Genomic DNA, 230686 nt, shown 5'->3' on the forward strand with positions numbered 1-230686 from the left:
TCATTCTATTCTTTGGTTGGAGTTGGGCAGACCCTCTAGCAAGTGTTATCGTTTCCATATTGGTATTGCGAAGCGGATACTTAGTTACCAAATCATCGGTACACGTACTTATGGAGGGTACACCCAATAATGTAGAAATAGAAAAAGTAACGGACAAAATCTTAAAAACAGACGGTATTCAAAACATTCACGACTTACATATTTGGACAATTACAAGCGGTTTGAATGCTCTTACCTGCCACGCAGTTGTGAATGAAAAAATGACGATTGAAGAAAGCGAAAAAATGCTTCGTAAAATAGAACACGACTTGGAACACTTAAACGTTCATCACGTAACCATTCAGTTGGAAACACCTGCACACAAACACGATAATTCAATATTGTGCAGCGTAAAGGCAGAACCAACAGCACACGAACATCATCACTGATTTCAGTAAATCTCACAAATCAAACAATAAATAACACAACAACGCAGAATGATAATGTACTGAAATTTGCAGTATCAAATAACAATTAAAATTTTAAAAAATGATAGTAAGAAAAACAGTGATAGCAGCACTTGCATCAATTGCGATGTTTGTTGCATCTTGTGGAAACAGTAACAGCCACAACCAACACGTGGGACACGACCACGCAACCGAAACAGCCGTAAGCAATACGGAAACACAAAAAGCCAATCGTAATGAAAATGGCGAATTGATTGATGCAACAGGTAATATCATTACAGGTTGTCCCAGACATAGGGAAATGATAGGCTCGCAAGGCGATATGTGTCCGAAATGTGAGTATATGACAATGATACCTATCACTTGGGATATTGACGGAGTAGATACCGTAAGAGTTACAAGTTTGCCCGACTATAATCCACCTGCCGACAAACTCAAAAAATAAAAACAATCATTAAATAACAATTCAAAATTCAATAAAATGGAAAATAAAGAATTTAAATTCAAAACCAATCTCAACTGTGGAGGTTGTGTATCAAAAGTAAAGTCAGATTTAGATAATGCCGAAGGAGTCTGCCATTGGAAGGTGGACACGGATAATGCCGATAAAATCCTTACCGTGATTTCAAAAGGAATTACGGAAGAAGAAGTAGTATCTATTATCAAAAGTAAAGGTTTCAAAATAGAGCCTTTGAATGCTTAATCCGAAGAACTATCCGAAGCCTTGCTTCGGAGTTCTTTCTTAATCCATTCATTTAACAATCAAAAAAAAGAGAAGTGAAAAAGTTAGTTTTAATAGGGCTAATGTTGTTTGGTTATTCAGCATTTGCCCAAAACACAAGTAATCTATTAAATAAGTACATCAGTGTAAAAAATGCATTGGTAAATAGTGATACTAAAGAAGCAAACACAACTATCAGCACTTTTTACGAAGCTATAAAAAGTGAAGAAAATTTTACACAGAAAAACGACTTACTGAAAGCCACCGACAAATTAAGCAAGGCAGGTAACAACCTTGAAAAGCAAAGAGCCGCTTTCAACGATGTATCAACCGTACTGTGGAAAGTGGTAAAATCATCAGACAAAGTAAACCAACCCGTTTACTACCAATATTGCCCGATGAAAAAAGCATATTGGCTAAGCAAAGAAAAGGAGATTAAAAATCCTTACTACGGTTCTTCTATGCTTACCTGTGGTAAAGTTGCCGAAACTAAATAAATAACCCAGTAAGGCATTTCTCAATGGGCAATGCCTTTTAACGTTTATAACCAATGCGATTTTTAAAATGGATAATCAAAAATTTCTTTACAAAAAGCTGTTGCCGCTAACCCTGTTGGCACTCTTTATATCACAAGTCAGCATTGCGCAAAAGGTAGTTCATTACGACCTGTATGTAAAAGATACGCTTGTAAACTATGCAGGCAAGGAAAAGAGGGCAATCGCTGTAAACGGTCAAATCCCGATGCCCACGCTTGAATTTACAGAGGGCGACACGGCAGAAATCGTAGTACATAACCAGTTAAAAGAAAGTACATCCCTGCACTGGCACGGATTGTTCCTGCCGAATAAGGAAGACGGCGTACCTTTCTTAACGCAAATGCCGATTGAGCCGGGCACAACCTATACTTACCGTTTCCCGATTATTCAGGCCGGAACGCATTGGTATCATTCGCATTCGGGCTTACAGGAGCAAATTGGAATGTACGGCAGCTTTATAATGCACAAAAAGGCTGACGATAAAACATTTAGAAAAGGAATTGACGATTTACCGGAAATTCCCATAATGCTAAGCGAATGGACGAACCTGAAGCCCGAAAATGTACACCGTATGCTGCACGCAGCAAGCGACTGGTTTGCGATAAGGAAAGGCGCAACACAAAGCTACGCCGAAGCCATTAGAAGCGGTAAATTCAAAACCAAGCTAAACAACGAATGGAAGCGTATGTTGGCAATGGACGTGAGCGATGTGTATTACGACCGTGTAATGATGAACGGTAATCATCATACCGATTTAAAAAGCATTGACGGTAAGCCCTTAAAAGCAGGCGACAAAGTACGTTTACGCATTTCTAATGGCGGCGCATCATCTTACTTTTGGCTGCGCTACGCAGGTGGTAAAATTACCGTAGTAGCGAGTGATGGTAACGATGTGGAGCCTGTGGAAGTGGACAGGTTGATTATTGCCGTATCAGAAACTTACGATGTAGTTGTTACCATTCCCGAAGACGGTAAAGCCTTTGAATTTATGGCAACAACCGAAGACCGTACCCAATCAGCCAGCTATTTTATAGGCAATGGCGAAAAAAAATATGTAGGCGAAATGCCACGTCTGAAATACTTCGAGGGAATGAAGATGATGAACGATATGATGAAGATGAATGGCGACCTTGATGATATGGGTATGAATATGAGCCTTAACCAGATGGATATGAATGTAGTAATGTATCCTGAAATCACAGGCGAGGAAAAGAAAAAAGGTAAAAAGGAAACACACGATAATCATCCTGAACACGAAAAAGGCAAGATGCAGAACACGAACATCATAAGCACAGTATGAATAAGGACGATGACCCGAACCGTTATAATGCCAATGCTTTGAGCGAAATAGTTACACTCAATTACGCAATGCTCAAATCGCCACACAATACTGAACTGCCCAAAGATGCACCCGTTAAAGAACTGAAATTTACCCTTACAGGAAATATGAACCGCTATGTATGGAGTATGGATAACCGTGTACTTTCAGAAAGCGATAAAATACCTGTAAAAAAAGGCGAAATATTGAGAATTACCATTTACAATAACTCAATGATGCGACACCCGATACACCTGCACGGCTTTGATTTCAGAGTGTTAAACCAACACGGTAATAATGCACCAATGAAGAATATTATTGACATTATGCCAATGGAAACAGATACCATAGAGTTTTTGGCAAATGTAGAGGGAGATTGGTTTTTCCATTGTCATATACTGTATCATATGATGGCAGGAATGAACAGAGTATTTGCAGTTGATGATTACAAAAATCCATATCTGCCCAACAAAGAAAAAGCCTACAAAATGTTGCAGCGAGAAAGCAATATGCCACACTTTATGGCACAGAATGATTTTGCTACCAATGGTAATGATGGCGAGTTAATGTTAATGAATGCCCGATATAGCTTAGGCACAGAATGGCGTTTGGGTTACAACGATATGCACGGCTACGAAATGGAAACACATTTTGGGCGTTATATCGGAAAAATGCAGTGGCTGATGCCCTTTGTTGGTTTTGATTGGCGATACCGAAAAATGGGAATGGACGAACACGAGAAAAACCTCTTTGGACAAGTAAATAAAAAAGACAATCGGGCAGCCGTTAGTTTAGGAGTAATGTACACATTGCCTATGTTGGTAAATGTGCAGGCAGAAGTATATCACGATGGCATATTTCGTTTGTCACTGATGCGTGAAGACATTCCGATTTCCAAGCGATTAAGAGCAGGATTTATGGTCAATACCGACTTTGAGTATATGGTAGATTTACGCTACATTTTGACAAGACATTTAGGAATAAGAACACACTATGACAGCGATATGGGATTGGGTGTCGGATTATCACTTAATTACTAAAACTGATAAGAATGATTGTAGTGTTAGCTACACGACTAAAACAGGCATCAGTACTAATAAGCCAACACACAGGCAAGCACATTACGCATTTTGGCAACCGCACAATACCGACAAAAAATGCGTAAAGAGCTTGCCTTTTCCAACCCAAGAAAAAATTTCCTTTCCCTTCTTTTTTTTATTTTTTTCAGCCGACACACAACGGACGACCAATAGCCACAGCCACTAACAAGGGTTTGGCGTCAGGCGGGCTGACGTGCTAAATTGAACATTGGTACTTTTCATTAACTTTGGTGCGTGGTTGAACATTCGTGCATTTAATCCCGCCCGAACGCCAAGCCCCGAACCGTTGAACTAAACCGCCCCCTTTCGGAGGCGGTAAAATTCTGGTAATTTTAGGGTGCAAACTTTAAAACTTACCAAAATGAAAAAGAATCATTCTCAACTTGTTGAGCGGCTTCTCCGTGAGATGCAACTCAGAAATTACAGCCCAAGAACCATACATACTTATGGCGAGCTGATGTCAAAGGTAGAAAACTTCTTTCATCTGCCTATTGACAAAATTACAACAAATCAATTCAAAGATTATCTTCACCGGCGTATCACGCAGGAAGGTATTTCCACATCCTGCGTTAACCAGTACATCAGCGCTTTTAAGATCTTGCAAACCGATGTACTTAAACACAACTGGGAGGACATAAAATAAAACGCCCACGGCGCACCAAAAGCTTCCGGTTGTGTTATCGCTTGCCGAAATAGAAAAACTGATCGCTGTTACACAAAACATTAAACACCGTGCCATTTTGATGCTGGCATACTCTTCCGGCCTCAGGCGTGAGGAAGTACAGTTGATAAAGCCTTCAGCCATTGATTCGGCACGTATGCAGGTGCATGTGGTTCAGGGCAAAGGAAAGAAAGACCGCTACACAATCCTGGCAACAAAAACCCTCGAGATCTTAAGGCATTATTATAAGTGCGAAAGGCCTTCATGCTATCTTTTGAAGTCCGCGGAAAAAAGGAAAGCCCCTGGCAGATCAGACCCTGAACACTATTGTTAAGAAATCGGCCCTGAAAGCTGGCATTAAGAAACAAATCTCCTTTCACACCCTCAGGCACTGCTTTGCTACCCATTTGCTCGAAAAAGGCGTAAACCTCCGGCTGATCCAGCAATTTCTCGGGCACACTTCACTGAAAACCACTGCAGGGTATCTTCACCTGGTAACCATCAACCCCGCCAGCGTTGTTTCTCCATTGGATTCCATGAATGTGTAAGGTTTGAATCCGATGCAAAATACTCGCCAGCGCATTGAGCTTGCAGATATTTTCAGCAGCCATGCCAAATCATTCCTGCAACATCACCAGCTTTGCCCCCAACAGCAAAAAGCTTTCGATGCCATCATCCGCTGCCGCACCGCTGCACTTGGCGGACACATTGACCGCTGCGATAGTTGTGGCTACCAGCGTCCATCATACAACTCTTGCCGTAACCGCAATTGCCCCAAGTGCCAGTTTGTTAAGAAAGTGCAATGGGTTGATAAACTGGCAGCCAACCTGCCGCCGGTAAAACATTTTCATGTGGTTTTTACGATCCCACGTTGTTTGCACCAGCTCTTTTTCCTGAATCAGAAAAGTGCATACGCTTTACTTTTCAAGGCTGCCGGACAAGCCCTGTTGCAGTGTGCCCTGAACCCCGCGTTTCTGGGTGCACAAGCCGGGGCGGTAGCCATCTTGCATACCTGGGGACAAACACTGGTGTACCATCCGCACATACACATGATTGTCCCGGCAGGAGGGCTTTCAGAGGATCAAATGGAATGGAAAGCATCGGGTAAAAAGTTCTTCCTCCCGGTAAAAGCCCTTAGCCAGGTATTCCGTGGCATACTTTGCAGGCTCATTGAACATGGCATTGCTAACAGCCAGATTCGTTTACCGGATACAACTGAGGATTTTAAATCATTGAAAACCCAATGCTACAGCAAAAACTGGGTGGTGTACTGCGAAAAACCCTTTTCAGGCCCACACAGCCTGATTCAATACCTGGGCAATTACACCCATAGGGTTGCTATCTCAAATCAAAGACTGATACAGTGTGAAAATGAAAAAGTCAGTTTCTCTTACAAAGATTATAAGGCAGCAAGTATGAGAAAAATAATCTCGCTTGATGTAAATGAGTTCATCCGCCGCTTTATGCAACATGTGTTGCCAGAGGGATTCTATAAAATCAGGTATTTCGGATTTATGGCCATGTGCAACATGAAAGAAAAGCTTGCCAGGTGTATTGAGCTTATTGATAAAGCTACTTTCCTGCCGGCGCTTGTGGGATTAACGGCTTTGGAAGTATGGCGCAACATCACAGGTAATGACACCTTGCTCTGCCCAAAATGTAAAACCGGAATCATGAAACCTGTACCTGCTGAGGTTGCCGGTATGTTGAAACCCGGATAGATAAGCATTTACCCATTTCGTTCATTGACAAATTTCCATCATCTCAATGGCTCATCAGCCATCATGGGATTGCTATGCCCTGACTACAAAAAAAATCCAAGATTATCAATCCTTTACATCTATGAAAAAGAAAAAGTCAAATTAAAGTAACCCCGAAACAGCCAGGCCGAAAAAAAGCATTCATAGAAAACCCATAGCCAGGCGGCTTAGTCCAACTTCATTTTATTCATCATTTCCCACGTTTTTCTGTTTAACCCACAGCAAGTACTTGACTTCTCTCCCCTTTGGATTATATTTGCAGGGAAACGATGAATAAAATGCTTATCGTTATGCTCAAAAAAAAACAATGATATGATTATAAAATGCAATTCAAAGATAAATTACAGGAATATTACAAACTTACAAATCAAGATTGGGAAATAAGTATAAAATATTTTAAAACAGAAATTTACAATGCAAATACTTTTTTTCTCAAACAAGATACCATTTCAGATAAATTAGGTTTTGTAAAATCCGGATTGTTATATTCATTCGTTTATAATGAGAATTTAGACGAAGTTACTTCTCATTTTTTTCAAGCCGGAGATGTAGTTATCTCAATAGAAAGTTTTAATAATCAAACACCTACAACTGAAAATATATTTGTTTTTGACAACGCTGAATTATTAACGATTACATATTCAGATATAAAAGAATTATACAAAATCATTCCAATTTGGCAGCAGATATGCAAAGATGTTGCCGAGATGAAAAACAAAAATTTAATAAACAGAATATTGCAATTTCAAACACTTTCTGCAACTGAACGATATCAACAATTCTGCACAAAATTTCCCGAGATTATTAAGAAAGTTCCATTACGCTTGATTGCTTCATATTTAGGCATTGACATTGCTACTTTGAGCAGAATTAGAAAGAAAAAATAATTTTTTGACTTTTGTCAAACAATCCAAAATATAAAACAACATAATTTTGCACCGTATTTATTAACTTCTTAAACGGTATAAAATTATGAAACGAGTTATTTTAATATTTCTATTCCAACTATTTGTGAATATTTCTTTTTCACAAGTCCAATCATTTTATAATGCTGAATATGTGAAAAATGAAATAAATTTTGGTCAAATCAATAATCTAAGTTATAAACCAAAAATAAATTATTTTACAAAATCAATAGTTGCTGTATCACCAATAATAGCCACTACTGCTATATATTATAACAATCAAAACCCGATAAATACACCTTATAATATTCTCAATAGAACATTAATTTCAGGAGCATTGTTTACAACAACTTTGGCGACTGGGTTTTGGCTTTCAAATTCAGAAAAACCTTATAATACATTATTATTTACAACGCACAAATTATCAACTCTTTCCAATATTGCATTGCTTGACTATACTGCGTGGCAAAAACACAAACATTTTTCACTTACTAATGCAGAAAAAATAACGTCAATTGTAATGAATATTTGCTTTGTTTCCACAATTGCAACAGGCGGAATGTTAAGCACTAATAAAACAATGCCTAAGTTTGTCCACACTTTACATAAAACAACGCCTTGGATAACAATTGTTTCTTCAAGTCTATTACTTTACTTACTTAATAAATAAATCATTACAATTATGAATAACTTAACATTAAAAATCGGAATTACAATTTTTTTATTTTTATTAATCATTGTTTCAGGTGTTTGGCTTGCAAAAACAGGACGACCTTTGAACAGTAAAATTTTTGCCGTTCATAAAATTATTTCAGTCCTAACAATAGTTTTAGGAAGTATTTTTATCAGCCAAATGTCTAAAAATTTTGGTATTAACCAACAAGAAATAATTTTCATAGTTTTAACAATCGTTTTTGTGATTTTAGAAATTGTAACAGGTGCAATTTTAAGTTTTGAAAAACCGATAAACTCAATTATTTTATATTTGCACAAAATTATTCCTGTTTTAATCCTGATTTTTTCGGGTTTAACAGTTTATTTATTGGCATTTAAGAAATAGAAGTATGAAAGGTTATAAAAGAATACCATTAAGTTTTGGCAGACAAATGGTTGCTGTTTCAGCATCCGTTACGAAAGAAAAAAATGCAATTCATAGCATTACCGAAGTTGATATTAGCGAACCACGAAAATTAATCAAACAACATTTTGAAAAAACCGGAACAAAACTTTCATTTACTTCATATATTGTTTGCTGTTTGGCAAAAACAATTACACTTTACCCTGATTTTAATTCATTTATAAAAGGTAATCAACTTGTTATACTTGATGATTTGACAATTAGTGTTTTGATTGAGAGAGAAATAAACGGCGAAAAAGTTCCTGAACCAATCGGAATTAATGAAGCACAAAAAAAAACGCTTATTGACATTCAGAAAGAAATCAGAAATGCCCAAGAAATAAAAAGCAATAAAATTGGTAGTTTGTCGAATTACAGTTGGATACGATTTATTCCAAAATTTTTGTTGAAATTATTTATTCGAATTGCAGAAAAAAACATAAATTTGGCTAAAAAATATGGAAAAGTTTGTGTTACGGCAGTTGGAATGTTCAGCAAAGAAACAGTTTGGTTTGTTCCGCACGGAAGTGCAACAGTTTTATTAACAGTAGGAAGTATAAACCAAAAAGTTGTAAAAATCGAAAACGAATTTGTTGAACGAGAGTATTTATGTTTGACAGTTTCATTTGACCACAACATAATTGACGGAGCACCGGCAGCAAGATTTATGAACGATTTGATTAAAATTATAAAAAGTGGCGATTTGATTAGAGAACTAAATTAAATAACTGAATGACAATAAAATATGAGCATAACATATGTTAGCCGATAATTGCCGGCTTTCGTGCCAACTTGATACTTTGGTGCTTTTAACGAACCGAAGTGCTAAATTAATACGAAAGTGCTGTAAATCCGGCAACTACGGCTACCATTTTCCGTTGGCAGCAAGCATAATTTGAAATTCCGTAAAAATGACAATTAATCCAAATAACAATATAAATTACAGTCTAGACAATTACAAAGAGTTAATCCAAACTCTTAAATCAATAGGACAAACTTTAAAAATCGCTAAAGGAAAATGTATTTTAACGGAAGGCGATGTAGTAAATCATATCTTCATCATTGAAAAAGGTTGTTTCAGAACATTTCGTTGGATAGACGATGAGGAAGTTACTATTGGTTTTAGTTTTGAGGGTGATATTGATACTTGCCCTTATGCCTTTATCAATCAACTAAAAAGTACAGACTGCATTGAAGCTTTAACCGACAGTCAAGTAATTAAAATTCCTCGTAGTGAGCTTCAAAATCTTGAAAGACAAAAGCCTGAATTGAACAAATTTACACAGATGCTTTTAAGCCACTACATTGAAATTCTCATTCAGAGAAATATTGACTTGCGAATAAAAAGTGCTGAACAACTTTATCAGGAATTGCACAAAAGACAACCAAAAGAAGTAGCTCAAATTCCGTTAATGTATATCGCTTCCTACTTAGGCATTTCAAAAGAAAGATTAAGCCGAATCAGAAAAAATTTCAAACCAATTGACTAAGGTCAAATAAGCTGAAAAATTGCTACCGTAATTTTGCAGTCAGATATAAAAACTTAAACAGACTTGCAAAATGTTAAAAGCACCAATTTATTGGGGTGTTAGTTTCTTACTCATCTTAATGAGTTGTAAGAAAAGCCCCATTGTACCCTCAAAAGAGGTTCTAACCGATAATCCCAAAACCACTTATTTGGACAAATTGGTGGATAATACCTTTAAAGCCTATGCTTCAAAAGTAAATACTGCTGGTTTTTCTATTGCCCTCATAAACGCTGAGCAAATAAGCCAATACAATTATGGTGAAACGTAACCCTTCGGCCACGAGCATATTTTAGGATGGGGTTGGGTTGCAGATATTTGCGCTTAAAATTTTTGGGATATGATTCGTAAAGAGCGCAAAGACAAAATGTTTTTTTAAGCTTGGCCAAACCCCATGAGCGGAGATTTGTACTTTTCACACCAAAAGCTGGGGACCCGGAGGGTTCGTACGTTTGCGACTCGAGCAAGGCAGGCTGCAACTGCCCAAACAAAGTAGGATGGGGTGAAAAACCAGATGCTGACTAAGCTGGTGATGATAATCAATGGTATTTCATGGAAAATGCAAAAAACAGCGATTTTATCGCATGATTTTGTTGGAACTAAGGTTTAAGGGGCATTCCAGCAGGTTGATTCTGTAATTTTGCGAAACAATCACTATTTCCAAAAGCACATCAAGCCTTACTGGCCGAGCTCAATGCTTCGTCAGGCTTGCACGGCAAGGACATGGTATCGGATATGATGCGCTGGTGGTCGAGCTCAAGCTGCTCACATGAACTTGCCCAGCTCAAGCGTATGCTATTGGTGCAAAGAGCGAACGGTTTGTGGCTCCAATCCCAATCAACTAACCCTTTCGAGCTGCCGGAACCTCAGAAACCGGAGCCCCAGACCCAGCAAATAAACTACACCCGTACAAAAGCCGGGCAAAAAGACAAGCAACAACCGCTTCGTCTTGGACTTCCGGCCCATTTGCCACGCAAACACAGGTCATCGAACCACAGACCTTCCTGAGGGCGCGCTTCATTGGTAGCCATCGGAGGTACTTGATACGAGCCTGGCAGCACATGCCAGGCATTGTGCCCCAAGTATGTGCTTGGTCAGAACCAGAACAACACAGATAGCCATAGCCGACTTCCAGCCTGCCTATCGAGAAGGTAATGCCGGGCAAGCATGTTGGCTCACCGATAGTGAGTAAATCGCAGATCACCTGCCATTTTACCGTCGGTACAAATGTTCAAACGTCGAAGCTTCAGTTGTCAGAGTCAACCATCAACGGATGGTTCAGCGCCAGCTGTCAGGTTGAACCGCTATACCATAGCCTGTGGCAAAGTTCAATCCTCGGCTACCTTCAGGCCGATGAAACGCCCATTGCAGTATTGACAAAGACAAGCGGGCTCAACACACAAAGGTTACCTCTGGGTGTACCACGATCCGATGGAGCGCCTGTGGTATTCGACTACCAGGGCGCGGACGCGAAGGCCCGGAGAAGTTTTTGAAAGACTTTAGCGGAGTGCTTCAAACCGATGGTTATGCAGCATACAACGGATTAAGACTCAAAGGCCATATCTTGCCTTGCCGCATGGCACATGCCAGACGCAATTTTGAAAGGCATTGGATAACGACAGCCAACGGGCTGAAACTGCCCTGTTGCTTATAGGCAAGCTATACCAGATTGAGCGCGGCAAAAGAGAATCACCTGAACCATGATGAGATAAAAATCCTCAGACAGCAACAGGCCCAACCTGTGCTTGAGCAGTTGCATCGGTGGCTCAGTGAGCAACATGCCGTGTCTTGCCCAAAGCGCCATTGGCCAGGCCATCACCATGTTGACCCTTTGGCCAAGACTGATAAGATACCCGATGACGGACGATATCAAATGGACAACAACCTGATTGAAAACACCATACGTCCTGTAGCCCTTGGCCGAAAAAACTATCTGTTTGCAGGCTCGCATGGGAGCAAAGCGCGCAGCCAGATTTATTCCTGTTAGCCATTAACTCAATGAAGTAGAACCTTTTGGCTGGCTCAGCCATACCCTCAGGTACTTCCAGCCACCGGCCAACCAACTGTACAACCCAAAAAAATCCAAAATAACAAGCAACACGCTCGTGGCCGAAGGGTTATGGTGAAACTAAATTGGGTAACAAAACCTTGCCCAACAACCAAACCCTTTACGAGATTGGTTCAATAACAAAAGTTTTTACGGCAATAGCCACTCATTATTGGGTTACCAATGTTAATGGAATGTTTATCACAACACCCATTGAAAATTTCTTGCCAACCAATCTTAAACCCAAGTTGTCGCTTAACAATACCAAAATAACGTTTAAACAATTGCTCAATCACACAAGTGGGTTTCCAAGAATCCCAAATGATTTGCCCAATAATAGCAACCCTTACAACGGTTATGACAGTACTAAGATGTATAACTACATTTTAAACAATAATTTACTTCGTACACCGGGAACTTTGCCAACAACCGAACAACAAGCTTTTAACTATTATAGCAACTTTGCATACGGACTAGCTGGAACTATACTGGAACGAAATCATAATCAATCGTTGAACACAATTTTTCAAAACTATATTTTCAACGACTTGAATATGACCCATACTACGCTCTATAACATAGAGAGTATAAGCAACAGGGCATATCCTCATAATAATTCAAATAATGCAACTTATTGGCATTTTTCAGGAATGGCAGGTGCAGGCGGGCTTAAAAGTTGTTTAGCAGACATGATAAAATTTGCACAAATGCAACTTAGCACAGCCGTTGGAACTTCCTATCAGATTTGCCAACAACCTACGGTGCAAATTAATGGCAAAGATTATTTCGGTTTGGGTTGGGAATACTACTATACAACAAATGGCAAACGCATCAATGTTAAAGATGGTGGAACAGGTGGCTTTACGGCATTTATTGCGTTTGAAAAAACTTCACAAAAAGCAATTGTAGCCCTATTTAACAATGAAAATACCAACGGAATGGCTACTCCTTTTGTAAATCTTTTGGAAGAATTTTTTAAATAATCAGAATACATAATGAAAAATGTAATTTTCCTAACAGGCGTATTATTATGCCTTGCAAGCAAAACCTTTGCTCAGACTGAAACTCAAAATAATGGTATTGCTTCTGTTTTTGGAAGTGGTAAAACAGAAATTCAATGGAGTGGGCTTCTAACACTTAATTATCACCAAAAAATTTCAAATGTGAAACCCGGAATTGCAATAGAAGCTACGATTAACAAACATTTTGTTGTAGGAGCTTTCGGTCAATTTACCACAGGTAATTTTGCAATGCCGTTTAAGGGCTACCAAAACAACATCATTACACAAGATTTTGGAATTATCATTGGTGCTACGCAAAGTACTGATAAACTCTTTCACTTTGGTGGACAACTCAAAGTGGGAGCGATTTTAATGCAAGCAGACAGCACTGCCGAAATCAAATTATCACACCCATTTACGCCCACCGCAAAAGACAACGGGATAACGATTTACCCTGAAATCAACGCTAATCTAAATCTTACCAAGCACTTAAAACTGCGAGCATCAACCGGATTTAATTTTCTGATGCTTAACAAAGAAACAGTTGTTAATGAACGAGATTTAGATACTTGGTTTCTCAATATGGCTTTAATTTTTAATTTTAATAAATAACATCTCAAATGAAAACTTCGTTAAAAAACATCATCTTATGTGTAAGTGTGATTTGTTCACTTTCATTCAATTTATTTGCTCAAACAGATAGTTTAACAGATAAGAAAAGGGTATTATATACCTTTGCCTATAATGAGCTTCCTGATAGTTCAAAAATTCCGCTTTTGGGTTTTGTAAATATCGCAGGCGGAAATCATAAGGGCTTACAGTTAGGTTATGTCAATATCACTAATAAGAGCTTCAAAGGCTTGCAATTAGGTTTTATTGATATTACAAAAGGCAATCTGAGTGGGTCGCAAATAGGCTTTCTCAATTTTGGGGCTAAAAACGTACAAGGTCTACAATTTGGTTTCGGTAATCATTCTAAACAACATTTAGAAGGCTCTCAAACAGGTTTCTTCAATCAGGTAAGAAACAATTTAAATGGACTTCAAACAGGTTTCGTAAACGAAGTAAAAGACAGCACCAAGGGAGTCCAAATAGGTTTTGTAAATGAAACTCGTAAGGACGCAAAAGGATTACAATTAGGCTTTATCAACGAAACCAAAGGTAAAATGACAGGTTGGCAAGTAGGTTTTCTCAATGTGGCTGATACTATTGAAAAGGGCGTTCCTCTTGGCTTCTTTTCATATATCAAAAAAGGCGGATATAGGGCTGTAGAGATTTCAAGCAACGAACTCTATCCAATAAATGTTTCTTTCAAAACAGGTGTCCCGATTCTATACTCTATTATTCAGGGAAGTTTTTACGGTCATTATAAAAATCAATTTGCAATGGGTACAGGTTTGGGTTCTTTGATACACTTAAAAGGAAAGTTATATCTTAATCCTGAAGCCACATTTCATTCATCATTTAGGTCAGATAACTTCAATGCCACATCATTGGCTATGAACCTTAGGTATAGTATAAACTCTAACTTACAATTGGCAGCAGGTTTGTCAGTAGTACAATTAAGCTATCCAAAAGACGGCTATCAAGAGCCATTTTTAAAATTTTCAAGATTTGAAATCAATGACAGGAATAGTTTTACTGTAGGAGCGAGGATTGCTGTTACATATAGTTTTACCAAACTCAATAAATGATTTCTTTGGAAAAATCAAAATTGTCTGTAATTGTCTTTTTTATTTTCAGTTTTGTTGTTCCTTGGATAGGTTGGAGCATTATGGCTCTAAAAGGGTTTAATCTATATTTATTCTATACATCATATGGATGCACCATTGGCGGTTTGGTGGCTATTTTTATTGAAAAAGGGAAAAGTGGTTTGTGGTCTATTCTGCAAAGTTTTCGTTTCAATGCTTCATTGTCTGCTTGGGGTCTGGCGGTTATATTTCCTTTTGTTTGGCAGTTCATTAGTTTTGTACTTTTTGGAGCCCTTTTTAATAACAATGGAATAGGTAAAGTAGAGCTCTCTAATTTTTCAAATCTATTTTCCTTGCATATTTTATGGTTGCTTACCACCGGACCACTTTCTGAAGAATTAGGCTGGCGGGGGTTTTTCTTGCCTAAGCTATTAAATAAGTATTCTTTTTTAAAGTCAAATGTAATATTAGGTTTAATTTGGTCTTTTTGGCATTTGCCCATCATGTATCAAAAATGGCTCACAATACCTTTGTCAGGCGTTTATTTTTTTGTGGGTGTCATTTGCTTTGCTTTTATAATTGGTATAATTTACATTATTTCAAACGGTAATTTATTTTTGTGTATCCTATCACATTGGGCTATCAATGCCACTCAAGAAATGTTTGGGTCAATATTCCCGGGCATAGAGTTGCCAAATGAAACTTTTTATGTTTTCAGTACTTTTATTTTGGTTGCTTTTACTATTTTACTTTTTTTTATATATAAACAAGAATTATTGAATAAAAAAGCCTTTTAGAATTTTTAAAAGATTGAAGTTTATGAGATTCGCATACGTTATTATCCCACTTTTACTTTTTAAGGTATTGAGTTGCAAAAATTCGTCAAATAATGAAAAGATTAAAGACGAGATTATCAATGTAGAAAAAAGTTTCCAGCAAATGACTGTACAAAAGGGTATTGCTGAAGCTTTCTATTTTTATGCAGATGACAATGCTGTTATAAAAAGAGAAAACGACACCCTCATCATAGGTAAAGAAAATATAAAAAGATATTATCAAGAACAAAACTTGAAAGACGTAAAAGTTAATTGGAAACCTGACTTTATTGAGGTTTCAAAATCGGGCGATGTAGCATATACTTATGGTAAGTATGTTTGGGAATTTACCAATGAGGCGGGGGCTGTAAAACAAATACGTGGAGTATTTCACACTGTTTGGAAAAAACAAAATGACGGTTCTTGGAAGTATGCTTGGGATTAAGTTCTATTTCAACTATTAGGGTTTAACTTTAATCTAAGAATGCCATCTGCCAACACGGGTAACCGTTGCACAACCTCACAAACTTTCTGTTTTCTCCTCTTAAAATTTTTTGCTTAATAATTTTAGTATTGCAATAAGCCTATACGGTTTATGTAAAACAGAATGCCATCCTGAACCCATTTCTACGTATAGCGATAATAAGGTTAGATAATCGTTGAAAAGCATAAAAATCGATGCCGGCATGTCGTCCCGTGGCTAACTTTACAGCCTTAACTGAAGTTTGGCGATGCTTAGTGATGAACCTGAGGTATTTTTCAGGTTGTAGCAAGTGGCCGCCAAAAGCACGTGTTTGTTGGCCTGTTTAATTCCTCTGGTATTTACGCGCCTCATGTTTAAGAAGTTGAGCAAAGTGCCTAAGACGGGCTCAACGGTTTTGCTTCTGATGCGAGACATCTTTCTGGCGTAACCGGGATTGCTTTGAAGCTTTTGGTGCATTTTATCAAAGAGTTCCTTGTGGATGCTGTCGTCAATCTTTTTAAACCGTGTCCTTTCTCCGCAGCATGCTTTGCGCAGTGGACATTTACCACAATCTTTTTCGCTGCTTCGGTAGGTGTTTTTGCGGTAGCCTTTGCTGTCGGTTTTTTCACCTTTATAAGTGAGGGAGGCTTTGTGTCCGCCTTCTTTGACGCATTGGTAGCGGTTTTCTTCTTTGATGAAGACAAAGCCTTCGCGCTGAGCCACATACTGCCCGAAGTTGGGCATCCAGGCATCAATACCGGCACGGTTGAGAAATTCAAGGCTTTCGCCGCTGCTGTAGGCAGCATCGGCCAGAATCTCTCCTGTTTGCAGGCCATGTTCTGATAGATTTTCTTCGGATAGCGACACAATCTGCTCAAGGCACTGGCTGTCGCGCTTGTCGGCAAAGTCGGCACAAGCACCTGTAATTACATGGTGGGCGTCGTCCACTGCCAGCTGGCCGTAATAGTTAAGCTGCCGCGGCTTGCCCGGTTTGGTGCTGATGCGTGCATCGGGATCGGTAGGACTGTAATGGGTATGGTTGCTCAGAAACCTTGGGCGAATCAGGTTTCCGTATTCGTCGGTTTTATCTGTGCCATGGTGGCCGGGCATATCCTTGTACGCTCTTTTCTTCCAGTCATGATGCTTTTCCACCAGCTTTTTACGGGCTGCAGTCACAGTCTGGCTGGGCTGAGGCATGGGTGCATCGCTGTTCTGGCTGAGTTCAAGAGCAAAGCACTCAGCATCGTCGAGCACTTGTTTTTCGACAAGGCTATCCATGCTGGCATTGGCTTTGATGAAAGCGCTGTCGACGGCTTGTCGTTTTCCGCGCACCATGCCTTTGTCGATACACTGTTTAAGAACGGCACGGAAAAGCCCAAGAAAAACCTCTTCTCCATAAAGTTGGCGGGTACGGCTTAGCGTACTGTGCCAGGGCAGCGGTTCATCGATGTCGTAATGTAGATAAAGGCGGATGTCGAGGGCGTTTGCGCAAAACTGCATGAGTTTACGGTCGGAATTGATGTTGTTGAGGTAGCCCACAAGGCAAATCTTGAAGAAGACAACGGGGTCGATGCTTTCCTGACCTTCGGTACCGTAAAAGTGTTTGGTGGACTGATACAGGAAGTTGAGGTCAAGTTCGCGGTGGAGTATCCGGTAAAAGTTGTCCTGAGGAACAAGATCATCAAGGCATACCTGATACATCAGTTTTGGTTGAAATTGTTTTCGTCCTTGCATGGTTAAATTTAGCGAAAAATGCTGAGATAACACGCAAATAATCCAAAAAAAATGGCTCATTTTATTTGACCCATACAAAGCTTTTCATAGCTTTGAAGCATGGAAAATATTGAGTTGTGCAACAGGCACAGCCGTTTGCCGCAATGGGGGTTGACGTGGTTAAATCAAGTGCAGTGCTTCTATCAACATATGTGCTTGGTTGACAGTGAAGTGCTCCGAAATCCCCCACTGCGGCAAGCGGCAAAACGTTATATTTAATTGCGTTTTAAATATGAAATCAGACGAGTTAATAGGCTATTGGATCCTGGAGCAACGAGAAGAAACTCCTGTTCAGGATAATCATTTTACAATATATGATAGAAGTTATGAAGTGGAAGAGCCTCAAATAGAAATACTTTATTTCAAATCAAATGAGAACAAATGTTTTCATATAGGAATTGAATTACTCCCATTGGAGGAACGCGAAGACTCTGATTATGAAATCACTTCCTTTCTTCCGGGGACATATGACCTTATTTCCAATACCATAACAATTCTGGAAAAAGGGACTATGTCTATAGTAAATGGAAAACTCTCAATAAAAGAGATAGCAGATGATTATAAATGTTATGAAGTCTGGATTAGATTAGCAGCAGAGTACGATAACTTAATAAAGTACCTAGACTCTGAACTCAATAACACATAACAGCGGGTATGAAGCAATAGCGGGTGATGCTTCGGCATGCTCAGCACAGCGCATGGTAAATCAAAGGTCTGTGGCTCTAATAAATTTTGTGCTAAACCAACAAGTCAGTGCTCGTAATATGCAACTGCACATACACACGGAACGTTATGGAACCTATTCATAGCAAAAATCAGGAGAGAATTTATAAGATTGAGAAAATTTGTGTCTTTAGAAAAACTAAGGAACTATTTGGTGGCTTATCAAATATGGCTTCTGGGTTTCCTTTAAAAATCAATGGTATTAGTATACTAACATCAGAAGCATTATATCAAGCGTGCAGATTTCCACATATGCCTGATGTACAGAAAAAAATATGCCTTGAGAAAAGCCCCATGTCAGCAAAAATGGTTAGTAAACCATTTAGATCACAATCGAGAAAAGATTGGGATAATGTTCGTGTTGATATTATGTATTGGTGTTTAAAAGTTAAATTGGCTCAAAACTTTGTTACATTTGGACAGTTACTCGAAAAAACTTGCAATAAACCAATAGTTGAAGAAAGTATCAAAGACCCTTTTTGGGATGCAATAAGAGATAAAGAGAATGAATCAATATTAAAAGGAACTAATACACTTGGGTGTTTACTAATGAAGCTTAGACAAGAATATAACTCTGAAAAAAGATATGAGTTACTATATGTAGAACCTCTTAATATTCCTAACTTTCTATTTTATGGTGAGCCTATTCAGATAGTTGACGAAAGACACAATTTTATTGAGGGTCTTTACAAATTTGGGGGAATAAAACCAAAATCAGATAAACAAGAAACTAAAAATATTCAGCAGATTGAAAAGAAAGTTTTTGAACAACCTGAAATTATTGTTGAACCTGAGGTAGATTGTAATGGTCAAATAAAACTGGACAGAAATTGTTAATTTTATAATTTCTGTTAATATGAAAAGACCAAGAAGAACATTTTCAGCTGCACTCGAGGCCAAGGTAGCTTTGGAAGCAATAAAAGAAGTAAGATGATTTCAGAGCTGGCCCAAATTTACCGGGCACATCCCAATTTGATAGGGCTGTGGAAAAGGGAATTTTTATTCAATGCCGAAAAGGTATTCGACACAGGAAGGTCAGAAATCGAAGACATCAAAAAGCTCAAGCAAGAAAATAATGAGCTGTTGCATCAGATCGGGAAGCTGACGGTGGATATCAATTGGTTAAAAAAAGCTGTTATGATGCCTATACCCATGCGAAAAGCTATGATTATAAAGGTGAAAGAGACATGAGTATTTGCAGACAGTGTGATTTGTTAGTCCTTTCGCGCAGCACATTGTATTATACTGCGTCAAAGGCAGATGATGAGGATTTAAAGCTGATGGAAGAACTGGATCGGTTATACCTTGAAGATCCGACACGCGGCACCCGGAGAATGACAAACGAACTCAGGAGGAAGGACTTTAAGGTAGGGCGGCACCATGTTCGCAGGTTGATGCAGACCATGCGCCTGAAAACGGTTTATTGCCGTCAACGAACAACAGTTATAGATCCGGGCAAATACAAGTATCCTTACTTACTGCGCAATCTCCGCATAGTAAAGCCCAATCAGGTATGGGCGCTTGATATTACCTACATCCCTATGCACAGGGGGTATATGTATCTATTGGTAATCATGGATTTGTAAAGTCAGTATATTGTGGGTTGGAGTTTATCCAATACGATGGAAACCGAATGGGTCGTCCATACCTTAAGCAAGGCAATCCGGCTCAATGGCAAGCCTGAAATAATCAACTCTGACCAGGGAAGTCAGTTTACCTCGGAGGAGTATGTCAACTATGTGAAAAGCCTGGAAACAGTAAAAATATCTATGGACGGAAAAGGAAGGGCAACGGATAACGCTTACGTTGAACGATTCTTCAGAACCATCAAATACGAAAAGATTTATCTTGAACTCCCTGATACCGGAAAGGAGCTTAACCAGGTTTGTGAACACTTTATTCACTATTACAACGAAAATCGGGATCATTCCTCCATCGGGGATGTCCCGCCAATGTTGATCTATAGGAGGGCAGCATGAGTTATAAACAAAAAATAGAAGTTGTGAGTCTCCCCCCGGCCCCCTCTTCTTACAAATACAATTATATTTGTTAAAAATATTATCCAGCCGAATTAGACCAGCTCATTGGCATGGATAAACAGCTATCAACAGCCCACTAACTGCCAAAAAAAGTAGAAAAATGAAAATCCTTCACACTTCCGATTGGCATATTGGAAAACAATTGAAAAAAGTTGACTTTAGCCAAGACTTAGATTACTTCTTCGATTGGTTGATAAAAACTATTCAAGAGCAAAAAATTGACGTTCTGTTGATGTCGGGCGATTTGTTTGACACGAGCAATCCTTCACAAGCTGCATTAAAGCAGTATTACGAATTTCTCAAAAAGATGATTACGCACAATGCCGATTGTAAAATCGTCATCACAGGAGGCAATCACGATGGGCCTTTAGCATTGAATGCGCCCAAAGATTTACTGCAAATCCTCAATGTGAGCGTGGTGGGAGGCGTAAGCGAAATGATGGAAGATATGTTTGTCAAAATCAACAAAGACAAAGAATCTTTGGTGGTTGCAGCCATTCCTTTTTTGAGAGACAAAGACATCCGAACGGCAACAACAGGACAGTCTTATCAGGAAAAAACGCAGCAAACCCGCGAAGGGATTCAATCATTTTTTCATAATGTAATTCAGCATTATCGTGACAACTATCAAAGTTTGCCATTCATCGTAATGGGGCATCTCTTCGTTCAAGGTGCTGCGGTTTCTGAAAGCGAAAGGCAAATTCAAGTGGGAAATCTTGCCGGAGTTAATGGAAGTATCTTTGGAACTGATCCTCATTATGTTGCCTTGGGGCATATCCACAAACCTCAAACCGCCGGAGCTCAACACGTCCGTTACAGTGGATCGCCCATTCCCTTGAGTTTCAGTGAAAAAAACGACACCAAGCAAGTAGTGATTTTGGAATGGAAAAATGATACTTTCGAGATCGAACCTGTTGCCGTTCCATCGTTCAGAAAACTCATTACCTACAGTGGAACTTTGGAAGAAGTAAAAGCCAAAATCAAAAACCACAGATCCGATAGTCATCTCAAAGATTTGGTGGAAATCATCGTGGAAGAAGAACAAGAAAATATGAGCATCACGCAGGAGTTAATAGCATTGGCAAGTGATCCCGGCAACGATAATTTAATAATAATCAGCCACAAACTCACTTTCAGAAATAGAGTGGACGGACTTGCAAGCCTGTTAGGCGAAACTGCCGATGTGCATAGATATAGCCCACTGGATATATTCAGAAAACGTATCGGATTAGACGAATCTATTTCAACAGATTCCGAATTCAGCCAAGAACTCGAACAAGCTTTTTCCGAAATCTTAGACGAATTAAATCAAGAACCAAACGAATAACGCTATTCCTGTTTACCGATAAATCGGTACAGGTGTGGGACAGATTAGCGAACAAAAAAAATTTAACTATGAAAATACTATCACTAAAACTCAAAAATATCAACTCCTTGAAAGGAGAGCAAGAAATCAACTTTGCCGAAGGAATACTGGCGGAAGCAGGATTGTTTGCCATCGTAGGACCTACGGGTTCGGGTAAGTCCTCCCTTTTGGATGCTATCACCCTTGCGCTGTACAACCGAATTCCGAGGGTGCAAGGTAGCATTACCAAAAATGTGATTCAAGAATTGGGGGTCATTCTTACCCAACACACCACGGATTGCTATGCAGAAGTTCATTTTGAAGTGAAAGACAAAAAATATCGTGCGCATTGGAGTATAGAGCAAAACCGAAAAGGCAACTTAAACGAGCGTAAGCACGAACTATCCGATTCCGAAACAGGAGCTATCATCACCAACTCCATTTCCGATACTCCCAAGGAAATTGAAAAAATCATCGGGCTCAGCTACGAACAGTTTGTGCAATCTATGATGTTGGCGCAAGGGCAATTTGCCAAATTTTTGCAAGCCAATCAAAGCGAAAGAAGCAAACTTTTGGAAGAAATCACCGGAGGGCAGATTTATCGCAAAATCGGAATGAAAATTTTCCAAAAACATAAAGAGTTCAAAGCCAATCTGGAAGACAAACAAACGCAACTCAACGCAGTGCAAATCTTAAGCGAAGAAGAAAGGAAAACTTAAGCCAACAAGTCCAAGCGTTGGAAAAAGAAGCCAGGCAGTTCGAGGAGGAAGCTAAAGTTTTTGCAGCCGATATCAACACACACAAGCAGATACTAAATACCCAAAATGAAATTCAGAAAAATGAAACTGCACTAAACAATGTGCGGAAGGAAATCGAAAACAAAGCTTCAGAAAAAGCGAAACTCGAAACTCACGACCAATTGGTGGTTCACAGAGATGCCTTGCAGCAAATCAAAAGTTTGGAATCCGAATTTCAACAAGCAAAAACACAGATAGATAATCAAAAATCTAAAAAGCAAACTGCCCAAACCCAAAAAGATCAAGTATTGCGCCAAGCCGAAAAATTGTTGGTAACCATAGTTACCGAAAATCTATTAGAGCATGAGCTTCTAAAATTTACCGAAGAAATATCTAAACTACAACAAGAGGAAACCGACAAACAAAAAGAGGCACTCGCACTCAAAGCAGACATTGACAAGCAAATCAAAGCTTTGGCAGTAAAAGGCACAAAATTAGAATGGAACGCTTCTTTATCAGAGCAAATTTCCCAAAACATCCATCAAATCAATGACCACAAAACTGATTTGGGCATACAAGATGAAACCCAACTCCAATCCCAACTTCTCCACCTCAATACCATCAGCAGCCAAATCTCCGATTTCCTCCCTGTGCAAAGGGCTTATTTGCTAAAGCTAGAGAGATTTAACTCTGCTAATCAAGAACTTACAAGCTTAGAAGAAGAATCTAAGGCAGAGCTTGAAAAAATAGAAACCTACAGCAAGGCAATAAGCGATAATGAACCTGAATACCAAAAACTCAAAGCCGAAATAGAGCTGTACAACAAACATAAAAGCTTGGAGCAATATCGCGCTGAGTTGGTAGAAGGCGAACCTTGCCCATTATGTGGCGCTACCAAACATCCGTGGGCTACCGAACCCATCCAGGATTTGATGCAAGAAAAAACCGCTCGACTTCAAACCCTTGAGAAACTCATTCAATCCAACAAAATCAATTGGGAAGCAAGCAAAAAGTTGATGGATAAAAACAAGATCATTATTCAACAAAAAACCGATTGGATCAATAAAGAAGTGAAAACACTCCGCGAAGAAGCCGCCGGATTAGAAGCCGTAGAAAAAAAACTAAGATCACTCCACACCCCTACAAACATTGACCATACTTGGGAACAGGAATTGCAGCGCATCAACAGGCAAATTGGGGAGCTGCAAAAGTTCAAAGACCAACTCTTTGCCTTAGATTTGCTCAACGAACTGAGCCAAAAACTAATTCAACACCGAGAAGCCCAAGAAGCCTACAACGATTTGAAAAATCGAAGAGAAGCACGCTACTCCGGTATCAATATCCACAAAGATTGTGCTGACATAATAAACAATTACAAACTCGCATTGCAGGCGATACAAGCCGCAACCGAGAGCATAGCCGAGTGGACCCAAAAGCAAACTCAGGTTCAAAACTCACTCCATACACAAATCCAAGATTTGTTGGCAAAAATCCAAACCAAAGGCATACAAACTTTGGAAGAATTGGCAGAAAAGATTTTGACCGAAGCTCAAGCGCAAAGCATCAGGCAGGAAATCCAAAAGCTCGACAACCAAGTGACCGAATATGAATCAGCCCTCAAGGTTTACAACCATAACTTAAAAGAACTCCAAGCCCAAAAGAAAACCAATCGCAGCCTCGAAGAGCTCAACGACCAGCTACAAGAGCTCAAGCAAAAACGCACACAAATCACCGACCAACTCGTAAACTGCAAATTACAGCTCCAAACCGACTTTCAAAACCAAGAAAGGCATCAACGCCTGAAACAAGAATTAGATACCTTGACAAAAAAGCTCAAAACATGGAAAACCCTCAACGACCTTTTGGGCGATGCTAAGGGAAATACATTTGCCAACTTTGTACAAGACCTTACCCTTCGACAACTTTTAGTTTATGCCAATCAACGCCTCCGAAACCTTACCCAACGCTATCAGATATTCCTGCCCGACAGTGCCGAAGGAACCGACACGCTCCAAATCATAGACCTAGACTTGGGCAGCACCCGCCGATCCATTAGTTCGCTCTCGGGTGGCGAAACCTTCAAGGTGAGTTTAGCAATGGCACTCGGACTCTCCGACCTTGCCGCACAAAACGTAAGGATAGATTCTCTCTTCATAGATGAAGGATTTGGCAGCCTTGACCCCGACTCTCTCAACGAAGCCATCTCCCTACTCGAAGAAATGCAAAGCAACACCCAAAAATCCATTGGCATAATCTCCCACGTAAGCGAACTCAAAGAGCGCATCACCACCAAAATCAAACTCACCCCAACCGGCAATGGCTACAGCAAGATTTCGGTGGAGTGATTAAAAGAAGCTTAAAATCGATTCGACGGTTGAATGAAAATATATGAGAATTCATATATTTTTTAAATTGTAAAAAGTCTGAAAATGCAAATACCTTAAAAAAAAGTTTTGCCCTAATTATACCAAAACGGAAACTTAACAGATTTGCTTTGTTTAAATCGCATAAATTTCATAAGTCTATTGTAAAACAATAACAGCCAATATAGTGAGAAAATATGAACACTCAGAGAGCCGCAATATTTGTACTTACAGCAGGTTACACTATTGCACACATTTACTGGTCTAATTAAACTTAACAAAAATCAATTCCCATGCCGAAGCCGAATGTTTTATGGATAGTATTTGGCCGATTGCCCCACCATCGGACATTTTTACGAAAAACTGTTCAGGCTCAAGGAGATGATGAATACGGATGCAGCCCGCCGTATGGCTGAAGAACGGCACAACTTTATGCTGATCTGGCTGGATCGTTTTTACGAAGAATGGGAGGGCAAAGCCTGAACAAGGCGATCAGGCCTGCACAAAGGACGGATACTCATTTGAGCATGGCACGCGAAAAAATGTGTTCGGGCATGGGTTGATCAAAGCTTATCTCTTTGATTTTAAACAGGGTGCCCTCGCCTTGTTTAAGCATATCGCGATAAAGCATCTCAACCGGGAACCATCGCCGGCCAATCTGCCTTACTTCCAGTGTTTCGGCCCGGCGCAGGAGGGTGCCGCTTCGGGCGTACATTTCCTGTTTGAGGGGCACAAATCGTTCGGCGTCCACCCACATGCGCTGGCGGTGATAGGCCACATCAGGCACTTTGGCCGTCAACTCAAGAATAACAGCCGGTCGTTCGCCCATCAGCTCATTGCCGACGATCTGAGCTTCGTAAATCTGTGTCAGGCGACGATCTTCCATCATGTCTTCGTACGAAAGGTCGCTGCCCATAACCGATTGCCTGAGCATGTGTCCGCTAATCTGCACCGTTCGGTCGGCCTGAGGAGAATACATCCAGAGCTGGTCTTTGATTTTCAGCATTTTGGTGCCTCGCTCGGCAGCCGGTGAGAGGTATTCTGTAAAAGAACGCTCGTTTCCCACTGCCCAGGTTTTGGCCTCCAGGGTGCGGCTGGCACGCCTGGTCTTGATGGTCATTTCGCTGTGCACGATACGGTTGTCCGAGCTGAGATTTGCCTCCACCTTTTGCAGGATTTCGTTGGCATTCTGGCCTGAGAGCTGCGGCACACTCAGCATGCAGCAGGCCAAAAGATAATTTAACTTGTTCATTGATAGATCTTTAAATGTTATACAACTTCGAGTTCCTTAAACAGATTTGCTGTTTGGCGGCGGAAAATGGCCAAACCCGCCAGCATGGCGCCAAGGGCTGTGGAAAGAATGCCCGGAAGAAATCCGATGTAATAATCTGCCGGGGTAATGCGGGCACGAATCACATCGGGAAACATCACGGCAGCGCCCTGCATCATCCCTGAGATATCCAGCCCGTAGGTTTGCAGCAACCAGGCAAAGAACAGTCCGAGCAATGTACCGCTTACCGAGCCAATCAGACCAATCACAACCGACTCCAGCACCAATGTCCAGTACACATGACGCTTTTCTTCGCCAATCGCCAGCCGCAGCCCCATTTCGCCATAGCGCCTCAGACCTGCAAGCAGACCGGCATTCCACAGTACCAATGCCATAGCCAGCACGAATATCAGGCTGATGATGAAGCTCCAGGTTTCGGACATCAGCACATATTGTCCGAGGGTTCCCTGCTGGCTCAAGGCTTGCATGAACGGTGCATACTCATCATCTGAATCATGCAATTCGTTGAAAGAATGAGCTATAGCCAGCGCTTCCTTGTTGTGATAGAAACCACCTGGCAGAAATCCGAGCAGTGTGGTGGCACCGTCGTCCATCCTGAGCCATGCTTGTGCATCGTCCAACCGGCAAACGACCATGCCGCGGTCGAGCGCCTCGGTACCAAACCTGATGGTGCCCGACACCTGAAAATTAGCCATGGCCATGCTTCCGAACGCATCGTTGCCAATCAGGGTAAACTGGTCTCCGGGCTTGAGTTGCAGTCGTTGAGCAAGGGTGTGACTCACAAGCGCCTCGGAAGGATGTTCCGGAAGCCTGCCTTCGGTGAGTGCACGCTGTAAACCCAGCCTTTCTGCCTCCATTTCTCCATGACCAATGGCTTCCAGTGCCATGCCCGAAACAATACCCTGAGCACGTGTATTTCCTTCTGCGTCAGGCACATCAATCATTGCACCAAAGCTGATTCGGGGCACCCATGCCGTGCCGGGCCATTGTTGTTCCAATGCTTCCCTGAGCGAGCTCACCTCTGTGAGCCCCACATCGGCCGATTGCAACTCAGGCTTTTCGGCCAATGCCCTGGTGAGCACCTTGAGATGACCGCTCGAAAACCGCGCATTCATCTCGATGGTATCGCCCATAAATCCGGTGATATAGGCATGAAGAAACACCGTGAGGGCAACGCCTGCCGTGACGATGATCACCGGAAACAGGCTGCGGTTTCGGTCGCGCAGCAAACCTTTTATCAAAAACCTGATCATTGTATTTTTCCTTTTAATGCATCCACAGGGTTCATCCTTGCTATTTTTCTAGATGGCAGATAACTTACTATGGCTGTGGTAATTGTGACCAACAATACCGTAGCAGCCACCAGTCCGGCGCTGTACACAGGATACAGGGTCTGAGCCATCGACATGCCAAAATCACCTGCATCCACAGGCAAAGTCCAGCCGGCTTTGGCCTGCCATGCAAGCAGTGGCAAACCATAAGCCATCGACAGAAGGGCTGCCAGCAGAGCATACATGGTTCCTTCGATGGTAAACAGGCCCACGACCTGAAGTTTGGTGTAGCCCAATGCCACATAAGTGCCTATTTCGCGTTGCCGGCGGAAGATGGAGAGCACCTGTGTGTCGAAAACCGCCAGCATGGCCAGCAGCAGAAGTACTCCAAATAAGATGCTTTGTCCGGCTGTTTTGGTGCGTATCATCTCGTCCACTTCGCGGGTGAGCCATGCAAAGGTTCTGAGCACCCATCCTTCGGGCGGGTCAATGGCCTGGTGATCACCGCTGAAAACCAAAATGCTCGCTTCGCCGGGCAGCCCGAGCATCTGCTGAAGTTTTTTCAGGTCCATATAAATCTGCGCTGTTTCGGCAGCTGGCACATTGGAATGAAATATTCCGGCAATGGTGACCTCTGCTGCATCGAAGGTGCCATTGGCATCGCGCCAGCGCAGGGTAATTACATCGCCTTCGCTCAGCCCAGCGGTGCGGGCAAGCATGCCCCCGATGACCACATGAAAGCCCGAGGTGTCGAAAAGATGGGTCGGGATTTTCAGCACCTGCTGGTCAGCTGGCAGCCCACGGAGAACCACCGGCAGCATCCGCCCCTGGGGGTAGATGGTGGCCTGGGTAAGCAACTGAGGCACAAGATTTCCTGCTTCAACATCTTTCATAAAGACCTGAGGAACAGGCGCATGGCTTTCGGTGAGTGTAAGCGGATCGAAGGGGTCGTAGGCCTGATGCCAGTATTGTCCTGCCCCGATCTGCCAGTCGGCCATGTCGCGCTTGGCCTGGTAGTCCCATCCTGCCATCAGTCCCTGCATCCAGATGATCAGCACATAGGTGATGCTGAGCACAAACACATTGAGCCAGGTGCGCAATCCGGCCCCCAAAAGATTGCGGATGGCCAGTTTTACTGCTGTTTTCATGGTACGACGGTTTTTTCTGCTTTCACTGCAATGTCATCGGCCACCTTGCCATCGTTGAGGATGATCTTCCGGCTGAGGTAGGAGATTACCTTTTCGTCGTGGGTGGCAAAGACGAAGGTGGTGCCGGTGAGTTCGTTGATCTTCCGCATGGTTTGCAGGATGTGGTGCGAGTTGGCCGCGTCAAGATTGGCCGTTGGCTCGTCGGCAAGCACCAGCCTGGGCTGTTTCACCATGGCGCGGGCAATGGCCACACGTTGGCACTGACCACCTGAAAGCTGCGATGGTTTGCTTTTGATCTTATCCGTCAGGCCTACCCACTCCAGGGCCTGCATCACCAGGCGGTGGCGTTCGCCCTGCGACATGTGGAGCAGAAGAAGCGGAAACTCCACATTCTCATACACGGTGTGCACTGGCAACAGGTTGTAGCTCTGAAAGATAAATCCAAGTTGAACTAAACCGCCCCCTTTCGGAGGCGGTAAAATTCTGGTAATTTTAGGGTGCAAACTTTAAAACTTACCAAAATGAAAAAGAATCATTCTCAACTTGTTGAGCGGCTTCTCCGTGAGATGCAACTCAGAAATTACAGCCCAAGAACCATACATACTTATGGCGAGCTGATGTCAAAGGTAGAAAACTTCTTTCATCTGCCTATTGACAAAATTACAACAAATCAATTCAAAGATTATCTTCACCGGCGTATCACGCAGGAAGGTATTTCCACATCCTGCGTTAACCAGTACATCAGCGCTTTTAAGATCTTGCAAACCGATGTACTTAAACACAACTGGGAGGACATAAAATAAAACGCCCACGGCGCACCAAAAAGCTTCCGGTTGTGTTATCGCTTGCCGAAATAGAAAAACTGATCGCTGTTACACAAAACATTAAACACCGTGCCATTTTGATGCTGGCATACTCTTCCGGCCTCAGGCGTGAGGAAGTACAATTGATAAAGCCTTCAGCCATTGATTCGGCACGTATGCAGGTGCATGTGGTTCAGGGCAAAGGAAAGAAAGACCGCTACACAATCCTGGCAACAAAAACCCTCGAGATCTTAAGGCATTATTATAAGTGCGAAAGGCCTTCATGCTATCTTTTTGAAGTCCGCGGAAAAAAAGGAAAGCCCCTGGCAGATCAGACCCTGAACACTATTGTTAAGAAATCGGCCCTGAAAGCTGGCATTAAGAAACAAATCTCCTTTCACACCCTCAGGCACTGCTTTGCTACCCATTTGCTCGAAAAAGGCGTAAACCTCCGGCTGATCCAGCAATTTCTCGGGCACACTTCACTGAAAACCACTGCAGGGTATCTTCACCTGGTAACCATCAACCCCGCCAGCGTTGTTTCTCCATTGGATTCCATGAATGTGTAAGGTTTGAATCCGATGCAAAATACTCGCCAGCGCATTGAGCTTGCAGATATTTTCAGCAGCCATGCCAAATCATTCCTGCAACATCACCAGCTTTGCCCCCAACAGCAAAAAGCTTTCGATGCCATCATCCGCTGCCGCACCGCTGCACTTGGCGGACACATTGACCGCTGCGATAGTTGTGGCTACCAGCGTCCATCATACAACTCTTGCCGTAACCGCAATTGCCCCAAGTGCCAGTTTGTTAAGAAAGTGCAATGGGTTGATAAACTGGCAGCCAACCTGCCGCCGGTAAAACATTTTCATGTGGTTTTTACGATCCCACGTTGTTTGCACCAGCTCTTTTTCCTGAATCAGAAAAGTGCATACGCTTTACTTTTCAAGGCTGCCGGACAAGCCCTGTTGCAGTGTGCCCTGAACCCCGCGTTTCTGGGTGCACAAGCCGGGGCGGTAGCCATCTTGCATACCTGGGGACAAACACTGGTGTACCATCCGCACATACACATGATTGTCCCGGCAGGAGGGCTTTCAGAGGATCAAATGGAATGGAAAGCATCGGGTAAAAAGTTCTTCCTCCCGGTAAAAGCCCTTAGCCAGGTATTCCGTGGCATACTTTGCAGGCTCATTGAACATGGCATTGCTAACAGCCAGATTCGTTTACCGGATACAACTGAGGATTTTAAATCATTGAAAACCCAATGCTACAGCAAAAACTGGGTGGTGTACTGCGAAAAACCCTTTTCAGGCCCACACAGCCTGATTCAATACCTGGGCAATTACACCCATAGGGTTGCTATCTCAAATCAAAGACTGATACAGTGTGAAAATGAAAAAGTCAGTTTCTCTTACAAAGATTATAAGGCAGCAAGTATGAGAAAAATAATCTCGCTTGATGTAAAATGAGTTCATCCGCCGCTTTATGCAACATGTGTTGCCAGAGGGATTCTATAAAATCAGGTATTTCGGATTTATGGCCATGTGCAACATGAAAGAAAAGCTTGCCAGGTGTATTGAGCTTATTGATAAAGCTACTTTCCTGCCGGCGCTTGTGGGATTAACGGCTTTGGAAGTATGGCGCAACATCACAGGTAATGACACCTTGCTCTGCCCAAAATGTAAAACCGGAATCATGAAACCTGTACCTGCTGAGGTTGCCGGTATGTTGAAACCCGGATAGATAAGCATTTACCCATTTCGTTCATTGACAAATTTCCATCATCTCAATGGCTCATCAGCCATCATGGGATTGCTATGCCCTGACTACAAAAAAAATCCAAGATTATCAATCCTTTACATCTATGAAAAAGAAAAAGTCAAATTAAAGTAACCCCGAAACAGCCAGGCCAAAAAAAGCATTCATAGAAAACCCATAGCCAGGCGGCTTAGTCCAACTTCATTTTATTCATCATTTCCCACGTTTTTCTGTTTAACCCACAGCAAGTACTTGACTTCTCTCCCCTTTGGATTATATTTGCAGGGAAACGATGAATAAAATGCTTATCGTTCGCTGCGTCTGAGCATGGCAGCTTCGCGTGCGCCCAGCCTGCTCACCGGATGCCCAAGCACATGCACTTCGCCCTCGGTGGGCACATCGAGCGTCCCGATGATATTGAGCAAAGTGGTCTTCCCGGATCCACTGGGACCAATCAGCCCGGTAAACTCCCCACGTTCAATGTGCAGACTAATGCCGTTGATCGCAGTAAAATAGGATTTCCCCACAGGAAACCGCTTTACCAGGCGGTCGATTTCTACAATTTTTTCGTTCATGGTTTTGGTTTATATACAGTTAGAAATGAATAACATACATACATTGTACCCCCGTTCCGCCAAAAATTTGCAGGTCGTCGCGTCCAGGGAGCAATGCACTTTCCGGATTGGCCCAGGCCATAAGCTGCAACATGCCTTTGGTCAATGTATGCTCGTATTGTAAAAAGGAATAGGGCTTTCCGTTTTTCCAATCGTAATAGGCCAACAGCCTGAAGCGATTGAAAAAATCGAGCGGATAGCTCAACGATGTAGCAGCAAAAGCAGTTTTTTCGGGCATGGATTGGAACCGGCTGCCGGCCGCGACAAACATCTGTTCGGCCACCACATTCAAGCCATTACCCAGGCCAAAGGTATAATCGGCTCCAACGGTTATCATTGCAAGATGCGTAACAGCGCCGGCATGTCGGTTGACTCCACTCAGCGAAAACTCATACCACAATCCGGGACCCAGATCCCATTTGCCATCCAGCCCGAACTTGTAGCTCAGCAATCCCTTGCCGGAGTCCATCAGCGCGCCGCTGTAAGGTTCGGAGCTGCCAAGGTTTACAGCCACACCCATTTCGCCTTTGGGAACAGCCCACTGGAAACGACCTCCGGCCTCGGGAAAATATTTCTTTGGAGGCAGGAGATCCCAGACGCGGGCTTTGCCGTCGGGCAGATTGACCCATATCCACAAGTTGTTCTGCGTACCGAAATACCACTGCCCAAGCGCCGACCACTGGCCTTCGGTGATTCCCAGGGGGTCGAGCGGATTGAGCCGGTCGAACCACATGAGCGGCCGAAGCAGGCTGGCCGAACCGAAATTGATTTGCTGCAAACCGAGCCTAAGCGAACGCGTGCTGTCGGCAAGGCGAATCCAAAAGCGGTAGGGCTGCAAACCGGCTGAGGGATGATCGTCAAGCGGTATAAGCGCCTCGTGTGCAAAAAGATAGGCCGAGGCCTCGGCATTCAGCTTAAGTGCATCAGCTTGATGTGTCAACCGCAATCCTGGCAGGAAGCGAAACCCCGCCAGCAGCTGCTTCTCATTGCCCGGAGCTGCCAGCGACCATGCGGAAAACTGCCCCGCAGATTCGAACTTTTGCTGGGCCTGCACACTGAGAAACAACAACATGCATAAGCCTGTGAACATTCCTTTTCTCATGCCATCAGTCCTTTTGTCCGGCAATGCCAAATGCCAGCAGTTTTGAAAGTTCCATGATCATTTGTTCCGGACCACCGGCGGCAGCAATAAACTGCTCATCCGCAGCCAGATCCATCATTTTCTGGCTAAAGGCCAGAAAGAAAGGCAGGTTGAGATCTGCACGAAACACCCCTTGTGCCTGATTGTGGTGAAACAACTCCAGGGTTTCGCGCCAGGTTTCGGCCGAGAGCTTTTCTACATACTCGCGCAGGCCTGTGTCGTTGTGCTGGTAAAAATCGAGCAAAAAATCTTTGCTGATGTGCTTAGCCGAGGCCGCCTTGAGCTCCAGCATGCGCTTAACCTTTTCCGGACCAGGCAGATCCGAACGCATCAGCTCACGAAAGTCGGCCATGGCCTGCTCCACCTCATGCGAAAATACCGCTTTGGCAAGTTCTGTCTTGTCTTTGAAATAGCGGTAAAACGTCATGCGACTCAAACCCGCTTTGGCACAGATCTCCTCCACCCCTACCCTCCGGAAACCATATTTCCAGAACAAATCCTTACCAGCCTCGAGCAGCATTCGTTCAGATTTGGACATTTTTTTCATTTGTTTACATTTTTGATGCAAATATACATTATTTGTATCATTTATCAGTATTTATCACTTTTTTTTTGGACTTTCAGTCACAGTTTTATGGCCATTTCTTGTTCCTAAAATGCAACAAACTGATTTTCAATGTATAAATGCTTGCGATTTCCGCAAAGGCTAAAGCATCTGCCCGAATCGTCTGTTAGCCAGCACCTGAAAACTGCCTTGTCCCCATTCCTTGACCCGCCCGAACAATTCATTTCATATGGAGACCAGTTCCTAAAATAACCCGGTGTAATGCCGCTGAAACCATTGGTTTAGGTTGAAACACGACCTATATTTAGGTCGGAGAAGGGGTTATTATGAAGCCGATCGTTTTAACGGAGGCATGCTTCAGGCACCTCAAAAGAATGTTGAAGACAAAGAGGCTGCATCAGGTGGCTTCGGTTATCCTGGCAGAAAATCTGGCCAATCGGCTGCTGGTGAGAAAAACAATGTGGTTAGGCGCCATGATGCCTGTAATTGCCCTGGCGGCTTTTATGAAAGTCAATCACTTAAGCCCAAATATCAGGGGTACAAGATTCAGGAATTTCTGCGGCCCCAAAGCGCTACCTGTCACCGGAAATCCTGCCGGCTATCCCCCATTCCTCCGGCAATGCACTTGAAGCAACCGGGAACCTGCAACCCGAACCACATGAACTGAATCCGAAATGGATCAACCCCGCAACCGTGCCTTATGAGCATCTGAAACAGATGATGCTGGCGAACAATCAAAATTAGTCCTCGACACACAGCAGTTTACCTTCCAGATGACCATCAGTTTATCCGGATACATGAGGACGCCAGTAACCTGCAAAGTTTATTGAGCGTAGTAACAAACGGGCTAAATTTATTGCTGAACGCCGCGAGTTAAACATCATTCAGACCGTTTCGTGGCAGATTAAGGGCCATTCGCATGATCAGCCGGGGACGAAAACAAACTCCTGAAACACCGCAACCGATTGCAATAAACCCCTGTAAATCAACTAAATGTTGATATTCAGTTTTTTACATATAACAACAGCACTATAATACTTGACCGGAAATCCGATGTGATTAACTTTGGGCATTCCCCAATATTCTGATTATCAATGAAACGCTTTCTAAGTTTTCTGTTGCTTGCAGTGCTTACGTCGGCATTACCCCAAGCTTTTGGCCAAAAAGACAGCACCCGTAACAACCCAAAAATTTATATCGCCTTTTTGTGGCACATGCACCAGCCTATCTACAGGCCATATGAAAATATCGTCCAAACCCAGCAAAGCGGGGTGTACAGTTTTTCGCTTTACGATGTGCATCTGAGTCGCACAGGGCCATACACAGATTGGCCGAAGAATGCGGTGCAAAGGGGCATCAATGCAGGCATGCCCCACTTTGGCGCGCAGGTGAGTTTCAGTGGCTCGCTCATCGAAAACCTGAACAACCTGCAGGCAGCCGGCATTGGATTCAGCAACTGGAAAAGCCACTGGAACTACATCAAGAACCAGACCACCCAACTGGGCAATCCACGCCTGGACATGGTTGGATTCGGTTATCATCACCCCTTGATGGGTTTGATTGATTATCAAGACATTAGAAAACAAATACAGTTACACAAACAGGTTTTTGCACAAAACTTTACCGGCAATTATTCCAAAGGCATTTTTCCTCCTGAAACGGCTTTTTCGCCACGAATGATTCCGGCCCTGGTAGATGAAGGATTGGAGTGGGTGATCATCGACAATCTGCATTTTGAACGCACCGCTGAGGGAGCGCCCTATTCGGACGCTTCGGGGGTACCCAGGCCAAACAAAGCCACTGTACGCAATCCCAACCCCAACGACTGGAAGCAGCTCAACGGGCTTTGGGCGCCAACGCCTGTTTCGATTCGTTGGGCACACCAGCCCCGATGGGTGTCGTACACCGATCCGGCCACAGGCGTGACCAAAAAAATCATTGGCGTACCTGCATCGCGTTACCTGGGTGAAGAAGACGGCCGGGGTGGTTTCGGAGCGCTCAACTACGATTATGTGATGAGCCAGTTCGAAGAATACAACACCGATCCCAGTCGGCCAATTCTTATTGTTTTGCACCACGACGGCGACAATTACGGTGGTGGCAGCGACGGTTATTACAACAGCAACTTCCAGAATTTTGTCAACTGGCTGCAGGCCAACCCCAACCGCTTCGAGTGCACTACCATACAAGATTATCTGCAGCGTTTTCCTCCACCGCAAAACGATGTGATCCATGTGCAGGATGGAAGCTGGCTGGGAGCAGCAGGAGGCGACCAGGTTTTCCGCAAATGGAATGGCGATCCCGGTAGTTACCCTGGTGCCAGCGGACCATACAGCCCCGACCGGAACAGCTGGGGCATCATGACTGCCGCCAAAAATATTGTCCAGACCGCCGATCAGATCAACCCCAATCACCCTGGCACCCTGCAGGGATGGCATTACTACCTCAACGGACAGGCCAGCGATTATTGGTATTGGGATGGCACAGAAATCTGGGACTCGAACCCGGCTTTGGCTGCCAATCAGGCCGTTACAAATGCCTTACCAGTCGCTCAGGGCGGACTAGACCTCACTCCTCCGGCTATCTACCTTCCGCAGCGCACGCCCTACAATCCCGGAGATATCGAATGGAGCAGCCAGGGCGTGCGGCCTACCGACTTCATGGGATGGACCTATGTCTTCGACCTGAACGGTCTTTCATCCGTTACACTCAAATACCGCGAAAGCACCGGAAACCAGGTGGGCAACGACAACCTGACTTATGCCGGTGGACCCGGGGTGGGTTCGTGGCAATCAAAACCCATGACAGGAATTACCATTCCCTCCGTCACCAACCCCATGCCTTTGTACAAGGCGCAGGAATTTTCGGCCATGATTACCGGCTACACCAACAAGCTGCTTGACTATTATGTGGAGGCTGTGGACAACAACGGCAACGTGGCCCGCTCGCCCATTCTCCATGTCTGGGTTGGCGATGGCAGCGGCGGAAGCAGCGCCAATGTCACCATCAGTCCCGCCAATCCAACCGTTAACGATGTCATTACCATCACGGCTGCACATGCTACTGCAGTTTCATTGCTACATTGGGGGGTAAACAACTGGCAACGACCAATTGAAGCCTACCGCCCTGCAGGCACCCAACTTCACCAGGGCAGCCAGGCTGTGCAGACGCCTCCGGCGGGGCAGGACGGGCAAGGCCGGTATTACTGGCAGCTGGGGCCTTTCAACAACCCGGACCAGGCAGTAAATGTGCTCAACTTTGTATTTAAACTCAGCAACACACAATGGGACAACAACAACGGGCAGGACTGGAACATCCAGATACAGCCGGCACAAGAGCCCAATCCTGTAAGCGCCAACCGCACTGTGAGCACCATCGTTAATACGCCTTACACCTTCGGAAGCAACGATTTCAGTTTCACCAGTCCCACAGGAGCAGGCTTTGCAGGAATTCAACTGCAAAGTCTTCCGTCGCAGGGAAACCTGACTTACAACGGGATTGCAGCAAGCACAGGAATTGATTATACACAACCTAACCTATTGATATTCAGTCCTGAAACTGATGCTTCAGGAAGTCCTTATACCTCATTTACTTTCAGGGTTAAAGATACAGACGGACTTTATTCGCTTCAGGCATACAACGTTACAATCAATGTGATATCTCCCCTGCCGCTTGGGCAGCATAGCAGCGTAAGTCTGCCTGTGAACACCAGCTACACTTTCAGCACGGGCAATTTCCCGTTCAGCAGTCCGGTGGGCAACAGCTTTGGAGGCATCAGGCTGGTAAGTTTGCCCTCTGCAGGAAGCCTTACGGTAGGTGGAAGTCCGGCAGTTGCCAACGAAGTGATTTCAAACATTGGTCAGCTGGTATTCACCCCTGTGGCAGGCGCTTCGGGTATGCCTTATGCAAGCTTTCAATTCAGGGTACGCGATAATCTTGGACAAGAGAGCCAGCAGACTTACACCATGACCATCAATGTGACGGCCAGCTTTCCGGCCGGTGTGAGCTGGCTCCCAACAGACCCCGCCAATGCAGATATGATTACCATAGCCGTGAGCCAGGATGCAAACATGAGCACCAATGCAAGGCTGCACTGGGGCGTTAACAACTGGACCAAACCCGATGAGGCTTATTGGCCCGCAGGAACTACCTTATGGACAGACAATGTGGCTGCACGTACACCTTTTATACAAAGTGGCAATGCCTGGATTGTGCAACTCGGACCTTTCAACAATCCTGCGCAGACCATCAGCAGCCTGAATTTTGTCATTCATTACGGCGGCAACAACTGGAACAACAACAATGGTCAAAACTGGAACATCAGTATTTGCAACCCTCCGGCACCCACCACATTATCGGCCAACATTATCAACAGCCAGACGGTGGAACTCAACTGGAATTCGCCTGCCGGCATCAGCCAATGGAGCCTGAAATATGGCTTGCAAGGATTTAATCCGCAAACCTCCGGCAACCTTATAACCAATATCACATCCAAACCTTTCACGCTGAGCGGTTTGGCGGCTGGTTCAACCTACGACATCTACCTCAGGGCACATTGCGGGCAGAATGGCGCTAGCCCCTGGTCGCAGCCATTGCAGGTGAGCCTGTTGGGAAGCAGCAGCCAGCAGCTGAATTTTGGTGAAGGTTATACCTGGTTTTCGGTAAATGTCAACCCCGGCAGCATGGCCCCCGGCATCCTGTTCCCAGGACTGAATCCCTGCGAGGATGACCGGATTATTGGCCAGACAGCTTTTGCCCTTTACAATGGAACAAATTGGGTGGGAAGCCTGAACAACCTGAACCCAAATGCCATGTACAAGATGAAACTTTGCGGGCAACGGCAGCAAACCATTCAGGGCAGCCCGGCGAGCATTGCGCCGGTGAGCCTTCCGCAGGGATTCAGCTGGATCGGGTTTACCCCACAGCAATGCATGCCGGTAAATGTAGCCCTGTCGGGAATGAATCCTCCACCCACTTATGATGACCGGATCATCGGTCAGAATGCTTTTGCACTTTATAATGGCAGCCAATGGGTGGGCACCCTGAATCAACTATGCCCCGGACAAGGCTATATCATTAAGGTGTCGCAGCAAGCTACACTAACCTATCCGGTTGTTTCGAACAACCTGTCTGACAGCCCGGATGTACCAAAAGTAAAATCGGGTCCGATGCAGGCCGGAGGCCATTATCAACACACCATGCCACTCATTGCCAGATTGATGCTCAACGATCAGCACCAGATTGTCAATAGCCTGGATGTGCTTTATGCATTTGTGGGTGATGAATGTGTTGGTTCAGGCCAAATGGATCCTGACCTGGGTGGTTTGGTGTTGATGAATATTGGCCAGAACGGCAGCCAGCCGGTGCAGGTCAGCTTCAAACTTTGGTCGCAGAGCTTGCAACAGTTCATTCCTGTTGCAGACAAAGTGTTGTTTGAACCACTCAGAATGGCTGGCAGCCTGGATAACCCGGTAATACTCAGAGTTAATGGATTGACTATCAATACGGAACTTGGGGAAACCGATATTTTAATCAGCGCGGTATGGCCCAACCCAGCAGAAAATCAGATCAATCTGAGCGTTCGCACATCCCAACGATCTATGATCAACCTGCAGCTGATTGACAACATGGGAAGAAAAATTCGCTCACAGGATTATCCGCTCATCGAAGGTACAAATCGGTTGAGTATGGCTGTTCATGGTCTCCGGGAAGGAATATACCAGTTGGTTGCCACTGTACACACAGCAGATGGCCCGAAGCGGAAGGTGCAAAATGTGCTGATCAAATGAAAACCAGAAACCAAGCATTTGTTGTCATGAAGCCATTTCGACATAACATTACCGCTTTGATGCTGGTTTTCTGGGTTTTATTCCTATCTTTCAAGCATGGCATTGCTTCCGGACCCGGATGGACAGCGCCAGCCAACATGCAATACAATATGCAAGTGGTGGCCAGGCTTGTGCTTGATGGTGGCACGTACAGTCTAAATTCCAACGACATCGTTGCTGCATTTTCGGGGGATGAAGTCCGGGGTGTGGGTTCTCCCCTGCCCGGAGCTGATGGCCGAATCTTTCTGACCGTTGCTTCAAACATCACCTCCGGCGAAACAATCAGCTTCAAAGCCTGGATCAGCTCAAGCTCGCAGATTGTTCAGCTCAATGAAACTTTGGTTTTCAGCGACCAGGGACAGGTCGGCAACTGGCAGACGCCATTTCTTTTAACCATTGCCCCTTTACCCATCGCTTATGTCATCGTGGCAACAAGTTCGGCAGGAGGTAGCATCGCTCCTTCAGGGCAGATTAGTGTGCTCCAGGGTGGTAGCCAGACTTTCAGCTTTCAGGCGTCTGCAGGCCATCAGCTCACGGATGTATTGGTGGATGGCCAGTCTGTAGGCACACCCACCAATTACACCTTCAGCAATGTCGTTCAAAATCACAGCATTCATGCTGTATTCAATCCAATTGTCTATCAAATCATTGCCACAGCGGGACCTGGAGGCACGATCAACCCATCGGGGGGTGTTTCTGTGAATCATGGCGCGGGTTTAAGTTTCAGTATCCAACCATCAGCCGGACATTTCATTGATCAGGTTCTCGTTAATGGTCAGTCCGTTGGCAGTCCTGCGAGCTACACTTTCGTCAATGTTACTGCAAATCAGACGATTCACGCCACTTTTGTGCCTCAGCTTTTCACGCTGAGTTATTTTGCCGGTCCCAATGGCAGCATTTCGGGCCAGTCTGCTCAATCGGTAGCCTATGGCCAAAATGGAAATCCGGTGCTTGCCGTGCCCGATGCGGGATATGCTTTTCTGCAATGGAGCGATGGCAGAACCGACAACCCAAGGCTGGATGTTGCGGTGACATCGAACATCAGTGTGACTGCTATTTTCACCAGCCTCAACCAACCACCTGGCTGGGAGCCGCCTGCAAACATGCAATATAACATGCAGATTGTGGGCAGATTACTATTGCCAGAAGGCACATATTCGACCATTTCACAGGATATAGTTGCTGCATTTGTCGGAAACGAAGTACGTGGCCTTGCCTCTCCATTATCAGGTCAGGATGGAAGAATTTTTCTGACCATACTCTCCAACCAAAGTCAGGGCGAAAGCATCAGCTTCAAGGCATGGCTCCAGAGCACAGCAACCATTGTTGAGCTCAATGAATCGCTGACTTTTGTAAATCAAAGTCAGATTGGCACCTGGAACGAGCCATTTCTCTTTACTTTTGGGAGCACCCCACCCCAGTTTGCCATCACAGCCTCGGCCGGGATCGGCGGAAGCATCAACCCTTCGGGTGTGGTGACTGTCACTCAGGGCGGAAGCCAGACCTTCAGCATCACACCCAATGCAGGCTTTTCCATCGCCGATGTGCTGGTCAACGGACAGAGCGTGGGAGCGGTAAGCTCGTACACCTTTACCAATGTACAGGCCAACCAAAGCATCCATGCCGAGTTCAGCCAGATCACTTTTACCATCACCGCCACGGCTGGTGCAGGTGGGAGCATCAGTCCTTCGGGACAAGTGACTGTCCCTCAGGGTGGAAGCCAGACCTTCAGCATCACACCCAATGCGGGCTTTTCCATCGCCAATGTGCTGGTCAACGGCCAGAGCGTTGGGGCGGTGAGCTCGTACACCTTTACCAATGTGCAGACCAACCAAAGCATTCATGCTGAGTTTGCGCAGATTACCTACACCATCACCGCCACGGCCGGTGCAGGTGGGAGCATCAGTCCTTCTGGACAAGTGGCAGTCCCTCAGGGCGGAAGCCAGACCTTTAGCATCACACCCAATGCGGGCTTTTCCATCGCCAATGTGCTGGTCAACGGCCAGAGCGTTGGGGCGGTGAGCTCGTACACCTTTACCAATGTGCAGGCCAACCAAAGCATCCATGCCGAGTTCAGCCAGATCACTTTTACCATCACCGCCACTGCCGGCACAGGTGGGAGCATCAGTCCTTCGGGACAAGTGGCTGTGCCTCAGGGTGGAAGCCAGACCTTCAGCATCACACCCAATTCTGGCTTTTTCATCGCCAATGTGCTGGTCAACGGACAAAGCGTTGGGGCGGTGAGCTCGTACACCTTCACCAACGTGCATGCCAACCAAAGCATCCATGCCGAGTTCAGCCAGATCACTTTGACCATCACCGCTACTGCAGGTGCGGGTGGGAACATCAGTCCTTCGGGACAAGTGGTTGTCCCTCAGGGTGGAAGCCAGACTTTCAGCATCACACCCAATGCAGGCTATTCTATTGCCGATGTGCTGGTCAACGGCCAGAGCGTTGGGGCGGTGAGCTCGTACACCTTTACCAATGTGCAGGCCAACCAAAGCATCCATGCCGAGTTCAGCCAGATCACTTTTACCATCACCGCCACGGCTGGTGCAGGTGGGAGCATCAGTCCTTCGGGACAAGTAGCTGTGCCTCAGGGTGGAAGCCAGACCTTCAGCATCACACCCAATGCGGGATATTTCATCGCCAATGTGCTGGTCAACGGACAAAGCGTTGGGGCGGTGAGCTCCTACACCTTCACCAATGTGCAGGCCAACCAGACCATCCATGCCGAGTTCAGCCAGATCACTTTTACCATCACCGCCACTGCCGGTGCAGGTGGAAGCATCAGTCCTTCGGGACAAGTGGCTGTGCCTCAGGGCGGAAGCCAGACCTTCAGCATCACACCCAATGCGGGCTTTTTCATCTCCGATGTGCTGGTCAACGGACAAAGCGTGGGAGCGGTGAGCTCGTACACCTTCACCAACGTGCAGGCCAACCAGACCATCCAAGCTGAGTTCAGCCAGATCACTTTTACCATCACCGCCACTTCCGGCACAGGTGGGAGCATCAGTCCTTCGGGACAAGTGATTGTCCCTCAGGGCGGAAACCAGACCTTCAGCATCACACCCAATGCGGGATATTTCATCGCCAATGTGCTGGTCAACGGACAAAGCGTTGGGGCGGTGAGCTCCTACACCTTCACCAATGTGCAGGCCAACCAAAGCATCCATGCCGAGTTCAGCCAGATCACTTTTACCATCACCGCCACGGCTGGTGCAGGTGGGAGCATCAGTCCTTCGGGACAAGTAGCTGTGCCTCAGGGTGGAAGCCAGACCTTCAGCATCACACCCAATGCGGGATATTTCATCGCCAATGTGCTGGTCAACGGACAAAGCGTTGGGACTGTGAGCTCGTACACCTTCACCAATGTGCAGGCCAACCAAAGCATCCATGCTGAGTTCAGCCAGATCACTTTTACCATCAACGCCACGGCCGGTGCAGGTGGGAGCATCAGTCCTTCAGGACAAGTGACTGTGCCTCAGGGCGGAAGCCAGACCTTCAGCATCACACCCAATGCAGGCTATTTCATTGCCGATGTGCTGGTCAATGGACAGAGCGTTGGGACTGTGAGCTCGTACACCTTCACCAACGTGCAGGCCAACCAGACCATCCATGCTGAGTTCAGCCAGATCACTTTTACCATCACCGCCACTTCCGGCACAGGTGGGAGCATCAGTCCTTCGGGACAAGTGATTGTTCCTCAGGGCGGAAACCAGACCTTCAGCATCACACCCAATGCGGGATATTTCATTGCCGATGTGCTGGTCAATGGACAGAGCGTTGGTACTGTGAGCTCGTACACCTTCACCGATGTGCAAGCTAACCAGAGCATCCATGCTGAGTTCAGCCAGATCACTTTTACCATCACCGCCACTGCCGGTGCAGGCGGGAGCATTAGTCCTGCAGGGCAAGTGACTGTACCTCAGGGCGGAAGCCAGACCTTTAGCATCACACCCAATGCGGGCTATTTCATCGAAGATGTGCTGGTCAACGGCCAGAGCGTGGGAGCGTTAAGCTCGTACACCTTCACCAATGTGCAGGCCAACCAAAGCATCCATGCTGAGTTCAGCCAGATCACTTTGACCATCACCGCCACTGCCGGTACAGGTGGGAGCATCAGTCCTTCGGGACAAGTGATTGTCCCTCAGGGCGGAAACCAGACTTTCAGCATCACACCCAATGCAGGCTATTTCATTGCCGATGTGCTGGTCAATGGACAGAGCGTTGGGACTGTGAGCTCGTACACTTTCACCGATGTGCAAGCTAACCAGATCATCCATGCTGAGTTCAGCCAGATCACTTTTACCATCACCGCCACTGCCGGTGCAGGCGGGAGCATTAGTCCTGCAGGGCAAGTGACTGTACCTTATCTTGGAACACAGGAGTTTACAATCAACCCAAACCCAGGCTATATCATAGCAGCTGTACTTGTGAATGGTGTAAATGTTGGCGCAACCTCGCTTTATGTCTTCACCAACGTACTTTCGAATCAGCAAATCCATGCTGTCTTTATGCCGGCCACTTACACCATTACGGCCATGGCTGGTCCAGGAGGAAGCATTTCACCTTCAGGCACTTTCACAGTTAACCATGGCAGTAATGTCAGCTTTTCCATCCAACCTGATTTCGGTTACAGGATTGACTCCTTGATGGTGAATGGGGTGAATATGGGCGCGCCGGAAACCTATCTGCTCCAAAACATCAGTTCAAATCATCTTTTGGAGGCTTATTTCAGTTTGGTCACAGGGATTGAGCAAAACAATTATGGTTTATTCCTCGAGATCTATCCCAACCCAACAAACGGACTGCTAAACATTGTTTCAGACATACCGCATACATCCAACTGGTTTCTGATTGATGCGCTTGGCAGAACAATCCTACAAGGTAAGATCGAGGGTAAGAAACACCACCAACTCCATCTGCCTGTGAAATCCGGAAGGTATCAGCTCATTATTGGAGATAACAAGGGCGACAGATTTTCTATACCGCTGATAATTTGGTAACTGCATCAAGACCCCTTTCCTGTTCATTCAGGCAATGTCGGAGCTAACAGCAATGTAATTCAGATGTTTGAAAGAAAAACTTTTGCCTTGGTTTTCGTATGTAAATACTAAATTTGATTCATCAACCAGGATACCATGAAAACCATCTTATCAAACCGAAATCTTTTGCTTGGCCTGTTTCTCTTTGCTCACCTGTGGACTGATGGCCAAACAGTCGAACTTATCACGCGCGAAAAGGGCAAGTCGGTCACAAGCATCAAGATCAGCTTATGCGATAAAGAGGGTAATGTTCCGATCCAGCCTTCTGACTTCAGGAACAGCGACTGGGTTTATTTTCTTGCAGAACCTGCGCAGGGGTACAGCCGCCCGCAATTCAGCGAAAAAGAGGTAAAAGAAGAGTTTCCCAAGATTGCCCTGTGGCAATCGGAACCTGGTAAATACCTGACGCCCAACATAAAACCTATAATAAAAGACAAAAAAATTCAGGCAATCATACTCGAATTCCCCAAAAGCGAAACGCGCGCCCATTTGCCGTTCGTATTCGGGAAGGATGGACAGACCTCGGAGGAACTGGAACTCAATGAAACGTATTATGATTTTTATCCTGCATTCAAGGCTACACACGACGAAGTAAACCGGCTGATGCAGGCTGGCGAATGGCTGGAGGCATACTACAAGGCCACAGCTTTTGTGAGACAGGAAGAAGTGCGCAAACAGCTGTCTTCCATCAGTTTTTCGCTTAAACTCACTGACGAGCTACCGCTGCAGGCACTCACCAACGGCATGGCCGCCCACCAGGAACGCATCAACCGGGCACAGGAGAAATTTAATGAAAAACCTTCATTGCAGTTGCTCGAAGCCCTCGAAAAAGAAACCGAAGAGCTCCGGCGGTTTATCAGACTTACCGAAGGGTACAAATCCATGGGTTTCAAGGCTTCAGCAAGCTATGCCGGGATGATACAAAGCCGGGAAGCTGAACTCCAAAACATTATGGAAAGCGCAAGAAACCAGTATTATTCTTCGCTCTTCGGCCTGCTCAAAGGCCAGAGCTACCTCGACCAGCGTTTCAGTGCCTTTACAGAATATATTTTTCAGGCTTTATTGAACAATCTGGACGAAAAAAGCCAACCCCTGAGCGAAGAGCTGAGCCCCGGAAAAAAGGAAAAGTTCCGCACGATGGGCTGGCTCGACGACCTGGAAGCACTGATTCAGGCCCTTGAAAAACGTAAGGCAGAATCACCTGAATACGCCTGGCTGCCCCTTGATGTGACGCAACACATCTGTACTTTAAAGGATAAGCAACCTCAACCTTATTGCGAATTCCTCTCCCTGGCTGGGAAGCTCAATTTTGACGGCGAATCGGAACAAGTGCTCGTCCGGGCTATGAATAGTTGTGCCGACCCGGAAATGCTAATCCTGCTGGAACTATGGCGGGACAAAAGCAAAGCCGGAAAGGCCGGTGAAGCGCAACTTCCTGTAGCCCTGATCCGACAAGGCATGCAAATGCTGAAATCGAACAACCTCCAGGCGGCTGCCGAACGTTTTGATGCTGCGCTAAGACAGGCGCCGGATAACGCTTTAGCCTGGTACCTTCGGGCACGGGCACATCACCTTGCCGGAGAACACTATGCAGCCGAAGCCAAGCTGAGCAAAGCACTCGAACTCGACGCCACAGCCATCTCACCTCAACTCTTGTACATCGATATTCTTATAGAAAACTCTCAAAACGAGCAACTTAGTCAAATCTTCAGCCGTCCTGTGAGCAATGGCCCGAATTACCTGTTCTCGCTCGCCAAAGCCAAATGGCTGATGCAGCAGAACAAACATGCCGATGCCATCAAAGTGATCACCACCGAAAGCGAACTCCTCGCTCCAGGGCAAACCAGTCACTACTTCCTGCTCGGAGATGCTTATGCCGCTTTGAAACAATATGACAAGGCCCGTGAAGCCTACCTGACCACCCAAAAAATCAATCCGTTTGATTCCGAACTCTTCGAACAAAAGATGCGAAACCTGCCCCGCAAATGAACCCGGCATAAAGATCAAAGACGTTCTGCGCAATAGCCACATTCAACAATCTCAACAGGACAAACATTGCACTTCTGACCAGGAAGGCTTTTTATTCCTGCCCCCTCAAAGTGTTTTGAAGCATCTTGCAAAAACTACATATTTCTATATTCCTGTTTATCTGCACTTTACATAGTCCAATTCTTGTCAAACGGAAAAAATGCTTGACACAGCAAACAAGCTGATGTAATTTTGACCAAAATTTGAAAATAGTCAGTTTTTCGATGGCAGCAAAAGATGTGAGAGGCAGCATCGTCCAGTCGGCCGGAATGTTTTTCGCCCGTTTTGGTTTCGCCAAAACCACCATGGACGAAGTGGCCAGGCACATCCATAAGGCCAAAGGTGTGATTTACTATTACTTCAACAGCAAAGAGGAATTGTTCCGCGAAGTGCTCCGCAAAGAGCTCGGGCAGATTCAGGCTGAGCTGGGAAGTATTGTATTGGCAGAAACAGACCCGCTCGAGATGCTCCGGCAATACTTTTTCAGGCGGATGGAGCTGATGCAGCAAGCGCCCAACTACCACGAAACCCTGAAAGCCGACCTTTTCGACAAATTCGAGTTTGTGAAAGAAGTGCGCGAGGCATTCGAGCAGTTCGAACGCATCCAGCTCCGGCACATCCTCGACCAATGCAAAGAAGCAGGCTACATCAGCATCAACGACATCCCCACCACGGTCAACATCATCATGGTGGTCATTCACAGCACCGAAATTCCGCTTTATGTGCAGGGAAAATACGAGGAGTACAAACCTACCCTGCTCGAGCTTGCCGATATGATTGTCAACAGCCTGCGCAAAAACAAAACATAATTTTTTTTGATATAGTTCTGACCATTTTACCAATAAAGTCAATATTTATAAAAAAATAGCTAATGAAGAAGTTGTTCAGTTTTATCGAAAAGTTCCGAAAGCCTGTGCTCGGCGCTTTCATCCTGGTCACATTGGTAGCGGCATGGCAGCTCAGGAGCCTGAAAATCAACAGCGACATCCTGTCGGCACTGCCGGAGGATGATCCTGTGGCCGCCCTCTATCGGGAGATTGGGGCTGAATTCGGGGGCAACGACATGGGGATGGTTGTGGTGGGCACAGCCAATGTGTTCGACCCTGTTTTTCTGGAGCAACTGGCCCAGATCACCGACACCATTGCCCTGATGCCGGGGGTGAGTCAGGTGACCAGCCTCATCAACGTCATCGATATCCGCGATGAGGGTTGGGGCATCGAAATTGCTCCTTTGATTGATCAGTGGAACATCCCACAGTCTGCACAGGAGCTCGATTCCATCCGGCGATATGTACTCAACAACGACATGTATCGTTCGGCGCTGGTTTCGGACGACGGCACCTATACCCTTGTGGTTTATACCTTGCAGGATGGAGCCGACAAAGAAGCTATTGCGCACGACATCAGGCTCAAACTCCGCCAATACTCCGGCCTCGAAATGTATTTTGGCGGTCTGCCCATTCTGATGAACGACGTCAATCACCTTATAATCAACGATATCGTACGGCTCGTTCCCCTGGTCTTTTTGCTGATTCTGGGAATACTGTATGCCGGTTTCCGTTCTCTCCGGCAAGCGTTGCTGCCCCTGCTCAGTGCGGGCATGGCTGTGGTATGGAGCCTTGGCCTGATGGCATTTCTGGGTTACCAGCTCTCGATTATCAGCGATGTGATTCCTGTGGTGCTGCTTGCCGTTGGCAGCGCCTACACCATCCACATTATCAACAGCCTGAATGCTGCCGATGAAGCTCATCCGGAAACAATCGGCGAACGGCTCAGGCTGATTGCCCTGCCTGTCAGTTTATCATCATTTACCACAGTTTTTGGATTTGTTTCGTTTGTTTTTGGCGCCTACCTGACCATCATACGCGACTTTGGCCTTTTTTCTGCTGCCGGCACCCTTGTGGCCCTGCTCAGTGCGCTTGTATTTGTTCCGGCACTCTATTTCCAGTTTCCGGGAATGCGTGGCAATAAATATCGGGGCAGAAGGCAGGAAGCGAATAACAAGAACAGTCTGCTGGAAGCATTTGCCAGACGCGTGGTGGCCCGTCCGCGGCGCACGATAGCTATCTGGCTGGTTATTATTGTGTTGGCAGGCACCGGTTACATCCGCCTCCGCACCAGTGTAAACATGACAGAGTATTTCCGGAGCGACTTCCCATCGCGTGTAGCCGAGGAAGTATTGCAGAAAAGATTTGGCGGCTCCATGCCAATATTTCTGGTTTTCGAAGGCGATGTGCAGAGCCCGGAACTGCTTCTGCAAATGTGGGAAGCCGAAAAGTTCATGAAAGAGGACCCCAATGTGCAGGTGAGTCAGTCGGTGGCTTCCCTGATCGCCAGGATGAACGAGGTGATGGGCGAGGGCCGGACAATTCCGGCGGACAGGGCAAAGATCGAACAGCTCTGGTTTTTGATCGAAGGTCAGGACATAATGAAAACCCTTGTCAATCCCGACATGAACAAAGCTGTGATTCAGTCGCGGTTTGCGTCGATCACCACGGGCGATATTGTGGCTTTTACCGAAAAAATGACCCAATATGTTGCCAGTCGCAGCACGGATGAGATACGCATCCGTTTCACGGGCATCACACCGGTGTATAACAACCTGAATCGCAGCCTTGTAAAAAGCCAGGTGAGCAGCCTGCTGATTGCCACCGGTTTGGTAGCATTGTTTGTGAGTCTGATGATGGCTTCGGTGTTCAAAGGCATGATGGCCACCATACCCGTTGTGGTGACTTCACTGATGATGCCCGGCCTGATGGGGCTCCTGGGCATCCCGCTTGATGTGGCCACGGTGCTCGTGGGCAGCCTGGCGCTGGGTATCGGGATTGACTATGCCATCCACATAAGCACAGCTTACTATCAGTTTCGCGACAAAGGTCTGCTCCCGGATGATGCCATCATTGAGGCCATAGGAAACAACGGTAAAGCTGTGGCCATCAACGTACTCTCGGTGGGTATTGGCTTTTTGGTGCTGATTTTTTCGGAGCTGGCACCACTACAAAATTTCGGGGTACTGGTTGCTGTGGGCATGCTCACGTCAGGCCTCAGCGCATTGAGCCTGTTGCCCGCATTGATTCTGTACAGCGAAAAAACCTCACTTAAAATTAAATAGTTATGAAAACATTGAATGTTACCGGATTCCTGACAACAGTTCTGCTGTTGCTTACCCAACTGGCCGGAGCGCAGGATGCGCAAAGCATCCTGAAAAAAGTGGACGAGGTGATGTTTGCGGCAAAAGACATGACGGCCAAGAACACCATTGTCATCACCGATCGCACTGGCAAGGAAGAAAAACGCGAAGCTATGGTCTGGCAGAAAGGACAGGACATGCGCCTGTTCCGGTTTACCGCACCTGCTTCACAGGCGGGCATCGCATTCCTGTCGCTGCCCAACGATGTGATGTACCTCTATCTGCCGGCTTTCGGTCGTGAGCGACGGATAGCCTCAAGCGCTAAAAACCAGCAATTTGCCGGCACCGACTTCACTTACGACGACCTCGAAGCCACATCATTGCTCAGCAAGTATGATCCCACCCTCATTTCTGCCGGGGAAAACTACCTCCTCGAGCTTAAACCCAAAAAGGCTTCCGAATACTCCAAGGTGATTGCAAGGGTAAATAAAACCCATCACTATCCCGAATTTATGGAGTTTTACGACAGGGCAGGCAATAAGGTCAAACAGGCAGAATACACCTTTAAGCGCATTGGCAACTACTGGAATGCATCCGAAATAAAGATGACCGATCTGAAACGAAACCGGACAACCCGGCTGATACTCACAGAAGTAAAATATGACGCAGGATTGACGAATGATGATTTTTCGATCAGAAAATTAATGGAGTAGTTATGAAAACGAAGTTTAACACCCTGACATTCATAGTTTTATTGCTCTTCGTAAATGAACTGTCAGCACAGGAGGCCGTCACAAAATTTTCAGGAGAGCTCCTCAGCGATCAGCGTTGGTTCACGCAGGATACTCCCAGCTGGGCATGGAGCGAAAACCGGCTCAACCTAAAATTTGAGCAAAGGTTGCCCGGCCAGACCAGATTCAGAACCGAGGTTTGGCTGCGCAACTTTGGCCTGCCAATGCTGCAATCTCCTCTGCAGCTTTATTCGAAGACCCAGACCGATCCATGGGATCTCGAGATTCGTGAAGCCTGGATGCAGAAGCAGGGGTTTCTCGATGAGAAAATAGACCTAACCATAGGCCGTCAGCGCATTGCCTGGGGCACAGCCGATAAAATCAATCCCACGGACAACCTGAATCCGCTGGATTTTGAAGACGTGCTCGACTTTGGCCGAAGAAGAGGCATTGATGCCATCAGCCTCAATTACTACCCGTCCAGGTCGTTTGACCTGCAATTCGTATTTCTCCCATGGTTCAGGCCAGCCAACCTTCCCGTCGGGCCATTTGCTTCCCTGTTTGCCCCGCAGAAACCCCTGCCCGATGGGCTGACAGTGACATATATGAAGCAAAACCTCCGGATGCCGAAACCCCGTTTTCAGGATCAGGCGGCCCTGGGCCTGCGTGCAAAAGGACGCGTTGCCGGCCTCGATCTATCAGTAAGCTATTCCAATGCATACGACGGACTGCCCTACCTCGACACAAGTCGCGTGCTACCACACGAATCCGGAGGAGTCGCAGTAATCTCGAACCTGAGATTCAACCGGTTGCATACTTTTGGCGCTGATCTGGCAACCAGCCTTGGTGGCGCAGGCCTCTGGGCCGAAGCCGCCCTTACGCTTCCGGCCAAAAACCACATCAGTACTGTGGACCTCAGTGCAGTATCGCCATTCTTTCCCGGATTACCAGCCTTTGCTGACAGCCTGGAACTGGACACGAACAAACCCTGGCTAAAATGGGTACTCGGTACAGACTATCACTTCAAAGACGGCACCTACTTTAACCTGCAGTATGCACATGGATTCTATCACGAGCGCGGACGCGATAACCTGAACAACTACCTCACTATCAGGCTCGAGCGCAGCTTCATCAACGACAGGCTAAACGTTTCGCCACTGAGCGGTGCCTTTGTATTCAAAGATGCCAAAGACATTCAGAACCAACATGCCATTGTCTGGATGCCCGAACTCGCCTACAAGCCGGTTCCCGATTTTCAGATTGGCCTCAAGGCAACGCTGTTCGGTGGCAAAGGGGAAAATCTCTTCGCCCGCATGAACAATTACGACATGCTGACTCTGAAAGCCTCGTATAGCTTCTGAGTCTTTTCACACTTATTATCAATACTCTGCCAGCCTTTTCAGCTTTGAGGCTGGCATTTTTTAAAACAGGCGTGCCAAAAGCTGCGAAAAGATGATCATCAACACCAGCGAAGCAGGGTAAACTGTGGCATAGCCGACCGATGGAGCTTCACTTTCGGTTTTGCTATCGATGGCCCCCAATCCGGGTGTGCTGGTCATGGAACCAGCAATTACACCGAGCAGCGTCAGGAAATTGATTTTGAGCACATAGTGACCTAAGAGTAATCCAAGAATCATTGGAACAACTGTGACTACCGCACCAACAGCAATAAGTTGCAGGCCACTTGTGTTCAGCACCTCTACCATATTGCTTCCGGCGCTGGTACCCACTGTAGCCATAAACATGAGCAGGCCAAGTTTGCGCAGCAATTGATTGGCGCTGCCCGACATACTCCATAAAATAGGACCTGTTTTACCTATGTTGCTTAGAATCAAAGCAGTGAGCAAAACCCCTCCGGTCAGGCCCAGACTAAAATCGAACAATCCGAGCGGGATGCTGATACTGCCCGCCAGCACACCTGCTACAATACCAAGCGAAATAGGTAAAAAGTTGGTCTCCGACAGTTTGCGTTCATCATTGCCAAGGAGAAGCCGAACCTGTGGCATATTGCTGGCCGCACCCGAAACGAGAATTTTATCTCCAAAACGCAACTTACTGTGTGGCATGGGTCGGAGATCGATACCACTGCGGCGTATGCGGGTAATCGTGCAATTGTATGCTCCCAGCCCCAGCTCCTTTAGGCTCCGGCTCACTACTTTTCGGTTTGTAACAAGCAACCATTCAACCACATAAGACTCATCAAAATCGACATTTTCGTCGCTTATTTCGCCAAGCAATACTTCCAGGCGTTTTAAAGCCTGCTCGTCGCCTACCGCTTTTACCAAATCGCCCACCTGAAGCCTTGTTTCAGCTGATGGTGTAAAGCTTCTGGTGCCACTTCTCACCCTCGAAACAACAGCCTGAGTCATTGCACGCAGGTCAAGTTCGGAAAGGCTTCGTCCATCCACATTAGGATTGGTCACTTTAAAAACCTTACTCCTGAGTTCGGGGTGATCATCGTGCAATTCATCAAGATATTTCTTCGCTTCCTGATCGAGATTCACACCAAACAAGCGGGGCGCGAGGCTGACAAACAAGATCACGCCAACCACGCCAATGGGATAGGCCAATCCGTAACCAACCGCAGCATCGGCCGAACCTGTGGCCTCGATGGCTGCCGCCAGACCAGGTGTACTGGTCAGTGCGCCATTGAACAAGCCAACAGCCAGCGGAATATCTATACCCAGCAAAACCATTGCCAGACCAGAAATCAAGGCAGCAATACCTACCACCAGAAAACTTATAACAATCAATCGTCTGCCATACTTGAGCAAGGCATCGAAAAAACCCGGACCTGCCTGAATACCAATGGTGAAAATGAACAACAACAAACCAAGTGTCTGAAACTCCCCGGGCACCGTATATCCGTAATGTCCTAAAATCAATGCCACAAAAATGACGGCTGATGAATCGAGCGAGAAACCTTTGTATCTCAGGTTTCCCACGACAATACCCAGACTCAGAATCAGAAACAACACAAAATAGCCCTGATGATATAAATCGGCTTGCATAGTGGGATTGTTTTCGCGCTGCAAAAGTAGGCAATTGAGGCTGAAAAGATAATCCCCGAAAAATGTGCGCTTTTTTTCAATTCAAATTGCCCTTTAACTACCTTTGGTCGAAGGTCAAATTCAATTTAAAATGAACAGTAAAGCTAAGCCTCTCGTTTTGATGCTTGCGTTTTTATCGATCACAGCTTTTGCCCAATGGTCAACTGACCATGCACAAAATCTTAAATTAACCAATCTGCCCGGAGAGCAGGTCATCCCCAAAGTAGCCAAAAGCCCTGATGGAAGTTACTACGTGAGTTATTTCTCGCTCGAAAATGGAAATTATAATGTACGCCTTCAGCGCCTGAGCACACAGGGGCAGCTGTTGTGGCAAGACAATGGTGTGCTCGTAAGCTCGCATCCATCAATGACCTGGCTCACCGATTGGGACATGACGGCCGATGCCAATAACCATGCCGTACTGGTTTGGCAGGACATCCGCACGGGAAATAATCAGATCGTTGTATACCGCATCAGTCCGCAGGGAGAATTCGTCTGGGGTTCGGACGGCATCTTGCTTTCGAACAACAGCGGATTCAACGTTTCACCAAAAGTAGCGGCACTTGCGGATGGGAGCATTGTAGTGGCCTGGCAATCGAGCAACGTGATTTACAGGCAGAAACTTAATCCTGATGGCCAGAAATTATGGGGCGAAAACGGGATTGTTCTCAGTGGCACGGGTACTTTCAGCTGGCCGCAGCTATTTCCTTCGGGCGACAGCGAAGTATTCATGAAATATTTTATCGACACCGGTCCGTCGTGGGCGCCGACACGAAAAATGTATGTGCACAAATTCAATGCTCAGGGCGCACAGGCCTGGATGAGTCCTGTGGAGATTTTCAATCTGGGTTCGATCACAGCGTGGACGCAAATTCTGCCCATGATATCCGACGGCTTTGGCGGTTTTTACATTACCTGGCACGATTACTCATTTAACCAGAATGCGGCCACCCCCCGTATCAATCACGTCAGGTCGAACGGTCAGATGCCCTGGCAGGCCAACGGGCTCCCCCTCAGCCTGTTACATACAAGCAACCAGTTCGACCCCATGCCGTTTAAAATATCTGGCCTGGAAGGCGTTTATGCACTATGGTGGGAGCAAAACATGGATCAGAATCTTTGGGGGGTGTTTGCCCAAAAGACCAATCCGGCAGGTGAAATGCTATGGACGCAAAGCGGCAAAGAGCTCATCCCCGTTACAACGCAGTACGTCAGACCTTTGCATGTGGAGGCCGAATCCGACGGATTTGTGCTTTTCTTCGAACATGGATATTCAACCACCACAAGTGCGCTCAAAGCCATGCGTTTCAACAGTATGGGCGATTCAGTCTGGACACAGAGCGCATTTATCAGCAGTACAGTTTCGGGGAAAGGGAAAACGGTTTTCGCGCCTTTTGCAAACGGGCAATGGGTCATCGCCTGGGAAGACGACCGCAGTGGCAACATCGATATTTACGCACAAAACATGAAAGCCGACGGTTCGCTCGGCCCGATACCCCCAACCGCTGTGGGTAACATTTTCACGAAAACTTCCCCCAGCATCCAGATCTTCCCGCATCCGGCAGGCCCAAACAGCAGAATTATTATCCAGAGAGCCGCCGATACGCCTGCACTTGTATCAATCAGGGATCTCAGTGGCAGAAAAATCTATGAGACTAAGCTGGATTTTCAGCAAATGGGAAATGTGATTTTGAGGGATTTACTGAAAGGAACACCATTGAAAAATGGCGTTTATATCCTTCAATTCGTTCAGAACGATTTTCAGCAAAATGAAAGGTTCATCTACGCAGAGTGACGTTGTATAGAAACCTTTCGCCGGATTAGCTGAAATCTGGCTGGTCAAAAATCAAAAAACCCCGTAACACTTTCGTGTTCGGGGTTTTCGTATGGGGCGGCGACGACCTACTTTCCCACGTTTGTATCGCAGTATCATCGGCGCTGGCAGGCTTAACTTCTCTGTTCGGAATGGGAAGAGGTGATCCCTGCCGCTATAGTCACCATAATTTCTTTAGTGAGTGGTGGTGAGTGGTGAGTGGTGAGTGGTGAGTGGTGAGTAGTGAGTGGCGTTTACCGCAACCCGCAACCCGTAACTCTTAACCCGTTACCCTTAACCTATTCCATCCACATCAACACAGGACAAACAAGACACAAAACACAAGTAAAACTAAATCCCTCTTCACTTTCACCCTCTCTAAGTCTACTCAAATACAACAGCCACAGAAAAAGCTTTCGGATAATTAGTACTGCTCGGCTTTGATGTTACCACCTTTACACCTGCAGCCTATCTACCACGTCATCTCCATGGATCCTCTAAGGAAGCCTCATCTTGAGGTAAGTTTCGTGCTTAGATGCTTTCAGCACTTATCTTCTCCAAACATAGCTACCCTGCTATGCAGCTGGCGCCACAACAGGTACACCAGAGGTTTGTCCAACCCGGTCCTCTCGTACTAAGGTCAGCTCCTCTCAAGCTTCCAACGCCCACAACAGATAGGGACCGAACTGTCTCGCGACGTTCTGAACCCAGCTCACGTGCCACTTTAATCGGCGAACAGCCGAACCCCTTGGGACCTCCTCCAGCCCCAGGATGTGACGAGCCGACATCGAGGTGCCAAACCACTCCGTCGATATGAGCTCTTGGGAGTGATCAGCCTGTTATCCCCGGCGTACCTTTTATCCTTTGAGCGATGGCCCTTCCATGCGGAACCACCGGATCACTATGCTCTGCTTTCGCACCTGATCGACTTGTCTGTCTCACAGTCAAGCACCCTTATGCCATTGCACTCTGCGTACGGTTACCAACCGTACTGAGGGTACCTTTAGAAGCCTCCGTTACTCTTTGGGAGGCGACCACCCCAGTCAAACTACCCACCAAACACTGTCTCCGCACTAAGCAGATTAGACATCAAATACACAAAGGGTGGTATTTCAAGGTCGACTCCATGATACCTGGCGGTACCATCTCGCAGTCTCCCACCTATCCCTCACATCATGCATCCAATGTCAATGTTAAGTTGTAGTGAAGGTGCACGGGGTCTTTCCGTCCCGTTGCGGGTAAGCGGCATCTTCACCGCTACTACAATTTCACCGAGCTCATGGCTGAGACAGTGCCCAGATCGTTACACCATTCGTGCAGGTCGGAACTTACCCGACAAGGAATTTCGCTACCTTAGGACCGTTATAGTTACGGCCGCCGTTTACCGGGGCTTCAATTCAATGCTTCTCCGCCTTAGGCGGATGACATCTCCTCTTAACCTTCCGGCACCGGGCAGGTGTCAGGCCTTATACCTCATCTTTCGATTTCGCAAAGCCATGTGTTTTTGTTAAACAGTCGCCTGGGCCATTTCTCTGCGCCCGCCTTACAGCGGGACCCTTTCTCCCGAAGTTACAGGGTTATTTTGCCTAGTTCCTTAGCCATGATTCACTCGAGCACCTGTGGATACTCTCCTCGACTACCTGTGTCGGTTTACGGTACGGGTAACTGGTATCTGATGCTTAGAAGGTTTTCTCGAAAGTATGTACCCAGCGCACTATCCAGTCTCCTATAAGGATCCCGGTACTATCAGGCCTCAGCATCCGCAGCGGATTTGCCTGCCGCAGATTTACCTACCTCCCTTTAACCTGCTATTCCGTCAGCAGGCGACGCCTTAACTCCTCTGTCACTCCCTCGCAATACCAGTCAGTACTGGAATATTAACCAGTCGTCCATCAACTACCCCGCCTCTACAACGGGTCCGCCTTAGGCCCCGACTAACCCTGATCCGATTAACGTTGATCAGGAAACCTTAGTCTTCCGGTGTTGCGGTTTCCCACCGCAATTATCGTTACTTATGCCTACATTTGCTTTTCCAGACGCTCCAGCAACGCTCACGCATCACCTTCCACGCCGACTGGAATGCTCCCCTACCATCCCGTCCTGTAACTCCAATCCATAGCTTCGGTAGTATGCTTTATGCCCGCTTATTATCCATGCCCGACCGCTCGACTAGTGAGCTGTTACGCACTCTTTAAATGAATGGCTGCTTCCAAGCCAACATCCTAGCTGTCTATGCAGTCAAACCGCGTTTTATCAACTTAGCATACATTTGGGGACCTTAGCTGATGATCCGGGTTCTTTCCCTCTCGGGCAAGGACCTTAGCACCCTTGCCCTCACTCCCATTAAACATGTCATAGCATTCGGAGTTTGTCAGGGTTTGGTAGGCGGTGAAGCCCCCTAGCCCAATCAGTAGCTCTACCTCTATGACACTCTTACCCCAAGGCTGCCCCTAAAGGCATTTCGGGGAGTACGAGCTATCTCTCAGTTTGATTAGCCTTTCACCCCTACCCACAGCTCATCCGAAGTCTTTTCAACGACCACCGGTTCGGTCCTCCAGTGCGTGTTACCGCACCTTCAACCTGGCCATGGGTAGATCACAAAGTTTCGCGTCTACCCCCTCTGACTTAACGCCCTGTTCAGACTCGCTTTCGCTTCGGCTCCTCCGCTCTAAGCAGATTAACCTCGCCAAAAAGGTGTAACTCGTAGGCTCATTATGCAAAAGGCACGCCGTCATACGCCATCGGCGCACTCCGACCGCTTGTAAGCGTATGGTTTCAGGTTCTATTGCACTCCGCTGCGCGCGGTTCTTTTCACCTTTCCCTCACGGTACTGGTCCACTATCGGTCTCTCAGGAGTATTTAGCCTTGGCGGATGGTGCCGCCAGTTTCAGACAGGATTCCTCCGGTCCCGCCTTACTCAGGATACCCGCTAACATCATAAACCATTTCGCATACAGGACTATCACCTCCTATGGTCCGGCTTTCCAACCGTGTTCCGCTATGATTTATTAACGTACATCGCAGGTCCTACAACCCCGAAATTGCCGTAACAATCCCGGTTTGGGCTCCTTCCCGTTCGCTCGCCACTACTTGGGAAATCACTATTGTTTTCTCCTCCTCCGCTTACTAAGATGTTTCCAGTTCAGCGGGTTCGCCTCTGTAATCCTTTAGACCACAGATCTCCTGACTTCATCAGGAGGGGTTGCCCCATTCGGATATCACCGGATCATAGCTCATTTGCAGCTCCCCGATGCTTTTCGCAGCTTATCACGTCCTTCTTCGCCTCTGAGAGCCCAGGCATCCCCCATACACCCTTAGTCACTTTCTTCCGTACTAACTATCGTATCTGAGTTATCCATCAATGTACAAGCCATCCAATCAGCATCTCTGCCAACCAAACAACCCATACACCGGCTCAAGTGTGAGTTTAATCTCTCACTCAGTTTTGTGTCTCTCGTTTGTCACCATGTCAAAGAACTTGCACGATTATCAACTAACCGCTCTTGCGAAGATCAAGGGAGTCGAACCCTTAAGCGCTGTATTTCAACTTTGCACATTGCGACAAAGGCAGAAAGTCAAAGCGCCGTCCAAACATCCTCAATATCTAAAGAACATTTCCGTGTGGAGAATAAGGGATTCGAACCCTTGACCCCTAGCTTGCAAAGCTAGTGCTCTAGCCAACTGAGCTAATTCCCCGAAATAACGGGTACAACAGATTACTTTCAAGGCGATTTCAACGCTAATGATTGAGGTGGATACTCAACAGCTTTTTCGTCTGCTCAGTAGTCCCGGGCAGACTCGAACTGCCGACCCCTACATTATCAGTGTAGTGCTCTAACCAACTGAGCTACGGGACTGTGTAGCTGAATTATCCGGCCAACAGTGGCTCATGCAGTTTTCCCTCTATGGCATCACTCCTGCCAGCTTACTGTCTTAACCCTGGGGTCAGTTTCCTCTTCGCCCTGTGTTCTGTCATCATATATCGAAGCCCAAAAAAAACCAGAGAAAAATCAACGCATCTCTCTGTATCATCCAATAAGTCATAATCTTACTTGCCCCTTGCTTACTAAAAGTCATCCACTTATCCTAACAAAAGACCGTCGTTTCCTACCTCTCCAGAAAGGAGGTATTCCAGCCACACCTTCCGGTACGGCTACCTTGTTACGACTTAGCCCCAGTCACCAAGTTTACCCTAGGCGGCTCCTTGCGGTTACCGACTTCAGGTACCCCGGCTCCCATGGCTTGACGGGCGGTGTGTACAAGGCCCGGGAACGTATTCACCGCGCCATGGCTGATGCGCGATTACTAGCGATTCCAGCTTCACGAAGTCGGGTTGCAGACTTCGATCCGAACTGAGACCGGCTTTCGAGATTCGCTCCCTGTCACCAGGTGGCTGCCCTCTGTACCGGCCATTGTAGCACGTGTGTAGCCCTGGACGTAAGGGCCGTGCTGATTTGACGTCATCCCCACCTTCCTCTCTACTTGCGTAGGCAGTTTCATTAGAGTCCCCAGCCTAACCTGTTGGCAACTAATGATAGGGGTTGCGCTCGTTATGGGACTTAACCCGACACCTCACGGCACGAGCTGACGACAACCATGCAGCACTCGCTCAACGCCCCGAAGGGACTTGAGATTTCTCCCAATATCATCAAGCGTTCAAGCCCAGGTAAGGTTCCTCGCGTATCATCGAATTAAACCACATGCTCCACCGCTTGTGCGGGCCCCCGTCAATTCCTTTGAGTTTCAACCTTGCGATCGTACTCCCCAGGTGGATCACTTATCACTTTCGCTTAGCCGCTGACTGTTTATCGCCAACAACGAGTGATCATCGTTTACAGCGTGGACTACCAGGGTATCTAATCCTGTTTGATCCCCACGCTTTCGTGCATGAGCGTCAGTTATAGCTTGTGAGCTGCCTCCGCTATCGGTGTTCTGTAGCATATCTATGCATTTCACCGCTACATGCTACATTCCGCCCACCTCAACTAAACTCAAGACAAACAGTATCAAAGGCAGACCCACAGTTGAGCCGTGGAATTTCACCCTGACTTATTCGCCCGCCTGCGCACCCTTTAAACCCAATGAATCCGGATAACGCTCGCATCCTCCGTATTACCGCGGCTGCTGGCACGGAGTTAGCCGATGCTTATTCTTCAGGTACCTGCAAACCCGTATCCCGTACAGGCTTTTATTCCCTGACAAAAGCAGTTTACAACCCATAAGGCCGTCTTCCTGCACGCGGCATGGCTGGGTCAGACTTGCGTCCATTGCCCAATATTCCTTACTGCTGCCCTCCCGTAGGAGTCTGGTCCGTGTCTCAGTACCAGTGTGGGGGATCGCCCTCTCAGGTCCCCTATCCATCGTAGCCTTGGTCTGCCGTTACCACACCAACTAGCTAATGGAACGCATGCCCATCTCTAACCGCAAAAGCTTTAAACACCAACAGATGCCCATCAGTGTTACTATGGGGTATTAATCCGAATTTCTCCGGGCTATCCCCCAGTTAAAGGTAGGTTGCATACGCGTTACGCACCCGTGCGCCACTCTAGGCAGGTATCGCTACCCGCTTACCGTTCGACTTGCATGTATTAAGCCTGCCGCTAGCGTTCATCCTGAGCCAGGATCAAACTCTCCATAGTATTTGTTCCTTTATAAAATTAATACCTTCGAAGTAGTTACCCCCGGCCTCTCGCTATCCTATTATATCCGTGAATTGACTCTCTTGCGCCCGAAAGCTTGGTAAAACCCGTGACCATCGCATGACCACAAAGAAATACCTGACTTCCTCTGGCTTTTTGGCTCCAATAGTTCAAAGAACTCGTTTGCTCCCGCCTGCCTCCCTCTTCCAAACTCTCTGCCTGCAAAACGGGAGTGCAAAAGTAGAAACTTTATCCAAAATACAAAACACTTTTAGAGAAAAAATTTTAAGTTTTTTATAATCCATTGTCTATCAACAATATTTTTTGAGTCGTTTTTTTCGAATTGTCACGTGCTAGCAGGCAACATGCCTCAGTTGGGTCGAGGCGAACCGGGTTATTCCGGAAAAAGAGCGGATGGAACGCTGAGGAACTTCCCTCCCATGCGCTTAAAGCGCGATCCGGTACGAGTTGCCGGTGCGCCAAATGATAGAAAAAAGCATAAACCACGCGACATAACGTAAAGGATCGACCCCAAAAAAGAACTCAGCTTATCGACAAACTGCTTTGAGCAAGACCAGTAAAAGCTGAGTCGTTAAACTTAATTAGCGGGGGTTGCGTATTGATGAAGGCTGCATTTCTGTTTCGTCCGGTAAGGCTGAGGATATTTTACAAAATTGTGGCGACGCTACAGGCATGATTGATAATATGATGTTGTTGTCAGCCTCACCGAATTATTCCTGGATGGCCCATAGTGGCCAAAACGAGTATTTTGCCGGACAGCTGTGTCGTTTGTTCCGGTCTGGCATTTTTTCCGAATTTTGGGCAGATGTATCGTACCACAGACAAGATCAAAGTGAAAGAACTGCTGGATTCCTGGTTGGAAAAATACAACCGGCCGGAATTCATCGAAAACGACCCGGTTTGGGTTCCTCACCAGTTCACAAAGAAGGAGGACATAGAAATTTCAGGTCTGTTTGCTGCAATATTTTCCTGGGGCCAGAGGAAAACCATTTTAAAAAAGTCGTTTCAGCTCATGGAGTTGATGGATATGCAACCCTATGATTTTGTGCGATTTGCAGGAAAAATTGAACTGAACCGTCTGGAAAGCTTCGTTCACCGCACTTTTAATGCTACGGATTGTCTCACACTGGTGTGGGGTTTGCGGAAAGTTTACCAGGAGGAAGGAGGGATTGAGCAGGTGGTGACCCAAGGATTCAACGAAGAGGGGGCCTTCGGCGCTTTAGAATTGCTCCGAAAAGCATTGCTCTCCGTTGCTCATGAGCCACGAACGGCCAGGCACCTTCCCAGCCCTGCGCGCGGTTCGGCAAGTAAACGTATGAATATGTATTTCAGGTGGATGGTGCGAAAGGACTCTTCGGGCATCGATTTTGGTCTTTGGAAAGGAGTTTCTGCCTCCACCCTGATTTGCCCCCTGGACGTGCACAGTGGCAGAATGGCGCGTGCGCTTGGGCTGATAGCAGAGAAACAGGATAATTGGTCAGCTGCATGCAGGCTGACGGAAAGCCTGAAGAAATTCGACACCGATGACCCGGTAAAATACGATATTGCGTTATTTTGCGGTGGGATGTACGAAAACCGGAGTGAAATTCTTCAAATCAGCCACGCATGAACCGGAAAGAGGATTGGAAAAAACGATGGTACACCATCATCTTTGAGCATCATACGCGGGCAGGTCGAATATTCGACGAGGTACTGCTGGTGCTCATCCTGCTGAGTGTGCTCATCGTACTCACCGACAGCGTCGAAAGTTATCACAATGACCATTTTACTCTGCTTCTTACCCTGGAGTGGGTTTTCACAATTCTTTTCACAATCGAGTATGTGGTCCGGATTATCGTAAGCCCGGTCAAAAGGAAATACGTCTTCAGTTTCTGGGGAATCATTGATCTGCTGTCGATTGTACCAACCTACCTGAGTCTGTTTTTCACAGGTGCGCAATACCTTCTAATAATAAGGTTGCTCCGCCTGATGCGGGTATTTCGTATCCTCAAGCTGGTTAAGTTTACCCAGGCCTCGATTTATTTGCTGCATGCACTCAAACATTCGCGCGAAAAGATCCTTGTCTTCTTCGGGACGGTGAGTATCATCGTTACTATTGTCGGAACGTTGATGTATCTCATTGAAGGTCCAGAAGCGGGCTTCACCAGCATTCCCACATCTATTTACTGGGCGGTGGTAACCATTACTACGGTTGGTTTTGGCGACATCACTCCGGTAACACCTTTAGGTAAATTCCTTGCCTCGCTCCTGATGCTCGTTGGTTATGCCATCATTGCCGTGCCAACCGGAATCATCACTTCAGAAATGACACGTCAAAAAAAAGACCAAATCATCAGCCGGGCATGCACCTCCTGTGGGAAAGAGTCATTCTCCAGATCGGCAAATTTTTGCAGCAATTGTGGAGCCCGACTGCCTCATCATGAGGAGAAATAGGACGACCAGCTGCGAACACTTAGCTCTTCGGGGCTGTACCGGCTGATGGCATAGACAAATGCACTGGCCAGGCGTGCATTGGTGATCAGGGGAATGTTGAAATCAACTGCAGCCCGACGAATCGAATAATCGTTGCGCAACTCACTTTCCGTCAGATTTTTCGGGATATTGATTACCAGATCTACCCGATGCTGTTTGATCAGCTCGAGGGCATTGGGCGATTGCGGAACATCAGGCCAATGAACAAGCTCTGCCTCAATACCGTTCTCGGTAAGAAAGCGAAATGTTCCGCCCGTGGCATAAATTTTCAATCCCATCTGCCGTAGCAATCTTGAGCTTTGCAATAATTCGGTCTTCGAACGCATCGGACCCGACGACATGAGTACGCCTTTTTTGGGAATGTGGTATCCTACCGAAAGCATGGCTTTCAACACTGCCTCGTAATAATCATCGCCTATACAGCCCACCTCGCCGGTGCTTGCCATCTCGACGCCAAGCACAGGATCAGCTTTGCTCAACCTGGCGAATGAAAACTGAGATGCTTTTACGCCAACATGCTCAATATCGAACAGCGACCTTTCCGGTTTTTCGGTCGGAAGCCCCAGCATGGCACGCGTGGCAAAGTCTATAAAATTGGTATTGAGCACCTTACTTACAAATGGAAATGAACGGGATGCCCTCAGATTGCACTCTATGACCATCACATCGTTATCACGGGCCAGAAACTGGATGTTGAACGGCCCGGTGATGTTGAGCGCTTTGGCAATCTGGCGGCTGATGCGTTTGATGCGTCGTATCGTTTCGACATATACTTTTTGGGGCGGAAACATTATGGTGGCATCGCCAGAATGCACACCGGCAAATTCAATATGTTCGCTGATGGCGTAAACAACAATTTCGCCTTTGCTGGCCACTGCGTCCATCTCGATTTCCTTCGCCTCGGTGATAAACTGTGAAACAACTACCGGATGCTGCCTGGACACCTTGCTTGCCAAAGTCAGAAAGTGATGAAGTTCGGCCTTGTTGCTCACCACATTCATTGCGGCTCCCGACAGCACATAGGAAGGACGCACAAGCAGCGGAAACCCAACCTGATCGGCAAACTCCTCAATTTCGTCCATCGCACTCAGCTCACGCCAACGGGGCTGATCAATCCCAAGCCTGTCGAGCAAAGCTGAAAACTTATGCCGGTCTTCGGCCATATCAATCATTTCGGGAGAAGTACCCAAAATCCTGACTCCCTGCCGGAAAAGCCTGATGGCAAGGTTGTTGGGTATCTGTCCTCCTACCGAAACTACTGTTCCGAGCGGATGCTCCAGCTCCACGATATCCAAGACCCTTTCAAGGCTAAGCTCCTCAAAATAAAGCCGATGGCTCATATCGTAATCGGTGCTGACGGTTTCGGGATTGTAGTTAATCATCACCGGACGGAGATTTTGGGCAGCCAATGCACCCAAAGTGCTCACTGCTGACCAATCGAACTCCACACTGCTGCCAATGCGGTAAGCACCTGATCCGAGCACCAAAACGGATTTGTCGTCGTGCTCAAAATTCACATCGTGTTCTGTCCCGTGGTAGGTCAGATAAAGATAGTTGGTGTTTGCAGGGTATTCAGCAGCGAGGGTGTCGATTTGTTTCACCACCGGAAGCAAACCTAGCTGCATTCTCAAATTTCTGATTTTGAGGGCTTGCTCATCTGTTGAGCCATCGAATTCGGCACCAAAAACCAGCCGCGCCAGCTGAAAATCGCTGAATCCCTGCCTTTTTGCTTTGGCAAGCAAGAATGGATCGAGCTCAGGAAACTGTTGACCTTTAAGTTCCTCAGATGTCTCGTGAATCTGGAACAGCTTTTGCAGAAACCAACGGTCAATTTTGGTCAGCTCATAAACCTCTTCAACGCTATATCCCTGATTATATGCCTCTTCAATGGCAAAAATCCGTTGGTCGGTAGGTTGACTGAGCGCTTTTTCGACATTGTCGAATTCAAAGTCACGATTTCCGACAAAGCCATGCACACCAATGCCGGTCATGCGCAGTCCTTTCTGGATAGCTTCCTCGAACGACCGTCCGATGGCCATCACTTCGCCCACACTTTTCATGGCAGAACCAATCTCGCGCGAAACGCCCTGAAACTTACCAAGGTCCCAACGTGGTATTTTTACGACCAGATAATCCAAAGCCGGTTCGAAAAAGGCAGGTGTGGTGCCTGTGACCTTGTTTCGCAACTCATGCAATCCGTAACCGAGTGCAAGTTTGGCAGCCACAAATGCCAGCGGATAACCCGTTGCTTTTGAGGCCAGGGCACTTGAACGCGACAATCGCGCATTCATCTCGATCACCCTGTAGTCTTCCGAGTTGGGGTCGAGGGCAAACTGAACATTGCATTCGCCAACTATTCCGACCTTTCGGGCGATTTCGATGGATAACCTCCGCAGCTTGTGGTATTCGCTGTTGCTCAGGGTTTGGGAAGGAGCAACCACGATGCTTTCGCCGGTATGGATGCCCAGCGGATCGAAGTTCTCCATATTGCAAACGGTGATGCAATTGTCGAAAGAATCGCGAACTACCTCATATTCAATCTCTTTCCATCCTTTGAGGGATTCTTCAATAAGTATCTGTGGTGCATATGCCAGGGCTGTATTGGCCAGATTAAGCAGTTCGCCTGTATTGTTGCAAAACCCGCTGCCCTGTCCGCCCAGGGTGTATGCAGCCCGCACAATGACCGGAAAACCAATTTCGCCGGCTGCTTTGATTGCGTCGTCCACATTCGAAACTGCAATGGAACGTGGAGTGGTAATGCCAGACTCGCGCAGCAAAGAGGCAAATTCCTCACGATCCTCGGTACGCATTATTGCTTCGACAGGCGTACCCAGCACCTTCACGCCATATTTCTGCAGCACGCCCTGCTTGTAAAGTGCTACACCACAATTGAGTGCAGTTTGTCCTCCAAACGCCAGCAGGATGCCCTCGGGCCTTTCTTTCTCGATTATCCGCTCCACGAAATAGGGCGTTACCGGCAGGAAATAAATCTCATCGGCAAAATCCTGGTTGGTCTGTACTGTGGCGATATTAGGATTGATGAGGATTGTCCGCAACCCTTCCTCCCTTAGTGCTTTAAGTGCCTGTGCTCCACTGTAGTCGAACTCTCCTGCTTCCCCGATTTTCAGTGCCCCCGAACCGAGTAGCAATACCGATTTCAATGTTTTTGTTTCCATGCTTTAATATTTTCGATGAACCGGTTGAACATAAACGAGGTATCCGTCGGGCCTCCTGCCGCTTCGGGATGAAACTGCGTGCTGAAGAAGGGTTTCTTTAAATGCCGGATGCCCTCGTTGCTATGATCGTTCAGGTTGATAAAACCGGGCAACCAGCCCTCGGGTATGGAATCCGGCACAACGGCATAACCATGGTTTTGTGAGGTAAGCCAGGCACGTTGGGTTCCTGTTTCGAGCACAGGCTGGTTGTGCCCCCTGTGGCCAAACCTTAGCTTTTGTGTTGTGGCGCCTGAAGCCAGCGATAAGAGCTGGTGACCGAGACAAATGCCAAATATCGGTCGCTCATCATCGAGCGACTTCCTTAAATGCGCTATAGTTTTTTCACATTGCACAGGGTCGCCCGGACCGTTGGATATGAAAAGACCATCGTATTGTACCTGCTGCGGATCGAAATCCCAGGGCACACGCACCACTGTGGTATCGTATCTGAGTAGATAACGAATGATATTTGTTTTCACGCCACAATCAATCAGCAAAATCCTGTGCTGTCCATTGCCATAGATCACGGGGGCCTTACAGCTCACCTGCGCAACAAGATTTGTACGCGATGGATCGAAAAATGGTATTTCGCTGTCAAATTCAATCCTGGCAAGCATGCTACCTTCTGCCCTTATTTTTTTTGTGAGCATGCGGGTATCAAGCCCATAAATTCCCGGAACCCCCTGCTCTTCAAGCCAGTCCGACAAACTGCGGGCTGCATTCCAGTGGTTGTATCGCTCCGAATAATCTGCGATGATCAGTCCTGCCGCATGGATTCTATCCGATTCGAAATAGGTATGCAAGCCCTCAGTGAGGTGGCCAGCAGGCACGCCGTAATTACCGACCGAAGGATAAGTGAGAACAATGATCTGACCTGCATAGGAGGGATCGGTCAGGCTCTCCGGATAACCGGTCATGGCTGTGGTAAATACCAGTTCGCCGGCAGCAGGCAGGCGGGCACCAAATGAAAAGCCTGCGTACTCAGTTCCATCTTCAAGAACGAGGCGGGCAGTAGTAGGTTTGGATGAATTGCTCATGGGTTTGGCAGATAAAAAAAATGACGGCAAGTGCCGTCAAAACAAAATATCAATGGTAAGTACCCGGGTAATGCCGGGCTGATGAGACCTGTGCAGGTTTGAAAAAGGATATCTCCGGTTTGCTTCATGTCCGGGTGACAAAAGTAAAATAATATTGCAGGATGGGGATGCAGGGATGAAAAAAAAGCCGGCCCAGAGAATTGAGCCGGCTTTTCGTTATAGAGTTTATCAGCCAAGATTATGCTTTTTAATAAAATCGGTAAGCACCTCATCGAGGGTAGGCGATCCGATCTCCTGCAGATCGTAATACACCCTGGTATTGGGTTTATTGATCTTGATGATGCGGTTCAGGTCGATGGGGGTTCCGATAACCACGCCATCGCAATCGGTGTTGTTGATGGTAGCTTCGAGGTCTTTGAGCTGCTGTTCGCCATAGCCCATGGCAGGCAGCAGCGTACCGATTCCGGGATAAATGTCAAATGTTTCTTTCAACCGGCCAACCAGATACGGGCGCGGATCTACAAGGCTTGCAGCACCAAAACGGCGGGCAGCAACCACACCTGCGCCTATCTTCATTTCGCCATGGGTGAGGGTTGGGCCATCTTCGACCACCAGGACGCGCTTGCCGCGGATAACTTCCGGATTATCGACGCGGATTGGTGAGGCACCATCAATAACCAGAGCTTTCGGATTAACTTTTTCGATGTTCTCGCGTACGGTCTGGATGTGCTCGGGCGCAGCACTGTCAATTTTGTTGATTACCACCACATCGGCAATGCGGAGTGTAACCTCTCCCGGATAATACGACAGCTCATGACCGGGACGGTGCGGGTCGGCAACGGTGATGGTGAGGTCCGGCTTGAAGAACGGAAAATCGTTGTTTCCACCATCCCACAGCACCACATCGCATCCATTGGGATCGTTCTCAGCTGCACGAAGGATAGCCTCATAATCCACTCCGGCATAAATCACATTGCCTCTTACCACATGCGGTTCGTATTCTTCCATTTCCTCCACAGTGCAGTTGTGCAAAGCCAGGTCTTCCACCGTGGCAAAGCGCTGGACCTTCTGTGCCACCAGATTGCCATAGGGCATGGGATGACGAACTGCCACCACTTTTAGTCCTTTGGCCATGAGGTATTCGACCACCTTGCGCGAGGTCTGGCTTTTTCCGCAGCCGGTGCGCACTGCACCCACTGCGATTACAGGTTTGGTACTCCGGATCATGGTGTCTTTGGGACCCAGAAGCATGAAGTTGGCTCCGGCTGCGTTTACTATCGCACTCAGCCCCATCACCTTATTGTATGTAACATCGCTGTAGGAGAACACGCAAATGTCGGCATTCAGCTCTACAATCAGCTTTGGCAGGTCTTCTTCGTTATAGATCGGAATACCATCGGGATACAGGTCTCCGGCCAGTTCTGCCGGATATTTACGACCATCAATATCAGGTATCTGAGCTGCGGTAAATGCAACCACCTCATATTCAGGCTTATTACGGAAATAAGTGTTGAAATTGTGGAAATCGCGCCCTGCGGCACCGATGATAATAACTCTTTGTTTCATAACTGATAACTTTTGTGTTAAGTGGTACGTTTGCAACAAAATTAACCAATCTGGCTGTTTAAAGTAGTTATTCTTCAATTTATAATGATTTTAAATTTCTATTATATTGATTTTCAATATTTTAAATTGTTATTTTTTTAACAATGAAAGGCACAAAATTCATATTTCACCGCAATTTGCGGGCAAAAAGCGCAATTCATTTGTTATAAATTAACACTAAAGTCCCCACCGGTACCTGATTTTGAATCATATTTACTTGCAGCTTTTTTTACTTTTGCAACTCGAATTAAATGCGTGGCAATGCTTGACCAGATTCTCAAAGAGGCTTTCATCGAAGCCTTTCAACATTTGTATGGAATACACCCGGAGCTGAAATTCGTAGTTTTCCAACCCACCAGACCTGAATTTCGTGGCGATGTAACCATCGTGGTGTTTCCGTTTGCAAAGGGAATCAAGAAAGCGCCGGAAGTGCTCGCTGAAGAGATTGGCACAGAATTGAAACGCACCTATCGTCTGGTTAAGGACTACAATGTCATCAAAGGCTTCCTGAATATTGAGATTGATGACAGCTACTGGCTGGGTTACCTCAAAAAGCTTCGCCGAACCGGAAAATTTGACCTGATTGTTCATCCTTCGCCCAAACATATCGTTATCGAATATTCCTCGCCCAACACCAACAAACCGCTGCACCTCGGGCACATTCGAAACAACCTGCTGGGCTGGAGTGTGGCCGAGATTCTCAAAGCCAACGGTCACAAAGTCACAAAAGTCAATCTGGTCAACGATCGCGGCATACACATCTGCAAGTCGATGCTGGCATGGCAGAAATGGGGCGGCAAAAGCCCGCTGGAGCTCGGTGTGAAAGGCGACAAACTTGTGGGCGACATGTACGTGCGATTCGACAAAGCATACAAGCAACAGATAGAAGAGCTAAAAAGCGAGGGATGGAGCGAGGAAGAAGCCGCCCGCAATGCGCCTCTGATGCTGGAAGCCCAGGAAATGCTCCGCAAATGGGAAGCCGGCGACCCCGAAATTCGCAAGCTCTGGGAGACGATGAACGCCTGGGTCTATGAAGGGTTTAATGCCACTTACGCAAGGCTCGGTGTAGATTTCGAAAAGATATACTACGAATCGGAGACTTATCTTCTTGGCAAGGACATGGTTGCCCAAGGGCTTGCCATGGGCGCATTCTACCGCAGACCCGACGGCAGCGTGTGGTGCGACCTGCGCGAAGAAGGCCTGGACGAAAAATTGCTATTGCGCGCCGATGGCACCTCTGTGTACATCACGCAGGACCTGGGAACTGCGGAACAACGAATGTCGGAATTTCAGGCCAACCAGATGATCTACGTGGTAGGTAACGAACAAAACTACCACTTCGATGTACTGAAACGCATTCTCAAAAAACTTGGAAAAGAATGGGCTGATCACATCGAACACCTGTCGTATGGCATGGTTGAACTGCCCGAAGGGAAGATGAAATCGCGTGAAGGCACGGTGGTGGATGCCGACGACCTCATGGAGGAAATGGTCGAAACCGCCCGCAAAATGACTTCCGAACTCGGTAAAGCGGACGAATTGGACAAAGAAGAGGCTGAGAAACTCTTCGAAACAATCGGGATGGGCGCCCTTAAGTACTTCATTCTGAAGGTGGATCCTAAAAAAACCATGCTTTTCAATCCGACCGAATCTATCGACTTCAACGGCAATACCGGGCCTTTTATCCAATATACCCACGCCCGTATCCGGTCGTTGCTTCGAAAGGCAGAAGCTCAGGGGATGCAGACAATCAGCGAAATACCTGAAACCGAGACCCTGCCGGCCAAGGAACGCACACTTATCAAACTACTTCATCAATACCCAAATACCGTTTGGCAAGCCGGCGAAAACCGCAGCCCTGCGCTCATTGCCAACTACATGTATGAGCTGGCAAAGGAGTTCAACCAATTTTACCAGACCGAACCGGTGCTGAAAGAAACCGACGAGGTGAAACGTCAGATCAGGTTGTGCCTGAGCGAAAAAGTAGCCGAAACACTCACCCATGCCGGCGGTCTGCTTGGAATAAAAATGCCTGCTAAGATGTAATTTAGAACTTCGCACAGTTTGAATTGTTTACTTTGCATTATTGCAAAAAACAATTCAACTATGAAGTACATCAACAAATTCCTTTTGCTCATCACACTGATGCCGGGCATCCTGCTTTTGATTGCCAATAGCAGCGGAAGTCCCGGAGGCCGTACAGGCAGTCCGGGCGACGGCAACCAAACCTGCACAGCATGCCACAGTGGCACGGCCATCAGTCAGTCGGGCTGGATCAGCACCAACATTCCCCCTGAGGGCTACACCCCCGGAGCAACGTATGAGGTGGTGCTCAATGCCCAGCATGCCAGTTCGTCGAAATTTGGTTTCGAACTGACCGCTGAAACCGCCCAGGCACAGAAAACAGGCGTATTTTCTGTTGTGCAGTCCAACCGCACCAAACTGCTCAATCAGGGTAAAGCTGTTACACATACCTCGGGAGGCACCGCAGCCACCGGAGGCACAACCAGCTGGGTGATGAACTGGACAGCGCCTGCCTCAGCCCAGGGCGAGATCACATTCTACGCAGCCGTGAATGCTTCAAACAGCAACAATGGCACAAGCGGCGACGTGATTTACAAGACCAGTTTCAGCGTGCAACCCATGGCTCCGGCTGCTTTAACCGCCGTACAGCCCAATACAGCAGCGCAAGGACAAACAGTAACACTCACAATTACAGGCACAAATACCGGGTGGACAGGCACAAGCCCTACGGTGCAGCTGACACTTGCTTCCAATCCGAACCAAACCATCAACGCACAAGCTGTTACTGTCAACTCCAGCACACAACTTCAGGCCGAATTTAACATTCCTCTCACTGCTGCTGCAGGAACTTACCACCTGAAAGTAAACAACCTGCAGCTCGATAATGCATTCACCATCACTGCAGTTACCACATTGGCCGAAACCAATAGCAACCGCTTTGAAGTATTTCCAAACCCTGCCAGCGGACAACAAGTCCGTATCACCCATGCCATGAACCAACCTAAAGTGCAGATTACCGACCTGAACGGCAGGCTGGTTGCATCGGAACAGCTTTTCACCGGCAAGCAGGACATCAACATCGGCGGACTAAAACCAGGACTTTACTACATCGTCCTCAACGACGGTCAGCATGCAGCGGTGCAAAAACTTGTGATCCGCTGAAAACTAAAATCATAAGAAAGAAAAAGACGGGTTCAGAATAACCCGTCTTTTTTTATTTTCGTATTGCCAATCATACCTAATCTCCAAACACATGGAACGCAGATGCCTCGAATGTGGCGAACCGCTCATGGGTCGGGCCGACAAAAAATTCTGCAATGACCAGTGCAGGTCAGCCCATCATCAGCGAAAACATGCTTCCGGCGAAAGCCTGATCCGTTCGGTCAACAACCAGCTCCGCAGAAATTACAACATACTGAAATCGCTGAACACCAGCGGAAAAACAAAAGTCAAAAAATCCACCCTACTGAAAGAAGGTTTTGTATTTGGCCCGATCACCAGCATCTACACCACCCGCGAACAGAAAACATATTACTATGTGTATGACCAGGGCTATCTGCCAATAGAGAACGACTACTATATTCTGGTGGTAAACAAAGAGCTGGAACAGACAAGTCGCTAAACTTCCTTACCTGCTGGTGTCTCAGGCATTTCTCCCGGATTGTGAAAAATTTTCTAACAATGTGAAGTTTTTCACATTTTGTCTTGTTTTTTTGTTCACAATCGTTTTACTTTTGCGCTTTGTCCAAACCACATTAAGACAATGAAATACAATCTGCCGCACAAAACCATTGAGCGGCTCAGCCAGTACAGGCGGGCGCTGCTGATCTGCCTCGAAAAGGGGCAGACCCACATTTATTCCCATGAAATAGCCCGTATTCAGCACATTACGGCTGTGCAGGTAAGGCGCGACCTCATGCTCATAGGTTATACAGGTACGCTTCGCAAAGGGTACAATGTGAAAGAACTCATCGATCTGATTGGCGAGATCATCGACTCAAAAGAAGGTATCAATGTGGCCATTGTCGGCATGGGCAACCTGGGCCGCGCGCTGATCAATTATTTTGCAGGAAAACGATCGCATCTGCGCATTGTGGCCAGCTTCGACATCAATCCCGATAAAATAGGCAATGTGATGTCGGGGGTGCCTTGCTACAGCATCGACGACCTGCCTCAGGTGGTAAAAGAAAAGAACATCCGGATCGGAATCATGACTGTCCCGGCTGAATTTTCGACACAAACTGCTGACCTGCTGGTCAAAGCCGGAATTAAAGGCATACTCAACTACACTCCGAAACCTGTCAATGTGCCGGATGATGTGTACCTGGAAGAATATGACATGATTACCTCGCTGGAAAAGGTGGCGTTTTATGTGAAACTCAATGAACAGAAAATTGTTTAATGCATTTCTATTTCACTAAAAGCGAAAGGCTGCATCCAACGGATCGCAGCCTTTCATTTTTTACGGTTAGCAAGTGCTGTGGTCAAACAATGGTGATTCGCGTACCTGCGCTTTCATCATTCAGCAAGGTTGACTCTGTGATGATAGCCTCTTTGCCGCTTCGCTCAACGAAATTGATGGCAGCCCTGATTTTGGGAGCCATGCTTCCTTCGCCAAACTGCCCTTCGTCGAGGTAACGCTTTGCTTCGGCAATTGTGAGCTTATCGAGGGCCTTTTCCTGCGGGGTGTTGAAATTGATACAAACCTTGGGCACGTCAGTTAAAATAAAGAACTTATCTGCCCTGATCTGCGAAGCAAGCAGCGAGCTGGCAAGGTCTTTATCAATCACCGCATCAATACCCTGCAATTTATTGCTTTCCACATAGAAGCAAGGGATACCGCCACCGCCAACGGCAATCACGATATGGCCTTCGCGGGCAATTTTTTCGATGGTCTGCCTGTTGAAAATAACCAGAGGTGTAGGCGAAGCCACTACCTTGCGCCAGCCACGTCCGCGCGCATCTTCCTTGAAAACTGCCTTGGTTTCGGCCATGATCTGCTCAGCCTCTTCACGCGTGTAGAAAGGCCCGATGGGTTTGGTGGGATTAAGAAAGGCCGGATCGTCCTTGTTTACCAGAACCTGGGTAATGATAGAAATAATATCCCTGTCCATATCCTTGGCCATCAACACATTACGAAGCTGCTGCTCGATCACGTACCCAATAAAACCCTGGGAATAAGCCACACTGATGTCCAGAGGCATATCGGGCAAACCATACAATTTGTGACCAGCAGTATTGGCAAGCAAAATATTGCCAACCTGCGGCCCGTTGCCATGCGTGATGACAATGTTGTAATTCTTTTCGATGAGGGTGATCAGATTCGAACAGGCATCGTAGGCATTGGCTTCCTGCTCATCAATGGTTCCTTTCTGGTTGCCGCGGAGCAGCGCATTTCCCCCAAATGCAACAACTGCAAGTTTTTTCATATCCTTATAGTATCGGTTTTTCAATGCTTTAAAGATGCAAAGTTAAAAATTATGTCGTGCCTGCAACCAGCTATTGTGATTTTTTTCACAAGAGAATATCTCCCAAAGCGCAACTGGCCGGACATGTTGAGCAGCTAAAGTTAAAGCTGTTAAATCATGTTAAATCAAATACATAGCCTGTTTTAATGGCAGTCGGATGAACCGGCAATGGGGTATTTTTGTTCCATATAACCAAATGTAAATGACATGAAAAAAACAATGCTGACACTTATCCTCGCTGCTGTATCAGCTTCAGGACTGATGGCACAAAATCAAAATTCGAAGGCAACGCGTGAGAAAGGACAGGCTGCCATGCAGCAGGCCCGCGAAATGCAACAGAAGGCCCCCGCAGCTCAGGCTGCCGAGATGCTTCAGGGTGAAAAAGTTGTGCATCAGTTTGCCCCCCTGCCCTACCCTTACGATGCACTCGAAAAGGCCATTGATGCCAAGACCATGGAGATTCATTACGACAGGCACCACAGGGCATATTTCAACAATTTTACCAAAGCCATTCAGGGAACTGAAATGGAATACCTTACGCTGGAACAGATCTTTGCCAATATGAGCAAATTTCCCATGGCAGTGCGCAACAACGGTGGCGGCCACTACAACCACCAGTTGTTCTGGAACATCATGTCGCCCGATGGTGGTGGTGAGCCCGGTGGTAAACTCGCTGAAGCGATCAAAGCACAGTTTGGCTCGTTCGACGAATTCAAAAAGCAATTTGAACAGGCTGGCGCCCAGCGTTTTGGTAGCGGATGGGCCTGGCTGAGTGTGGACAAGGACAAAAATCTGTTTATCAGTTCGACCCCAAACCAGGACAACCCCCTGATGGATGTGGTTGAAAAGCGCGGAACACCCATACTCGGACTGGACGTTTGGGAACATGCCTATTACCTGCGTTATCAGAACATGCGTGGCAGCTACATGTCGGCATTCTGGAGTGTGGTCAACTGGAAAGCAGTGGAAGAACTTTACGAACAAGCCATCAAATAAAAATATTCCAGGGTATTTTTCGAGCCGGTTCCGACCGGCTTTTTTATTGTTTCGAGAATAGCATTGGCTGCCGGCTTGGTTTCCATCCAAGGTCGTCGCAACAAAAAAACTACCTTTGCGCCCGATGAAATCGCAGTCGAAGGCCTACACTTTTGCATTGCTCACCATTTTGTTCTGGAGCACGATGAGCTCGGCTTTCAAGCTGACCCTCAGAGTTATAAATTACGAGCAATTGGTCTTCTATGCGGTTTGGTCTGCCGCATTTGCTTTAATGGCAATTACTTTGCTGCAGCGTAAAAACCACATGCTGTTGCAGCAGTCAGCCAACGGCATTTGGCATTCGATGTTGATGGGGCTGATCAATCCGGCAGCCTATTACCTGGTGTTGTTCAGGGCCTACGAGCTGTTGCCTGCCCAGGAAGCAGGTGTGCTCAACTATTCCTGGCCGGTAGTGCTGGTGCTGCTCTCAGCAATATTTCTGAGGCAACGCATCACCTGGCTGGGCATGCTTTCAATTTTAGTCAGTTTTGGCGGGCTGCTGGTGATAAGCACAAAAGGGCGCGTTCTTGAGCTTTCGTTCAGCTCACCGGCGGGCGTTGCCCTCGCCATAGGCAGCGCTTTTCTCTGGGCATCTTACTGGATTATGAATCTGCGCGACACGAGGGATGCTGTGGTTAAGCTCACTACGAATATGCTGTTTGGTGCAATCTACATCACAATATACATGCTGGCTGGCGCCAAACCAATGCAGATCCCTGTCAATGGAGCACTGGGGGCAGTTTACATCGGTTTGTTCGAAATGGGAATCACTTTTGTTTTTTGGCTGCTGGCATTGGAAAACAGCATCAACACGGCAAGGGTGAGCAACCTGATTTTTCTGTCACCGTTTATCGCCTTGTTCTGGATCAGAATACTTGTCGGCGAACGCATCCTGCTGTCCACTGTTGTGGGACTCGTGTTGATCATTGCCGGCATTGTCATGCAACAATTCTCAACGGTAAGAAAAGCATCTGAGGCATTATGAATCTAACGCATCTCGCTCAGGAAACAGCGGCCATCTGCAGGCTGGCGGGTTCGTTTATCGAATCGCAGCGAAGCCGGCTTACCAATGCGATGGTTGAGGAAAAATCGCATCACAACCTGGTATCCTATGTGGACAAAGAGGCTGAGCGCATACTGATGGAGGGTTTCAGCCGCCTGCTTCCTGGTTCCGGATTTCTGGCCGAAGAAAGTGGCAGCCATGCAGGAAGCACGTTTGTGTGGATTATCGACCCGCTTGATGGCACTACCAATTATGTGCACGGAGTGCCGGTTTACTCGGTAAGTGTAGCTTTACAGCAGGACGGCAAGACAATTCTTGGTGTTGTGTACGACATACCCCGCAACGAGCTTTTTTCGGCCACCATTGGCGAAGCCGCGCAACTCAACGGCAAACCTGTGAATGTGAGCAATGCACCATCACTCGACAGCAGCTTGCTGGCCACAGGTTTTCCGTATCACGATTTCAGCAGAATGCCGCAGTATCTGAAGCTGTTTGAGCGGATGATGCGGCACTCGCGCGGTGTCCGCAGGCTGGGCAGTGCAGCACTCGATCTGGCCTGGGTGGCATGTGGCCGCTTCGATGCATTTTTCGAATACAGCCTTCACCCTTGGGACATTGCTGCGGGTGCCTTCATTGTGGAACAAGCAGGTGGAATTGTAACCACTTTCGACGGAAATACTGATTACCTGTTTGGAAACGATATCATTGCCGGCACTGCGACGGTGCATTCAGGGCTTATGGCGCACATCAGGGAGTGCTTTGGTTAGCACCGCCCGGCTTGCGCGGACCTCTCCGACGCTTGTTTTTTGGCTTTTTATCCCTCCTGCCTTCCGTTCCCGTGCTTTCAGACGAACCTTGGTTCGCAGTTTTTTCCGGTCTTTGCGATCCGGCCGTTTTGTGTGTTTTGCTACGAGGTTTTCGTTTCGGCCGTTGCCTGTCGCGGCCTCTCGACTCAGTGTATGCTTCAGGAGGAATTCCCTCACCCAGTTCCGCAGGAAGAGGAACTTTTTCGACCTCGATCCCCAGCAATTGTTCGATGCGGCGAAATTTTCCGAACTCTTTAGGCGAAACCAGCGTCAACGCTTCACCGGTGCGCTCGGCACGGGCCGTACGACCTACCCGGTGCACATAATCCTCCGCATCTGCAGGTACATTGAAGTTGATTACCAGACTGATATTATCCACATCAATTCCTCTGGAGGCAATGTCGGTGGCTACCAGCACCCTGATCTGTCCGGCACGGAAGAGGTTCATGACCTCGTTGCGTTCTTCCTGCGTAAGATCGGAATGTATGGCCCGCACCGACATCCCTTTGCTTCTTAGCGCCTTTTCCGTTTCCTTTACCAGTTGACGTGTGCCGGCAAAAATTAATACCAGCGGGTAGTCGTCGTTGGCGAGCAGGTGGAGTATCAGGAGAATTTTCTGGTCTTCATGCATCAGGCAGGCTTTCTGCCGCACATTTTCAGCGGGTTTTGAAACCGCCAGGTTGATATGTTCGGGATTACGAAGAATGCCGGCTGCCAGACGTCGGATGCCATCGGGCATGGTGGCGGAAAACAACAGGCTCTGGCGATCGGCAGGAAGGTTGGCAATGATCCGGTTGATGTCGGGCAGAAAGCCCATGTCGAGCATGCGGTCGGCTTCGTCGAGCACCAAAAACCTCAGCTCGCTGAAGTCCACATAGCCCAGGTTAAGATGGGCGATGAGCCTGCCCGGCGTAGCCACAACCACATCGGCCCCCTGCTGAAGGGCCTTTTTTTCCTGGTCGAAAAGCGCACCGGAACCGCCACCATATACGGCAATGGAGCTGATGTTGGTAAAATAGGCCAGCCCCTGGAGCTGCTGGTCAATTTGTATGGCCAACTCCCTGGTAGGAGCGATGATGAGCGCCTTGATTCCCGTTCCGGACTGGCTCTGGGTGATGATGGAATGAATCACCGGGAGCAAGAATGCGGCTGTTTTGCCTGTTCCTGTCTGGGCACAGGCAATCAGATCGCGACCTTGCAAAATCACAGGAATAGCTTGTTCCTGTATCGGGGTAGGCTGTTCGAAGCCTATGGCATCCAGCCCCTCTAAAATCGGAGCGGCCAGACTAAAATCTGAAAACTTCAATGCTGGAATGTTTTTTTGCAAAGTTAAGACAATGCAGGCTGTCTATCACTAAAGCTCTGTCAACAAAAGCAGGCATGCAATTGTTGAGACCAGGAACATTCAGTAAATTTAACCAACAAACTCCGAAAAGGATTTGATTGTACATTCACCGGCAGATTCTGTACCTTTATGAAAACTAATTTTATGCGTAATATGTTTGCAAAGTATTCATTATCTGTATATTTCTTAACATTACTCATATTCGGCCTATCGGCTTCGGGGGCCGGGCAGAATGATACCCTTCAAAAAGAAACCAGAAAAACCAAGGTTTACACCTTCCACATTAAAGAGGAAATTGCTCCTCCGGTCTGGCGAACCACGCAAATGGCATTCAATCGGGCAGCCGAACTGGAAGCCGACCTGATTCTGATTCAGATGAACACTTATGGAGGCATGGTGGATATGGCCGACAGTATTCGCACCAAGATCCTCAACTCGAGCATTCCGGTTTATGTATTCATCAACAACAATGCAGCCTCAGCCGGGGCGCTCATCAGCATTGCCTGCGACAGCATTTACATGGTAAAGGGTGCCAATATCGGAGCTGCCACAGTGGTCAACCAAACCGGCGAAGTTGTCCCCGATAAGTTTCAATCGTATATGCGTGCCATGATGCGGAGCACCGCCGAAGCCAAAGGACGCAACCCGGAGATAGCTCAGGCCATGGTTGACCCTTCAATTTATGTGCCCGGGGTTTCCGATTCGGGCAAGGTACTCACCCTCACCACCTCCGAAGCCATCAGGCATGGTTTTGCCGAAGCACAGGCAGAAACCATTGAGGAAGTGCTGAAAAGGGCCGGACACGAACCCTATGAAATTATCGAGCATCAACTGAGTAGTCTCGACAGGGTGATTAACTTTCTCATCAAGCCTGTCGTGAGTGGTATCCTGATCATGCTGATTATCGGGGGATTGTATTTCGAATTGCAGACTCCCGGCGTCGGGTTTCCGCTGGCTGCCGCTGTTACTGCAGCCATCCTCTATTTTGCCCCGCTGTATCTGGAAGGTTTGGCCTCGCACTGGGAAATTGTGGTTTTTGTTGTCGGGGTGATCCTGTTGATGATCGAGATATTTGCGCTGCCTGGTTTTGGCGTGGCCGGAATCACAGGACTGATCCTGATGGTTGGAAGCCTGAGTTTTGCCATGGTCGAAAGCTTTGACCTGAGCGGAAGCAATCCGGTGGATCTTTCACCGCTCATTCAGGCCTTTTTCACAGTTATTATTGCTGTGTTTTTTGCAATTGCCGGATCGCTTTACCTTAGCCGGAAGCTGTTTACCTCCAGCCGGCTCGGACATCTGGCTTTGCAGCATGTGCAGGACGCAAACGCGGGTTACACAACCGCCAGCACCGATTACTCGGGCATGATCGGGAAAAGTGGCACAGCCCACACCATCCTCAGGCCATCGGGAAAGGTTGATATTGAGGGGGAACTTTACGATGCCACGCTTATCACAGGTTTTGCCGAAGAAGGCGAACAGGTAGAAGTTGTTTCGTACCATACCGGTCAGCTTTTTGTGCGTAAGAAGTCATGAAAACCACAGACATCATCCGCCTCATAAAAGGCGACATCACAAAGCTCAGTGTTGATGCCATTGTTAATGCGGCCAACAACAGGCTGATGGGTGGTGGGGGCGTTGACGGCGCCATTCACCGGGCTGCCGGCCCTGAACTCCTCCAGGCCTGCAGCCTGATTGGTTATTGTGCTACCGGGGATGCCAAAGCCACAGAGGGCTTCAGGCTGTCGGCAAAATACGTCATTCACACTGTAGGACCAGTGTGGCGGGGTGGCAACAATCAGGAACCAGAGCAGCTTGCATCGTGCTACCAGCGAAGCCTCGAGGAAGCAGCCTCGCTGAAGTGCCGCACTGTGGCGTTTCCGAACATCTCCACCGGTGTTTATGGCTTTCCCAAAGAACAAGCAGCCCGCATAGCCTTAGGGACTGTAACAACATATCTGGAAAATCACCCCGGCCAGTTCGACGAAATTATCTTCGTCTGTTTCGACGACACCAATTTCGAGCTTTATCTAAACCTGTTAAACCAGCCCGACAACAGACAGATGCGCTAATTGGGCAGTTTCGGCCGCTAACTTGATGCAAGACGAGGATAGCATTGCACAGTGCTACTTTTAAGCTACCTCAAGCCCGGTGTATGAAAACCCTGCCACGAATTTTTTCCCTGATTTTCATTATTTTAGGTTCATACTATTCTACCTATTCCCGGCAGTCGCCATTTACATTCGAAGCCACCCGCATCGCGCATGCCGTTACCATTGATGGCTTACTAAATGAAAAAGACTGGGAAACAGCAACTGATCTGTCAGGTTTTGTGCAGTTGGAACCTTACAACCTGAGGCCTGCCAGCTTCGATACCAGGGTCAGGGTGCTTTACGACGACAAGGGCTTGTATGTAGGTGCGCACATTTTCGATCCCCGGCCCGACAGCCTGATCAAAGACCTGCGTAAACGCGACGAGTTTGGCCTGGCCGATGCGTTTGGATTTAAAATCGACCCTTTTGGCGACGGACTGAATGCTTTCGGCTTTTTTGTGACCGTCAGAGGTGTACAGATCGACTCCAAGACCAATTCCGACGATGAGGACGACTACAACTGGGATGCCGTTTGGCGATCAGCTGTTGAGATGAACGATTCAGGATGGTGCGCCGAATTTATGATCCCATATGCTGCACTGCGTTTTCAAAAAAGCGAAATGCCGACCTGGAACATCAACTTTTTCAGGAGTATTCAGCGCTACCGCGAGCTAAGCACCTGGTATCCCATTGATAAGCAGCAGAAAATCCAAAACAGCCAGATGGGAAGCATGTTGCTCCCAACCACCATCGAACCGCCCGTACGAATCAGCGCAACGCCCTATCTGTCAGCCGGTCTGACGCACTTTGGTGTGCAAGATGAGTGGAAAGGATCATATAATTTGGGAATGGATCTGAAACTTGGGCTATCCGAAAGTTTTACGCTCGACATGACGCTGATTCCTGATTTCGGCCAGGTCGAATCGGATCAATACATTTACAGCCTCTCGCCTTTCGAGGTGTACTATGAAGAAAAACGTCCTTTCTTCACCGAGGCTACCGAGCTCTTCAGCAAAGGCAATGTATTTTACTCGCGTCGCATAGGCGGACGACCCAAAAAATTCGGGCAGATTGCATCGCAATATTCAAGCGACAGCATCCTGCGCAATCCCGAAAGCATCCAGCTGATCAATGCAAGCAAGCTCACAGGAAAAACCTCCAAAGGTCTGGCCATCGGACTCTTTAACGCTATAACAGCTCCTTCTAAAGCCGAAATATTAAACAGCAATGGTTCCGTCGAATCATTGGTTACTGAACCGCTCACCAACTACAACATGCTCGTGTTTGAGCAGGCCCTGCCCAACAACAGCCAGGTTAGCTTTTTCAATACCCATGTGTGGCGCCCCGATTGGCACAACTCGGTGTTTGTAACCGGAGGCGAAACAACGCTTCGCAACAAACAAAACAAGCTCGAATGGTATGGGATGGCCACTGTGTCGCACCAAAGTTTCAGCCGGGAACCAAAATCACCCGGAGTCCGTTACCTGACCAGTGCAGGCAAAATCAGCGGAAAGTTCCGGCCAAATGTGTGGCTCAACCTTGTGAGCGACCTTTTCGACCCCAACGAGATGGGTTTTATGCGAAACAACAATGAGCTCAATGGGGGATTAGAACTCAATTACGACGAATACGAACCCAGGGGAAGCGTCCTCAGGTGGACTGTCCGTGGCCGATTGCATCAAAACTACCAATACAAGCCACATGCCTACGTATCCACATATGTGCAGGCCGACGGCAGACTAACTTTGCAGAATCACCTGACCATCGGAGGTTATTTCAACTCACTTCCTTTTGGCAAGGTGGACTTTTATGAAGCCAGGCGCAAAGGCATGCCCTTCGGGCGGCCCGCCGAGTATGCTTTTGGATTTTGGGGCTCACCTGATTACCGCAAACGCCTCATCGCAGATTATCGTTTCAATTTTAGCCTCATTCCCGACTGGGAAAGCCACAACCTCAACATCCGTCTAAGTCCGCGCTGGCGCGTAAACGACCAGGCCATCCTCGTGCCCTCGATCAGTTATGATTCGCAGAAAAACAACCGTGGCTTTTTGCGCGACAGTTCCCAGGGCGATCAGACGCGCATCATTTTTGGCAAACGCGATGTGAACACCATCTCAGGCAGTGTGGCATTCGATTACTCCTTCAGCCCAAATACTTCGCTGGTGCTTCGCATGCGCCACTATGTGCTGCAGGTTGACTACAAGGACTTCTACACACTGAATGCCGACGGAAGCCTGTCGCCCGACGACTATTCTGCAGATGAGGATTTTGTGGTCAACAACCTGAATGTGGATTTGCTGTTCCGGTGGAATTTCCTGCCGGGCAGCGAAATGCTGCTGATCTGGAAACAAGCTCTGAACGCACAGAACAAGGGGCAGGATTCGCTGCGCACTTATTTTGACCACTTTGCAGAGCTGGGCCAAACACCAGGAATCAACAACCTGAGCTTCAAGGTTTTATATTACATCGACTGGAATCAACTTAAACCGGTAGGAAGAAAATCCTGACATAAGGCCAATTCAGTCGGGGTGATTGCTATTCCAGGTAGGTATATCCATAAAGACCTGACCTGTAGATCGAAAGAAATTCTTTGCCTTCCTCTGCGCTGATTCGTCCCTGCTTAACGGATGCAGTTACCCAGGTTTCGACCGTACGCACGAGCTTTTTGCTGTTATACTGCACGTAATCAAGCACCTCGGCCACAGTTTCGCCGTCAATCACCTGATCAATGTAGTAGCCCTTCTCGTCCACCGAAACGTGTACGGCATTGGTGTCGCCAAATAGGTTATGCAGGTCGCCCAGGATTTCCTGGTAAGCACCAGTGAGGAACACGCCTATATAATAAGGCTCCTTACCTTTCAGGCTGTGCACCGGCAGGTGGTGCGAGAAATTGCGTGTCGAGATAAAGTTGTCGATTTTGCCATCGGAGTCGCAGGTGATGTCCTGAATGGTGGCGTAGCGGTCGGGTTTTTCATCCAGCCGGTGAATGGGAATGATCGGAAAAACCTGATCAATGGCCCAAGAATCGGGAAGCGACTGAAACAGGGAGAAATTACAGAAATACTTATCCGACAACAGCTTCGGCAGAATGTTCAATTCTTCCGGAGGCCGTTTCATTTCGTTGGCCATCTGATGAATTTCGCGGGCAACTGTCCAGAAAAGGCGCTCGATGCGTGCCCTGGTTTTCAGGTCGATCAGGCCAAGGCTGAACATATCGAGGGCTTCTTCGCGGATCTGCTGCGCATCGTGCCAGGTTTCGAGCATGCTGCTTGCATTGAGGTTGTTCCACGATTCGTAAAGTTCGTGTAGCAGCTCATGATCTTCGGGCGTAACTTCCTCGTCCTCCTCCCAAACCGGCAAAGATGCATGTTCGAGCACTTCAAACACCAGCACCGAATGATGGGCGGTGAGCGATCGACCCGACTCGGTGATGATGTTGGGGTGCGGGATTCCGTTTTTGTCGCTGGCATCCACCATGGCAAAGGTGGCGTCGTTGACGTATTCCTGTACACTGTAGTTGACGCTGCTTCCACTGTTGGCCGAACGTGTTCCGTCGTAATCTACGCCCAAACCTCCGCCAACATCCACAAAATCAAGATGGAAGCCCATCTTGTAGATCTGCACATAAAACTGGGCAGCTTCCCGGAGGGCTATCTTGATGCGGCGGATTTTGTTCACCTGACTGCCAATGTGGAAATGAACCAGCCTCAGGGTGTCCTTCATATTGTTACGCTCCAGAAAGTCGAGCGATTCGAGCAATTCGCTCGAAGTTAGGCCAAACTTACTCACATCGCCTCCCGAGTCTTCCCATTTGCCACTGCCGGAACTGGCAAGCTTAATGCGAATTCCGATATTGGGCTTCACCTTCAGACGTTTGGCGACTTTTGCAATCAACTTGAGTTCGTTGAGCTTCTCAACCACGATGAAGATGGTGCGTCCCATTTTTTGGGCCAGAAGCGCAAGCTCGATATAGCTCTCGTCTTTGTAGCCATTGCAGATGATGATTGAATCGCTGTCGGGATCGGTGGCAATCACCGTATGCAGCTCAGGCTTCGAGCCGGCCTCCAGACCAATATTGAACTTCTTTCCGTGGCTGACAATTTCTTCAACCACAGGTCGCATCTGGTTTACCTTGATCGGATAAACAATGAAGTTCTGACCTTTGTAATCGTATTCCTCCGCAGCTATTTTGAAACAGTTGTGCATTTCTTCGATGCGGCTGTCGAGAATATCCGGAAATCGGATCAGCACGGGAGTCGATACGTCGCGAAGCAACAATTCGTCAATAAGCACACGCAGATCAACAGAAGCACATCCCTCGCGGGGTGTTACGGCAACATTTCCTTTTTCGTTGATTGTAAAGTAATTGATTCCCCAACCATTGATGTTGTAAAGCTCGGCCGAGTCTTCAATACGCCATTTTCTCATCTTAGCTAAATTCGAATTTAATGGTGAAAATTATATCGATTTCCAGCCTTCCGGAAACGCTGCAAAACTATAAAAAAAACAAGGTCAGCGGGGGATTTGTTTGATTATTCAACAATCTGATTTACAGTGTTTTGAAACATGGTATCAAAGAAAGAACCGGCATGTGGTTTTCTTTGAAACGATTTTGACCTCACCAAAGAACGGACCTGTTGCGATTGATGTTCAGTATAACCGGCTTCGCTTGATCAGATATTCAATCAGCACCTGGTTGTAGCCTTTGTTGATGTCGGCCTCGATGAGGTCGATATGATACTGGGCACACTTGTGTTTTAGTTCCGTCATCCGCGCGGCCATGGCTTTGCGATACTGCTCCTGAATATCAGCAGGGTTCAGCCGCAGGGATTCGCCGGTTTCCATATCCACAAACTTATACGGTCTGCTTTCGAGATCAAGCAAGGCTTCGATCGAACGGTCGAGCACATGAAACAGGATCACTTCGTGCTTGTTGTACCTGAGGTGCTGAAGCGCCATAAAAACTTCCTCGGGCTGTTGGTTGTCGAGCAAATCGCTGAAGATCACCACCAGCGACCGCTGATGCGTGCGTTCGGCTATTTCGTGCAGTGCCCTGGCTGCGGCGGTAGTAACCTGGGTTGTTTGCGATGGGTTGGTAAGCAATTTCTCAAGTTCGACAAACAGCATCTGATGGTGCACCCTGCTGGTGCGTGCCCTTGTGTGCAAACCGAGGTTATCCGTAAAGAGGCTCAACCCGACGGCGTCGCGCTGGCGGCGCATCAGCTCGCTCAGGCTGGCCGCAGCATAAATTGAAAACATCAGCTTATCGGGTTGGGCCGGTCCTTTATCCTTGCGCACCGGAAAACGCATCGAACCGGAACAATCGATCACCAGCTGGCAACGGAGGTTGGTTTCCTCCTCAAAACGTTTAACAAACAGCTTCTCGGTGCGTGCGTACAGTTTCCAGTCGATATGCCTGATCGATTCGCCCCGGTTATAGAGCCGGTGCTCGGCAAACTCGACCGAAAAGCCGTGAAACGGGCTTTTGTGCATGCCTGTGATGAAGCCCTCCACCACCTGGCGGGCCAACAGCTCGAGGCTGCCAAAAGGCGTCAGATGATCGTGAAGAAGCCTGTTTTCCAAAAGCCTGATTCTGAAATAGCCCGATTGTGCGGCAACATCCTGAGTTTGCCGCACGACGGATGTTTGGTTGAAATAATCTTAAAGTATTGCCTCTAACTTCTTGACCAGCACAGGCTTGGGCACTACACCCACCTGTTTGTCAACCACCTGGCCATTTTTGAAGAAAAGCAAGGTTGGGATATTGCGGATGCCATACTTGCTGGCGGTCTGATGGTTGTTGTCCACATCCAGCTTTACCACTTTGGCTTTGCCGGCATATTCCTGACCGATCTCCTCGACTGTGGGGCCAATGATGCGGCACGGGCCACACCAGACTGCCCAAAAATCTACAATCACCGGAACATCGGAATTGATTACTTCCTGTTCAAAATTTGCATCTGTTACATTAAGTGCCATGTTCACAAAATTAGGTTTGCTGCAAAGATAGTCAGTCTGGGAATATTGCGATTTAAATGTAAGCTTTCGTTCAGTGTACGTTTCTTAAAAAACCTTATTCAAAAGCCACCTTCAGGAAGCTGAATTTTTCAAGTTCCGGAATCAAGGCTCCGGCATCAACACGGAATTGTCTGGGCGAAACAAGGGCCGAGCGACCGGCTGCTGAATCGTGTAAATTGATTCTGAGCCTGTGCCTGCCGGGCCGCGAACGGATGGCTTCGGACAGATCCTGAGCATCCTGAGGAGTCATCTTGCCAAGGTCCATGGTTATCACCACTTGTTTCGGGCTTTTGTTGAACACCTCATCGAGCAGCTCAATATCGTTCACCTTGACTTCGAGCACATTACGGTCGCGATAAGAGGGTACGGCACTAGCATGCACGAGCAGAAATGCATCCTGCACAAGCAGATGCCTGTATTTGAGGTAAGATTCGCTGAAAAGTGCCAGATCAATACCCGCAAGATGATCTTCGAGCCTGAAACGGGCAAATTGTTTGCCCTGGGTAGAGGTGAGATGTTCCACTGAGATGACCTGACCGGCAAAGGAGAACCTCTTGCCGTTGAGCGACTGCAGGTTCTGGTTTATCTTTTGGATATCCATGTTGGCGAAATACCTGATTGCATGCTTGTAGGCATCCATGGGGTGTGAACTCACATAGAAGCCGATGGTTTCGAGTTCCATCTGCAATGCTTTGGCTTTTGGCCAGGGTTCGCACTTGGGCATGGGCAGCTCGGCAATCTGAACTTCGATTGTTTCGCCGAACAAGTTATATTGGCTTGAGTTTCGCGACTCAACAACCTTCTCAGCCCATCGCATGGCTTTTTCGAGGAAGGTGGTGCCGTCGGCCGATTCGCGGTGGAAAAACTGTGCCCGGTGTACGCCTTCGAACGAGTCGAAAGCACCGGCCATGACGAGCGACTCGAGGGTGCGTTTGTTCACAGTGCGTGGGTTGATGCGGGTCAGGAAGTCGGAAAAGCCCAAAAAACGTCCGTTGAGCTGCCGCTCTTCTATGATGCTTTTCACCGCAGCTTCGCCCATGTTTTTGATGGCGCCAAGGCCAAAGCGTATTTCGCCATTGCTGTTGACGGTGAAGGCATATTCCGACTCATTGATGTCAGGACCCAGCACTTTGAGGTTCATCCTCCGGCACTCCTCCATAAAGAAGGTCACCTGCTTGATGTCGTCGAGGTTGTGACTCAGCACGGCTGCCATATATTCGGCGGGATAATTGGCCTTGAGGTATGCCGTCTGGAATGCTATTTTGGCGTAGCAGGTGGAGTGCGACTTGTTGAACGCATAATTGGCGAAGGCCAGCCAGTCGTTCCAGATTTTTTTTAGGGTATCTTCCGGATGACCGTTCTTTATGCCCCCTTCGATGAATTTGGTGTGCAGTTTTTCGAGCAGCTCCCTGTCTTTCTTCCCCATGGCTTTGCGCAGGGTATCTGCCTCGCCTTTCGAGAAACCCGACAAGCGCTGCGAGAGCAGCATCACCTGCTCCTGGTAAACCGTGATGCCGTAGGTTTCCTCGAGAATGTCGCGCATTTCGGGAAGGTCGTAGGTTACAGCTTCCTTGCCATGTTTTCTGTTTACGTAATTGGGTATGTAGGCCATGGGACCGGGCCGGTAAAGCGCGTTCATGGCGATGAGGTCATTGAAAGTGGTTGGTTTGAGCTCGCGGAGATATTTCTGCATACCGGCACTTTCGTACTGAAACACCCCGACCGTCTCGCCCCGCTGAAATAGTTCGTAGGTGAGCGGATCATCCAGTGGAATATCCTCAGGATCAATGGCTCTACCATGGCGCTTTTTCACCAGCGCGATGGTATCGCGTATGAGCGAGAGCGTTTTAAGGCCAAGAAAGTCCACCTTGAGCAGGCCTGCGGATTCTGCCACCGCATTTTCGAATTGTGTGGCCCAGAGATTCGATTCTTTTGATACGGTTACCGGCACGAGTTCGCGCAGGTCGGTGGGCGTAATCACAATGCCGCAGGCATGAATGCCTGTATTGCGCACCAGCCCTTCGAGGGCAAGTGTAGCCTTAAGAATTCTGGATTCTTCAGTTTGTTCTTCCATTTTGCGCTTCAGGGCAAAACCGGTTTCCAGTTGCTCGGGCCTGTATTTTTCGCGCAGCTTTTCTTCGCTCAGCCTGAAAAAATCGCCCAGCTTCACATTGTTGGTCGAAGCTACCAGCTTGTTCACAAACATCTGGTCCTTGTCGAGTGCACGGCTCACATCGCGTAGGGCCGACTTTGTTCCCAGGGTACCGTACGTAATGATCTGGGCTACTTTATTCTGGCCATACTTCTTAGTCACGTAATCAATCACCAGCGCACGGCCCTCGTCGTCAAAATCAATATCGATGTCGGGCATGGAGATGCGTTCGGGATTGAGGAAACGCTCAAACAGCAGGCCGTACTTCAGAGGGTCAACATTTGTGATACCAATGCAATAGGCAACCAGCGATCCGGCTGCTGATCCGCGTCCGGGACCAACCCACACACCCATGCGCCTGGCAGCTGCTATGAGGTCCTGCACAATAAGAAAATATCCGGGATATCCTGTACGGGCTATGGTATCAAGCTCAAATTCAAGCCGTTCGGTTATTTCAGGGGTCAATTCCCCATAGCGGGCTCTGGCACCTTCGAAGGCCAGGTGACGGAGGTACTTGTTTTGACCACGGATACCATTGTCGGTCTTGTCGAGTGGGTCGGCAAACTCCTCAGGAATTTCGAATACCGGGAGCCTGATTTTCTGCTTGAGCGAGTATTGCTCCGTCTTGCCAATAATTTCGGTCAAAGTATCGAAAGCCTCTGGCAGGTCGGCAAAAAGCTCTGCCATTTGCTCGGGTGTTTTGAAATAAAACTCGTTGTTCGGAAAGCCAAACCTGTATCCGTATCCCCTTCCGATAGGGTCATCTTTTTTGCTGTTGTCTTTGATGCAAAGCAAAAAATCATGGGCATCGGCATCCTCCTTGTCAAGATAATGAACCAGCACCGACGGAAAGTATTTGATACCATGCTTCTTAGCCATCCCGAGCAGCCAGGTGTTCAGGTGGTTTTCCTCTTCCAGCCCATGCCTGTTGATTTCGATGTAGAAATCGTCGCCAAAATGAGTTTTGTACCACAACAAAGCTTCTTCGGCCTGCTGTTCGCCCACATTGAGCAGCAGATGAGGCACTTCGCCCTGCAAACCTCCTGTCGAAACGATCAATCCCTCCTTGTATTCGAGCAGCAATTGGCGATCGATGCGAGGCACATAATAAAAACCCTCGGTGAATGAGACCGAACTCAGGTAGGACAGATTGCGATATCCTTTGAGGTTTTTGGCCCAGGCAGGCAGCAAAAAACCATTGTCCTGGCGGCTTTTGTTCAGGCGATCGCGACAGACATAAAATTCCGTGCCCAGCAATGCCTTGATGGGGCGCACATTCGCAGCGCCTTGTTCTTCAGCTCTGGCTTTATTGACCTTGTCCACAGCATCAATAAATTCGAAAGCTCCCATAAGATTTGCCGTATCCGTGAGTCCGACGGCCGGCATATTGAGCTTTGCGGCGCGTTTCACCAAATCTTTGATTTCGATGGTGGAATTGAGCAGGGTGTAGGTGCTGTGCGTGCGCAGGTGGGCATATTTTTCGGCCAGCAGCTTAAGCTGGTCGTCATCTTCTTTTTTTGCCTCATCAGCAACAGCAATCTGTGCTGCAGCCTCCTTGTTCGACCTGATGGCCACGCCCGCCGGTTTGATTGGTTCGGGGTTTGCAGCCCGGAAACGGGCAAAAAAGTCGCTGTCAAGACCCGCTTGTCCGGCAACGAAAACCCCGGTTCGCAGCAACTCGAGGAAACAGCGGGCTGTGGCCTCTACGTCGGCTGCGGCGTTGTGGGCCTCGTCGAATGTTTCTCCGAACAGGTGCGAATGCAACTCGTTCAGGTTGGGCAGTTTAAACTTCCCGCCTTTGCCACCGGGCAGCCGGCACAGGGCAGCCGTGTCTTCCGTACAGGTGTCGAGCACGGGCATGCCTTCCAAAGGATCAGTCAAACCTGCCCTCAGGTATTCAACACCAAGCACGGTGGTATCGAAGTTGAGGTTGTGTCCGGCAAGTATGCTGGCCCGCCGGACTACCTGCGAGAATTTTTCAAGCACCTCCGGAATCGGCAATCCCTGAGCAAGGGCATATTCTGTGGTAATGCCATGCACCTTGGTGGCGTTGTAAGGAATGGTGAAACCCTCGGGCCGCACAATCATGTCGCCCGTGTCGAGGAGCCTGCCCTGCTCGTCGTACAATTGCCAGGCAAGTTGTACAACGCGGGGCCAGTTCGAAAAATCGGACTTTGGGGCATTCCAGTCTCTGGGCAAACCGGTGGTTTCAGTATCAAAAACGAGAAACATGGAGAAATTCTTATTATATTGAATATGAGCATTTTAACTCTTATGCTCCAGAGCAAAGTTAGATAAATTGACCGGGAATGGTGGTTTTAAAAGCAAGGTCGGAGGCCGGAAGTTATCAACAACAACAGCCGGGCAGCTGCTAATCAAGCATTTCAGGGAATATTTTTAAGTCGGGAGACGGTGCGTATGCCTTCGACTTTTTTCAGCCGTTCGATGGCTTCATTGAGGGAGGCCGCATCTTTCACATAAATGGCAATGTTTGCCGACACCACGCCATTCGAACTTTCGAGCTGGAAATTGCGGATGTTGAGTCCCAGATCGACGGAGATCACCTTGGTCATCCTGTGAATAAAGCCCACACTGTCAATACCCGTGATTTTGAGCCCGGCCAGGAACATCAGGTCTTCAGAACGCTTCCACTTGGCTTTCACGATGTTTTGTCCGTATTGCGACATCTGGTTGATGGCTTTTGGACAATTGACCTGATGGATGTGTAGGGGTTCGCCCTGGAATGAGAGTGCCACGACATCGTCGCCGGGCAGCGGGTTGCAGCAACTCGAAACAATGTAGTCGAGGCTGGCTACATCTTCGCCCAGCACGCCGGGCTTAATGACTTTAGCTCCGTTGCTGTCCTCATTCGATGTATCTGGTTTACCGGCTGTATTTTTGCGACTGAACGGATTGGTGATATAGCTGAGGATTCCCTGACCTGGCTTTCCTTTTTGAAAGATAGTTTTGATGCGCTGGTAGTTGATCCGGTCGATGGCTACAAAATAGTACAGTTCGACAAGGCCTTCCAGTCCCTCGCTTTCGATGATCTTGTTGATGTTGGCTTTGGATGGTTCCAGGTTGAGTTGTTTGAGGTATTCTTCCAGCTTTCGGCGGCCTTCGTCCTTGAATGTCTTTCTGTATTCGCGCAGCGCTTCACGCAACCGGCTTTTGGCCCGGGCTGTCACCACAAAATCGAACCATTCTTCTTTAGGTACCTGGTTTTTGCTGGTGATGATTTCAACCTGGTCGCCCGAGCTGAGCTGGTGATTGAGTTGCACAAGTTTATGGTTCACATTGGCCCCAATACACCTGCTGCCCAGTTCGGTGTGTATGTTGAAAGCAAAATCGAGGGCTGTGGCGCCCTTGGGCAGGGTGATCATGTCGCCCTGGGGAGTGAACACAAAGATTTCGTCGGAGAACAGATTGAGCTTGAAATCGTTAACAAACTCAAGCGCTGATGCATCTTCAGAACTAAGCAACTCACGCACTTTGGTCAGCCATTCGTCCAGGCCACTTTCGCTTCCGGGATGATCGCGGTATTTCCAGTATGCAGCATACCCTTTCTCGGCAATTTCTTCCATGCGTTCCGACCTGATCTGCACGTCGATCCACCTGCCGGCCTTGCTCATCACCGTGGCGTGCAACGATTCATACCCGTTGGCTTTGGGGAGCGAAATCCAGTCGCGGAGCCGGTTGCCATTGGGGCGATAATGCTGTGTGATAGCTGCATATACCTTCCAGCACTCCACCTTTTCTACTGCAAGGGGACAATCAATCACAAAACGCACGACGAATGTGTCGTGTACTTCCGAAAAAGGAATCTCCTTTTCCTTCATCTTCTGCCAAATGGAAGATGCTGACTTCTCGGCCATGAAGATGCGGGTTTTGACTCCCATTTGGGCGAGCGACTCCCTTATTGGCGCCACAAAATCGTCTACGAGGGCTTGCCTTTGAGGGCGGGAAGTTTCCAGATTATACCGGATGTTTTCGTAAATCGTTGGTTCGGTGTGCTTTAGGGCGAGATCTTCCAGCTCGCTTTTGATGGCATATAATCCGAGCCTGTAAGCCAGCGGGGCAAAAAGATAATTGGTTTCGCTGGCTATTTTCCACTGCTTTACAGCAGGCATTGAGCCTAAGGTGCGCATATTATGCAGCCTGTCGGCAAGCTTGATCAGGATGACACGCACGTCGTACGACAGGGTAAGAAGCACTTTCCGGAAGTTTTCCGCCTGCAGGCTTTCCACATTGGTGCTGTCCACCATATTGTCGATCTTGGTCAGGCCGTCGATAATGCGGGCAATCTGCTCTCCAAATATGGCCTGGATGTCGGACAACTTATACTCCGTATCCTCAACCACGTCGTGCAAGAGCGCGCAAATGATAGAGGTACGTCCCAGGCCGATTTCGCCGGCAGCAATGGTGGCCACTTCAATAGGGTGATAGATGTAAGGCTCGCCCGACTTGCGCCTCATGTCGCGATGCGCGGCAGCGGCAAGCCTGAGGGCTTTTCTCACCATCCAGCGGTCGTTGGTATCCTTGCGGGTATGCCAAACATTGATGAGCTGCCTGTAGCGGCGCAAAATTTCGCGACGCTCTTCTGGCGTGTACCACTCGAGGGCTTTTTCGATACTTACAGGAACCTGCGACATGGATTATGGATTATTGCAAAAATAACCCAATTATCTGGTATTTGTTCTGAGGGTTTGTTGAAACACGTTTTTTCCGATATACGGCCACTACGAAGCTACCATGATATCGCCCCTGACGGGGTAATTAAAAAAAAATCAGCCAGGCACCTTTTGTTTGTGCCTGGCTGACCTGGATTATAGTTCACTTAATTAAACCTAGTTATTTCATTTTAGCGTTTCCTCTTTCCTGGAACAGCTCCGACTGAACCTTCGGCCACTTCAGCCCTGCGAAAGCGCATGTGCTCAAGTATATATTCATCCTCGGGTTTCATCGAACGGAAGCTCCTGTAGAGCGCAGGATAGGCAGTTACAGTTACAAACAGCTTGGCGCCCTTGCGCTTAAACTCAAATTTTGGCTCAACAAGCACATCCGATTTGGTGTCCTTTAGCACCTGAGCCATTGCAATTGCTTTGGCCTCGTCGAGGATTTTGGCCTTTTTTACCTCAACTGTCTGGGTGATCTTGGTAGGCAACACCTCAAGCTCGGCAAGCACAGGATGCTGCACCACACCAATCTCGTTGATGCCCATCGATTTGAACGGAACCGACTGAATAACCTGGCACCCCCCAAAACCAAGCGAAAGCGCCAGAATTGCGATAAGGTGTTTTACTCTCATGGATTTAGTTGTTTTTTATTTTCAGGCCAAAACTAACCGGGATGCTTTGGGCAGGCAATACGTATTTTTACGTAGATGGAAGAAAACTTTCGTAAGCGACCATTTTTTTGCACATCAAATGGGGATTGTACCCCGTCAGGGGGCACAAGCATGAAAAAAATCACCCGTCAATGCTCAAAGGCCCAGATACCAGTTTGCCACTGAGAAATAGATGATTACACCTGTGATATCGGCGATGGAGGTAATCAGAGGGGCGCTGGCCGTGGCAGGGTCAACTTTAAAACGTGTGAAAATAAACGGCAACAACATCCCGATCACACTTCCGCTCATCACAACAAGCACCATCGTCAGGGCCACAATAACAATGATTTCCGGAGCACGAAAGCTGGCCACGGCTGCAACGCCCACTGCCATGGTAAGGCCCAGCATAAACGAAACCATGACTTCTTTTCCTATGAGTTTGTACCAGTCGGACAGTTCCACATCACCCACCGCCAATGAGCGGATCATCAGTGTGGCCGATTGCGAACCGGCATTGCCTCCGCTGTCGATGAGCAAGGGCAGAAAAAATACCAGCGAAACCATCGACTGAATGACATCCTCAAAACTTGCAATTGCGGCACCACTGAAAACATTCATAAAAACAAGCGCCACAAGCCATACGATGCGTTTTTTGTAGAGCAAAGCCAACGACTGACGAAGCGGATTGCCGATATCGTCACCCAGCGAACCAAACTTATGGAAGTCCTCGGTGGTTTCCTCTTCCACAACGTCCATGATGTCGTCCACTGTAACGATGCCCAGCAGCACACCCTCATCGTTAATTACGGGCAGTGCCACCCTGTCGTAATCACGAAAGGTTTGTGCAGCCGTTTCCTGGTCATCCGTAGGCTTCAGGGCCACAAAACGGTAGTCCATGAGCTCGCTGACCGTTTGATCGGGCCGGGCAAGGATGAGTTGCTTTATTTTGATGTCATCCAGCAGGCGCCAGTTGCCATCAACCACATACACCACATTGAGGGTTTCCGAATTGCGCCCGTACTGCCGGATATGTGAAAACGCGCGCTCTATGGTCCACTCCGGTCGCAACGCCACATATTCGGGCGTCATAAGCCTGCCGACACTATCGTCGGGATAACCAAGCAACTGGACGGCTGTTTTACGCTCTTCGGGCGAAAGCATCTGGATCAGGGGCTGCAGCACATTGCCCGGTAATTCTTCGAAAAAGGCCGTGCGGTCGTCGGGTTCGATGTCGTTGAGCAGGTCTTTGAGCTTTCTGTTTTTGTGGGCAAGACCCTCAATGATGTCTTGCTGCTTCTCGTGCGAAAGCAGCTGAAATACTTCCTTGGCCTGGCTTCGGTTGAGCAGGCGAAAAACCACTACTACATCATCCTCGGGCAGGTACTCAATGAGATCGGCAATGTCAACAGCATCCATCCTGTCGATGCTGATTTTCAATACCTTCCAGTCTTTTCGACGGATCAGTTCAGAAAAGTCACGTGCAACAGTTACCATAAACTGGCCTCCTTTTTTTGGACTGCAAGGAAGCCAGATAGCCCCTTACAGCCGGGTTAGACAATCAAAACGCGCGGGATAAGGGTCGCTATCCATAACTGATTTTTTAAAACAGGCTACAAAATTAGGCCATTTGGGTGACCTGCCAAATTAAGTTTTGGCTGGGAATGATTTTTATTTGCGGGGCACAAATGTGTGAAAGCCCTTGAGCATAGCTTTCTCGCGGCCGGAGTATGCAGTAGCTTGATTATTCCCGGGCCATGTTTCGGTTTGCACAGCAAGAAAAATATTGAAATCCAGAAACTTCCTTTCGGCACTTAAGGTCTCCATATTTTTAAGCCTCTGGGCCGTCGTATGGTAAAGCACCATACCTGAACAGTTTCTGATAGGGTCGTGCACAATGGCATAGGAGCCGGAAAACCACTTATTGGTATTCAACGAAAAATTGGTAAAGCTAACAGCATACATGCCGTTGCGGAAAGTGAATTTAACATGAACGGAATCGTTGTAGAAGTAAAAGGAACGGTTGTTCGTAAGGTAGTCAATTTGTGCCGCTACTTCGGGCGCTGGAATACTGAAACCGGGTCGGTCAATGGCACAATAAAGCTTATGGTCTCCGGGGGCAGGGCCGGTCAGCCTGAACGCCACCACAACAAGCAAGCTTTTCAGCAAACCGGATCTGAGACTCATCTGAATTGCCTTTTTGTACCTGCCCTTTAGATTGCTTGCAACAAAAAGCAGTTGCATATCAGAACGTTAAGGAATTTTTAAAAAAAATTGTTGACAGGTGTAAAAAGTAAAAAAAGCATAATGACATCCTCACACATGATTAGCCCACAAGGAAGTTTACTGATTTAGCATACAGTTTGCAACCCGATTTGAATTGAAAAACAGGAAGCTTTACATTTGCATCGCTTCAAAGTAGTTGTTAATCAGCTTTAGCGGGCTTATCTGTTTTATAATGCACTGTTGCCATAAACCCTCCCGAGAGGTCATTTCCGTGCCACCGCCCACGCGCATTCGTTGTGCGTTTATGTTGTTTTTAATGTTATGGCAGTTTGTGCCCCTGATTGCCCAGACACCTCCCGTAGTGATCAACAGCTACCGGGATTCGAACATAGATGCCGAGGAATGGACGGAACTTATTGTATTGCAAGACAATACAGACCTGCGTGGCTTTACGATCAGGGACAACAGCACAGCAGGCAACTGGCAACCTTTTGTACGGTTCAGGAATATTGATTTCTGGAATCACATGCGCAGGGGCACCATTATTGTACTTTTTCACCGGAACCCAGCTCCGGGAAGCGCTTTTGCCAATCAGCTGAATACCGGCAAGAGCGACGGTCACATTGCCTTGTCGCTCGAGAACACCGAATATTTCGAATATGAAGAAGGCGGAGGCTCGATGCCCCTGGCTTCCATGAGCCTGGCCATCAACGGGGATATGATACAGATACGCAACGCCTCAGGCGCCCATGTGCACGCCCTGGGCCACCGTGCTGATACCACCACAAATTTCAATTACTGGTCTGCCCTGCCTAAACCCAAACTCAATCACAGGGCAAACCTTACCTCGTCAAATAAAGAAGCCGTAATGGTGGTTCCCGGCGCCAATCTGGATCAGTACGGATTCTTAAGCCCAATCAACGGCTTGACTTATACCCAGAAAGGGACCAAAAACCTGCCAGGTTTTCCGAACCAAGGCACAAGTGGACCAAATGCATCTTTCTGGCGCAGCCTGCGTCAACCTGATTGGATCAACCCAACGCTTACTGCTTCGTATAATGCCCAGAACCATCAGGTTAACCTGAGTTGGAACAGCCTCACCGACAGCTATCCAACCGACAATGTCCACGGATATATGGTGCTTCGCAGTGCAACAAATTCTTTTCAGGCTCCGCAGGATGGCGTAATTCATGGCGTTGGAAGCCAGGTAGGTAGCGCCACTGTGGTTGCTCTGATCAATGGCAGCCAAAATACCACTTTTACAGACAATCTGTCTGGTAACCCCATCCCATGCGGTGGGCAATACTATTATCGCGTCTATGCTTTCCGGTACGGACCTGATGAAATTGACCAGGGCAGCGGACCTACCCGTGGGAGGGCCTACAACGAAACTGCTTTTGCTGCTGCAAGCGCTGCAAATCCGGTTCCCGACGCTTCAATATCCATCACTGCAAGCAGTTACAATATCCTCCCCGGGACACAGGTTACGTTTACTGCAAGCCTGATCAATCCCGGCAACAATCCCACCATCACGTGGTATGTGGACGGGATTCAAAGACAGAGCGGCAGCTCATTGACATTTTCATGGACTTTCACTGCCACAGCCACTGTAACAGCCACCTTGCAGTCGAGCCTGCCCTGCGCAGCCCCTGCCAGCGCTCCTCCGGTTCAGATTACAGTGACTGCCAATCCGTGCAATCCCGGAACTATTCTGGGCCAGGATGTCATCTGCCTCAACCAGACAGCCACATATGAAAGCAATGGCACGACCGGAGGGATATGGTCGGTGAGCAACGCATCTATAGCCCAGGTGAACAGCCAGGGAGTTGTAACTCCATTACAACCAGGCACTTTCACCTTATACTACACTGTGGATAACAGCTCGTGTACGGGTAATCCGGTGGCGAGCAAGCAGATTTTCATCAACCCGCTGCCCTATGCGGGACCTGATCGCCAGATCTGCAATACGCTGTCAACCACATTGCAAGGCAATGCTCCAATAGCCGGTCAGGCATTCTGGTCTCAGGTTGATGGAGCGAGTATTGCTGTATTCTCAGATAACACGTACCCTAATTCAACCGTTACAGTTTCGGAATATGGGTCCTATATGTTTTCCTGGAACTTTGATAACTGTTCTCCACCTGATTTTGTCATAATCACATTTTTGCCTCTCCAGCAGCTTTCGGTTTCAGTTGCACCACAAACGCCTCAAACCTGCCCCGGACAAAGCATCACCTTCACCGCCACACCTTCGCACCTAGGTTCTAACAATATTTTTCAATGGTTTCACAATGGTCAGCTGGTCGGTAGCAACAACCCCGGCTACACGCTGCTGAATCCGCAGGACGGAGATCAAGTGGGGGTGCAATACCAGACCGATGCCTTTTGTCTGGCATCGTCCAATGCAAGCGCGGGTCCTGTGCTTGTGACCGTGCCTCCGGAGGCCATTGCCCCGTCATTTGCCACGGCATCGCATACCAACATTTGCAGCAATTTCGGAGCGCAGATCACACTGACAGCTTTTGGAGGTTCCGGTGTGGAACTTCGCTGGTACGAAGGGAGTTGCGGAGGCAATTATATTGGTTCGGGTACAGATCTCGACATACCGCCCCCAACGCAAACTACCACATATTATGCGCGCTGGGAGACCCCCGGCTGCGGCGAAAGCCCTTGCCAAAGTGTGACCATCGAGGTTGCTCCTCCCGTTGCTCCGACCATCAACATCGCAGCCAACGAGACCAGTATTTGCGAAAACGAAACAGTAACTTTTGTTGCCGAAGCCAACCATCCAGGTCAGAACCCTGTTTATCAATGGTTTAAAAACGGACAGCCGGTAGGCGACAATGCCCCGGTCTATGCTGCCGAAGCCTGGCAAAATGGTGATGCGGTGCAATGCCAGCTCATCAGCGATGCATTTTGTGCCAGCCCAAACCAGGTGGTATCGAACACGATCGTTTTGAATGTCAGCCCATTGATCATACCAGCAATTCGGATTGGCACAAGCAGCACCGAAGTTTGTGCCGGCAGCCTGGTGCATTTTACTATAACCGAAATGGCGGGAGGTGGGGCAAACCCGCAATTTCAATGGTTTGTGAATGGCGTGGCTGCCACCGGTGCAACACAAAACACTTTCAGCATACAGGCTTCGGGCAGCTTCAGCGTGTATTGCAGCCTGATCCCCGATGTGCAATGTCCGGCTGTCCCATACGAAAACTCAAATGTCCTTCAGATCAACGTAACCCAACAAGTTGATCCTTCTATCAGCATAACGACAGGTCAGAGCCAGGTTTGCGAAGGCACACCGGTGAGCTTCGAAGCAGCCATCACGGGCGGCGGCGACAATCCGGCTTTTCTATGGCGGGTAAATGGCCAGCCGGCTGGGAACCAGCCTACATTCACTCATCACAATCCCGCCAACGGCGATCTGGTGGATTGCGTGCTCAGCTCAAATGCTGCATGCGCTTCCGTACCCACGGTTGTATCCAACAGTATCACGCTGGAAGTCAGTCCCAATGTCATGGTTTCGGCCATTATTTCGTCACCCCAATACACCGCACCCATATGTCAGGGCAGCAGTATTGAGTTTATGTCCAGCACATCGAACGGCGGAATAGCCCCTGGTTACCAATGGTACATCAATGGTAACCCAGCGGGAAACAGTCCGGATCTGACATACACATTCACTCAGCCCGGACAATACCAGGTAAGTCTTGAGTTTAGCTCATCGCTCAGCTGTACTTTTCAGAATCCGGTATTATCCAACATCCTGGCAGTAGAAGTGATGCCTCAGGTGGAGGCTTCCGTGCAGGTTTCTGCTTCGCAGACTGCAATGTGCGAGAATACGGAAGTCGTGCTCACTGCCATGCCGGCAAATGCCGGCCAATCCCCGGAGTACAGATGGTTCAGAAACGGCAACCTTTTTCAGAACACATCTGTAAACCATTTAGTTATATCCGCACTACCCGGCGACATCTGGCAGGTGGAACTCATTTCGTCGGCTCAATGTGTGGTGAACTCTCCTGCCTTATCCGAACCACTCGGCCTTGAAGTAGATCCTATGCCGATGGCACCCGAAATCATTACCGCCAGCCAAACGCAGATTTGTCCGAACACCACGGAACCTATCGTCCTGACTGCACAGGGTGGTGCCGGCCAACAATTGGTTTGGTTTGAGGGCAACTGTGGAGAAAATCCCGTTGGTAACGCAAATCCATTGATTATCAATCCTCCACAACAAAGCGCCAACTTTTTCGCCCGTTACCAGTCCGGTTTATGCCCTCCAAGTGCTTGCGCTCAGATAGAAATCACGGTGAGCGACCTGATTGTTCCACAGGTGCAAATTTCCGGGCCTGACGGAGCCGTATGCCAGGGCGAGACAGCTGTGTTCCAGGTTCAGTCGCAGAGCGGTCAAGGCAGTTTGCCCACTTACGACTGGCTGGTCAATGGTGTGGCACAAGGTATCAACAGCCATACTTTCAGCTATATGCCATCAAACAACGATGTGGTGCAATGCCAAATGCAAAGCTCAGAGGCCTGTGCACAACCCGGTACCGTCCTGTCTGAGCCTCTTGTTGTGAATGTGACCCAGGCTGTTCAACCTTTGGTAAGCATCAGCCCGCAAAGTGATACCGTTTGTTTTCTGCAGCCCATTCAGATCAGTTCCAATTTCATCAACTCCGGCAATGCTCCCACCTATCAGTGGATGATCAACAACAACCATCTTGGACAAACGGGCCCGGAGCTCAACTGGTTTGCACCTGCTCCCGGCAACTACCAGATTTATCTGCTGGCCACTTCATCTTTGGCCTGTGTGGCAAGTCCGACGGCATTCTCGCAAACTGTTACAATAACCGTGCTCCCGAATGTTGTGCCCACGATCAGTATCAGCACACCGGCCAATCAACTTTGTTCCGGACAGGAAGCAATCCTTGAAGCTGCGGCAGAAAATCCCGGACAACAACCTGTTTTTCAGTGGTTTGTAAATGGTTCGCCATTGAGCGGCGCCAATAATCCAACTTTGACCTATGTGCCTGCCGATGGCGATCTGGTGTATTGCCAGATGGTCTCGTCGGCCCGTTGTGCCGAACCGGTTGTGGTCACTTCCAACAGCATCAGCTTTGGGGTGAGCAGCATTGTGGAGCCTGTGGCACAAGTGCAAACCAACAGCACCCAGGTTTGCGAGCAAAGCACGGCCGTGTTCACCGCAGTTTTCACCGGAGGTGGCGAACAGGCGCTCATCGAGTGGTTTGTCAACGAAAGCCCTGCGGGTTCTGGTCTCACTTTGTCTATTATTCCGCAGCACAACGATCATATCTATTACCGGCTCACTTCCAGCCTGGCCTGCGCGCAGCCCTCAGTAGTTTATTCCGATACCCTGAGCATTCACGTAAATCCGCTGCTGACGCCTGAGGTCAACATCCAGGCGTCGGCCAGTCAGGTATGCGCAGGCAACGCAGTATCATTTAGCGCTTTAGCTGTAAATGGCGGATCGACACCTCAGTACAACTGGTTTGTGAACGGAAACCTTCAACCCGGCAATGGCCCGGAATTAATCTACACCCCTGAAAACATGGATGTTGTGCATTGCGAGATGGTTTCATCCGAGCAATGTTTGAGCCAGCCTTCGGCCACATCGCCTGAGCTTGTGATGGTGGTTGAACCGGTGTTTGAACCTGCAATCTCGATTGAAACCACCCAAACTACTTATTGCGAAGGTGACGAAGTCATAATTACTGCTTTAGTGAATCAAGCTGGTCTGGCAGATGTGTATCAGTGGTTTGTTGACGGCCAGATAACAGGCGAAAACAGTCCGCAGTTAACAATAACAGCAGTCGGAACTCAGCAAATTCGATGTGTATTGACCAGTTCGGTGAACTGTGCCCTGCCCTTGCAGGTGAGTTCTGAAGTTCTATGGGTCGAGGCGCTGCCCGTGCTGGTTCCCCAGATTAGCATCAGCGCCCAGCAACAAGAGGTCTGCCAGGGTACTACGGTCAATTTTGAATCCACGATTCAGCATGGAGGCAACAACCCTGTTTATTCGTGGAGCGTCAACGGTCAACTACTTGGAAATCAAGCTACTTTCAGCTATCAACCTGCTGACGAAGACCAGGTGCAATGCGTGCTGCTGTCGGATTACGCCTGTGCCAGTCCGCCCCAGACAGCCTCAGAAATTGTGCTGATGCATGTTTCGGAAAACCTGGACCTGCACCTCGAGAAAACCAATGCCGGATGCAACGGCAGTGAAGGTGCCATTGCAGCAACGGGCATACAGGGAAAGCCCCCATATAAATATCGCATTGATAATCATACCGAATGGCAGGAATCGGGCAACTTCACTGCTGTGTTACCCGGCAGCTATGTCGTTCGGATCGAGGATATCTACGGCTGTCAGGCCACCCAGGAAGTTGTAATTGAAACTGAAACCGGTCCGGTAATTACCGACGTGATGCAGGTTCCGGCCTCCAATGGATTCAACAATGCCAGCGTGCACATTCAGGCCAGCGGAGCTGAGCCTTTATCTTACTCTGTGAACGAAATAGACTGGCAGTCTTCGCCCATCTTTTCCAACCTGCCACAGGGCGGGTTGACCCTCTACGTACGCGATGCCAATGGATGCATCACAAGTCAGACCATTGATATTGAATCACTTCCCGTGAATATCAGTGCCGGTCAGGCAAGCGGTTGCAAGGGAAATACCCTTCCAGTGCCAGTGTCAACGGATGGTTTCGCGGGCGTAACACGCCTCATGCTCGAGATGAAATACGACGACAAGCTCCTGCAGTTTAATGGCCCTTCTCAGATTCATACGGTATTTGCCTCAGCCAATACAACTATCACAAACTTTCAAGGAGGCTTCCGCATATTGATCGAAAACTCCAATGGCATCCACATGCCAGGTGGTGGCACCATGATGTATCTGAATTTCGTTGCATTGGCCGCAGGCAGCAGCATATTGAAATGGGAAGCTGTTTCGGCCATTCAGACACAGCATCAGGCTGTGGCGCCGGCCAATTTCCTGAATGGGCAGGCGACCATCTGGCCTGCGCCCGAAATCACCATGCCCGACACTTACCGGCAGTGCCTGGGCAAGCCACTGGAAATCAAGCCATCAATTGAAGGGGACTACACCCTTCTGAACTGGACCATACCCGGCGGCGGCAACAGCCAGTCGGCTTACCTCAGTTTCGGGCAAACTTTGTGGAACCATGAAGGAAATTACCAACTCACAGCCATTAACAATTTTGGTTGCGAAACCACCGCCAGTACCACGCTCATCGTATTGCCTTGCGAGGCTGAACTCCCGGTTCCCAACGCATTCCGACCCGACTCACCTATTGTTGAAAATCAAACCTTTAAGCCATACTTCGGACAAGCTGTGCCGCTTTCGTACCATCTAAAGATTTTCAACCGCTGGGGGGCAATGGTTTTCGAAACTTCCGACCATAACCAAGGCTGGGATGGCAGGTACAACGGTCAGGCAGCCCCTGCCGGCACTTACATCTGGGTTATCCAATATTCTGCCATGGGCCTGGATGGGCCGTTTGAAAGCACGAAAAAAGGGACGCTCACCTTGTTGCGTTAGCGCCCCCTTTCCTCAATGTTAATGTATTATGTTTCAGGCCATATTGGTATAAACAGCCTGCACGTCATCGTCCTCCTCAATGCGGTCGATCAGCCGCTCGATATCAGCCCTTTGTTCTTCAGTAAACTCCACAGGGGTAACCGGAAAACGCTGCAGGTTGGCCTTGATGATTTCCATACCCAGTTCCTCCAGTGCATGGTGCAGGTTGCCAAAGTCCTTGTAGTCGGCATAGGCGTAAATGACATCTTCGTGCTGCTCGATTTCCTCCAGACCTGCATCAATCAGCTGTAGTTCAAGCTCTTCCAGATCAACTCCGGGTTTTGGTTTGAATTCAAAAACAGCTTTGCGGCTAAACATGAACTCGAGCGAGCCATTGGGCACAAGCGATCCACCCACCTTGTTGAAATATGATTTCACATTGGCCACGGTGCGGGTGGTATTGTCGGTGGCGCATTCCACGTACATCAGCACGCCATGCGGTCCTTTGCCTTCATAAACCACCTCTACCATTGTGTCGGCATCTTTGCCCAGAGCGCGTTTTATGGCAGCTTCAATATTATCCTTGGGCATGTTTTCGGCCTTGGCATTCAGGATGGCATTGCGCAATCTGGGGTTCAGTTCGGGATCAGGACCACCTTCCTTGGCTGCAATGGTGATCAGTTTCCCCAGTTTGGGGAATACCTTCGACATTTTGTCCCAACGTTTTTCCTTGGCCGCGCGGCGGTATTCAAAAGCTCTGCCCATATGTATCAGGTGTTGAAGTTAAGATGTAATTTAGGGCTGCAAAATTAAGGAACATCGGCCACAAGGTCAAACTTAAAGACGACGACATAAACTGTCGCAGCTGCTTATGACCTTTGCAGCCCAAAAAGAAAAATATTATGGATCCCATCTCGCTCATAACATTATTGTTGGTAGTTGCAGCCATTGTGTTGATTCTGCTGCGTGGCGGTAAACAGGACAGCGATAAACTTGCCCGACTCGAAACCCGGCTCGAGCTGCTCGACAAGGGGCTGGCGCGAATGGAAAATCAGATCAATGAACATCTGCGCACAAACCGGGAAGAACTGTCGCGCAACCTGACCGAGTTCAGCAAGAGCTTTAACGATAACCTCAGGGCCATCAACCAACATCAGCTGGAACAGCTCCGGTTGATGCAGGAACAGCAAAGCCAGGCCATTCAGGTGCTGGCCCGCACCAATGAGGAGAAACTCGGACAACTTGCCGAAGCCACAGGCCAGAGTGCCAGGGAAAACCGGGAAGAACTCGGTAAAAGCTTCGACCGCATCGGACTCACCTTGCGCCAGCAACTGGGCGAGCTCACACAAAAACAACAAGAACAGGCTGTTGCGGGCGAACGGCGCCTCGAAGCCATGCAACAAAAGCTCGACGAAAAACTCTCGCAACTTGCGGAACAACTCAACCGCAATGCCCAGGAAGGACGCGACAGCATGGCCAGGGTATTGAAGGAATTCCAGGAACAGTTTACAGCCAACGTCAAGGATTTCAACGAATTGCAAAGGCAAAAGTTTGCCGACCTCGAACGCAAACAAGGCGAGCTGATCCAAAGCACGGAACTGAAACTGGAAAAGATGCGCGAAACTGTGGACGAGAAACTGCAGAAGACCCTCGAAACCCGCCTCGGACAGTCGTTCGAGCTGGTGAGCAAGCAACTCGAAAGTGTGCAGAAAGGCCTGGGCGAAATGCAAACCCTTGCCCAGGATGTGGGAGGCCTGAAAAGGGTGCTGTCGAACGTGAAAACCAAAGGTATTGTGGGCGAGTATCAGCTTTCGGCCATTCTGGAGCAGATCCTGGCACCGGAACAGTACGAAGCCAGTGTGAAAACCAAACGCAGCAGCAACGACCACGTGGAATTTGCCATACGGCTTCCTGGACGCGAAAACGGCGACCAGCCGGTGTATCTGCCCATCGACGCCAAGTTTCCGCTCGAGGACTTCAACAGGCTTCAGACTGCATACGAAGAAGCAAACCCGCAACAAATCGAAGAATCATCCAAAGCGCTTACGGCAGCCATACGCAAATTTGCTGCCGACATCAGCAATAAATACCTCGACCCGCCCTTTACTACCGATTTTGCCATCATGTTTCTGCCCATCGAAGGCCTGTATGCCGAAGTGGTGCGCAATCCCGCCCTGACCGGCGAACTACAGTCGAAATACCGCGTCATTGTTACCGGACCGGCCACTTTGGCGGCCATACTCAACAGCCTCCAGATGGGATTCAAAACCCTGGCCATCCAGCAACGAAGCAGTGAGGTGTGGAAAATACTGGGCGAGGTAAAAACAGAGTTCAACAACTTTGGCGAAATCCTCGAAAAAGCCAAAAAGAAAATTGAAGGAGCCGGCAACGACATTGATGTTCTGGTGGGTAAACGCACCAGGGCCATACAACGGAAATTGCGCAGTGTCGAAGCATTACCTCTGCCCGATACCGCCTTGCTGGCTACCGACGAACTTTTCGAGGAAGAATAAACCCTATTGCGCCGAAGTGCGCGCTTTGTGGCGCTGCCTCAACACCTCGCTGACTTCACTCAGGCGTATGCCTTTGGCGTACATGAGCACCATAAGGTGATAAAGCAGGTCGGCCATCTCGCCTTTAAGTAACTGAAGATCATCATTCTTGGCTGAAATCACAACCTCAACGGCCTCTTCGCCAACTTTTTGTGCCATGCGGTCAAGGCCCCGGTCGAGCAGCTTACGGGTGTAAGAAACCGAGCTGTCCTCCCCTGCCCTTTGACGTATGATGGCCTCGAGCTGATACAAAAAATCCGGACCAGCAGCCCTTATCTCCTCATCAAAGCAGCTGGTTGTTCCGCGGTGGCAAACCGGCCCTTCGGGAACCACCTGCAGGAGCAGTGTATCCTGGTCGCAGTCCACGCTTATTTCCTTCACATTCAAATAATTGCCAGAGGTTTCGCCTTTCTCCCAAAGGCGGTTTTTCGAACGGCTAAAGAACCAGACCCTGCCGGTTTCTTTCGTACGCTGCAAGGCCTCACGATTCATGTATCCCAGCATCAGCACCTGAAGTGTAGTGCTGTCCTGAACGACCGCCGGCAGCAGACCATTCGACTTCTCAAAATCTAACGTATTGATATCGAGCATGATTTAAGATATTTTTTCAATTCAGGTATAGAAATCAGGCCATAATGAAAAACTGAGGCGGCCAGGGCTGCATCGGCCTTGCCCACCAGGAAAGCGTCGGCAAAGTGTTGCATATGGCCTGCGCCTCCCGAGGCAATCACAGGAATAGAAAGCATTTGGCCAAGCCTGGCCAGCGCTTCGTTGGCAAAGCCCTTGCGCGTGCCATCGTGGTTCATGCTGGTAAACAGGATTTCACCGGCACCACGTTCCTGGCCCTCTTTTGCCCATTCAAACAAATCCTTTCCGGTTGGGATTCTCCCCCCGTTGATAAAAACCTCCCATTTACCAGCTTGATCCTGCCGGGCATCAATGGCCAGCACGACACACTGAGAACCAAAGCGTTGTGCGATCTCACCAATGAGTGAAGGACTTTTCACGGCAGCTGAGTTTATACTAACCTTGTCGGCTCCGGCCTGCAAAAGCGCATAAGCATCCTCAACCTGCGCAACCCCACCACCAACCGTAAAAGGAATGTTGATGGCCTGTGCCACCCTGTCCACCAGCTCAACCAGGGTTTTGCGCTTTTCGTGGCTGGCTGTGATATCGAGAAACAGCAACTCGTCGGCGCCTTCAAGCGAATACTGACTTGCCAGCGCCACAGGATCACCGGCATCAGCCAGGTCCACAAAGTTGATACCTTTTACGGTGCGTCCGTCTTTGACATCGAGGCAGGGAATGATGCGTTTAGCCAGCATAAGCCTTATTGATCCCACTCAGTTGTTCAAGAGTCAACTTATTCTCGTAGAGCGCCTTTCCGAGCACCACAGCACGGATGCCGGCTTCGGCCAGCAATTCGAGGTGAGTGAGTTGACCCACGCCACCACTGGCAATGATTTCGAGGCCTGGATATCTTGCCTGAAGGTCGCCGTAAAGCACTGTTGCAGGTCCCTTCATGGTGCCATCGCGCTGTATATCAGTAATAAGCACATATATAAGTCCTTGAGGGACAAATGTCTCCAGCAATTTCTCCAGCGTTTGCCCGCTCTCCTCTTCCCAGGCCGAAACCTTGACCTGATTACCATCCACATCGGCTGCCAGAATGATGCGGTCGCTGCCGAATCTTTCGAGGCACTGGGTGAAGAACTGAGGGTTTCTTACGGCTGCTGATCCAATGATTACAGCACTAATGCCCAGATCGAGGGCACGCGCCACCTGATGTATATTGCGGTAACCACCACCGGATTGTACTTCGAGGCCAAATTGCTTCGACAAGCCGGCAATCAGCTCGAGCTGCAAGGGTTCACCAATGCGCGCCCCGTCGAGGTCAACGACATGTACACGTTTGAATCCGGCCCCGGCAATGAGCGAAAACATCTCATGCACAGGCACATCGTAGGTGGTTAGCTCCTCGAAACGGCCTTTGTGAAGGCGCACACAACGTCCGCCAATCAGGTCAATAGCCGGAATGACTTTGATATTCATGATAGAAAACGTTTTAAGAAAAATTCACCGGCAGGTCCGCTCTTTTCGGGATGAAACTGGCAGCCCAGAAAATTATCCCGACCGAGCACTGCCGAAAATAAATGTCCGTAATCGCATGTTGCCACTGTTTCGCGGCAGACCTCAGCATAATAGCCATGCACAAAATAATAGTATTCAGGGATATATGTCTGGTTTTCAGTATATTTCACCAGATTCCATCCCATGTGCGGCACCTTGAGGGGCTGCCCGAAACGCTTCACCTCCGCAGAAAAGATTCCCAATCCTTCCACCTGTCCTTCTTCTGAATAACGACACATCAGCTGCATTCCCAGACATATTCCCAAAACAGGCTGATCAAGCTCCGGGATCACTTTGTGCAGGCCGGTTTCTGTCAGGCGATCCATGGCATAGCGGGCGTGACCAACCCCCGGAAAAATGATCCTGTCGGCCGAACGAATCAGTTTCTCTTTGGAAGTGACAACCACATCGGATATGCCACATCGGTGCAGGGCATACCTGAGGCTGGTCAGGTTTCCGGCGCCATAATCGATGATTGCCACCCGGCTCATAGGATTCCTTTGGTGCTTGGCAGATCAGTTAAAGTGGCATCGCGCCTGAATGCCATTTGCATAGCCCGGGCAAACGCCTTGAATACCGATTCGATGGTATGATGTCCGTCGCGCCCCTCAGCTTTCACATGTAGGTTGATTGCGGCATGTTGCGCCAGCGAACCGAAGAAATGCTCCCACATGACAAATGAAATCCCGCCGGCTGACGATTCCGCGCAGTTTACTTCCCATTTCAGGTAGCTCCTTCCGGCAAAATCTATCAGCACCATGGCCGAAGCTTCATCCATCGGCAAGGCAAAACCATAGCGCTGCAAACCCGATTTTTTTCCTGCAGCCTCCCTGAGCGCCATCCCCAACGAAATCCCGACATCTTCTACAGTGTGATGCACATCCACATGAAGATCGCCCAAAGCATTGATTATCAAATCACAATTACCATGACGGGCAATCTGGGCAAGCATATGGTCAAAAAAACCAATGCCAGTATTCACAGCGAACAATCCGTTTCCATCGGGATCGAACGTAAGCTCAATTTTGGTTTCATGGGTATAACGCCTGACTTTGGTTTTGCGCGGAAGCATCCTGAGCAGTTCATAAACCGATTTCCAGCTGGTGGTTTTAAGCAGGGCAACTTCCTCAAGTTCAGCAGGCAACAACTCTGAATTATTGAAAAAGACGGCTTTGCTGCCGAGGTTTTTGGCCAGTTGGACGTCGGTGATGCGGTCGCCGATCACAAAACTGTTTTCCAGGTCGTGCCTGCCTTTGAGGTATTTGGTGAGCATGGCAGTACCTGGTTTCCGGCTGGGTAGTTGCTGGTGCTCGAAGCTGCGGTCAATAAACACATCTTCGAACTCAATGCCCTCGTTTTCAAATATCTCGAGCATGCGATTGTGTATCGGCCAGAATTTTTCCTCCGGCCAGATAGGGGTGCCGAGCCCATCCTGGTTGGTCACCATCACAAGTTTGTAGTCCAATTCGCGGGCAATTTTTCCTAACCAGGTAATCACCCCCGGAATGAACACAAACTTTTCCCAGCAATCAACCTGCCAGTCGTCGGGAGGCTCGTGAATCAGGGTGCCATCCCTGTCGATGAACAGTACTTTCTGCATTATCCTATCATTTTCAACACATTAAGTAACTTTTTGTTTTCCTTGCCGGTACCTATGCTGATCCTAAGGCAGCCCTCAAGCAGCGGCTGTCGCGAACGATCGCGGACGATGATGCCGTGATTCAGCAAATGGGTGAAAACTGCAGACGCATCAACAAACTGAACCAACAAAAAGTTTGCATCGGAAGGATACACCCGAACCACGCAATGCAGTTCAATCAGTTGCGAGGCAAGCTGATCACGGTATCTGATGATTTTTTCCACTTTGCGCAAAACCTGCTCCCTTCTGCTCAGCGCTGCCAACGCAGCTTTTGCCGAAGGATTTCCCAGATTGTAAGGCAACTTGATGGTATCCAGCGCTTTGATCACAGCAGGTGCAGCAAAAGCCATTCCGACCCTGGCGGCTGCCAATCCGAAGGCTTTTGAAAAAGTCTGCATCACAATCAGTTGTGGAAAGGATTCGAGCAAAGGAAGGAAGGAACCTTCAGGCGAAAAATCTACGTAGGCTTCATCCACTACCACCATCCCCCCAAACTGCTGCAGGATAGTTTCGACGTACTCGCGGCTCATCAGGTTGCCTGTGGGGTTATTGGGCGAGCACAGGAAAAGGATTTTGGCACCCGACTGAATTATTCTTTCCACATCAGGCTGAAAATCAGCGCCGAGCACAATCTCTTCCACATCCACATTGTGCACCGAAGCGGCCACGGCATACATGCCATAAGTCGGGGGCAGGATGAGCACCTTATCCTTTCGCGGCTCACAAAACAATCTGATCAGCAGATCAATAACCTCATCGCTTCCACTCGAAACAAATACCTTGCTGCTGTGCACGCCTTTGAGCTGTGCAATGGTTTCGCGAAGGGCTGTCTGCCGTGGATCGGGATATCGGTTGAGTCCGTTGCCAAAAGGATTTTCATTGGCATCGAGAAACGTACCCGGAGGTCCCTTGTACTCATCTCTCGCCGTGCTGTATGGCACCAATCGGGTGATATGTTCCCTGAAATAGCTTTCAATCATCACACATCCGATTTCAGACTAAGCTTTCAACCTGATTTCCACAGCCTTGCGATGCGCCTCCAGTTTTTCGGCACTGGCCATTTCAGTAATCACCGGAGCCAGGGCGCTCAGTCCCTCACGCGTAAGTTGCTGAAAAGACACAGGTTTGAGGAAGCTGTCGATGGTGAGCCCGCCCATTGCACGGGCAAAACCATAGGTAGGCAGGGTGTGATTGGTACCCGAGGCATAATCGCCTGCGCTTTCGGGGCTGAAGTGCCCAACGAATACCGAACCGGCATGCACTACTTTTTCGGCCAGGCTTTCCGCGTCGGCTGTGGCCAGGATCAGATGTTCAGGCGCATATAGGTTCGAAAAACGTATGGCCTCGTCTGTGCTGCGGAGCAGTATGGTCAGGCTATTCGACAGGGCCTGGCTTGCTATATCGGCACGAGGCAGGGTAGTAAGCTGATTTTCAAGGGCTTTGTTCACTTCGTCAACTACCCGCATGCTGTCGGTCACCAGGATCACCTGGCTGTCGGCGCCATGTTCGGCCTGCGACAGCAAGTCGGCTGCCACGTATTCAGGTCTGGCGCTTACGTCGGCTATTACCAGCACTTCCGAAGGACCTGCCGGCATATCAATGGCGCAATGCGACCGGCTGGCAAATTGCTTGGCAGCGGTTACGTACTGATTGCCAGGGCCGAAGATTTTATCCACCTTTGGTATCGATTCCGTACCAACGGCCATAGCTGCGATGGCCTGCGCGCCTCCAACAGCAAAAACCCGCTGCACACCCGCTTCGCGGGCTGCAAAAAGCACCGCCTCATTCACCTTGCCGTCTTTTCCAGCAGGGGTACACAAAATCACCTCGCTGCAACCTGCAATGGCTGCCGGTACAGCCAGCATGAGTACGGTACTGAACAATGGGGCGCTGCCACCGGGCACATACAGCCCCACACGGTTTACAGGCTTTTTCCTGATCCAGCAGCGAATCCCGGGCATGGTCTCCACCACGGGCGGCTCAATCATGGTGTACCGGTGGAAGGTATCTATGTTCTTCCTGGCCTTCAGAATGGCTTCCTTCAATGCCTCTGAAAGATTCTGACCAGCCTTTTCAAATTGATCCTGAGGCACTTCGAGTGTGTCGAGCTGCACACCCTCGTACAATCCCACAAAACGACGCACTGCCTGATCCCCAAACATCGAAACCTGTTCGAAAATCTCGGTCATCAGGTTCCAAAGATCCTCACTGTTGAGTTGTGGCCGGCGACAAAGTTCGGGCCACACAGCCGGTTCGGGATAATAAATGGTCTTCAGCATGGCTTTTGGTTTTAGTAAATCATCTTTTCAATGGGTATAATCAGGATACCTTCGGCCCCGTTGGCTTTCAGGGCATCGATATGGTTCCAGAAATCGTTTTCGTGCACCACTGAGTGCAACGAGTACCATCCTTTTTGTGCCAGCGGCATGATGGTCGGGCTTTTCATACCCGGCAGGATGGCAATGATATCTTCAATCTTTTCCTCCGGGCAGTTGAGCAACACATAACTATATTTTCTTGCATTGAGCACCGCCTGAATTCTGAACAGCAGTTTTTCGAGCAGGCTGCGTGCTTCATGGCTCAGGTTGTGCGAGGCCACAAGTATCGCCTCGGAACGAAGCAAAACCTCCACCTCTTTTAAACCATTGCTAAACAAGGTATTGCCCGAACTCACCAGATCGCACACTGCGTCAGCAAGTCCGAGCGAAGGTGCAATCTCTACCGAGCCGTTGATCAGGTGGGTTTCTGCCTGGATGTTGTTTGCATTCAGGTATGCCCGCAGCGAATTGGGGTAAGATGTGGCGATCCGTTTGCCTTGCAGCCAGCCAGGACCGGTAAAAGTAACTTCTTTGGGCACTGCGATGCTCAGCCGGCAACGCGAGAATCCAAGTTTCTGGACCACCTCCACCCTGGCCATGCTCTCCACAAGCACATTTTCGCCAATAATGCCGCAGTGCACCACCCCGTCCTGCACATATTCCGGAATGTCGGAATTGCGCAAAAAGATAACTTCCAGCGGAAAGCCCGTAGCCTCAGCTTTGAGCTTATCGGTGCCGTTTTCAACCACAATACCACAATCTTTCAATAAGCTGAGCGAGCCTTCATTGAGCCTGCCACTTTTTTGTACAGCAATTTTTAGCATTTCAGTTGTTTTGAGTTAAAAAAAACGCCCGGACTTAGGGGTCCAGGCGTCGGGTTTGACAATAATATCTGTTGTAACAGGTACACAGCTTCACCTTCGGCCTGGAACGCCAAAATGATGCTGCATCATATGCCTGTTGATAATGATCATTGCGATGTATTTTGGGGCAAAACTACACATATTCGGCATAGCACTACCAATTATGTCCGGAAAAAAAACAAAAAAAGCGGAACTAATTATGGTTCCGCTTCATAATCAGACACTTCCGATTTCTATTTTATTCCAAGTTTTGCCTTCACTTTGTCGGTGATGTCATCTGCATTGGCACCGGTGTAGAGCAGAACTCCGGTAGAGGCATCGATAATATAGGTGTAATTGTGTTCTTTGCCTACATCTTCGATGGCTTTCTTGATTTTATCCACGATGGGCTTCAACAGTTCGATGCGTTTGTCGGCATATTCTTCCTCGGCATTCTGCTGGAAATCCTGAATGCGGGTTTGCAGGTCGGTGATTTCTTTTTCCTTCGACTGGCGGATGAGGTTCGACATAGTGGACACAGTGTTTTGGTAATCAGTAACCTTTTTCTGGTACTCTGTCATCATTGTCCGCAGCTCGCCTTCGAGTTGCTTTTGGTAATCTTCCAATTGTTTTTCCACATCTGCGCGTTCAGGCATCTGATTCATCAGCACATTCGAGTCCACATGACCGATTTTGACGGCAGGGGTTTGGGCCTGAGCACACGACATCAGCAGTACCAGACCAATGAGATAAAAAGGTTTAACTAAATTTTTCATTTGCAAATTGATGGATTTAATGGGGCAAAATTAAACTTTTTCGGGCTTTTTATACCGCATTCTTGCTGCTTAAGAAGCTTTAACGTTTACCGCTGCGGTCTTCGCGACGGGTGATTTGCATCACTTTCCCGACTTCGTCGAGCACTTCGTCGCTGATATCGAACCGTGGACTGGCATAAAGCAGGACGGCGCCGGCAGCTTTATCGAAGATGAAGGCATAGTTGCGTGTTTCGGCAATTTCCTGCATGGCGTTGAAAATCTTTTCCTGAATCGGGCTGACCAGTTCGTTGCGCTTTTTAAACAAGTCGCCTTCCGGTCCGAAATATTTCAGCTGCAGGTCTTTGGCTTCGCGCTCTTTTTTCAGAATATCCTCTTCTCTTTTTCTTTTCAGGTCTTGCGGCAGCAACACTGCTTCGGTCTGATAGGCTTTGTACATTTCCTCCACCTTATCGAAAAGGGCTTTGACTTCCTTTTCCCATCGCTGCGACAGGGTATTGAGTTCCTCCTGGGCATCTTTGTATTCGGGAATGTTGTTGAGGATATATTCGGTGTCAACAAATGCAAAGCGCTGGTTTTGGAGCTGAGCCATTAAACCGGTGCTTATCAGGCTGAGGAAAATAATCGCGATTAGGGTTTTTGCTTTCATGACTTTTAGGATTTAACAGTTTAGTATTACCAAAAAACCTGCCAAACTTTAATCGATGGATTGGTTGATGGAGAAATGGAACTGGCTCTTGTTGGCCGAGGGTACGCCGTAGATAGGATCGAACCCATAGCCCCAGTCGAGGCCCAACAGGCCAAACATGGGCAGGAAGATGCGCACGCCTACACCCGCCGATCGTTTTACCTCGAAGGGATTGAAATCGCTGAATCCAAGCCAGGAGTTGCCCGCTTCAACAAAGGTCAAACCATAGATGGTAGCACTTGGGTTGAGCGAGAATGGATACCTAAGCTCCATGGTGTATTTGGTGAAGATGGTGCCGCCGATATTTTTGTCCTTGTAATAATTAGGTGTGATCGATTCGTTGATATAACCCCGCATGGCGATGATTTCGCGACCGTCGAAGTTGCTGTATCCCGACAAACCGTCGCCACCGAGATAAAACCGCTGGAATGGCGTCACACCAATGGTGCTGTTGTATGCGCCAAGGTAGCCCATACGCAAGCGCGCCGAAAGCACAAGCTTATTGAAAGTTTCAACATACCACGATGTGCCGAGCTTCCATTTGTAATACTCCACCATCCTGAACTTCTCGCTTTCGGTCAGTTCGCTGTAGTTCTTGTTGCTGAACAGTGAATAAGGCGGTGTAAGTTCGAGCGACAACGAGAAATCGGATCCCGAGCGGGGGAAAATTGGCTGGCTGACCGAGTTGCGGCCAAACACAATGTTGTAGCTGATCACATTGAATGTGCCTGTGCCATTGCCCACCCGGAAGATGGATCCGTAATTGCGCAAGGAGTAGCGCATCAGGTTAATTCCCTGATAAAGCGTAAAAAAGTCATCTGGCCAGGTGAGCCGTTGTCCGATACCGGCAGTGAAGCCATCGATTTTAAAGAAAGCATGCGTTGTATCGCTTCGCGGCTTTCCATCGCTGAAGAGTGAATGGTAGAATGATACGGAAAGCGAGGTTGGCTTGCGGCCTCCAAGCCAGGGCTCGGTGAAAGAGGCACTGTAATTCATGTAGCCTTTGCCAAAAGTCTGAAACCTGAGCGAGAGTTTCTGACCGTCGCCCGATGGCACAGGTTTCCATGCCTCGCGCTTGAACAAATTACGCGCCGAGAAATTGTTAAACGACAGACCCAGTGTGCCGATTACCCTGCCATAGCCCCATCCTCCCGATAATTCAATCTGGTCGGCAGAGGTTTCCTCAACCTTGTAATCGATGTCAACAGTTCCGTTGGCATAATCGGGTTTGACATCAGGCTGGATGGTCTCGGCATTGAAATAGCGCAGGTTGGCGAGCTCGCGTGTGGTGCGGATCACGTCGTTGCGGCTGAACAGCTGTCCAGGCCTCGTGCGCAGTTCGCGCACAACCACATGGTCGTTGGTTTTTGTGTTTCCTTTCACACCTACATTGCTGATGCGTGCCTGCTTGCCTTCGCGTATGCGGATTTCGAGGTCGATCGAATCGTTTTCGATGCGCACTTCCACCGGCTCGATGCTGAAGAACAGGTAGCCATCGTCCATGTAGAGCGATGTGACATCAAAACCATTGGGATTGTAGTTGAGGTTGGTCTCGAGCAATTCGCGGTTGTACACATCGCCTTTGCTGATGCCCAGAATAGCTGAGAGGGTCTTATCGTCGTATTTGGTATTGCCCACCCAGTCGATGTTGCGGTAGTAATACCTGTTGCCTTCGAAGATGGTGAGTTTCAGTCCAATGTTGCGGTCATCAATGCGGTATAGCGAGTCGGATACTACCTGAGCGTCGCGATAACCCTTTGAGTTGTATTTCTTTACAATCTTCTCGAGGTCTTCTCTGAATTTCGCTTCCTCGAAGCGCGATGCTTTAAGAATGCGTAGTCTGTAGTTGTCAGTAAAGTAGGATTCGATGCGTTGCAGGGCACTCACCGGCCTTAGCCTGAGCACATCGGTTGTGGCATTTACAATGGTGGGACCAAGTGGCACGAGCGGGTTGAAGACCCCACGTTCTTTGGTATCTTTCATTGCAGCGCGCACCTCTGCATCGCTGAGGGCTTCGTTGCCCTCTACCACGATCTCACCAATTTTTACTTTGGCATTCTTGCGGACGATGATGTTCAGGTCCACATAGTTTTCGCGCGATGGGTCGGGTTTTTGCTCTATTTCCACCTCGGTATTCAGGTAGCCTTTAGCAGCAAAATGTTTCTGAATGATGCGCTCGGTACGCACAAACAGGTGATCGGTTGCCACATCTCCCCGGGCAAGGTTTATCTTGCTGCGTATGTCGTCGGCTTCCGATTTTCTTAGGCCCTGAAATGAGAACTTCGACACGCGGGGACGTTCTTTCAGGTCGATTCTTAAGAAAATCAAGCCGCCTGTGATGTTGGAGGCCGAGATGCTGACGTTCTCGAACAGGCCCTGATCCCATAGCTTTCGGATGGCGTCGGTGATGCGGTCGCCGGGCACCTTGATGCGGTCGCCTACCTTGAGGCCGCTGAGCATGATGAGCACATTTGGATCGAGGTACTGCACACCTTCCACGGTGATGCCACCGATTTCATACTCCCTTGGCCGGGCGTAGTCGAAGGGCGAAAGGTCGGAACCAATGGGTATCTGGGCTACCACCGGCGCGTTAAAACTCCAAAGACTGATGATCGACAGAATGAACAGGACTAATCTTTTTCCCGAGAATGCTATTGGCTTCATTCCTGCTTTTTTCCTTTCTTTATTTGTTCACTTGTTTTGCCAAATCGGCGCTCGCGGCACTGAAAATCAATGATTGCCTTGTACAAGTCGTCGCGCCTGAAATCGGGCCAGAGTGTATTGGTGAAGTAGAGTTCTGTGTAAGCAATCTGCCAAAGCATGAAATTGCTGATGCGGTGTTCGCCACTGGTCCGGATGAGCAGTTCCGGGTCGGGCATATTGCTGGTAGTGAGCAGCTTTTCGATGCAGCTCTGATCCACTTCTTCGGGTTTGCATTTTCCTTCGGCAACCAGCTCAGCAATTTTCCGCCCCACCTGCGTCAGTTCCCAGCGACTGGAATAGCTGAGTGCCAGGGTAAGGGTCATGCGGGTATTTCCTGCAGTTTCGTCGATGGCGCGCTGCAGGTGCTTGCGGTTGATTTCGGGCAGGCTGTCCAGGTCGCCAATGGCATTGAGGCGGATGTTGTTTTTATTGAGGGTTGTGATTTCGGTCTTGATCGTTTGCAGAAGCAGGCGCATCAGGGCGTTGACTTCGGTGCGCGGCCGGCTCCAGTTTTCAGTTGAAAAAGCGTAAAGGGTAAGGTAAGGTACGCCGAGTTCGGCTGCGGCTTCAGCGGCTTCACGCACTGCAGTAACTCCGTTGCGGTGGCCGAAAACCCTGTGTTTGCCGTGCTTTTTCGCCCAGCGTCCGTTGCCGTCCATAATGATGGCAATGTGCACCGGCAGCTTATTCAGATCAATTTTGTCCTTAAGCGATTGCTTATTTATTTGTTCCCCGTCCAAAGGTTTTAGTTATTTCTTATACACTCGGTTTTGGAAAGCGTCGCATTTGTGCTTTTTCTGAAGCGAGAACCTGTAAGTCAGCGAAACACCTGTGAAGTTGTACCAATCGGTTTTGCCCGGGTCGTCCCATTTAGCGGTCTCATTCAGAGGAATGGCATCAGAGTGGTCGAGATAGTCAGCGAAAGCACGTCGCATGCCCCATTCGGCGCCTACAGCCAGCCGATTGGTGAGGCTATACTTGAACCCCAGGCCAAACGAGGCATGCAGCGGAAGCCGCCATGCGGTGCCGGTGGCATCAGTTGCCTGAATACGTGTTGCCCCCAGGCCGGCAAAGAGGTAAGGGGTGGCATAACTTTTTTCGCTACCTGTGAAGTAATCGAAAAAGTTAAACTCGGCCACTAACCCGGCTTCCTGAAATGGCGTATTAAAAGGGATATCCCGCACAGTATCTACCCTGGCATAATTCCCTGAAGTGGCAAGCCGGCCGCTCAGAATATTCAGCCGGTAAGCCCAGCGGGTGCTTTTGCTGTAGCGTGCTACCAGCCCGAATGCCGGCTCGACATCCTGAAACGGCATGCCCGGGTTGAGGTCGCCATTGTAATAGGCGATACCGGCAGCTGGACCAAGCTCAAGATTCTGGGCATGTGCAGGCCGCATAAAAAATGCGAAAGCAAACAAGGCCGGAATGGTCAGTTTGTACATTTTTCTCCAGGGTTGTGCCCGACAGAAGCTGTTTGGGCTTCGGTGCGAACGGATTGCAAATTTAGTTTTTTATCGGCTACGCACCTCAGTTTCTTACATCGAGGCCCCACAACAACTTTTCCCTGATGGTGCTGAAAAATCCTTTCCCTCGGTTTCGATCAGCCTGATGTTGAACGGGGCCTTTTGAAACACCAGTTCGTGCGACTGATCAACAACAGCGAGCCTTGAATCCATGCTCAGGGTAAATTGGGTGTGCCGCCCTACGACTTTGAGCCTGATGGTGCTGCTGTCGGGAATAACGATGGGGCGCACACTCAAATTGTGTGTGGCAATGGGTGTGATGACGAAATTGCCGGAATCCGGTGTCAGAATCGGGCCTCCCGCACTCAGGGAATAGGCAGTTGAGCCGGTTGGTGTGGCCACAATCAAACCATCGGCCCAGTAGGAATTCACAAAGGTCTCGTTCACATACAACTGTATGACTATCAGCGAGGTAGCTTCCTTTCTGAAAACTGTGGCTTCGTTGAGCGCATAATTGATATCGCCAAAAAGCGCTGCAGGCTGGATGAGCTGAATGAGCGACCTTTCCTGTATGCCAAAACGCCCAGAAACAAGGGCATCCATGGCATGGTCAATATCCTGACGGGACACGCTGGACAAAAATCCCAGTCTGCCGGTGTTGATACCAAGAATAGGAATTCCTGAGTTGCGCACCAGGGGCAGGGTGTCCAACAATGTTCCATCTCCTCCGATGGAGAGCAAAGCCGTGGCATCGGCCGGAAGATCGGCATAACTCGAGAAAAGCCCCTCTACCGATTCGAGGCCGGTGTATTGCTTCAGCGGCGCCATGAAAGGCTGATACACATAAAGTCGTGCACCAGCGTGAAGCAACCGGTCGAGCATCAGACGTAAATATGGTGAGTGCTCACCGGCGATGTTTTTACCGAAAATGGCCAGCTTCATGGGCAGCATAGTTTTCCGGTTGCAAGATTACGACATAATGTTTTGCCGGAGCACATACCTTGTCAGATTGGCGCGACAAAATGAAGGAAAAATCCACTTTGACGGAGGTGATTGAGCGATAGCTCGAACCTCCAGACCAGGTCGTAATAGGTCACCAGGTCGAGACCAAGTCCGGTGCCATAAAGCAGCCTGTTTTGCAGGAAGTTGTCCGGCCAGGGATTGGGTTCGTGCACATAGCCGGCATCGAACAAGGCATTGAGGTACAGGGCATAATGTATTTTGGAAAAGCGCTCGGTGACCGGCACAGGGAGTTGTCTGGACTGTGGCTTCACCAGGGTGTATTTGATATTGCTTTTAAACAGGCCGAAACTGCGTCCGTCCACAACATATAGCTCATAACCTCTCACAAACTCGTTGCCATACCCCAACCCACGCCTGAGCTGGTAGGGTTCGGTTTTCCCGATAACTGTTTTAACTGTGGTGGTAAAAGCCCAGTTCCAGCGAGGTTTGATTGGTCGGTACAGGTCAAAAGTGGCCTTGAGGTTGGTGTGAGCAGGTTCGTTCGACAGCAATCCCAATCCTCGCTGCTCAGCGTTTAGCTCAAAATAATGTCCGTTGAGCGGATAGGGACGCGAATCGCGAAAGTCGTGCTTCAGGCGGTAGGCCAGCCGGAACATCCTGAAATCAGGCTGGTTATTGAAACCCATCTCCGGATTGAGCTTTACCAATGTATCTGCAAAGCGGAAATTCTCGTAAGCCAGGGTAAAGGCATGCAGGTTGTGAATCTCCGGCCGGAACGTAAACGTGAGGCGGAAGTAGCCCTGACGTCGGGCAAAACCATCTAACGACTTGTAATGTAAATATTTATGGTTCTTTGCAGCATAAAACGTCTCACGACTGAGCGCTACTCCGGTTTCCAATGATGCGCCAAAGCTTTGTTTCCGGTTGAGGTATGGGATTTCATAATTGAGGTAATAGTTCTGGTTGTAACCTGCGCGTGCCAACACACGCAACACTTCCATTCTTCCCCTGAAATTGTTGATGGTCACAAAAAAACCGTAGTTGGTCCGCCGCAGATCGCGAAGTTCCCACCAGCTGTTGAAATTGCGTTCGGCGAGCTCGAAAATCGGAAATGGCCACACATACCAGCGTTCTGTAACATCCACCACCACATCCTTTTCGGAAGGCTTTCCGGGAAAAGGAACCGTCCGGATGTCCACAAAATTGAACAATCCACGGTTGAGCAGGTTTTGGCGGCTTTTGCGGCTAAGCTGACAAAATTCGCTCAGGCTGAGCGTATCGCCCTGCCGGAATTCCATCTCGCGCATGATGATGTGTTCGCGGGTCACTTTGTTTCCCTCAGGCAAAATAGCCCTGACCACAAATTGTTCGTCGGGCAGCTGCAAACATGAATCGGCAGGCCTGCCATTCGACGGCAGTTCCTGTGCCTGCGTCAATGCTGAGGCTGTAATAAGGAAAACACTCAGAGCCAGCCACCTCATATGCTCATGTACTTCATGAAGGCAGCAAAGCGATCGTGCAGGTCATCTTTGTCGGAATGGTTGGAGTAAACACCGGCTACATTGTAGTTGAACCTGTTGAGCGCCTGAAGCACCGGGCCAACATCCATGCGGTTGGTTTTAATATTTACTTCAATGCGCGTCGACTCCATATTATAGCGAATAAAATAGCTCAACAGCTGGGTGTCGTTTTCCTCGAAAATGCGGGCAAGGCTCGATAGCACAAAATCGTTTACGCTCATTTCGAGCACGATCACTGTTCCGGGCTCGTTGAACGAATAGGCCTCGGCAAAAGTCTCAATAAGTTTCTGTGTTGTGATCGAACCCAGGTAATGGTGGTTATCGTCAACCACCGGAACGAGGGTCAGTTTTTGCGCATGCACCATACGCATCACATCGAAAAGGTGGTCCGATTCGTTGACAAAAGCATTTGGAAGGCTGAGTTCGATATTGCCCACCGGGTCATCGAAGTTGTTGTGGGCAAATATATCCACCTCTGAAATCAGACCTAAAAAAACCTCGGCATTCACGATGGGCAGATGCAGAAGCCGGAGGTCTTCCATCCAGCTGAGCGCCATACGGCCGGTGTCGCTGGTTTTGAGCGGAATGATTCCGTCGGTCACAATTTCCCGGGCGTTCATGGTTTATTCAGTTGTCGTTTGAGTAATCATTGAGCATCATATTCAGATAGTTCTGATAGCGCGAGGATGCAAGGGCACCATCGTTAACAGCTTTTTTTACTGCACAATCGGGTTCATGCATGTGGGTGCAGTTGGCAAAGCGGCAGTGAGGCATCAACCGGCGCATTTCTGGAAAACGTTGAGCAAGCGTCTCTTTTTCAAGGTCATATAGTCCGAATTCCTTGATGCCAGGCGTATCCACCAGCCAGCCTCCGTCGGGCAAGGCAATGGCCTCTGCAAAAGTGGTGGTATGTTTTCCTTTCTGATGTTTGTCGGAAATAGCACCCGTGCGCAGGTTCAGCCCGGGCACCAGACGGTTGATCAGCGCCGACTTGCCCACTCCGCTGTGACCGCTGAAAAGTACCACCTTATCCTTCAGAAACTGCTGCAAAGAATCAATATTCTGGCCGGTGTAGGCAGAAACATGGATCACCGGGTAGCCGGCATTGCGGTAAATGTCCGACATATGGTTCAGCACCTCCTGCCCCTCCCTGGTTTCCAAAAGGTCTATCTTATTGAAAACCAGCACAGCCGGAATATGGTATGCCTCAGCTGTTGCCAGAAACCTGTCGATAAAACCTGTAGAGGTGCGCGGTTGGGTAATGGTGGCCACAAGCATCACATAATCCAGATTGGCCGCAATGATATGAGCTGCACTCGACAATCGGGTAGCTTTGCGGATAATCAGATTGGTCCTTGGCGGGATGTTGGTTATGAGTGCAGTATCTTTTCCAGGTTCCATTTCAAAAACCACTCTGTCGCCCACAGCCACAGGGTTCGTTGTACGTATCCCCTCAAGGCGAAATTTTCCACGCAACCTGCACATCACAACCTGTTTGTCGTCCCCTGCCACCGCGTACCAGCTTCCGGTGGATTTAATCACCATCCCTTGAGGCATAAATTTTATTTTGCGAACAAATATAAATGTAAATGCCGGCCTTCAGGCAATCATGCGTTTTGATAGGGCTAAAGGAGGTTAAAAAAACGAGCGAGAGCGTGCGCAATACTACCTACTTTCGTTGAACATTTAGTAACTTTATAATTTTCTTAATTATTGATATTCAATATTTTATCCAATATAAACCGGTAAAATCAACACATAACAGGCGATCTGCTTTGCATAATTGCAAGTTGTGATTACTTTTGCCTTATCCTCATTCTTAACCAATTGACCTGATGAATTCATTGCTGCTCTCTTTTGTAATCCCCTTGCTTTTCACACTTGCAGCCCTTGCATACCTAAGGCAAAAGTTTGCTTTCAAGCAATGGAACATGATTTTCCAGTCGTTGTTTTTTGGAATACTCTCAGTACTTGTTGTGGTCTTGCTGGATCAATTTGCAAGGACCATGGACTGGAACTCCCTGAAAAGCCTGAAACGCACCGGTTTTTATTCATTTGTTGTTGTGGGTTTCGGAGCCGAGTTAGGAAAGTTCCTGGTGCTCAGATACCTGTTCCTTCCGAAAAAACATTTCTATGGACCGGTTGAAGGCGTGATTTACAGCACGATGATCAGCCTTGGATTTACCCTTGCAGCCCTGCCTTTGTTTGCTCTGGGCGTATTCAGCAGTCCGGCCAGGCCGCTGTTCGTCATTTTCTACACGCTTGCGAATCTGGCCTTTGGGGTGATTACAGGCTTTTTTGCCGGGCTGGGCAAGCAGCGTCGGAACCGGCTCATCGATTCGCTCTCGGGCCTGGGAACAGCGGGCTTTCTACACGGGTTTTTTTACTTTATCAACCTCACCGATGAATACACCATCTACACGCTATACGGTCTCGGAACCCTGTTCATCAGCGCTATTTTGCTGGTAAAAGCCAGGAACCTGAAAAACGAAACCGCTGTGCAATAGGGTATTGCACAATTTCCGTCGTCGGGACGGAACGAACCAAAAACCAAAACCAATGTATGAAAGCCCAGGGCAACCGGGCAGATTATTTTTCAGGCCGGGATACCTGAGCCTGAGCTTTTCTGTTGTAATGTTCTTTTAACAAATTAAATATCAGATCGAAACGATGAAAAAAAACGACTTGATGCGTAGGATGCTCGATGGGATTGAGCGAGCGGGCAACAAACTGCCACAGCCGGTGACACTGTTTGCCATTTTGATGGGCATAACCCTCCTGCTCTCATGGATTTTTGGAGGTGTGAGTGTGGAACACCCGGGCAAATCAGCCGGTTTGCTCGACCGCAATGGTAATCCCGTGGATTCGATAGAGGTAGTCAACCTGCTTTCGCGCGATGGATTTCAGATGATTATGACGCGGATGGTGTCCACCTTTGCAGCTTTTCCCCCTTTGGGACTGGTACTTGTCGTCATGCTAGGGATTGGTCTGGCTGAATATACCGGGATGATTTCGGTTGCTTTGAGGTTGTTTGTTTCGCGGGTACCCCGATCGCTCATTACTTTCTCTATCGTCGTAGCCGGTATGATTTCCTCTGTTGCGGCTGATGCCGGATATGTGGTACTTATCCCGCTGGGAGGAGCAATTTTTATGGGCATGGGGCGCCATCCGCTGGCCGGTATAGCTGCAGCTTTTGCGGGCGTTTCCGGAGGGTTTGGCGCCAACTTGTTCCCAACGGGGCTCGACCCGATGATCGCCGCTTTTACCGAGCCTGCTGCCCGCATCATCGACCCGGATTATACCGTCAACCCGCTTTCGAACTATTACCTCATGGCAGCAAGTGTGCCTCTGGTAGGTCTGGCGGGTACCTGGGTTACCGAGCGTATTATTGTTCCACGACTTGGCACATATACCCCGGCCGAGGGCATCGAAATTGAAGAACAACCTCCCATTACATCCACCGAGCGTAAAGCGCTCAGGGCCACCATAATTACTTTAACCGTATATACCATGCTCATTGCACTTACGATTATCCCCGCCGATGGGCTCCTCCGTGGCGAACCCGATGCCAATGGCGTGCGCAGCATGCGACCTTTCTACGACTCTCTCGTGCCAATCATGTTTATCGGGTTCTTCATTGCAGGGCTGGTATATGGGCTGGTTTCGAAAACCATTCGTTCCGACAAGGACGTCACCACCATGATGGCCAAAAGCATGTCGGCCATGGGCATGTACATTGTGATTGCTTTTGTGGCTGCCCAATTCGTTGCTTACTTCAACTGGTCGCATCTGGGTAGTGTGCTGGCAGTCAAAGGTTCGGATCTGCTCAACAACATTGGTTTCACAGGAGGTCCGCTTCTCGTGGCTTTCATTATTGTCAGTTCCATTGTCAACCTGGTCATGGGTAGTGCCTCGGCCAAATGGGCCTTGCTCGCACCCATTTTCGTACCTATGATGATGCTCACCGGCTATTCGGCCGAAACTGTTCAGGCAGCCTACCGCATTGGCGACAGTTTTACGAATGTACTCACCCCGCTGCTCCCCTATTTTCCTTTGGTCATAGTGTTTGCTCAGAAATACGTCAAAGAAACAGGTATCGGCACACTGATTTCGCTCATGTTGCCTTTTGCGGTGGCATTTGCCCTGGTGCGCATACCCATGCTGCTTATCTGGATCTGGCTTGGCTTGCCTCTGGGCGTGGAAGGACCGATTTTCTACAATCCCTGAGCAGGTTTTAAATAGTTGAATAGCAATAAGGTGCGGCTGCAATGTCGCACCTTTTAATTTCCTCAAACCGGCCAAAACCTGTATTGAATACCTTTGAAGGCGGAAATTGCTTAAAAATCATCGCATGTCTTCCCGGTTTATCTTTTCTCTGCTTTTAATCGTATTTTTTCACGCACACAGTACCAATGAAGCCAGGGCTCAGCAATCCGACAGCATATACCTCACCCTGAACGAGGTGATTGAGCTGGCAAGGAAGCAATCGCCCGAAGCCATGATTGCCCGGCACCGGTTCAGAAGAAGTTATTGGGAATACCGGAGTTTTAAGGCAGGATACCTGCCCAATGTGCGATTTGAGGCCACCCTGCCCAACTTCAACCGTTCTATTGACGCCATCACCCTGCCCGATGGAAGCGAAACCTACCTGGAGCGAACCCTCGCGCGATATTCGGCTGCTGTGAGCCTGAATCAAAAGATTGGTTACACTGGCGGAGAAGTTTTCCTCCAATCGGGTTTGCAGCGGCTGGATAACTTCTACACCGACACCAATACCCGGCAGTTTCTATCCACACCACTGAACATCGGATTCAGGCAACCACTGTTTGCATACAACGCTTTCAAATGGGACAGGCAGATCGAGCCGCTGCGTTATGAAGAGGCCCGCCGCCAATATCTCGAAGCCAACGAACAGGTGGCAGTTTCGGCCATAAATATCTTTTTTGACTTATTGAGTGCCCAGGTCGAACGCGAGATCGCAAGGAAAAACAGTGCCAATTACGACACGCTTTACCGCATTGCCCTCGGCAGGTTTCAATTGGGCAAGATAGCTGAAAACGAATTGCTCCAGCTGGAACTGAACCTGTTGCGGGCCAGGGCGGCTCAGGAAAATGCCCAGCTCGGGTATCAGAATAAACTCATGAGCTTCAGGTCGTTTCTGCGCATCAGCGGAAACAGGCCGGTGGTACTTATTCCGCCCCGGCCAGAGAAATTCTTCGAAGCCAACCCTTCCGTGGCATTGACCGAAGCCCTCGAAAACACCTCAGCCGGACAAGCCTTCAGCCGGAGAATGCTCGAAGCACAAAGTCAGCTGAGCCAAGCCAAATCGGAGGGACGCTTCGATGCCCAGCTCTTTGCCACATTCGGCTTGTCGCAAACCGCCAACGTCATTGGCGATGTGTACAAAAATCCGCTCGACGAAGAGCGGCTGAGCATCGGCCTGAGCATTCCCCTGCTCGACTGGGGACAGGCCAAGGGGCGAATCCGCATGGCCGAGTCGAACCTCGAACTCATCCGCACTTCTATCGAACAGGAAAAAACCGACTTCGAGCAAAATCTTTACATCCGCGTCATGCAGTTCAATATGCAGCAAAACCAGCTCATCATTGCAGCAAAATCCGACACCGTGGCCCAGAAACGTTTCGACGTCACACAAAAACGTTACCTCATCGGAAAAGTCAATGATGTGCTGGAACTTAACAATGCACAGATTGACAACGACAACGCCCGCGTGGGCTATTACCAGGCCCTGAAAAATTATTGGTCGAGCTATTACGAGCTCAGGCGCCTCACACTTTTCGACTTTGAGAACAACCGAAAAATTCAAGCCAGGCCCGAGGAGGTTGTCAGGTAATTTTTAACCCAATGATTGGTTTAATTTTCTAATTCAAGATATTTCGGTACCTTTGTACCCAAATTAACCAAAATCATAATCTAATGGCAGTACTTGTAGGAAAAAAGGCCCCGCACTTCACGGCCGACGCTGTAGTTAACGGGAAGTTTGTAGAGAATTTTTCGCTTGACCGGTATCTTGGCAAAAAACATGTGGTGTTTTTCTTCTATCCACTGGACTTTACTTTCGTTTGTCCAACCGAAATTCTGGCTTTCCAGGAACGCCTGGCCGAGTTTGAACAGCGCAATGTGGCTGTAGTCGGCTGCTCGATCGACTCCAAATTCTCACACTGGGCCTGGCTCAACACCCCCATCGAAAAAGGTGGTATTCAGGGTGTGACGTATCCTTTGGTTTCGGACATCAACAAGACCATCTCGGTCAATTACGATGTGCTGGCCGGTCATTTCGACTACAACGAAGAAGGCGAAATGATTTTCAATGGTGAGGCTGTAGCCTATCGTGGATTGTTCCTCATTGACAAAGATGGCATTGTAAGGCATCAGGTGGTCAACGATTTGCCTTTGGGCCGCAGCATCGACGAAACCCTGCGCATGGTAGATGCCTTGCAATATTTCGAAGCAAATGGTGAAGTTTGTCCCGCCGACTGGAAGGCAGGTAAAAAAGCACTCAAAGCCACCCAGGAAGGCATTTCGACTTATCTTGCCGAATACATAAAGAACTGATTACGTGTAACAAAAACTGCCGGTCGCCCGCCGGCAGTTTTTTTATAGCCCCTTGGCTTTGGCCTGGTTCCACAGTTGGTCCATTTGTTCAAGGGTCATGTGCCGCAATTCTTGTCCGGCCTTTCCGGCTTCTTTTTCAATAAAGAGGAAGCGTTCGCGAAACTTACGGTTGGTCCGTTCGAGCGCATCTTCCGGATTTACACCGATATAGCGTGCATAGTTGACCAGCGCAAACAGCACGTCGCCAAATTCGTCTTCCAATTTGTCCGATGCACTTCCATTTTCCACCTCAGCTTTCAGTTCGTCGAGCTCTTCCAGCACCTTATCCCACACCTGCGCTCTGTGTTCCCACTCGAAGCCCACACCGCCTGCCTTTTCCTGCATGCGATAAGCTTTGAGTAAGGCTGGCAGGCTGTTAGGCACACCAGCAAGTACCGACCGGCTGCCATTGGCCAGCTTGATTTGTTCCCAGTTGCGCTTTACTTCATCTGCTCCGCTCACCTGCACCTCGCCGTAAATATGCGGGTGACGCTGGATGAGTTTGTCTGATATCCCGTTCAGGACGTCGGCAATATCAAAACTATTTGTTTCGGAAGCTATTTTGGCATAGAAAACCAGATGCAACATCAGGTCACCCAGCTCCTTTTTTATTTCCTGCATGTCGGCATTCAAAATGGCATCGCTCAGCTCATAAACTTCTTCAATCGTGAGGTGACGCAGGCTTTCAATGGTCTGTTCCCTGTCCCACGGGCAACCAGCCCTAAGTTCATCCATGATTGTGAGCAAGCGGGCAAAGGCTTTGAGTTTTTCTTCCATAAGGCAATGGTAAAAAGTGGCTGCAAAAGTAGCATTACATCTCAAAGGATTTGTTTTCCAACCTTGTTTTGTAAATGAGTGATGGCACCAAAATGAGTAATATAGCGTTATGGCAATGTTTTTCATACTAAAACGGTAACTTTGCTGCGGCTGCAAAACATGCAAAAACGCTCTATGATCTTTATTCGTTTCCTACTCCTGCTGCTGGTTATTACATTTCCTACAAGCTTGTTGGCGCAGCCTAGGCCACCCTTACCTCAAAACAATTACCAGCTGGAATACAGGCAGCATTATGGTTTTTTTTACCACCACATCCTGGAGTTTCAGCGTTTCAACGCTCACTTTCCTTCCTATGAGCTTAGTTTTCAGCGCTCTACTTTCGGACGGCAGCGCTGGGAATCACTTTGGGAATATCCCCTCACCGGGGTTTCGGTTTACTACTCCCCTCTTGGAGGTTTCGAGCAAATCGGACAGGTGTTTGCCATCTACCCTTATATAAGCTTCCCGCTCAACAGCAACGTAAGCAGCCGTTTAAACTTCAGGATGGGCATTGGTCTCGGCTATCTCACCAACAAATATCATCCAAAAGAGAACTTTCAGAATTTCGCCATTGGCTCGCACCTGAATGCGGCAGCCAATCTGTTTCTGGACTACAGGCAGGTGCTCAATAAAAGATATACCCTTGTTGCAGGAGCAGGACTCACACATTTTTCCAACGGTTCGACAAAAACACCCAACTATGGTTTGAATGCTTTTTCGGCTGTACTCGGGCTCAATGTATTTCTCAACGAGCCCAATCCCTTTTTGCAGGAACGTTTTTACCCTATTTTGCGCCCGTTCGAATACGACAGCAAGCGCTGGTATGTGTTGGAGGTGGCCCAGGCTTTTGGTACCCGCGATATGAGCATGGAACTCGGTCAGCGTTACCTGGTGAGCAATACCTCAATCAACTGGCTGGTTCCCAACGGATTGAAATCGCGCTTTGGAGCCGGACTCGACATTACATACGATGACTCGGAACGTGGCATGCTCGATCGCAAGGGAGCCATCCAGGGGCGGGAACTCTACAAAAGTCGCATGGATATTGTGAAACCCGGCCTTTCGGCAATTTACGAAATGAGGCTTTCGCGCGTATCGTTTCAGTTTCAGGTAGGTGCCCATCTGGCCGGAGCCGACCAAAGCGACGGGAGCATTTACGAAAAGCTTGGCGCAAAGTTTTATTTCAACGATCCCTGGTTTCTGAACATCGCACTTACAGCACATGGCTTCCGGGCCGATTTTATCGGATATGGCGTGGGTTACCGCTTCGACCGCATATATTACCCCAGAAAGAAATCGAGATGGAATTTTTGAAAAGGCTTATTCCTGTTGGCTTTGCATTGTTGACTTTTGTCGGTTGTGACAAAACGATGAATGGTTGTTTTACCCAGCCCGGACAAACCGTGATGCAGGAAAGGCCGCTTTCCTATTTCCGAAAACTCTCCATGCACGACAATGTGGATGTGGTGCTGGTGAAGAGCGACACCAACAAGGTACTGGTTTATGCGGGCGAGAAACTCATCGACCGGATAATCACTGAAGTCATCGACAGCACCTTATACATCCGCAATGAGTCGCAGTGTCGATTGCTCAAACAACGCGAACGTATCAACCGGGTTGAGCTGCTTTACCGCAGGCTCGATACCATTGTTTACCAATCGGTTGGTAACCTGAGTACCCTCGACTATGCCGGTGAAAGCATCTGGGTGAATCCCGACAGCCTGGTGTTGGATGTGATTGAAGGCGCAGGCGACAGCATCCGGCTGAACATCCAGACTCCCTTAGCCAGGATTGTTTTCAGATATGGAACCATGCCTGTCCGCATCCTTGGCAACGCCAATGTGGCCTTTTTCTATCACAACGGCTTCGGTTTGCTCGATGCCTGGGGACTTGAAACCGCCTTCAATTACATCGAGACGCGCAGTCCCAACGATCTTTACGTCAAAGCCAATTCCGAACTGGAAGCCACCATCAATGGCGAGGGAAACATTTACTATCACGGCCAGGTGAGTGATGCTTATGTGCAGGCCAACCTGAAAGGCGTTGGAAATGGCCGGGCTGAGCGACGGTCAGTAAAACCCTGACAATCCTACCATCAGTAAGCTCTGGCGAAGACAACCCTGCCGGCCGAAGGCTTACCGCTGTACACACATTTTCCTGGCTCCCGTTCTGGGTCAAGCGGGATAAGGCGAATGGTTGCTTTGGTTTCTTCTTTGATGGCCTGCTCGGTTTCGGGGCTGCCATCCCAATGTGCCAGCAGAAATCCGCCATCTTCGATGCGGGTTTTAAACTCATCCCAGCTGTCCACCTGGAAGGTGTTGGCTTCGCGGAATGCCAGCGCTTTGTTGAACAGATTCTTTTGTATATCGTCCAGAAGGCTTTTCACTGAATCCTGAATACCTTCGAGCGGCAGCACTTGCTTGGTCAGCGTATCGCGGCGCGCTACTTCCACGGTTCCCTGCTCGATATCGCGTGGCCCGATGGCCAGACGCACAGGTACACCTTTCAGCTCCCATTCGGCAAATTTAAAGCCGGGTTTCTGGGTGTCGCGGTCGTCGAGCTTCACACTGAGACCGGCCGCTTCGAGCTGGCGCTTGATCTCGAGGCCTTTGTCGCATGTGAGCCTGTATTGTTCGTCGTTGCGGTAAATGGGCACGATGACCACCTGAATGGGCGCCAGCCGCGGCGGCAGCACCAGACCATTATCGTCGGAGTGGGTCATGATGAGGGCACCCATCAGGCGGGTGGAAACACCCCACGATGTAGCCCACACATATTCGAGCTTGTTATCGCGGTTGAGAAACTGCACGTCGAATGCTTTGGCAAAGTTCTGCCCGAGGAAGTGACTTGTACCGGCCTGCAGGGCCTTTCCATCCTGCATCATGGCTTCGATGCAGTAAGTCTCTACCGCACCGGCAAACCTCTCATTGGGCGATTTTACTCCTTTTAATACAGGCAACGCCATCCATTCTTCGGCAAACTCTGCATAAACCCTGAGCATCTGCTCGGCCTCCGCAATCGCTTCCTCTTTGGTGGCATGGGCCGTATGACCCTCCTGCCATAAAAATTCAGCCGTACGAAGAAACAACCTCGTACGCATTTCCCAACGTACCACATTGGCCCACTGGTTGATCAGCAGGGGAAGGTCGCGGTACGACTGAATCCAGTTGCGGTAGGTGTCCCAAATGATGGTCTCGCTGGTGGGACGGACAATGAGTTCTTCTTCCAGTTTGGCCTGTTCATCAACCACTACGCCTTTGCCGTCGGGATCGTTTTTGAGGCGGTAATGCGTCACCACGGCGCACTCTTTGGCAAAACCTTCCACGTGACTGGCTTCCTTGCTGAAAAACGACTTCGGGATGAACAGCGGGAAATAGGCATTCTGGTGTCCGGTGTCCTTAAACATCTTGTCGAGTGCTGCCTGCATGCGCTCCCAGATGGCATAGCCATAAGGTTTGATCACCATGCAACCTCTGACTGCCGAGTTTTCGGCCAGATCAGCTTTGGTCACAATGTCGTTGTACCATTGAGAATAATTATCTTCGCGTGTGGTTAGTTCCTTGGCCATCGAAGTTTGGTATAATATTTGTAACTTTTTGAGGGTAAAAATGAAGTGCAAAAATACGAAAACCCTCAACAAAAATCTGATAAACCTCGGGAGGATTGATTTATGAAGACCTTTAACCTAATGCTCATAGCAGCCGCGCTTGTGCTCGCATCCTGTTCGTCCACCGGTTATGTGGCCGATGATGCGTACTTTTCGCGCAAGCAGCAGACCAGTGTTATGGCCACAGCAGTTCAGGGCACCGGCATAGCCGAAAGCGCCAAAGTACAGAGCCAGAATACTGACTATGAGTATCAAACGCATTACCAGCAGAATGCCGGTGAGCCTGCAACTGAAGGCATGGGTGTGCCCACCTACACCAAAACCGAAACTGTGACCGATCCGGATGGCACCACTTACAGCACAACCGAAACCTATTATGACTCAGAATATGCCCGGAGGTTCCGTCGTTTTGGCGACAATTACGGCAGCTCGTTCGGCTATTTCGACGGATTTTATGATGGCTGCTTCAGTTGCTCACGCAGCTCGTTCGGTTTTGGATTTGGCTACCCTTTCGGCTGGAGCTTCTCTTACCGCTATGGCTATCCGTTCGGATATTCCTCGTTCTGGGGCTACGATCCCTTTTTCTATGACCCCTGGTTTTATTCCTACAGAAGCTGGGGCTGGCCATACTACAGTTATGGCTGGGGAGGCTACTGGAGTGGCTACAACCATGGATACTGGAATGGTTTCTGGGATGGATATTATTACGGTGGAGGCAGCGACTGGGGCTGGGGATTCAACCGGCCCAGAACCTATTATGGTCACCGCGGCAGCAGCATAGGTGGGGGCACACTTGTTCCAGGCGGAAGCGCCCGCGGGAGCAACCAATCTACCGCTGCAGCATCGCCCCGCGGAACAAACACGCGTGATTACGTGAGTGGCGATATTCCTCAGACCAGTTTGTCGGAGCGTGGCACCCGTACCTACGATCGTGGGACAACCACAGCTTCGCCTGCTGTTTCGGAAAGGGCTGCACGTCAGGATGCCGGAATCAGTCGCGAAGCCAGCGATCGTACCGGCCTGCCCCGCGAGGTGCGCGGCAGCGATAATACGTATGCAAGACCTGGTGCCACAGAGCGCATCAACCAGTATCGTCAGGAACGTTACGACAGGCCGCAGCTGCAAAGCCGGCCAGCCTATGAGCGCCCGAAACAATACACTTCGCCCAGCATGAGGCAACCCAAATCGAGCAGCGAATACGTGCGGCCGCAGGCCGAGCCAGGACGCATCAGCGGAAATATGCGCGAGACCCCACAGACCACTGCACCATCGGGAAGCGGGGTATATCGTCAGGTCAACCCAACGCGTCAGGAGCCACAGCGCACAACCAGCCCATCGCAGGGTACAATGCGCTCACAGCCTGCACAGTCGCGCCCCTCGGGCACTTCAGGAGGAAACTTTGAACGCAGAAGTTACTCAACGCCTTCTGCCAGACCGGCACCCTCAAGCAGCCCGAGCTATTCCTCGCCTTCACGCTCCTCAGGTTCATCCGGAAGCTACAATGCACCTGCCCGCAGCTCAGAGAGCTCCTCGGGCAGCAGCCGCGGAAGCAGCTCCGGAAATAGCTCAGGAAGCCGTCGGTAGTTCATTGTAATTCACATGTTTACTATTTAATATTTACGCGACCATTGTCATAATGGCAATGTCATTAGGATAGTTATTTTTCAATCTTTCAAACACTTGATAATATGAAACGCATCTTAGCAAGCTCGCTAGTGGTAATCAGCCTGGCGGTTGGTGCCCAAAATGAAACCGACGCACTGCGATTCAGCCAGCAGTTTTACCAGGGCACTGCCCGCAGCATGTCAATGGGAGGCGCTTTTGGCGCCATAGGAGCCGATTTTTCGACTTTGAGCACCAATCCTGCCGGCATGGGTCTGTTTCGTAGCTCGGAACTCAGCCTAAGCCCCATACTCACAAATGTGAATAGCCAGTCCACCTACAACGGAATGTTTGGCGAAGATACCCGCACGGGTCTGAACTTCTCCAACATGGGTGTGGTGTCGGTGAACAAAGTAAGCGGCACCCAGGCACCATGGAAATATTTTCAGATAGGTTTCGGGATGAACCGCACCAACAACTTCAGCCAGCGCATGTTTGTGCAGGGCGACAACAACGACCACTCGCGCGTGGATGTGTTCCTCGACAAGGTGGCGGGCACATCGCCCTCGCAGATTGAACGTAACTTCCCCTACGACATTTATCCCGCATGGTATGTTTATCTTATTGACACAGTGCGCAATAGCCAGGGACAGCTTATTTACACCTCCCCTGTGCCACAGGGAGGCATCAGGCAATTCGAGTCGACCAACACCTGGGGAAGTACCAACGAATGGCTGATCTCAGCCTCCGGAAACCTGAACGATCAGGTTTTTGTGGGCGCCACACTGGGCATGCCTTACACCCGCTATTTTCACGAAACCACATTCACCGAGAAAGACGTGAACAACAGCATCAGCGATTTCGATGAGTGGAATTTCAGGCAGAAAATCGAGTCGCGTGGCTGGGGCTTAAACCTGAAAGTAGGTGTGATTGTATGGCCTGTAGAATGGTTGCGCGTAGGTGCTGCTGTTCACACCCCAACATGGTACAGTCAGCTTAATGACCAGTGGTCCACTTCTATTGATGCCAAACTCGGACCGGACTACAATCAACAGTCGTCGCCAACGGGTGAATTTACCTATCAGCTTCAGACCCCTATGCGCGCCAATGGCAGCCTGGCATTCATTATTGGGCAGCAAGGCATCATCAGTGCCGAATATGAGCATGTGGATTACACAAAAATGCGTCTGCGCTCGTCAGATTATAACTTTCTGGCCGAAAACGATGCCATCAGAAGCTCGTTTGCTGCCTCGAACATATTCAGGTTTGGCACAGAGTGGCGGCTGAGCAATTTCAGTTTCCGGGGCGGATATGCCACTTACGGAAGTCCGTTTAAGGATGGCATCAACGATGCCTCCTTGCGAAACCTGAGCTTTGGGCTTGGGTATTCGGAGAAGAGTTTCGGAATTGACCTTGCATTTGTCAATGGCCAGCGCGAGCAGGATTACTATATGTACACTTCTGCCAACTGGAATCCCAATCCCGCAGCACAAAAGATCACTTCAAATCAGTTTGTGCTCAGCACAAGGTTCCGTTTTTAGTTGAATCGGTTAGTTTGTTCACATATTGCCGGCTGCCCTGCACACGGGGCAGCCTTATTTTTTTCAGCACCACATCAGGTTCCAACGCGGCGAAGCCCGGCCCGGGCGGCAGCGTGTATGCTGCTGCGATACACTGCAGGCTTCAGGCTCAGGCAGTTGTTGTACCAGTTTGCAGCTTCTGCCCTGTTGCCTTGTTGTTCATAAATCAGCGCTATACGAAGTGCAGCATTTGCGGCATAATATTCCGGGGATTTCCGGCCTATCCGGTATGTTTCGGCATACAAGCTGAGCGCTTTACTGGTTTGCCCCAAACCTTCGGCATTTCTGGCATATCTGTAAAGAAATTCGAGGTGGTGTGGGTTGTCGGTGCGCCCCAGTTCAGGCTCGAGCTTTAGCAGGATTTTTTCAGCCTCTGCAAAATACCCGCCATCGAACCGGAGACGCACGGTAATGAGCTCTGGGTGTGGAATTTGTGAAAGTGAGGCCTCTCGTTTAGCCTCGGCATCGCGCTCACCTGGCGAAGCAGGCGCCTGCCTGCATTGCTGCATATGTGAGCGGTAGGCATTGATATCGCCATTTTGCAGCGCAATCCATGCCAGTTTGCGGTGTGCATCGGCCACATACATCGTCCCAGAGGTCGATGCAAGGAAACGCAGGTAATATGAGCCTGCCTGCGCACTTCCTTTGCGCAGCAGGGCTTCCCCCATTAAAAAACTGGTGAGGGGAAATTCGATATATTCCTCTGAGGAGGGCAGGTCATGCAGGGTCTGCAAGGCTTCCTCATTGCGGCCATCGCGCATCAGTAAATATGCCAGGGTGTATTGAAGCATCAGGTTTTCCGGATCCATGGAACGCATTCCATTGATTACCTGATTCTTAACAACATGATCAGTTTGCATGGCCCGGGTTGCCATCCCCAAAAGTATGGCGGCATCTGCCCGCATAAAAGCAAAGGGATGATTATCTGGCAATTGCATCACATGCCTGAGCTGCGCTATACCTTCCTGGCTATCGCCTTGTAACGACGCCAGGCGCAAAGCCCAGTTGAACTGCTCGGGCACGCTACCCAAAGCAACCTGCATGATCCCATAAGTAAGCTTATTGGGCACAAAACCGGGGAACTTCGCGTAGGCATCAATTATGGTGGAATACGTTTTTCGCAGCTCCATGGCGCTTTGCCAGTGGTTTCCTGCCCGCATGCGGAGCATTAGCGAGCTGACACCGCTGTAGCCGAGCGCCCATTGCTGCCAGGCATTGGCAGGTCGGACGGCCTGCAGCTGTTCTTGCAGTTTATTCTTTTTCTGCTGAAAAACATCTTCGTCACCGGCAGATCCGCTGGCGAGGGCTTTCTGAAAATGCATTTGCAACTCCACCACATCGGCCATCAGGTTATCCGGCCTTAGTGCACGTTCGGCCTGAATGAGCTGGTGGGCTTTGTTGTGGCGCAGCCGACCAGATTCCTGCCAGGCCAGCGTCAACCCGGGAGTTAACACAAACTGCCCTGCCGAAAGCATTGTTGGAGCAGCAATCAGAAAAATTAACAGGTATTGTCGCATTGATTAGTTTGGCAGCACAAAAGTACGCTTGCGCCTGACACGCCGCCAGATAAAAAAGACAATCAATGCGCTGACGACAAATGTCGAGATCAGGATTTCCTTTGGCCAGCCGATGCGCAGCGGCTGCGTATTTCCCAGCACCTGGTAGGCAGCCCAGAAGAACGGGTGCGCTTTCAGTTTGTTAGCTTCTTGCAGCCAGGTTAACTTGGCCTGCTGAAGCGCCACATCTTTGGCGAGTCCGAGTGCGAGATTCTGATAAAAAAGTTCCATGAGCCTGGAGCCGGATTGGTCGTTTACTTCCCAGCCGGTCATGACAACTGCCGGCACTCCGGCGTACATAAATGCACGGCTGAGGCTCATCACACCTTCGGCCGAGCGAAGTTTGCCCACACCGGTGTTGCACGCACTGAGCACTACCATGGCTGCGTTCAGTTTGAGGGCATAAAGTTCATAGCCCTGCATCTCGTTCATGGCTGTGCTGTCGGGTTGGAAGATCAGCCGTGAATAAAGCGGATTTTCATCATCCAGCATGGTGTGCATGGCCAGGTGCAGGAGTCCGTACCTGGGTGCGGTTTGAATAAATGCGCTTTTTGTGGCCTCTCCGCCTTCAAGCAGCACCCCACCCCAGATTTTCCTGACGGTTTCGGCCTCCTTTTTTGCATAAGGAAGCGGAGGATACTGCTGATTGACAGCCAGGGCGTCGTTGCTGTAATCGGGCGCCAGGGCAAGCATGCGGCCGGTTTTCTGACCCTGTCCGGACTTGAACGCACTGGTCAGTGCGGTGGACGACAGGTAGGACAATGGATAGTCGTGTAGCATCAGAGGCAAACCGGCGTAATCGAGCTGCTGGCGATGATCGTCGGTGAGGTGCTCCGGCTTAATCAACAGATCGAAGGGCAAATAGCCCAGCACCCCATCGGGAACCACCACAAGACGATGACCTTTGATGAAAGATTCCACCGGAAGGATCAGCTCGTTGTAGAGTGAAGTACTCAACTCCAGAAATGCCCGGTAATCATCCAAGGTGTGATTCATGAGGTTCGAAAGGATGATGGTCCGCAAACTGTCCACCCTCTGTTCGAGCCAGATGCCGGTTTCGTTGCGCATCACCAGCAGGCTGTCTTTGCGCAGGGCAAAGATGTAAAGGTTGTTCGATTCAATGAAATACTCCACCAGTGCCTGGTCGGGGCCAAGGTTGTCCTGTACCTGTGCTGTGGACAGGGTGGCCGGAGCGTAGCGAAGGGCAAAGTAGTCGGGATAGTTGACTTCGATTTGCTGCATCAGGCTGTCGTAGGTTCGCGTCATGGCAACACGGCGCGCATTGAGAAAAGCGATGCGCATGTTGTTGGGTTCCGGATTGAGGCGTTCGTCGGCAGCCGCACGCGTGAGCGCATGGATTTCGCGCCTCAGGCTGCGTTCGAGTTGTGTGGTCTCGGTTGGTACGCCAGCAGCTTCGAATGCCTGCAACTTGCGAATGGAAGCCAGCAACACCGACGACTTGGTCCGGCTGGCGAAACCAAAAGCCAGCTCGAGTTTGTCTTTTTCGCCCGTCAGTGCGTACAGATCCCAAGCAGCCCTGAGTGCATCATCGTAAGTGCCGCGCATATCGTCGCCCAGCAAAAGCCGGCTTTCGTCGGTGGCAAACTGTATGTATTGTTCATAATTGCGCAGACTCCGGCTGTAAAGTTCCACCCCGGACCGCAGTCTGGTAATATCGCCCGAATGTGCATACCATTCCTGATACATCCGGGCTTTGTCGATGAGTAAGGCCCCCTTGATGAACGATTCGCGGCGAACTGCCATGGTATCGTTCACTGTAGCCCCGGGTGTTGTCTGGCTTAGCAGGGATTCAGCCCGAAAGAATAACTTTTCGGACTCACCAAACTGCAAGAGCCTGGAATAAATGAATGCCTTGAGCCGCAGAATGTTGATGTATTCTTCATCGGTGACCGGAAATATTCCAGCATAAGCTGCCTCAGCCGCACTGATACTTTCGAGCGCCTGATGAAAATTACCTTCAGCTATGTAGATATTCGCTTTCTCGAGCAACGAATAGGCGTACTCGTAGTGGGCGCTGCCCAATAAATTTTCAGCGGTTTCTATACTTGTGCTGATGCTTCTGAGGGCCAGGTCAAATTTTTTCAGAAGCCTGTAGCTCATGGCAAGGTTACGGTGAACCCTGATTGCCGTGGTTGGTATCAGGTTGTTGTCTTTCAGTTTATTTAAAATGACGAGGGCCGAATCTGGTCTGGAAGTTCTGTTATACATGAAAGCCAGATTGTTCAGCACGCTCAGGGTGCGGGGATGGGCAGGCCCGCGCGATTGCAGAAAAAAGCTGTAAGCCGACTGAAAATATTGTATGGCCCGCTCATAGTCGGCAGTGAGCAGATATGCATTGCCGAGATTGATGTAAAGAATCCCGGTAACAAATTCTAATCCATGCTTATTGACAAGCAATTTTTCCGCAAGATCAAGATAACGCAATCCCTCCTCAATTCGTCCGGTCATCTGAAGGATGCGGCCATAATTGATATAAAAGACGATCAGCGAAGGGTTGTCCTTCGCAAAAGCCTGTTCCTTTATCTCTCTGGCTTTTTCGATGTATATGTAAGCGCTATCGAACTGACTCATCTCCGCAAAGGTGATGGCCAGGTTTTGAAGAATCTCGGATTGGTCAACCGGGTTTATCTTACGGGCAGAATAGGCCAATTTTGTACCTTGCTTGAGCACTTCCAATGCTGCTGGAAAGTCGCCCTGATAATAGCGGGTTACCCCTTCTGAGTTCAGAATGCGTAAAAAAAGCCCTGTATCGGCCGGATTGATCTCCCGCAAAAGCGCCTGAGCAGAATCAAAGTTTGTAATGGCTTGAGGGAATTCTCCCAGGTCCAACAATAGTCTTCCCCTTAGAAATACAATTTCAGGCAGAAGATCGGCAGGCTGAGGCGAAGCGCCATACAACATCTGGACACTATCGAAATGCTCCCAGGCTTCCTGCCTGAGGTCGAGCTGCCTGAGCTGTCCTGCCATCAGGAGGTGATAACGGATTTTTGCCTTTGGAGAAAGCGCCCCGGGCCTAACCTTGTTCAGCCAGTGCAGTGCACTGTCGGGCATGGCAAGGCTGTCGTAATACCTTGCCATTCGAAAAGGTTCGTTGGTGTCGGGTTCTATTCTTGCCACAAATGTCAGCGGATACCCGGCCAACGCCAACAACAAAAAAAACAAAACATTCCGTGCCTTCATCCTCGAGCGTAAACAGCCGTGCGAAAATAAAAAAAGGAAGCACAGGGCTTCCTTCAATTATTCATAATCGGGCCACTTTACATTTTATTCAGCCTGGCGCTGACTTCCAGTCCGGTTTCGCGGTTGGTAGCACGAACCACATACATCCCCTTCTGCAATTGGTGGAGGTTCAGGACAACCGGTTCGAGCGTGCTACCGGTGGCCTGCTGATGGTTCAGCACAATCTGGCCGGTGGCATTGATTACCTGGATGTTGTAAATTCCGGATGGCATATCCAAAAATCTGATGCTTGCCGAGTTGGATACGGGGTTGGGCATCACCTGCAAGCCGGAAACCTGCCTGGGTGCCCCCAGCAAGGGCGTACGCACCGCAAACGTTCCGCTTTTCCGGCCATTGGCGCCAATCACATGCGAACCTGCGCCCACAGTGATCGCTTGCATACCTGCCTCCGGAACCTGCCTGATACGGGCTTTGATCTTGATGACTGCCTGATCCGAAATGCCAGCACCCAGGCTGCTGAGGCGAAGCATGCCATCTTTCAGGTGATAGCCTCCCAAACCGAAGGGCGCATCCACAGATTCGACTTCAATATACTCCGTATTGAAAATCAAGTCCATTCCTATTGCTGCTATACCATTATTTGAGCGTATTTCAACCGGAATTTCGACCAGGCTACCTTTGTGCACCTCAAGGTAGTTGCTGAATTGAATTATGATGTTGTTTGACTCACGGACTGTAGGTAATAATGCCCCCTCAGTATCGCCAAGTCTGCTTCCGCCAATGATAGTTGGTCCGCCGCCGGCATTGACAATCAGGTCGATCTGGTCTTCGCTGAACTGCCAGGCGCCAGCAGGAAAAGGTTCGCTGAATAAATAGTGGTTCACGGCCACAAACTGATAGTCGGCCATATCGACAATCCCATTGCCATCCACATCGGCAGCGATGTATTGCCAGGTGCTGAATTCGATCTGGCCATCGAGGAACATGAGAATCTCGTTGGCATTCACGATGTCGGCAGAGTAGCCCGGCAGGTTGGTGGAGGCCTTAATTTTAAACTGCGTGCCCTGCACATCATTAAATACATAGTAGCCATTGCCGTCGGTCAAGGTGGAATCCAGCAACTGGTCGGTCATGGTGTAAAGCTTCACCGTCACACCGTCGATCGGATAGAGCGGATTGTCGAAGTAGTTTACATAGCCCCAAACCGACTGGGCATTAAGCTGAACTGCAGCAAAGAGGGCGAAAATGGAAAGAATCACTTGCTTTTTCATGGTACGTTAACTTTAGTTTTGCCAATCAATTTTATTTCCCTTTTTACGCCTATTAGTACCACTCGATGTCAAAATCGCATCAAAAATTTTCGACTTTTTTTCAACTTTTTTACATTTAATTCATTATCAGCGCGTTACAAGCCTATTTTTACAGCAGCATTTTTCCCAAAAAGCCCGTTTTCGTGCGTGCAATACCCAAGAAGCTGTTAAAAAGCCTGTTTCCGGCTTGCAAAAAAGACAGTTCGGCTTATTTTTGCCGGCTCAACCATTTGAAATCCTACAGGTCATGATAATGAATTACGTTCATTTCTCGCCGTATTTTCCGCCCAACTACATTCATTTCAGCAGGGCGCTGCAAGAGGCGGGCGCCCGTGTACTCGGATTGGGCGACATGCCTTACGACGATCTACCAGCCGATTTGCGCAGGTGGATGACAGAATATTTTAAGGTGAGCGACTTGCACAATTATGATGAATTGGTCAGGGCCATGGGATATTTCACGCACCGCTACGGCAAGCTCAACGGGATTGATGCCCACAACGAGTATTGGCTGGAGACGGAGGCCCGCCTGCGCACCGACTTCAATATTGAAGGCATCAGGGTGAATGATCTGGCAAAGATCAAGCTCAAATCGGAGATGAAAAAGGTGTTTCAGTCGGCCGGGCTGAATGTGGCACGCGGAAGGGTGATGTATGCTAAGGCCGAGGTAATGGATTTTATCTCCGAAGTTGGGTATCCTGTGGTAGCCAAACCGGATTCGGGGGTGGGTGCCGCCCGCACCTATAAGCTTTGCAACGAAAACGATGTGGACTCGTTTTTCGCTGACCAGCCTGCCACACCTTATATCTTCGAGGAATTTATTGAAGGCACCATCTTCTCGTTCGACGGACTGGTGGACAAGCAAGGCAGGCTGATGTACTGGAACGCCATGCAAAACGAAAGGGGTGTGATGGAAACCGTGAACGAAGACACCCATATCTACATCATGACACTGCGGGACATTCCGGAAGACCTGGAGCAGGCCGGGCGGAAAGTGGTTGAAGCATTTGGGTTGAAAGGACGTTTTTTCCATTTCGAATTTTTCCGCGAAAAAGGTACCAACAGGCTGATTGCGCTCGAGGTCAATATGCGCCCCCCGGGAGGTTTTACCACCGATATGTGGGACTTTGCCAGCGATATCGACATCTACCGTATCTGGGCAAATATGGTGGTGCACAACCAGAATGAACTGAGTTTTGAACGTAAGTATCATGTTTGCTTCGTAGGACGAAAGAATAAATTCACCTACAAGCACGACACCAAAGCCATACTCGAAGCCTTTGGCCCTGCAGTTGTTTTTCACGGCCCGCTCGATCCGGCACTTTCGAAGGCCATGGGCAACTATTGCTACCTTGTGAGGCACGAAGACAAAGAGAAAGTGCTTGAAATGCAACGATTTATCCACGAATTCGACAAATAGGACATGCACACAGAATATCACCGATGGTACAGCCCGTCGCTAAATCGCGATATGGAGCTGAAAGTTTACGGTCATTATGGCAAACCTCTTCTAATTTTTCCCACTCAGGGTGGAAGTTTTCACGAGGCTGAAGACTACCTGATGATTAATGCCCTCGGTTTGTATATCAACGAAGGCAGAATCAAGGTGTTCACTGTGGACAGTGTGGACGGAGAGGCCTGGACACGGGACGGTGAAGCTGTGCATAACCGCGGGCACCGTCATGAGCAGTACAATGCCTACATCATGAACGAGGTGGTTCCGTTCATCCGCAACCACTGCAACCAGCCAGAAGGCATGATTGCCGTAACTGGCTGCAGTATGGGGGCTTACCATGCCGCCAATTTTTTCTTCAGACATCCGTTTGTGTTCGATACGGTGATTGCCATCAGCGGCATTTACGACCTGAAACTGTTTGTAGGCGACTGGATGGACGACACCGTCTATTTCAACTCTCCCTTGCACTACCTGCGCAACCTGGAAGATGAACACATCCTGAGCAGACTCCGTCAAAATACCATCGTAGTGGCAGTTGGTCGCGGCGCCTGGGAGGAAGAAATGATTGCCGACACCGACGAACTCAAATCGATACTCGAAGCCAAAGACATCCCCGCCTGGATTGATTATTGGGGGAACGACGTGGACCACGACTGGCCGTGGTGGAGAGTCATGCTTCCATATTTTATCGGCAAACTATTCTGATTCAATTTTGAATAATAATCTCAGTCACATGAAACCAACCAATTTTCTATGCAGCATGATCATTTCAGGGATGATTGCTTTAGTTTCCTGCAATTCGCCTGCAAACCGGAACAATGTGCAAAACCCCGATCCTGCGCACAACAGCCGAATTTCGCTGGATTGGCCCGGCACCTATCTTGGTGTGCTTCCCTGTGCCGATTGCGAGGGAATAGCCACAACGATTCACCTCAATCCTGACGAAACCTATGAACTCGAAATGACCTACCTGGGCAAAGAGAGCAACAACTTCTATGCTTTTAACGGCGAATTTGCATGGGACGAAGACGGGAACATCATTACCCTCTCAGATTTTGATGGCGGAGCGCCTCATTTCAGGGTAGGTGAAAACAAACTCTTCCAGCTCGACATCGACAAAAAACCAATCGAAGGTGAGCTATCTGAGATGTACGTACTGAATAAGAAGCAATTAAGTGCGGAAGAAGCGCAGCTGCACGATATTTACTGGAAGCTGGTTGAAGTAGGTGGCAGAAGGGTGGATAGCAGCACAGAAAGCATGAAAAAACCATACCTGAAATTTGATCTTTTCAAAATGCGGGCATACGGCACCGGCGGATGCAACAATTTCTTCGGTCGGGTGGAGCTGCCCTCGTCCGGTCTGATTAGGTTCAACCGAATGGCTTCCACCATGATGGCCTGCCCGGACATGCAGATTGATCAACTGCTTTTTGAGGCATTTGAAAAAGCTGAAGCCTACAGCATCAACGATGGGAAACTCAGCCTCTCAGGTCAGGGAAGAGTTTTGGCTGTTTTTGAAATGTCCGAATAACAGCCTTGGAAGAATCAATGACAAGCCCGGGAGCAGCATTTCCGGGCTTATTTTTTCCTGACTTCCGCAGACTTTTTTGAATTTTTGAATTTTGCATTGTAAGTTGTTGTATGTCTGTGTTTTAAAAATTGGGTGTTTGGAATTTTGGGTGTTAATTTGGTTTTTGTTATGATATTTGCGGGTGTTTGTCAGGAAGCTAAAGCATAAAAGCGGCAGGATCTATGTACAAGTAGTTGAGAAGCTCGACCGCAAGTATAAAGTTAGGAAGAGTTTTGGGGCTGCCACTGATGAGGATGCTTTAGAGGCTCTGGTAAGACGGGCTCAACAATGGATTAAAGAGTATCAGTCGTTAGCGGAGTTTGACTTTGACCAGGAGAGAGCCGTTTATGCGGGTCTGCTCGACGCTATCACATCCCACAAGCTTGTTGGTATCGATCTGATTCTGGGAAAGATATTTGATGAGATTGGTTTTAATCAGGTCATTGATCCGTTGTTTAAATACTTGGTTTTGTACAGGTTGGTTTATCCCAGGAGTAAATTAAAGACAACAGAATACCTTTACCGGTATGCCCAGAAATCCATTTCGGAGGACAATATTTATCGATACATGGACAAGCTTTATAACACTCAGAAGGAGCTTGTTCAGCAAATCAGCTATAAGCACACGATGCGTATACTTGCCCAAAGGGTTCAAGTGGTGTTTTATGATGTAACGACGATTTATTTTGAGACCGACGGTGAAGATGATTTTCGGCGCACAGGATTTTCGAAAGAAGGAAGGCATCAAAATCCACAAATTGTTTTAGGGCTGCTTGTCAGTCAAGGAGGCTATCCTTTGGCTTACGATGTTTTTTGATGGAAAAAATTCGAAGGGCATACCATGTTACCCGTTATCAATGGGTTCAAGCAAAAAGTATAACATCGAAAAACTGACTGTTGTAGCTGATTCAGGTTTGCTGTCGCAATCTAACATTGAAGAGCTTACAGTCAACGGACATGATTTTATTTTAGGAGCAAGGATCAAAAATGAAGCTCAGTGGATAAAAGAAAAGATCTGCAGCCATACTTTTAATGATGGTGACACAATAGTCATTGAGAAAGAAGGGTTCAGGCTTTTAGTCAACTACTCCCATCAAAGAGCAGAAAAAGATAAATACAACCGGGAAAAGGGGCTTAAACGATTAGAAAAAGCAATCAAGACAGGCAGGCTTACAAAAGCAGCTATCAACAATCGAGGCTACAACAAATTCCTGGAAATAGATGGGCAAGTTCAAGTTCGCATTGATCAGCAAAAGATACAGCAAGACCAAAGATGGGATGGCTTAAAGGGATACTTGACCAATTCTACCCTGCCCAAAGAGGAAATACTTGAAAACTACAACCAACTGTGGCTAATTGAGCGTGCTTTCAGAATTGCTAAAACAGATCTGAAAATCAGACCAATCTTCCACTATAAGCAAAGAAGGATTGAAGCACACATCTGCCTGAATTTTGTGGCATATAAAGTTTTCAAAGAGCTTGAAAGACAGTTAAAAGAGAAATGTTCAGATCTCTCAGCAGAAAAAGTAATTGAAATCGCACAAAGCATTTACGAAATCGAAATTACCACCCCAAAACAAAAAGAAAAAATCAAGAAAATCCTACTGCTGACCGAAGAGCAAATGAAACTGGCCCAAATCTTTGATATAGGGTGTTAATTTGCGGAAGTCAGGAGTTTTGGCTGTTTTTGAAATGTCCGAATAACAGCCTTGGAAGAATCAATGACAAGCCCGGGAGCAGCATTTCCGGGCTTATTTTTTTATGAAACGGGCAATCTGGCTGTCTTTCTCCCGAACCAACTGCAACACATACACCCCCTGAGGCAATCCACTCACATCTACAATGATGCGATTTGCGCCCGATGTAGGAGCAAGTTCCATTTCGAATACTTTGCCCCCCGAAGCGTTGAATATGCGTAAACTGCATCTTTCGGGGTCAAATTCATTAAATTCAAGGTTGAGATGTGTATCAGCTGGGTTTGGCCAAAGGCGGAGAGAATTGTGGCTATGGTAATCTTGAGGTCGGCTTCCGGTAATCATACCGCCCAGATCGAAAAAGTCCAGCATCTTCGACATCAGCACTTTACGGGAGTCGGAATTACCTGGCGGATCCAGATATCCAAACTCAACTGCCGAGGCAATTGTTTTGTACACCGGTGTCTGGTATCCCGTCATCAGGGTGACCCCCAAATGGTCTTGCGGACGGAGCAAGGCAAAGGCATCGCCAGCGGGAGCTACATCGAAGAAAAAGTAGGGAACAGCAGGGTTGGCATGAGCAAAAACAAGCCCTTCGGTAAAACTGCCCGGCACTCCTACAATATTTGTGGCAGGTATCGAGGAGGAGAGGTAATTGCCATAAACGCTGAACATCTCATACAGTTGGGGTGGCCTGTTGAACGCCCAAACCGCTGATCCTTCGAGATAGAGCCGACCTCCTTTGTGCAGAAAAGTGGCAAGCTGTGCGGCCTGCGCATTGCTCAGGCTGCCGCTGGTCGTCACCCCGCCCAGGCAGGCAAACACCGCCCTGAAATCGTGCAACGAATCAGGTAAAGCCGCTCCGAACACATAGGGCACTTCGAGTTGTTCGAGGGTGTTGCGGATCATCTGGCTCGAAAAATCCGAAGAGCTTCGCAGGAAAACGAACAAAGGATACTGTCCAATCTTGAGGACTACCGTCTGGTTGATCAGCGTATCCCCCTGATAAACAAGCACAAACCTTAGCATGGCCAGGTGTCCTACCGGACATGACGCAGAAGCTGTGAGTTGGAACGAGGGCGCAAGCTCAGCACCTGGAGGAAATACAGGAAGCAAAATCACCGGCTCAGACACCGACACATACGGATCCAACGATTCAAGGTGCATAGAAAGCGCTGTGGCTGAAGCCGTGCCAAGATTAGCCAGTTTCACTACCAGGGGTGCAGTTTCCCCGGGATCGAGGCGATTGTTGTTACTGTCCTGTATCTGATGACCAAGTTTGACGATTTCGGGCGCCCGCGCGACAAAACCGCTTTGCCCCTGGCGCGTACCGTAGGGCGTAAGGATGTTGACCTCAAGAGGCACAAAATCGCCATCAGGAGTGCGTGGGTGAAGGATGCCAGAAAAAGCTTCAGGCAGTTCAATTGCTCCCGATGCGGGGATGTCAACAATTATAATATTCTGGTTTAATGAAAGATATGTGCCCGGAGATTCCAGGATCAGCTGTACGTTGGTGAGTGGTTCCGTGCTTAGGTTGCGCAAAAAGAGGTCGAACAGCAGTGCATTACCCGCTTCAGGACTTCCGCCTGCCGCATTGCGTGCGCGCATGTCGAAGACGACCAGATCGCCCAGCTGAAACTGTTTCTGGTCGGCCAATCCCCTGGCGTCTTCCACCCTCACGCTGAGGTTATGGATTTTATCTGTTGCCGCAGGCGCACCCCAGAGGAAGCCATCCGATGCAAGATCCACTCCGTCCGGCCAGAATTCAGGCAAAAGCACAAAAGATTTTCCTGCAGGCACAAGTCGGCCGCCCGAACCCCGAAGGGCCACATGGCCGGATTGCTCGCCTGCCGAAACCCCTGCATACCAGAGCACTGGCTCAGAAAGGTCGAGGTTGTTGTAGTGGAAGGTAATTTTGCCGTCGGGATAAAGGGTGAGCGCAAATTCGCCATACCCGATCTGTTTGTCGTAGTACATTACCGGCTTCTTCCAGCGGAATGTGGCATGGGTGGCATCCCCCTCATACCACATGCCGTCGGCTCCTTTGGTGCCGGGATAATACTGAATCGGACTCACAAGAAAAGCCGAGATATGCTTCATGGTACGAAAAAGCAGCCAGGTATCCTTGTAATAAGGCCACGGAAACAACTCGGGGCCAAAAAGCAGGAAACCATCACGATGCATGAAAATTTCCGAGTATTTCTCCCCATAGAAAGGGAACTCAAAATCAATGGTTTTCCGGGCATATCTGTAGTTCGGGCTTTCGAGCTGAAGCTGCTGTTGCTGGGCTTGCGGAAAAGGCAGATCCACAGACTGCTGCCTGTAGTTTTGTACTTTTTTCCATTCGTAGGGCGGCGTGCCACCCTCGGCAGCAAGCTGATGTCCGGCATCATACAACGGAATGTAGGGCGTGGTGATCAGCACATCGTCGAACACGGGTGTATGCACGACACTCAATCGTGTAAGCGAATTATCTGCAATGGGCACATTGGTCTGGGTGCACGGTATTTCGAATGCCTGCGGCCCGTTGTAGTCCCTCAGAGCGAAATAGACGATTTCGCCTGACCCACTTCCCAGGGTATCGTTTTCGAGCACTTCGAGGAAAAACCGCGCAGCTTGGCCGCTGTCCAAATAGCTTAACAATGGGGTGAGGTCAAGGCCAATCTCGATATATTGGTTAAGCGGGTCGGAGGTCCCGCCCTGCATGTATTGCGGTCCACCCTGAAAATTGAAAACAGGAAACATGAGCCTGTGGGCAGGGACCATATCAGCGGTATCGGCCGAAACACCCGCATTGATGCGGATTTGCTCGCGTTTGTTGTGCCGCAGGGTGAGCTTCAATGTCAGCTTTGGTTCGTAGGGCTCATTGAGTTCGAGCACCTCCACCTGCTGGTTCCATATGCCACCGTCGTACACATCCAGCGCCAGCAGCCGATACATCATATAAAAGTATCCCCCGTTGGCCCAGTTTTCGCCATACGAATTGGCCACTTTGAATGCACCAATCTCATAATCCAGCAGGTCCACCACGCCATCGCCATTGATATCCAGGTGATTGGTATATTGTCCATCGCCGTTGTAATCCCAGCGGATGCTGTCGTCGTAGCCCACAATGGTCATGGCATGCGTGGCCTGATGACCCTGAAAATAGATCATGGCGAGCTTGCCGGCCTCGGGCGTACCGGCAGGCAAGGGCTGTAGTCCCCAGGGACTGGCTGCATTAAAATTGGCCACACCGCCAACAGCCGAGCCATCCAGGTGATGTGCAAGCCAATGTTTGAGCGTCAGCAGGCCTTCGACCGTATTGGTTTTGATGCGGTGCACCTTTTTGATACGGTTACGCATGGCATTGCGGTAAAAATCGTATCCGCTGATCCATTTGTTTCCATTGTCGATGGCCATACCGCCATAAGCGGCCAGGGTTGGCGTGCCCAGGGTGCGCAGCACTTCGAAGCTGTGATAATAGTTGACGCCATAATACCCGTTGTAGTTCATGAAGTTGTACACAAAATGCGAGGGAAACTGGTTCTCAGGCAGGCTGGCGTCGCGGTTGAGCCGGCGGCACATTTCATAGGTGAAATTATAAGCCACGCCGGCGGCCTGACCACAGGAAGCCCCGCTTTGGTTGAAAATTGGCCTGAAATACGGTTGGGTGGAATTGTCAACCACCGGAGGCAGTTGCAATGACCGAAACTGCTCAGGCAGCCGCAATTCGGGCAGCCCGGCACGCAGCAGGCTATCGGTGGCATCAAGGGTCTGCTGCGAAACTGCAATGGATATATTGTTGAGCAACCAAAACAGGCAAATCAATCTGAGGATTTGGGCGGAGCGCATAGTCAGTATGTTAGCACCCCTCAAAGATAACAGGATTTGGTTCAGGGTACCAGACGCGAGACCGGCAGGCTGATATTGAAGCCAGCTTTTTGGTAGAGTGCCGGCCCGAAAGCGACAAACAATTCTGCATCAGCAAATAAGAACAGCCGCTGCAGGCCATACCCGAGTTCGAACATAGGGGCATGGCCCTGAGCAAAACGCGTTGCAAAGCGCACCTGTTCGTCGAAATTGCGCAGGCTGAGGGCAGGAATCCGCTTAAGCAGCAAGTTGCCTGAGCTCAGTCTGGCGTGCATCAGGGCATATGGTTTGTTGGTTGAAAGGGAATAAAAATTAGCCGAACGGAATCCTGCCCCACTCCATGTTTCGCCAATTGGCAGCGGATCGGTCCGGAAGTGCCGGTAATCCTGAAATCCCATCCGTGTGGTGTCGGTAAAAAACCCGGCAGCAAAGCCGTAATTTATTGTGCCAATGAGTCTTCGGGTAAAAGAATGCCTGAGACCTGCTTCCCAATGACTGTAACGGGCTGTGGCATTGGCCGGACCGGGTATTGCAGTGCGATATTGCAGGCTGAGGGTGGGATAGCGCGAATAAGCCATCACTTTGCGACCGTCGCGCACGCGGTAAAAGTATTCGTGTGTCCACGAAAGCGACAGCCCGAGCAGTGCGGCCCGCATGGGCTCGAAAAGCTCCGGACGGGACGCGAATGGCGGAGGAATATTCGGGGTAAACTCCCTGCCAGCAGGGCGGAAGAAAGCAAAATTGCTGGTGTTTTCGAGCGGACGACGACTGGCAAACTCAAATGAAATACCTGTGCTTAAACCATTTATAATATCGGTTGCAAATGACATGGTAACGAAGTCTTTTTCGTAGAGCTTCATGTGGTTCTGGCTGAAAAACAAGGTGCTGATCGCATTCACAAAAGGAGGAATGCCAGTGGACGTATTATAATCGGAAGTCAGCCTTCCTGCTGAAACTGTCCATCTGGTACGGGTCATCGGACCGGTTAAAAATTCAGCTTCAGCACTGTAGTTGAACGACTTACGTGCAAAGTTGCAGGATAAATCCAAAAATGGTTTGATGCGGCGTGCATTGGGCAGGATGATGACCATGCCTGTGCGTTGCGAAAATTTCAAGCCATCCACAGTATTGTACCCCCATGCGCTGAAATCGGCAAATCCGTTGTGCGAAAATGTGACATTCCGGGTGAGTTTGTAATCGTTTTTGCCGAATAGAAGTGCAGATATCCGGTTGCTGCGTTTCAGGCTGTCGCTTTTCTGCGTGGAATCGGCAGTCTCATTGAAGCTTGCCGCTTCTCCAGCCGTGAGCGGAACGGGCCGGTTTTGGTTCCAATATTCCGGAGTACGCAGCCTGGCGCTATCGTCCAGTTCGATGTTGGCCGGTCTGATTTCGAGTGTGGCTGGCCGTTTGCTGCCGGCATCCATGGTGATGAGGCGGTTCATCTCGCGCATTTCGCGGCGGTTTAAGTTTTCTTTGGCAGCCAGTTGCTCAAGCCTGGGGTTGGCCGGAGCAGGCGTGCGCCCGGAGCTTAAACTTCCCGACGACTCCACTTTTTGCACGAGCGAGCCCAGTTCGTGCGCGCCGACCTCCATCATGGCCGCATATTTCTGATGGTCAATCTGCGGATTGAGTTTCACCCTGATGTCGCTGAGCGTGGCCACATACTTAAAAGTTCCCCGTCCGCCAAAAGCCTCTACGCGCAGGTCGTAATTGTGGCTCACAGGCATCCACACCAGCGGTTCTACTTCGTGGTACACCTGCCGGATGCTAAGATCGAACAGATTGGTTTTCAGCGACAAATCAACCGAATGAAGGTTCCAGCTTCCTTCGCGGATCATGATGGTGCCACTGTACACGTCCTGCCCTTTGCGCCGGGGAATGACCCGGATGCGGCTGATGGTTCGCCCCTCTTCGAGGTATGTTCCCTCGAGCCGGAAGCGGTAAACCGCGAAAGCATCCCTGCTTAAGGGAGAAATCACACCGTTGATGTCGTTGTAGAGGCTCAGGGTGGCAAATTGCATGGGCACATCCTCGTTGCCCAGGCCGGCCGAGCGGGTCGATATCACCCTGGTCTGCAGCGGTTGGCCACGCCTGTAATGAATCTCCGACAAAGTCTCGCTCACAATGTAACGCCCCTCGCGTATGCCATCGCGCCGCAATTGCGGACGCAGAAGAGCTGGTATCTTTTCAGGCAACCCCGTCCCTTTCACATATACCCTGGCCTGATATTCTTCGAGCTGATTGCGGTAATAGGGCGACAAGGCAATGGCTTTGCGCATGATGAAGGCTGCAGGATCTTCGCCCGATGCAGTGACAATGACCTCGGGCAGGGCCATGGCCTGGGGCTGAAGCACCACGTCGAGCCGTTTGCTTTCGTTCGGCCCGATCTTCAGCGTGATCCTATAGCCCGCGTAACCAAGATATTGAACCACAATCTGATGGGTTCCTTCGGGCAATGGCAACACGAAATCACCATCGCTGTTGGCAGTAGTTCCTTTGTGTAATTCAGGCACATAAATCGAAGCAAAGGCTATCGGCTTGCCATCCGACGAGCTTACCCTGCCCTGAAGCACCTGAGCCTGCAAGAAGGCCGGCAGAACCAACAAGCAAATCAGAATGATACGCATGGTTGTCAGTGGTGCACAAAGGAAATCAAAACACCTGAAGCAAAATGATATTTCACATTTTTTATTTCGGCTGTCCGACAAAAATGAATGGTATCTTTTAACCAAAGTGAAATATAACTCCTCAAAAAACGCACTGTCCCTGTTGCGCAGGCAATCACAGGCTGTGCTTTTGGCTGGAGATTTATCCAGCCCAAGGTGATTGAGCTTACCCTGAAATGCCCGCAACCCCTCACAGATCTCCGTCATCGAATCGCAACGGCTCAAAATGCCAAAGCGCATGGTAATCAATTGTGTTCGTGTCTTGAATGCCATGTAGTAGCGGTCACTCTGGCGATTGCGTATCAGCCCTTGCATGTCTATGCTGTTGAGCAGATTCAAAAATTGTTTGAAAATCGGCTGTCCGACAAATTTTATTTCGCTACTTTAACCCTTGTTGTTGTTTTTAGTGTGGAAACTACAGACATACAACATGGGTTGAAACCTCCTGGGAGTAAAGCCCTTTTTTCAATTAACCAAATTTTAGTCGACCACTACTGATAAAATTAAAGAGCTCTTAAATTAGCTTTATGTCGAAAAAAGTCCATAACAACTTCTTTATACCTTCAGCAAGTTCCTCATCGCTTATATTTTTAAAGCTTTTATAATAAGCATTTTCAAGGGTTTTCTTTGCAAACCTTAAGGGAGGATTGAGATGGTCGTTTTCCTTGGCCAGATGTGCTACATCGCGCAAGGTATCATAGTATGCCCTTTGAGAAATCCTGCCCCCATGGTAGGGAAATCCGTTTTTAGCTTCAACATAACCCGAAGATTTTGCGCTCATGTCTAACCATTCCCTAAATTCCTTGATATTAGCGGGAACTGTTCTCATTCCTGCCGAGATTCTGTGTTTTGGAAACACTTCACTATTTAGGTAAGCTGTATCGTTACAGATTTTAAGGTATTCTTGGAAGTATGGGCTTTCGAGGTTTTCTGCGAGTATATCAATAGTATATTTTCGGGATGGAGTGAAATGCTGTTCTTCATCAAACTCAATGATTCTGTTTCCAATAACGGGATGGTCAATAATAAATCCATCAATATGACTTGCTAAACTGGTATTCCCATATTCAAAATCACTGTCCAATGCTTCAAGAATTTGCCTGAGCATAAGCTGAATTTTGGGTTCAAATGAGAGTTTGCGATAATCACAGGGTAGTTCAACCAGATCAGTGTCTATGGGTTTTTCGATCTTTTTTGCCTGCAGATAATCTATGCCTATCAAATCAGCGAAAACTCTGAAAAACCGGGCTTCATCATTTTCATTCTTCTTGGTTTTACTTTTCAGTATGACTGGCTCTAATTCTGTTCTGCTTATGTCAGAAATGGGAGTTTCAGTCGTTTTGATCTGAGGTTCATTATTACTCCGGCAAATAAACATATCAATTAACAGGCTTTAGCGTAGTTTACTTTTTCGTGCTCAAAAAAGCTTTTGACTTTCTTCTTGTTGTGGTAAAGCTTTCGCATGTATGTCCTCACATAGCCTTCAAGTTCACTCTGGCTACGTGGTGCAGGCTTGCTCCTTATCTTGTTCTTCACATCATTGTTCACATATTCATCAGGGTTCAGTTCGGGGCTGTAAGCTGGCAAGAAGTACAGCTCTATAAGCAGTCTGTTTTCTTCCAACCAGGCTGAAACCCGTTTAGAGTGATGTACTTTCAAATTATCCACAATCAGGAAAACCTTACGGGGCGCATCGCGCACAAGCCGTTTCAAAAAAGTGAGGAAAATGTCTATGTTCATTGCCCCTTTATAGACCATCCAACGTATCTTGCCTTGGTTGTCAATGGCCGAAACCATACTGGTGCTAAAGCGTTTGCCCGTTACATTTCTCACAGGTGTTACCCTTTGGGCGAATACCCCCTGCCCCTGTTATCCTCACTCGAAAAACCGGTTTCGTCGCACCACATAATGTCGGCTTCATGTTCTTTTGCCTTTTCCTTTATGGCAGGGTAAACCTCCTCAAGCCACCTCTTAACCTGTTCAGGTTGTTGCTCGTACGACCTTTTAACAGGCTTCTGGGGTGTAAACCCCCATCGCTTGAGGTAATCGCCTACTGTGCGTATGGGTAGTAAAATCCCAAATTGCATTTGGATCAGCTGGGCAACTGCATGGCGTGTCCACAAGGCATAAGGCAGCTTAAGCTGTTCAGGATGCTTGTCAATGAGCATGCTTTTAATGGCTTTCTCTTGCAACTTGTCCAAACGGCGCATTTCGCCTTGCTTTCTGCCCCTGGTCTTAGGATTGATTGCTGAAACCCCTTCTTCTTTATAGGATTTCCACCAAAGGTGAACTGTCCGGCCACTGCATCCAAGCATCTTTGCAACTTCAACTTGTTTCTTGCCACTTTTCAACATTCGTATCGCTGACCTGCGCATCTCCTTTAGCGCTGGGTCAGGTAGTTTTCTAAAATCTATTCGTTCCATACGACAAAAATACACAATTATTTTATATATTTAACCGCCGAGGTAATAATTCTGTTTCCCCTCCTGTCATAAAGACCAGCGGCTATTAACACAGCAAAGGATGGAGAGTATACCCTACCGGTAATATAATCTCGTAGTATTGTTGTGTTGATAAATTTCAGATTCTGGTAAACATGATATAACTCAGTTAATGAGATGGTTTCAACACTACCAGTGTTAGTTCGTGTCAAATAAAGGCTATTACCACTAACACGTATTGAGTGATAGCCTGCCCTTCCGGTTACACTGGGTATTTCGCCTAAGCTGTCAAAAGCTTTTTTAAAGGTTGGGAAATCCATAGGTGATTTACTTAAGTTAATCGCTGGTTCAGTTTTTCAAAGATGCAAGATAAGAAGAATATAGAAGTTGAATCAGCCAATTTCAGGAAAAACGGGGAGTAAACTTTTTTAATTTAACTCGAATTTTGGTCGGATGCGACTGATTTTTAATTGTTTTTCACCTATCCCTCATTGCGGCGGTCCGGAAAACAATTTCCCAAGGTAAGCTTCGGCCAGATCGAGCAGCTCGCTTCGCCTTCCGGCAGGCATGCGGACGAAATTCCCTGCCAGCATGCCAATTCTCGGATTGGCACGAAGCTTATCGCGATGCAGGTGAATGAACCTCCAGAACAACGCATCCCAGATGGCCGTCCAGTCGCCTTTCGGGTAGTCCGACATGCCCAACACATAGCGGCTGCCGCTGATGTAAGGTTTGGTTGACATCAATCCGCCGTCGGCAAACTGGCTCATGCCGTACACATTGGGCACCATCACCCAGTCGTAGGCATCAATATACATCTCCATGAACCACTGATAAACCGCATCGGGATGTATCTCGCACAACAACATGAAGTTGCCAAGCAGCATCAATCTCTCAATATGATGATTGTAGGCCGAATGCTGCAGTTTTTTTATGGTCTGATCAATAGGTGGAATGCCTGTGGTGGCATCATATAAAGCCCCGGGCATGGGATTCCGGAAACCAAAAAAATTCTTTGTTCTTTCCTTTCTGCCCGCAACCACATACACACCTCTTATGAACTCGCGCCAGCCAACAATCTGGCGCACAAAGCCTTCCACCGAAGCAAGGGTGGCTTCACCACGCAAGTATGCCTCAGTGGCTGCACGCACTGTCTGGCCGGGAAGCAGCAGTCCTGCATTGAGCAAGGGCGAAAGCAGGCTGTGATGAAGGAGCATTTCGCTGGCTGCAATGGCATCTTCGTACGGACCAAACTCTTTGAACCTGCTTTGGATAAACTGATTCAACCATTGGCTGGCAGCCCGATGATCAACAGGATACCGGAAAGGCATGGTTATGGTTCCGGGGTTGTGTGGAAAATATTTTTCGACATAACTTACGGCTTCCATCACCTCCGGAGATTGCTCTGGCCAATCGACGCGAGGAGCAATTTTTCCCCTGGGCCAGGGTTTGCGATTGTCGGTGTCGAAGGTCCACTTTCCTCCCTGAGGCTCGCCTGATGGTTCGATCAGCAATCCAAGCCTGCGCCTTTCGTCGATGTAGTATGCCGTCTGGAAGAATCGTTTTTTCGTGCCCAGCGCTGCCCGAATTTCTGCATCCTTGCGCATAAATGCCGGACTATCGTAAACAACCAACTGAATACCATGTTTTTCAGCCTCTTTCACCAGACGCTGCTGGAGCCAGTCGTCCACCGGATCGCAATAATGAATGCAGGTGATGCCCTCACCGGCCAGATGCGCAAGCAGGATGCGCACATCGGAGTGTCCGGAGGATTGCTCCACATACTTCAAATCATATCCTTCTGATTTCAGTGCCTTTGCATAGACCTGCATGCTTGCACGGTGAAACACCAGTTTGAGTTTATGGAAGGGATACTGCCGGAAAAACAAAAACTCTTCCACCATCCACACCTGGCGGTTTTGTGAGAGGCACGGATTCGGGTGGAAAAGCTGGTGGGGAAAAATCAGACTTGCTTGCATGGTCGGATCATTTTTGTTGGTGGTTTTTGGAATTGCGGCAGCGATCGCTGCAATATCTGACCTCGTTCCAGCAGGCAGCCCATTTCTTTCGCCAGCTGAAAGGGCGGCCGCATACAGGACAGATTTTTTCCGGCAAATGGGGCTTGCGGTAAGTTCTATTTCCTTGGTCGGACATGGCGTTGTTGAATTCGTTGGGCTTCGGAGGCAGCCAGCGACGTCTTCCTTGCATCCCAGAGCACCCTTCGGGCATCGGAAGCCGCGCCCTCAGGAGGCACTACCGGGAAGGGATAATTGCGGCCAGGGATAAAATTGTAAAGCTCCTGCTCCATGGGGGTTAATTTCCAGGGCTGATGAGCAAGCTGGGCCGGCAAGGAAGCGAGTTCTGGCACCCAATGACGGATGAAAGCGGCTTCCGGGTCATGTTTCAGGGCATTTTTTACCGGATTGTAAATGCGCAGGGTATTGATGCCTGTGGCGCCGGCCTGCATCTGAAACTGTGGGTAATGGATGCCAGGCTCATAATCGAGAAAAAGCCTGGCCAGATGGTGTACACCCAGGCGCCAGTCGATAAACAGGTGATGACAGAGAAAAGACACGAGCATAGCCCGCATCCTGAAGTTGATCCAGCCGGTTTCGTGCAGACAGCGCATGGAAGCATCCACCAGCGGATAGCCTGTGCGGCCCTCTTTCCAGGCCTGAAGCAGCTGGGGATCGTTTCGGAAATGTATTCCCTCGAAGCCTTTGTTGACAAATCTATCTTCGTAATCCATCTCACTTTCCAGCTTCTGAACAAAATGGCTTCGCCAGCGCAGGCGCGTCAGAAAGTCGTGGTAAGGACGTGCAGGCTTCAGGTTGGGTAAATTTTTCAGGATAAACTGATACACCTGCCTCAGGCTCAGGTTTCCCCAACTCAGGTAGGGCGAGAGGCGGCTGCAGCTCATCCTGCTTTCGGCAGGCCGCGATATATGGCGGGTGTAGTTGTTCCCTCTGCCCGTTATAAACGACCTGAGATAGCGCCATGCTGCATCTTCGCCGGGTGGTTGCATGGCCCGGGGCCATCGGCTGAGCTGTTGGTGCAGGTGCTCAGGCACCGGAACCGGGTTTTCGGGTAGCGTAACAACAGATATATAGTCCTGAAAATCAACCTCTATGATGTTCGACTTCAGGTAAGCGTCGAGCTGCTCATCCCAGTTCTGGCGATTTTTCAGGCCGCGCTCGATGCCGTCTCTGGCACATTCGATCCAGCTGATGCCATGCGATCGGAGCAGCCTTGCCACAGCCTTGTCGCGATCCCAGCTGGCCCGCACTCCGGTTTCCATATAGCTGAAAACGTTTCTGATTTGAACCTTTTCAAGGAGCTTCTGAAAAAAATCCACCGCATCTGCAAAACCTACCCACATGGTTACACCCTGTGATTCAAGCCTTTGCTTCATCTGTAAGGCCGAAATGTATTTGAATGCAAGATGCCTCTGGCTGGTATCGGGCAAAGCCATAAGTGCAGGTTCAAGGAGAAAAACCACCACAAAAGGCAGCCCGTCGTGCAACGCAAGCTGCAACGGCTCATGGTCGGCAAGGCGCAAATCGCGCTTTATCCACACAACATTTGTGGCAGGCAGGTTCATTGGGGCAATGTTGCACCACAGGCAAACAATGCGGCCGCTCTTTTGTTTGATTGGTTGTATATTGTTCATCATACCATGCGCATCCTCATATGGCACCGCAATGATTTGCGTCTGCACGATAACCCACTGTACGCCAACCTGATAGCCAAAGACAGGGTAATTCCGGTGTTTGTCCTGAATCCTGAGTTGCTCCAAAATACCACGCACGGTTTTCCCCGCCTGGGAAAATTCCGCCTGAAGTTTCTGCATGAGACCTTGTGCGACCTCAGCCGTTCGCTCAGCCAACACCAGCTCAACCTCCGCATTTTTGTAGGCGAGCCAGGATTGGTTATACCCCAGCTGGTGAGGACTTTGGGTATTGATGAAGTGCGGGCTACCAGGGAACATACCTGGGAAGAGGTAAGAGACGAAAGGGAAGTAGCCCGAAACATCGCACCCGTTCCATTGCGCCTGTTTGAAGACCGAACCCTGATACCCCCTGAAAGATTGCCTTTTGCCATAGGGCATTTGCCAGATCTGTTCACCGAATTCCGGAAGAAGGTGGAAGGATATTCCCGTATAAATATGTTGCTGCCGGATATGCCTGAGGTTCAGCCTTTGGAAGATGCGGACAATACCGGATTCAGCAGCATTCCTGACGACTATCTGGCAGACGGAGCTGCACTGGATTCGCGGGCAGCTTTTTGTTTTAAAGGAGGTGAAACCGAGGCCCTCCGCCGGCTTGACCAATATTTCTTCAGGGAGCACCATGTGGCCACTTATAAAGAAACAAGAAACGGGCTGGTTGGAGCCGATTACAGCACCAGATTTTCTCCCTGGCTGGCCAACGGAAGTCTCTCGCCCAGAAAGATCTATCACGAGCTGAGGCGCTACGAAAAACAATACGGCAGCAGCCAAAACACCTATTGGGTCTTCTTCGAGCTGCTCTGGCGCGATTATTTCAGGTTTGTAGCCATCAAATATGGCAACCGTATTTTCAAGCCCGGAGGCATTAAAAATACCGACCCTTTCTGCCCCGGGAACGCCCCGGCCTTTGAAAGGTGGCGCAGTGGAAACACCGGAAACGATTTTGTGGACGCCAACATGCGCGAATTGCTGCTCACCGGATGGATGAGCAACAGAGGCCGGCAAAATGTGGCCAGCTATCTGGTGAAGGATATGAAAATCTGCTGGCTCGACGGAGCTGCCTGGTTCGAGTCGCAACTCATTGATTACGACGTGTGCAGCAATTATGTCAACTGGATGTATGTGGCAGGCGTAGGCAACGACCCCCGCGAAAACCGGTATTTCAACACCAGACGGCAGGCCGAAATGTACGACCCCGAGGGGACATACCGCCGGATCTGGCTGGGATAAAAAAATGCCCGTGAATCTTTTCCACAGGCACTTGTTTTGTTTTTGTCAAAATCAGACCGGTTTACAAATCCTCGGGTTCGTCAATGTATGGAGCATTCTTGAATGAGTGAACCAGCCCGATGATACCGATGACAATAAACAGCCCAATTGCAAGCATCGCTATCATACTTCTTAGTTTTAAAACGATTTAACAACCCGTTAACTTTACAAATATAATAATAAAACGAAAACTTAATGATTTTTTCAAAATTTTTTCATCTTTTTATTAACAACAAAAAATCATGCATAAAGTTAGCCTAAAGCTTAAATTTGCCCGACTGTTGAAGTAAACCACCACAACCATGGCCATCACCCGACTCGACCAGCAGAAGCGCAAAATACTTTTCAACGACACACCATTCATCAGCCTGATGAAAAAGCGCATTTACAATGTGCTATTGGTTTCGTCGGTGTATGATGCATTTATGCTCGAGGAAGACGGGCGCATCGAAGAGCAGATTTTCAATGAGTATGTGTCGCTCAACCTGCGCTACCCTCCCAGTTTTATTCTGGTGAGCACGGAGGAGGAAGCCCTGAAGATGCTCAGCATCGAAAAGATCGACCTGGTGATCATTATGCTCAGCTCGAAAGAGAAAAAAACTTTCGAGCTGGCCGAGCACCTCAAAACCCAACAGCCTTCGGTACCCATTGTGGTACTGGCGCCTCTTTCGCGCGAGCTTTCGCTGCGCCTCGACCGCAAAGAGCTCAAAGCCATAGATTATGTTTTCAACTGGCTGGGCAATGCCGATATCCTGCTTGCCATCATCAAGCTGATCGAAGACCGGATGAATGCCGACCACGACATCCTCGAGGTGGGTGTGCAGTGCATCATCCTGGTCGAAGACTCGGTTAGGTTCTACAGCAGCTACCTGCCGAATATCTACAAGATCATTCTCACCCAGTCGAAATCGTTCATGACCGAGGGCCTCAACGAGCACCAGAAAAACATGCGCATGCGCGGGCGCCCAAAGATTCTGCTGGCTACCACCTATGAAGAGGCTATTGAGCTTTACGAGAAATACAAACACAACCTGCTGGGTATCATCACCGACGTATCTTATGACAGGTGCGGGGAAAAAGATCCTCAGGCCGGCATCAGGCTGTGCCGCAAGGTAAAAAAAGACAACCCCTACACCCCCCTCCTGCTTCAGAGCTCCGACAGTCACAACGAAGACCTGGCCAAACAAATCAAAGTTGGCTTCATAAACAAAAACAGCAAAACCCTGTCTATCGAGCTCAGGCGATTCATCAGGGAATATTTTGCTTTTGGCGATTTTGTCTTCAAAGACCCGGTGAGCGGCATGGAGGTGATGCGCGCTGCCGACCTGCGGGCCATGCAGGAAAAAATTTTTCAGGTGCCCAACGAATCGCTTCAATATCATATTGAGCGCAACCACTTGTCTAAATGGCTGAGGGCCAGGGCGCTGTTTCCGCTGGCAGAACTGTTCAAGATGTTTGCAGCCGACGACTTCAACGACTGCGACGATGTGAAACGTTTTGTGTTTGATGCCATTGCAGCTTTCAGGCTGAACAAAGCCAGGGGGGTCATTGCCGAATTCAACCGCGAAAGTTTCGACGAATACCTCAGCTTCACACGCATCGGTCAGGGCAGCATTGGCGGAAAAGCCCGCGGACTCGCCTTCCTCGATTCGCTGATCAAGCGCAACAATCTGTTCGACAAATACGAAGGCCTGCAGGTAACCATCCCGCGTACCGTTGTGCTTTGCACCGATATCTTCGATGAGTTTATGGAGGAAAACAACCTCTATCCCATCGCATTATCCGACTCGAGCGGCGACGAGGAGATTTTGAAAGCCTTTGTGGAAGCCCGCCTGCCTTTTCGCATTCACGAAGACCTGTACACCCTGGTTTCGGTGATCCGCAAACCCCTTGCCGTACGCTCGTCCAGCTTGCTCGAAGATTCACATTACCAGCCATTTGCGGGCATCTACAGCACATATATGATCCCCCTGGTCGAAAACGACGAACGCACCATGATCAAGATGCTGAGCAATGCCATTAAAAGTGTGTATGCTTCGGTGTTTTACAAAGACAGCAAAGCCTATATGATGGCCACCAAGAATGTGATTGACGAAGAAAAGATGGCCATTGTGTTGCAGGAGGTATGCGGTAAAACTTATGAAAACCGGCATTATCCGGCCATTTCGGGAGTCGCGCGGAGCTACAACTTTTACCCGATTGCTCCTGAGCGTCCTGAAGACGGCATCGCCAGCATTGCCCTCGGGCTTGGCAAACATATTGTGGACGGGGGACAGACCCTCAGGTTTTCGCCCAGGTTTCCGCATAAGGTTTTGCAGACCAGCCAGCCGGATATCGCACTGCGCGAAACCCAGAAAACCTTTTATGCCCTCAACCTCGATCCGGAAAGCTTCAAGGCAACCACCGACGAGTCGGCCAACCTGCTCAAGCTGCGCATCAGCGAAGCCGAAAAAGACGGGGTGCTCAAACTGGTCTGCTCCACTTACGACTATCAGAACAATGTGCTTCGCGACGGATGGGTCGAAGGTGGAAAGAAGCTGGTGACATTCGCCAACATCCTGAAATACAACACCTTTCCGCTTGCAAGCATCCTGAATGATCTGTTGCAGATTGGACAGCGGGAAATGAATAAGCCTGTGGAGATCGAGTTTGCTGTTGAGCTCAACAAACCCCCGGGCGTTCCCAGGTTGTTCTACGTATTGCAGATCAGACCAACAGTGGATTATGACGAAACCGTGTCGTTGCAGCTCGACCATATCCCCGACAGCGACACGGTGATCAAAGCCACCCATACCCTGGGCAACGGCCTGATCAGCGATGTGAAGGACTTTGTGTATGTGAAACCAGAATCCTTCGATCCGGCGCGCACACGCGAAATTGCCCAGCTTATCGGCGAGCTCAATGACCGTTTTCTGGCCGAGGGTCGCAATTACGTGCTGATAGGACCTGGTCGCTGGGGTTCGAGCGACCCATGGCTGGGCATTCCTGTGAAATGGCCTCAGATCTCGGCTGCGAGGGTCATCATCGAGTCCGGACTCGAGCATTACCGCATCGACCCCTCGCAGGGCACCCACTTCTTTCAAAACCTCACCTCTTTCGGGGTGGGCTATTTCACCATCAATCCTTTTATCAACGAAGGATACTACGATCTGGACTTTCTGAACAGCCTGCCCGCCAGTTACGAAGACCAGTTTGTGCGCCATGTGCGCAGCGATAAACCCTTCCTGATCGCCATCGACGGACGAAACACCACCGGAATCATCTTCAAACCGGGGGTAAACAGCCTGCCTGGCATTAAAACTTAATGAGGTAGTCGATCAGATTTTCGTCGCGTTCGAGGTTGAGCTTTTTGCGCAATCTGTAGCGTCCAATTTCGACGCCTCGGACGGAGATATTCATCAACGGAGCTATCTCCTTGGTTGACAGATTCATACGTAGCAATGCACACAGGCGAAGTTCCCTGGGTGTGAGGTCGGGATGCTGTGCTTTTAGCCGGCTCAGAAAATCGTCGTGCACCTGGTCGAAAGTCTCATCGAAAAGTTTCTGGAAGCGCTCATTCTTCAGCTCCCTGTTGATGCGGCCGATAAGGGTGTCGAGCTCGTCTTTCTTTCTGGCGCTCAGGCTCTGGTCGTTGATTTGCATCAGCCCGGCCTTGATGGCATTGAGTATTTTGTTTTTGTGAATCAGATGCAGGGTGGTGTTGGCCAGTTCTTTGTTTTTGTGTGCTACCTCGTTTTGCAGGGCCTCATTGCGCAGGTTGACAATTTCCTTTTCGGCAAGCAGGGCCTGCTCGCGGAAGACACGTTCCTGCTCCTGCAGCTCTTTTTCGTGTTTTTCCCTGGCTTCCTGCACCGATCGGGCAATGCGCTTCTGCAAAAGCACCACATTGCCTACCACTATAAGAATCAGCATGAGCACATAAATCACATATGCCGTTGTGGTGCGGTAGAATGGAGGCCTGATCTCAAAAGGAAAAGCATACACCTCATCCTCCTGACTGCCAGGATATTGCACACGCAGCTCGAACACATATTTTCCTTCGGGCAGGTTGGTGTATTCCTTAAAAGTTAACCTGCTCCAGGCTGACCAGTTGTTTTCGAATCCACGGAGGCGAAACGAAAACAATACAGCGCCTCCGGCTTCGAAAAAGGGACTGGCAAACCTCAGGTTGACATCGTTCAGTTTGTAAGGAATTTCGATCTGACCTTGATTGAATAGGTGCTCTGCACGGCGGCTGTCGAGGTTGAAAAATGCAGTTTTCTCGTTGTTGTTTCCGGTGAAATTCATTTCGCGCAAAAAAATGCGCCTGCCAACCGGTTGTTTTCGTCGGAAAGACGGGTCATAATGCAGCAATCCGTTTTTGGTGCCTATAAAAACATTTTGTCCGTCGAACACATGAATATTCTCGTAAGAGATGATGATCATGTCGTTGATCCGGTCGAACGGGCTGGTGATGTCGTTGTAGTTGCCATCCTCCAGGAGCCGCATCAGCCCAAGCCTGCCTTGATGAAAATACCAGTAATTTCCGGCCTTGTCGCTGATGATGTGATTAATCCGGCGGTTTCCGAAAATACGGTTCAGGCGGGGTTCAGGCAAAAAGGCATCTTTGGTGCCATCAAATTTCAGGAATCCGGATTCGGTAGAGAAAACCACCTGATTATCAAAACTAAACACAGTGTAGGGCAGCTCTGGCGGAAGGCCGCGTTCGTTGTAATAGAGGCGTGTGTTCAGGGCTGTTTGCAAAGCCGGATCGAGCACCACACGAAAGATGCCCCGGTAACCATGTGCAATCCAAATGGAATTTCCCTCACGCACAAACGAACGGCTCGATTCGGCAAACGATTTGACCTTCCATCCGTACCGCCAGCTGTTGCCCTGACGCAGCATCACCGTTAGTCCGTTGTAGGTGCCGCAGAGCAGGGTATCGGCATTTTTATCCCAGGCGTACACATTCCAATATCCCCGGTCGTCGGCCAGGCGGGTGGCTTTTTCGCCCTCTATCTGGAAAAGGCCGAAATTGTGCCCGCACAAAAGTTTATCCGACACCACTGTAAGCGACCAGACCTGTCCCTCTGTGCCGGGTATAAGCTTGAAATCTGTGCCCAGTTTCTGGCGGTTGTCCAGGTCGTCGAAAGGTGCATAAAAGAGGCCTTGATTGGTGCCTACATACAGGTATCCCTGGTGTACCACAGAGGCATAAGTGCTTTCGATGTGGAAGGTGTGGTCGAATATGCTGAATGGCGAGTTGATTTCGAGGTGGTCGATGCCATTGTCGAGGCCCAGCCAAAGGTTGCCATCGCGGTCTTCGGCCAGGCTGAGCACCGTATTGTTCAACAGCCCCTTGTAACGGTTGACGTGCTGGAACACTTTTCCCTGTTCATCAGCTATGTACACCCCATTTTGTATGGTTCCGAAAGCCAGCAAACCGTTCTGAAGCCTGACACCTGAGAAAACTATATTACGTTTAAGCTCCTGATTGACCACAGTATTCCATGGCTTCAGTTCACCTTTTTCGAGCACAAACATTCCTTCGCCCACAAATCCGGCAAGAAGCCTGCCTTCGCTCAGCGGCAGCAAGCAACGAAGTTCTAACTTTCTAAACCGCTCGTCGGCACTCACAAGTTCGAGCCGGTGGTTGATAAGCCGGTAAAGCCCAGCGGAAGCATCAGAGATGTAAATTTCGTTACCTGCCTGATAGGCGTGACCATACAGGCTTCGCGGGCTGATCAGACGCATCTGTCGCCCATCGTAAATCATCAGAAGCCGGAAGGTCTGAAAAACTATACCTGACGGACTGCGGAAGATTTTCCACACTTCGTCGAATGAGCGGAACTCCTCGGGCACCAGATGAATCAACGAATGATATTTCCAGCGTCCATCAGTCTGCGGAGCAAAATACCCCAGCTCCTCATAGGCTCCGGTGTAGATGGTGTCGCCCGAAACCAGCACCGAGCGCACAATGCTGTTGTTTGGTACACGGTACAATGACCAGTGCTGGCCATCGAACTCAAGCAGCCCGTCGTTGTTTCCGAAATACATGAAGCCATTATCGGCCTGGGTGATGGCCCAGTTTTGGGTTGATGCATTGTAAACCGTGCGCGGAAAATTGTTGATCAACGGAAGACCAAGGTGTTTGACCTGGGCCTGGCTGGCCACGACCAAAAATGTGCTGAGCAACAGAAAAAACCATTTTGTCTTTCCGGGCCGCCTGAGCAACTTGAGCAGCCCGGCCGGCCGGTCAAAGAAATTTTTGCACGCTGACAATGATGTTTTCTGCGACATACTCAAAAGTTGCTGTTTCTGTCGATCCGCCTGCAACTTGCAAGCAATTGCAGCAAGGCCTTGGTTTGCACCGGCTTGTAAAGCACGTCGTCGAAGCCGGAGGCCAGATATTCTTCCTTACCCTGCTTAAGCACATCAGCCGTAAGGGCAATGATTGCAGGCTGGCGGTGTGCCGGCAGGTTTTGCCGGATGCGCCTGGTAGCCTCAATGCCATCCATCACGGGCATTTGAATATCCATAAGCACCACGTCGTAGATTCTCCTGCCCAACGATTCCAGGACTTCCTGCCCATTTTCGACCATCTTGGCCTGGTAGCCATAGCGGTTCAGGACGGTGAGGATGATGCGCTGGTTGATGGCGTTGTCTTCGGCTACAAGTATATCCAGCGGATGATAGGTGCCCAGACGTTCGTCGAGGGTAATGTGCCTGTCGATGGTATTGAGGGTATCGGCCTTTTGCAGAAGCACGGCCTCAGCCACTTCGAGAAACTCGTGCATATCGGCAGGTTTCATCATAATCACCGTATCCTTGCGGATCACAATCAGTTTTTCGTTGGCTTTCTCGCTGTCTTTAAACAGAATGTGTGGTATCGCGGCTTTTTCGCGAACCATATCCACCAGCTTAAGGTCGAGCTTGTTGCCTGTCCTGAGGTGGGTGATAAGCAGATCGCAGTTGGAAAGGACGTGGTCGAGTTTTGGATATTCGGCTGTGGTGTATTCAATCTGAAGATGCGCACCGCAAAAGTCCATATAATCGGCCACCAGGGCATCGAGGTTATTGTTCTGGGTAACCAGACAGACCTGCTTACCCTTGAGGATGGCAGGTGGTTGCATCACATTTTGCTCATCTACAGGGCGATAGGGCAGCGAAACCTTGAAAGTGGTGCCCAGTCCCGGTTCCGATTCCACCCAGATGCTGCCGTGCATGCGTTTTACCAAGTGATCCACGATGGCCAGCCCCAGACCGACGCCTTTTTTCTGCACCTGGCGACCTGTTTCGGATTGTACGTAAGGCTTAAAGAGCAGGGGCAGCACTTCTTTGCGGATTCCGGGGCCGGTGTCGCTGACCTCGAACACGAGGTGTTTGCCATGTTCGTTTTGCTCGCGGTAAACTCTTAATTTGACTGACCCGGTGGAAGTGAATTTGACTGCATTGTCGAGCAGGTTCATCACCACCTGCCGCACCCTGAGGTCGTCGCCCATAAACACCTGCGGTAGGCGGGGATCGATATGGCTGATGATTTCGAGGCGTTTCTCGAGGGCTTGTCCCACCACATTATGCAAGCTTTCGCGCATGCTGTCGAAGAGGTTGAAAGGCTTGTCGTGAATGCGAATGGTGCCTGCTTCTATTTTGGAGTAATCGAGGATGTCGTTGAATAGCGCCACCAGCATGGAACCGCTTTCGTAGATGGTCTGCACATAGTACAACTGCTTGCTGTTCAGATTGGTATCCATCAGCATCTCGGCCATGCCGATCACGGCATTGAGTGGGGTGCGTATCTCGTGACTCATGCGCGAGAGCAGCCGGTTGCTGTATTCCCTTGCTTCGTTGGCCTCGCGGTGGCGGCGCTGGTTTTCTTCCTGCAACCCTTTTCTCCTGATGCTGCTGCGGAGGGTTTTGGTCAGCCAGTAGGCATCTGCATGCGAGGTGTTGAAGTAGTCCCAGGCAGGCTGGTCGAGTCGCAGCAGCGCAAGTTGCTCGGTGTCGTCGGTGCAGAGCAGGATGAGCGGCAGCCCGGGATATTCGGCGGCTATGCCTTCCAGAAGAGCAATATCATCAGCGTGAAGGTAGTCGGGGCGAATGAGCACCACAGCCACCTCCCCGGGCATCCCTTCCACAGCATCAACATGCCTGAGCTTAAACCCATCGGGTAACAAGGGCTCCAGCAAGGCTTTGTCGCCTGCATCGGGCGATATCAGCAGTATTTCCTGTTCCATGCAATGCAGTTTGGACAGCCAAATTACGAAAACCATGCTTTGCCCGGCATGACCTCACTGGATGTCTTTTTTCTAAATTAGCTGTCGTTTAAACTTATGCCTGAACTCATCAACAACCGAAAGGTATTCACCCTGTCAGAAGTGGCCAACAGCATCCGGAATACGCTGGCTGCGCGCTATGGTTCGCGCTTCTGGGTGCGGGCCGAGATGAGCAAGCTCAACCGCTATGCACATTCCGGGCATTGCTATCCCGACCTGATTGAACGCACCGAAGGTCGCGTCGTGGCACAAATGCGCGGCATCATCTGGGCGACAGATTTCCAGCGCATCAATGCAAACTTTGTTCAAACCACAGGCGAACACCTGACCGATGGCATGCGCATTGTGCTGGAGGCCTCCATCAGCTTCGACCCCAATCATGGCCTGAGCCTGATAATCAACGATATCGACCCATCCTTCACCTTGGGTGAGCTCGAACTCGAGAAACGAAGATGCATTGCCAGGCTCAAAAGCGAGGGCATCTACGAACTGAACCGCCAGCTTCCCATGCCGTTTTTTCCCAAGCGGCTGGCTATCATTTCAGTAAGCACCAGCAAGGGTTATGCCGACTTCATAGCTTTGCTCCGTGCCCGGTCAAAGGGTTTTGCCATCAACCACATGTTGTTCCCGGCCATTTTACAGGGCGAAAAAGCCGTGGAGCAGATCCGCGCACAGCTCGATCGTATTCGCCGCCTGAAACAACATTTCGACATGGTTGCCATCATCCGTGGCGGTGGTGGCGATACCGGGTTGTCGGCTTTTAATCATTACCGGCTTGCATCTGCTGTGGCCACATTCCCGCTTCCGGTGATGACCGGCATTGGCCATGCCACCAACCTTACTGTGACAGAAATGGTTGCCCACACCCGTGGCATTACCCCCAGCGAACTGGCCGACATCCTGCTCGAGCGTTTCGAATACCTGAAAGCAAGCCTGGATTATGCCGCAAAAGTCATCGGAACAACACCACAACTTATTGATTTACAGAGAGCAGAACTCTACAAAGCGACTCAGAAACTCAGCCTCCAGACCCGAAAACTTGTGGAGCTGAACCATTCGCAGCTTAACCATCATTTCATGCTGCTGCGCCGCAACGCAATCATGCAGCTTGCACAACGAAAACAAAGCCTGGCAGCCTCGGCCAATCTTCTGCTCAAAATGAGCCCCGTTTCCATTCAGCAGAGCAAAGTAAAACTCAGTCACCTCAAAATGCGGCTCAGCCTGGCGAGCGGCAGCCTGCTGGGCATCAGCCGGCACCGGCTCGACAGCCTTTCCCAATCGCTCAGCCTTGTTGACCCCGAAAGGGTGCTTCAACGCGGTTTCAGCATCACCCGGATGAACGGCAGAGCCCTCACCGACACCAAGGGCCTTCGAACCGGCGAACTCATCGAAACGCGTCTCGCAAAAGGATTGATTATCAGCATTATTAAAGAAACAAAACATACATGAATCCCGATAACTTGACTTTCGAATCTGCATTCAGCGAACTGGAACAAATTGTCAAAGCACTGGAAGACAACACCTTGACTATTGACGAACTATCGGTTAGCCTGCAACGCGCATCGCAGCTGATCAGCTTTTGCCGCCAAAAACTGCAGCAAACCGAACTGGATGTGCAAAAAATCCTGAGCGACCTGGAAGCGGTGCCCGGAGTTGAGACCAGCGAGGAAAGCTGAAAGCTTCAGCAATACTGAGAACGAAACATCGGCACAGTTTCATCGTCCAGGGTCACCAGGCAGCCCATGGCATCCGCTGTGAGGCAGCTATGGACTGGAAGAATACCAACCAGGTCGCCGGGAGCGAAGGGCATGGGCGTGCCCGGCAAAAAGTTTACCACCCCGTGCTCCTGCGACAACGAAGCCAGCCACGCACCGGCAATAGGTTTGCCCCATCCTCCCTCCACAGGTTTGACGATGTAGCCATAATTGCTGAAGCCTCCATCGGCTGCAATGAAGTCTTTCGAAAGATGCACAGCTCCTCCGCTGATCACCATCTGGTTTCTTGACCTGTACACCCCGACCACCGGACAATACAATGCCACGGCTACGTCTTCCAGCCTGCATGCGCCGATGTGATATTGCATCACATCAAAATAGACAAAGTTGCCCGGACGCCATTCGTCGAAAGGCGGTAGCTGCGGCAACATCGCACAGCTTGGCGTATCGCCCCAGCTGAGTTTCAAACCCTCCATCCCCAGCTTCGACCTGAGTGCAGCCATGCGCTGGTAAGCAGTTGCAGCAATATCTTCAATAGCGGATATTCCTTTGGCCCGATAGGTTTGGCCGGCGTGGGTGAGAAAACCGCTGAAGTTGGTTTTGCCCGATTTCGTTAGGGAAGCTGCAAGCGCTTCCACTGTGCCCAGATCGTCCGCTGCCACACCTGTGCGTCCATGGCCCACATCAAGCTCAATCATCGCATTCACAGGATGTTGCAGCTTCTCTGTCAGGGCTGTGGTCTGGAATAGGTTATCCACAATCACAGTGAGCCTGATGCGCGATGCAAGCCGGTTGATTTCATCCATCTGCCTGATATTGAGCGGAAAGGCAATGGTGATGTCGTCCCAGCCATGAACTGCAAAATATCCGGCCATGTCCACCGACGAAACAGTGATTGCGCTAACTCCCGCTGCCCGGAACCATTGCCCCACCAGCCCTGACTGGTGGGTTTTGAAATGTGGACGAAACAACACCCCATGCGCATCGGCCTTACTTTTCATCCTGGCGATATTTGTTTTGGCTTTTGCGGCATCGAGCACAAGGGTAGTTTTTTTGATCTGGCGCATGAACGGGTCTTTTTTGTAGTCCAAAATTAGGAAATGCCTGCTGCAAAAAGGCTGTACCGGTGAGCAAAGCTTACGGACAGCTTCACAGTTTGCATGACGTTAACATACCAGCAGGCCGAAAGGTGTAATTTTGCAGCCCGACAATCATTATTGATTATGGCGCCACGTAAAAAGCTGCCGGTAGCACGTACTCCCCTCAACAGCGCTTTGTCGCAATACGAACATGCCATGCTGCCCAATGGCCTGAGGTTGGTACACCGGCACGAAGCAGGTGAACTGGCCCATATGGCATTGATGATCGGGACCGGCACTCGGCATGAGGGTGACCTGCCCGAAGGCATTGCCCATCTCACCGAGCATATGCTGTTCAAGGGCACCACACGCCGCAAAGCCCATCAGGTGGTAGGTTTCCTCGAAAATGTAGGATGCGACCTCAACGCCTACACCACCAGGGAAGAAACCTGCATACACGCATCATTTCTGAACCATTACTACTCCAGGGTTCTTGAACTCTTTGCCGATGTGGTGTTCAACTCCGTTTTTCCTGAACAGGAGCTCGAAAAAGAGAAAACCGTGGTGCTCGACGAGATAAACTCCTACAAAGACAGTCCTGCCGAAGAAATCTTCGACAGGTTTGAGCATGAGTTTTTCAGCCAGGGCGAACTTGGACGCTACATCCTTGGCCGGCCTGAGACTGTTGCTGCGAGCACACGTCAGGATATCCTCACTTATGTAAGGGCACATTTCGTGCCTGAAAGGATGATCCTGGTATCGGTGGGCGACATTTCTTTCGCTCAGCTCAACAAGCTGGCAATGAGGTATTTTGCAGGATTCCCGGAAGCATCCTCAGGTTCGTTTGTATCCAAAACGCCTGCCATTGCAAAGTTTAACATTGCTGTGCCGGCCGACAGCCACCTCAGCCACTGCATCATTGGCATGCCCGGCTATGCCTACGAACATCCCGACAAACTTGCCCTCATCCTGCTCAACAACATCCTGGGCGGGCCGGCCATGCAATCGCGTCTTAATCAGCAGATACGCGAGAAACACGGCATCGCCTACACCATCGAATCGCAGCTTGCCCACTATTCCGATGCCGGCTGGCTAGCCGTATACATGGGCACCGACCCTGCGCAGACTTCCAAAGCCATCAGCCTGGCCATGAAGGAAATGAAGAGATTGCGCGAGCAGCAGCTTGGCAGTTTGCAAATCCATCGCGCTCAGCAACAGCTTATTGTGCAATTGGCCATCAGCCGCGAATCGCGCCTCAACGAAGCTTTGTCGGTTGGTAAGGCCTGGCTGATGAAAAACCGTGCCGACAGCGTAGCCGAAATCATCAGCAAGATAGAAAAAATCACCCCCGCGAAATTGCTGGAAGTGGCCAACGAGGTGCTCGACGAAAGTCAGATGAGCATACTCTTATACCAGGGAGAGACAGAAGAATGAAGAAGATTGCTGCTTTGATGCTGTTTCTTTTTGCGACCCTGGTCACATCCACGGCACCCAGTGCACAAAATTCCGTCGAAATTAGCGGCATGCCTGACGAAAATTCGCATGCGCTTTATCTGCGGCTGATACGGGCCAGACAATACATGCAAAGCGTGCAGCTGGTATTCGAGCTTCAAAATCGCATGGAATGGCTCAAGCACTGCTGGCTTGGCGTGAGTTTTTACGACCGCGACGGAGAGTTCCTTTACCGCGAGTTGCCGCTAATGTTCACTTCGCTGCCCGAAGGCCGTTCGCAACGGCAGGAGCTCTGGCTCGAAAGCACCGACCTGGCGGATGTGGGCACCCTGGTGCTGCGACCCATGCTGCTCGAAACTGCCCTTCGCGAACTCGATCTCGACACCACCGTGCTTCGGGTTGAGACTGTTGACAAGCATCAGTTCAAAATTGTTTTTGAAGAACAACCATGAGCGACCCACAACTGGAATCTTACCTCGAAACGCATTGCAGTCCGCCCGGCGAGGTGCTTCACGACCTGTGGCGGCACACCTGGCTGCATACCATCTATCCGCGCATGGCTGCCGGACCACAGCATGGCCTGCTGCTCAGCATGTTGTGCCGGATGCTGAAACCGGAGCGGGTGCTCGAAATAGGTACTTTCACCGGCTATGCAGCCATAGCCATGGCGCAGGCCTGCCCCGAGGATGCGCGGCTCACCTCCATCGAAGCCAACGAGGAACATCTTTCCATAGCCGGAAAATACATCCGTCGTGCCGGTCTGGAACACAAAATCCGGCTGGTGCATGGCGATGCCAGCACAGTGCTTCCCGACCTGAATGAATCCTTCGATCTCGTTTACCTCGATGCCGACAAAATCTCCTATCCCGATTACTTTCCAATGATTCGCAGGCTGTTGCGATCAGGAGGCTGGCTGCTGGCCGACAACGTGCTCTGGGGCGGAAAAGTGGTCAACCCCTCATTCACCGACCGCGAAACGGAAGCACTGCGGAAGTTTAACCACCTCGTCAGCGAAGACCCCGATTTCGAGCAGCTTATCCTCCCCCTCCACGACGGCCTGCTCATTGCACACCGTCGCCACTGACATTCTTTTCAGCGTTGGCATTCATGGATTATTGCTAAAAAAATTCATTTGTAAATCATATCTTTGCTGTTTATTCCGCTCACGCCGGAAAAACTACCACAACTATGAGCAGAAAGAGGGTACACGACAAAGAGTTTGAAATTTACATTCCTCAGGATCAGATCGAAAGGGCGATCAAAACCGTGGCCGAGCACATCAACCGCGATTATGCCGGACGCAATCCGCTTTTTCTGGTAGTGCTCAACGGAGCGTTTATGTTTGCGGCCGAGCTGATGAAAAGTATTGATATCGAGTGCGAAGTGTCGTTTGTCAAGCTGTCATCCTACAAAGGCACGGCTTCCACACAGGTAGTGCGCGAACTTATTGGCCTGGACCACTCTGTGGCCGGGCGAAATGTTGTTTTGGTTGAAGACATTGTGGACAGCGGACTGACCATCCTTTTCGCCATTGAAAAACTCAAGAAACTCGAAGCTGCCGACGTCAAGGTGGCCACCATGCTCTTCAAACCCAAAGCCTTCCAGTACAACTACAACATTGACTATGTGGGCCTTGAGATCCCGAACGACTTCATCATCGGCTATGGCCTCGACTATAACGAGCACGGACGCAACCTGCCCGACATTTATCGCATTGTAGGCGCATAACCTTTTTTAACAGGCAAACCGATCAAAACAATTCGTACAACATGCTGAATATTGCCCTTTTTGGCCCACCCGGCGCCGGCAAAGGAACCCAGTCGAAACTACTGGTCGAAAGGTACAACCTCACCTATATCTCCACAGGTGACATTCTTCGCGAAGAAATAGCCAACAACACACCCTTGGGGCGCGAGGCAAAAGACATCATTGAAAAGGGCGGACTGGTGCCTGATGAGATCATTGTGCAGATCATCGAGAAACGGGTGACCATGAACCTCGACTCGCGCGGCATCCTATTCGACGGCTTTCCGCGCACAGTGGTGCAGGCCTACATTCTCGAAGGTTTGCTGCTCAAGCTCAACAGCAGCCTCACCTGCATGCTCAGCCTCGAAGTTCCCCGCGAAGAGCTTGTGAACCGTATGCTCGAACGGGCCAAAACCAGCGGCAGGGCCGACGATACCCTCGAGGTGATCAACGTCCGCCTCCAGGAGTACGAAAACAAAACCAAACCGGTAATTGATTTCTATAAGGACAAAGGCATCTACCACCCGATCAATGGTGTCGGAACGGTTGAAGAAATCTTCGAGAAACTGTGCCAAACCATCGACAGCACCGTGCAGCACAACTACTTCAATGTGGTGTTGCTGGGCAAACCAGGTTCGGGCAAAGGCACACAAGGCGAGATCCTGGCCAAAAACAACAACCTGATATATATCTCCACGGGCAAGCTGCTCCGGCGCGAGATAGCCTCGGGCACCGAGCTGGGGCTGAAGGCGAAACCTTATATGGAGCGCGGGGAAATTGTGCCCGACGAAATCGCCATCAAAATCATCGAACGGCAGATAGCCAATCATCCTTCGGCCTCCGGATTCATTTTCAAGGGATTTCCCAGGACTATTGTGCAGGCTTATATTCTTGACGGATTGTTGCGGCGTATCAACTCGAAAGTTAATCTGATGCTCAACATCCGCCTTTCGACCCTCGAAGCCATCAAACGCCTGAACGAACGCGGAAAAACAGAGCGCCGCAGGGTGTACGACACCTCCACCGAACTGATTCTGAATCGTTTGGACGAATACGAGAAAAAGACCAAGCCGGTCATTGAGTATTACAAGCGCCAGAGCATCTTCTTTGAGATCGATGGTGCCGGCACCGAGGATGAGGTGAATGCAAGGCTTCAGGAAGCCATCGTGCAGGCCCGGCGCATGTTGCGCACAGGATAAAAAGCCTCCAAACGAGCCGCTTTGCGTATCTTTGCGGCACAATTGGCTATCATGGCGGGTTCAAATTTCGTTGATTACGTAAAAATCTTTTTCCGTTCGGGCAAAGGCGGATCGGGATCGGCGCATTTCAGGCGCGAAAAGTTTGTGCCCAAGGGTGGCCCCGACGGCGGCGACGGGGGCCGTGGCGGCCATGTGTATCTCAAAGGCAACCGCAACCTCTGGACCTTGCTCCACCTGCGCTATACCAAACATCTTTTTGCCGGTGATGGCGAATCGGGAGGAAAACAACAAAGCTCAGGCGCAGCCGGAAAAGACATCATCGTCGAAGTGCCCCTTGGCACCGTGGCCAGAAACGCCGAAACAGGCGAGCTCATGGCCGAGGTCACACAACACGGGCAGGTCGTTATCCTGCTCGAAGGCGGTAAAGGCGGCCTGGGCAACGCTCACTTCAAAACAGCGACCAACCAGGCCCCGCGTTTTGCACAACGTGGCAAACCTGGTACGGAACTGTGGGTGATTCTGGAACTCAAAATCCTGGCCGATGTGGGTCTGGTTGGCTTCCCCAATGCCGGCAAATCTACCCTGCTCTCGGTAGTCTCGGCCGCAAAACCCGAAATAGCCGATTATCCCTTTACTACGCTCACGCCCAACCTCGGCATCGTTGCCTATTACGACAACCAGTCGTTTATCATGGCCGATATCCCCGGCATCATCGAAGGCGCCAGCGAAGGCCGCGGCCTTGGCCTGCGCTTCCTCAGGCACATCGAACGAAATGCCGTGCTGCTCTTCATGATCCCCTGCACCAGCGAGAACATCAAAAAAGAATACAGCATCCTGCTGCACGAACTCGAATCGTATAATCCCGAACTGCTCGACAAACCCAGGCTGCTCGCCATCACCAAATGCGACCTGCTCGAACAAAAGGAACTCGGCAAACTCAACAAGAAAATGCCTGATGTTGACCACGTCTTTATCAGCAGCCATACCGGAACAGGCATCCAGGAGCTGAAAGACATGCTGTGGAAAAAACTGAAAGACCAGGAGTTGCCACTTTCAATCGAATGGACCTGATTAGCAACATATGATGAAAACTAATCTATCCCTTAAAGCCAGCATCACCGGTTTGTACCTGTGGGTGATCCTCTTCTCCGTCAGTCCATTGACGGGTTTCGGACAAACTACAGCCGACAGCCTGAGCCAGTCGCTGAGCCTGTCGCGCAACCGCAACATACAACACCAGCTCGATTACCGTTTCAGGGGCGGCACCGGCAGCTTTGAGCGGCTGTTCTACAGCATGGTTGAATATACCCCCGAAGCCCGGCGCCAGTGCGTTGTAGGCACCGCTATCATGAGCTTTACAGTGGATTGCGAGGGCAACCTTGGCGATTTTGGACTGAAAAACCCCTTGCATTACGGACTTAACGAAAAACTGCAGGAATTTTTCAAGGCATCGGCCGGACAATGGAACCGCTGCGAAGACCCACGTTACACCCGATTCGAGATTCCGGTGCTCTTTACCATTGCCGGCACCGAAACTTCGGCCAGAGGTTTCCTTGTGGTAGAAGCCGAAGTGCCTGGTTACAAATGCAAAAGCGACAGCTTCTATTTCAGGGAATACGAAAAGTTCAAAGCCAAAGGCCGGACACGTCAGGCATTGCGCTCGCTCGATCAGCTGATCCGACGCGATCCGTACAATACCGAATGGTTCGAGCTTAAACGTCAGCTCCTTGTAAACGAACCTATTACCGAAGAATGATCGAGGCGCTCAACCAGGCCGACCAGTGGCTGTTTTTGTTGCTCAACGGTTTGCACCATCCTGTGATTGATCCGGTGATGGTCTTTTTCTCGAAACGGTTTGGCTGGATTCCGTTATACCTCCTGCTGCTCGTCGGCCTTATCCGTTACAAGCGCTGGGAAACCCTTCAGATTTTGCTGCTGACCGTTTTGCTCATCGCCCTGACCGATCAGCTATCGGTTTGGATCAAGTTTGAGGTGGCGCGTCCGAGACCCTGTCACGAGGCAATGCTTCAGCCTCTGATTCACCTGCCGGGTGGCAGTTGCGGCGGGCAGTTTGGGTTTGTTTCCTCACATGCCGCCAACACCTTCGGGCTGGCATTCTGGATGATGGTGCTTTACCGGCCTCACCTCCGATGGGTTGGAACCACAATGTTTGTCTGGGCAGCAATGGTGAGCTACAGCCGCATTTACCTTGGCGTACACTATCCTGGCGACATTATTTTCGGTGCACTCACAGGAATTGTCTCAGGCTGGATTATCTGGCAAATTTATCGCTGGTTGCCGTGCAACAGTTCGGCCGGTAAATGCTGATTATCAAATAAATGTGACCGCAACCTGCGTGGTACGCTGCAACCCGCAAAGCGAAGCCGCCTTGCCCTGATTGATGGCCAGCTCTAACATGCCGTGGGTGCCAAAGATGGCCACAAGGTCGGCAACGCCTACATCCTGATAGCTGTTGCTTATTTTCCGGATGCGGTAGCCTGCAAAATAGATCTCATAATTCCTGTTGCGCTGCTCCCTTTTGAAAAGCGTGGCTGAGATGTTGGTAATGGCATTTTCGTATGCATCAATGTGCGTCACCTGACCCCGTATGACATTGCCGCTTACCACCGGTTCAAACAAAAATTTCTGTGTGATTCCGGGCTTTGGATCACCAAGCTCGTGCAGGGGCACCCCTTGGGCAAGCATGACAGCCACCTTGGCAAAACGGTCGCGGGTGCTGAAAGTGAAAAAGCCGGTATCCTGCAACACATTGATAATGCACACTTCCTCAGGCTTCTGGTTGCCAAAGATCATGCTGAATACGCCGTTGTCAGCCCCAATAAAATAATGCCCATCGAAACGAATGGCCACATGGGGATGTTCGATCGACTCCTCCGTATTCACAGCTACTATGTGTATGGTGCCGGGAGGAAACGACCTGAAACAATTGCGCAGGGTAAAGGCGGCACTCTCAAGGTCGAAAGGAGGAATGTGATGCGAAACATCAACGATATTCACATCCGGCAGACTCGAAAGCAAGGTTCCCTTCACCGCAGCCAGATAATAATCAGATGTCCCCCAGTCGCTCGTAAGTGTGATAATCGCCATTCTATCAATACATTACACCCTTTTCATGTGAATATCCGATCACATTCGTTTCACTCGGCAAAGATAGGCAATGCAATTGTGCGCCTCTCATGCAGCCGGGCATTTAATCAAACTGGTTGCCGGCGGGTGATGTGATGAATAATTCGGGATTTAATAAAAAAACTCAATTCCGATGATTGGTCAGCACGGTTTACGCTCGGCTGGTTTATGTTATTTTTGCAAACTGCTGTAATGAACCATCTAAAGGCGCTGCATGGCCGAACGCATTATTCAAATTGACTCAGTAAGCCCGCTCGAACTTTTCGGGGTGGGCGATGCCAACCTTGAACACCTGAAAAACATTTTTCCAAAAATCCGACTGATTGCCCGGGGAAATTTCCTCAAGGTGATGGGCGAGGAAGAAGAGGTAAAGGAATTTACGCGCCGTTTCGACCTGATGATGCTGCATCTGGAGCGATTCGGCAAGATGAACCTGCCCATCATCGACCAGATCATGGTGGGCGAGGCCAGCGACGAAACTGTGCGGGCCATTTCGGACAAAGAGGTGCTGGTGCACGGGCCAGGCGGGCACCAGGTGAAAGCCATCACTGCAAACCAGAAACTGATGGTGCAAGCCATCGGACAAAACGATATGGTGTTTGCCATCGGCCCTGCCGGAACGGGAAAGACCTACACCGCCGTGGCACTTGCAGTGCGCGCACTGAAAAACCGTGAGGTGAAACGCATCGTACTCACCCGTCCGGCTGTGGAAGCCGGCGAAAATTTGGGCTTTCTTCCCGGAGACCTGAAAGAAAAACTCGACCCTTATCTGCAGCCGCTCTACGATGCCCTGCGCGACATGCTGCCCACGCAGAAACTGCTCAGCTATATCGAAGACGGCACCATCGAAATTGCCCCTCTGGCATTCATGCGCGGCCGCACACTCGACAACGCTTTTGTGATCCTCGACGAAGCACAAAATACCAGCCCGAGCCAGATGAAAATGTTCCTGACCCGCATGGGCAAATCCTCCAAATTCATCATCACTGGCGATATCACCCAGATCGACCTGCCTCACAAACAACCTTCGGGGCTCATCCTGAGCATGAAAGTGCTCGAAAAAACCGAAGGCATCCGCTTTATCATGCTCGACGACAGGGATGTGGTGCGCCACAAACTTGTCACACGCATTATCCAGGCCTTCCGAAAGCACGAAGACAAAGGCCAAAAACCCGAAAATCAACCAAACGCCAACAAAACTCCCAGCTCATGAAAGCCCTCACAGGCACTGCATTTCAGTTTAGCGGCCAGACCAACTTCTATAAAGGCAAGGTGCGCGATGTGTACACCATTGCCGACCGCCTGCTGGTGATGATCGTCACCGACCGCATCTCGGCCTTCGACGTGGTTCTGCCCAAAGGCATCCCTTATAAAGGCCAGGTGCTCAACCAGCTGGCCAATCATTTTCTGGATGCTACAGCCGACCTGGTTCCCAACTGGAAGCTCAGCTCGCCCGACCCCAATGTAACCATCGGCAGGAGATGCACCACCTTTCCGGTGGAGATGGTCATCAGGGCCTGTCTGACCGGCAGCGCCTGGCGGAATTATCGCAACGGCGCCCGAAATCTTTGTGGCAATCACCTGCCCGACGGCATGCGCGAACACCAGTTGTTCGACCAGCCCATCATCACCCCCACCACCAAAGCCAGCGAAGGCCACGACATGGACATTGCCCCCGATGAGATTATCCGCCTTGGACTAATGAGCGGTAAACAATACGAAACAGTGGCCGAATACACCCGGATGCTGTTTGAAAGAGGCAGCCGGATGGCCGCCGAACGCGGACTCCTGCTCGTGGACACCAAATATGAATTCGGCTGCGACGAAGATGGAAACATCCTGCTCATCGACGAGATACACACCCCCGACTCATCGCGCTACTTTTATGCCGACAGCTACCTGACCAACTTTGAAGCAGGCCTGCCGCAACGACAGCTTTCCAAGGAATTTGTGCGTGAATGGCTGATGGAAAACGGATTTATGGGACAAGCCGGCCAGCAGATACCCGAAATGACCGACGATTTTATTCAGTCGGTAACCGACAGGTATATTGAACTTTACGAAAAACTGACCGGAGGCGTATTCCATAAAACCTCCTATGAAAATGCTGCAGACCGCATCCGCTCTGCGGTAGAGGCCGCAATTACGTCACACGGAAACTGAGGGATCATAAGAAATCGGCTTCGTCAGGCCCGGGCTATTGGGCATGCCGTGTTGCGTTTATTAGTAGTGGCGGAACACAGGGCACTTTCCTGTCAAGATCCGATGAACTCGATGCGAGTTGAACGTCTGAATATGCTACAACCCATGCCATCATCTATATTTGATGTAAGATTTTCGTGCACTATCTTACTCATAATAGACTCTTACATTATCGCTTTTCAACCTCACTCTCAGCCAATTATCTATTTTCTTTTTGTCAACTTCCTGTATATCTGATTCGATTGAAAAGATCACAACAGGTGTTATCTGCGGTGAATCAAGAGTATCATGAAATTTTAAAGATTCAGAATATATACATCCATTGATTTGTGGAAATATCGGTTTAATTTCATTCAATATTGTCAATCCAAATTTTTGTTGACTTAATATGCTATCTATTTCTGAATGCTTTTTACTCAATGTGGCATTAAGTTCAAAAACCTGCTCTTTAAGTTTGATTAATTCAACATTTGTCTCATCCAAACTACTGAAAGCTAATCCTTGCAAGACTTTAATGTTAGCCTTAGCAAGCTTAAAGTCTTTTGATTTTTCAATGATGTCATCTTTCTGTTTGTCTGACAGAAGAGTACCACCATAAACTAAAGTAATCTTACGTGCCTTAGCATCAATATCATGCTTTAAAAGGTAGTTCCCTTCAAAAAGTGAAACATTTGAAACATATAAATTTGCATTCTGTAAAAATTCTTCTTGTTGTACAAGTTTATACCCAAAAAATATACTTGGTAAAAGAACAATTGTGATTACCAATGTGATTATTCTATTGATATTCTTCTTTTGGCCTTCGTCAACAATAGTCCTGATTGGGAACTTTAATAATTGAGAAATCCAAACAGAGGCAATTGCAATAAAAATCGTATTAATAGTAAACAAATATAAGGCTCCAAAGAAAAAATTGAATTGCCATGTTGCCAGTCCGTAACCTGCTGTACACAAAGGAGGCATAAGAGCTGTTGCAATAGCTACTCCTGGTATAACATTTCCTTTTTGTTTACTGCTAATTGCAACAATTCCGGCTAAACCACCAAACAAAGCAATCAAAACATCATAAATCGTCGGACTTGTTCTGGCTAATAGTTCAGAATGTGCAGTTGAAACAGGGCTTAATGTAAAGTAAGCAGCAGAGGCAACAAGACTTGCCAATATTGCGAATGAAAAGTTTTTTATAGACTTCTTGAATAGTTCAAAGTCATAAGTTGCAATACTATATCCCATACCATTTATGGGTCCCATAAGGGGCGATATAAGCATTGCACCAATTATTACAGCCGTTGAATTCATGTTGAGCCCAACAGAGGCAACAATAATTGCGAAAATTAAAATCCAGAGGTTTGTACCTTTGAAAATAATCCCTTTTTGGATTTCCTTATAAACCACATCCTGATCTTCCAGTTCCGATTCTAAACTTAATAAGTTTAATAACTTACTAATATTGTTTAATACTGACATACTATTTGTTCTTAATTTTGCAACTAAATTTTCATGTTCTGTCTTTTAGCAAAAAAACTAAATTTTCAGCACTTGGCGAAGGTGAGGATTTGGAAGCACAAAAATGTCAACCAGTACTGAACTTGAATAGAAGCACAAAGCTCCAAGTTTGCATCTCACCCAGCCTGACGCAAAACCCGTGTGCCTGTTGCACAACTCAATATTTTCCATGCTTCAAAGCTATGAAAAGCTTTGTATGAGTCAAATAAAACGAGCCATTTTTTTGGATTATTTGCGTGTTATCTCAGCATTTTTCGCTAAATTTAACCATGCAAGGACGAAAACAATTTCAACCAAAACTGATGTATCAGGTATGCCTTGATGATCTTGTTCCTCAGGACAACTTTTACCGAATACTCCACCGCGAACTTGACCTCAATTTCCTGTATCAGTCCACCAAACACTTTTACAGTACCGAAGGTCAGGAAAGCATCGACCCCGTTGTCTTCTTCAAGATTTGCCTTGTGGGCTACCTAAACAACATCAACTATGACCGAAAGCTGATGCAATATTGCGCCAACGAGATTGCTTTCAGGCCTGGAATTAAAACAAGTACTTATGGCGGCCACATACCAAAACCTGAAAAAATACCTCAGGTTCATCACTAAGCATCGCCAAACCTCAGTTAAGGCTATCAAGTTAGCCACGGGACGACATGCCGGCATCGATTTTTCTGCTTTTCAACGATTATCTAACCTTATTATCGCTATACGTAGAAATGGGTTCAGGATGGCATTCTGTTTTACATAAACGGTATAGGCTTATTGCAATACTAAAATTATTAAGCTAAAAATTTTGAGAGGAGAAAAACAGAAAGTTTATGAGGTTGTGCAACGGTTACGCCTGTTAGCGGTTCGGCCTTCTTTCTTGTCCACAATTATTGAATAATTACTTCCCATTCGTCTGATGTCAGTTCGATAGTCTCCATAGCCTGATAGCAAAGTTTTTGAATACTTTGTGCTGAGAGATTTACTTCTATGAAATAATCATTTTCAAGTTGTCTAATTGCTCTGAACTTGTTTTTGTCCTTACCTACATACCTTGGAAAATTATGTGCAATGACTTCAAATTTTTCAGGTTCTATGTCTGCAATAACATTCAGAGTTTTCTCCAATACATCTCTCCAAGATTTAACTTCAAAATGCTGTCCTAAAATCTTTAAACCCACTGGAGTTGTTCCTGTCACTTCCTGAATGTCAGTTGGTGTTGAATTTTCTTGACCGAAGTAACTCCAAATCTCCAAAGCCTTCTTAGCAAGGGTTTCAGCTCTTGCTTCAATTTCGGCTCTTGTCCATTGAGGAATGTCAGCAAAATATTTATTTAAGTCAAGATGGCTTTCATTTAGTGTTCTCTTTTTTGTGTGAAAATCATCATTTGATAGTTCTGTGTTGTATGCTGTCAGTGTTAAATTCCCAATTGTATGTAAGTATAGTTCGTGTGTTTCATCCCAATCTTTGCCTAAATGCTCTTGCCACCACTCAGAAAGTGTCTGTGGCATAACGTGTTCAACTGTTAAGTTTTCAAATGGAACTGCTTCTTTGTGATTGAAACTGCTTTCAATAGTTTCAAGTATCAGCTTTGTTTTTACGACTCTGTCTCCACCACCATAGAACTTGGTTTCACGGAAGCGTAAGAAAAATTCGTTGTCTTTTGGATAGCCCTTTCCTTGAAGAATTGTTTTGAAACCTTCAATTATGTTTTCTGAATACTTAGATTGAATAAGTGGGTAAACAGTCGGGAATATTTTGTTTAGTTGATTTGTTGCGATATTGCACACGAATCTTCTTATCAGATAATTTTCTAAGGTTTTTAGGATTGTTATAAAACCATTTTTATCAATCTTACCGTCTGCGTAGTTACTGTAAAAATTGAGTAACAGGGGGTAAGCGGTTGTTACTTCTATTCTGTTCAGTCGTCTGAACATTTTTTCAAGTTCAGGTTCCTTTTCAAATTCAGGGTATTTTAGTCTTTGATAATAAACAGAATATTTTTTAAGTTCGGTTAGGTAGTCAATTGCATTTTTGGTTGAAACACTGTCTTTCAGAGCATAGTAAACATCTCCTTGTTTAATGATGTTTCCATCTTTCATCAAGTAGTGCCTGATAAATTCTGTTAGGTCTTCGTTTAATGCGGTCTGCATTGGAAGCCAATAGTTTTTATATACTTCTTCTTGCCTATCAATGTGAATTCGCATAAAGAAGTAGTTTCTAATTAAGTCGGCCTGAGTAAGTGGTCGTCCTTTTGCATTAAGACTTTCAAAAACTAAATACGGGTTGTCGTCTGCATCAAGAACGATACTTACGACTGAAATATAGCTTGTAATTACTTTTTTTAGTTTCTCAGGTTCTAATTCAACTTGCTTTAGCTTTTTTTCAAAGTATGTATATGCTCTTGTCAATTGATTTTCTTCTTCGTTTGGAATGCCATTAATTAAGTTCTGATAAGTTATTCTGTCAACCTGAGTGGGCATTAGCTTGTAATGGTCTATTCCGTCTTTGTATTGATTAACAAGAAGAGTATTGTTAATCTCGTCAGCAAAACGGCCATTTTGATTTTCTCTTGCTTTGTTTCTTAATAATGTAAGCAGAATAAATATTGTTGTTAATCGCTGCTGTCCGTCAATTAGTAAATACTTTGCCACTCCTTCAGGAACAGAAACTGTCGGCATATTTACGATTGAACCGATGAAATGTGTTCTTGGGTTTTCCATTTCACAGAGTTCAACAAGGTCTTTCCATAAGACTTCCCACTCCTTGCTTGTCCAACTGTATGTCCGTTGAAAAAGGGGAATTACATATTGTTTTGTTCCTTCAATTATGTCTTGCAGTTTAGTCTCTTTTGCTTGCATTATTGTTTCCTTGTTTATTTATCGTGTCGTCAAATAGGCTGACCGCTAACGTTCCCACGCTTGGCATTCGAGCGGGGTTTCGAAGCATAAAACTGTCAACCAGGCACTTAAGCCCAATTTGAAAACTGATCTTGAATATACCCACGTCACCCCGCATGACGCCAAACGTGTGTTATACGGTCGTTTTTCTTTTGTTTGGTCGTCCATAGAAGTATGAAATTTTATTTTCTACATCATCATAAGTTACAGGTTCTTTGTCCTTATGAAATTCAAAAAAACTTAGTAGTCCAAAGTCACCCGAACACATTGCTGTGTGAGCAAGCAAGATACTTGCAATTGTCAAAGTCCAATTTGCGTTAACGCTAAAAAGTGCAATTGTGAGTATTGTTGTAATTATTACAAACGGTGCAAGTGCGACAACTTCAAACTCTTTCTTATTTGCAACAAATTTGTCGGCTAATGCCATAAAGTAAAACTTTTTTAGGTTAGCATCATATGAAGTTTTTGTCGCTCCCTGAGATTTGTATGCAAGAACATGTATGTATTCGTGTAATGGTAATAAAACGAACGCAATAGCTAGTCCATAAGAAAAATGAGCAAACCTTTCTCCAAAACTATAGTCTGGCAAATTGTAATTCTGAACAAATAAATATCCCACAACTCCAAAAATAATTATGTTGCTGATATAATAAAACACAGAGTATTTGGTTGTTTTTTTTATATAAGTCTGAACAAATGGAACTAATTCTTTATGTCCCAGTTCGTCAAGTTTTATATAACCTTTTTCTTCTAATTCTTCCGGTCTAATTTTCATTGCTGTAGTGTTGTTTTAAATTGCCGCATAACTCCTTTATTGGTCTGAAAAAATCATCCTTATTCACTAAAAAACAGGTGTATTGGTCTGAAAAGGCCAGTTCTTTCTTTTTCAAATTTGGGCACCTTTCTTTTTTGTTCACCTAAAAGTGCTCCCAATTTAATAAAATTTCCAGCTCCTCACGTATGGGAGTCTTTTTTTTTTACCCATATCCGGCAACTGTGTTCACGGGCATAGCACGCAGTTTGACGTCCAGTTCCGGTGCGACCTTCACCTCAACGATGCAGCAGGTTTACTGATCTACAAACTCTTGTCTTTTTCGCGCTGCTCCACAACCTGGTAGCAGATACAGTTGACATTTTCCGGCTATCTTCCTTCCTCAGAAATTTTACTCGAACAGCATTTGATCATCCAGGATAGACCAGATGAGGTAGAAGCATCAATCGCTGATCTGAGGCAGCTTTGTTGCTGGAAGGAGACAGATCACCTTGTAGCAGGTTATCCGACAATTCATTCATCCAGCGCTTCGCGCAGGCGCTGCAGCTCGTTCACCTTTTCCTGGTTACCGGAGGCCCGCCATGCTTCGGCTAGGCCGTCAATCAGCCTGCGCATGATGGCCAGGTTGTCGCAGGGGACAAAATAGGAACGCTCGCGATCGAGCTTAAGCTGACGGATATAAAGTTCGATTTCGTTGCGTGTGAATACCGCACCTTTATTAAAAGGATTAAGGTAAAAGAGCACCTGCTCCTCCCCTGCCTGCGACACAGGCAGATCGAAACGCTCGTCGAGGTAGGCCAGCACAAAATGCCTGGGCAGATCAACCCCATAAATGGGGATGCGCATGCCACGGGCCATCAGCAGGTAAAGAATACCCAGCGAAATGGGATTGCCTTTGCGTGTTTCGAGCAAGGGCTTGATGTAGAAATTTTCGGGCGACTGGATGTTGGAGGTATTACCCGAGAACCTGTTGATGTCGTAAAGCACGTGATTCAGCACACGGGTCTTTTCGAGGGGGGTGAGCTGGGGATTGAGCTCGTTGTACACATCCTGCACCAGCCGGCCGACCTGCCGGGTAATGTGTTCCACGTCGAGGTCCGGATAATGGTGGCGGCTCACAATGAGGTAGCCCGTGAGCAGGTCTTGTCCGCCAAAACGCTTCCAGTGATGCAATTCGTTGAAGAGGTGCTGCTGCTGAATCTCATGAACGAGGCTGACAATGCGCTGCTGAACGAGCTCGTCGTGAAAATTCCCAAAAGCCTCCTCCAAAGCAGGAATAGCCTCCATGCCGTAATCGAAGATGCGGTTCCGCACCCGGGCATACAAGCTGTCGTCCGGCTCGTCGACCAGACTGATCAGGGCCTGAAGTTCCTTGTTGTCGTTCATTGCGCGATCGTGTAGCACCCGCAAGTTATCAAAAACCTTGCCTTAGTGTAACGCCGGGGAAGCCTGAAATGTTTCAGTGAAGAACAGAAACTTTTTGACAGATTGAGCGAAGTGAAACAGCAGCCAGCATACTGAAAAACAGCAATTTTGTCAGTTATTCATTTATGTGCGTTCAGCGCTTCATCCAACATTAAGCATCCTGTACACTTACCAGCGGTAAAAAGCTTTCTTTTCGGCCAGTTTGTAGGCAGCTTCAGGCATGAAAAAGCGCATATCGCGACCCTCGGCAAGGGCCTGACGTACAAAACTTGAGGAGATTTCAATCTGAGGCGCATTGACCAAGGTTACCGACGGATGGTCCACAAAGGGCTTGCCATCGAAATCTTTGCGGGGATAAGCGATGATCCGGTAATATTCCAGAATCTGCGCGTAGTTTTTCCACCTGGCAAACGACTGCAGGGCATCGGTGCCCACAATCAGGTAAAAGTCGCGTGCGGGGTATTTCTCGCTCAGCCTGGCCAGGGTATCGATGGTATAGGAAGGCTGGGGCATACGGAATTCGATGTCCACAGCGCGGAACCGGTTAAAATCGCCAATGGCTGCCTCCACCATATCGTAGCGGTCGAGTTCGTGCAGCAAGCCCTTTTTTTCCTTGAGCGGATTGTGTGGCGAAACCACAAACCACACCTCCTCCACAGGCCCCCAATGCAGGATATAGCTGGCCAGCATCATGTGGCCGTGATGCACCGGATTGAACGACCCGAAGAACAAACCAGTAGGCTTATGATCTTTTTGCATTTCCTTATTAGATATTAACCCTGTTTTTCAACACCATGCATTAATTACACCCTGACAATTCAACTTCAGAAGCTTCGCTTATTGCATGCGCAGCAGCACCTTACCGTCCGACATATGGCTAAGATAGTATCGGATCCCCTGCACCACATCATCCAGTCCGAATGTTGCACTGATGGGTACCGGAGCTTGTTGAAGCATGAGTTGGGCGATTTCGGAGGCAAGTTTTTGCTTTTCTACCGACGGGGTGATAGCCCACCAGTGGTTGAGGTCGAAACCCCGGACATGCTTTTTCTTGAAAATCAGACCCAAAACATCAATATCCGCCAGGGGCTGGTTCGACAGTCCGCCATAAACCACGAGCCGGCTGCCATCGGGCATGCAATTCAGCATATGGCCACCCAAAGGGCCGGCCACCGCATCGAATGCCATGCGGCAATCGAGCCGATGGGCCAATTCGCCGAATTGCCGGTCGAAATCCTCCTCGTTTGAAAGCAAAACATGTGCGACACCCTGGGCCTGGAGCTGCGCCCGGGTCTCTGCTTTCCTGACGATGTTGATTGTTTCAATTCCCTGGCGGGAGGCGAAAATCCGCATCCAGGCAGCCACACTGCTTCCTGCGGCATTGAGGGCAATGGCTCCGCACTTTTGTTCCAGCGCCATATCAAACATGGCCCGGGCTGTGAAAGGATTGACCAGGAAAATTGCCGCCTGCGCATCACTAAGTTGCTCATCTACAACAAGAAGCTGTTCCGGCCGCGCCAACACATACGCTGCCCAGGTGCCATCGGTTTCGTTGCCCGCAAAACAGGCTACACGTTGTCCGAGCCAGCTTTGGTCCACATCGCCGGCAACCGCCACCACCCTGCCGCTTCCTTCGAAACCCGGTACCGCAGGCAAAGGCTTCGACACGTTGTAGCTGCCCTGCAAAAAAGCAATATCGCTCGGATTAAACGGCGCCATGGCCATGTTTACCAGCACAAAACCCTCGGGCACACGATGCAGGGTGCGTTGCGACAATCGCAGCGACAGCAATGTTTTCAGCAGGTTCGTCTGCCTCTGGGGCTGCTCGACCACCCGGTAGGTCAACGGAAACATCATCTGGCAAGAAATTCGTTTACAATGCGTACAATTTCGACTTTGGCATCATCGAGCCGGTCGTTGACAATGATTTTGTCAAACCTGCCGGCAAATTCCATCTCCCGGGTAGCCTTGCCGATGCGTTGGTTCAGGGTTTCCTCGCTTTCGGTGCTTCTTGCCCTGAGCCTTGCCGCCAGAGCCTCGACAGAGGGCGCCATGATGAACAAGGCAAGCGCGCGTTCGCCGAAATAGTTTTTGATATTGAGACCGCCAACCACATCCACATCGAACACCACATGGAGCCCCTGCGCGGTAAGCATTGCCACATCCGACTTCAGGGTGCCATAAAATATACCGGGGTACACCTCTTCCCATTCGAGAAACTCCCCGGCATCGGCTTTTCGCCTGAACTGCTCAGGTGTGAGAAAGTAATAATCCTTTCCATGCACCTCACCCGGCCGAATGGCGCGGCTGGTGGCCGAAACCGAGAAGGCAAGTCCGGGTAGCGTTTCGAGCAGATGTTTCACCAGCGTGGTTTTACCAGAACCCGAGGGCGCAGAAACTACGATGAGTTTTCCCTGCTTATCCATTGATTTACAATACGTTAAATAATTGCTCCTTGATTTTCTCCAGTTCGTCTTTCATCTGAACTACCAGCCGCTGGATGGAAGCATCGTTGGCTTTGGAACCCATGGTATTGATTTCGCGTCCCATTTCCTGGGCTATGAAAGCCAGTTTTTTTCCGGCGAAATCCTCATCTATGGTCTCGGCAAAATAGGAACAATGCTGCCGGAGGCGCACTTTTTCCTCGGTGATGTCGAGCTTCTCGAGGTAGTAGATAAGTTCCTGTTCGAAACGGTTTTGATCGAATTTTTGCTGCGAAGCAAATTCTGCCAGATTTTTTGCCAGGCGTTGCCTGACCTGTTCAATGCGGCGACTTTCGAAAGGTTCGGTTTGTGACAGGAGTTGCACAATTTGTTCAAGATGGGCGAGCAGGTCGGTTTTGAGCACAGCGCCTTCGCGTTGGCGGAAGTTGTCGAGGGCGTCGAGGGCTTCGCTAAGCGCTTCGCGCAGTTGGGGCAGGAACGCATCGGCAGCTTCGGGTTCGGTAGTAGCAAAAAAACCGGGGAAACGCACCAGCAGCGAAAACACATCCTGGGGCAGAGGTTTTGCCAGCTCGAACGACAGCTGCTCGAGCTGCCGGTATGCCTCGCGTGCAGCCTCAAGCTGAATCATCTGACCATTGGCTGCGGCGCTCTCAATGTTCACCGTAAGGTCAATCTTACCCCTTTGCAGGCGCTCGGCCACCATGTTTCTAAGCTCAAACTCAGCCGTGCGGAACTCATTCGGAAGGCGCAATACCAAATCGAGTTGTTTGCTGTTCAAGGCTTTGATTTCGAGGGTCACCTTGCGTTGGCCCCAGCTGGTTTCGGTCCTGCCGAAACCCGTCATCGAACGTATCATTCCATTGTGCTTTATGGCGCACGAAGTTAGGGAATTTCGCCCTGACCATTTTATAAACAGCAACCTGCAAGGCACATATGTTTGGTTTTGGGCATCAAGACACTATCTTTGCCAACGTTTCTCTGGCCAATGAAAAAGCTGCTGTATCTCACAACCTTTTTGCTATTGAACGCTGTGTTTCATCCTGTCAAAGCAGATGAAATAAAAGTGATCGACAGCCTGAACAAGCTGGTGGCCCGGCAAAGTGGCAGCCAGAAAATACGCACCCTGGAGTTGCTTATCGAACAATACCGCAGTCTTTCACCGGCCAAAAGCATCCAAACCGGAGAAGATGCCCTGAAATCGGCCGACCTTGTCCGGGAACCGGGTGCGCAGGTCCGCCTGTTGCGACAAATGGCCTCCTCGGCACAATTTGCCGGCGACCTCGAACTTGCTGAGCAATATTTTCGCCGCGCCGTACTTTTGGTGCGAAGTGCCGGCGAACACACCATGCTTGGGCATCTGCTCGTCGAACTGGGAAACCACTTCCATCGCCGCGGCATGTATGGCGAAGCCGCAACGCAGCTGCAGGAAGCTCTGGGCCTGGCCGGTAAGCTGAACAACGACACCATCGCCATGAAGGCCTATCTGGATCTGGGCAACACGGCTTATGATGCGGGCGACATTCATCTGGCACTGAACAACTACCGCCAAAGTCTTGCATTGGCCGAAAAGTTGGGCGACAACCCCATCAAGGCCCGAAACCTCCTGAATATGGGCATGGCACAATGGCAGTTCGACAACAACGAAATGGCCATCAGTCTGCTCCGCGAGGCCTCCGGCATTTTCCGAAAGCTTGGCGACCTGCAGACCCTGGGCATGGCCCTCAACAACCTTGGGTTGATCTACTTCAGCGACCTGAAAGCGTACGATTCGGCTGCATTCTATTTCAATGCTTCATTGCGCATCAGGGAGCAGATGGGATCACCGGCACCTATAGCACATGTACTTGTAAATCAAGCCAATTTGCACACTGCCCGTCAGGAATTCGATCAGGCACTCAGCCTTTACCAACGTGCACTGGGTATTTTCGAGCGTGCAGATATGAGCGCACAGGTGGCACGTGTGCATTACCATTTGGGTGAAACATATGCGCAAATGGGAAGGACACCAGAGGCTACGGCACAGCTTGAAGCCACGCTCGCACTTTCAAATAAAAATAATTTGCCGGCCTACGAAGACCTGTCGCGCAAAAAACTGCTCGATCTGTATGCTGCTGCCGGAAACTGGCCGGCGTTTATGAATCAGTTTGCCTATTTCAGGAACAGGCATGCCAGGCTCGAGGAGGAATTCAACAGCCTCTCCATACGCGAGAGTCAGCTTTACGACAGCCTCCGGCAACTCAGGGCCGAGCTGGAACAACTCAAGTCCGGGAAAGCGGAGCTTGCCGGAAAATATAAATTGCTGGAATCCATCATGTTGTCGCTAGCTACCCTGGCAGCAGCAATGCTTATCCTGTTTATTGCCAGCCGCTTTGTGCTGCGGCTGACAAAAAAAGCTGATTCAGCACACATCGCCTGCCTGCGTTTTTGGAATTTCGGGCGGCAAGGTTTACATTTGCTGCAAGCAGCACACAACAGGCTATTGAACGCATGCCTCACGGGGAAACATACCAGCTTTACGACGATCCGATCCGCTACTACAATGCCATGATCGACGACATCGAGCGGGCACGCGACTACATCTACATCGAAACCTACAGGGTTGGCAACGATACCGTTGGGGTACGTTTTCGTGACGCCCTCACGCGAAAAGCAAGGGAAGGCGTCGAAATCAAGCTGTTGGTGGATGCCTGGGGAGGCTCGGGCGTGGCAAACCACTTTTTCGACAGCCTGCAGCTTGCCGGCGGTCAGGTGAGATTCTTCGAAAAAATCAAATTCAATACCGACGTGCTCACCCGTGGCCACCGGCGCAACCACAGAAAAATCATGATCATCGACGATGACATCACCTGGATCGGCTCGTCGAATCTCACCGGATACAACCTCAACTGGCGCGAGTCGGTGCTGCGCATCACCGGCCCGCTGAGCCTGCCTTTCAAGAAAATTTTTCGTCAGGACTGGGGCATCTACAATAAATACGTGTTTGCCAAAGCCAACTACCTCCGGCTGATCCGCCACGGACAATTCGAAATTGTGCGCGACATGCCCTCCATCACCAAACAACGCATCATGCTGCGCTACCTGCAACTGATCCGTAAAGCCCAGCAGTCGGTCGTCATCGTTACGCCGTATTTCCTGCCGGGCTTCAGGCTGCGCCGCGAACTTACCGAGGCCGTCAGACGCGGGCTGGACGTGCGCGTTATCATTCCCCGCCGATCGGATGTGGGACTCGTTGACATCCTGCGAAACAAATACCTCGGGCCGATGCACGAAGCCGGCATCAAATTTCTGCTTTACAAACCCCACAACCTGCACGCCAAGCTTATGCTGGCGGACGGGAAGATTTTCTCTATCGGCTCCTCCAATTTCGACTACCGTAGCTTCCGGTACATGTACGAGATCGTCCTCATCGGCCAGGAAGAACACATCGCCGCTCAGGTGCAACGACACATCGAAGAAACCATTGTGGATTCAGAAATGTTCAATTTCGAACACTGGAAAAAACGGCCGCTGATCAATAAATTTTTTGAGTGGCTGCTACTTCCATTTCGTCATTTGCTGTAATTCAATACTTTAGATTATTTCTGGCAAGTTTATATTTCGTAGTCATATTTTTTCCGTGTGCTTAAGATTGCTACCTTTGCAAAGAATTGTTATTCTTTTAACATTAATCACTAACACGGAAACTTTATGATCGCAGAAACCATGACCTCTCAGTTGGCCATGCAGCTTGAGGACAAGTATGGCGCACACAACTATCATCCGCTGCCGGTGGTGCTGTCGAGGGGCCAAGGTCCTTTGGTGTGGGATGTAGAAGGCAAGCAGTACTTCGACTTCCTTTCAGCTTATTCCGCTGTAAATCAGGGACATTGCCACCCTAAAATCATCAATGCACTCATCGAACAGGCCAAAACCCTCACCCTGACTTCGCGCGCATTTTTCAATGATGTGCTCGGCGTGTACGAAAAGTACGTCACAGAATTTTTTGGATACGACAAGGTGCTGCCCATGAATACCGGCGCCGAAGGCGATGAAACCGCCCTGAAGCTGTGCCGCAAATGGGCTTACACCAGGAAAGGCATTCCGGAAAACCAGGCCAAAATCATTGTTTGCGAAAACAACTTCCACGGCCGCACCATCACGGTGATCAGCATGTCGACCGACCCTGACTCGCGCGGCGGCTTCGGGCCTTATACCCCTGGATTTATCACCATTCCCTACAACGACATCCCGGCGCTGGAAGAAGCCCTGAAAGACCCGCATGTAGCTGGTTTTCTGGTCGAACCCATACAAGGCGAAGCAGGGGTGTTTGTGCCCGACTGCGGCTACCTGAAAAAGGCTTACAACCTTTGCAAGGCCCACAACGTGCTGTTTATTGCCGATGAGGTGCAGACCGGCATCGCCCGTACGGGTAAGCTCCTGGCCTGCGATCACGAGAAAGTCCGGCCCGATATCCTCATCCTGGGCAAAGCCCTCTCCGGTGGTGTCTATCCGGTTTCGGCCGTGCTTGCCGACGACGACATCATGCTCTGCATCAAACCCGGTCAGCATGGTTCCACCTTCGGAGGTAATCCGCTGGCAGCCCGCGTGGCCATTGCCGCACTGGAGGTGGTGAAAGAAGAAAACCTGGCCGAAAGGGCCGACAAACTCGGCAAGATCTTCCGTGCAGAGATGGAAAAACTCGCGCAGGAGTGCAGCCTGATTAAGCTGGTCCGCGGCAAAGGACTGCTTAATGCGGTGGTAATCAACGACACCCCCGAAAGCGAAACCGCCTGGAACATCTGCATGCGCATGGCCGAAAACGGCGTGCTGGCCAAACCAACACATGGCAACATCATCCGTTTTGCCCCTCCGCTGGTTATCAGCGAAGAACAGCTGATGGAAGCCGTGGCCCGCATCCGCAAAAGCTTCCTCGAATACCAGGCATAGACTACCAGTCAACATACAGCCCCACAAAGTCCGGGCCATGTGTCCGGACTTTGTTTTTACCAGCTGAATCCGTAACCGATATACAGGAGGGTCGGATAACCTGCTCCCAAACGAAAAACACCCTGTTTGCCGGGCTTTTGGCTCCATTATCCGACATGCAGCCAGGGATTGGGCTCCACGCCTCCGCCATCTTCGGGAAAATGTAGTCCGCCACCGGCAGAAAGTTCCGCAAACCTGCGACCGTTTCCCACAGCAAGCAAGGGCGCCACGGCAATCAAAGCTCCCGCCCAGCCCATATTTGCAGCCACCCATCCCCCATGAGTGCCCAAAGAAGCAAAACCGTTGTCGAATTCAACAAGTTTGCGTTCATAACTCAGAATAAACATCCCAGACACCAGGGGCGGCGTCACTGACAGATGGACTGCTGATTTGTTGCCGGGTTCTCCGGGATGCCTGGAAAAAGCCATCCCGCCGGAGATAAGCACGAAAAAAAGGGTAAAGATGATGGCTCGTATAATGGATCAGTAAGTATCAAAACATTGAAACACCCTTGCTTCTAAAAAAGAAAAACCGGCTTGAAGGCCGGTTTTCTGTGAGCTAGTTATTTAGTTTAAAAGCAGTTCTGATAGTTCTTTTCAACCTGTGCCCAGTTTATCACATTCCAGAAGGCATTGATGTAATCCGGGCGTTTGTTTTGGTATTTCAGATAATAGGCATGTTCCCAGACATCGAGACCAAGAATGGGGGTGCCTTTACAGTCGGCCAGATCCATCAGCGGATTATCCTGATTGGGTGTAGAGCACACACACAGGGTTTTATCTGCTTTTACACAGAGCCAGGCCCAACCCGAACCAAAACGGGTTTTGGCGGCATTGTTGAACTGCTCGCGCATGTTTTCGAACGAACCAAAATCGCGCACAATAGCTTCGAGGAGTGCGCCACCGGGCTGACCTCCGCCATTGGCCGACATGATGTTCCAGAAAAGCTCATGATTGAAGTGCCCTCCTCCGTTGTTGCGCACCGCCACAGGATATTTGCTGATGTTGGCCAGCACTTCCATGAAATCGGTCTCAGCAATGGGGCTATCCTTTGCTGCAGCCTGAAGGTTGTCGAAATAGGCCTTGTGGTGGCGGGTGTGGTGAATCTCCATCGTCATGGCATCAATGTGCGGCTCGAGCGCGTCATAGGCGTAAGGAAGCGATGGAAAAACAAGATCTTTGACTTTTGTGCTCATAATTTGAGTTTTTTAATGCTACAAAATTAGACTTATTTAGAAACGTTCTAAATTAATCCCTCATCCTTTAAACAAAATTAACGCGCCAAGGTTCAAAATTCGACCAGCAATTTCAGGTTGAGCTGGCGTGGGGTGAGGTAATTCGGGACACCGTACTGGCGGTTGTTGACGTCCTTGACCCAGAGGTAGGAGATGGTATTTTTGATTTGCAGCAGGTTGAACACCTCGAGGCTGGCCCACATATTGTGCACATAGCGCAGGGGGAAGGTTTTTTTGTCGTGGTCTTCGGCCAGGATTTGCTTGCTGAATCCGATATCCACACGGCGATACTCAGGCATGCGGCGGGTTTGCTGCCAGCGCTGGCTACCGGGCGGACCAAACGGCAGGCGCGAGCCAAACATCATGGTCAGGTGCACTTTATAGGTTGGATAGTTGGGGATGTAGTCCTGAAAAAACATGGAAAAGAGCACACGCTGATCTGTGGGCCTTGGTATAAACCCGGGATAAACACGCACAGTATCGGCAACCTGCCTGTTCAGGGTGTACCAGTAAATGCGTTCGCCATCTGTGTTCAGGTAATAATCGTAGTAGTCGCCGGCAATGTCTTCGGCGGTTTTCATAAAAGAGAGGCTTGCCCAGCTCTCGATGCCAGTGACAAATTCTCCATTGATTTTCAAATCCAGACCTGCCGAATAGCCTTTGGCCTGCTGGTCGGCATAGTAGCGGATGCGCACATTTTCGACCTCATACGGGATGAGGCGGTCGAGGTATTTGTAATACAATTCGGTGGTCAGCACAAAAGGCCGGTTCCATGCCCTGAACTGGTAATCGGCGCCGGCAACCAGGTGGAGCGAACGCTGGGCGCGTGCATCGGGGAAAAGTTCGCCACTGAAGTTTCGGATCTCGCGGTAAAACGGTGGCTGCACATACATGCCTGCGCTGAGGCGATAGATCAGGTCGGGATTTTTGAAAGGCTTGAACGAGGCATTGGCACGCGGACTCAACAGCCACTCTCCCGAATAACCCCAGTATGTGAGGCGCAGGCCGTAGGTGAGGGTGTATTGGTTATCGTTGCGGTCGAACAACATCCGGCTTTGCTGGCCATAGGCATTCAGGTTCCACATTTGCAGCCTGTTGGTGGCCCGTGCCACGTTGTTGAGCAGCAGATCGTAGCGGGCTGGCGTGGAGCTTCCTACCTCATCGGGCGGACGTGGCAGGGTAAACCCGGCCGAGTCGATGAGTTCCCATTCATTCAGTCGGTCGTAAACCCATTGGCGTTGCAACCTCAGCCCCCATTTTGTGGTGTAGTGTGCTGTGTTGTGGGCGCCTTTGTGTTCCAGGTTCAGTACGGTGGCATCGAAATAATTTCGGGCATGATCGATGAATGTGCCAACACCCTGAGCCTGTACCACATTGCCAAATTGCTCGCTTGCAGTATTGGTTTCAAGCCTGCCAATCCAGTATTGCCCCATAATGTCGAAGGTTTCGGCCTCAACCGTGCTGAAAGCCGAAGCGGTAAACCATAGCCTGGTGTTTTGTGCGGGCCGCACCAGGAGCGACAGCGCACCCATTCCGGTGCGATACCAATCCACCTCCTGCCCGTCGAAATACACCGTCAGCCTGTAGGCTTCCTGAAACGTGCCAAAATCGGTCTGACGGGTTTGGGGGATGAGTTTGAATTGGTTGCGTGAGTAATGTCCCAGTGCCGTAAGTTCGACCTTAGGATGGATATTTCTGGTAATTAAGGCCTGGGCATCGAAAAAATCAGGACGGTATTGTCCTTTGGTTTCCAGTGCATTAAGCACGTATTGTGTGGTTTTGTAGCGCAAGCCGGTGAGCCAGGTAGTACGTTGGTCGGTGCTCAGGCCTTCGGTATGGGCATTCAGGCCGAGGAGACTCAGCGAGGCGGTTGAACGGAATTGCTGGGGCTTGCGGTAGCTTATGTCCAATACCGACGAGAGCTTGTCGCCAAATTCGGCAGCAAATCCACCGGCCGAAAAGGTAATGTTTTCGACCAGGTCGGGATTGATAAAACTCAGGCCTTCCTGTTGTCCGCTGCGGATGAGAAAGGGACGGTATATCTCTATTCCATTGACGTAGAGCAGGTTTTCGTCAAAGTTTCCTCCGCGCACATTGTATTGCGAACTCAGTTCGTTGTTCGACGACACCCCGGGCAAAGTCTTGATAAGCGTTTCGATGCCGCCCCCCACCGTAGGCAGGAGGCTGGCCTGTTTTGGGTCGAGGCGGGTCAGGCTGAGGGTTTGCAGCCGTTCTTCGCGTATTTCGGCTGTGGGCAGGGTGGTCTGGCTGGGAAACAGCACCACATCCAATACCCTGACTTCTCCCCTGCCCGGCTCAAGCTGATGTTCCACAGTGGTATAGCCCACAAAAGAAAAAACCACAGTCTGACGCTTTTCAGCCTCCAGGCTGAGGCTGTATTGCCCGGCTTCATTGGTGATGGTGCCCCCGGCTTTGCCTTTCACCGCCACATTGACCAGCTCGAGGGGCCTGCCCCTTTCGTCGGTCACCCTGCCACGCAGTAGCGCCTGTTGCGCTGAAAGGTGCACTGGCAACAGAAAAGCAATAAGCAGAAATATGTGAATAATGCGGCGTGGCATACGACTGTTTATTAACCGCAAAACTCCGGTTTTATTTCGGATTGGACAATAAATGCCATAGGTTGGACAGGAAAACAGCCTGCTTTGGGTGAAAAGTGTTTGTTCGAATCAGCTGTGCCTGAGTAGTGTTATTGGAAAAACAAAAAGCTGCTGATGCCAGTGCACAGCAGCTTCGGATGTTAAGCCTTGATATTTTACTTGTAGAGGTGGCCCGATTTATCGGCATCCAGAAGGGCCTGGTAAATTCCCTTTTTGTTGATGGTACGGAGGCCGGCAGCGGATACTTTAAGCACTACCCACTGTTGCATTTCGGGCACCCAGAATTTCTTTACCTGCAGGTTCGGCTCGAAGGTGCGCTTTGTTTTGCGGTTCGAGTGCGAAACGTTATTTCCGACGATAACTTTCTTTCCTGTGATCTGGCAAACTTTCGACATAACTTCTATGTTTTTACCCCTCTCAAAAGGGAGTGCAAAGTAACGCATTTTATTTCAATCCGACAACAGCTGCTTCAAACTTTTTCGGACATGTTGAAAAAAATGGGGGAAACTTTATTTAAAGCCATTCTAAACAAGCACGTTTTAGCTATTTTTGCAACCAGATACTGATTTACTTAAACAAACTCTACAGAAAAGTTTTTGACATATGCGAATTGAGAACGAACGTGTTGGAATATTGACTTACCGCATCCACCTTGAAAATGCTTCAGGTGAGGTGCTTGAGGAAGCTCCGGTGACCCAGCCGCGCACTATGCTGTTTGGCACAGGCCGGGTGATGAAGAGTTTCGAAGACCGTTTGCTGGGCCTGCGCTCAGGCGACACTTTTGAGTTTTACATTCAGCCGGAGGAGGCTTTTGGCGCATACAATCCGGAACTCGTGATTGAGGTACCCAAGACCGTTTTCATGGTCAAGGGCGAGATCAGGCCGGGTTTGCTGGAGGTTGGGCGCACCATTCCGATGATGGACCGCGACGGCAATCCGCTGGACGGACGCGTAGTGAGTGTCAACGGGGTTTCGGTGACCATGGACTTCAACCATCCTTTGGCAGGCAAGACCCTTTACACCGTGGGTGAAGTACTCAATGTGCGCGAAGCAACTTACGAAGAGCTCAACCCTGCACCTTCGGGATGTGGCTGCGGCACACCCGATTCGGGCTGTTGCGGAGGAGGAGGCCACCATCACCATCACGAGCACGAGCACGCCCATGCACATCATGGCGGTGGCTGCGGTCACTGTGGCGACGGAGACGATTTCAGTGGATCGTCGTGCAACTGCTGAGGAAATTTCACTTGCATCAAACAACCAGATAACCGGCCAAAAAGCCGGTTTTTTGTTGCAAAAAAAAACGACCCACCATTGGTGAGCCGTTTTTTTGGCAGGTGCAGAACCTATTTTACGGTAAGTTTCTGAACTGCCTGACCGTGTTCGGTATCAATCTGGAGGATATACACACCGGATTTCATGGTTTCGGTGCTGATGCGCAGTTCGGCAGTGCCCGGGCTGAACGATTGAACCAGCTGACCCAACTGATTGAGAATATTTACTTTACGAATGATGGTATTCGAGCTGAGGGTCACAAAGGTTTGAGCCGGATTGGGATACATGCTGACATAGGTTTGTTCGCCTTTTTCGTTCAGGCCCACAAGCACGGTGATCCAAACGTTGATGTTGACCTGGGGGTTGATCTGGTCGTTGCTCCTGACGTGCAGTTTGGCGCGCTGAACGGTGAGCGGGGGCAGGTTGCTGGCATTGATGTTGACTGTAACATCGGTAGTAGCGCCGGGGGCGATGGTCATCTGGCCGGGATTGGTGGACAACCAGACCGGACGGGCGTCACCTTCGAGTTTAGCACGGATGTTCCAGTTGCGTGGCAGGGTGAGCAATGACCATCCCGGGCCGGAGGATACCCAGGCACCATCGGGATGCTGCGGACCGTCGTCGGCACCCAGCGGGAAATTACCGGCCGGCTGGTCCATCCAAACACCAACCCAGAGGTCGCGGCCCGTGATGAAAACAGGCGTGCTCAGCACTACGTTGTTCCAACCTGGAAGTGGGTTAAATGCTTGTTCGTGCACGAGTTCTCCCGGTCCGGGAAGCGTGATCGTTCCCATATCCCAAACCATGATTTTATGTGCGTTGACAGGTTCGTTGATATAAACCTGAATCTCAGTAAGGTTCATGCCATTGTACTGGGCAACCATTGAGGCCGGGAAACGCACGGCACCGCGCCATTGTGCACCATTGGTAAAGCCAATTCCGGTGGCATTATCACCGTCGTAGTTCAGGATGACAGTCGGGCGGGTATCGTTGGCCGGAGCGCCGCCATTGGTCGAGGCGGGAGCTTCCACAAATTCACCAATGGCCCGAGGCAGGTCGGTTTGCGGCAGGTAGTTGAAGCCTGCTTCAGTAGGCGGATCGTACGAAGCTACGATATCTACATTCAGAGGCTGACCACCAGTGTTGGTGATGGGCAGGTTGCGGGTTTGCTGGGTGCCCTCCTGTATGGTCAGGATGATGGGGGTGGCGCTAACCTGGATGGTCGGACCGGTAACACCGGCAACCAGTTCGGCATAGCCAAGGTTGTCGAAGTAATACTGTGGTGTCATGCCTGTGCTGGCACCTGCATAAAAGTTCACGCCACCCAGTTGCTTAGTGCCGGCCTGGCCCTGAGCCTGCAGGCTGAACTGCCAGGTATGCACCTGAACACCGTTGATCTTCACTTTAGCCTGGTCGGCATCGAGGTCAATTTCATTTTCCACTTTGAACCAGGTGTTCATGGGGAAGGTAAAAGTGGCGGCATTGTTGCCACCGGCATGCATGTAGCCGGTGCCATTGTTGTCGAAATACACCTCAAATGCCCATTCTACACCGGGGTTTTCGAAGTGCTGGAAGTTGAAATATCCTGCACGGGTGGTTGGTATGAACATGTCCCATTCCACGAGGTATTTGCCCGAGGTTTTATTACCCAGTTTAAAAACGAGGTCGGTCGTTCCGGCGATTTTTACTGACATAGGTGCGCTGAGGGCCTGCTCGTTGCTGAAGCGCGCATCCTCGGCAGTGCCGGGGGTATTCGACCAGGTGCGGAACCACTGTGGGATGGTCTGAGCCACGTAGCCGTTGTTCGGATACTCGTCGAATCCACTCTGATAGAGCCATTGTTCGGTTTCGGCTTCGTAGGTGATGTCGTCCACATAATAAGTAGGTGTCATCCCGGTGGAAGCGCCAGCATAAAAATTGACCCCACCGAGCTGCTTGGTACCTGCCTGGCCCTGGGCCTGGAGGCTGAACTGCCAGGTGTGCACCTGAACGCCATTGATCTTCACCTTGGCCTGGTCGGCATCGAGGTCAATTTCGTTTTCTACGTTGAACCAGGTGTTCATGGGGAAGGAAAACGTTGCGGCATTGTTGCCACCGGCATGCATATAGCCGGTGCCGTTGTTGTCGAAATAGACTTCGAATGCCCATTCCACACCGGGAGCTTCAAAATGCTGGAAGTTGTAATAACCCGCACGGGTGGTGGGGATGAACATTTTCCAGTTCACTTTGTACTTGCCGGCTGTTTTATTGCCCAGCTTCATCACATTGTCGTTGGTGCCCGAAATCTTGAGCGATTTCGATGGGCTGGAGGCCTGCTCGTCGCTGATTACTCCATCTTCGGCGCCGCCGGGCTGGTTGCTCCAGGTGGTCCAGCGGGCGGGATTCGACTGGGCAATCTTTGCGCCAACGGCATAGCTCTCGAAGTTTTCTTCGTAAAGCATTTCCCGGCTTTGCGCATGCACGGGAATCATACCTGCGAACCAGATTGCAGCAAGAATTAAAAGCGTAAAGTTTCTCATAAGATTGAATTTTGGTTAATAAATGGTGTTGTTTTTGACTCTCACAAAAGTAATTTATTTTGCTCCGATTTGCCTGAAATTTTATTCGTTTCGCATCGCCTTGTTCCTGGTAGCCCGGTCTTCGTTGAAAATGTAAAACAACCTGAAGCTGATCACATTATTATATTGGTGCCTGATCCAAGGCTGGCTGCCACCAATTGACGTAAACTCCCTGGTTCGGATGCGGGCCATGGAATATTCGTAACGGAAAGCCAGCCTCAGGCGATCCCACATGCGGTATTTCAGGTCGAGCAACACATTCAGGTCGTGGGGGCTATACACGCCATTGCCTGCATTGGTATTGGTTTGTTTGCCATGCTCATACTCTTCTGCCCTTACCAGACGGGCATAGGAGAATCCCAGGCCGGCGGTGAACAAATCTTTGTCGGTGTAGTGGATCATTAGCGGGATCTGGAAATAATCGAGCCTGAGCCTGTAAGCGCCGGTCAACGTATCGCTTCCCCTGATTGCAACATACTGATCCCTTTCGTTGGCACCCCGCTGGGTAAAAGCGGCCTCGAGCGAAAGGTCGAAATTGCGGCCAAGATCGAGCATAACCCCGGGGCCAAAGTGCAGTCCGGGCATTTTGTACCCATACACTTCGTCTCCATCCACCTGGGCCATATTCAGACCTGCGTTCACAAACCCCTTGAATACCTGCGCACCTACATCCAGCGGCATCAGAGGCAGGAGGCACAAAACAGCTAATTTCAGCGCTTTCATACCTGCAAAACTAAGCAATTCGGTAAAAGCAATCTCCCGAAACCTGGCAGGTTTTGTTGCGGCAAAATGCAGTTAACAACGAATTGTTGTCGACCTGTCAAACCACAATTTTAACCAATTGATTTGAAGTAATTTATAAATTTCTTTACCTTACATACCCGTTTAGTCAACCTTTTGATTGCATCAATCCGGCTTTGCATTAGCTCACAGGGATATTTACTTTGCTTTGAAAATGATTGATATCAAACCATAATAAACATAACGCATTAAAAAACAGAGAGATGGAAAAAGCCGTCATTGTATCAGCCGCACGCACACCCATTGGTAATTTTGGGGGTGCGTTGGCATCGCTCAGTGCTGTGGAGCTGGGCGTAATAGCTGCAAAAGAAGCTTTGAAAAGGGCCGGTGTTGGTCCTGAAATGGTGGAAGAGGTGCTTGTCGGCAATATTTTGTCGGCCGGCCTGGGACAAAACATAGCCCGCCAGATTGGTATCAAGGCTGGTACACCGCACGAAACCCCTGCCATGACGATCAACCAGCTTTGTGGTTCGGGACTGAGGGCTGTGGCCATGGCAGCACAGCTCGTGCAATTTGGCGAAGTCGAAGTGGTGCTGGCCGGTGGCACAGAAAGCATGTCGAATGCGCCATATCTTTTGCCCAAGGCACGCTATGGTTACCGCATGGGCGATGGCACCCTGGTGGACAGCATGATTTACGATGGCCTCACAGATGCATTCGACAACATACACATGGGCATCACAGCCGAGAATATTGCAGATCGCTGGGGAATCAGCAGGGAGGAACAGGATTTGTTTGCCCTGAACAGCCAGCTCAAGGCCGAGGCTGCACAAAAAAGTGGCCGTTTTGCTGACGAAATCGTACCGGTGGTCATGCCACAACGTAAGGGTGATCCGGTGGTGGTGGATACGGATGAATTTCCAAAGCATGGGATGACCCTCGACAAACTGTCCAAACTCAGGCCGGCTTTCAAGCCCGATGGCACAGTAACCGCCGGCAATGCTTCCGGCATCAACGACGGTGCAGCCATGGTTGTGGTGATGAGCGAGCGCAAAGCCAGAGAGCTTGGCATTGAGCCGCTTGCCTCCATTGTTTCGTATGCTTACGCCGGTCTCGACCCAAAAATTATGGGCTATGGTCCGGTACCAGCCACAAAAAAAGCCCTGGCACGTGCAGGCTGGGAGCTCGCCGATGTGCAACTCATCGAAGCCAATGAGGCTTTTGCAGCCCAGTCGCTGGCCGTGGTGAAAGATCTCGGCCTGAACCCGGACATTGTGAATGTGAATGGCGGAGCCATTGCCCTCGGCCATCCCATCGGAGCTTCGGGCGCAAGGGTGCTCACCACCCTGATGTATGAAATGAAAAAACGCAAGCTGAGCCGCGGCCTGGCCACCCTGTGTATTGGCGGCGGACAGGGCATAGCCATGCTCATAGAACGTTAAAAACCAAATTATTACAAACATGTACAATTTCGAAGGTAAAGTAGTAGTAATCACAGGCGGTGCCGATGGCATCGGCAAAGCCGCTTCCGAAAGATTTGCCAGCGAAGGCGCCATTGTGGCCATCTGGGACTTCAACGAAGAGAAGGGCCAACAAACGGTTGCCGGGATACAAGACAAGGGCGGCAAAGCTTATTTCTTCAAAGTAAATACAGCTGATTTTGAGATGGTTGCTCAGGCAGCAGCTGCCACACACGCCCTGCATGGCCACATAGACGTATTGATCAACAATGCAGGCATCACACGCGACAGCACCCTGAAGAAAATGAGTCCGGAACAGTGGCAGCAAGTGATCGACGTTAACCTGACGGGAGTATTCAACTGCACGAAGGTAGTGGCCGACTACATGCTCGTGCAAGGCAGCGGCCGCATCATCAACACAAGTTCGGTGGTGGCCCTGTATGGCAACTTTGGCCAGACTAATTATGTAGCAGCCAAAGCCGGACTGATTGGTATGACCAAAACCCTGGCCAAAGAGCTGGGGCGCAAGGGCATCACTGTAAATGCGGTGGCGCCGGGCTTCATAGCCACTGAGATGGTGGCCAAAATGCCGGAAAACGTGCTTGCGATGATGCGCGACAAAACGCCGCTTGGCCGACTGGGCAAACCTGAGGAAATTGCCGCTGCTTATGCTTTTCTTGCCAGCGACGAAGCCGCCTTTATCAACGGTGCGGTGCTGAGTGTGGACGGAGGAGTTGTGATAGGATAAGCTAAGTTGCAATGAAACAGCGCAATGCAATCATTCACTCCACAGGCATGTATGCGCCTGAACGGGTGGTTCCAAACAGCTACTTCGATGCCCTGCTGGGCGAAAATGTGAGCGAGTGGCTTGAGCAAAACGTGGAAATTTACGAGCGAAGGTGGTGCAACGAAAACCAGAGCACAGCCGATCTGTGTGTGGAAGCCGCACGCGATGCCATGGAAAGAGGAAATGTTAATCCGGAAGACATTGATCTGCTGGTCATTTCGACCGACACCCCGGAGTACATCTCACCATCGACCGCATCGAAAGTGCAGCACCTGCTGGGCATGTCAAAGGCAGGCACATTTGACCTGAACACTGCCTGTGCCGGTTTTGTGACTGCCCTCGACCTGGGCGCCAAATACATCCGCTCCGACGAAAATTACAACACAGTGATGGTGATTGGCGCCTACGCCATGAGCAAATATTTGAACATGAGCGACAAAAAGACCGTCACCCTGTTTGCCGATGGTGCAGGCGCAGTCATCCTGAAAGCTTCGGACGAACCCGGGCGGGGGTTCCTGGCCAGCCAGCTCATCACCAAAGGTGAATATTATGGCCACATGGGGATTTATGCAGGAGGAACGAATACCCCTGTCAACCAGGAGGTTATCAGCAACAAGGATCACCTGCTTAAGTTTGTGACCAAGTTTCCGAAAGAACTGAACCCCGAGATGTGGAGCATGATGGCCCGCGAGCTCAGCCGGCGCATTGGCGTCGAACCCACGGATGTGGATCATTATTTCCTCACGCAGATCAACATCAACAGCATACGCGAAACCATGGACAGGCTGGGTGTGGATCGCTCGAAAGCGCCAACGGTGATGCACAAATATGGCTACACGGGTTCGGCCTGCATTCCGTTTGCCCTGCATCAGACTGTGCTGCAAGGCAAGGTAAAACGTGGCGACCTGATGTATTTTATCGGATCGGGTGGTGGACTGGCATTTGCAAGTGCCGCATTCAGGTATTGAGCCATGGAAGCCAACGCACAAACCACAGGCGCATGGATACTGGTGCTGCTCTACATGGCAGGATTGCTCTACCTTGTTTTTAGAGGTGCACGGCAAACCCGCAGCCTGAGCGATTATGCCCTGGGCAGCGTGGTGTTTTCGCCGGTGGCGGTGGGCCTTTCGCTGGCTGCATCCATGACGAGCGCTGCCACCTTTGTCATCAATCCCGGTTTTATTGCCAATTTCGGCATATCGGGGGTGATCAGCTACGCCATTGCTTTGCCCATAGCTGCCGTGGTGTCGCTCATCCTGCTCACCAAGAGCTTCCGGCGCTACGGCCAAACGGTTAAAGCCCTTACCCTGGCACAGTGGGTCGGGTCGCGCTACCAAAGCAAACCCTTTGCCCTGCTGATGGGTGTGCTGGCGCTGCTGCTGCTCACCTTTATCGTGCTCATCGTAGTAGCACTCACCAAGGTTTTGTCGTCGGCCTTGCAGCTCAACGAAATGGCCGTGATGGTCGGTATTGTCATCTTTGTGTTTGGTTATATGATGTTCGGCGGGGCCAACAGCATGGTGTACACCAACACCATTCAGGCTGTCATCATGATTGTGGTGGCTTTGCTCCTGATTGGCAGCGGATATGAACATTTCAAAGACGGTTTGGGCAACTTTTTTGGCAAACTCGCCACCATTGACCCCGTATTGGTCAAAGCTACCAATCCCGCAAGTCCCTTGTTCAGAAACCTTTACGAGATCATTTTTGCGCAGGCGGTGGTGGGTATTGCCATTGTGGTTCAGCCGCACATCATCACCCGGTCGCTGCTTTTAAAGAAAGAAAGCGATGTGAACAAGTTTCTGGTAACGGCTGTGGTGGTCGAACTCCTGTTTTTCTCGGTGGTCATTGCCGGATTATATGCCCGGCTCACCTTTCCCGACCTGAGCATAGATGGCAAAGCACTTCCCAACGATGGCATCATTCCGGCTTATGTGAGGGCAGTTTATGCGGGCAGTCCGCTCGCACTTGTAGCCGGTTTGTTTGTGATTCTGGGTTTGATTGCAGCCGGCATGTCCACCCTGGAAGGTTTGGTGCAGTCAGTTTCGACCACGATCACCTCCGACCTGCTCAAACCCCTGTTGGGCAATCGCCTGCCTGAAAACAGGCTGGTGTTTGTCAACCGCCTGGCGATCGCATCCATGGCCTTGATTACCATTTACTTATCGCACAGGCAGCTGGTGGCTCCAAAACTCAGTGTAGGCATCTTTGCCCAAAACGGGGTGTATGCCTATTTCAGCGCGGCCTTTATCCCGGTCATCTTTGGCATCTTTTTGAAAGATGTCAGGGCGTGGGTGCCATTTGCAGCAGCAATATCGGCCATCGTGGTCCACTTTGGTGTTTACTACCTGCTTCCGTCAGCTGTTGAACAATTTGGCTGGCAGTTTGGCTTTTTCACCAGGTTTCTGGAAGGCCCGGTTCGCAATCCGGCCATTGCCAGTTCGACAGCCATCGTATTTTCTACAATTATTGGTTTTATCTTACTGAAAATAAGCAGATTAAAACAATGAATGTTTTCGACTGGACCTCACGCTGGGCCATGTACAAGCCCGAAGCCATTGCGCTGGAAGAGTTTGAGACAGGGCGCAAACTCAGTTGGAAACAACTGAATACACTTTGCAAATACCAGGCAGCAGAGTTTAGTTCGACCCACGGCCTTAAAAAAGGCGACCGCATTGCCATTCTGGCCGAGAACTCGCTGGAGCTGGCAGTGCTGTTTGGGATGGCCCTGAAAACGGGCATCATACTGGTGCCGCTCAATTACAGGCTCACACCAGCCGAGCTGGACTATATGCTGGGCAACTGTGCACCTTCACTGATCGTCTATGACCAGAAGTTTGAAGATAAAGTGCTGGGATGCAAACTGACGCCCGGGAAAAAACTGTTGATGGAAACACTTGCACAAAAGAACGACAGGTTTCTGGCGCTGGGTGAGGAACCCAATTTTGAAAATGCCGGATTGCATGGTGATGACCCGGTGTTTCTGATTTACACCTCAGGTACCACGGCCTTTCCGAAAGGCAGCATCTACACCCATCAGATGTTGCTCTGGAACAGCATCAACACCCAGCTGCGCCTCGACCTGACCTCGGAAGACCGTTCGCTCAACTGCGCCCCTTCGTTTCACACCGGCAGCTGGAATGTGCTGATGACACCTTTCTGGCATCATGGCGCCTACACCCTGTTTATGCGCAAGTTCGAAGCCGCCGATGTGTTGCAGGCCCTCGAAAATTACCACATGACCATATGGTGGGCGGTGCCGACCATGCTAAAAATGCTTGCCGAGGAGTCGGCATTTGAACAATGTCAACTCGAAAAGCTGCGTTATTTTGTGGTGGGCGGCGAGGCCATGCCTATTCCGCTCATCGAGCTATGGCACCGCAAAGGCATCCTCATCCGGCAGGGCTACGGACTCACTGAAGTTGGTCCGAACGTTACCTCGCTCAGCCACGAAGACGCCATCCGCAAGCAAGGCTCGATTGGAAAGCCCAATTTCTATTACCAGATACGCATTGTGGACGAGCATGGCAACGACCAGCCTGCCAATGTGCCCGGCGAGCTCTGGCTGAAAGGCCCCACGGTGACCCCCGGTTACTGGAACAATCCTGAAGCCACAGCCGAGGCCATTGCCGATGGCTGGTTCAAAACAGGCGACCTGGTAAAAGCCGACGACGAAGGCTATCTGTACGTGGTGGACCGCATCAAGAACATGTATATTTCAGGAGCCGAGAACGTGTATCCTGCCGAAGTGGAACATCGTTTGCGGCAGCATCCGGCCGTGGAAGAGGTGGCCATCATCGGTGTGCCCGACGAGAAATGGGGCGAAGCCGGCATGGCCTTCGTAAAGCTGAAAGACGGTTCGACGGCAGATGAAAATGAGCTCCGGACTTTTGCCCTTCAGCATCTGGCAAAATATAAAGTGCCAAAGCATGTTATTTTTGTGTCGGCCCTGCCAAAAACCGATTCAGGAAAAACCGACCGCAAACAACTGCGAAACTTGACAAAAACGATAATCGACAATTCAACAAATCATTAACCCAAAATCACAACAAAAATGAAGTACAGAGCAATCACAATCATGGCGCTTTTCATGGCGCTTGCAAGCACCTTCACTGCATGTAAGAAGGACGACCCGGCCAATCCGGCCACCATGCTGGAGCTCACCCTGTCGGACGACAACAAGACTGCAACCCTGGTGTTTTCTGAGGGTGTGTACGGCAAAGCCGACAAAACCGGTGCACTCGACGGGAACTCGTTCAACGTTACGATGAGCGGTGGTACAGCCACAGCCGGCAACTTTACTGTGTCGCACACCCCCGGCGCCAGCACTGTTACCTTTACTTTCACCTTTGGCGGAGTTGCCAACGGACAGGAAGTGATCACCATTGCACCCAAAACAGCCACATCCATCTACAACGCTGCCGGTGCCGCCACCCCAGTCTCCGAATCGAAAAGCGTGAACCTGCGCGAACTAGGCCTCATCGGACGCTGGTACTCCTCACGTGCCAATGTAGCCCCTATCCTGATTCAGCTTGGCATCGACTCGATCTATGCCGAGTTTCGTGCCAACAACACCTACACTGTTGAGTCGTTTGCAGGCGGCGCCAAAACCACCCTCACCGGCACGTTCACCCAAACCAAAACGACTACCAACGACATCTGGACCATTGTGGTGAACCAGTCGCAGCCTACCGCACTGAAGTCGGAAGGCATCTTCAAGATTTTTGCCGGCTCACCTGTAACCATGAAGTATGAAATTGCCCAGACAGAGCCGCAGATACCCGGCGTGACCCCACCCACCCCTGCCGGCGGAATTGGCAGCACCAGCGGAGGCGCCTTCGGCATGCTCAACGTACAAACCTATATCCGGATGGATTAATCCACGCAACCTCTCCAAGGGGATACTCCTGAAACAGCTCCGGGACGGTCGGATGGCCGTCCCGGCTGATTTTCAAACTATTGAGCTACAAACCAAATAAGATGAAATGAAACAGACACTCACCCTTTTAAGTATGCTGCTGCTGGTTTCTGCTGTCAGCGCACAAAACCCGGGGGTACAATATTTTCGGGAAGCAGTGCCCGAAAAGGCCAACAAGGAATTTCAGTTTCTGGCGTTCTTTATCAATCAGGGGGTGGCTTCGAACTTTTATCCGCAAAACGAGTTTCTGCGCGGACAGGTAATCGGAAGGCTTTTCGGCGCCAACAGCACAACCACCTCCGACACTGCCAAAGCTTTATATATTGAGCAACGCATCATCCCGTTTTTCATTTACCAGCCCCATCTGTTTGATGGCAAGGCCATTTTGCGGGCCTCGCTCGAAATCGACTGGACTTATGGTGATGCTTCCTATGGCGTTGGTGGCAACCTGGGCGCAGCGCTTTCGGCCGACCAGGTGAACATACAGACCCAAAACATTGAGCTTGAGCTCATCCCTAAAACCGGGTGGGCCATCAACCTGGGCTTGCAACGCATGTTCGACACCCCGTTCAATCCCTACAGGACGCTATTTGACAAAATGACCAACAGCGCCTACCGGCTCGCCTATTATGGCACCGACGCTGCCGGCATCACTGTGCGTCACGATCGTGATTTCGGGCGTTACAAGTGGGGGTTCTACAAATACTACGAAAACGACGTGTTTCGCGACGACGATGTGAACATGTTCGAGTTTATGGCCGACCGCAGCCTGAACCCCCTCTGGAAACTTGGTGTTTCGGCCAATTATGTGCGCGACCGCGCATCGGGCAAAGGCGGGGTTTCGATCCTCGGACAAGGCCTCAACTCGCTGCTGGCCGACCACAACGGCACCTTTAAATTCAAATTCGGGCCGGTGCCCTACAAAGCCGACATTGTCTGGCTGGGCACCTACTTCAGCCGCAACCTCGACCTGATGGCCGACCGCGTTTCGCTCAGCGGATTTTTCAATTACAACCTCGGTCAGGCCAGGGTGCTCACAACCGGACAATGGGAAAAAGGTGCCGACATAGGCGGATTTGGCGCCAACCTGAAAGGATTGTACCGTTATGGCCAAACCCCTGACGACCACGTGAAACTCGACCTGATTTACACCAGCGGCGACAAAGACGGGCTGGACGACAAAAAATACAGCGGCGTGCTAACCGCAAACACCTGGGGTGGCCCGGGTGCGATCTTCATCAGCAGCGGCGCCTACATCCTGATGCCGCACGGCAATGTGGTGAACCGTTTCACCCCTGCCATTGCCGATATTTCGAATATGGGCTATGGGCTGAGCGCCGCTACCACCACATTTTCAAAGGCTTTCATACCCTACAAGTTCATTGGCCGGTTGGGTGGAGCTGTGGCGTTTGGCAATGTAAAACCCTCGGCCGGCGGCTACCACATGGGCACCGAGGCCAATCTTGCGCTGGTGTATAACCCGGGTACCTACATGAGCATAGAGTGGCACACCGCCCACCTTTGGCTCGGAAAGTTCTACGACAGCGCCGACCAACGCTACAGTGCGCCCGTAAACGGCGGCACTCCCGGTGTGCGTCCGGTGAATCCCTGGACTACGTTCCTCGTGTTTAAATGGTTAATGTTTTAAGATCTTACGCACATGAAAACCAATACGATACACCGGATCCTGGCATTCAGCCTGTTGTTTATCCTTGCTTCAACACACCTGCAAGCCCGAAGCCCCATGACATCCGAAAAGCCAAAGCGTATCCATACTTATGCCAATCTGCCGCGCATTGCCAGCTTCGACGAACTGGAGTACCCCTATGAAGTGAAAAAAGCCCGTCTGGCCGACGACCTGATGATCGCCTATGTGGATCAGGGCGACCCCTCCCTACCCCCTTCGCGCACCATCATCCTGATTCATGGCCTGGGCAGCTACCTCAAAGCCTGGAACAAGAACATTCCTGAGCTTTCGAAAAACTACAGGGTCATCGCCATCGACCTGCCCGGGTATGGCAAATCGGGCAAAACACCCCATCCCGGAAGCATGAGCTGGTATGCCCAGTCGGTGGTGAAGCTCATGAACCATCTCGGACTCGAAAAAGCCTGGATTGGCGGTCACAGCATGGGCGGACAGATTGCCATGGTTATGGCCCTGATTCATCCGGAAAAAGTGGAAGGACTGATACTGGCTGCACCAGCAGGTTTCGAAGCATTCACCAAAGGACAGAAACAATGGTTCCGCAACGTGATGACCCTCGACGGGGTGAAAAAAACACCTGTGGACGACATCCAGAACAACCTCTATTACAACTTTTACCGCATGCCTGCTGATGCGGAGTTTATGATCACCGACCGCATCATGATGCGGCATGCCAGCGACTTCGATGCCTACTGCTATGCGGTGGTGCAAAGCGTGAACGGCATGGTGGATGAGCCGGTGCTCCCCTTCCTGGACAAGATCGACAAGCCAACGCTGATTCTGTTCGGCGAAAACGACAACCTGATTCCCAACCGCTTTCTGAATCCCGGCCGCACCCGCGACATCGCTGAGAACGGTCATAAACGAATCAAAAACAGCAAGTTGGTCATGGCCCCAAAAACGGGACACTTCGTACAATTCGAGGCTGCTGAGATGTTCAACCAGGCAGTAAAAGACTTTATCAAATAGCCAAAGCTGCAAACCAACGAAAAGGCTGTCTCAAAAGCGAGGCAGCCTTTGCTGTATTGTGCCGGCCGGCAGTCCGAATGTACCCGATGCTGCAGGAATCAATTATCTTTGCGCTGCCATGAAAGAAAAAGATAAACCCAGGCTCAGCTTTAAAAACCGTCGTGCCTCATTCGAGTATTTCGTCATTGAGAAATACATCGCAGGAATCGTGCTCACCGGCACCGAAATCAAAAGCATACGCGACGGCAAGGTGAATCTGAACGATGCCTTTTGTTCATTCACCGGGCATGAGCTTTACGTGCGCAATATGCACATTGCCGAATACAGCCATGGCACGTACAACAATCATGAGCCCAAGCGCGACCGCAAACTATTGCTCAACAGGCGCGAACTGCGCAAGCTGGCCACCAAAGTGAAGGAAAAAGGGTTCACCATCGTGCCCCTTTCGCTCTTTATCGACGACAACGGACGCGCCAAGCTCGAGATAGCCCTGGCCAAAGGTAAACACCACTACGACAAGCGCGAAGACCTGAAAAGCCGCGACATGAAACGTGAAATCGAACAAGCCTCAAGATACTAAACTCCATGAAAAGACTTCTTATCCTGTCAATTGCAATATTTTTTGTTCACGGACTTGCAGCGCAGCAGGCTGTGCAGTGGCATAGTTTTGAAAAGGCAGTGGGTCTGGCTTCCCAAAAACCACGTAAGATATTTATCGACATGTACACCGACTGGTGCGGCTGGTGCAAGAAAATGGATAAGGATACCTTCGGCAATCCGGTAATCGCGGCATACCTCAACAAACACTTCTACCCGGTGAAATTTGATGCCGAACGCAAAGACACGGTCACATTCATGGGACAGAAATTTGTCAATACCAATCCGGGAAGGAGCCGCCATTCGCACGAGCTGGCCCGTACACTGCTTCAGGGAAAGATGTCGTACCCTTCGTTCGTTTTCATGGACGAAGAAATGCGGGTGATCACCGTGGTGCCGGGCTACTTCCCTCCGGCCGATTTCGAACCGGTGCTGCATTTCATTGCCACAAATGCCTACCAGACCACCAGCTGGGAAGATTTCAAGGCCAGGTTTAAAGGGCAGGTTAAGTAGGTTTTGGAAAAGGATTCCTGCTCAGGGGATTCAAAGATTCAAAGGTTAAAGTAGCGGCGACTTGAGCGATGCTCTGTGGTTAAAAAAACAATCCACCACGGAGAACACAGAGTTACACAGAGAGAAAACCTCTGTGGCCCTCCGTGCCCTCTGTGGTTAAAAAAAATCCACCACGGAGAACAGAGAGTTACACAGAGAGAAAACCTCTGTGGCCCTCCGTGCCCTCTGTGGTAAAATAAATCACCACGGAGAACACAGAGTTACACAGAGAGAAAACCTCTGTGGCCCTCCGTGCCCTCTGTTGTTAAAAAAAAAAATCACTACGGAGAACACAGAGTTACACAGAGAGAAAAACACTCTGTGGCCCTCCGTGCCCTCTGTGGTTAAAAAAAATCCACCACGGAGAACACAGAGTTACACAGAGAAAAACTATAATAGTAAAATGGAAACAAATCAGATTACAGAGAAAATTATCGGCTGTGCCATTGAAGTACACAGGCATCTTGGACCCGGCCTGCTCGAAAGTGCATACGAAGAATGCTTGTTTTACGAACTTGTAAATGCAGGTTTGGAAGTCAAAAAGCAACGTGCCCTCCCGTTAGTTTATAAGGATATAAGATTAGATGCTGGCTACCGCATTGATTTATTGGTTGAAAACACGGTTATTATTGAAATAAAATCAGTTGATGCATTTGCAGAGATACACAAAGCACAACTAATGACTTACATGAAGCTGGCTGACATAAAAGTGGGATTGTTGCTGAATTTTAATGTTACCCGTATGAAAGATGGTATTGTCAGGTGGGTAATATGAGACAATTCACCACGGAGAACACAGAGTTACACAGAGAGGAAGAACTCTGTGGCCCTCTGTGACCTCTGTGGTTAAAAAAACACTCTGTGGCCCTCTGTGACCTCTGTGGTTAAAAAAATTCACCACGGAGAACACAGAGTTACACTGAGAGAAAACCTCTGTGGCCCTCCGTGCCCTCTGTGGTTAAAAAAATTCACCACGGAGAACACAGAGTTACACAGAGAGAAAAAACTCTGTGCCCCTCTGTGACCTCTGTGGTTAAAAAAATTCACCACGGAGAACACAGAGTTACACAGAGAGGAAGAACTCTGTGGCCCTCTGTGACCTCTGTGGTTAAAAAAACACTCTGTGGCCCTCTGTGACCTCTGTGGTTAAAAAAATTCACCACGGAGAACACAGAGTTAGACTGAGAGAAAACCTCTGTGGCCCTCCGTGACCTCTGTGGTTAAAAAAACACTCTGTGGCCCTCTGTGACCTCTGTGGTTAAAAAAATTCACCACGGAGAACACAGAGTTACACTGAGAGAAAACCTCTGTGGCCCTCCGTGCCCTCTGTGGTTAAAAAAATTCACCACGGAGAACACAGAGTTACACAGAGAGAAAAAACTCTGTGCCCCTCTGTGCCCTCTGTGGTTAAAAAAATTCACCACGGAGAACACAGAGTTACACAGAGAGAAATAACTCTTGGCTTTGGCTGCTGAAATCGTGTATTAGTTTTTGCGAGATCAATAGCAGATTCGGGCTTTCCACCTCCCATCAAGTTCACCGTAAATGCGACAGATAACCGCCCCGTATTCCCACAGCTGAGGCTTACCTGACTTTTTTGCTTTGGGCACGACGTTTTTTTTGTTTTTCCACCACCAGGTCGATCCGGCCCAAATACTGACCGCTTTTGCCCATCTGGGCAAGGATAACCGGCCTGCCATCTGCATTGGGGATTGCCGTTTCGGTGATGAGCTGGTGGGTATGGCCACCGATAATCACGTCAATGTACCTTGATGAACCTGCCAGCGCAACATCGTTTACCGGGCTGTTCTTGGGGTCGGAGCCCAGGTGCGACAGGCAGATGACAAGGTCGCATTTTTCGCTTGTGCGAAGCAGCAGGGCAATGCTGTCGGCCACAGCAATCGGATCGTTGAAGACCATACCCTTGTAATTATTTTGAAACACCAGACCCTCAGGATTGATCCCCAGTCCGAAAATCCCGATGCGCAGCCCCCCTCTTTGCACAATGTGGTAAGGTTTGACCAGACCGTTCAGCGGAGTATTACGGAAGTCGTAATTGGCGCTGACTAAAGGCACTTTATTTTTTTGAAGTATCAATGCCAGGGAATCGAGTCCGTTGTCGAATTCGTGGTTTCCCAAAGTCACGGCATCGTATTGCATCCGGTTGAGGGCGTCCACTTCGATGCGGCCACCGTAAAAGTTGAAATAGGGCGTTCCCTGAAGGAAGTCGCCCGCATCCACCAGCAGCACATTGGGCTCGGTGCGGCGGATATGATTGATGACCCCCAGTCTTCGGGCATAGCCACCCATGTTGTTGTCGGTGGGTTCCACCTGGCTGTGGGTGTCGTTGGTGTGCAGAATGACCAGCCTGGTACCCTGAGCCATCGTGGCCAAGCCAATCAAAAAAAGTGTAAGCAGCAAAAAGTATCTTTTCATACGATCAGTTTTTTCGGTTTTACTCATTGATCACACGGATGCGGCCGTCGAGGGTTGCGTTGATGTGTCGTCCAGCTGCAGTTTCTTTTTGCACATAGCGCATCAACATGTCTCTGATTTTCAATCCTGTAGGTTGCTGCCGCTCAGCACGGTTCAATGCCGTCATGCCATCGTTGCCGGCCGCCAGATAATCGTTGGTGGCAAGGGTGTACATTTTATCCATTTCGATGGGTTGTCCACCCACGAGGATGTTTACAGCCTCTTGGTTTCTGATTTCCATCTGCAAGCCCGATACGCCCTGTCCGCCCACGCTGGCAAAAAACTCCAGCAGATCAATAAGATGTTCTCCTCGAAGCCATAAAATGACCAGCTCATTTTCGAATGGCATGATCTCGAAGATTTTTCTGCGGGTGATGTCGCCAGCAGGGAGTCCGGCGCGGATGCCCCCGAGGTTGACGACAGCCACATCCACCGGGCTTCCTAGAATGCCGGATGCTTCGTGCCAGTACACATCAGCCACCAGGTTCGAGAGCAGACTTTCGGGGCGATGCACCTTCATATCTACAGCCGATGTGCCAATCACCGCACCCATTTCGGCTTCCATTCGCACTTTAAATGGATGAATATAGGACAAATACGAGCTGTCAGCCAGCGTATCGGCTTGTGCATCCAGGGCAATTTTATCTGATTGCCAATAAGTGACCACCGCTACCTTTGGGCTGCAGGCACCAAAGAAACCAAATAGCAGCAAGTACGACAGTAGTTTTTCAAACTTCATTTCACTGGTATTTTATCATCAATACAAACTCAAGCTGTAATTAGAAGGCGGATGTATTTTTCGGCGTGTCAAAGTTAATCACGGAGGTCGGATTAACCTATAGCTTTTTTTTCCGATGTCTGACGTGGCACCTGGCTGCAGGAGAAGTAAATGCCGTTTTCAGAGGCAACCATTTAAATAGCTGATTTAAATTTAGTTATCAAGAATGTTCACAAGACAAAAAACTTTTCGGATTGCTTGCTGCACGGGCTAAAATTGAATTGCCAACCCATCTTTTATTCCTTAACTTTGCCAGCGAACGCAGTTAAGCTGGTAACAGATAACCGGTCAAAATCAAAACCTTCAGGTGCCGGGAGGCACCATACCCAAAACAAACCATTAGCATGGAAAAGAAAAAGCCCAGTTATGAGGAACTTGAGCAACTCCTCGAGGAGGCAAGGGCAACCATTGAAGCAATGAAAACAGAACGCGGGGCATCTGGATTAGAGGTCACAGAAGCGTCGCAAATTGAAGGCCAGAAGTTTTCCACCTTTGGCGAACTCCCTGTCCCGAAGGACTTTCTGACCCAAAGGCTGATCACCGCCTTTCGGGCAGTTAAAGACCTGATCTGGATTCTGGACAAAGACCACAGAATACTTTGGACCAATCAGGCCAGTATAGAGGGCCTGCCATGCTGTTGGATGCTCAACAGCAGCCCCTGCTTCGGTCAGCTACACAACCGGCAGGAACCAATACCAGGTTGCCCTCTGGAACGCAGCAAGGAAAGCCTGAAAAGGGAAAAGCTGGAAATGACTGAGAACGGAAGGCACTATGAGATTACTGTTGACCCCATACTTGATGCTGAGGGCAGGTTCGATGGCTGCGTGCACGTATTGTCAGATATTACAGAGGCAAAAAATATACAGTTATCCCTCGAGCGGAGTGAAAATCAATTCAGATGGCTTGCCGAGAAAGCAACGGACATCATCTACAGGTATGAGTTCAAACCCCGTCGCGGTTTCACTTATGTGTGCCCTTCGGCCACCCGCATCACAGGATACACCCCAGAAGAACACTATGCCGATCCTGATCTGGGTATGAAACTGGTGCATCCCGATGATCAGCCCCTGCTTGCGGCTTATTTTGAAAATCAGGGAGCTTTCGAAAAACCACTTGAGCTGCGTTGGATCAGAAAAGACGGAAGCATGCTCTGGACTGAACAACGCAATGTGCCCGTTTTTGATGAAAAGGGCGATATTGTGGCCATCAAGGGAATAGCGCGCGATATTACCGATCGGAAACTGATCGAGCTGCAACAACAGGAACTCGAGCGTAAGATGCAAACCATCATTGAAAATATTGATGGTTTGGTGTACCACTGCCGTTTCGACCACGATTGGACGATGGAATACCTCAGTCCGGCATGTCAGAAAATCACGGGCTATCTGCCTGAAGAGCTTATCAACAACGCCCTCCTTTCTTTCAACGAAGTGATTCATCCTGACTACAGGGAATATTGCTGGAACATCTGGCAGCAGGCTCTGCCCGAAAAAAAGACAGTCGAGCTGGAGTATCCCATCATCACAAAATCAGGTGAGGAGCGATGGGTCTGGGAACGCGGTTGTGGGATATTCGACAGCCAGGGCAATATCGTAGCCCTCGAAGGATTTATTACCGACATCACCGGGCGGCGCGAAACAGAGGAGCAACTGAGGAAGTTGTTTCGCGCTGTTGAACAGAGTCCGGTGAGTGTAGTGATCACCGACCGCGAGGGAAACATTGAATATGTGAATGAAAAATTTACCTTGATCTCAGGATACACCAAATCCGAAGTTTTTGGACAAAATCCCAGGATACTTCAATCCGGTATTCAGACGCTCGAGTTTTACAAAAAGATGTGGGAAACGATTACCAGCGGCAAGGTATGGTCGGGAGAATTGTGCAACAAAAAGAAAAACGGAGAGCTTTACTGGGAGCTTGCGCAAATTAGTCCTGTGCGGGGGCTGAACGGCGAAATCACACACTATGTTGCGGTAAAAGAAGATATCACCGTAAGAAAACGCACCAATACCGGGTATAAAATCCTTTATTCGATTTCCCGTCTGCTTCATGACAAGCACGACCTGGTCCGTTTCTTCGAATCGCTACGAAAAGAGCTGGGTCAGCTTTACGACATAAACAACTTCTTTGCAGCAAGTTATGATGACCAGAATGCATCGCTCCGAAAGTGGGTTTTCTATGACGAGAATGATGATTTTGATACCTGGGAAGCAAGGGTTTCCATTTCGGGCCATGTGGCCATGTGGAACCAGACAATTTTTTTGAAGGGAGAAGAAATTCAGCGCTTCAGCCAACTGCACAATATTCCAGATACCGGAACGGAGCCGCAATGCTGGCTTGGCGTGCCCATTGTTGCCAACAAGAAAGTTGTGGGAGTGATGGTAGTTCAGGACTATCACAATCCCAACGCATTTACAGATGCTGACAAGGCATTGCTGGAGATGCTGGCCCATGAAACCGGGGTGTTTATCGAAAAACAACACTATATCAGCGACCTGATTAAAGCGAAGGAGAAAGCCGAGCAAAGCGATAAGCTCAAGTCGGCCTTTCTGGCCAATATGAGCCACGAAATCCGGACACCCATGAATGGCATTCTGGGATTTGCCGAATTGCTCAAGGCGCCCGATCTGAGCAGTGAGGAACGCGACGAATACATCGCGCTCATCAACAAAAGCGGGGAACGCATGCTCAACATCATCAACGACATCATCGATATTTCGCGCATCGAAGCAGGGGTGGTAGAGGTCTATCCCGCTGAAACTGACCTCAACGAACAGCTGAGCTTTATCTACAATTTTTTCAAACCTCAGGCCCAGGAAAAAGGCCTTCAACTGTTGTTGAAAAACGAGCTTCGGCCCGGCCAGAACAAACTCATCACCGACAAGGAAAAGCTGTATGCCATCCTGACCAATCTCGTAAAAAATGCCATCAAGTACACGCATCAGGGGTTTATCGAGTTAAGCTGCCGCTACCAGAATGGTCAGATCTTATTTTCGGTGAGCGACACAGGCATTGGCATACCGAAAGATCGCTAACAAGCCATATTCGAACGTTTTGTACAGGCCGACATAGAAAACCGGATGGCATATCAGGGTGCAGGCATCGGTTTGGCCATCACCAAAGCTTACGTGGAAATGCTGGGAGGAAACATAGGCGTGGAAAGCGAACCGGGCAAAGGCTCTACTTTTTGGTTCACCCTGCCTTCGGGCAAGGAGGATACCTCTGAAATGCATCAAAAGAAACCGGATTTGACAGCTAACCTGCAGGATTCCGGATTCAATAAGCCAGTAATGCTAGTTGCTGAAGACGACGACACTTCTGTCATGCTCCTGCAGCGCATGCTGGAACCTTTGAGCAGCAAACTATTCTGGGCAGACAACGGAACCGATGCCGTTGAAATATTGCGCGCACATCCGGAGATCAACCTGATTTTGATGGACATGCGGATGCCGGTGATGGGAGGCTACGAAGCCACAAAACAAATCAGAAGTTTCAACAAGGACGTCATCATCATCGCCCAGACTGCCCACGCCATGACCGGCGACCGCGACAAAGCGCTCGAGGCCGGGTGTAATGATTACATCACCAAACCCATAAGCAGAGAAAAACTCAAAACACTGATCGGCAAATATTACGATATTTGAGGAGACCAACTGACCATTTGTTCCTGACCAAAACCGGATGCCATGAAAACTGAGATGACAATTCTGGTGATCAGCAAACGCGAGAAAGATCTGAAAGCACTGGAAGCAGTCCCGGTGGGCGAAACAGCCAAAACTTTGCTTGTTGGTGCTGATGGGAATGCTGATGCAATTGCGAATAAGATAAAAGCAGTTCAGCCCGACCTGATATTTTATGCCATTGATGCGGGGTTTCAGGAAAATGAGTGGTCGCTGGTCAGAAAGACAGCCTCCGAAGCGGGCATCCCTTTGATTGCGTGCTATCGCCCGGAACTGATCGGGAATTTCAGGTCGCTTTTGCCCGAAGATGATTTCGACGGACTGCTGCCCATGCCCCCCGATCCGCTGATGCTGTCATGGATGGTGAGGCATGCCCTGAGAACAGCAAGTGAAAAAACATCGCCTGACAGCCTGAGTGCCCGCGCAAATGAGCAAACCCAGCCAGCGGAACCTGGCAGTACGCCTACACTGTCAGATTTTGCACTCGCTGAAAGCCTTGCGGGAATCGGGCACTGGAAGCTGGATCTCGTGAACAACAAATTATACTGGTCGGATGAGGTGTTTCGCATCTTTGGCGTGGAACCTGGCCAGTTTCCGGCGAGCTACGAAGCCTTCCTCAGCTATGTCCACCCCGACGACAGGGAGAAGGTGCACAAGGCCTACACCGACTCGCTTGTGAACATGACACCTTACGAAATAGAACACCGCATTCAGCTCAGCAACGGACAGGTGAAGTACGTCGTAGAGCAATGCATTACGCAGCGCGATAGCGAAGGCCGGCCTTTGCATTCGGTTGGTACGGTGCGCGACATTACGAAGCACCACAATTCAGAGGAAGCCTTGATAGAAGCAAAAGAAAAGGCCGAAGAAATCAATGCCAACGTCACGGCCATCATCGAAGGCACTTCCGACAGCATCTGGGCGTTTGACAGGAACTATAACATACTGTATATCAATCAGGTTTTTCAACGCGATTTTTACGATGCATTCGGGGTATGGCTGGAAAAAGGCAGCAACCTGCTGCAGGGATTGCCCGAAATGCTGCGTCCTTTCTGGAAACCGCGCTACGACAAAGTACTGGCCAATGAACGCTTTACCATAGTGGATGAGGTGGATACCGCCATCGGTAAAATTTACATCGAGGTAACCTTTAATCCGATACTCAAGGACGGCCAAGTTATTGGCGGATCGTGCTTTGGCAGAAACATCACCGAAAGAAAACAGGCCGAGGAAGCGCTCGGGCTAAGCGAGGAACGCTTTAAATCTGTCATTGCATCTTCCAATATTGGTGCATGGGAATATTTCGGAAATTCTGGTCACTTGTGGTGTAGCACTGAATATTTCGAACATCTAGGTTACTCAAAAGAAGAATTCTTGAAAGATCATGAACCAAGCCTGGATGGGATCTGGCTTGCCCTGATGCATCCTGAGGATCGCAAGCGTTCGGAAAAGGTCTTTCAGGACTACCTCGATCAAGGCGCGATGGGTATGTATGAAAATGTTTTCCGGATGCGGCGGAGTAATGGTGAGTATGCATGGATCTGGTCGCGCGGTCAAACCCTACGCGACCGCGATGGCGCGCTGACTGACCGAACGCTGGGAATACACCTTGATATCACAACCCAGATTGAAGCAATCAGCAAGCTCGAAGAAAGTGAAGCCCGGTTCAGGAAAATATTTGAGGATGGAGCCACCGGCATGGTAATGGCTAATGCCGAGTTTAGGTTTATCAAGGTCAATCGCAGATTTTGCGAGATGACTGGTTTAGGTGAGGAAGAGCTGCTGATGAACACTTTTGCAAAAATCACCCACCCGGACGACTTGCCAAAAGACCTGGATAGCCTTGCAAGGCTGATGCGCAGGGAACTGGATGCGTACCGGACCGAAAAGAGGTACCTGCGTAAAGACGGTAGTTTTTTCTGGGCTCAGGCCACAGTATCACCTATTTACGATTCCGAAGGCAAATTTTTGTATTATGTAGGTGTGATTGTGGACATCACCGACAGGAAGCAGGCCGAGGAAGCGCTCAAAGCTGCCAAAGAAAAAGCCGAGGAAAGCGACCGGCTCAAGTCAGCCTTTCTGGCCAACATGAGCCACGAAATCCGCACCCCGATGAACGGCATCCTGGGCTTTGCCGAACTGCTACAGGAACCCGACCTGAGCAGCGACATGAAAGATCAATACATTGCCATGATCAACAAAAGCGGCCAGCGCATGCTCAACATCATCAACGACATCATTGATATTTCGCGCATCGAATCGGGACAGGTGGACATTCGCACGGCGCCCTCCAACCTGAACGAACAAATTGAATATATCCATGAGTTTTTCTATCAGGAAGCCAGGAACAAAGGTCTGCGAATTGAGATTACAGACAGGCTGCCCGATGAGGATGCCACGCATGTGACTGACAAAGAAAAACTCTATGCCATCCTGACAAACCTCGTAAAAAACGCCATCAAATACACCCACAATGGTGGCATCGAAATCGGCTGCATTCGCAAAAACGACCAATGGCTGGAGTTTTATGTCAAAGACACCGGTATCGGGATACCCAAAGATCGGCAGCAGGCAATTTTCGAGCGCTTTGTGCAGGCCGACATCGAAGACCGTATGGCATATCAGGGTGCAGGACTGGGATTGGCCATTTCAAAAGCCTATGTGGAAATGCTTGGAGGCCGCATCTGGGTGGAAAGCGAAGAAAACGTGGGTTCGATTCTCCGGTTTGAACTTCCCTGCAAAAAAGAAAACCCTCTGCCGCAGGCCCTAAAAACATCCGTTTTCAAAAAAGATGAAACAGATGAAAACAAACTTAAGATTTTGATGGTGGAAGATGATGAAGTGTCGGAAATCCTGCTCACCAAAAACATCCGGCCCCTGTGCCGACAGGTGCTGCGTGCGCGTACGGGCGCCGAAGCTATTGAAGTTTTGCAGGCTAACAACGACATCGACCTGATTCTGATGGACCTCAGGCTGCCGGTCATGGATGGGTTGCAGGCCACGCGCGAAATCAGGAAGCTTAACAAGGACGTCGTGATTATGTAACCCTTCGGCCACGAGCATATTTTAGGATGGGGTTGGGTTGCAGATATTTGCGCTTAAAATTTTTGGGATATGATTCGTAAAGAGCGCAAAGACAAAATGTTTTTTTTGGTTGAGCAGTGGGAGCAAAGTGGTCAAAGTCAAAGGTCGTTTGCAATGGCAAATGGGATGAAGCTTTACACATTTCGTTACTGGGTAAATAAGTATCGTTCAAAGGAGCAGGCAACTGGAGGCTTTGTGCAGTTGAATGGGCCATGTAGCACAAACCTGTTGATTCGTTATCCCAATGGCATTGAGCTACATGTGCCGTTGTCTACCCCTGTATCGCTGCTCAAATGTTTAATCCGGATGTGATGATATGTTTTCCATTACTTCGGCAAGGTATTTTCTCTACCTTGAGCCAACAGACATGCGTAAAAGTTTCGACGGCTTATGCGGGCTGGTCACAAGCAAGCTTGGCCAAAACCCCATGAGCGGAGATTTGTACATTTTCATTAACAAGCCACGCAACTGCATCAAAATGCTTCGGTGGGAACCCGGAGGGTTCGTACTGTTTTACAAGCGACTCGAGCAAGGCAGGCTGCAACTGCCCAAACAAAGTATGGATGGGGTGAAAAACCAGATGCTCGACTATAGCCAGCTGGTGATGATAATCAATGGTATTTCAATGGAAAATGCAAGAAAAAACAAGCGATTTTATCGACATGATTTTGTTGGAAACTAAGGTTTAAGGCGGTCATTTCCAGCAGGTTGATTCTGTAATTTTGCCCTATGGCAAGCACAGAAACAATCACTATTTCCAAAGCAGCACATCAAGCCTTACTGGCCGAGCTCAATATGCTTCGTCAAGAGCTTGCACGGCATAAGGACATGGTATCGGAATATGATGCGCTGGTGGTCGAGCTCAAGCTGCTCAAGCATGAACTTGCCCAGCTCAAGCGTATGCTATTTGGTGCAAAGAGCGAACGGTTTGTGGCTGCCAATCCCAATCAACTAACCCTTTTCGAGCTGCCGGAACCTCAGAAACCGGAGCCCCAGACCCAGCAAATAAACTACACCCGTACAAAAGCCGGGCAAAAAGACAAGCAACAACCGCTTCGTCTTGAACTTCCGGCCCATTTGCCACGCAAACAGCAGGTCATCGAACCACAGAACCTTCCTGAGGGCGCCCGCTTCATTGGTAATGCCATCACGGAGGTACTTGAATACGAGCCTGGCAGCATCTATGTCAGGCAGATTGTGCGCCCCAAGTATGTGCTTGGTCAGAACCAGGAACAAACACAGATAGCCATAGCCGAGCTTCCGAGCCTGCCTATCGAGAAAGGTAATGCCGGCGCAAGCATGTTGGCTCACCTGATAGTGAGTAAATACGCAGATCACCTGCCATTTTACCGTCAGGTACAAATGTTCAAACGTCAGAAGCTTCAGTTGTCAGAGTCAACCATCAACGGATGGTTCAGCGCCAGCTGTCAGTTGCTTGAACCGCTATACCATAGCCTTGTGGCAAAAGTTCAATCCTCGGGCTACCTTCAGGCCGATGAAACGCCCATTGCAGTATTGACAAAAGACAAGCCGGGCTCAACACACAAAGGTTACCTCTGGGTGTACCACGATCCGATGGAGCGCCTTGTGGTATTCGACTACCAAGCAGGGCGCGGACGCGAAGGCCCGGAGAAGTTTTTGAAAGACTTTAGCGGAGTGCTTCAAACCGATGGTTATGCAGCATACAACGGATTAAGACTCAAAGGCCATATCTTGCAACTTGCCTGCATGGCACATGCCAGACGCAATTTTGAAAAGGCATTGGATAACGACAGCCAACGGGCTGAAACTGCCCTGTTGCTTATAGGCAAGCTATACCAGATTGAGCGCATGGCAAAAAGAGAATCACCTGAACCATGATGAGATAAAAATCCTCAGACAGCAACAGGCCCAACCTGTGCTTGAGCAGTTGCATCGGTGGCTCAGTGAGCAACATGCCTGTGTCTTGCCCAAAAGCGCCATTGGCCAGGCCATCACTTACATGTTGACCCTTTGGCCAAGACTGATAAGATACCTCGATGACGGACGATATCAAATGGACAACAACCTGATTGAAAACACCATACGTCCTGTAGCCCTTGGCCGAAAAAACTATCTGTTTGCAGGCTCGCATGAGGGAGCAAAGCGCGCAGCCATGATTTATTCCTTGTTAGCCACTTGCAAACTCAATGAAGTAGAACCTTTTGGCTGGCTCAGCCATACCCTCGAGGTACTTCCAGACCACCCGGCCAACCAACTGTACAAACTACTCCCAATAAAAAATCCAAAATAACAAGCAACACGCTCGTGGCCGAAGGGTTACGTGATTATCGCACAAACCGCCTATGCGCTCGCCGGCGACCGCGAACAAGCCCTGGAAGCAGGTTGCAACGACTATATTGCCAAACCCATAAGCCGTGAGAAGCTTTTGATGCTGATTAACAGGTACAGGAAAAAGTAATTAGAAAGTGAACAGTGAATAGTGAATAGTGAATCAGTGAACAGTGAACAGTGAATCAGTGAATAGTGATTCAGTGAATAGTGAATAGTGAACAGTGAACAGTGAGTTAGTGAACAGTGAATCAGTGAATAGTGTATAGTGGATAGTTCGTGAAGAATTTTTGAATTAGGAATTAGGAATCCTGAATTCTGAATAGTGATTGGTTCGTACCGAATCTTTGAATATAGGAATTAGGAATTAGGAATTCTGAGCGGTGAGTGATTGCACTGTGGAGCTGATCGCGGCTTAGTCGGCGCTTACCCTTTCTTCGGCTACCATGGGCAGGCGCATTTTGGCGAGAATCAGGGCCAGTCCGATGCCGGTTACCATTTGCCAGATGCCCCACCATGCCGCCATGAATGCCATGCCCCCGTTGGCATTGAAGAGCTTGGGATTGAAAATGAGTACCAAAGCCAGACCCGAGTTCTGAATTCCGGTTTCGATAGCCAGCGTACGTCGGTCGGCTCGCGACACTTTGAACAATGTGCCGGTGAGATAGCCGGTAAACAGCGTCTGGGCATTGAGCAGCATCACCACAATGCCAAGCGGGATGATGATGTCGTCAATAAATTTGGCGTTGGCCACCAGCGCTCCCACAATGAAGGTCATGTAGAGGAATATGGAGGCTACACGGATTTTCTTTCTGTATTTGTCCACAAAGGCGGGATATTTGTGTCCTACCCACATGCCCAGCATCAAGGGAATACCAAGCAGAATAAATACCGTTTGCGCCATTTGCAGGAAATCAATTTCTATCGGAATGTTCAGGTGGCGGGCTTTTTGGTAATAATCCACATACATCCCGCCCCAGAAGGCAAAATTGATAGGAGTGACCAGCGTGGCCGAAAGCGTGGAGAAAGCTGTCAGGCTTACCGACAGGGCGACATTCGCTTTTGCAAGCGCCGAGATGAAATTTGAGATGTTACCCCCGGGACAAGCTGCGATAAGGATCATCCCCATGGCTATGGATGGTGGCGGATTGAGCATGATGACCAGCAGAAAAGTGAGGGCCGGCAACAACACGATCTGCGAGAAAATTCCCAGCAGGGCCGACTTTGGATTTTGTACCATGGCCACAAAATTTTCCTTTTTGATGTCCATGGCCACCCCAAACATGATAAATGCCAGTGTCACATTCATGTAAAGCAGTCCGCCCTCGCTGAAATTAAGCCTGACGTTGTCGATGAGTGCAAGTTTTTCGAACATAAGCCCGCTATTTTGCCGGCAAGTTATGTTACTTTGTGCTTAATGCAGCAATTCAGGTCTTATTTGTCAAAAAATTTTATCTTAACATTTAGATTTCAACAATTTAAACAACCATTCAAATTATTGGCCCAAGGGTGTTGAACTTTCACGTTTATTGATTGTCATATTTGAAAAAGTATGCTGATGGATAGAAAATCGGATCAAAAGACCGTTTTGGTTACCGGAGCCAGCGGATACGTAGCCGGCAGGCTGGTGGAGAAGTTGCTAAACGAAGGCCATGTGGTGCATGCCACGGTGCGCAACCCGCACAAGCGCGAGGCAGTGGCGCATTTGCTGCAACTCGGGGGAAGTGCAGAGGGCAGGCTGAAACTTTTTGCAGCCGACCTGCTGTCCGACGGCAGCTTCGATGAGGCCATGCAAGGCTGTGAAATCGTGTTTCACACTGCCTCGCCATTCTTTAACAAGGTCAAAGATCCGCAGCGCGACCTGATTGAACCGGCTGTGAAAGGCACCGAAAACGTGCTCCGTTCGGTAAACCGCTGCGAAACGGTGCGCCGTGTGGTGCTCACAAGCAGTGTGGCAGCCATCATAGGCGATGCCGTGGAATGCCGGCAATATCCCGACGGTAAAGCTACTGAAGCCCACTGGAATACCACCTCCAGCCTGAAACATCAGCCCTATAGTTATTCGAAAACACTTGCCGAACGAAAAGCATGGGAACTCGCTGAAGCTCAGAGCCGATGGGAACTGGTAGTCATCAATCCGTCCTTTGTCATCGGTCCGGGCCTTAAAGCGCATGCCAATGCCGAAAGCTTCAACATTGTGCGTCAGATGGCCAATGGCATGCTGCGCTTTGGTGCACCCGATTTCACCATCGGGGTTGTGGATGTGCGCGATCTGGCGGAGGCACACTACCGTGCGGGCTTTCTGCCCTCCGCCAAAGGCCGCAATATCATCTCGGCCCGCGAAAGCAGCCTGCTTGGGCTGGCGGAAATCCTCAGGCAGAAATACAGCAACAAATACCCTTTCCCCAAGCGTACATTGCCCAACGGTCTGGTCTGGCTGATGGCACCCCTGGCCGGACTGAGCCGCAGCATGGTGAGCCACAATATGGGGCAACCCTGGAAAGTGGATAATACGAAATCGCTGCGCGAGCTCGGAATGAAGTATCGCCCTGTGGAACAGTCAATTACCGAAATGTTTGAGCAGATGATTGCTGCAAAACTTGTGTAATCAGGCTCATTCTGCCTCTTCCAGAAGACATAGCCACCAGGCTGAATCTTCTTTTTTCAGCAAAGCAATCTTTCGCATTCGCGGAATCCAAAGGGCAAAACGCAATTCCGATTCGCTTTCAAAAAGCTCTGTCCAACCGCCGCTCGACAGGTGACGGCGCATTAACTTCCAGTGCGTCTGACCTTTGGCTGTAATAAGCAGGTACTGCTCGCTGTCGGGCCAGGAAGCAAACTCAAAGCTCAGACTGTCGGAAGCCAGCAACTGAAACCCAGTGCCATCCCATCGCACCGTGCCAACAGATTTCCTGAAGGGATGATCTGTGGGCAATACGAAAGCCAGGTAACTTCCTTTGGGCGACCAGTTTGGATAAGCCACACCCCCGGGCAGGTGCGTCATGACATTGAGGTTATCGTATTTCAGGTCGTAGGTTATCAGGCGCCACAACTGTTCATAAGGTGTCTGCCCGCTCATGGCCAAAAGGTTTCCGGCACTGTTGAAGGCCGGTTGTTGAAGCACAATCTTTCGACGTGGAAAACGCGACAAGAACCTGTAATCACCAGCATACCAAGGGTTTCCGGATTCAGATGCCCCTGCCCAGGCCTTATTTGCCGGATGGGGAGTGATCCATAACGGTTGAG

Annotated in this window: 183 protein-coding genes, 2 tRNA genes, 3 rRNA genes and 2 pseudogenes (2 of these 190 only partly in view); 110 read left to right on the forward strand and 80 right to left on the reverse strand. The window is 49.1% G+C overall.

What is annotated here, in order from left to right; genetic code table 11:
* From IPM52_04340 to IPM52_04455, 24 genes and pseudogenes are all read left to right on the forward strand, one after another.
* Window positions 1–428, forward strand: the 3' portion of a protein-coding gene (locus IPM52_04340) for a cation transporter (protein ID MBK9290839.1). 514 nt of this gene lie to the left of the window's left edge; only the last 428 of its 942 coding nucleotides appear in the window; its start codon lies off the left edge, out of view; the stop codon is at window positions 426–428.
* 100 nt (window positions 429–528) lie between these two features.
* A complete protein-coding gene (locus IPM52_04345; GenBank protein ID MBK9290840.1) occupies window positions 529–891 on the forward strand; it encodes a hypothetical protein in 363 nt (120 codons plus the stop codon).
* 36 nt (window positions 892–927) lie between these two features.
* The gene (locus IPM52_04350) at window positions 928–1149 is read left to right on the forward strand and encodes a cation transporter (GenBank protein ID MBK9290841.1); all 222 of its coding nucleotides are present in this window, start codon (window positions 928–930) and stop codon (window positions 1147–1149) included.
* A gap of 74 nt (window positions 1150–1223) precedes the next feature.
* Window positions 1224–1664, forward strand: a complete 441-nt coding sequence (locus IPM52_04355; GenBank protein ID MBK9290842.1) for a DUF3347 domain-containing protein — start codon at window positions 1224–1226, stop codon at window positions 1662–1664.
* Between the two features lie 67 nt (window positions 1665–1731).
* Window positions 1732–4061, forward strand: a pseudogene (locus IPM52_04360) (multicopper oxidase domain-containing protein).
* Between the two features lie 421 nt (window positions 4062–4482).
* A complete protein-coding gene (locus IPM52_04365; protein MBK9290843.1) occupies window positions 4483–4764 on the forward strand; it encodes a phage integrase N-terminal SAM-like domain-containing protein in 282 nt (93 codons plus the stop codon).
* 31 nt (window positions 4765–4795) lie between these two features.
* The gene (locus IPM52_04370; GenBank protein ID MBK9290844.1) at window positions 4796–5116 is read left to right on the forward strand and encodes a tyrosine-type recombinase/integrase; all 321 of its coding nucleotides are present in this window, start codon (window positions 4796–4798) and stop codon (window positions 5114–5116) included.
* A complete protein-coding gene (locus IPM52_04375) occupies window positions 5085–5330 on the forward strand; it encodes a tyrosine-type recombinase/integrase (protein MBK9290845.1) in 246 nt (81 codons plus the stop codon). The genes IPM52_04370 and IPM52_04375 overlap by 32 nt, the downstream gene beginning before the upstream one ends.
* 12 nt (window positions 5331–5342) lie before the next feature.
* Window positions 5343–6503: an IS91 family transposase gene (locus IPM52_04380; GenBank protein ID MBK9290846.1), complete on the forward strand. Its 1161-nt coding sequence runs from the start codon at window positions 5343–5345 to the stop codon at window positions 6501–6503.
* A 362-nt stretch (window positions 6504–6865) separates the two neighbouring features.
* Window positions 6866–7429 (forward strand): Crp/Fnr family transcriptional regulator, encoded by a 564-nt coding sequence (locus IPM52_04385; protein ID MBK9290847.1) that lies wholly within the window; start codon window positions 6866–6868, stop codon window positions 7427–7429.
* Between the two features lie 85 nt (window positions 7430–7514).
* Entirely contained in the window at window positions 7515–8117 is a 603-nt protein-coding gene (locus IPM52_04390) for a hypothetical protein (GenBank protein ID MBK9290848.1), read from the forward strand.
* Window positions 8118–8129: 12 nt separating this feature from the next.
* Window positions 8130–8507, forward strand: coding sequence for a hypothetical protein (locus IPM52_04395; GenBank protein MBK9290849.1), 378 nt, complete (start codon window positions 8130–8132; stop codon window positions 8505–8507).
* A gap of 4 nt (window positions 8508–8511) precedes the next feature.
* Complete coding sequence (locus IPM52_04400; GenBank protein ID MBK9290850.1) at window positions 8512–9288, forward strand: 2-oxo acid dehydrogenase subunit E2; 777 nt, start codon at window positions 8512–8514, stop codon at window positions 9286–9288.
* Between the two features lie 187 nt (window positions 9289–9475).
* Complete coding sequence (locus IPM52_04405) at window positions 9476–10054, forward strand: Crp/Fnr family transcriptional regulator (protein MBK9290851.1); 579 nt, start codon at window positions 9476–9478, stop codon at window positions 10052–10054.
* A gap of 70 nt (window positions 10055–10124) precedes the next feature.
* Window positions 10125–10361, forward strand: coding sequence for a hypothetical protein (locus IPM52_04410; GenBank protein ID MBK9290852.1), 237 nt, complete (start codon window positions 10125–10127; stop codon window positions 10359–10361).
* A 437-nt stretch (window positions 10362–10798) separates the two neighbouring features.
* Entirely contained in the window at window positions 10799–11098 is a 300-nt protein-coding gene (locus tag IPM52_04415; GenBank protein MBK9290853.1) for a hypothetical protein, read from the forward strand.
* A 242-nt stretch (window positions 11099–11340) separates the two neighbouring features.
* Window positions 11341–11583, forward strand: a complete 243-nt coding sequence (locus tag IPM52_04420) for a hypothetical protein (protein MBK9290854.1) — start codon at window positions 11341–11343, stop codon at window positions 11581–11583.
* Window positions 11580–11744: a transposase gene (locus tag IPM52_04425; protein ID MBK9290855.1), complete on the forward strand. Its 165-nt coding sequence runs from the start codon at window positions 11580–11582 to the stop codon at window positions 11742–11744. The genes IPM52_04420 and IPM52_04425 overlap by 4 nt, the downstream gene beginning before the upstream one ends.
* 15 nt (window positions 11745–11759) lie before the next feature.
* Window positions 11760–12077 carry a transposase gene (locus tag IPM52_04430; protein MBK9290856.1) on the forward strand — a complete coding sequence of 106 codons (318 nt, stop codon included), beginning with the start codon at window positions 11760–11762 and terminating at the stop codon, window positions 12075–12077.
* A 161-nt stretch (window positions 12078–12238) separates the two neighbouring features.
* Entirely contained in the window at window positions 12239–13120 is an 882-nt protein-coding gene (locus tag IPM52_04435) for a serine hydrolase (GenBank protein ID MBK9290857.1), read from the forward strand.
* Window positions 13121–13132: 12 nt separating this feature from the next.
* Entirely contained in the window at window positions 13133–13750 is a 618-nt protein-coding gene (locus tag IPM52_04440) for a hypothetical protein (protein MBK9290858.1), read from the forward strand.
* An 8-nt stretch (window positions 13751–13758) separates the two neighbouring features.
* Window positions 13759–14832 (forward strand): hypothetical protein, encoded by a 1074-nt coding sequence (locus IPM52_04445; protein MBK9290859.1) that lies wholly within the window; start codon window positions 13759–13761, stop codon window positions 14830–14832.
* Window positions 14829–15626: a CPBP family intramembrane metalloprotease gene (locus tag IPM52_04450; protein ID MBK9290860.1), complete on the forward strand. Its 798-nt coding sequence runs from the start codon at window positions 14829–14831 to the stop codon at window positions 15624–15626. The genes IPM52_04445 and IPM52_04450 overlap by 4 nt, the downstream gene beginning before the upstream one ends.
* A gap of 22 nt (window positions 15627–15648) precedes the next feature.
* Entirely contained in the window at window positions 15649–16089 is a 441-nt protein-coding gene (locus IPM52_04455) for a nuclear transport factor 2 family protein (protein MBK9290861.1), read from the forward strand.
* A 261-nt stretch (window positions 16090–16350) separates the two neighbouring features.
* Here the strand turns inward: IPM52_04455 and IPM52_04460 are convergent, their stop codons facing one another.
* A complete protein-coding gene (locus IPM52_04460; protein ID MBK9290862.1) occupies window positions 16351–17808 on the reverse strand; it encodes an IS1182 family transposase in 1458 nt (485 codons plus the stop codon).
* 304 nt (window positions 17809–18112) lie between these two features.
* Between IPM52_04460 and IPM52_04465 the strand changes: the two genes are divergently transcribed.
* The 9 genes from IPM52_04465 (at window position 18113) to IPM52_04505 (ending at window position 25570) form a co-directional block, all read left to right on the forward strand.
* On the forward strand, window positions 18113–18526 hold the full coding sequence (locus IPM52_04465; GenBank protein ID MBK9290863.1) for a hypothetical protein: 414 nt from the start codon (window positions 18113–18115) through the stop codon (window positions 18524–18526).
* Window positions 18527–18672: 146 nt separating this feature from the next.
* Window positions 18673–19440, forward strand: coding sequence for an NADAR family protein (locus tag IPM52_04470; protein MBK9290864.1), 768 nt, complete (start codon window positions 18673–18675; stop codon window positions 19438–19440).
* Between the two features lie 93 nt (window positions 19441–19533).
* The gene (locus IPM52_04475; GenBank protein ID MBK9290865.1) at window positions 19534–19794 is read left to right on the forward strand and encodes a hypothetical protein; all 261 of its coding nucleotides are present in this window, start codon (window positions 19534–19536) and stop codon (window positions 19792–19794) included.
* Window positions 19791–20189: an IS3 family transposase gene (locus IPM52_04480; protein MBK9290866.1), complete on the forward strand. Its 399-nt coding sequence runs from the start codon at window positions 19791–19793 to the stop codon at window positions 20187–20189. The genes IPM52_04475 and IPM52_04480 overlap by 4 nt, the downstream gene beginning before the upstream one ends.
* 36 nt (window positions 20190–20225) lie before the next feature.
* Window positions 20226–20582, forward strand: a complete 357-nt coding sequence (locus IPM52_04485; protein ID MBK9290867.1) for a transposase family protein — start codon at window positions 20226–20228, stop codon at window positions 20580–20582.
* Window positions 20583–20742: 160 nt separating this feature from the next.
* Window positions 20743–21969, forward strand: a complete 1227-nt coding sequence (sbcD, locus tag IPM52_04490; protein MBK9290868.1) for an exonuclease subunit SbcD — start codon at window positions 20743–20745, stop codon at window positions 21967–21969.
* Between the two features lie 68 nt (window positions 21970–22037).
* Complete coding sequence (locus tag IPM52_04495; protein ID MBK9290869.1) at window positions 22038–22706, forward strand: AAA family ATPase; 669 nt, start codon at window positions 22038–22040, stop codon at window positions 22704–22706.
* 17 nt (window positions 22707–22723) lie between these two features.
* Window positions 22724–25069 carry a hypothetical protein gene (locus IPM52_04500; protein ID MBK9290870.1) on the forward strand — a complete coding sequence of 782 codons (2346 nt, stop codon included), beginning with the start codon at window positions 22724–22726 and terminating at the stop codon, window positions 25067–25069.
* 342 nt (window positions 25070–25411) lie between these two features.
* Complete coding sequence (locus tag IPM52_04505; GenBank protein ID MBK9290871.1) at window positions 25412–25570, forward strand: hypothetical protein; 159 nt, start codon at window positions 25412–25414, stop codon at window positions 25568–25570.
* A 34-nt stretch (window positions 25571–25604) separates the two neighbouring features.
* Here IPM52_04505 and IPM52_04510 read toward each other — a convergent pair whose 3' ends face one another.
* From IPM52_04510 to IPM52_04525, 4 genes are read right to left on the reverse strand one after another with little or no spacing between them, the layout of a single operon-like run.
* Window positions 25605–26339 (reverse strand): outer membrane lipoprotein-sorting protein, encoded by a 735-nt coding sequence (locus IPM52_04510; GenBank protein MBK9290872.1) that lies wholly within the window; start codon window positions 26337–26339, stop codon window positions 25605–25607.
* Between the two features lie 17 nt (window positions 26340–26356).
* Complete coding sequence (locus IPM52_04515; GenBank protein MBK9290873.1) at window positions 26357–27631, reverse strand: FtsX-like permease family protein; 1275 nt, start codon at window positions 27629–27631, stop codon at window positions 26357–26359.
* Window positions 27628–28797, reverse strand: coding sequence for an FtsX-like permease family protein (locus IPM52_04520; protein ID MBK9290874.1), 1170 nt, complete (start codon window positions 28795–28797; stop codon window positions 27628–27630). Before IPM52_04520 ends, IPM52_04515 begins: the two co-directional genes overlap by 4 nt.
* Window positions 28794–29300 carry an ATP-binding cassette domain-containing protein gene (locus IPM52_04525; GenBank protein ID MBK9290875.1) on the reverse strand — a complete coding sequence of 169 codons (507 nt, stop codon included), beginning with the start codon at window positions 29298–29300 and terminating at the stop codon, window positions 28794–28796. Before IPM52_04525 ends, IPM52_04520 begins: the two co-directional genes overlap by 4 nt.
* An 18-nt stretch (window positions 29301–29318) precedes the next feature.
* On the opposite strand from IPM52_04525, the gene IPM52_04530 reads away from it, so the two are divergent.
* Genes IPM52_04530 through IPM52_04545 form a run of 4 tightly spaced genes read left to right on the forward strand, consistent with a single transcriptional unit; the run spans window position 29319 to window position 31343 of the window.
* Window positions 29319–29600, forward strand: coding sequence for a phage integrase N-terminal SAM-like domain-containing protein (locus IPM52_04530; protein ID MBK9290876.1), 282 nt, complete (start codon window positions 29319–29321; stop codon window positions 29598–29600).
* Window positions 29601–29632: 32 nt separating this feature from the next.
* Window positions 29633–30169 carry a tyrosine-type recombinase/integrase gene (locus tag IPM52_04535; protein ID MBK9290877.1) on the forward strand — a complete coding sequence of 179 codons (537 nt, stop codon included), beginning with the start codon at window positions 29633–29635 and terminating at the stop codon, window positions 30167–30169.
* Window positions 30170–30181: 12 nt separating this feature from the next.
* Window positions 30182–31069: a transposase gene (locus tag IPM52_04540; GenBank protein ID MBK9290878.1), complete on the forward strand. Its 888-nt coding sequence runs from the start codon at window positions 30182–30184 to the stop codon at window positions 31067–31069.
* A 16-nt stretch (window positions 31070–31085) separates the two neighbouring features.
* Complete coding sequence (locus tag IPM52_04545) at window positions 31086–31343, forward strand: hypothetical protein (protein ID MBK9290879.1); 258 nt, start codon at window positions 31086–31088, stop codon at window positions 31341–31343.
* Between the two features lie 320 nt (window positions 31344–31663).
* On the opposite strand, the gene IPM52_04550 is transcribed toward IPM52_04545, so the two are convergent.
* Genes IPM52_04550 through IPM52_04560 form a run of 3 tightly spaced genes read right to left on the reverse strand, consistent with a single transcriptional unit; the run spans window position 31664 to window position 33660 of the window.
* A complete protein-coding gene (locus tag IPM52_04550) occupies window positions 31664–31933 on the reverse strand; it encodes an ATP-binding cassette domain-containing protein (GenBank protein ID MBK9290880.1) in 270 nt (89 codons plus the stop codon).
* A 19-nt stretch (window positions 31934–31952) separates the two neighbouring features.
* Window positions 31953–33074 carry a hypothetical protein gene (locus IPM52_04555; GenBank protein MBK9290881.1) on the reverse strand — a complete coding sequence of 374 codons (1122 nt, stop codon included), beginning with the start codon at window positions 33072–33074 and terminating at the stop codon, window positions 31953–31955.
* A 4-nt stretch (window positions 33075–33078) separates the two neighbouring features.
* Window positions 33079–33660, reverse strand: coding sequence for a TetR/AcrR family transcriptional regulator (locus tag IPM52_04560; protein MBK9290882.1), 582 nt, complete (start codon window positions 33658–33660; stop codon window positions 33079–33081).
* A 392-nt stretch (window positions 33661–34052) separates the two neighbouring features.
* Between IPM52_04560 and IPM52_04565 the strand changes: the two genes are divergently transcribed.
* The 8 genes from IPM52_04565 (at window position 34053) to IPM52_04600 (ending at window position 51804) form a co-directional block, all read left to right on the forward strand.
* Window positions 34053–34307 carry a hypothetical protein gene (locus IPM52_04565; protein MBK9290883.1) on the forward strand — a complete coding sequence of 85 codons (255 nt, stop codon included), beginning with the start codon at window positions 34053–34055 and terminating at the stop codon, window positions 34305–34307.
* 465 nt (window positions 34308–34772) lie between these two features.
* The gene (locus IPM52_04570; protein ID MBK9290884.1) at window positions 34773–39467 is read left to right on the forward strand and encodes a hypothetical protein; all 4695 of its coding nucleotides are present in this window, start codon (window positions 34773–34775) and stop codon (window positions 39465–39467) included.
* A 26-nt stretch (window positions 39468–39493) separates the two neighbouring features.
* The gene (locus tag IPM52_04575; GenBank protein ID MBK9290885.1) at window positions 39494–44515 is read left to right on the forward strand and encodes a hypothetical protein; all 5022 of its coding nucleotides are present in this window, start codon (window positions 39494–39496) and stop codon (window positions 44513–44515) included.
* A gap of 135 nt (window positions 44516–44650) precedes the next feature.
* Window positions 44651–46543 carry a tetratricopeptide repeat protein gene (locus IPM52_04580; protein MBK9290886.1) on the forward strand — a complete coding sequence of 631 codons (1893 nt, stop codon included), beginning with the start codon at window positions 44651–44653 and terminating at the stop codon, window positions 46541–46543.
* Between the two features lie 263 nt (window positions 46544–46806).
* Complete coding sequence (locus IPM52_04585) at window positions 46807–47391, forward strand: TetR family transcriptional regulator (protein MBK9290887.1); 585 nt, start codon at window positions 46807–46809, stop codon at window positions 47389–47391.
* A gap of 62 nt (window positions 47392–47453) precedes the next feature.
* The gene (locus tag IPM52_04590) at window positions 47454–49694 is read left to right on the forward strand and encodes an RND family transporter (GenBank protein ID MBK9290888.1); all 2241 of its coding nucleotides are present in this window, start codon (window positions 47454–47456) and stop codon (window positions 49692–49694) included.
* Between the two features lie 2 nt (window positions 49695–49696).
* Window positions 49697–50425: an outer membrane lipoprotein-sorting protein gene (locus tag IPM52_04595; GenBank protein ID MBK9290889.1), complete on the forward strand. Its 729-nt coding sequence runs from the start codon at window positions 49697–49699 to the stop codon at window positions 50423–50425.
* A 2-nt stretch (window positions 50426–50427) separates the two neighbouring features.
* Window positions 50428–51804: a hypothetical protein gene (locus tag IPM52_04600; GenBank protein ID MBK9290890.1), complete on the forward strand. Its 1377-nt coding sequence runs from the start codon at window positions 50428–50430 to the stop codon at window positions 51802–51804.
* 60 nt (window positions 51805–51864) lie between these two features.
* Here IPM52_04600 and IPM52_04605 read toward each other — a convergent pair whose 3' ends face one another.
* Window positions 51865–53454, reverse strand: coding sequence for a transporter (locus tag IPM52_04605; protein ID MBK9290891.1), 1590 nt, complete (start codon window positions 53452–53454; stop codon window positions 51865–51867).
* A gap of 130 nt (window positions 53455–53584) precedes the next feature.
* On the opposite strand from IPM52_04605, the gene IPM52_04610 reads away from it, so the two are divergent.
* On the forward strand, window positions 53585–55288 hold the full coding sequence (locus IPM52_04610) for a T9SS type A sorting domain-containing protein (protein MBK9290892.1): 1704 nt from the start codon (window positions 53585–53587) through the stop codon (window positions 55286–55288).
* 94 nt (window positions 55289–55382) lie between these two features.
* Here the strand turns inward: IPM52_04610 and rrf are convergent.
* The 5 genes from rrf to IPM52_04635 form a co-directional block, all read right to left on the reverse strand.
* A 5S ribosomal RNA gene (rrf, locus tag IPM52_04615) occupies window positions 55383–55495 on the reverse strand.
* Between the two features lie 215 nt (window positions 55496–55710).
* Window positions 55711–58634 (reverse strand): 23S ribosomal RNA (locus IPM52_04620).
* A gap of 294 nt (window positions 58635–58928) precedes the next feature.
* Window positions 58929–59002, reverse strand: a tRNA-Ala gene (locus tag IPM52_04625).
* 87 nt (window positions 59003–59089) lie between these two features.
* Window positions 59090–59163, reverse strand: a tRNA-Ile gene (locus tag IPM52_04630).
* Between the two features lie 262 nt (window positions 59164–59425).
* Window positions 59426–60945 (reverse strand): 16S ribosomal RNA (locus tag IPM52_04635).
* The 16S, 23S and 5S rRNA genes sit together here with 2 tRNA genes alongside, the layout of an rRNA operon.
* Before the next feature lie 826 nt (window positions 60946–61771).
* Between IPM52_04635 and IPM52_04640 the strand changes: the two genes are divergently transcribed.
* Together IPM52_04640 and IPM52_04645 are read left to right on the forward strand one after the other, a co-directional pair.
* A complete protein-coding gene (locus tag IPM52_04640) occupies window positions 61772–62575 on the forward strand; it encodes a TIGR02757 family protein (protein ID MBK9290893.1) in 804 nt (267 codons plus the stop codon).
* Complete coding sequence (locus IPM52_04645) at window positions 62572–63399, forward strand: ion transporter (GenBank protein MBK9290894.1); 828 nt, start codon at window positions 62572–62574, stop codon at window positions 63397–63399. Before IPM52_04640 ends, IPM52_04645 begins: the two co-directional genes overlap by 4 nt.
* Here IPM52_04645 and carB read toward each other — a convergent pair.
* The 3 genes from carB to IPM52_04660 all read right to left on the reverse strand — a co-directional run bounded on the left by carB (window position 63384) and on the right by IPM52_04660 (window position 69256).
* Complete coding sequence (gene carB, locus IPM52_04650) at window positions 63384–66614, reverse strand: carbamoyl-phosphate synthase (glutamine-hydrolyzing) large subunit (protein ID MBK9290895.1); 3231 nt, start codon at window positions 66612–66614, stop codon at window positions 63384–63386. The two genes, IPM52_04645 and carB, sit on opposite strands and share 16 nt — an antisense overlap.
* A complete protein-coding gene (gene carA, locus IPM52_04655) occupies window positions 66596–67690 on the reverse strand; it encodes a glutamine-hydrolyzing carbamoyl-phosphate synthase small subunit (GenBank protein MBK9290896.1) in 1095 nt (364 codons plus the stop codon). The genes carB and carA overlap by 19 nt, the downstream gene beginning before the upstream one ends.
* A gap of 228 nt (window positions 67691–67918) precedes the next feature.
* A complete protein-coding gene (locus IPM52_04660) occupies window positions 67919–69256 on the reverse strand; it encodes a GTPase (GenBank protein MBK9290897.1) in 1338 nt (445 codons plus the stop codon).
* A 300-nt stretch (window positions 69257–69556) separates the two neighbouring features.
* On the opposite strand from IPM52_04660, the gene IPM52_04665 reads away from it, so the two are divergent.
* From IPM52_04665 to IPM52_04680, 4 genes are all read left to right on the forward strand, one after another.
* Window positions 69557–71341, forward strand: coding sequence for an arginine--tRNA ligase (locus tag IPM52_04665; protein ID MBK9290898.1), 1785 nt, complete (start codon window positions 69557–69559; stop codon window positions 71339–71341).
* A 60-nt stretch (window positions 71342–71401) separates the two neighbouring features.
* On the forward strand, window positions 71402–72481 hold the full coding sequence (locus IPM52_04670) for a T9SS type A sorting domain-containing protein (GenBank protein ID MBK9290899.1): 1080 nt from the start codon (window positions 71402–71404) through the stop codon (window positions 72479–72481).
* A 91-nt stretch (window positions 72482–72572) separates the two neighbouring features.
* Window positions 72573–72941 (forward strand): hypothetical protein, encoded by a 369-nt coding sequence (locus IPM52_04675; protein ID MBK9290900.1) that lies wholly within the window; start codon window positions 72573–72575, stop codon window positions 72939–72941.
* A gap of 141 nt (window positions 72942–73082) precedes the next feature.
* Complete coding sequence (locus IPM52_04680; GenBank protein MBK9290901.1) at window positions 73083–73721, forward strand: redox-sensing transcriptional repressor Rex; 639 nt, start codon at window positions 73083–73085, stop codon at window positions 73719–73721.
* Window positions 73722–73803: 82 nt separating this feature from the next.
* Here the strand turns inward: IPM52_04680 and arcC are convergent, their stop codons facing one another.
* The gene (gene arcC / locus IPM52_04685; protein ID MBK9290902.1) at window positions 73804–74748 is read right to left on the reverse strand and encodes a carbamate kinase; all 945 of its coding nucleotides are present in this window, start codon (window positions 74746–74748) and stop codon (window positions 73804–73806) included.
* 300 nt (window positions 74749–75048) lie between these two features.
* Here arcC and IPM52_04690 point away from each other — a divergent pair, with 300 nt between their 5' ends.
* The 3 genes from IPM52_04690 to IPM52_04700 all read left to right on the forward strand — a co-directional run bounded on the left by IPM52_04690 (window position 75049) and on the right by IPM52_04700 (window position 77592).
* Entirely contained in the window at window positions 75049–75783 is a 735-nt protein-coding gene (locus IPM52_04690) for a superoxide dismutase (protein MBK9290903.1), read from the forward strand.
* Between the two features lie 124 nt (window positions 75784–75907).
* On the forward strand, window positions 75908–76807 hold the full coding sequence (locus IPM52_04695; protein ID MBK9290904.1) for a DMT family transporter: 900 nt from the start codon (window positions 75908–75910) through the stop codon (window positions 76805–76807).
* Window positions 76804–77592: an inositol monophosphatase gene (locus IPM52_04700; GenBank protein ID MBK9290905.1), complete on the forward strand. Its 789-nt coding sequence runs from the start codon at window positions 76804–76806 to the stop codon at window positions 77590–77592. The genes IPM52_04695 and IPM52_04700 overlap by 4 nt, the downstream gene beginning before the upstream one ends.
* Here IPM52_04700 and IPM52_04705 read toward each other — a convergent pair.
* Complete coding sequence (locus tag IPM52_04705; protein ID MBK9290906.1) at window positions 77573–78937, reverse strand: DEAD/DEAH box helicase; 1365 nt, start codon at window positions 78935–78937, stop codon at window positions 77573–77575. The two genes, IPM52_04700 and IPM52_04705, sit on opposite strands and share 20 nt — an antisense overlap.
* 192 nt (window positions 78938–79129) lie before the next feature.
* Here IPM52_04705 and IPM52_04710 point away from each other — a divergent pair, with 192 nt between their 5' ends.
* The 3 genes from IPM52_04710 to IPM52_04720 all read left to right on the forward strand — a co-directional run bounded on the left by IPM52_04710 (window position 79130) and on the right by IPM52_04720 (window position 83573).
* A complete protein-coding gene (locus tag IPM52_04710; protein ID MBK9290907.1) occupies window positions 79130–80509 on the forward strand; it encodes a nodulation protein NfeD in 1380 nt (459 codons plus the stop codon).
* Window positions 80506–81045 (forward strand): O-acetyl-ADP-ribose deacetylase, encoded by a 540-nt coding sequence (locus IPM52_04715; protein ID MBK9290908.1) that lies wholly within the window; start codon window positions 80506–80508, stop codon window positions 81043–81045. The genes IPM52_04710 and IPM52_04715 overlap by 4 nt, the downstream gene beginning before the upstream one ends.
* 83 nt (window positions 81046–81128) lie before the next feature.
* Window positions 81129–83573 (forward strand): carbohydrate binding family 9 domain-containing protein, encoded by a 2445-nt coding sequence (locus IPM52_04720; protein MBK9290909.1) that lies wholly within the window; start codon window positions 81129–81131, stop codon window positions 83571–83573.
* A 28-nt stretch (window positions 83574–83601) separates the two neighbouring features.
* Here IPM52_04720 and speA read toward each other — a convergent pair whose 3' ends face one another.
* The 8 genes from speA to IPM52_04760 all read right to left on the reverse strand — a co-directional run bounded on the left by speA (window position 83602) and on the right by IPM52_04760 (window position 96749).
* Window positions 83602–85494 carry a biosynthetic arginine decarboxylase gene (gene speA, locus IPM52_04725; protein ID MBK9290910.1) on the reverse strand — a complete coding sequence of 631 codons (1893 nt, stop codon included), beginning with the start codon at window positions 85492–85494 and terminating at the stop codon, window positions 83602–83604.
* 222 nt (window positions 85495–85716) lie between these two features.
* Window positions 85717–86559: a DUF58 domain-containing protein gene (locus IPM52_04730; protein ID MBK9290911.1), complete on the reverse strand. Its 843-nt coding sequence runs from the start codon at window positions 86557–86559 to the stop codon at window positions 85717–85719.
* A gap of 168 nt (window positions 86560–86727) precedes the next feature.
* The gene (trxA, locus tag IPM52_04735) at window positions 86728–87045 is read right to left on the reverse strand and encodes a thioredoxin (protein ID MBK9290912.1); all 318 of its coding nucleotides are present in this window, start codon (window positions 87043–87045) and stop codon (window positions 86728–86730) included.
* Window positions 87046–87139: 94 nt separating this feature from the next.
* Window positions 87140–91468 (reverse strand): DNA polymerase III subunit alpha, encoded by a 4329-nt coding sequence (gene dnaE / locus IPM52_04740; GenBank protein ID MBK9290913.1) that lies wholly within the window; start codon window positions 91466–91468, stop codon window positions 87140–87142.
* Window positions 91469–91620: 152 nt separating this feature from the next.
* Window positions 91621–93888: a bifunctional (p)ppGpp synthetase/guanosine-3',5'-bis(diphosphate) 3'-pyrophosphohydrolase gene (locus tag IPM52_04745; protein ID MBK9290914.1), complete on the reverse strand. Its 2268-nt coding sequence runs from the start codon at window positions 93886–93888 to the stop codon at window positions 91621–91623.
* A 209-nt stretch (window positions 93889–94097) separates the two neighbouring features.
* The gene (locus IPM52_04750) at window positions 94098–94544 is read right to left on the reverse strand and encodes a hypothetical protein (protein ID MBK9290915.1); all 447 of its coding nucleotides are present in this window, start codon (window positions 94542–94544) and stop codon (window positions 94098–94100) included.
* A 174-nt stretch (window positions 94545–94718) separates the two neighbouring features.
* A complete protein-coding gene (mgtE, locus tag IPM52_04755; GenBank protein MBK9290916.1) occupies window positions 94719–96059 on the reverse strand; it encodes a magnesium transporter in 1341 nt (446 codons plus the stop codon).
* A gap of 174 nt (window positions 96060–96233) precedes the next feature.
* The gene (locus IPM52_04760; protein MBK9290917.1) at window positions 96234–96749 is read right to left on the reverse strand and encodes a hypothetical protein; all 516 of its coding nucleotides are present in this window, start codon (window positions 96747–96749) and stop codon (window positions 96234–96236) included.
* A gap of 343 nt (window positions 96750–97092) precedes the next feature.
* On the opposite strand from IPM52_04760, the gene IPM52_04765 reads away from it, so the two are divergent.
* Window positions 97093–104370 carry a gliding motility-associated C-terminal domain-containing protein gene (locus tag IPM52_04765; GenBank protein MBK9290918.1) on the forward strand — a complete coding sequence of 2426 codons (7278 nt, stop codon included), beginning with the start codon at window positions 97093–97095 and terminating at the stop codon, window positions 104368–104370.
* 33 nt (window positions 104371–104403) lie between these two features.
* Here IPM52_04765 and IPM52_04770 read toward each other — a convergent pair whose 3' ends face one another.
* The gene (locus IPM52_04770) at window positions 104404–105114 is read right to left on the reverse strand and encodes a YebC/PmpR family DNA-binding transcriptional regulator (protein ID MBK9290919.1); all 711 of its coding nucleotides are present in this window, start codon (window positions 105112–105114) and stop codon (window positions 104404–104406) included.
* Between the two features lie 629 nt (window positions 105115–105743).
* Here IPM52_04770 and rmuC point away from each other — a divergent pair.
* Entirely contained in the window at window positions 105744–106862 is a 1119-nt protein-coding gene (gene rmuC / locus IPM52_04775; GenBank protein ID MBK9290920.1) for a DNA recombination protein RmuC, read from the forward strand.
* 3 nt (window positions 106863–106865) lie between these two features.
* Here the strand turns inward: rmuC and IPM52_04780 are convergent, their stop codons facing one another.
* From IPM52_04780 to rsgA, 17 genes are all read right to left on the reverse strand, one after another.
* The gene (locus IPM52_04780) at window positions 106866–107492 is read right to left on the reverse strand and encodes a bifunctional phosphoribosyl-AMP cyclohydrolase/phosphoribosyl-ATP diphosphatase HisIE (GenBank protein ID MBK9290921.1); all 627 of its coding nucleotides are present in this window, start codon (window positions 107490–107492) and stop codon (window positions 106866–106868) included.
* Window positions 107471–108226 carry an imidazole glycerol phosphate synthase subunit HisF gene (gene hisF / locus IPM52_04785; protein MBK9290922.1) on the reverse strand — a complete coding sequence of 252 codons (756 nt, stop codon included), beginning with the start codon at window positions 108224–108226 and terminating at the stop codon, window positions 107471–107473. Before hisF ends, IPM52_04780 begins: the two co-directional genes overlap by 22 nt.
* Entirely contained in the window at window positions 108216–108953 is a 738-nt protein-coding gene (locus IPM52_04790) for a 1-(5-phosphoribosyl)-5-[(5-phosphoribosylamino)methylideneamino] imidazole-4-carboxamide isomerase (GenBank protein MBK9290923.1), read from the reverse strand. Before IPM52_04790 ends, hisF begins: the two co-directional genes overlap by 11 nt.
* The gene (hisH, locus tag IPM52_04795) at window positions 108950–109522 is read right to left on the reverse strand and encodes an imidazole glycerol phosphate synthase subunit HisH (protein ID MBK9290924.1); all 573 of its coding nucleotides are present in this window, start codon (window positions 109520–109522) and stop codon (window positions 108950–108952) included. Before hisH ends, IPM52_04790 begins: the two co-directional genes overlap by 4 nt.
* Window positions 109519–110631 carry a bifunctional histidinol-phosphatase/imidazoleglycerol-phosphate dehydratase HisB gene (gene hisB, locus IPM52_04800; GenBank protein MBK9290925.1) on the reverse strand — a complete coding sequence of 371 codons (1113 nt, stop codon included), beginning with the start codon at window positions 110629–110631 and terminating at the stop codon, window positions 109519–109521. Before hisB ends, hisH begins: the two co-directional genes overlap by 4 nt.
* Window positions 110631–111650, reverse strand: a complete 1020-nt coding sequence (gene hisC, locus IPM52_04805; protein MBK9290926.1) for a histidinol-phosphate transaminase — start codon at window positions 111648–111650, stop codon at window positions 110631–110633. Before hisC ends, hisB begins: the two co-directional genes overlap by 1 nt.
* An 18-nt stretch (window positions 111651–111668) precedes the next feature.
* A complete protein-coding gene (gene hisD / locus IPM52_04810) occupies window positions 111669–112949 on the reverse strand; it encodes a histidinol dehydrogenase (protein MBK9290927.1) in 1281 nt (426 codons plus the stop codon).
* Window positions 112950–112960: 11 nt separating this feature from the next.
* On the reverse strand, window positions 112961–113812 hold the full coding sequence (locus IPM52_04815; GenBank protein ID MBK9290928.1) for an ATP phosphoribosyltransferase: 852 nt from the start codon (window positions 113810–113812) through the stop codon (window positions 112961–112963).
* A gap of 272 nt (window positions 113813–114084) precedes the next feature.
* Window positions 114085–114606, reverse strand: a complete 522-nt coding sequence (locus IPM52_04820; GenBank protein MBK9290929.1) for an OmpH family outer membrane protein — start codon at window positions 114604–114606, stop codon at window positions 114085–114087.
* Window positions 114607–114685: 79 nt separating this feature from the next.
* Complete coding sequence (locus tag IPM52_04825) at window positions 114686–115252, reverse strand: OmpH family outer membrane protein (GenBank protein ID MBK9290930.1); 567 nt, start codon at window positions 115250–115252, stop codon at window positions 114686–114688.
* Between the two features lie 48 nt (window positions 115253–115300).
* Window positions 115301–117955 (reverse strand): BamA/TamA family outer membrane protein, encoded by a 2655-nt coding sequence (locus tag IPM52_04830; GenBank protein MBK9290931.1) that lies wholly within the window; start codon window positions 117953–117955, stop codon window positions 115301–115303.
* On the reverse strand, window positions 117952–118719 hold the full coding sequence (locus IPM52_04835) for an isoprenyl transferase (protein ID MBK9290932.1): 768 nt from the start codon (window positions 118717–118719) through the stop codon (window positions 117952–117954). The genes IPM52_04830 and IPM52_04835 overlap by 4 nt, the downstream gene beginning before the upstream one ends.
* Before the next feature lie 24 nt (window positions 118720–118743).
* A complete protein-coding gene (locus IPM52_04840) occupies window positions 118744–119436 on the reverse strand; it encodes a hypothetical protein (protein ID MBK9290933.1) in 693 nt (230 codons plus the stop codon).
* Window positions 119437–119529: 93 nt separating this feature from the next.
* Window positions 119530–120399, reverse strand: coding sequence for an NAD kinase (locus tag IPM52_04845; protein ID MBK9290934.1), 870 nt, complete (start codon window positions 120397–120399; stop codon window positions 119530–119532).
* A 62-nt stretch (window positions 120400–120461) separates the two neighbouring features.
* Window positions 120462–121901 carry a BamA/TamA family outer membrane protein gene (locus IPM52_04850; protein ID MBK9290935.1) on the reverse strand — a complete coding sequence of 480 codons (1440 nt, stop codon included), beginning with the start codon at window positions 121899–121901 and terminating at the stop codon, window positions 120462–120464.
* Entirely contained in the window at window positions 121898–122560 is a 663-nt protein-coding gene (locus IPM52_04855; protein MBK9290936.1) for a CBS domain-containing protein, read from the reverse strand. Before IPM52_04855 ends, IPM52_04850 begins: the two co-directional genes overlap by 4 nt.
* A 7-nt stretch (window positions 122561–122567) precedes the next feature.
* Entirely contained in the window at window positions 122568–123497 is a 930-nt protein-coding gene (rsgA, locus tag IPM52_04860) for a ribosome small subunit-dependent GTPase A (GenBank protein ID MBK9290937.1), read from the reverse strand.
* A 278-nt stretch (window positions 123498–123775) separates the two neighbouring features.
* Between rsgA and IPM52_04865 the strand changes: the two genes are divergently transcribed.
* From IPM52_04865 to IPM52_04880, 4 genes are all read left to right on the forward strand, one after another.
* The gene (locus tag IPM52_04865; GenBank protein ID MBK9290938.1) at window positions 123776–124447 is read left to right on the forward strand and encodes a PrsW family intramembrane metalloprotease; all 672 of its coding nucleotides are present in this window, start codon (window positions 123776–123778) and stop codon (window positions 124445–124447) included.
* A 163-nt stretch (window positions 124448–124610) separates the two neighbouring features.
* Window positions 124611–126167, forward strand: coding sequence for an AbgT family transporter (locus tag IPM52_04870; protein MBK9290939.1), 1557 nt, complete (start codon window positions 124611–124613; stop codon window positions 126165–126167).
* A gap of 124 nt (window positions 126168–126291) precedes the next feature.
* Window positions 126292–127794, forward strand: a complete 1503-nt coding sequence (locus IPM52_04875; protein ID MBK9290940.1) for a TolC family protein — start codon at window positions 126292–126294, stop codon at window positions 127792–127794.
* Between the two features lie 83 nt (window positions 127795–127877).
* A complete protein-coding gene (locus IPM52_04880; GenBank protein MBK9290941.1) occupies window positions 127878–128516 on the forward strand; it encodes a peroxiredoxin in 639 nt (212 codons plus the stop codon).
* Between the two features lie 42 nt (window positions 128517–128558).
* Here the strand turns inward: IPM52_04880 and mazG are convergent, their stop codons facing one another.
* Window positions 128559–129332, reverse strand: a complete 774-nt coding sequence (gene mazG / locus IPM52_04885; protein ID MBK9290942.1) for a nucleoside triphosphate pyrophosphohydrolase — start codon at window positions 129330–129332, stop codon at window positions 128559–128561.
* Window positions 129333–129491: 159 nt separating this feature from the next.
* Here mazG and IPM52_04890 point away from each other — a divergent pair, with 159 nt between their 5' ends.
* Entirely contained in the window at window positions 129492–130685 is a 1194-nt protein-coding gene (locus tag IPM52_04890; protein ID MBK9290943.1) for an acyloxyacyl hydrolase, read from the forward strand.
* A 56-nt stretch (window positions 130686–130741) separates the two neighbouring features.
* The gene (locus IPM52_04895; GenBank protein ID MBK9290944.1) at window positions 130742–131455 is read left to right on the forward strand and encodes a DUF2807 domain-containing protein; all 714 of its coding nucleotides are present in this window, start codon (window positions 130742–130744) and stop codon (window positions 131453–131455) included.
* An 11-nt stretch (window positions 131456–131466) separates the two neighbouring features.
* Here the strand turns inward: IPM52_04895 and IPM52_04900 are convergent, their stop codons facing one another.
* Window positions 131467–132939, reverse strand: a complete 1473-nt coding sequence (locus tag IPM52_04900) for a proline--tRNA ligase (protein MBK9290945.1) — start codon at window positions 132937–132939, stop codon at window positions 131467–131469.
* A 120-nt stretch (window positions 132940–133059) separates the two neighbouring features.
* Between IPM52_04900 and IPM52_04905 the strand changes: the two genes are divergently transcribed.
* Together IPM52_04905 and IPM52_04910 are read left to right on the forward strand one after the other, a co-directional pair.
* On the forward strand, window positions 133060–134562 hold the full coding sequence (locus IPM52_04905) for a hypothetical protein (protein MBK9290946.1): 1503 nt from the start codon (window positions 133060–133062) through the stop codon (window positions 134560–134562).
* 104 nt (window positions 134563–134666) lie between these two features.
* The gene (locus tag IPM52_04910) at window positions 134667–136121 is read left to right on the forward strand and encodes a hypothetical protein (protein MBK9290947.1); all 1455 of its coding nucleotides are present in this window, start codon (window positions 134667–134669) and stop codon (window positions 136119–136121) included.
* A gap of 74 nt (window positions 136122–136195) precedes the next feature.
* Here IPM52_04910 and IPM52_04915 read toward each other — a convergent pair whose 3' ends face one another.
* The 3 genes from IPM52_04915 to IPM52_04925 all read right to left on the reverse strand — a co-directional run bounded on the left by IPM52_04915 (window position 136196) and on the right by IPM52_04925 (window position 142188).
* Complete coding sequence (locus IPM52_04915; protein MBK9290948.1) at window positions 136196–137677, reverse strand: hypothetical protein; 1482 nt, start codon at window positions 137675–137677, stop codon at window positions 136196–136198.
* A gap of 3 nt (window positions 137678–137680) precedes the next feature.
* Window positions 137681–140854 carry a CHAT domain-containing protein gene (locus IPM52_04920; GenBank protein ID MBK9290949.1) on the reverse strand — a complete coding sequence of 1058 codons (3174 nt, stop codon included), beginning with the start codon at window positions 140852–140854 and terminating at the stop codon, window positions 137681–137683.
* A 140-nt stretch (window positions 140855–140994) separates the two neighbouring features.
* Window positions 140995–142188 carry a T9SS type A sorting domain-containing protein gene (locus IPM52_04925; protein MBK9290950.1) on the reverse strand — a complete coding sequence of 398 codons (1194 nt, stop codon included), beginning with the start codon at window positions 142186–142188 and terminating at the stop codon, window positions 140995–140997.
* Between the two features lie 292 nt (window positions 142189–142480).
* Here IPM52_04925 and IPM52_04930 point away from each other — a divergent pair, with 292 nt between their 5' ends.
* The 4 genes and pseudogenes from IPM52_04930 to IPM52_04945 all read left to right on the forward strand — a co-directional run bounded on the left by IPM52_04930 (window position 142481) and on the right by IPM52_04945 (window position 146911).
* Window positions 142481–143647, forward strand: a complete 1167-nt coding sequence (locus IPM52_04930; GenBank protein MBK9290951.1) for an ATP-grasp domain-containing protein — start codon at window positions 142481–142483, stop codon at window positions 143645–143647.
* Window positions 143648–143650: 3 nt separating this feature from the next.
* Entirely contained in the window at window positions 143651–144388 is a 738-nt protein-coding gene (locus IPM52_04935) for an esterase family protein (GenBank protein ID MBK9290952.1), read from the forward strand.
* Window positions 144389–144416: 28 nt separating this feature from the next.
* Entirely contained in the window at window positions 144417–145214 is a 798-nt protein-coding gene (locus IPM52_04940) for a copper resistance protein NlpE N-terminal domain-containing protein (GenBank protein MBK9290953.1), read from the forward strand.
* Between the two features lie 181 nt (window positions 145215–145395).
* Window positions 145396–146911 (forward strand): annotated as a pseudogene (locus IPM52_04945) (IS1634 family transposase).
* A gap of 93 nt (window positions 146912–147004) precedes the next feature.
* On the opposite strand, the gene IPM52_04950 reads toward IPM52_04945, so the two are convergent.
* From IPM52_04950 to IPM52_04985, 8 genes are all read right to left on the reverse strand, one after another.
* Complete coding sequence (locus IPM52_04950) at window positions 147005–150757, reverse strand: T9SS type A sorting domain-containing protein (GenBank protein ID MBK9290954.1); 3753 nt, start codon at window positions 150755–150757, stop codon at window positions 147005–147007.
* Between the two features lie 65 nt (window positions 150758–150822).
* On the reverse strand, window positions 150823–153804 hold the full coding sequence (locus IPM52_04955; protein MBK9290955.1) for a carboxypeptidase-like regulatory domain-containing protein: 2982 nt from the start codon (window positions 153802–153804) through the stop codon (window positions 150823–150825).
* Between the two features lie 175 nt (window positions 153805–153979).
* A complete protein-coding gene (locus IPM52_04960) occupies window positions 153980–154843 on the reverse strand; it encodes a hypothetical protein (GenBank protein ID MBK9290956.1) in 864 nt (287 codons plus the stop codon).
* A gap of 5 nt (window positions 154844–154848) precedes the next feature.
* Entirely contained in the window at window positions 154849–155298 is a 450-nt protein-coding gene (locus tag IPM52_04965; GenBank protein MBK9290957.1) for a transposase, read from the reverse strand.
* A 5-nt stretch (window positions 155299–155303) separates the two neighbouring features.
* Window positions 155304–155888: an IS630 family transposase gene (locus tag IPM52_04970; GenBank protein ID MBK9290958.1), complete on the reverse strand. Its 585-nt coding sequence runs from the start codon at window positions 155886–155888 to the stop codon at window positions 155304–155306.
* A 506-nt stretch (window positions 155889–156394) separates the two neighbouring features.
* A complete protein-coding gene (locus IPM52_04975; protein ID MBK9290959.1) occupies window positions 156395–157885 on the reverse strand; it encodes a cryptochrome/photolyase family protein in 1491 nt (496 codons plus the stop codon).
* Window positions 157886–157892: 7 nt separating this feature from the next.
* Complete coding sequence (locus IPM52_04980; protein MBK9290960.1) at window positions 157893–158060, reverse strand: DUF2256 domain-containing protein; 168 nt, start codon at window positions 158058–158060, stop codon at window positions 157893–157895.
* Complete coding sequence (locus IPM52_04985; GenBank protein ID MBK9290961.1) at window positions 158041–159501, reverse strand: deoxyribodipyrimidine photo-lyase; 1461 nt, start codon at window positions 159499–159501, stop codon at window positions 158041–158043. Before IPM52_04985 ends, IPM52_04980 begins: the two co-directional genes overlap by 20 nt.
* A gap of 81 nt (window positions 159502–159582) precedes the next feature.
* On the opposite strand from IPM52_04985, the gene IPM52_04990 reads away from it, so the two are divergent.
* Together IPM52_04990 and IPM52_04995 are read left to right on the forward strand one after the other, a co-directional pair.
* Window positions 159583–160863, forward strand: a complete 1281-nt coding sequence (locus tag IPM52_04990) for a DASH family cryptochrome (protein ID MBK9290962.1) — start codon at window positions 159583–159585, stop codon at window positions 160861–160863.
* Between the two features lie 341 nt (window positions 160864–161204).
* Entirely contained in the window at window positions 161205–164207 is a 3003-nt protein-coding gene (locus tag IPM52_04995) for a phosphoenolpyruvate synthase (protein ID MBK9290963.1), read from the forward strand.
* Here the strand turns inward: IPM52_04995 and IPM52_05000 are convergent.
* The gene (locus IPM52_05000; protein ID MBK9290964.1) at window positions 164197–167184 is read right to left on the reverse strand and encodes a hypothetical protein; all 2988 of its coding nucleotides are present in this window, start codon (window positions 167182–167184) and stop codon (window positions 164197–164199) included. The genes IPM52_04995 and IPM52_05000 overlap by 11 nt on opposite strands.
* A 2-nt stretch (window positions 167185–167186) precedes the next feature.
* Window positions 167187–169121, reverse strand: a complete 1935-nt coding sequence (locus tag IPM52_05005) for a response regulator (protein ID MBK9290965.1) — start codon at window positions 169119–169121, stop codon at window positions 167187–167189.
* A 96-nt stretch (window positions 169122–169217) separates the two neighbouring features.
* On the opposite strand from IPM52_05005, the gene xseA reads away from it, so the two are divergent.
* On the forward strand, window positions 169218–170609 hold the full coding sequence (gene xseA, locus IPM52_05010; GenBank protein MBK9290966.1) for an exodeoxyribonuclease VII large subunit: 1392 nt from the start codon (window positions 169218–169220) through the stop codon (window positions 170607–170609).
* Window positions 170606–170836, forward strand: a complete 231-nt coding sequence (xseB, locus tag IPM52_05015; GenBank protein MBK9290967.1) for an exodeoxyribonuclease VII small subunit — start codon at window positions 170606–170608, stop codon at window positions 170834–170836. The genes xseA and xseB overlap by 4 nt, the downstream gene beginning before the upstream one ends.
* Before the next feature lie 5 nt (window positions 170837–170841).
* On the opposite strand, the gene IPM52_05020 is transcribed toward xseB, so the two are convergent.
* Window positions 170842–171942 carry an alanine racemase gene (locus IPM52_05020; protein ID MBK9290968.1) on the reverse strand — a complete coding sequence of 367 codons (1101 nt, stop codon included), beginning with the start codon at window positions 171940–171942 and terminating at the stop codon, window positions 170842–170844.
* A gap of 156 nt (window positions 171943–172098) precedes the next feature.
* Here IPM52_05020 and IPM52_05025 point away from each other — a divergent pair, with 156 nt between their 5' ends.
* From IPM52_05025 to IPM52_05060, 8 genes are all read left to right on the forward strand, one after another.
* A complete protein-coding gene (locus IPM52_05025) occupies window positions 172099–173388 on the forward strand; it encodes an insulinase family protein (GenBank protein ID MBK9290969.1) in 1290 nt (429 codons plus the stop codon).
* The gene (locus IPM52_05030) at window positions 173385–173858 is read left to right on the forward strand and encodes a hypothetical protein (GenBank protein ID MBK9290970.1); all 474 of its coding nucleotides are present in this window, start codon (window positions 173385–173387) and stop codon (window positions 173856–173858) included. Before IPM52_05025 ends, IPM52_05030 begins: the two co-directional genes overlap by 4 nt.
* A complete protein-coding gene (locus tag IPM52_05035; GenBank protein MBK9290971.1) occupies window positions 173855–174490 on the forward strand; it encodes an O-methyltransferase in 636 nt (211 codons plus the stop codon). The genes IPM52_05030 and IPM52_05035 overlap by 4 nt, the downstream gene beginning before the upstream one ends.
* Window positions 174491–174594: 104 nt before the next feature.
* Complete coding sequence (gene hpt / locus IPM52_05040; GenBank protein ID MBK9290972.1) at window positions 174595–175134, forward strand: hypoxanthine phosphoribosyltransferase; 540 nt, start codon at window positions 174595–174597, stop codon at window positions 175132–175134.
* 41 nt (window positions 175135–175175) lie between these two features.
* On the forward strand, window positions 175176–176351 hold the full coding sequence (locus IPM52_05045; GenBank protein ID MBK9290973.1) for an adenylate kinase: 1176 nt from the start codon (window positions 175176–175178) through the stop codon (window positions 176349–176351).
* A gap of 51 nt (window positions 176352–176402) precedes the next feature.
* Entirely contained in the window at window positions 176403–177422 is a 1020-nt protein-coding gene (obgE, locus tag IPM52_05050; protein MBK9290974.1) for a GTPase ObgE, read from the forward strand.
* Between the two features lie 10 nt (window positions 177423–177432).
* Complete coding sequence (locus IPM52_05055) at window positions 177433–178107, forward strand: hypothetical protein (GenBank protein MBK9290975.1); 675 nt, start codon at window positions 177433–177435, stop codon at window positions 178105–178107.
* Window positions 178104–178679: a phosphatase PAP2 family protein gene (locus IPM52_05060; protein MBK9290976.1), complete on the forward strand. Its 576-nt coding sequence runs from the start codon at window positions 178104–178106 to the stop codon at window positions 178677–178679. Before IPM52_05055 ends, IPM52_05060 begins: the two co-directional genes overlap by 4 nt.
* 3 nt (window positions 178680–178682) lie before the next feature.
* On the opposite strand, the gene IPM52_05065 is transcribed toward IPM52_05060, so the two are convergent.
* Window positions 178683–179459 carry an SAM-dependent chlorinase/fluorinase gene (locus IPM52_05065; GenBank protein ID MBK9290977.1) on the reverse strand — a complete coding sequence of 259 codons (777 nt, stop codon included), beginning with the start codon at window positions 179457–179459 and terminating at the stop codon, window positions 178683–178685.
* 253 nt (window positions 179460–179712) lie between these two features.
* Between IPM52_05065 and IPM52_05070 the strand changes: the two genes are divergently transcribed.
* Together IPM52_05070 and IPM52_05075 are read left to right on the forward strand one after the other, a co-directional pair.
* Window positions 179713–180711 (forward strand): PhoH family protein, encoded by a 999-nt coding sequence (locus IPM52_05070; GenBank protein MBK9290978.1) that lies wholly within the window; start codon window positions 179713–179715, stop codon window positions 180709–180711.
* Window positions 180708–181661 (forward strand): phosphoribosylaminoimidazolesuccinocarboxamide synthase, encoded by a 954-nt coding sequence (locus tag IPM52_05075; protein ID MBK9290979.1) that lies wholly within the window; start codon window positions 180708–180710, stop codon window positions 181659–181661. The genes IPM52_05070 and IPM52_05075 overlap by 4 nt, the downstream gene beginning before the upstream one ends.
* A gap of 186 nt (window positions 181662–181847) precedes the next feature.
* On the opposite strand, the gene IPM52_05080 is transcribed toward IPM52_05075, so the two are convergent.
* Entirely contained in the window at window positions 181848–183167 is a 1320-nt protein-coding gene (locus tag IPM52_05080; protein MBK9290980.1) for a DUF389 domain-containing protein, read from the reverse strand.
* Between the two features lie 341 nt (window positions 183168–183508).
* On the opposite strand from IPM52_05080, the gene IPM52_05085 reads away from it, so the two are divergent.
* Window positions 183509–183814 (forward strand): transposase, encoded by a 306-nt coding sequence (locus IPM52_05085; GenBank protein MBK9290981.1) that lies wholly within the window; start codon window positions 183509–183511, stop codon window positions 183812–183814.
* A gap of 269 nt (window positions 183815–184083) precedes the next feature.
* On the opposite strand, the gene IPM52_05090 is transcribed toward IPM52_05085, so the two are convergent.
* The 7 genes from IPM52_05090 to IPM52_05120 all read right to left on the reverse strand — a co-directional run bounded on the left by IPM52_05090 (window position 184084) and on the right by IPM52_05120 (window position 191590).
* Complete coding sequence (locus IPM52_05090) at window positions 184084–186054, reverse strand: DUF262 domain-containing protein (protein MBK9290982.1); 1971 nt, start codon at window positions 186052–186054, stop codon at window positions 184084–184086.
* 172 nt (window positions 186055–186226) lie between these two features.
* Window positions 186227–186868 (reverse strand): DUF3267 domain-containing protein, encoded by a 642-nt coding sequence (locus tag IPM52_05095; GenBank protein MBK9290983.1) that lies wholly within the window; start codon window positions 186866–186868, stop codon window positions 186227–186229.
* A gap of 510 nt (window positions 186869–187378) precedes the next feature.
* A complete protein-coding gene (locus tag IPM52_05100; GenBank protein ID MBK9290984.1) occupies window positions 187379–188251 on the reverse strand; it encodes a transglutaminase family protein in 873 nt (290 codons plus the stop codon).
* A gap of 207 nt (window positions 188252–188458) precedes the next feature.
* Window positions 188459–189049, reverse strand: a complete 591-nt coding sequence (locus IPM52_05105; GenBank protein MBK9290985.1) for a nicotinate-nucleotide adenylyltransferase — start codon at window positions 189047–189049, stop codon at window positions 188459–188461.
* A gap of 78 nt (window positions 189050–189127) precedes the next feature.
* Window positions 189128–190147 (reverse strand): zinc-binding dehydrogenase, encoded by a 1020-nt coding sequence (locus tag IPM52_05110; protein MBK9290986.1) that lies wholly within the window; start codon window positions 190145–190147, stop codon window positions 189128–189130.
* A complete protein-coding gene (gene gmk, locus IPM52_05115) occupies window positions 190144–190716 on the reverse strand; it encodes a guanylate kinase (protein MBK9290987.1) in 573 nt (190 codons plus the stop codon). Before gmk ends, IPM52_05110 begins: the two co-directional genes overlap by 4 nt.
* Before the next feature lie 4 nt (window positions 190717–190720).
* Window positions 190721–191590, reverse strand: a complete 870-nt coding sequence (locus IPM52_05120; protein MBK9290988.1) for a YicC family protein — start codon at window positions 191588–191590, stop codon at window positions 190721–190723.
* Window positions 191591–191719: 129 nt separating this feature from the next.
* On the opposite strand from IPM52_05120, the gene IPM52_05125 reads away from it, so the two are divergent.
* From IPM52_05125 to rocD, 3 genes are all read left to right on the forward strand, one after another.
* Window positions 191720–193282 carry a tetratricopeptide repeat protein gene (locus IPM52_05125; protein MBK9290989.1) on the forward strand — a complete coding sequence of 521 codons (1563 nt, stop codon included), beginning with the start codon at window positions 191720–191722 and terminating at the stop codon, window positions 193280–193282.
* The gene (locus tag IPM52_05130) at window positions 193222–194295 is read left to right on the forward strand and encodes a phosphatidylserine/phosphatidylglycerophosphate/cardiolipin synthase family protein (protein ID MBK9290990.1); all 1074 of its coding nucleotides are present in this window, start codon (window positions 193222–193224) and stop codon (window positions 194293–194295) included. Before IPM52_05125 ends, IPM52_05130 begins: the two co-directional genes overlap by 61 nt.
* A 126-nt stretch (window positions 194296–194421) precedes the next feature.
* Window positions 194422–195660 (forward strand): ornithine--oxo-acid transaminase, encoded by a 1239-nt coding sequence (rocD, locus tag IPM52_05135; protein ID MBK9290991.1) that lies wholly within the window; start codon window positions 194422–194424, stop codon window positions 195658–195660.
* Between the two features lie 146 nt (window positions 195661–195806).
* Here rocD and IPM52_05140 read toward each other — a convergent pair whose 3' ends face one another.
* From IPM52_05140 to rpmB, 4 genes are all read right to left on the reverse strand, one after another.
* On the reverse strand, window positions 195807–196127 hold the full coding sequence (locus IPM52_05140) for a hypothetical protein (protein ID MBK9290992.1): 321 nt from the start codon (window positions 196125–196127) through the stop codon (window positions 195807–195809).
* 143 nt (window positions 196128–196270) lie between these two features.
* Complete coding sequence (locus tag IPM52_05145; protein ID MBK9290993.1) at window positions 196271–196894, reverse strand: superoxide dismutase; 624 nt, start codon at window positions 196892–196894, stop codon at window positions 196271–196273.
* Between the two features lie 92 nt (window positions 196895–196986).
* Complete coding sequence (locus IPM52_05150; GenBank protein ID MBK9290994.1) at window positions 196987–199512, reverse strand: carboxypeptidase-like regulatory domain-containing protein; 2526 nt, start codon at window positions 199510–199512, stop codon at window positions 196987–196989.
* 194 nt (window positions 199513–199706) lie between these two features.
* Window positions 199707–199946 (reverse strand): 50S ribosomal protein L28, encoded by a 240-nt coding sequence (gene rpmB / locus IPM52_05155; protein ID MBK9290995.1) that lies wholly within the window; start codon window positions 199944–199946, stop codon window positions 199707–199709.
* Between the two features lie 208 nt (window positions 199947–200154).
* Between rpmB and IPM52_05160 the strand changes: the two genes are divergently transcribed.
* Window positions 200155–200787, forward strand: coding sequence for a peptidylprolyl isomerase (locus IPM52_05160; GenBank protein ID MBK9290996.1), 633 nt, complete (start codon window positions 200155–200157; stop codon window positions 200785–200787).
* A gap of 110 nt (window positions 200788–200897) precedes the next feature.
* Here IPM52_05160 and IPM52_05165 read toward each other — a convergent pair whose 3' ends face one another.
* Entirely contained in the window at window positions 200898–203345 is a 2448-nt protein-coding gene (locus IPM52_05165) for a T9SS type A sorting domain-containing protein (GenBank protein ID MBK9290997.1), read from the reverse strand.
* Between the two features lie 81 nt (window positions 203346–203426).
* Entirely contained in the window at window positions 203427–204107 is a 681-nt protein-coding gene (locus IPM52_05170; protein MBK9290998.1) for a PorT family protein, read from the reverse strand.
* A gap of 281 nt (window positions 204108–204388) precedes the next feature.
* On the opposite strand from IPM52_05170, the gene IPM52_05175 reads away from it, so the two are divergent.
* From IPM52_05175 to IPM52_05225, 11 genes are all read left to right on the forward strand, one after another.
* Entirely contained in the window at window positions 204389–205567 is a 1179-nt protein-coding gene (locus IPM52_05175) for an acetyl-CoA C-acetyltransferase (GenBank protein ID MBK9290999.1), read from the forward strand.
* 19 nt (window positions 205568–205586) lie between these two features.
* Window positions 205587–206333 carry a beta-ketoacyl-ACP reductase gene (locus tag IPM52_05180; GenBank protein MBK9291000.1) on the forward strand — a complete coding sequence of 249 codons (747 nt, stop codon included), beginning with the start codon at window positions 205587–205589 and terminating at the stop codon, window positions 206331–206333.
* Between the two features lie 11 nt (window positions 206334–206344).
* Window positions 206345–207340 carry a ketoacyl-ACP synthase III gene (locus tag IPM52_05185; GenBank protein MBK9291001.1) on the forward strand — a complete coding sequence of 332 codons (996 nt, stop codon included), beginning with the start codon at window positions 206345–206347 and terminating at the stop codon, window positions 207338–207340.
* 3 nt (window positions 207341–207343) lie between these two features.
* Entirely contained in the window at window positions 207344–208882 is a 1539-nt protein-coding gene (locus IPM52_05190; GenBank protein ID MBK9291002.1) for a sodium:solute symporter, read from the forward strand.
* The gene (locus tag IPM52_05195) at window positions 208879–210408 is read left to right on the forward strand and encodes a long-chain fatty acid--CoA ligase (GenBank protein ID MBK9291003.1); all 1530 of its coding nucleotides are present in this window, start codon (window positions 208879–208881) and stop codon (window positions 210406–210408) included. The genes IPM52_05190 and IPM52_05195 overlap by 4 nt, the downstream gene beginning before the upstream one ends.
* Window positions 210409–210426: 18 nt before the next feature.
* The gene (locus IPM52_05200) at window positions 210427–211251 is read left to right on the forward strand and encodes a hypothetical protein (protein ID MBK9291004.1); all 825 of its coding nucleotides are present in this window, start codon (window positions 210427–210429) and stop codon (window positions 211249–211251) included.
* Window positions 211252–211357: 106 nt separating this feature from the next.
* Entirely contained in the window at window positions 211358–212938 is a 1581-nt protein-coding gene (locus tag IPM52_05205) for a hypothetical protein (protein ID MBK9291005.1), read from the forward strand.
* A gap of 12 nt (window positions 212939–212950) precedes the next feature.
* Window positions 212951–213964 carry an alpha/beta hydrolase gene (locus IPM52_05210; protein ID MBK9291006.1) on the forward strand — a complete coding sequence of 338 codons (1014 nt, stop codon included), beginning with the start codon at window positions 212951–212953 and terminating at the stop codon, window positions 213962–213964.
* Between the two features lie 118 nt (window positions 213965–214082).
* Window positions 214083–214544, forward strand: a complete 462-nt coding sequence (gene smpB, locus IPM52_05215; GenBank protein MBK9291007.1) for an SsrA-binding protein SmpB — start codon at window positions 214083–214085, stop codon at window positions 214542–214544.
* Window positions 214545–214549: 5 nt separating this feature from the next.
* On the forward strand, window positions 214550–215074 hold the full coding sequence (locus IPM52_05220) for a DUF255 domain-containing protein (protein ID MBK9291008.1): 525 nt from the start codon (window positions 214550–214552) through the stop codon (window positions 215072–215074).
* A gap of 442 nt (window positions 215075–215516) precedes the next feature.
* Window positions 215517–215888, forward strand: a complete 372-nt coding sequence (locus tag IPM52_05225) for a GxxExxY protein (GenBank protein ID MBK9291009.1) — start codon at window positions 215517–215519, stop codon at window positions 215886–215888.
* 809 nt (window positions 215889–216697) lie between these two features.
* On the opposite strand, the gene IPM52_05230 is transcribed toward IPM52_05225, so the two are convergent.
* Window positions 216698–217576 carry a metallophosphatase gene (locus IPM52_05230; protein ID MBK9291010.1) on the reverse strand — a complete coding sequence of 293 codons (879 nt, stop codon included), beginning with the start codon at window positions 217574–217576 and terminating at the stop codon, window positions 216698–216700.
* Window positions 217569–218327 (reverse strand): 5'-nucleotidase C-terminal domain-containing protein, encoded by a 759-nt coding sequence (locus IPM52_05235; protein MBK9291011.1) that lies wholly within the window; start codon window positions 218325–218327, stop codon window positions 217569–217571. The genes IPM52_05230 and IPM52_05235 overlap by 8 nt, the downstream gene beginning before the upstream one ends.
* A 383-nt stretch (window positions 218328–218710) precedes the next feature.
* Here IPM52_05235 and IPM52_05240 point away from each other — a divergent pair, with 383 nt between their 5' ends.
* The 7 genes from IPM52_05240 (at window position 218711) to IPM52_05270 (ending at window position 227402) form a co-directional block, all read left to right on the forward strand.
* Entirely contained in the window at window positions 218711–221401 is a 2691-nt protein-coding gene (locus IPM52_05240; protein MBK9291012.1) for a PAS domain S-box protein, read from the forward strand.
* 45 nt (window positions 221402–221446) lie between these two features.
* Complete coding sequence (locus tag IPM52_05245; protein ID MBK9291013.1) at window positions 221447–222010, forward strand: response regulator; 564 nt, start codon at window positions 221447–221449, stop codon at window positions 222008–222010.
* A 42-nt stretch (window positions 222011–222052) separates the two neighbouring features.
* On the forward strand, window positions 222053–225091 hold the full coding sequence (locus IPM52_05250; GenBank protein MBK9291014.1) for a PAS domain S-box protein: 3039 nt from the start codon (window positions 222053–222055) through the stop codon (window positions 225089–225091).
* 69 nt (window positions 225092–225160) lie between these two features.
* Window positions 225161–225442: a hypothetical protein gene (locus IPM52_05255; GenBank protein MBK9291015.1), complete on the forward strand. Its 282-nt coding sequence runs from the start codon at window positions 225161–225163 to the stop codon at window positions 225440–225442.
* Window positions 225443–225446: 4 nt separating this feature from the next.
* A complete protein-coding gene (gene tnpB, locus IPM52_05260) occupies window positions 225447–225812 on the forward strand; it encodes an IS66 family insertion sequence element accessory protein TnpB (GenBank protein ID MBK9291016.1) in 366 nt (121 codons plus the stop codon).
* A 47-nt stretch (window positions 225813–225859) separates the two neighbouring features.
* On the forward strand, window positions 225860–226990 hold the full coding sequence (locus tag IPM52_05265) for an IS66 family transposase (protein ID MBK9291017.1): 1131 nt from the start codon (window positions 225860–225862) through the stop codon (window positions 226988–226990).
* Window positions 226953–227402 carry a transposase gene (locus tag IPM52_05270; protein ID MBK9291018.1) on the forward strand — a complete coding sequence of 150 codons (450 nt, stop codon included), beginning with the start codon at window positions 226953–226955 and terminating at the stop codon, window positions 227400–227402. Before IPM52_05265 ends, IPM52_05270 begins: the two co-directional genes overlap by 38 nt.
* A gap of 453 nt (window positions 227403–227855) precedes the next feature.
* On the opposite strand, the gene IPM52_05275 is transcribed toward IPM52_05270, so the two are convergent.
* The gene (locus tag IPM52_05275) at window positions 227856–228815 is read right to left on the reverse strand and encodes a bile acid:sodium symporter family protein (protein MBK9291019.1); all 960 of its coding nucleotides are present in this window, start codon (window positions 228813–228815) and stop codon (window positions 227856–227858) included.
* A gap of 183 nt (window positions 228816–228998) precedes the next feature.
* Here IPM52_05275 and IPM52_05280 point away from each other — a divergent pair, with 183 nt between their 5' ends.
* Window positions 228999–230048, forward strand: coding sequence for an aldehyde reductase (locus IPM52_05280; protein ID MBK9291020.1), 1050 nt, complete (start codon window positions 228999–229001; stop codon window positions 230046–230048).
* Window positions 230049–230054: 6 nt separating this feature from the next.
* Here the strand turns inward: IPM52_05280 and IPM52_05285 are convergent, their stop codons facing one another.
* Window positions 230055–230686, reverse strand: partial view of a hypothetical protein gene (locus IPM52_05285; GenBank protein MBK9291021.1) — the 3' portion only. Its footprint extends 232 nt past the window's final position; the window shows 632 of its 864 coding nt (coding positions 233–864); its start codon lies beyond the right edge, outside the window; it ends in the stop codon at window positions 230055–230057.

This window comes from Bacteroidota bacterium (assembly GCA_016715945.1).
Taxonomy (GTDB): domain Bacteria; phylum Bacteroidota; class Bacteroidia; order Bacteroidales; family F082; genus JALNZU01.

Bases quoted from the DNA above. Each gene is read 5' to 3' on its own strand.
- IPM52_04345 (MBK9290840.1), top strand. From the start codon at position 529: ATGATAGTAAGAAAAACAGTGATAGCAGCACTTGCATCAATTGCGATG.
- IPM52_04350 (MBK9290841.1), top strand. From the start codon at position 928: ATGGAAAATAAAGAATTTAAATTCAAAACCAATCTCAACTGTGGAGGT.
- IPM52_04365 (MBK9290843.1), top strand. From the start codon at position 4,483: ATGAAAAAGAATCATTCTCAACTTGTTGAGCGGCTTCTCCGTGAGATG.
- IPM52_04380 (MBK9290846.1), top strand. From the start codon at position 5,343: ATGCAAAATACTCGCCAGCGCATTGAGCTTGCAGATATTTTCAGCAGC.
- IPM52_04385 (MBK9290847.1), top strand. From the start codon at position 6,866: ATGCAATTCAAAGATAAATTACAGGAATATTACAAACTTACAAATCAA.
- IPM52_04390 (MBK9290848.1), top strand. From the start codon at position 7,515: ATGAAACGAGTTATTTTAATATTTCTATTCCAACTATTTGTGAATATT.
- IPM52_04395 (MBK9290849.1), top strand. From the start codon at position 8,130: ATGAATAACTTAACATTAAAAATCGGAATTACAATTTTTTTATTTTTA.
- IPM52_04400 (MBK9290850.1), top strand. From the start codon at position 8,512: ATGAAAGGTTATAAAAGAATACCATTAAGTTTTGGCAGACAAATGGTT.
- IPM52_04405 (MBK9290851.1), top strand. From the start codon at position 9,476: ATGACAATTAATCCAAATAACAATATAAATTACAGTCTAGACAATTAC.
- IPM52_04410 (MBK9290852.1), top strand. From the start codon at position 10,125: ATGTTAAAAGCACCAATTTATTGGGGTGTTAGTTTCTTACTCATCTTA.
- IPM52_04440 (MBK9290858.1), top strand. From the start codon at position 13,133: ATGAAAAATGTAATTTTCCTAACAGGCGTATTATTATGCCTTGCAAGC.
- IPM52_04445 (MBK9290859.1), top strand. From the start codon at position 13,759: ATGAAAACTTCGTTAAAAAACATCATCTTATGTGTAAGTGTGATTTGT.
- IPM52_04450 (MBK9290860.1), top strand. From the start codon at position 14,829: ATGATTTCTTTGGAAAAATCAAAATTGTCTGTAATTGTCTTTTTTATT.
- IPM52_04455 (MBK9290861.1), top strand. From the start codon at position 15,649: ATGAGATTCGCATACGTTATTATCCCACTTTTACTTTTTAAGGTATTG.
- IPM52_04460 (MBK9290862.1), bottom strand. From the start codon at position 17,808: ATGTATCAGGTATGCCTTGATGATCTTGTTCCTCAGGACAACTTTTAC.
- IPM52_04465 (MBK9290863.1), top strand. From the start codon at position 18,113: ATGAAATCAGACGAGTTAATAGGCTATTGGATCCTGGAGCAACGAGAA.
- IPM52_04470 (MBK9290864.1), top strand. From the start codon at position 18,673: ATGGAACCTATTCATAGCAAAAATCAGGAGAGAATTTATAAGATTGAG.
- IPM52_04475 (MBK9290865.1), top strand. From the start codon at position 19,534: ATGATTTCAGAGCTGGCCCAAATTTACCGGGCACATCCCAATTTGATA.
- IPM52_04480 (MBK9290866.1), top strand. From the start codon at position 19,791: ATGAGTATTTGCAGACAGTGTGATTTGTTAGTCCTTTCGCGCAGCACA.
- IPM52_04485 (MBK9290867.1), top strand. From the start codon at position 20,226: ATGGAAACCGAATGGGTCGTCCATACCTTAAGCAAGGCAATCCGGCTC.
- sbcD (MBK9290868.1), top strand. From the start codon at position 20,743: ATGAAAATCCTTCACACTTCCGATTGGCATATTGGAAAACAATTGAAA.
- IPM52_04495 (MBK9290869.1), top strand. From the start codon at position 22,038: ATGAAAATACTATCACTAAAACTCAAAAATATCAACTCCTTGAAAGGA.
- IPM52_04510 (MBK9290872.1), bottom strand. From the start codon at position 26,339: ATGAACAAGTTAAATTATCTTTTGGCCTGCTGCATGCTGAGTGTGCCG.
- IPM52_04515 (MBK9290873.1), bottom strand. From the start codon at position 27,631: ATGATCAGGTTTTTGATAAAAGGTTTGCTGCGCGACCGAAACCGCAGC.
- IPM52_04520 (MBK9290874.1), bottom strand. From the start codon at position 28,797: ATGAAAACAGCAGTAAAACTGGCCATCCGCAATCTTTTGGGGGCCGGA.
- IPM52_04530 (MBK9290876.1), top strand. From the start codon at position 29,319: ATGAAAAAGAATCATTCTCAACTTGTTGAGCGGCTTCTCCGTGAGATG.
- IPM52_04540 (MBK9290878.1), top strand. From the start codon at position 30,182: ATGCAAAATACTCGCCAGCGCATTGAGCTTGCAGATATTTTCAGCAGC.
- IPM52_04545 (MBK9290879.1), top strand. From the start codon at position 31,086: ATGCAACATGTGTTGCCAGAGGGATTCTATAAAATCAGGTATTTCGGA.
- IPM52_04550 (MBK9290880.1), bottom strand. From the start codon at position 31,933: ATGAACGAAAAAATTGTAGAAATCGACCGCCTGGTAAAGCGGTTTCCT.
- IPM52_04555 (MBK9290881.1), bottom strand. From the start codon at position 33,074: ATGAGAAAAGGAATGTTCACAGGCTTATGCATGTTGTTGTTTCTCAGT.
- IPM52_04560 (MBK9290882.1), bottom strand. From the start codon at position 33,660: ATGAAAAAAATGTCCAAATCTGAACGAATGCTGCTCGAGGCTGGTAAG.
- IPM52_04565 (MBK9290883.1), top strand. From the start codon at position 34,053: ATGTTGAAGACAAAGAGGCTGCATCAGGTGGCTTCGGTTATCCTGGCA.
- IPM52_04570 (MBK9290884.1), top strand. From the start codon at position 34,773: ATGAAACGCTTTCTAAGTTTTCTGTTGCTTGCAGTGCTTACGTCGGCA.
- IPM52_04575 (MBK9290885.1), top strand. From the start codon at position 39,494: ATGAAGCCATTTCGACATAACATTACCGCTTTGATGCTGGTTTTCTGG.
- IPM52_04580 (MBK9290886.1), top strand. From the start codon at position 44,651: ATGAAAACCATCTTATCAAACCGAAATCTTTTGCTTGGCCTGTTTCTC.
- IPM52_04585 (MBK9290887.1), top strand. From the start codon at position 46,807: ATGGCAGCAAAAGATGTGAGAGGCAGCATCGTCCAGTCGGCCGGAATG.
- IPM52_04590 (MBK9290888.1), top strand. From the start codon at position 47,454: ATGAAGAAGTTGTTCAGTTTTATCGAAAAGTTCCGAAAGCCTGTGCTC.
- IPM52_04595 (MBK9290889.1), top strand. From the start codon at position 49,697: ATGAAAACATTGAATGTTACCGGATTCCTGACAACAGTTCTGCTGTTG.
- IPM52_04600 (MBK9290890.1), top strand. From the start codon at position 50,428: ATGAAAACGAAGTTTAACACCCTGACATTCATAGTTTTATTGCTCTTC.
- IPM52_04605 (MBK9290891.1), bottom strand. From the start codon at position 53,454: ATGCAAGCCGATTTATATCATCAGGGCTATTTTGTGTTGTTTCTGATT.
- IPM52_04610 (MBK9290892.1), top strand. From the start codon at position 53,585: ATGAACAGTAAAGCTAAGCCTCTCGTTTTGATGCTTGCGTTTTTATCG.
- IPM52_04640 (MBK9290893.1), top strand. From the start codon at position 61,772: ATGTATCGTACCACAGACAAGATCAAAGTGAAAGAACTGCTGGATTCC.
- IPM52_04645 (MBK9290894.1), top strand. From the start codon at position 62,572: ATGAACCGGAAAGAGGATTGGAAAAAACGATGGTACACCATCATCTTT.
- carB (MBK9290895.1), bottom strand. From the start codon at position 66,614: ATGGAAACAAAAACATTGAAATCGGTATTGCTACTCGGTTCGGGGGCA.
- carA (MBK9290896.1), bottom strand. From the start codon at position 67,690: ATGAGCAATTCATCCAAACCTACTACTGCCCGCCTCGTTCTTGAAGAT.
- IPM52_04660 (MBK9290897.1), bottom strand. From the start codon at position 69,256: ATGAAACAAAGAGTTATTATCATCGGTGCCGCAGGGCGCGATTTCCAC.
- IPM52_04665 (MBK9290898.1), top strand. From the start codon at position 69,557: ATGCTTGACCAGATTCTCAAAGAGGCTTTCATCGAAGCCTTTCAACAT.
- IPM52_04670 (MBK9290899.1), top strand. From the start codon at position 71,402: ATGAAGTACATCAACAAATTCCTTTTGCTCATCACACTGATGCCGGGC.
- IPM52_04675 (MBK9290900.1), top strand. From the start codon at position 72,573: ATGGAACGCAGATGCCTCGAATGTGGCGAACCGCTCATGGGTCGGGCC.
- IPM52_04680 (MBK9290901.1), top strand. From the start codon at position 73,083: ATGAAATACAATCTGCCGCACAAAACCATTGAGCGGCTCAGCCAGTAC.
- arcC (MBK9290902.1), bottom strand. From the start codon at position 74,748: ATGAAAAAACTTGCAGTTGTTGCATTTGGGGGAAATGCGCTGCTCCGC.
- IPM52_04690 (MBK9290903.1), top strand. From the start codon at position 75,049: ATGGCACAAAATCAAAATTCGAAGGCAACGCGTGAGAAAGGACAGGCT.
- IPM52_04695 (MBK9290904.1), top strand. From the start codon at position 75,908: ATGAAATCGCAGTCGAAGGCCTACACTTTTGCATTGCTCACCATTTTG.
- IPM52_04700 (MBK9290905.1), top strand. From the start codon at position 76,804: ATGAATCTAACGCATCTCGCTCAGGAAACAGCGGCCATCTGCAGGCTG.
- IPM52_04710 (MBK9290907.1), top strand. From the start codon at position 79,130: ATGTTTGCAAAGTATTCATTATCTGTATATTTCTTAACATTACTCATA.
- IPM52_04715 (MBK9290908.1), top strand. From the start codon at position 80,506: ATGAAAACCACAGACATCATCCGCCTCATAAAAGGCGACATCACAAAG.
- IPM52_04720 (MBK9290909.1), top strand. From the start codon at position 81,129: ATGAAAACCCTGCCACGAATTTTTTCCCTGATTTTCATTATTTTAGGT.
- speA (MBK9290910.1), bottom strand. From the start codon at position 85,494: ATGAGAAAATGGCGTATTGAAGACTCGGCCGAGCTTTACAACATCAAT.
- IPM52_04730 (MBK9290911.1), bottom strand. From the start codon at position 86,559: ATGCACAAAAGCCCGTTTCACGGCTTTTCGGTCGAGTTTGCCGAGCAC.
- trxA (MBK9290912.1), bottom strand. From the start codon at position 87,045: ATGGCACTTAATGTAACAGATGCAAATTTTGAACAGGAAGTAATCAAT.
- dnaE (MBK9290913.1), bottom strand. From the start codon at position 91,468: ATGTTTCTCGTTTTTGATACTGAAACCACCGGTTTGCCCAGAGACTGG.
- IPM52_04745 (MBK9290914.1), bottom strand. From the start codon at position 93,888: ATGTCGCAGGTTCCTGTAAGTATCGAAAAAGCCCTCGAGTGGTACACG.
- IPM52_04750 (MBK9290915.1), bottom strand. From the start codon at position 94,544: ATGAGAGTAAAACACCTTATCGCAATTCTGGCGCTTTCGCTTGGTTTT.
- mgtE (MBK9290916.1), bottom strand. From the start codon at position 96,059: ATGGTAACTGTTGCACGTGACTTTTCTGAACTGATCCGTCGAAAAGAC.
- IPM52_04760 (MBK9290917.1), bottom strand. From the start codon at position 96,749: ATGAGTCTCAGATCCGGTTTGCTGAAAAGCTTGCTTGTTGTGGTGGCG.
- IPM52_04765 (MBK9290918.1), top strand. From the start codon at position 97,093: ATGTTGTTTTTAATGTTATGGCAGTTTGTGCCCCTGATTGCCCAGACA.
- IPM52_04770 (MBK9290919.1), bottom strand. From the start codon at position 105,114: ATGGGCAGAGCTTTTGAATACCGCCGCGCGGCCAAGGAAAAACGTTGG.
- rmuC (MBK9290920.1), top strand. From the start codon at position 105,744: ATGCAACAAAAGCTCGACGAAAAACTCTCGCAACTTGCGGAACAACTC.
- IPM52_04780 (MBK9290921.1), bottom strand. From the start codon at position 107,492: ATGCTCGATATCAATACGTTAGATTTTGAGAAGTCGAATGGTCTGCTG.
- hisF (MBK9290922.1), bottom strand. From the start codon at position 108,226: ATGCTGGCTAAACGCATCATTCCCTGCCTCGATGTCAAAGACGGACGC.
- IPM52_04790 (MBK9290923.1), bottom strand. From the start codon at position 108,953: ATGAATATCAAAGTCATTCCGGCTATTGACCTGATTGGCGGACGTTGT.
- hisH (MBK9290924.1), bottom strand. From the start codon at position 109,522: ATGAGCCGGGTGGCAATCATCGATTATGGCGCCGGAAACCTGACCAGC.
- hisB (MBK9290925.1), bottom strand. From the start codon at position 110,631: ATGCAGAAAGTACTGTTCATCGACAGGGATGGCACCCTGATTCACGAG.
- hisC (MBK9290926.1), bottom strand. From the start codon at position 111,650: ATGATTGAAAGCTATTTCAGGGAACATATCACCCGATTGGTGCCATAC.
- hisD (MBK9290927.1), bottom strand. From the start codon at position 112,949: ATGCTGAAGACCATTTATTATCCCGAACCGGCTGTGTGGCCCGAACTT.
- IPM52_04815 (MBK9290928.1), bottom strand. From the start codon at position 113,812: ATGCTAAAAATTGCTGTACAAAAAAGTGGCAGGCTCAATGAAGGCTCG.
- IPM52_04820 (MBK9290929.1), bottom strand. From the start codon at position 114,606: ATGAAAAATTTAGTTAAACCTTTTTATCTCATTGGTCTGGTACTGCTG.
- IPM52_04825 (MBK9290930.1), bottom strand. From the start codon at position 115,252: ATGAAAGCAAAAACCCTAATCGCGATTATTTTCCTCAGCCTGATAAGC.
- IPM52_04830 (MBK9290931.1), bottom strand. From the start codon at position 117,955: ATGAAGCCAATAGCATTCTCGGGAAAAAGATTAGTCCTGTTCATTCTG.
- IPM52_04840 (MBK9290933.1), bottom strand. From the start codon at position 119,436: ATGTACAAACTGACCATTCCGGCCTTGTTTGCTTTCGCATTTTTTATG.
- IPM52_04845 (MBK9290934.1), bottom strand. From the start codon at position 120,399: ATGAAGCTGGCCATTTTCGGTAAAAACATCGCCGGTGAGCACTCACCA.
- IPM52_04850 (MBK9290935.1), bottom strand. From the start codon at position 121,901: ATGAGGTGGCTGGCTCTGAGTGTTTTCCTTATTACAGCCTCAGCATTG.
- IPM52_04855 (MBK9290936.1), bottom strand. From the start codon at position 122,560: ATGAACGCCCGGGAAATTGTGACCGACGGAATCATTCCGCTCAAAACC.
- rsgA (MBK9290937.1), bottom strand. From the start codon at position 123,497: ATGCCTCAAGGGATGGTGATTAAATCCACCGGAAGCTGGTACGCGGTG.
- IPM52_04865 (MBK9290938.1), top strand. From the start codon at position 123,776: ATGAATTCATTGCTGCTCTCTTTTGTAATCCCCTTGCTTTTCACACTT.
- IPM52_04870 (MBK9290939.1), top strand. From the start codon at position 124,611: ATGAAAAAAAACGACTTGATGCGTAGGATGCTCGATGGGATTGAGCGA.
- IPM52_04875 (MBK9290940.1), top strand. From the start codon at position 126,292: ATGTCTTCCCGGTTTATCTTTTCTCTGCTTTTAATCGTATTTTTTCAC.
- IPM52_04880 (MBK9290941.1), top strand. From the start codon at position 127,878: ATGGCAGTACTTGTAGGAAAAAAGGCCCCGCACTTCACGGCCGACGCT.
- mazG (MBK9290942.1), bottom strand. From the start codon at position 129,332: ATGGAAGAAAAACTCAAAGCCTTTGCCCGCTTGCTCACAATCATGGAT.
- IPM52_04890 (MBK9290943.1), top strand. From the start codon at position 129,492: ATGCAAAAACGCTCTATGATCTTTATTCGTTTCCTACTCCTGCTGCTG.
- IPM52_04895 (MBK9290944.1), top strand. From the start codon at position 130,742: ATGAATGGTTGTTTTACCCAGCCCGGACAAACCGTGATGCAGGAAAGG.
- IPM52_04900 (MBK9290945.1), bottom strand. From the start codon at position 132,939: ATGGCCAAGGAACTAACCACACGCGAAGATAATTATTCTCAATGGTAC.
- IPM52_04905 (MBK9290946.1), top strand. From the start codon at position 133,060: ATGCTCATAGCAGCCGCGCTTGTGCTCGCATCCTGTTCGTCCACCGGT.
- IPM52_04910 (MBK9290947.1), top strand. From the start codon at position 134,667: ATGAAACGCATCTTAGCAAGCTCGCTAGTGGTAATCAGCCTGGCGGTT.
- IPM52_04915 (MBK9290948.1), bottom strand. From the start codon at position 137,677: ATGCGACAATACCTGTTAATTTTTCTGATTGCTGCTCCAACAATGCTT.
- IPM52_04925 (MBK9290950.1), bottom strand. From the start codon at position 142,188: ATGAAAAAGCAAGTGATTCTTTCCATTTTCGCCCTCTTTGCTGCAGTT.
- IPM52_04930 (MBK9290951.1), top strand. From the start codon at position 142,481: ATGAATTACGTTCATTTCTCGCCGTATTTTCCGCCCAACTACATTCAT.
- IPM52_04935 (MBK9290952.1), top strand. From the start codon at position 143,651: ATGCACACAGAATATCACCGATGGTACAGCCCGTCGCTAAATCGCGAT.
- IPM52_04940 (MBK9290953.1), top strand. From the start codon at position 144,417: ATGAAACCAACCAATTTTCTATGCAGCATGATCATTTCAGGGATGATT.
- IPM52_04960 (MBK9290956.1), bottom strand. From the start codon at position 154,843: ATGTTTATTTGCCGGAGTAATAATGAACCTCAGATCAAAACGACTGAA.
- IPM52_04970 (MBK9290958.1), bottom strand. From the start codon at position 155,888: ATGGAACGAATAGATTTTAGAAAACTACCTGACCCAGCGCTAAAGGAG.
- IPM52_04975 (MBK9290959.1), bottom strand. From the start codon at position 157,885: ATGCAAGCAAGTCTGATTTTTCCCCACCAGCTTTTCCACCCGAATCCG.
- IPM52_04980 (MBK9290960.1), bottom strand. From the start codon at position 158,060: ATGTCCGACCAAGGAAATAGAACTTACCGCAAGCCCCATTTGCCGGAA.
- IPM52_04990 (MBK9290962.1), top strand. From the start codon at position 159,583: ATGCGCATCCTCATATGGCACCGCAATGATTTGCGTCTGCACGATAAC.
- IPM52_04995 (MBK9290963.1), top strand. From the start codon at position 161,205: ATGGCCATCACCCGACTCGACCAGCAGAAGCGCAAAATACTTTTCAAC.
- IPM52_05000 (MBK9290964.1), bottom strand. From the start codon at position 167,184: ATGTCGCAGAAAACATCATTGTCAGCGTGCAAAAATTTCTTTGACCGG.
- IPM52_05005 (MBK9290965.1), bottom strand. From the start codon at position 169,121: ATGGAACAGGAAATACTGCTGATATCGCCCGATGCAGGCGACAAAGCC.
- xseA (MBK9290966.1), top strand. From the start codon at position 169,218: ATGCCTGAACTCATCAACAACCGAAAGGTATTCACCCTGTCAGAAGTG.
- xseB (MBK9290967.1), top strand. From the start codon at position 170,606: ATGAATCCCGATAACTTGACTTTCGAATCTGCATTCAGCGAACTGGAA.
- IPM52_05020 (MBK9290968.1), bottom strand. From the start codon at position 171,942: ATGCGCCAGATCAAAAAAACTACCCTTGTGCTCGATGCCGCAAAAGCC.
- IPM52_05025 (MBK9290969.1), top strand. From the start codon at position 172,099: ATGGCGCCACGTAAAAAGCTGCCGGTAGCACGTACTCCCCTCAACAGC.
- IPM52_05030 (MBK9290970.1), top strand. From the start codon at position 173,385: ATGAAGAAGATTGCTGCTTTGATGCTGTTTCTTTTTGCGACCCTGGTC.
- IPM52_05035 (MBK9290971.1), top strand. From the start codon at position 173,855: ATGAGCGACCCACAACTGGAATCTTACCTCGAAACGCATTGCAGTCCG.
- hpt (MBK9290972.1), top strand. From the start codon at position 174,595: ATGAGCAGAAAGAGGGTACACGACAAAGAGTTTGAAATTTACATTCCT.
- IPM52_05045 (MBK9290973.1), top strand. From the start codon at position 175,176: ATGCTGAATATTGCCCTTTTTGGCCCACCCGGCGCCGGCAAAGGAACC.
- obgE (MBK9290974.1), top strand. From the start codon at position 176,403: ATGGCGGGTTCAAATTTCGTTGATTACGTAAAAATCTTTTTCCGTTCG.
- IPM52_05055 (MBK9290975.1), top strand. From the start codon at position 177,433: ATGATGAAAACTAATCTATCCCTTAAAGCCAGCATCACCGGTTTGTAC.
- IPM52_05060 (MBK9290976.1), top strand. From the start codon at position 178,104: ATGATCGAGGCGCTCAACCAGGCCGACCAGTGGCTGTTTTTGTTGCTC.
- IPM52_05065 (MBK9290977.1), bottom strand. From the start codon at position 179,459: ATGGCGATTATCACACTTACGAGCGACTGGGGGACATCTGATTATTAT.
- IPM52_05070 (MBK9290978.1), top strand. From the start codon at position 179,713: ATGGCCGAACGCATTATTCAAATTGACTCAGTAAGCCCGCTCGAACTT.
- IPM52_05075 (MBK9290979.1), top strand. From the start codon at position 180,708: ATGAAAGCCCTCACAGGCACTGCATTTCAGTTTAGCGGCCAGACCAAC.
- IPM52_05080 (MBK9290980.1), bottom strand. From the start codon at position 183,167: ATGTCAGTATTAAACAATATTAGTAAGTTATTAAACTTATTAAGTTTA.
- IPM52_05085 (MBK9290981.1), top strand. From the start codon at position 183,509: ATGTATCAGGTATGCCTTGATGATCTTGTTCCTCAGGACAACTTTTAC.
- IPM52_05090 (MBK9290982.1), bottom strand. From the start codon at position 186,054: ATGCAAGCAAAAGAGACTAAACTGCAAGACATAATTGAAGGAACAAAA.
- IPM52_05095 (MBK9290983.1), bottom strand. From the start codon at position 186,868: ATGAAAATTAGACCGGAAGAATTAGAAGAAAAAGGTTATATAAAACTT.
- IPM52_05100 (MBK9290984.1), bottom strand. From the start codon at position 188,251: ATGAACGACAACAAGGAACTTCAGGCCCTGATCAGTCTGGTCGACGAG.
- IPM52_05105 (MBK9290985.1), bottom strand. From the start codon at position 189,049: ATGCAAAAAGATCATAAGCCTACTGGTTTGTTCTTCGGGTCGTTCAAT.
- IPM52_05110 (MBK9290986.1), bottom strand. From the start codon at position 190,147: ATGATGTTTCCGTTGACCTACCGGGTGGTCGAGCAGCCCCAGAGGCAG.
- gmk (MBK9290987.1), bottom strand. From the start codon at position 190,716: ATGGATAAGCAGGGAAAACTCATCGTAGTTTCTGCGCCCTCGGGTTCT.
- IPM52_05120 (MBK9290988.1), bottom strand. From the start codon at position 191,590: ATGATACGTTCGATGACGGGTTTCGGCAGGACCGAAACCAGCTGGGGC.
- IPM52_05125 (MBK9290989.1), top strand. From the start codon at position 191,720: ATGAAAAAGCTGCTGTATCTCACAACCTTTTTGCTATTGAACGCTGTG.
- IPM52_05130 (MBK9290990.1), top strand. From the start codon at position 193,222: ATGCCTCACGGGGAAACATACCAGCTTTACGACGATCCGATCCGCTAC.
- rocD (MBK9290991.1), top strand. From the start codon at position 194,422: ATGATCGCAGAAACCATGACCTCTCAGTTGGCCATGCAGCTTGAGGAC.
- IPM52_05140 (MBK9290992.1), bottom strand. From the start codon at position 196,127: ATGGCTTTTTCCAGGCATCCCGGAGAACCCGGCAACAAATCAGCAGTC.
- IPM52_05145 (MBK9290993.1), bottom strand. From the start codon at position 196,894: ATGAGCACAAAAGTCAAAGATCTTGTTTTTCCATCGCTTCCTTACGCC.
- IPM52_05150 (MBK9290994.1), bottom strand. From the start codon at position 199,512: ATGCCACGCCGCATTATTCACATATTTCTGCTTATTGCTTTTCTGTTG.
- rpmB (MBK9290995.1), bottom strand. From the start codon at position 199,946: ATGTCGAAAGTTTGCCAGATCACAGGAAAGAAAGTTATCGTCGGAAAT.
- IPM52_05160 (MBK9290996.1), top strand. From the start codon at position 200,155: ATGCGAATTGAGAACGAACGTGTTGGAATATTGACTTACCGCATCCAC.
- IPM52_05165 (MBK9290997.1), bottom strand. From the start codon at position 203,345: ATGAGAAACTTTACGCTTTTAATTCTTGCTGCAATCTGGTTCGCAGGT.
- IPM52_05170 (MBK9290998.1), bottom strand. From the start codon at position 204,107: ATGAAAGCGCTGAAATTAGCTGTTTTGTGCCTCCTGCCTCTGATGCCG.
- IPM52_05175 (MBK9290999.1), top strand. From the start codon at position 204,389: ATGGAAAAAGCCGTCATTGTATCAGCCGCACGCACACCCATTGGTAAT.
- IPM52_05180 (MBK9291000.1), top strand. From the start codon at position 205,587: ATGTACAATTTCGAAGGTAAAGTAGTAGTAATCACAGGCGGTGCCGAT.
- IPM52_05185 (MBK9291001.1), top strand. From the start codon at position 206,345: ATGAAACAGCGCAATGCAATCATTCACTCCACAGGCATGTATGCGCCT.
- IPM52_05190 (MBK9291002.1), top strand. From the start codon at position 207,344: ATGGAAGCCAACGCACAAACCACAGGCGCATGGATACTGGTGCTGCTC.
- IPM52_05195 (MBK9291003.1), top strand. From the start codon at position 208,879: ATGAATGTTTTCGACTGGACCTCACGCTGGGCCATGTACAAGCCCGAA.
- IPM52_05200 (MBK9291004.1), top strand. From the start codon at position 210,427: ATGAAGTACAGAGCAATCACAATCATGGCGCTTTTCATGGCGCTTGCA.
- IPM52_05205 (MBK9291005.1), top strand. From the start codon at position 211,358: ATGAAACAGACACTCACCCTTTTAAGTATGCTGCTGCTGGTTTCTGCT.
- IPM52_05210 (MBK9291006.1), top strand. From the start codon at position 212,951: ATGAAAACCAATACGATACACCGGATCCTGGCATTCAGCCTGTTGTTT.
- smpB (MBK9291007.1), top strand. From the start codon at position 214,083: ATGAAAGAAAAAGATAAACCCAGGCTCAGCTTTAAAAACCGTCGTGCC.
- IPM52_05220 (MBK9291008.1), top strand. From the start codon at position 214,550: ATGAAAAGACTTCTTATCCTGTCAATTGCAATATTTTTTGTTCACGGA.
- IPM52_05225 (MBK9291009.1), top strand. From the start codon at position 215,517: ATGGAAACAAATCAGATTACAGAGAAAATTATCGGCTGTGCCATTGAA.
- IPM52_05230 (MBK9291010.1), bottom strand. From the start codon at position 217,576: ATGAGTAAAACCGAAAAAACTGATCGTATGAAAAGATACTTTTTGCTG.
- IPM52_05235 (MBK9291011.1), bottom strand. From the start codon at position 218,327: ATGAAGTTTGAAAAACTACTGTCGTACTTGCTGCTATTTGGTTTCTTT.
- IPM52_05240 (MBK9291012.1), top strand. From the start codon at position 218,711: ATGGAAAAGAAAAAGCCCAGTTATGAGGAACTTGAGCAACTCCTCGAG.
- IPM52_05245 (MBK9291013.1), top strand. From the start codon at position 221,447: ATGGCATATCAGGGTGCAGGCATCGGTTTGGCCATCACCAAAGCTTAC.
- IPM52_05250 (MBK9291014.1), top strand. From the start codon at position 222,053: ATGAAAACTGAGATGACAATTCTGGTGATCAGCAAACGCGAGAAAGAT.
- IPM52_05255 (MBK9291015.1), top strand. From the start codon at position 225,161: ATGATTCGTAAAGAGCGCAAAGACAAAATGTTTTTTTTGGTTGAGCAG.
- tnpB (MBK9291016.1), top strand. From the start codon at position 225,447: ATGTTTTCCATTACTTCGGCAAGGTATTTTCTCTACCTTGAGCCAACA.
- IPM52_05265 (MBK9291017.1), top strand. From the start codon at position 225,860: ATGGCAAGCACAGAAACAATCACTATTTCCAAAGCAGCACATCAAGCC.
- IPM52_05275 (MBK9291019.1), bottom strand. From the start codon at position 228,815: ATGTTCGAAAAACTTGCACTCATCGACAACGTCAGGCTTAATTTCAGC.
- IPM52_05280 (MBK9291020.1), top strand. From the start codon at position 228,999: ATGGATAGAAAATCGGATCAAAAGACCGTTTTGGTTACCGGAGCCAGC.